Origin of the sequence: Enterobacter cloacae complex sp. 397G4, assembly GCF_050031515.1 — a bacterium.
GTDB classification, from domain to species: Bacteria; Pseudomonadota; Gammaproteobacteria; order Enterobacterales; family Enterobacteriaceae; genus Enterobacter; species Enterobacter hormaechei_C.
Genome location: NZ_JBLGWE010000001.1, coordinates 686,263 through 916,948, shown reverse-complemented (window position 1 = coordinate 916,948; position 230,686 = coordinate 686,263). Strand labels below are relative to the sequence as shown.

Here is a 230,686-nt window from a genome sequence, read left to right as displayed (position 1 = left end):
GCATCATCTCGTCCATCATCAAAAGCCGTACGGGCGGCGGTCACATCCACGGATGCCGATCCGAAACGGCCAAGATCGGCCCCTGTTCCCGCCAGCATAGCCTGATACGACGATGCAACGAGCGCGCCGGCGTATGTTGTTACGCCATAAGGCAGGCCGTAAATGACCGTCCCTTGCAGAAAAGGGGGCTCGTCCTCACCTTCATTACCGCGATAACGCCCTGCCGCCAGCGAATATTTAAATGCCCCTTCCCGCTGTAGCACCGGTACCGATGCGCTGGCCTGGATGAAGCTGTGTTCGCTGCCGTCGGCCTCTTCCACCGTCACCTCCAGATCCGCGCCGGATGTGACCTGGCTTAAATCGCGGATCTCAAATGGCCCCGGAGAGACGTTGCTTTGATAAATGGTGTAGCCGTTTTGCCTGATGGTGACTTTTGCATCGCTATTTGCGATACCACGCACCACGGGGGCAAACCCCTGCTGGCTGGTGGGCAGCATGGAAGTATCCGTTTCCAGCTTCACGCCGGTCATTTGGACGCTGTCGAAAAGCTCGCCGTTAGTGTACGTCTGGCCTATCTCAAGCTGGCTTTGCAGGGTTTTGATATCACGTTGCAGCGTACTGGCGATTGCATCCCAACCGGCGTTGTCACTCCAGGTGCTGTTGTTACGCAACCGCCACGCCCCGAGGTTGATCCCCGACTCCAGACCAAGCCATGCAGATGACGTTTCACCAGAACGGTAGTGCTGCTGAGAGCCGCTAAACTGGTAGCTTGTCCAGGCGGCGGGAGCACCGTCATCCCAGAATTTAGGCTCGATAGCCCCGGCCGCAGCCTGATCGCGGTATTTTTGCGGGATCACCAGCTTGAGGGTCTGATTATCCTGGTCGTAATCGTAGCGGGCATTATCAATAAAATGGGAGATGTCATCGATTATCACCGCATCATCCAGATCTTTCATATCCGGGATCGTGTCGACTTTTACCCCTAATGCACGCAGATCCGCTTTGGTCAGCTCCGGTAACAGGCGCTGCTTATCGTCAGACAAGATCCAACTCACCGTGCGTTTATCCAGAACATCCCGATCCCACATAATGGTCGTCAGAAAGTTTCCGGGCAGTAAGCCATTATCATTGATGAAATTTTTTAGCGTTGAGGTGTTTTCCAGCGGAGTGTCCATCTCGAGGATCCGCAGGTTAAATTCGTCATCTGCACTCACAGGCTGGATCATCGCGAGCAGCGCTAACGCGATTCCCTTCAGAACCTGTTTGTAGAGTGGAGATGACGACATAGGGTACCAGCATTGTGTGTTTAAAGAGCCTGCTTGCGCTGGGAGGTTTGCGCGCCGAAATCGCTAATAGCAGTCCACGTCACGGGCCCGTTTGCAGATTGAGGCACAGAAAAATATTGCTCGCTGAAAGGTGCGACCATCATTGAAATTGCCCCCGGCGTGGTTTTTGTGTCAGTCACAGGGACACTTTTCCCGCCCACGGCCAGCTCGCCAAAGGAGACGTAAAACGGCGTTGGGTTTTTCGCAATGAGCTTGTTCCCCTGGCGGCGGAAGGTGATTTTTTCATAGGCTTGTAGCGCATCGGTTTCTTTCAAATCAGCAGGACGCCAGAACAGCTTCAGACGCGTTTTCATCGCGAATTGCAGCGTATTCTTGTCTTTTAAGTCAGGTGATAACGCCGAGACGGATTTCACATTCGCCAGAAATAAAGATTCGCGATCTGCGGGCAGATTTTTTTTATCGCCGGTAAAAATGATGTGCAAAAGGGTCTGACGATTTTCCTGTAATTTATAGACAGGCGGCGTAATGATGAAAGGTGCTTTTGCATCGTTGGGGTAACTCACCCAGCTTTGCACCAGATATCGAGTATGAGGGTCTTTATTTTTTAGTGCTATTTGTACTTCGGATTTATTCGATGGATAAATAATTCGCGTGCCATCGAGAACCACACTTGCCTGTACTGAACAACAAGAGATAATCAAACATCCACCTAACAATTTTAATAAATAATTCATACTACGTTCCAGAAGGCAGCCCTCTCAGGCTGCCAAAATAGATTTAGCGATAAACAACCTCGAACGTTGCAGATGAGGAGTAGTGACCTGCTGTTGGTTTGTTATCACCAACCTGAATAACTTTCGCGGTGTAATTAAAGACAGATGCTGTGGCGCCAGTGGCATCGTTCGCAACATCGGTACCGGTTTCCGGTTCGGATCCGTTGAAAACCACGTCGCCCTTAGTCCCATTTTCATTACTGACAATGATGCCAACGTTGGTCGCATTGCCAGCGCCGGAAAGATCGTTCTTCAGGCGCTTGTATTCCGCATCCGTTGTGGTGCCGCTGAACTTGAGGTTCAGTTTGGCAACCAGCGGATCACATTTTTTCACTTCAATCTTAAAGGCCTTCGACGTCCCGACCTGACCGTCAGTACCAAAATCAGAAGGATAAGTATCTGCAAATGTGACGGTGGAAGTATTGGACCCCGAGCCATCAACATCAATTTCACAGGTATCCGCCACAATTTTTCCGGCGAAATTTACCGTACCAGAATCATTCGCTGCAAATACCGGCAGAGAGAGTGCAGCCATAAGCGTGCTGGCCAACACCGTTGAAACAACATATTTACTCATAACAATATCCTTATATGTGATGATGAAGATATCCATTCTTGATATATACAAAAATGTTGGGAAGTCCTCTAAGGAATATCCTGTGAGGTCAGTAAATTTCTGGAGAGGATTTAATCAGATTATTCTTCATCACGTCTAGATCGCAAAATGATAACACCCGAATAATCGGACACAACTTTCTGTTTTAGATGAAAAAAAGCAAAAATTAATAATTCTACATTTTAAATTTAATAATTTTAAATATAAATGAATGTAAACATAAAAAAAGGCCGCTTAATCATTAAGCGGCCTTTTATTCAGGAAACTAATTAGTTTCCGCCAAACATGTCCTTGATCCAGCCGGCGACACCGTCGCTGTCTTTCTTCTCATTCTGCTGCTGCGGCTGTTGCTGCTGCGGCTGCTGAGGTTGAGAAGACTGATCGAACGGGTTACCTGTCGGTTCTTCTGGCTGACTTTGCTGACACAGCGCATCCGGGTTAGTCGTCCAGACCGGCAGCGTACGCATCCCGCCACCGCAGATAAAGTTGCCCGATGCGTCCACGCCCATATCAACGATATCTTCCGGGGCAACCAGGTTCAGCGGCACCGGAGACTGGTTGGCCAGGTAGCGCTGGTAAATCGACATCGCACCGCTCGCGCCATACAGTTTGGTCGGCTGGTTGTTATCGCGCCCCACCCAGGTGATGACCACTTCACGACCATCAATACCGGCGAACCAGGTATCGACGTTGTTGTTGGTGGTCCCGGTTTTACCCGCCAGATGCAGGCCCGGATACTTCGCTCCCAGCTGACGGCCTGTACCGCGCTGGACAACCTGCTGCATGGTCCACAGCGTCATATAGGCCGCCTGCGCCGGAACTGCACGTTCTGCCTGCGGGAAGCTCTGATACAGCACGGAGCCATCTTCGGCAATCACCGAACGCAGAGCGGAAAGCGGAGCACGGTTACCGCCGCTGGCGATGGTCTGGAACGCCTGCGCCACTTCGATTGGCGTCAGGTTAAGCGCCCCCAGAATCATCGCTGGCACCGGGTGCAGCTGATCTTTCGGTACCCCCAGCTTCTGCCAGGTGTCGGTAATGGCCGGCAGGCCCAGCGCCATTCCGAGGTTAACCGTTGGCACGTTCATCGAGCGGGTTAACGCATCCACCAGCATGACCTGGCCGCTGAACTGTCTGTCATCGTTCTGCGGTGACCAAACCTGGCCGTTAGGCTGGCGCAGGGAAATTGGCGCATCGGCAATCCAGGTATTCAGGCGATAAAGATTCGGCTGGCTCAGCGCGGTCAGATAGGTCGCCGGTTTTGCCAGTGAACCAATTGAACGACGCGCCTGCATGGCACGGTTATAGCCCGCAAACTGCGGCTCAGCACCGCCCACCATGGCACGAACTTCGCCGGTGTTACGGTCAACCACTACCATCGCGGTTTCCAGATCGCTCAGCTTACGCTGCTTTTTCAGCGCCGGAATACCTTCTACCGCCGCTTTTTCTGCGGCGTCCTGTGCCACGGAGTCAAAGGTGGTAAAGATCTTCACGCCGGAGAGATCTTTCACTTTATCCCCGAGCTTAGACTGCAACTCCTGACGCACCATCTGCATAAAGGCAGGCTGCGGAGAGATCACCCCACCACGCGGCTGAACGCCCAGCGGACGCGCGCTCAGCATGTCGTACAGCTCCTGGTCAATCACCTGCTGTTGTTGCAGCAGACGCAGCACCAGGTTACGACGCTCCAGCGCCAGTTTCGGGTTACGCCACGGGTTGTAGATCGACGCGCCTTTCACCATGCCCACCAGCAGCGCCTGCTGGTCAAGGCTCAGCTCTTCTACCGGACGACCAAAGTAGTACAGGCTCGCCAGCGGGAAGCCGCGGATCTCGTTGTCACCGCTCTGACCGAGGTACACCTCGTTCATGTACAGCTCAAGAATACGATCCTTGCTGTAGCGCGCATCCATCAGCACGGCCATGTACGCTTCGTTGGCTTTACGCCAGTAAGAGCGTTCGCTGGAGAGGAACAGGTTTTTCACCAGCTGCTGGGTCAGGGTACTTGCCCCCTGCACCGTACGCCCGGCAGTCAGGTTCGCCAGTACCGCACGACCAATGGAGTAAAGGCTAATACCGTCGTGCTCGTAGAAGTGGCGGTCTTCGGTTGCCAGCAGGGTATCTACCAGCAGATCCGGGAAGCCGTTACGCGCCACGAACAGGCGCTGTTCGCCGTTTGCGGACGACAGCATGGTGATGAGGCGCGGATCGAGACGGAAGAAACCGAACTGGCGATCGTTATCCATGTTCTCAATGGTTTCCAGACGATCGCCGTCAAAGGTCAGACGCGCGCGCACCTGCCCTTCTTTACTGTCCGGGAAGTCGAACGGACGGCGGATCATCTCAATGCTTTTCGCCTGGACGGTAAATTCACCCGGACGGGTCATTTTCGTGACCTGACGATACTGCGTGGCTTGCAGCAGCTTCACCATCTCGTTCTTGCTGATGGACATGTCCGGCTCAAGGTTCACCATGCGGCCGTACACTGCCGCAGGCAATTGCCAGACTTTCCCGTCGATACGGCTGCGGATCTTCTGATCCAGATAAACGCCGTAAATCGCGATCAGGACAACAAAAACAATGAACAGCTTCAGCAGCAACCAGAACCAGCCGCGCTTACCACGAGGCTTACGCCCTTTGCCTTTCCCTTTACGTGGCATCGGTTCTTCATCCTCATAATCGTCTTCATAGTCATCATCATACTCCTCATCTCTGAGGCGACGACGGCTTACCTTTTCTTTCGCCGGACGCGTCGGCTTTCCCTTACGTCCTATTGGCTCGCGGTCATTCCCCGCCATGCTTTTTCTCCGCAACATTCAGGCGCAAAGGCCAGATTTTCTTATCTTGCACAGGTCAGTGAAAGAAGAAATCTCTCAAAGTTTGTTTCTCCCTCTCCCCGTGGGAGAGGGCCGGGGTGAGGGCATCAGGCCGCACTCCCCTTTTAGATCCATTACGAATATTTCTTCGTGCGCCGTGTCGGCGCGGTATTCGCCGGATCGTCCGGCCAGACGTGTTTGGGATATCGCCCTTTCATCTCTTTCTGCACTTCACGATAGCTCCCCGCCCAGAACGCCCCCAGATCGCGGGTGATCTGCAAGGGACGATGCGCAGGCGAAAGCAGCTCAAGCACTAACGGCACGCGCCCTTCAGCGATGGACGGCGTGGTGGCCTCACCAAACATCTCCTGCATCCGAACCGCCAGCGCCGGCGGATTATCCTCATGATAACGAATGGCAATCCGGCTCCCGGTTGGCACAGTGTAATGCCCAGGCAGTTCACTATCCAGACGTTGACGTAACGACCAGTCCAGTAAATTCTGTAACGCTGCCTTAACATCAAGCGCCTTCAGGGCGCGCAGCGAGTGTACGCCGTTCATCTGCGGCAACAGCCACTGTTCAAGCGTCGCGAGCAGCGTCTCATCATCCACCGCTGGCCACCCCTGTTCCGGCAGCCACTTCGCGGCGCAATGCAGGCGAATGCGATACTGTTCGGCCTCCGGCGTCCAGTTCAGTACGCTCAGCCCTTTTTCCCGAATGCCGTTCAGCATCGCCTGGTGTAACTCTTCCTCCGACGGCTTCGCCAGCGGTTTCGTCCCGAGCGTCAGTTTGCCAATCTGGCTACGACGGAACGCCTTCAGCGTGCCCTGGGCATCATCCCATTCCACGATGTCAGATTGCTGAAGCAGCTGCGGGCAGGCACGCGTCAGCGCGTCAATATCCACGGCAACCGCCTGTAAAATACGCGCGTCCGGGGAGTGGCTGCCCTGGAGCAAGAGCGGCGCGATCAGCCATTCGTGACGCGTCAGGGCGTCATCGCTGTCCAGCATCGCGCCCATCCCATTTGCCAGCTGATAGCGACCATCCAGCCCGCGACGGCGCGCAATCCTGTCCGGGAAGGCCTGGGCCAGCAGAGGGATAACTTTATCGCTGTCAGGCGAACCGCCCCGGCAATTCAGGCGTTTACACAGCTGCTGCGCGCGTTGTTGCCAGTTTCCCTGATGGCGAGAAAAGGCCTGTCCCAGATCGCTGCTGCCACCGCGCGGCGGCTCCTCAAGAATAGCCGCCAGTTTTGCCGCCGTGGCAATTTCATCGTCGCCCTGTGCTGCCACCAGCATTGCCGCCAGACGCGGATCGTTGCCCAGCGCCGCCATTTTCTGACCGCGCGCCGTCAGTCGCTCGCCTTCCAGCGCGCCAAGCTGGGTCAGCAGGCTGCGCGCGGCGGAAAGGTTCACGACAGGCGGAGGATTAAGCCAGGTGAGCTGGTCAGGGTCCGGGCAGCCCCACTGCATCAGATCCATCACCAGCCCGGAGAGATCGCTTTGTAAAATCTCAGGCGTGCTCTGCAATGCCGCACGCTCCGCCTGCTCGGCGCTGGTTAAATGCAGGCAAATACCCGGCTCAAGACGCCCTGCTCGCCCTGCGCGCTGCACCATCGAGGCCTGGCTGATGCGCTGCGTCAGTAGCCTGGTCAGCCCGGTACGCGGATCAAAACTGGCCACCCTCTCCTGCGTACTGTCCACCACCAGGCGAATGCCTTCGATGGTCAAACTGGTTTCCGCGATATTGGTTGCCAGCACCACTTTGCGCTGCCCCGCCGGTGCGGGAAGGATCGCCTTGCGCTGGTCAGCCAACGGCAGCGCGCCGTAGAGCGGGCACAGCATAACGTCACTGTTCATCCGGGATGCCAGCTGCTCCTGTACGCGCTGGATTTCGCCTACGCCGGGTAAAAACAGCAGCAGCGAGCCGGGTTCCTGACGGAGCAATTCGGCGGTGGCGATGGCAACCGCTTCGTCAAAACGCTGATGGGCAGGCAGCGGCTGATAGCGGCGCTCGACCGGGAACGCACGCCCTTCAGAGGAGATCATCGGCGCGTCAGGGAGCGTCTGCCGGAGCCGCTCGTTATCCAGCGTCGCCGACATAATCAGCAACCGAAGGTCGTCGCGCAGCCCCTGCTGAACGTCGAGCAGCAGCGCAAGGGCCAGATCGGCCTGGAGGCTGCGCTCGTGAAATTCATCAAGGATCACCAGCCCGACGCCGGTCAGCTCCGGATCGTTTTGCAGCATACGGGTGAGAATACCCTCGGTGACCACCTCCAGCCGCGTGGACGGTCCAACGCAGGTTTCGGCGCGCATCCGGTACCCTACCGTCTCGCCCGGTTTTTCATTCAGCAGTTCAGCCAGGCGCTGCGCCACATTGCGCGCGGCCAGCCTGCGTGGCTCCAGCAGGATAATTTTCCCGCTGATGCTCCCCTCGCGCAGAATTTGCAGGGGCAGCCAGGTGGATTTACCCGCTCCGGTGGGCGCGCTGAGCAAAACCTGTGGCGCATGTTCTAAGGCTGCGAGAAGCTCAGGAAGGACGACAGCGACGGGCAAAAAGGACACTTACGGCTCCAGAGGGTTAACATTAATCGGCGTACATTGTAGCATCGGCGCATATCATTACCGAGTCTTGCGCATGTCTGAGTCAAAACGGCTATTCTTCGCCATTGAATTACCCACCACGCTTCAACGGCAGATTGTTCGCTGGCGCGCCAGCCACTTCCCCGCGGAAGCGGGCCGCCCCGTCGTCGCCGCCAATATGCACCTGACGTTAGCCTTTCTTGGTGAAGTAAGCGCTGAAAAGCAGCGCGCGTTAAGCGCAATGGCCGGACGCATTTCGCAGCCGGGGTTTACGCTGCATCTTGACGATGCCGGGCAATGGCTGCGCTCTCGGGTGGTCTGGCTGGGGACGCGGCAGCCCCCTCGCGGACTGCTACAGCTCGCCAACATGCTGCGGGCGCAGGCCGCGCGCAGCGGCTGTTATCAGAGCCCGCAGCCGTTTCATCCCCACATTACCCTGCTGCGCGATGCGGGTCAGGCCGTTGCCATCCCGCCACCGGGCTTTCACTGGTCCTTTCAGGTGAATGAATTTGCGCTGTACGAATCTGCCTTTGTACAAGGACGCACCCGCTATACTCCGCTTCAGCGCTGGACGCTGGGCGACACGTTAAGGAATCCTGATGAAGTTTAGCCCTGCACTCCAGCCCGCCACGCTGATCCAGCGTTACAAACGCTTTCTCGCTGACGTGATCACCCCTGAGGGCGAAACGCTCACGCTGCACTGCCCTAACACCGGCGCCATGACCGGTTGCGCCACGCCGGGTGACACGGTCTGGTATTCCACATCAGAAAATACTAAACGCAAATATCCTCATACCTGGGAAATGACCGAGACGCAAAGCGGGGCATTTATTTGCGTGAATACCCTGCGCGCAAATCAGCTGGTTAAGGAAGCCCTGACAAATGGAATGCTTCCTGAACTGGTGGGTTACGGCACGCAAAAAAGCGAAGTGAAATATGGCGATGAAGGCAGCAGAATTGATTTTATGTTACAGGCGGAAGACCGCCCTGAGTGCTATATTGAAGTGAAATCAGTGACGTTAGCGGAACAGGAAAACGGCTTCTTTCCGGATGCGGTAACGCTACGTGGCCAGAAGCATCTGCGAGAGCTAATGAGTGTAGCGGCGGCGGGCAAGCGCGCCGTGTTGCTGTTTGCGGTTCTGCATTCAGCCATTGAACGGTTTTCCCCGGCCCGTCATATTGATCCTAAATACGCGCAATTGTTGAATGAGGCACAAAAGCAGGGGGTAGAGATTTTCGCTTATAAAGCGGAACTTTCTGCCGATAATATGACTCTGAGATCATCTCTTCCCATTGTCTTATAAGGGATTAGACGATTGACTAATAAGTGTTCTGGCCGCGTGCGCAAATACGCTTTTCCTCACAGGGTTGTCAAGTGTTACGTTTAGATAATTGCCATACGGAAAAGCATCTGCTATTTATAGCGACCTGATTTTTCCCCCAACACGGGGATCGATAGTGCGTGTTAAGGAGAAGCAACATGCAAGAAGGGCAAAACCGTAAAACATCGTCCCTGAGTATTCTCGCCATCGCTGGGGTGGAGCCGTATCAAGAGAAGCCGGGCGAAGAGTATATGAACGAAGCCCAGCTGTCGCACTTCAAGCGTATTCTTGAAGCATGGCGTAATCAACTCAGGGATGAAGTCGATCGCACCGTTACACATATGCAGGATGAAGCAGCTAACTTCCCGGACCCGGTCGACCGTGCCGCTCAGGAAGAAGAGTTCAGCCTCGAACTGCGTAACCGTGACCGCGAGCGCAAACTGATCAAAAAGATCGAAAAAACGCTGAAGAAGGTCGAGGACGAAGATTTTGGCTACTGCGAATCCTGCGGTGTTGAAATCGGTATTCGTCGCCTGGAAGCGCGTCCAACAGCCGATCTGTGCATCGACTGTAAAACGCTGGCAGAAATCCGCGAAAAACAGATGGCCGGCTAACGCCTGCCCTCTCACTACTCAGCTAAGGCGGGAGTCTCTCCCGCCTTGTTACCGTTGATATGTCTGAATCTCACTATATCGGGCGCTTTGCGCCATCTCCCTCCGGTGAATTACACTTCGGCTCATTAATTGCCGCGCTCGGCAGCTACCTACAGGCTCGCGCCCGCCAGGGTAAATGGCTGGTCCGCATTGAAGATATCGATCCTCCGCGTGAAGTTCCCGGTGCAGCAGAAACTATTCTGCGTCAGCTGGAACATTACGGTCTTCACTGGGACGGCGACGTACTCTGGCAGTCTCAACGCCATGATGCCTACCGTGAACGTCTGGCGTGGCTTGCTGAACAGGGCCTTTCCTATAACTGTACCTGCACGCGGGCGCGAATTCAGAGCGTGGGTGGCGTTTACGACGGCCACTGCCGTACGCGGCACAACGGTCCTGAGAATGCCGCCGTGCGGCTGATACAGCGTTCTCCGGTGACGCAGTTTACCGACGTACTCTCAGGAACAATTCAGGCGGATGAACGCCTGGCGCGTGAAGATTTTATTATTCACCGTCGTGATGGTTTGTTTGCCTATAACCTGGCGGTGGTTGTCGATGACCATTTCCAGGGCATTACGGAAATCGTGCGCGGGGCGGATCTGGTTGAGCCTACCGTGCGGCAAATATCGCTTTACCAGCAGTTTGGCTGGGCGGTGCCGGATTACATCCATCTGCCGCTGGCAGTCAATGAACAGGGAAATAAGCTGTCAAAACAGAATCATGCCCCGGCGCTGCCTGACGGCGATCCGCGCCCGGTTTTGATCGACGCGCTGCGATTTCTCAACCAGAATGTAACGCAGGAATGGCAGGATCTGAGTCTGGATGAATTGCTGAAAACGGCCATTGCTGACTGGGCGCTTATGGCCGTGCCAAAAATCCAGCATTCTCAAATGCGTTGCGCTGAGCTATGATTAGCCGCTTTTTTGATAACAAAACACACTACGAGGTGTACTATTTTTACCCGAGTCGCTAATTTTTGCCGTAAAGTGCTGAGCCGCGAAGAGAGCATGGCGAACGACGCTATTGCACAGCCACACATGTCGGTCATTCCGCGTGAGCAGCACAATATTTCCCGCAAAGATATCAGTGAAAATGCCCTCAAGGTGCTCTATCGTCTGAATAAAGCAGGCTACGAGGCCTATCTCGTCGGCGGCGGGGTGCGCGATTTACTGCTGGGCAAAAAACCAAAAGATTTCGACGTGACGACCAGCGCCACGCCTGAGCAGGTGCGTAAATTATTCCGCAACTGCCGTCTGGTTGGCCGCCGTTTCCGTCTGGCGCACGTGATGTTTGGACCGGAAATTATTGAAGTGGCGACCTTCCGCGGTCACCACGAAGCGGGCGTTAACGATCGCACGACTTCCCAGCGCGGCCAAAACGGCATGCTGCTTCGTGACAACATCTTCGGCTCTATTGAAGAAGATGCTCAGCGTCGCGATTTCACCATCAACAGCCTTTACTACAGCGTGGCGGATTTTACCGTGCGCGATTACGTCGGCGGTATGCAGGATCTGAAAGACGGTCTGATTCGCCTGATCGGCACGCCGGAAACACGCTATCGCGAAGATCCGGTCCGAATGCTTCGCGCCGTGCGTTTCGCCGCCAAGCTGAACATGCGTATCAGCCCGGAAACCGCAGAGCCGATCCCGCGCCTGGCGACGCTGATCAACGACGTGCCCCCTGCCCGTCTGTTTGAGGAGTCGTTAAAGCTGCTCCAGGCAGGCTACGGGTTTGAAACCTACAACCTGCTGCGTGAGTACAACTTGTTCCAGCCGCTGTTCCCGACCATTACCCGCTACTTCACCGAAAACGGTGACAGCGCAATGGAGCGGATAATTGCGCAGGTGCTGAAGAACACCGATACCCGTATTCATAACGATATGCGCGTGAATCCGGCGTTCCTGTTCGCGGCCATGTTCTGGTATCCGCTGCTGGAAACGGCGCAGCGCATTACCCAGGAGAGCGGTCTCGCCTATTATGATGCGTTCGCGCTGGCGGCAAACGACGTGCTGGACGAAGGCTGTCGCACGCTGGCGATCCCGAAACGTATTACCACGCTGGTGCGTGATATCTGGCAGCTTCAGCTGCGTATGTCCCGCCGTCAGGGTAAACGCGCCTGGAAGCTGATGGAGCATCCTAAGTTCCGCGCCGCGTTCGATCTGCTCTCTCTGCGTGCTGAAGTTGAAAGGAACCCGGAACTACAGCGCCTGGCGCAGTGGTGGGGCGAGTTTCAGGTTTCTGCGCCACCGGAGCAAAAAGATATGCTTACGGATCTGGATGATGAACCGGCACCGCGCCGTCGTCACCGTCGCCCGCGCAAACGCGCACCGCGTCGTGAAGGTACGGCATGACCCTTGCGTATATCGCCATCGGCAGCAATCTGGCCTCTCCGCTGGAGCAGGTTAACGCTGCCGTGCAGGCCCTGGGAGAGATCCCCCAAAGCCGCATTGTCGCGCTGTCCTCATTTTACCGTACGCCGCCGCTCGGCCCGCAGGATCAACCTGATTATCTGAACGCCGCCGTAGTGCTGGAAACGACCCTTGACGCAGAAACGCTGCTGGATAATACCCAGCGTATTGAGCTACAGCTGGGTCGTGTCCGCAAAGCCGAACGCTGGGGACCGCGCACGCTCGATCTCGATATTATGCTTTTCGGTCACGAGGTGATTAACACCGAACGCCTCACCGTTCCGCATTACGACATGAAAAACCGCGGGTTTATGCTCTGGCCACTGTTTGAAGTCGCGCCCGATCTCACCTTCCCTGACGGCTCCTCGCTGCAAGCCGTTCTGCAAAATCTCAACGCGGATAAACCGGCCCGCTGGTAATCCCGCCTCCGCATCGATTAACCATTCCTTATTTGCGGTTAATCGATTGCCTAAAATCATTGTTCCCTCAAATGTTACTGTTAGAATGCGCAAAGATTCGCTTTTGGGCCATCAGGAAACAGTATGAAACCAACCACCATCTCCTTATTGCAGAAATGCAAACAGGAAAAAAAACGCTTCGCCACTATCACCGCGTATGACTACAGCTTCGCAAAACTGTTTGCCGAAGAAGGGATCAACGTCATGCTGGTCGGAGACTCGTTAGGGATGACGGTACAAGGACATGATTCCACTCTGCCGGTCACGGTCGAGGATATTGCTTACCATACCCGCGCCGTGCGCCGGGGTGCCCCCGCCTGCCTGCTGCTTTCCGATCTGCCGTTTATGGCGTATGCCACCCCGGAGCAGGCCTTCGAAAATGCGGCGACCGTGATGCGCGCCGGCGCCAATATGGTCAAAATCGAAGGCGGCGCCTGGCTGGTCGATACGGTGAAAATGCTCACCGACCGCGCCGTGCCGGTTTGTGGTCATTTGGGGCTGACGCCGCAGTCGGTCAACATCTTTGGCGGATATAAGGTGCAGGGCCGAGGCGATGCGGCGCAGACGCTGTTTGATGATGCCGTGGCGCTGGAAGCCGCGGGCGCGCAGCTGCTGGTGCTGGAGTGTGTGCCGGTTGAGCTGGCTAAGCGTATCACTGAGGCGCTGTCGATTCCGGTGATCGGCATCGGCGCGGGTAACGTCACCGATGGCCAGATTCTGGTCATGCACGACGCCTTTGGGATCACCGGTGGCCATATTCCAAAATTTGCTAAAAATTTCCTGTCAGAAGCAGGCGACATGCGTGCTGCTGTGCGGCAGTATATTGCCGAGGTTGAGTCCGGCGTTTATCCGGGCGAAGAACACAGTTTCCATTAAGGAGTCCAGGTGTGCTAATCATAGAAACCCTGCCGCTGCTGCGTCAGCATATTCGTCGGGCGCGTCAGGAAGGTAAACGTATCGCCCTTGTTCCAACCATGGGCAACCTGCACGACGGCCATATGAAGCTGGTCGATGAAGCGAGAGCCCGGGCAGATATCGTGGTGGTCAGTATCTTCGTTAACCCGATGCAGTTCGATCGCGAAGACGATCTGGCGCGCTACCCACGTACTTTGCAGGAAGATTGCGAGAAGCTCAAAAAACGTCATGCGGATATCGTCTTCGCACCGGCACCCGCAGATGTGTATCCCCAGGGCACCACTGAATCGACCTACGTCGACGTGCCGGGTATTTCGACCATGCTGGAGGGCGCCAGCCGCCCGGGCCATTTCCGTGGCGTCTCCACCATCGTCAGCAAGCTGTTTAACCTTGTGCAGCCGGACATCGCCTGCTTTGGCGAGAAAGATTTCCAGCAGTTGGCGCTGATCCGCAAAATGGTTGCCGACATGGGCTACGACATCGAGATCGTCGGCGTGCCGATTGTACGCGCGAAAGATGGCCTGGCGCTCAGCTCCCGTAACGGCTATCTGACCGCCGAACAGCTTAAAATTGCGCCGGGCTTAAGCAAAGTCATGAATACGATGGCAGAGCAACTGCTGGCAAAAGAGTTAACAGCAGAAGAGATTATCGCCCTGGCTGAACAGGCGCTGAACGAGAAAGGTCTTCGTGCTGACGACGTTCAAATTCGGGATGCCGATACGCTTCTGGCACTTACAGAGACCAGCAAACGTGCGGTAATTCTGGTGGCGGCATGGCTCGGCCAGGCCCGCCTTATCGATAACAAAGTGGTTGAGCTGGCGTAGTTTTTCTACCCGGAAGATGAAAGGTAAACGTAATGATTCGCAAAATGCTGCAAGGTAAACTTCACCGTGTGAAAGTCACTCAGGCCGACCTGCATTATGAAGGCTCCTGCGCGATCGACCAGGATTTTCTCGACGCGGCGGGTATTCTCGAAAACGAAGCCATTGATATCTGGAACGTTAACAACGGCAAACGTTTCTCAACCTACGCGATTGCTGCCGAGCGCGGTTCTAAAATCATCTCCGTTAACGGCGCGGCTGCACATTGCGCGGACGTAGGTGATATCGTGATTATCGCCAGCTTTGTCATGATGTCTGACGACGAAGCACGCCGCTGGCAGCCAAAAGTAGCCTACTTTGAAGGCGACAATGAGATGAAACGTACCGCGAAGGCGATTCCGGTGCAGGTTGCTTAATCCGCGCTTACAGGCTGCAGAGAAATGTGCAGCCTGTGCTTTTCACCCTGCGTTTTATTAATTTAGATAGTATCAACGATGACTCATTCATAGTGATAATATTAACGCCACGCGTTTCTCTTGATGCTTATAACACTCATTTCACACACTCTCCCTTTCAGAATTAAACTCATTTCGTTAAAAATTAAAGTAATAAAATATTTTATGAGCCTGTGAAATTTCATAAGAATAAATTAAAATGGTTTTATTAAGACACAATTTTACATGTGTTACTATTAAACTAACCATCAAAAGAAACGACCTGACCCTGGAAGTTCAAGAGCTAACTATCTGGACTATCGGCCTCACTTGAAATTAGATTAACTAAAAATTAACTTAAGCATATTTAAATACAAAGTTAATCAAAACAATACTATATTCGCCCTGCTTTTAATCTAAAGCTGAATTGGTTTTCTACAAACTCTTTTCTAATAAATGGATGTTCAAAATGTTCAAAAAATCTCTTTTAGCCGCAACTGTGGCTGTAATGGCAATGGGCTCTGTTTCTGCAATGGCGGCTGATGTAGGCGTGATCACTTTTGATGGCGCGGTAACTGACACCACTTGCGTATTCACTTCCAATAACGGTGTTGACGCCAATAACGTCACCATTACCATGCCTGTAGTTAAAAAGGCAGACGTGGAAAAAACTACCGTTGACACTGGCGTTGGGTCTAAAGAGTTCGAACTGCATCTGAGCGAATGCCCGGATACACTGACCAAAGCGTCCGCGACCTTTACCTCTCAGCAGTTCGCAGAACTGTCTAACGGTACGCTTAAAACCGACCCAACGGTGACCGGTCATGCTGATAACGTAAGTCTTGCGCTGTTCAACAACACCACCACCAGCTCCGATCGCGTCATGATCGGCCAGCCGAACAACAACACTCAGGAAGCTACACTGGAAGCGGGTAAAGGCACTCTGGCCTACCGTGTGGCGTACGTTCCGAGCGCCGACTGGGCTGCTGGTACTAACGATATCGCGGCCGGTAAAGTGAGCAGCAACGTCACTTTCACCATGTCTTACCAGTAATAGCTGCATTTTAGTTCTGCGCTCACGGATGAGGTGGGCGCATGTTTGTTTAATGGATGACATTATGCGCCTTTCAAAAATGAATGTTACCGCACTGTTTTGCAGCGCGGCTTTTTTAGTTTCTAGCTCTGCATTTGCAGATATCGTGATTTCCGGCACGCGCGTTATTTATCCGCAGTCTGCAAAAGACGTTACTGTCAAAATGGAAAACCGCGGTAATAAGCCACTTTTGGTCCAGGTATGGCTCGATGATGGTCGTGATACCACCAACCCAGAAGAGCTAAAAGTTCCGTTTATCGTCACCCCCCCCGTTTCACGCGTTGATCCAGCTAAAGGCCAAACCGTGCGTATTACATGGCTTGGACAAGCAATGCCCCAGGACCGCGAAACCATGTACTGGTTTAACGTGCTTGAAGTGCCACCGAAAACCAAAGACACCGACAGCCAGAATATGCTGCAGCTGGCGTTTAGAACACGCATAAAAATGTTCTTCCGGCCTGATGGTTTGAAAGGCGATTCTTCTGTAGCAGCAGCACAGCTTAAATGGACGCAGCAAAATAATGCGCTGGTAGCGCGTAATGACTCCCCATATTACGTCTCCGTCGCAAAAATCGATATCAGCGCCGGCGGCAAAAAAATCGAAATCGATCCGCATGTGGTCGCTCCTTTTGCAAGCCAGTCGTACGCACTGAAAGAGGCTGGCTCCATCAAGGTTAAAAAAATGACCTACACATCTATAAATGATTACGGCGGCGCTGAACCTCACGAGACCACCGTTAATTAAGAAGAACTGTACATTAATTAGTAGCTAACGGATTAGTGATAGCAATGTTATTTCGCCACTCGTTTCTTTGTATTGCCATATGCACAGCCCTTCAGACTGCAAGTTTTGCCGCTGAGAGTGCGGCTGTGCCATCCTCTGGTAGTGAAGAGGTCGAATTCAACGATCAGTTCCTGTACAAAACAGGAACCAATATTGATGTTAGCCGCTTTTCCCGCGGGAACCCGGTAGTACCAGGCACATTCAAAACGCAGCTTGTTCTTAATGGGCAAAAGAAACTGCTTACCGATTTCACCTTCAAAGATAACGGGACTCCCCGCGCACAACCTTGCTTCACCCCGAAAATATTGATGCAAATTGGCCTTAAAGCAGAGGCTATTCAGGCTGCGACAGGCAAAGACAGTGCTGTTGAAAATGCTGAGGAAACCTGTGTCGAATTACAGCACGCTTTTACGGGTGCCTCCTGGGATTTCGATGCAGGTACACAAGAATTGAGTCTGATTGTTCCACAAATTTATGTTGAACATCGTCCTGGGGGATATGTCGATCCCTCTCTGTGGGAAGACGGCATTACCGCGGGAACATTATCCTACGATCTTAACGCCTGGCATTCCGACACGCCTGACGGTTCGAGCGATACTGCTTACGCCGGGCTTAAATATGGCCTGAATATGGGACCATGGCGCTTACGTTCACGCGGGACATTGAACTGGGATCAGGAAAGTGGCTCCGACTATTCAAGCCAGGATATTTATCTACAGCGTGATATCACTTCCCTGCGAGCTCAGTTACTGGTGGGTGATTCCTATACGCGTGGGGATACGTTTAACTCGTTAAATCTGCGTGGATTACGCATGTATAACGACGATCGCATGCTCCCTGGCGGTATTTCAACCTACGCCCCCACTATCCGTGGCGTAGCGAAAAGTAACGCTAAAGTTACCGTTAGCCAAAACGGAAACAAGATTTATGAAAGCACGGTGCCACCGGGCGCTTTCGAGCTTAATGACCTCAGCACAACCGGCTATGGCAGTGACCTGATCGTCACGATTGAAGAGTCAGACGGCAGCACACGTACCTTTTCAGTGCCCTACTCCTCCGTCAGCCAACTACTGCGCCCCGGGTATAGCCGCTGGGATATCGGCGCTGGTGAATTAAATGACAATGGCCTTCGTGATAAGCCTCGTCTGGGTTATGCCACTGGTTATTACGGCTTAAGCAATCTGTTTACCGGTTACGCTGGCGTGCAGTATATGGACACGGGCTATTTCTCAGGTCTGCTTGGCATTGCGATGAACACGTATATAGGCGCGTTCGCCTTCGACGTGACACATTCCGATGCGGATGTGGATGGTATAGGAACGTTGACAGGTCAAAGTTATCGCCTTTCATGGAGTAAGCTCGTTGAAGAGACGCAGACCTCGTTCAACGTTGCAGCGTATCGCTTCTCCACCGAAGACTATTTGACGTTAAATGATGCGGCTTCGCTGTCAGAAGACGTTAAATACCGGGATATATCGCGTAATCCAGAGCACACGGGCAACGATGTATACAATCACTTCCAACGTATGAAGAACCAAATTCAGCTAAACATCAGTCAACCGCTCAGCTCCGGAAAAGATGCTTATGGTTCATTATATCTGACGGGAAGCTGGCAGGATTACTGGAATAATACCAGTTCCACTTCACAATATTCCGTTGGTTATAACAACTCATTCTGGCTGGGTAGCTATAGCGTATCGTTACAGCGCAGCTACGACGAGTATGGCGAGAAAGATGACAGTGTTTACCTGAATCTGACGATTCCATTGGAGAATCTGCTGGGCCATAAGCGCCATCCAGCCGGTTTCTCCAGCATTAACACAAGTATGAGTTCTGATTTTAAAAAGAATACCTCCTTCAACACCAGCGCCAATGGCAATACAGATGATTACCGCTTCAGTTACAGCGTAAACACCAGTACGACCCATTCTGATAGCGGTGATATTAACCAGCTAGGCGGGTATGGCACTTACAACAGTTCCTATGGTCCGCTAAGCCTTTCTGCTTCGGCTTCCGATGACAGCAGTCGTCAGTACTCCATGAGTTACAGCGGGGGAATGATGGTACATGCAGGCGGTCTAACGCTGGCACCAGGAAGTATAGGTGATACCGATACGCTGGCACTGGTCAATGCGCCAGGTGCAAAAGGGGCTCGTTTGACCATCGGTGACGGTGTCATTGGCAGCTCTGGTTACGCCATTATGCCCTATCTGACGGCCTATCGGGAGAACACTGTAGGTATCGATATTTCCAGTCTGGAATCAGACGTGGAGGTAAAAAGCACCAGCACAGTGTCAGTGCCGCGCAGTGGTGCCATCGTACAGGTGGATTTTGAAACCGACCAGGGCCGCTCATTGCTGCTCGACCTTCATCGCTCTGATAACGGATTTATACCGTTAGGAGCCAACGTGCTGGATGAAAAGGGGCTGTCGATTGGTTCCGTTGGTCAGGCGGGTCAGGCTTATGTGCGTGGAGTAGAAGACAATGGAACGCTGCGGGTGGTATGGGGCAGTGATGCAAACAGCACATGTACCGTGACTTACCACATAACTCCCTCTGCTCAGAAAGTGGGTCTGACGACGGTACTCGCTAACCAAACTTGCCAGATATAACGATTTTTTAACAGGGAGTTATTTTTAATGAAGAAAACATTGTCACTGACAAGCCTCAGCACATTGCTTGCTCTGGCGTTAAGTTCACAGGCTATGGCAGCAACAACGAATCTGGATGTTACGTTTACCGCCTCACTGCGGGAAACCACCTGCGATGTAAAAATTGAGGGCGGCGCAGGTGATGGAAAAAATAACACTATTCCAATCGGTACTAGTGGCAAGACCTCGCTAGCAGATATCACTGCGGGCTCAGACGTGGCCAGCACAACGTTTAAGCTTAAAATCGTTGAGTGTCCATCCAGCCTACAGTCATTAAAAACCACGATCACCGGCATCAAGTCGGTATATTCCGATACCATCATTAACAATAGTGCGACCGGAACAAAAGCAGACTATACCGGTGTGTCTATCGCCCGCTCTGCTGCACCTACTGCGCCATTTACCATCAATGCCACTGATGATGCTAAACGTCTGGTCTGGACGGCGGCCGAAATCAGTAGCAAAGAAGTCTCCCTTATTGCCCGTATGGCGGAAACAAAAGCAGGTCTTGCAACCACGGGTGACTTCAGTGCAGTTGCCACTTTTAACTTTGAATACCAGTAAGCGGAAGGATACGCAAAGATGAACATAAAATCGTCCACACTGATTGCTCTGGCAATTTCTTCCGGTCTCTTCAGCGCCGCCAGTAGCGCGATTACAGGTACTACCAGCGTTCAGGCAACCTTTACCTCTACGGTTGAGGCGGGGACCTGTACTGCGCAGATCCAAAACAGCGGTGGTCAACAAATTACGACGTTGCCATTTGGAGATGTTTTTAAGTCAGACCTTGTGGCTCAAAGCCGAAGCGAACCATTCAAAATCGTTTTTAGCAGCTGTGCAGGTGTGAAAACTGCGAGCGTACAAGCAACCACCGGAGCGGGAGGGGAGTGTTCTGGCGATGCGAAAAATGGTGATTCATTTAACGCCAGTAATGGCGCGGCCTTTGAAGTCTGGAAAGGAACGTCTGGATCAGGAATGCTGATGAACTGTAGTACAAAACCGTCACAAGCCGTCACTATTAGCGGTGCATCCGCTAGTGTAGATATGAATGCACGTATCGTGATCGCAAAAGATAAAACGATCGCAGATGTCACCGCCGGTGACGTTAGCGCGCCCGTGACGTTTGTCGTCACTTACCAGTAATAATCATGGGCAGAGCAGAGATGTCAAACAAACAGAAAAATAAGGTTCTCAAAAGATCGGTGATCTTCGCAGGACTCATTGCCTGGCACTGGTCTGCCCCATGCCTGTCAGCGGAAACAGGCATGGATGTCACGCTTGATGCCAATATTGTCGAAAACACCTGCCAGATTTCGATTCCAGATGGAGGAAAAGTCCATCTGCCGACGGTCAGTAAGAATTGGTTTTATAACCCCGATGGAAGCTCGCGTTTGCAGCCTACAGATGCAGCAAGCGGCACCCCGTTTACAGTGCGGGTAGAAAGTTGCTCTGGCGATAATATCTCGGTAAATGCGGTGGATTTCAGTTTCCAGCCACAAAGCAAGCAGTGGCCGGTTGGCACTCGCCAGGTGTTTATCAACGAAACCAAGGTCCTGGAAGGCGGAGCAGAAAACACGGGTGTCGTTATCTTTTCAAAAGCGTTAAACACCAATGTACTGAACGCGGACGGTAGCTCCAGCGTGTTAATCGATGCAGGCGCAGATAGCTGGGTGAAAGATTATCCATTTTATGCACGCTTACAGAACGTCGGCCTCGTGAAAGCGGGAAAAGTGACGAGTAGTGTTGTGGTTAATGCCACCTATAACTAGAGTAAACAGGAAGAATATACTCATGAGTAACACAGGATGGTTTAATATTTTTGCATGGGCAAGACTGTTCGCGGCAAGTCTACTGCTACTGCAAGGGTATGCTTGGGGTGAATGCCATTTTGGCTATAGTGGCGAGGGCGGGACCTCAACGATTGTCAATACCCTTGCAAATTCACCTGTCTATTTTAAATCCAGTTACAACACGGGAATACCGGGCCATTTTAGTGAGATTGCGGGCCCCTTTAATGCACAACTTTCCCCTGGGCTTTGGTCTCAGTGCGATGCAGGAAACGAAGGTGAACAAATGTCAAATATCACCTACGACGTGGTTGGGACTACCGACGAAGGGTACGCGCTTTGGCCAACCAATATTGACGGGATTGCTTATGCAGTGAGGGTTTATAGCGATAGCAACCCTGGAGCATATTTTCAATATTCCTCTGGTCAATGGATAAACCTTCCCATAAACGCGTCGAAAACAGATCATAATTGGAAAATCCAAATCAAGCTTTATCAGCGAGACAGTATTCTGGGTAACCCTGAACATGTTTCGGTAATAACCCCACAAGGGTCAAAAAAAATCGGTGGGATGTCCATTGGAGGGCATACGGACAGCGACAACCAACCCTGGTGGTTTAATATTACGCCGTCATCTTTTAGCATTCCGGTTGCCGCCGCCACCTGTCAGGCAGCCATGGTCAATGGCGGCAGTAATAACGTTGATTTTGGTGAAGTTATGTTCTCCGATGTGAAAAACAGCGGCTGGTATCCACATAAACAATTTAATTTGCAGCTCAAAGGTTGTGCTAATACGGTGGGTATTTATTATAAAGTCAGCTCCAATACAACCACCTCTGTTCCCGGAACGGGGGTTGTGTTGACCAATATCTTGACTTCGAATGCCGCGAGAGGGGTTGGTGTCTTAATAAACGAAGAGTTTCCCTCCAACCCAGGGGGACATGGAGAACCGATAATTAACGATCCCACACCAATTTATGCACCTCTTCGCACGGTAGGCACCAGCGAAAACATTGATTTACCTTTTAATGCCTATTTTATGGAATATACCAGCGATATTGCTGCCGGTAATTTCAAAGCGGTGGCGACATTCTCAATAGAGTATTTGTAATCACCCCTGCGGCTGATTGCTGATCAGCCGCGACATCGTCTCCAGCGAATCCGTTCTTAGAATATACAGCCGCTTCAGTAAGAACGGATTATCCCCCGGCTTCACCTTCCCTTTCACCGTTGTCACCGCCAGATGAAAACCGGCATCATTCGCGGCTTTAATCGCTTTATTGTCATACCCGCCAAACGGGTACGAAACATACAGCACGCGCGGGTTGAACTGCGCCAGTGCACGCCGTGAGCGTTCAAAATCGAACAGGATCACGTGATAGCTGCGGCTCAATAAGATGGGGTGTTTATACCCATCAACGCGATGCAGGAAGTGGGTGTGAGACTGAATGTCGAACACATCCTGGATGGCCTTGATTTCCTGAACGCTCATAAACTGTAGCGATCGGGGATCCCACTTCTGCGGGTGACCTTTGATTCGGGATGAAATAATAAACGCCGTCGCGTTGAAGCCATACTCTTTCAGCACCGGATACGCGTAGCGGCTCACCGATTTCAGGCCATCATCAAAAGTGATCACCACCGCTTTCGCGGGGAGGTTCATCTTGTTACGCACGTACCCTTCAAGCTGGTACATTGTCAGCGTGGTATAGCCTTGATCGCGTAACCAGGCCATCTGATTATTAAACGCACGTACGCTGGTTGTCGTGGAGGTATGTCGAAAACGGGTGTTCTCTTCATCACGCAGGATATGGTGGTAGGTCAGAATCGGCAGTCCGTTATCTTCCTGTGCATCCAGGCTGCTGATCCACGCCAGACGATTGCCGATGCGGATCTGAAACCAGGTCTGGTTCAGGCGATCTTTCAGCTTATTAAGAATCGGATAGCGAAGATTGGCGCTTAAGGTGCCAAAGGGCGCGCTTCCGCTGCTGGGGGCATTATACACTGGCGTGTCTTTCCAGGTGATGAGGTTTTGATTGCTGAGCGGCTTGTTCAGATCGCCCAGACTATCCTCAACGCGTTGCTTACCCTGCACTTTTTCCAGGTGCTCTTTATCAATAAACCCCGTACCGAATCCGAAACGAAATTCATAGTAATCCGCCGCGGCCGGAAAGACGGCGAGGATCTGCCCGGCGCGGACATTGCCCACGTTCACGACGGCATTTCCCACCTGCGCCCAGATGGCCGCATCTTCGGTGGTTTGCATATATTGGGCAGGAAGGCCTTGCTGACTGGTCAGGCTGGCAGACGCACCACCGGAGACCAGTAGCAGAAGGATAAAGATAACGCGCATGAGCATGGGATATAAATCGATACGGAAAATCAGTCGCCATTGTAGCAAAAGCGACATCAATACCAATGTTTAATGCTTATACAGATCGTGAAGCAGAACGAAAGGCGGATTCTTCTGCTGCTGGTGCCACAGGCTGCTCACGCCCGGCGAGCCTTGCGCCACAATGGCGTGACGAAACTCAGCGCTGCTCAACGTTGCGCGCAGCGGATACATCGCTTCGAGTAAAGGCAGGCTGATACCGGAGATCACTTCACAGTTATCATGCTTATGGCTCATTAACGCCGCTGAACGGTAAGGCGCCGCGCCCGATCTGTCGGTGAGAAAAATCACGCCATCACCGGTGTCGGTTTCATGCAGCGCGTCGCACATCATCCGGCTTAGCATATTGGTGCTCAGCCCTCGCCAGTAATTTACCGCACGACATTGCGCCAGAGGGCCAAATCGCGCCTCCAGCTTCAGGAGCATTTCCTGTGCCTCTTCATCGTGGCAGGTGATAACCCATCCCAGCATAACGTCTCTCCTTAGCAGGCGAGTAGTTTATCCAGGTGAAGGTTAGTTTACGGTGATAACTGTCAAAGAAAGTGCCCGGCAAACAGAACGTCGCCGGGCAGAAGATTAGCTACGCAGCCCACGTCCACGCTGGATCAGATACCAGCACAGCAGATAGAACGCCACGATAAATACCGCCAGCACCACAACGGTGGTGAACAGCGGGACATCGGTAATGCCGAGGAAACCAAAGCGGAAGCCGCTGATCATATAGACAATCGGGTTCAGGTGCGACAGCGCCTGCCAGAACGGCGGCAGCAGCGTCAGGGAGTAGAACACCCCGCCCAGATAGGTTAGCGGCGTCAGCACGAAGGTCGGGATCAGGCTGATGTCATCGAACGTTTTGGCGAACACGGCGTTCAGCAAGCCAGCCAGTGAGAACAGGATCGCCGTCAGCAATAGCGTGAGCGCCACGAACAGCCACGAGTGCACCTGGAACGGCACGAAGAACAGCGAAATCGCCGTCACCAGAATACCCACGCACAGCCCGCGCGCCACGCCGCCGCCCACGTAACCGGCGATAATGACGTGCGTCGGCACTGGCGCCACCAGCAGCTCTTCAATGTTGCGCTGGAACTTGGCGCTGAAGAATGAGGACGCCACGTTCGCGTAAGCGTTGGTGATCACTGCCATCATGATCAGGCCCGGCACGATAAACTGCATATAGGTAAAGCCGTGCATCTCACCAATGCGGGAGCCAATCAGGTTGCCGAAAATGATGAAGTAGAGCGTCATGGTGATCACCGGCGGCACCAGGGTTTGCACCCAGATGCGCATAAAGCGGTTAATCTCTTTCGCCCAGATGCTTTTCAGCGCGACCCAGTAAAGATGCGTCATGCCTTGTCTCCTTGTTTATCGTGCACCAGAGAGACAAACAGCTCTTCCAGTCGGTTCGCTTTGTTACGCATGCTTAATACCTGAACGCCCTGCGCGCTCAACTGGGAGAACACGCTGTTGATTCCCTGCTCGCGCAGCACTTCTACCTCCAGCGTCGAGGTATCGACCAGGCGATAGTTATACCCCTCCAGCTTCGGCAGGGCGCTTTTCGCCGCCAGATCGAGGATAAAGGTCTCTGATTTTAGCTTGGAGAGCAGGTTCTTCATCGAGGTGTTTTCCACCAGCTCGCCGTGCTGAATGATGCCGATGTTGCGGCACAGCATCTCTGCCTCTTCAAGGTAGTGCGTGGTCAGAATGATGGTGGTGCCTTTGTCGTTCAGATCCTTCAGGAAGCCCCACATGGAACGACGCAGTTCAATATCCACGCCAGCGGTCGGTTCATCAAGAATGAGCAGCTTTGGCTCGTGCATCAGCGCGCGAGCAATCATCAGGCGGCGCTTCATCCCCCCGGACAACATCCGCGCGCGCTCGTTACGCTTCTCCCACAGGTCAAGCTGTTTGAGATACTTTTCGCTGCGCTCCAGCGCTTCTTTGCGCTCAACGCCATAGTAACCCGCTTGGTTAACAACAATCTGCTGTACCGTCTCAAACGGGTTGAAGTTGAACTCCTGCGGCACCAGCCCCAGCTGGCGCTTGGCGTTGACCACGTCTTTTTGCAGGTCGTAGCCAAACACGCTAACGCGGCCAGACGTTTTATTGACCAGCGAGCTGATAATCCCGATGGTGGTCGATTTTCCCGCCCCGTTCGGCCCCAGAAGCGCGTAGAAATCTCCCGCTTCGACTTTAAGATCTATCCCGCGCAGCGCCTGGACGCCCCCCGGGTAGGTTTTTTTGAGCTGTTCAAGCTCCAGTGCAATCGCCATGAATTCAACTTACCTTAAGTTCTGACACACGTTGTGTGGTTTCATTAAAAGTCGGGTTACCCTATAGTAGCGCAACGCAATCACTTGGTTACAGGTCGCTAACCTCCATGAACGACATAGATACACTCATCAGCAACAATGCACTATGGTCAAAAATGCTGGTGGAGGAAGACCCCGGATTTTTTGGAAAACTGGCACAGGCGCAGAACCCGCGCTTTCTCTGGATTGGATGTTCCGACAGCCGCGTCCCCGCCGAACGTCTGACCGGTCTTGAACCGGGCGAACTGTTTGTTCACCGCAATGTGGCTAACCTCGTTATTCATACCGATCTCAACTGCCTTTCGGTTGTTCAGTATGCCGTTGACGTTCTGGAGGTTGAGCACATCATTATTTGTGGCCACTACGGCTGCGGCGGCGTACAGGCGGCGGTCGAAAATACAGAGCTGGGGTTAATCGATAACTGGCTGCTGCACATCCGTGATATCTGGTTCAAACATAGCTCACTGCTGGGCGAAATGCCGCAGGAGCGCCGTCTCGACACGCTGTGTGAGCTGAACGTGATGGAGCAGGTCTATAACCTGGGCCACTCGACGATTATGCAGTCTGCCTGGAAACGCGGACAGAAGGTCTCCATCCCCGGCTGGGCGTACGGTATTCACGACGGCCTGCTACGCAATCTGGAAGTGACCGCCACCAACCGCGAAACGCTGGAACAGCGTTACCGCTCGGGAATTGCCAACCTCAAGCTTAAGCACGTTAACCATAAATAACAAAGCCGGGGGTTTTCACCCTCTCCCTGTGGGAGAGGGCTGGGGTGAGGGCATCAGCCCGCAATTATTCGTCCAGAATCACTACTTTCCCAACATACGGCAGATGGCGATAACGCTGCGCGTAATCAATGCCGTAACCCACCACGAATTCGTCCGGGATGGAGAAACCAACGAACTCCACCGGCACCTGCACTTCACGGCGCTCAGGCTTATCCAGCAGAGTACAAATCGCCAGTGATTTTGGTTCACGCAGGCTCAGGATCTCACGCACTTTAGAGAGCGTGTTGCCGGAGTCGATGATGTCCTCAACAATCAACACATCTTTGCCACGAATATCTTCATCCAGATCTTTCAGGATTTTCACATCACGGGTTGTGGACATGCCGCTGCCGTAGCTGGAGGCGGTCATAAAATCGACCTCGTGCGGCACCTGCACTTCACGGCACAGGTCTGCCATGAACATGAAAGAGCCACGCAACAGACCGACCAGCACCATTTCGCTGCCGCTGTCCTTGTAATGTTCGGTGATTTGACGACCCAGTTCGGCGATACGCGCTTTGATCTCGGCTTCCGGGATCATCACTTCAACAGTATGTTTCATATTACTAACCAAATGATTTTAGTGAAAATCTCTCAATGCGGATGACTCTCGCTCCGGCATCGATACGCAAGCCAGCCATTATACCAGTAATTGGATAAGCCTGGCGTATGAGTTATAAAAAGCAATATTTGTGATTCCGATCACAGTTGTTAATACCTATAATTAATTGCTAGCAAATAATTAACAAAACTGACGAGTACTTTTCTATGGCTGAAACAAAAACTAAACAGCCGCGTCTACTGGTGACATTAACAGCCGCGTTTGCCGCGTTCTGCGCGCTGTATTTGTTAATCGGTGGCGTATGGCTGGTCGCGATTGGCGGCTCCTGGTACTACCCGATTGCGGGTCTGGTTATGGTTGGCGTAACCGTCCTGCTTTTACGCAGAAAACAATCTGCTCTGTGGCTGTACGCAGCGTTACTGCTCGCAACCATGATCTGGGGCGTCTGGGAAGTCGGGTTCGACTTCTGGGCGTTGACGCCGCGCAGCGACATTCTGGTCTTCTTCGGTATCTGGCTGATCCTGCCGTTTGTCTGGCGTCGTCTGATCGTCCCTTCCAGTGGCGCCGTGGCCGGTCTGGTCGTTGCCCTGCTGATTAGTGGCGGCATCCTGACCTGGGCCGGTTTTAACGACCCGCAGGAGATCAACGGTACGCTGAACGCGGAATCCACGCCGGTTGCGGCTATTTCGCAGGTGGCGGACGGTGACTGGCCTGCTTATGGTCGTAACCAGGAAGGTCAACGCTACTCCCCGCTGAAGCAGATCAACGCGGACAACGTGAAAAACCTGAAGGAGGCCTGGGTATTCCGTACCGGCGACCTGAAGATGCCAAACGATCCGGGTGAGCTGACCAACGAAGTGACCCCGATTAAAGTGGGCAACATGCTCTACCTGTGTACGGCGCACCAGCGTCTGTTCGCGCTCGACGCGGCTACCGGTAAAGAGAAATGGCACTTTGATCCACAGCTGAACTCCAACCCGTCGTTCCAGCACATTACCTGCCGCGGCGTCTCTTACCACGAAGCGCGCGCCGATAATGCCAGCCCGGAAGTCATTGCCGACTGTCCTCGCCGCATTATGCTGCCGGTGAACGATGGCCGCCTGTTTGCCATTAACGCTGAGACCGGCAAGCTGTGCGAAACCTTCGCCAATAAAGGCATTCTGAATCTTCAGACCAACATGCCGGACACCACGCCGGGCCTGTATGAGCCGACCTCCCCGCCAATCATCACCGACAAAACCATCGTGATTGCCGGTTCGGTAACGGATAACTTCTCTACCCGTGAAACCTCCGGCGTTATCCGTGGTTTCGACGTGAACACCGGTAAACTGCTGTGGGCCTTCGACCCGGGCGCGAAAGATCCTAACGCGATCCCATCGGATGAACACACCTTTACCTTTAACTCACCGAACTCCTGGGCACCGGCAGCGTATGACGCGAAGCTGGACCTGGTCTACCTGCCGATGGGCGTGACCACGCCGGATATCTGGGGCGGTAACCGTACGCCGGAGCAGGAACGTTACGCCAGCTCCATCGTGGCGCTGAACGCAACAACCGGTAAACTGGCATGGAGCTACCAGACCGTTCACCACGATCTGTGGGATATGGATATGCCGTCCCAGCCGACGCTGGCGGACATTACCGTTAACGGTAAAACCGTACCGGTGATTTACGCCCCGGCGAAAACCGGTAACATCTTCGTGCTTGATCGTAGCAACGGTAAGCTGGTTGTTCCTGCGCCGGAAAAACCGGTTCCGCAGGGTGCGGCCAAAGGCGACTACGTCACCAAAACGCAGCCGTTCTCTGACCTGAGCTTCCGTCCGAAGAAAGATCTCAGCGGTGCAGACATGTGGGGTGCCACCATGTTTGACCAGCTGGTATGCCGCGTGATGTTCCACCAGCTGCGCTACGAAGGGATTTTCACCCCGCCGTCAGAGCAGGGTACGCTGGTCTTCCCGGGTAACCTGGGGATGTTCGAATGGGGTGGGATCTCCGTTGACCCTAACCGTCAGGTCGCCATCGCTAACCCAATGGCGCTGCCGTTCGTTTCCCGCCTGATCCCTCGTGGTCCGGGTAACCCAATGGAGCAGCCGAAAGATGCGAAAGGCAGCGGTACCGAAGCCGGTATCCAGCCGCAGTATGGCGTTCCTTATGGTGTGACCCTGAATCCGTTCCTTTCTCCGTTCGGTCTGCCGTGTAAACAGCCTGCCTGGGGTTACATCTCCGGTCTGGATCTGAAGACCAACAAGATCGTCTGGAAGAAACGTATTGGTACGCCACAGGACAGCATGCCGTTCCCGATGCCTGTTCCAGTGCCTTTCAATATGGGTATGCCAATGCTGGGTGGCCCAATCTCCACCGCCGGTAACGTGCTGTTCATCGCGGCAACCGCAGATAACTACCTGCGCGCGTACAACATGACCAACGGTGAGAAACTGTGGCAAGGCCGTCTGCCAGCCGGTGGACAGGCAACGCCGATGACCTATGAAGTGAATGGCAAGCAGTACGTTGTCATCTCTGCGGGTGGTCACGGTTCGTTTGGCACGAAGATGGGCGACTATATTGTCGCGTATGCACTGCCTGACGACGCTAAGTAACGAAAAAGCCCGGTGGCGCTAACGCCTACCGGGCCTACGGGTGCCCTATGTAGGCCGGGTAAGGCGAAGCCGCCACCCGGCTTTTTTTTATACGGTAAAACCGAGCATCATCCCCGTATCTTCATGCTCCAGCAGATGACAGTGGGCCATATAGGCAAACTCTTTCGGCGCCTCGTGGTCGAACTTCACCAGCACCTCGCTGACGCCGCCTTCCACCCTCACCGTATCTTTCCAGCCCGCACGATGCGCCTCCGGCGCTTTACCATTTTCAGACAGAATACGGAACTGCGTGCCGTGGATATGGAACGGGTGCAGCATCATGTCGCCTTCGCCTGAAATCACCCAGCGTTCAAACTGCCCTTTCGTGGCGGCGAACATGGGCGTGTTCATATCGAACGCTTTGCCGTTGATGCGGTTGGCGTTGTGGAAATCGAAACCATGGCCGCCGTGATCCATGCCGCCCATTTTACCGTGGTCCATATTCATATGGCCCATCATCTGGCCGTGATGCATTCCCGCCATGGCCTGATTGCCGTACTTCTTCATCAGCGCCTGCATGCCCATCATGTCTAGCATCGGATCCATAGAAAGCTGAAGTTTACGCTGCGTAAGCCCGTCCAGCGACGGGAGTGCTGGCAGTGTGGTGAGGGTCTCCGGCAGCGTACCGGAGGCGGTGATCTGTAGCGGCTGAATGCGCAGGACCGGATGCGGCTTATCAAACGGCGCAACGGCCATCCCCATCTGGCTGACCGGCAGGGTCACCAGGTCAAACGCTTTGCCATCGCTGATATCCACCAGCACCTCGAAGCGCTCCCCCATCAGCATCGGCAGCTCGCTCACCTTCACCGGTTCCGGCAGCAGGCCGCCGTCGCTTGCCACCACGTAAAGCGGGCGTTTATCGCTGGTGGCGAAGTTCAGCGAGCGGGCGTTACAGCCGTTAAGCAGACGTAAGCGCAGCCAGCCTTTTGGCGCGGCATGCTGCGGGTAGATCGCGCCGTTGGTCAGGAGTGTATCGCCAAACCAGCCTACCGCCGCGCTCATTACGTCCAGCTGATAGTCAATTTGCCCGTCAGCGTTGAATTTTTTGTCCTGCACAATCACCGGGACATCGTCGATTCCCCACTGTTTTGGCAGGCGCAGCAGGCGGCTTTCATCGTCTTCAATCAGCACCAGGCCGGCCAGCCCCATCGCCACCTGATGGCCCGTTTTGCCATGCTGATGCGGGTGGAACCAGCAGGTCGCCGCGCGTTGTTCCGGAGTAAAGGTTACGCTGCGTTTACCACCAGGCCTGATAATGCCCTGAGGCCCTCCATCCACTTCGCCCGGGACTTCCAGCCCGTGCCAGTGCAGCGTGGTCTCTTCCGCAAGCGTGTTATGAATGTCTACCGTCACCGCCTTCCCTTTGCGTAACTGCAACGCCGGGCCGAGCAGATTGCCGTTATAGCCCCACGTCGTGGCGGCGTGCTGACCGAACGTGGTTTTACCGGCCTGCACCACAAGCTGAATGCGGCTGCGGGCATCTGCGGCGAGTAATTCAGGAATGGGTAAAGCCGGTCTGTCGGCGGCAAAAACGGCGCGGCTCCAGAGAGGTAACGCGCTGGCAACCCCCAGTGCGGCAGAAAATTTTAAAAAATCACGACGTTGCATGTGCATTTCCTTATTTCCAGCAGGCGATCTTTTGAGCATAAACCCTCCCCTTACCGGAAGGTCAAGCACGGCGGCAATAATAAAGATCGTCGGCCTGGCATCAAGTATGCTAACGTTAATTTTCCGTGATGCAGTGGTAAAGGCAATGAAGACGTTTTTCAGAACAATTTTGTTCGCCAGCCTGATGGCGATGTGTGCGAACAGTTACGCGCTAAGTGAAAACGAAGCGGAAGATATGGCCGATCTGACGGCAGTTTTTGTTTTTCTGAAAAACGATTGTGGTTACCAGAATTTACCCAATGGGCAAATTCGTCGCGCACTGGTCTTTTTTGCCCAGCAGAACCAATGGGACCTCAGCAACTACGACAGCTTCGACATGAAGGCGCTCGGTGAAGACAGCTACCGTGATTTAAGCGGTATTGGCATTCCCACTGCTAAAAAATGCAAAGCGCTGGCTCGCGATTCACTCAGCCTGCTCGCCTACGTGAAGTAACCTTCCCGACGCCCCTTGTTGACCCGTTAACCGCCTCACGGCGGTGTTGTGTTGCGCCCATCTGCCGGATGTAATGGATGTTAACGAAGGAGGTGCTCCCCATGACCGAAAAAACGGTATGGCAAGAAACGCTGCATGACCAGTTTGGTCAGTATTTTGCCGTGGATAACGTGCTCTATCATGAGAAAACCGATCATCAGGATTTGATAATCTTCGAAAACGCCGCCTTTGGCCGCGTGATGGCGCTGGACGGCGTGGTGCAAACCACCGAGCGCGACGAGTTTATCTATCACGAAATGATGACCCACGTCCCGCTGCTGGCCCACGGCCACGCGAAGGACGTGCTGATTATCGGCGGCGGCGACGGCGCGATGCTGCGTGAAGTCTCTCGCCATCAGAATGTCGAAACCATCACCATGGTGGAAATCGACGCCGGTGTGGTGTCGTTCTGCCGCCAGTATCTGCCCAACCATAATGCCGGCAGCTATGACGATCCGCGGTTTAATCTGGTTATCGATGATGGCGTCAATTTTGTTAACCAGACTACGCAAACGTTTGATGTCATTATCTCTGACTGTACCGACCCTATCGGTCCGGGCGCGTCGCTGTTTACCTCGTCGTTTTACGAAGGCTGCAAGCGCTGCCTGAAGCCTGGCGGAATTTTTGTGGCGCAAAACGGCGTTTGCTTCCTGCAACAGGATGAAGCGCTTGATAGCCACCGTAAGCTGAGCACCTATTTTGCTGACGTCAGCTTCTACCAGGCGGCGATCCCCACTTACTACGGCGGGATCATGACCTTTGCCTGGGCGACGGATAACGACGTTCTGCGCCATCTCTCTACCGAGATCGTGCAGGCCCGCTTCCACCAGGCCGGACTCCAGTGCCGCTACTACAACCCGGCGATCCACACCGCAGCCTTTGCGTTGCCTCAATATCTGCAAGACGCGCTGTCCTCAAAGGAGGTGAACTAATTGAAAAAGCTTAAACTGCATGGCTTTAACAATCTGACCAAAAGCCTGAGTTTTTGTATTTACGATATCTGCTACGCCAAAACAGCAGAAGAGCGCGATGGTTACATCGCCTATATCGATGAACTCTACAACGCCAACCGTCTGACCGAGATCCTGACAGAGACCTGCTCGATTATCGGCGCGAACATCCTGAATATCGCGCGCCAGGATTATGAGCCTCAGGGTGCGAGCGTCACCATTCTGGTGAGTGAAGAGCCGGTTGACCCGAAGCTTATCGACAAAACCGAGCACCCCGGCCCGCTGCCGGAAGTGGTAGTCGCCCACCTGGATAAAAGCCACATCTGCGTGCACACCTACCCGGAAAGCCACCCGGAAGGCGGGCTGTGTACCTTCCGCGCGGATATTGAAGTGTCGACCTGCGGCGTGATTTCACCGCTGAATGCGTTGAATTATTTAATCCACCAGCTGGAATCCGATATCGTCACTATTGATTATCGCGTGCGCGGTTTTACCCGTGATATCAACGGCATGAAGCACTTCATTGATCATGAGATCAACTCCATTCAGAACTTCATGTCCGAGGACATGAAGTCGCTGTACGACATGATGGATGTGAACGTCTATCAGGAGAATATCTTCCATACCAAGATGATGCTTAAAGAGTTCGATCTTAAGCACTATATGTTCCATACCAGGCCGGAAGATTTAAGTGACGAAGAGCGTAAGGTCATTACCGACCTGCTCTGGAAAGAGATGCGCGAAATTTACTACGGCCGTAACATTCCGACCGTGTAAACGTGATCCGGAGCAGGGACGCTTCGGGGAGTTACTTCTGTTTCATAAAATCGCGGTAGGCGTTCAACACGCTCAGGAAGTCTTCCACGCCGCAAAGCGACAGGCTCTCTTCGTCGTAGTAGCTCATCCCCTCTTCCATCTCATCACCCGAGAACTCAAGTTGGTTGGCGCGCACCATCACCTCTTCGCCATCCATCCACAGCGTGTATTCGTGCCCGGCGCGTTGCCAGGAGCGTTCACTGCCTTTCACCGTTTCCGCCGCCTGTTCGACTTCATCCAGCAGCGCGAGGTTCTCTTTCACCTCTTCGTTAAACCAGTGTCCAACGGCTTCGTGCCCCATCGACATTCGCACTTTCACCACGCCGGTGATGTCGCGCAAAAATTCGTAATCCATAGCGTTTTCCTCTGCAAAGCCATTAGGGTAATTATCGCAGCAGAGAGGAAGAAAAAAAGCGGGAGAGGTGGGAGGAATGAAAATAAAAAACCCACCGACGTTGCGATGGGTTTTGTAGGCCCGGTAAGCGTAGCGCCACCGGGCAATGGGTCAGGTGCGGAGCGGTCTGGTGCCCTCACCCCCAGCCCCTCTCCCACGGGAGAGGGTAGCATTTATACTGCGGTCTGGAAGATCACCCCGTCAGCCTTCTCGGTGTACTGAGAGAGCTGGTCGAAGTTCAGATAACGATAAGTATCCACCGCCGTCTTATCTACCTGAGCCACAAAGGTCTGGTACTCTTCCGGCGTTGGCAGTTTGCCAATCAGCGCCGCAACCGCCGCCAGCTCCGCAGAGGCCAGGTAAACGTTCGCCCCGGTACCTAAACGGTTCGGGAAGTTACGGGTTGAGGTGGAAACCACCGTCGCACCGTCGGCCACGCGCGCCTGGTTGCCCATACACAGGGAACAGCCAGGGATTTCGATACGCGCCCCGCTCTTACCAAACACGCTGTAGTAGCCCTCTTCGGTCAGCTGCGCCGCATCCATACGGGTTGGCGGCGCCACCCACAGACGGGTCGGCAGCTGGCCTTTGTGGGTATCCAGCAGCTTACCGGCAGCACGGAAGTGGCCGATGTTGGTCATACAGGAGCCGATGAACACTTCGTCGATCTTATCGCCCTGTACGTCAGAGAGCAGACGCGCATCGTCCGGATCGTTAGGCGCACACAGGATTGGCTCTTTGATATCCGCCAGATCGATCTCAATCACCGCCGCGTACTCTGCGTCAGCATCGGCTTCCAGCAGCTGCGGATCCGCCAGCCATTTTTCCATGCCCTGAATACGACGCTCCAGCGTACGACGGTCGCCGTAGCCTTCCGCTATCATCCACTTCAGCAGCACGATGTTGGAGGTCAGATACTCAATAATCGGCTCTTTGTTCAGCTTGATGGTACAGCCCGCCGCAGAACGCTCGGCAGAGGCATCGGTCAGCTCGAACGCCTGCTCCACTTTCAGATCCGGCAGACCTTCAATTTCCAGAATGCGGCCAGAGAAGATGTTTTTCTTGCCTTTCTTCTCGACGGTCAGCAGACCCTGTTTAATGGCATACAGCGGGATCGCGTGCACCAGATCGCGCAAGGTAATGCCCGGCTGCATTTTACCTTTGAAGCGCACCAGCACCGATTCCGGCATATCCAGCGGCATCACGCCGGTCGCTGCGGCAAACGCCACCAGACCGGAACCCGCCGGGAAGGAGATCCCGATTGGGAAACGGGTATGGGAGTCACCGCCGGTACCGACGGTATCCGGCAGCAGCATGCGGTTCAGCCAGGAGTGGATAACGCCGTCGCCCGGACGCAGGGAGACACCGCCACGGTTCATAATGAAGTCTGGCAGCGTGTGGTGCGTGGTTACGTCAACCGGCTTCGGATACGCCGCGGTGTGGCAGAAGGATTGCATCACCAGATCGGAAGAGAAGCCCAGGCACGCCAGGTCTTTCAGTTCATCACGGGTCATTGGGCCAGTGGTGTCCTGAGACCCCACGGAGGTCATTTTCGGTTCGCAGTACGCGCCAGGACGGATACCAGTGACGCCGCAGGCGCGACCCACCATTTTCTGCGCCAGAGAGTAACCGCGGTTGCTCTCGGCCACGTCTTTCGCCTGACGGAATACGTCACTGTGCGGCAGACCCAGCGCTTCACGCGCTTTGGTGGTCAGGCCACGGCCGATGATCAGCGGAATACGACCACCGGCACGCACTTCGTCGATCAGCACGTCGGTTTTCAGTTCGAAGCTGGCCAGCAGTTCGTTGGTTTCGTGGTTGCGCACTTCGCCTTTATACGGGTAAACGTCAATCACGTCGCCCATGTTCAGGTTGCTCACGTCCACTTCAATTGGCAGCGCGCCCGCATCTTCCATGGTGTTGAAGAAGATTGGCGCAATTTTGCCGCCGAGGCACAGGCCGCCGCCGCGCTTGTTCGGCACGTGCGGAATGTCGTCGCCCATGAACCACAGCACGGAGTTGGTGGCGGATTTACGGGAAGAACCGGTACCAACCACGTCACCGACGTAAGCCAGCGGGAAACCTTTTTGTTGCAGGGCTTCGATCTGTTTGATCGGGCCAACCACGCCTGGCTGATCCGGCTCAATGCCTTCACGGGCGTTTTTCAGCATCGCCAGGGCGTGCAGTGGGATATCCGGGCGAGACCATGCATCCGGCGCCGGAGAAAGGTCATCGGTGTTGGTTTCACCGGTCACTTTAAAGACGGTAACGGTAATTTTTTCAGCAAGCTGAGGGCGGTTCAGGAACCATTCGGCATCGGCCCAGGACTGCATCACCCGCTTCGCGTAAACGTTGCCTGCTTTGGCTTTTTCTTCCACATCGTAGAAGTTATCGAACATCAGCAGCGTTGAAGAGAGCGCTTTGGCAGCAATTGGCGCCAGCTTGTCGTTATCCAGCGCGTCAATCAGCGGATGAATGTTATAGCCGCCCTGCATGGTGCCGAGCAGTTCAATCGCTTTTTCAGGAGTAACCAGTGGGGAGGTGGCTTCGCCTTTGGCAACGGCGGCAAGGAATCCGGCTTTTACGTAGGCAGCTTCATCTACGCCAGGCGGTACACGGTTGATCAGCAGATCTAACAGGAATTCTTCTTCGCCCTCAGGCGGGTTCTTCAGCAGCTCGACGAGCGCGGCCATTTGGGTTGCATCTAACGGTTTGGGTACAATTCCCTCGGCGGCACGTTCTGCTACGTGCTTACGGTATTCTTCTAGCACGACGGTTCTCCTCGCTCTCATTGTCATATGCGGCGGGCGTTCTCTTCACGCTCCTGTGAGACAGCAGTTTGTAGGGTAAATGCCCGATACCGCGTCGGGCAGCATAGCAGGATTTCTGCACAGTGTTAATCTGTTTACAAAAAAGCAACATTAAAAAATTTGCTGAATCGTTAAGCATGGTATAGCACCCCGTCACCGGGCCCGAAAGCAGTTCCGTAAGTTTGTCGCCACCCCAGCAGCTAGCTGCTGGCCGCTCGCAAGAGCGGCCTTTTGAATGTCCGTCGCCTGCTCAGCCATCCGATATAATTGTGTAATAAATACTCACACTCTTTATCCGGATGCTTCGGAGGTTTTCCCAACAAAAGTCAAAACTGTAAAACACGGGTGAATGATACTCGCGGCAACAGCAACGCCTCACGGCACTGCACTCGTCTCGTTGGAGTCAATCTATGAAGTTGCCTTTTAAACCACATCTTCTTGTTCTGCTTTGCAGTGCGGGGCTGTTTGCCGCCTCGGGCGTCATGTTCGTTAAAAGCCGCGCAACGGAACCCGCTCCCGCACCTGCGCCGGTAGCCCCGCAGCTCCCCGACCCGGCAGCACAGCCTGCCCCGGTGGCGACTCCGGCCTATACCGCCGCGCAGATCGATCAGTGGACAGCGCCCATTGCGCTCTATCCCGACGCGCTGCTGTCGCAAATTCTGATGGCCTCAACCTATCCGGCGAGCGTGATTCAGGCCGCCCAGTGGTCAAAGGACAACCCTAAAATGCAGGGCGATACCGCCATTCAGGCGGTCAGCGGGCAGCCATGGGATGCCAGCGTGAAATCGCTGGTCGCCTTTCCGCAGTTAATGTCGTTGATGGGAGAAAACCCGTCGTGGGTACAGAGCCTCGGCGACGCCTTTCTGGCCCAGCCAAAGGATGTGATGGATTCCGTGCAGCGTCTGCGCCTGCTCGCGCAGCAGACAGGCACGTTGCAATCCACCCCGCAGCAGACCGTCACCACCGTGAAAAAATCTGCGCCAGCCTCCACCAGTACAGCCGCGACGTCAACGTCGGCTAGTCCGACGGTGATTAAAATTGAGCCAGCCGATCCACAGGTGGTTTATGTCCCTACCTACAACCCTTCCACCGTTTACGGCACGTGGCCAAACGCCAGCTATCCGCCTGTGTATCTGCCCCCGTCTCCCGGCCAGCAGTTTACCAATAGTTTTGTCAGAGGCTTTGGCTATAGCCTCGGCGTAGCCACTACCTATGCGCTGTTCAGTAACATAGACTGGGACGATGACGACGATCACCATCACGATCATGATGACGATCACCACGGCGGTTATTCGCATAACGGCGATAACATTAATATTAATGTTAATAACTTCAATAAGATCACCGGCGAGCACCTTACCGATAATCATCAGGTCTGGCAGCATAATCCGGCCTACCGCAACGGCGTGCCCTACGCCAATAGCCAGCTTGCCAGCCGCTATCATCAGACTTCAGTGCCGGGCGGGTTGAGCGCTACCCGGCAGCAGCCGGTCAACCGCGATAGCCAGCGGCAGGCTGCGATGGCGCAGGTACAGCAGTCGACGGGCAAAACCCTCACACAGCTACAGCATGGCGACGCGCATTTCCCGCAACATTCAGCGTCCGCGCAGCAGCTGAAGCAGCTCTCTCAGCGCAGCAACTATCGCGGCTACGACAGCGCGCGGCCACACGCACAACAGATGAATAATACTCTTGCGCAAACCAGACGCCCGACGCAGGTTCAGCATCAGCCGCTGCGGGCAAACGCCCTGAGCGGCAACGACAGCCGTTCGGCCAGCTGGCAGGCCCAGCACCAGCGCGGGCTGCAAAGCCGCCAGCACGCGTCGCTGAACAGTGAGCAGCGTGCCAGCTTCCGCCAGCAGCTGTCCGAACACCATACCGAACACCGTGAATTCCACCGTCGTTAAGGGAGCCGCTATGAACATGAAACCGATCGGTGGAATGCTGTTGTTGATGGTATCCACCTTCGCCTGCGCCCAGCAATCCTTCTCCACGCCTGAGCAGGCAGCCAATGCCCTGACGAAGGCCATCAGCGAGCAGAATGAGCGCGCGATGGCCGACCTGCTGGGGGATAACTGGCGCGACTATCTGCCACCTGAAGGAGTTGATCCGGAGGCGGTAGCTCGATTCCTGCGTGACTGGAAGATTAACCATCGTACCGAAATCAGCGGCGATATTGCCCATCTGTCAGTTGGCGATAACGGCTGGCAACTCCCCATACCGGTAGTGAAGAAAAAAGAGGGCTGGCAATTTGATATGCAGAAAGCGGCGGATGAGATCCTGACCCGCGAAATCGGCCGCAACGAACTCGCGGCTATCGAAGCGCTGCACGCCTACGTCGACGCACAGCACAGCTACTACGCCATGAACCACCGCTATGCGCAGAAGATTGTCAGCACGCCAGGGCTAAAAGACGGCCTGTACTGGCCCATCTCGCCGGGCGAAGCGCCAAGCCCGCTGGGTCCCGCCTTCAGCCCGCCGGAGCCGGGTATGGGCTATCACGGCTATCGGTTCCGCATTCTGCCTGATAAAAATGGCTTTGCGATGGTTGCCTGGCCCGTGAGCTATGGTCAGACGGGGGTAATGAGCTTTGTTGTTAACCAGGATGACAAGGTGCATCAGGCAAATCTCGGCAACGATTCGGCACAAAAAGCGCAGGCGCTCGCTGCATACCACCCGGATAAAACCTGGCAGCCTGTCACCCCCTGAACGCGGCGCATAAAAAAAGCGGCCTGAGGCCGCTTTTTTCATCTGAAGAAATTTATTTCTTCTTCGCTTTCGCGTTTGGCAGGTCCGTAATGCTACCTTCAAACACTTCTGCCGCCAGGCCCACGGACTCGTGCAGAGTCGGGTGAGCGTGGATGGTCAGCGCGATGTCTTCCGCGTCACAGCCCATTTCGATAGCCAGACCGATTTCACCCAGTAGCTCGCCGCCGTTGGTACCGACAATCGCACCACCGATCACGCGGTGAGTCTCTTTGTCGAAGATCAGTTTAGTCATACCGTCTGCGCAGTCGGATGCGATAGCACGGCCAGAAGCAGCCCACGGGAAGGTGGCGGTTTCGTAGCTGATGCCTTTCTCTTTCGCTTCTTTCTCAGTCAGACCGACCCATGCAACTTCTGGCTCGGTGTAGGCGATAGATGGGATCACTTTCGGATCGAAGTAGTGCTTCATGCCGGCGATAACTTCAGCGGCAACGTGACCTTCGTGAACACCTTTGTGCGCCAGCATTGGCTGACCGACGATATCGCCGATAGCAAAGATGTGCGGCACGTTGGTGCGCAGCTGTTTGTCAACGCGGATGAAGCCACGGTCGTCCACTTCCACGCCAGCTTTGCCCGCGTCGAGGTTTTTACCGTTCGGCACACGACCGATAGCCACCAGCACGGCGTCGTAACGCTGTGGTTCGGATGGGGCTTTTTTGCCTTCCATGGAAACGTAAATACCGTCTTCTTTCGCTTCAACGGCAGTCACTTTGGTTTCCAGCATCAGGTTGAATTTCTTGCTGATGCGTTTGGTGAAGACTTTAACGATGTCTTTGTCGGCAGCCGGGATAACCTGGTCGAACATTTCAACCACGTCGATCTCTGAACCCAGCGCATGGTACACGGTACCCATTTCCAGACCGATGATACCGCCGCCCATAACCAGCAGGCGCTTAGGAACGGTTTTCAGCTCCAGCGCATCGGTGGAATCCCACACGCGTGGATCTTCATGTGGAATGAATGGCAGTTCGATTGGGCGAGAGCCTGCCGCGATGATCGCGTTGTCGAAGTTAATCACGGTTTTGCCGTTTTCGCCTTCCACTTCCAGGGTGTTCGCACCGGTGAATTTACCCAGACCGTTTACCACTTTCACTTTACGGCCTTTGGCCATACCCGCCAGACCGCCGGTCAGCTGAGTGATAACTTTCTCTTTCCAGGTACGAATTTTGTCGATGTCGGTTTTCGGCTCGCCGAAGACGATACCGTGTTCAGCCAGCGCTTTGGCTTCTTCGATAACTTTCGCTACGTGCAGCAGCGCTTTAGAAGGGATACAGCCGACGTTCAGACAAACACCGCCGAGGGTGCTGTAACGTTCTACGATGACGGTTTCCAGACCTAAATCCGCGGCGCGAAATGCTGCGGAGTAACCTGCCGGGCCTGCCCCAAGTACTACGACCTGAGTTTTGATTTCTGTGCTCATCATGACCTCTTAATGTATACCCGTCGTCCACCGGGTCGTTCTATCCGCCCGTATTTTACAAAATTGTTAACAATTTTGAAACAACAAACGGCTCACGAATTATCGCTTTCACCAATAACCTCAAAAACCCCATGAGATTATCAGAAAAAAGCCGGCCGACTGGCCGGCTTTTCGATTACATCACCAGGCGGCGAATGTCGCTCAGCATGTTGTTGATGATGGTGATGAAACGCGCACCATCAGCCCCGTCGATCACGCGGTGGTCGAAGGACAGAGAGATTGGCATCATCAGACGCGGCACGAACTCTTTGCCATTCCACACCGGCTCCATCGCGGACTTGGACACACCGAGGATAGCCACTTCCGGCGCGTTCACAATCGGCGCGAAGTGGGTGGTACCCAGGCCGCCGATGCTGGAGATAGTGAAGCAGCCGCCCTGCATTTCGCCGGCAGTCAGCTTACCATCACGCGCTTTTTTGGAGATGGTGGTCAGCTCACGGGACAGCTCAGTGACGCTCTTCTTGTTCACGTCTTTGAAGACCGGAACAACCAGACCATTTGGCGTATCAACCGCAACACCGATGTTGATGTACTTCTTCAGCGTCAGCTTCTGGCCGTCTTCGGACAGGGAGCTGTTGAAGCGAGGCATCTGCTCAAGGGCAGCGGCAACCGCTTTCATGATGAAGACCACTGGAGTGAACTTCACGTCCAGCTTACGCTTCTCAGCTTCGGCGTTCTGCTGTTTACGGAACGCTTCCAGATCGGTGATATCGGTCTTATCGAAGTGGGTAACGTGCGGGATCATTACCCAGTTACGGCTCAGGTTAGCACCCGAGATTTTCTGGATACGGCCCAGTTCCACTTCTTCGATTTCACCGAACTTGCTGAAGTCCACTTTCGGCCATGGCAGCATGCCCGGGATACCGCCACCGGCAGCAGCAGCTGGTGCAGCTTCGGCGCGTTTCACCGCATCTTTCACGTAAGCCTGAACGTCTTCGCGCAGGATACGGCCTTTACGGCCAGTGCCCTTCACTTTCGCCAGGTTCACACCGAATTCGCGCGCCAGGCGACGAATCAGCGGAGTCGCGTGGACGTAAGCGTCGTTTTCAGCGAACTCAGATTTTTCTGCTTTAGCAGCAGGGGCAGCAGCCGGTTTAGCAGCCGGTGCCGGAGCAGCCGCGGCAGCTGGAGCGGCGGCAGGTGCTGCGCCTTCCACTTCGAAGACCATGATCAGAGAGCCGGTAGATACTTTGTCGCCGGTGTTGATTTTGATCTCTTTAACGGTACCGGCGAACGGCGCAGGCACTTCCATAGAAGCTTTGTCGCCTTCAACGGTGATCACTGACTGTTCAGCGGCAACTTTGTCGCCCACTTTTACCATCACTTCGGTCACTTCAACTTCGTCACCGCCGATGTCCGGTACGTTAACGTCTTTCACGCCGCCAGCAGCCGCTGGTGCAGCAGCCGGAGCCGGAGCAGCTTCCGCTTTCGCTGGAGCCGCAGCGCCTTCAGCGCCCGCCACTTCGAAAATCATGATCAGGGAACCCGTAGACACTTTGTCGCCGGTGTTGATCTTGATCTCTTTAACGGTACCCGCGAACGGTGCCGGCACTTCCATAGAGGCTTTGTCGCCTTCTACGGTGATCAGTGACTGCTCGGCCGCAACGGTATCGCCCACTTTCACCAGGATTTCAGTGACTTCAACTTCGTCACCGCCGATGTCAGGCACGTTCACTTCTTTCGCTGCCGCGGCCGCTGCTGGAGCAGCAGCAGGAGCGGCTTCTTTCTTCTCTTCCTGCGCAGGCGCAGCAGCTGCTGCACCGTCGGCGGAATCGAAAATCATGATCAGTTTACCGGTCTCGGTTTTATCGCCAACAGAGACTTTGATCTCTTTAACAATGCCAGCCTGAGGAGACGGGACTTCCATAGAAGCTTTGTCGCCTTCTACGGTGATCAGCGACTGTTCAGCTTCAACTTTGTCGCCCACTTTGACCAGGATCTCGGTGATTTCAACTTCATCAGCCCCGATGTCCGGTACATTGATTTCGATAGCCATTATTCTTTTACCTCTTACGCCAGACGCGGGTTAACTTTATCTGCATCGATGTTGAATTTGGTGATTGCGTCTGCAACCACTTTCTTATCGATTTCGCCACGTTTAGCCAGTTCGCCCAGTGCTGCTACTACCACGTAGGAAGCATCAACTTCGAAGTGGTGACGCAGGTTTTCGCGGCTGTCAGAACGACCGAAGCCGTCAGTACCCAGTACGCGATAATCATCAGCTGGAACGTAAGTACGAACCTGCTCAGCGAACAGTTTCATATAGTCAGTAGACGCCACCGCTGGCGCGTCGTTCATCACCTGAGCGATGTACGGAACGCGTGGGGTTTCCATTGGGTGCAGCATGTTCCAGCGCTCACAATCCTGGCCATCACGCGCCAGTTCAGTGAAGGAGGTAACAGAGTACACATCGGAACCCACACCGTAGTCTTTCGCCAGGATCTGCGCTGCTTCACGAACGTGACGCAGGATAGAACCAGAGCCCAGCAGCTGAACTTTACCTTTGCTACCTTCGATGGTTTCGAGTTTGTAGATACCTTTACGGATACCTTCCTCGGCACCTGCTGGCATTGCCGGCATGTGGTAGTTTTCGTTCAGGGTGGTGATGTAGTAGTAAATATTCTCTTGCGCTTCACCGTACATGCGCTGCAAACCGTCATGCATGATGACTGCCACTTCGTACGCGTAAGACGGGTCGTAAGAGATACAGTTAGGGATAGTCAGAGACTGAATGTGGCTGTGACCATCTTCGTGCTGTAGACCTTCACCGTTCAGGGTCGTACGACCAGAAGTACCACCGATCAGGAAGCCGCGAGCCTGCTGGTCGCCTGCCTGCCAGCACAGGTCACCGATACGCTGGAACCCGAACATGGAGTAGTAGATGTAGAACGGGATCATCGGCAGGTTGTTGGTGCTGTAAGAAGTCGCAGCAGCCAGCCAGGATGCGCCTGCACCCAGTTCGTTGATACCTTCCTGAAGGATCTGACCTTTCTCGTCTTCTTTGTAGTATGCAACCTGCTCACGGTCCTGCGGGGTGTACTGCTGACCGTTCGGGCTGTAGATACCGATCTGACGGAACAGACCTTCCATACCGAAAGTACGCGCTTCGTCGGCGATGATTGGAACCAGACGATCTTTGATCGACTTGTTCTTCAGCATCACGTTCAGGGCACGAACGAAAGCGATAGTGGTAGAGATCTCTTTGTTCTGCTCTTCCAGCAGCTGAGAGAAATCTTCCAGCGCTGGCAGTTCCAGCTTCTCGGTGAAGTTAGGCTGACGAGCAGGCAGGTAGCCTTTCAGCGCCTGACGACGTTCGTGCAGGTACTTGTGCTCTTCAGAACCTTCCGGGAAGGTGATGTAAGACAGTTTTTCTACCTGCTCATCGGTCACTGGAACGTTGAAACGGTCGCGGATATAACGCACGCCGTCCATGTTCATTTTCTTAACCTGGTGAGCGATGTTTTTACCTTCTGCGGTATCACCCATGCCGTAACCTTTGATGGTGTGGGCCAGGATCACAGTCGCTTTACCTTTGGTTTCACGCGCTTTTTTCAGTGCAGCGTAAACTTTCTTCGGATCGTGACCACCGCGGTTCAGCGCCCAGATCTGCTCGTCAGTCCAGTCTGCAACCAGGGCTGCGGTTTCAGGATATTTGCCGAAGAAGTGCTCACGAACGTAGGCACCGTCTTTGGATTTGAAAGTCTGGTAGTCGCCGTCAACGGTTTCGTTCATCAGCTGGATCAGTTTACCGCTGGTGTCTTTGCGCAGCAGCTCATCCCAACGACCGCCCCACATCACTTTGATCACGTTCCAGCCAGCACCTGCGAAGATGCCTTCCAGTTCGTTGATGATCTTGCCGTTACCGGTTACCGGACCATCCAGACGTTGCAGGTTACAGTTGATGATGAAGCACAGGTTGTCCAGCTTCTCACGGGTCGCGATGGTGATCGCGCCTTTAGATTCTGGCTCATCCATTTCACCGTCGCCCAGGAAGGCGTAAACGGTCTGCTCAGAGGTGTCTTTCAGACCACGGTGTTCCAGGTACTTCAGGAATTTAGCCTGATAGATCGCACCGATTGGACCCAGACCCATAGATACGGTCGGGAACTGCCAGAACTCAGGCATCAGTTTAGGGTGCGGGTAAGAAGACAGACCCTTACCGTGAACTTCCTGACGGAAGTTGTTCATCTGCTCTTCAGTCAGACGACCTTCCAGGAAGGCACGTGCATAGATGCCCGGAGAGATGTGGCCCTGGAAGTACACCAGATCGCCGCCATCTTTCTCGTTAGCTGCACGGAAGAAGTGGTTGAAGCACACTTCGTAAATGGTCGCAGAAGACTGGAAGGACGCCATGTGGCCACCCAGTTCCAGGTCCTTCTTGGATGCGCGCAGAACGGTCATGATGGCGTTCCAGCGGATAGCAGAACGGATACGGCGTTCCAGATCCAGATTGCCCGGGTATTCCGGTTCGTCTTCGACGGCAATCGTGTTTACGTAGTTGCTAGCCCCTGCACCTGAAGCCACTTTCACGCCGCCTTTGCGTGCTTCTGAAAGCAGCTGATCAATCAGATACTGAGCGCGCTCAACACCTTCTTCACGGATGACCGATTCGATCGCCTGTAGCCAGTCGCGAGTTTCGATCGGATCCACGTCATTTTGGAGACGTTCTGACATGGGGGTATTCCTTATCTATCTAATACGTTGATTTGTCTGGAACCTGTCCCATTGTATTTTCGCCAGAAAACACAATAAGACAGGTTCTGCGTTTAGTTGCCGCGCTCTAAAAGTACCTGGCGCTTAATCCTTTCGTTGCTGTATGCGGCGTAATGAACGTTCGCGACGCGATTGTTCACGGCTGCGGTCCAGCAAGATTTCCTCAATGAAAGCCAGATGGCGGTGCGACGCTTCGCGCGCCTGCTCCGGTTCCCCGGCCATTATCGCCTCGAATACTCGGGTGCGATGGTTGCTTACCAGCGGGAGCATCTCCCGACGGGCATACAACAATTCAAAATTCTGACGAACGTTCTGGGCCAGCATCGGCTCCATGCAGCGTAGCAGATGGAGGAGCACCACGTTGTGCGCCGCTTCGGTGACGGCAATTTGATACTGGACGACGGCATTGGACTCGGCGTCTAAATCGCCGGACTGCTGTGCCCGTTCAATGGCCTGATGCAGCTCGCGAATACGTACGCGGTCTTCATCAGTGCTGCGAAGGGCGGCGTAATAAGCCGCGATACCTTCCAGCGCGTGACGGGTCTCAAGCAGATCAAACTGGGATTCTGGGTGGTCAGAGAGAAGTTCTACCAGCGGGTCGCTGAAGCTCTGCCACAGGCTGTTTTGCACAAAGGTTCCGCCACCCTGGCGACGGAGCAACAGGCCCTTTGCTTCGAGACGTTGAATCGCCTCACGCAGAGAGGGGCGTGAAACGTCGAACTGTTTTGCCAGCTCGCGTTCTGGCGGGAGTTTCTCGCCCGGGCGCAGTGTCCCTTCGAGAATCAAAAACTCCAGCTGCTGCTCAATCACATCGGAAAGTTTTGGTTGGCGAATTTTGCTGTAGGCCATATTCCCTGTCTTACGCCTTTTTGCCCGGAGTCAATTGGTCTTACCAATTTCATGTTCGTATCGCTAAAGTAACAAAGTATTCACCTTCTGTCCATATTGGTTTTGATTGAAATCAGTAAACCCGGCACATTTTAACAACCTTACAGAACTAACGTTTCAGGAATGTAACTTTGCACAAATGAAATGGTTACTACCAAAGAGGCAGTTTTAACCATAATGAAACGAGGGTTTTTGCAATCTGAAGCGATTCAACAAGGCAAAAAATGAAAATTCGCCCTCTTCTGACGCATTTCTATTCTATAGGTTGGGGTATGAGGGGTTAACGTACCGATTTACAATTGGTTTCTTTTTATTCAAGTCGTCTTCATCCCTTCATAAAGCAGGTGCATTCGCTGGCGCTTACCACTATTCTTGCGCTAACGGAAGCCATCTCCGCTTTTTTCGGTATCGTTAACCGTAAAGAAATAAATACAGAATATGGACTTTCATAATTACACACGCACAGCGTGAACATAACAACCACACACGAGGTTTCAAATGGAAGCTCAACAGCATGGCGATCAGCTAAAGCGCGGCCTTAAAAACCGCCATATTCAGCTCATCGCCCTGGGCGGTGCTATTGGTACTGGCCTGTTTCTGGGCAGTGCATCGGTTATCCAGTCGGCCGGTCCGGGCATTATTCTGGGGTACGCGATTGCGGGTTTTATTGCATTTCTGATTATGCGCCAGTTAGGTGAAATGGTTGTTGAGGAGCCGGTCGCAGGCTCATTCAGCCACTTCGCCTATAAATACTGGGGCAGCTTCGCAGGTTTCGCCTCGGGGTGGAACTACTGGGTTCTGTACGTTCTGGTTGCCATGGCCGAGCTGACCGCCGTTGGGAAATACATTCAGTTCTGGTACCCGGAGATCCCCACCTGGGCGTCTGCGGCGGCCTTCTTCGTCATTATCAATGCCATTAACCTGACCAACGTAAAAGTGTTTGGTGAGATGGAGTTCTGGTTTGCCATCATCAAAGTGATTGCCGTTGTAGCGATGATCATCTTCGGCGGCTGGCTGCTGTTCAGCGGCAACGGCGGTCCGCAGGCCACCGTGCGCAACCTTTGGGAGCAAGGCGGGTTCCTGCCGCACGGCATGACCGGTCTGGTGATGATGATGGCAATTATCATGTTCTCCTTCGGCGGTCTGGAGCTGGTGGGCATCACCGCCGCGGAAGCCGACAACCCGGAGCAGAGCATTCCGAAAGCCACTAACCAGGTTATCTACCGTATTCTGATCTTCTATGTGGGCTCCCTGGCGGTCCTGCTCTCCCTGCTGCCATGGACGCGCGTGACGGCGGATACCAGCCCGTTTGTGCTCATCTTCCACGAGCTGGGCGACACCTTCGTGGCGAACGCGCTCAACGTCGTGGTGCTGACCGCCGCGCTCTCCGTTTATAACAGCTGCGTTTACTGCAACAGCCGTATGCTGTTCGGCCTGGCGCAACAGGGCAACGCACCGAAAGCGCTGCTTACCGTTGATAAGCGTGGCGTACCGGTTAATACCATCATCGTGTCGGCGGTCGTGACGGCGCTGTGCGTTCTGATTAACTACCTGGCACCGGAATCTGCCTTCGGTCTGCTGATGGCGCTGGTGGTTTCCGCGCTGGTGATTAACTGGGCGATGATTAGCCTCGCGCACATCAAGTTCCGCCGCGCCAAGCACCAGCAGGGCGTAACCACGCGCTTCCCTGCCCTGCTCTATCCGCTGGGGAACTGGGTTTGCCTGCTGTTCATGGCAGCTGTGCTGGTCATTATGCTCATCACCCCAGGCATGGCGATTTCTGTCTACCTGATCCCGGTCTGGATTGCGATCCTCGGCGTGGGTTATATGGTGAAACAGAAAAATGCCAAAACGGTGAAAGCGCACTAAGTGTTTTCTCGCTGTACTCGCGGTTGCGGGTACAGCGTCTTGTTACCTTCCTCACAAATTCGCGCCCACAGCAAAATCCTCCATATCACCGCCTTTATATTGCAACGCATATATTCGTTTACCAGCGAATAATTCTCTCCATACCGAAACCCGGAGAGCTGTCGATGAATAACAACAAACTGTCAGTAAAAGAAAAGATCGGCTATGGCATGGGTGACGCCGGATGCAACATCATCTTTGGCGCCATCATGTTATTTGTTAACTACTTTTATACGGATATTTTTGGTCTGGCTCCTGCACTGGTTGGCGTTTTACTCCTGTCCGTACGCGTCATTGATGCCGTCACGGACCCAATTATGGGCGCGATTGCCGACCGTACCCGCAGCAAATATGGCCGGTTTCGTCCATGGCTGCTGTGGATTGCCTTCCCCTACGCGCTGTTCAGCATCCTGATGTTTACCACGCCTGACTGGAGCTATAACAGCAAAGTTATCTATGCGTTTGTCACCTATTTCCTGCTGTCGCTGACCTACACGGCTATCAACATTCCCTACTGCTCGCTGGGCGGCGTGATCACCAACGACCCGAAAGAGCGCGTTGCCTGCCAGTCCTACCGTTTTGTTATGGTTGGTATCGCCACGCTGCTGCTGTCGCTGACGCTCCTGCCGATGGCCGACTGGTTCGGTGGGGATAACAAAGCCAAAGGCTACCAGATGGCGATGACCGTGCTGGCGCTGATTGGTACCTGCATGTTCCTGTTCTGCTTCGCCACGGTGCGGGAGCGCGTGCGTCCGGCGGTGCAAACTCATGACGAACTGAAAAACGACCTGAAAGACGTGTGGAAGAATGACCAGTGGGTGCGGATCCTGCTGTTAACGCTGTGCAACGTCTGCCCCGGCTTTATCCGCATGGCGGCCACCATGTATTACGTCACCTGGGTCATGGGGCAAAGCACCCATTTCGCCACGCTGTTTATCAGCCTGGGCGTGGTCGGCATGATGTTCGGCAGTATGCTGGCGAAAGTGCTGACCGACCGCTGGTGTAAGCTGAAGGTCTTCTTCTGGACCAACATCGTGCTGGCGATTTTCTCCTGCGCCTTTTACTTCTTCGACCCGAAAGCGACGACAACTATTGTCGTGCTCTACGTCCTGCTGAACATCCTGCACCAGATCCCGTCACCGCTGCACTGGTCGCTGATGGCCGACGTGGACGACTACGGTGAATGGAAAACCGGGAAACGCATCACCGGGATCAGCTTCTCCGGCAACATCTTCTTCCTGAAGCTGGGTCTGGCGATTGCCGGGGCAATGGTCGGCTTCCTGCTCTCCTGGTACGGCTACGACGCGGGCGCAAAAGCGCAGAGCGCGGACGCCATCAACGGGATCGTGCTGCTGTTTACCGTCATTCCCGGCATTGGATACTTAATTACCGCGGGCGTAGTACGTCTGCTGAAAGTGGACCGTGAGACCATGAAGCAGATCCAGTCCGATCTGGAAAAGCGTCGCACCAACTATCGCGAGCTGAACGATTATCAGGAACTCAAAGCCGCTGAGACTAAATAAGGAAAGCCGAATGCAAACCTGGCCAAACCCGTTTATTGAACAACGCGCCGACCCGTATATCCTGCGTCACGATGGGCAATATTACTTTATCGCCTCCGTACCGGAGTACGATCGGCTGGCGATCCGCCGCGCGGACTCGCTGGAAGGTTTACGCGATGCCGAAGAGGTGATTGTCTGGCGCAAGCCCGACACCGGCCCGATGAGCCAGCTGATCTGGGCACCGGAACTGCATCATATCGACGGCAGGTGGTACATCTATTTTGCCGCCACGCATACCCAGGCGCTCGATCAGCTCGGGATGTTCCAGCATCGCATGTTTGCCATTGAATGCGCAGATCGCGATCCGCTCACCGGTACGTGGGTGGAAAAAGGGCAAATCAAAACCCCGTTTGACACCTTCGCGCTGGATGCCACCACCTTTGTTCATCAGGGTAAACGCTGGTATCTGTGGGCGCAAAAAGCCCCGGACATTTCCGGTAACTCCAATCTTTACCTGTGTGAAATGGAAAATCCGTGGACGCTGAAAGGCGAGCCGGTGATGCTCAGTAAACCGGAATATGACTGGGAGTGCCGTGGGTTCTGGGTCAACGAAGGCCCGGCGGTGCTGTTCCATGGCGATAAGCTGTTTATCAGCTATTCCGCCAGCGCCACCGACGAGAACTACTGCATGGGATTACTGTGGGCAGACCTGAATGCCGATCCGCAAAACCCGGCTAACTGGCATAAATCCCCGCGCCCGGTGTTCGTCACCAGCTACGAAAACCGTCAGTATGGGCCAGGCCATAACAGCTTTACGCAGACGCCGGAAGGCGAAGATGTGCTGGTCTACCACGCGCGAAACTACACTGAAATTGAAGGCGATCCGCTTTACGATCCCAATCGCCATACTCGCCTGAAACTCGTCCGCTGGAACGAAAACGGGATGCCTGACTTCGGCATCCCGCCCGCGGATACGCCGTAACGGCTTCGGCGCGCTGGGTCAGACCAGCGTGCCGTAAATCGTTAGCAGCGCCACAATCACCACCACCACAAAGGATGTTTTCTTCGCCATCGAGACGGCAGCTTTTGGCGTTGCGACTTTATCCGTGTGCGGCTCACGCGCCAGCGAGAACTGTGCCAGTCGGGTTAAAACCTGATACTGCGAGGTATGGCAGTCTGCAAGGGAGACAAACCACGCGGGCAGCGCCTTTTCACCGTGACCGATGAGGGCATAGACCACGCCTACCAGACGCACCGGAAGCCAGTCGAGCACGTGCAGGATGGCATCAATGCCGGACTGTAGACGTTCATGCGGCGTAAGATAGCGGGCAAGCCAGGTCTGCCAGGCGCGCAGGAACGCATAACCCATCAGCAGAACCGGCCCCCAGGGTCCGCCCACCACGAACCAGAACAGCGGCGCCAGGTAGTAACGGAAGTTAATCCACAGCAGCGCGTTTTGCAGCTCCCGCAGAAACTCGCGTTCATCGCAATCCGGCGGTACGCCGTGGATCATCGTCAACTCGCTCGCCATCGCGCCGCGCGCGTGGGCATCATCCCGGGAAGCGGCTTTCAGATACGCGTGATAGTGCAAACGCACCTTGCCCGCGCCAATACACAGCACGCCGAGCAGGATCCACACCACCAGCAGCGGCACGTTGAAAAAGAGGCCGTAAAGCGAGCGCAGCAACAGGAACGTAATCGCCATCACGCCTGCCGCCATCAGCAGCGTGCGCAGCATGGAAAAATGCCTGATGCGGCGGAATAACACCTCCAGCCGATGATCCAGATGCCAGTGCTCGCCGAGCTTAAACAGGCGTTCAGCGATCATAACCAGCAGCATGGTAAACAACGTCATGTTATCTCCTTATCTGACGACGTGGTAAGCATGGCGTGAAACCGGGACCAGTCAAACGCCGGGCCGGGGTCGGTTTTTCTTTCCGGGGCGATGTCGCTGTGCCCTGTAATATTGTCTGCAATGGCGGGATAGCGCCCGATTAACGTTTGCGTTACAGCAACCAGTTTCTCATATTGCGCATCGGTGTAAGGCGTGGTGTCCGTTCCTTCCAGTTCAATTCCAATAGAGAAATCATTGCACCGCTCGCGCCCCTGATACATCGACACGCCAGCATGCCAGGCTCGCTTATCAAAAGGAACATACTGAACCACTTCGCCATCACGACGGATCAGACAGTGCGCCGATACGCGCAGATGCGCAATCTCAGCAAAGAAGGGGTGGGCATCGGGATCTATCGTTCCAGTGAATAACGCATCGATCCACGGACCGCCAAACTCACCCGGCGGGAGACTAATATTGTGAACCACCAGCAGTGTGGGCTTTTCATCCTCCGGGCGGCAGTCGTGGTGCGGCGACGGTACATGCCGCGCGTCCACCAGCCATCCGTTTTCTAACAACATGCTGGAACTCCTTATCTATGGTGCTGTTACTCGGTTCAGAGTAGCATGTTTCAATATTATGATTCGTTACCAATTTGGAGTTTTATCATGCCGCCTCGCCGCTATAACCCCGACCACCGACGTGACGCGCTTCTGGAACGTATTAATAGTGATATCCCGGCAAGCGTTGCCCATGCCCTGAAAGAAGATCTCGGCGGCGACGTCAGCGCCGATAACGATATTACCGCCCAATTGTTGCCAAAAGAGACACGCTCGCATGCGGTGATCATCACCCGCGAAGCGGGGGTTTTCTGCGGCAAACGCTGGGTTGAGGAGGTCTTTACCCAGCTGGCAGGCGACGAGGTGCAGGTAACATGGCACGTTGAAGACGGTGATGCGGTCACGGCGAATCAGCCACTGTTCGAGCTGGACGGCCCGTCCCGCGTCTTGCTGACCGGTGAACGCACCGCGCTCAATTTTGTGCAAACGCTCTCTGGCGTTGCCAGTGAAGTACGCCGCTACGTTGACCTGCTGGCAGGCACCCGCACGCAGCTGCTGGATACCCGTAAAACCCTGCCGGGCCTGCGGACCGCGCTGAAATACGCGGTACTCTGCGGTGGCGGCGCCAACCATCGTCTGGGGCTATCCGATGCCTTCCTGATCAAAGAGAACCACATTATTGCCTCTGGCTCGGTGCGTCAGGCCGTGGAAAAAGCCTTCTGGCTACATCCGGATGTGCCGGTCGAAGTGGAAGTGGAAACGCTGGAGGAGCTGGACGAGGCCATTAAAGCGGGGGCTGACATCATCATGCTCGATAACTTCGACACGGAGCAGATGCGTGAAGCGGTCAAACGCACAAACGGCCAGGCGCAGCTTGAGGTGTCCGGCAACGTGACGTTCGACACCATCCGCGAATTTGCTGAAACCGGCGTCGATTACATCTCCGTTGGCGCCCTGACCAAGCACGTCCGCGCCCTCGACCTCTCGATGCGCTTCAAATAAATTAGCCTCCCCTCTCCGCCCGGAGAGGGGAAATACGAAACCGCTCGCAATTACGCTGTCCTTCTCTGCAACACTGAATCATTTCCCTGAAAGCCCCTTCACGTTCACGCTTTTGTCCCTCGTTTCTGCATGCTGGCACTGCCACAGTAGCGCCACTTAACGTAAGGAGCAGACATGAACAGACAACAAGGATTTACCCTGATTGAGCTAATGGTGGTCATTGGCATTATTGCCATCCTGAGCGCCATTGGCGTTCCGGCCTATCAGAACTACCTGCGAAAAGCGGCGCTCACCGATATGCTGCAAACGTTCATCCCCTACCGCACCGCCATTGAGCTTTGCGCCCTGGATCGTGGTGGTGTGGATCGCTGCGACGCAGGCACCAATGGCATCCCCTCCCCGACAACCACACGTTACGTTTCAGCGATGAGCGTGGCGAAGGGGGTCGTATCGTTAACAGGGCAGGAAAGCCTTAACGGACTTGAAGTGCTCATGACACCGATCTGGAGCGACGGTAACGGAATGACGGGCTGGACGCGTGACTGCAAAATTGCGTCCGACACGGCGCTCAGACAAGCCTGTGAAGATGTTTTCCGCTTCGATAACAACTGACAGGAGTGGACAATGAATACTGAACAGCTTATGACGCTCTGTCAGCGCCATCACGCACTGCTACTCGCAAGCGACACCGACATGATCAGCATTGCGGTAGTGGGTAATCCTGCCTCTGAGCTGATGGAAGCGTTACGCTTCGCCACGCAGAAGCGTATTGATATTGAGTGCTGGACGGCCGAACGGATGGAAAAACGGCTTCAGTCCCTCTCATCATCACACCTGCCGGGCATAGCGCCAAACTCAGCCGCTGACGTGCTCAGTACAACCTTGCAGCAGGCAGTAAACCAGCGGGCTTCTGACATCCATATTGAACCGACGGAGCACGGCTACCAAATCCGTTTGCGAATCGACGGTGTTCTCTACCCGCAACTGCCGATCTCTGCCACCCTCGGGACGACGCTTGCCGCACGCCTGAAGGTGCTGGGTCAACTGGATATTGCGGAGCGCCGGCTGCCGCAGGACGGCCAGTTTACGGTGGAGCTGGCAAGCGTCCCCGTCTCTTTTCGTATCGCAACCCTTCCCTGTAGCGGTGGAGAAAAAATCGTGCTTCGTCTGCTTCACCAGGTACAGCAGGCACTGGAGCTTGAACAGCTGGGGATGAGCGCAGACCAGCAGGCCCGTTTTGCCGGGGCGCTTAACAGCCCTCAGGGGTTGATTCTGGTCACCGGCCCGACCGGTAGCGGGAAAACAGTGACGCTGTACAGCGCGTTACAGGTGCGAAATACCCCTGACGTCAATATTTGCAGCGTGGAAGATCCCGTTGAAATCCCGCTTGCAGGCTTAAACCAGACGCAGATTAATCCGCGCGCGGGGCTGACCTTCCAGAGCGTGCTGCGTGCCCTGCTCAGGCAGGATCCTGACATCATTATGGTGGGTGAAATTCGTGACGGCGAAACGGCAGAAATTGCCATTAAGGCGGCGCAAACCGGGCATCTGGTGCTGTCCACCCTCCATACTAATTCGACGACTGAAACGCTGGTACGGCTGCAACAGATGGGCGTCGCGCGCTGGATGATCTCTTCGGCGCTCTCGATGGTGATTGCCCAGCGACTGGTGCGCCGTTTATGTCCGTACTGCCGACAGGAAGCCAGCCGCCACACCGAATTACCCCGCACGCTGTGGCCCCGGCCGCTTCCTCGCTGGCAACCCACCGGCTGCGATCGCTGCTACCACGGTTTTTATGGTCGCGTAGCCATTTTTGAAGTGCTCGTCATCGACGACACGCTGCGGCAGGCCATCGCCAGCGGAGCAAGCACGGAGGTGATTGGGTCCAGCGCTCGTCAGGCGGGAATGACCTCTTTGTTTGAGCATGGCTGCATGGCCGTAGAACAAGGGCTGACCACGCTCGAAGAGCTGTTGCGCGTCCTGGGAATGCCCGATGGCTGCTAATTCGCTCTGGCGCTGGCGTGCCCTGAACACCGAGGGGGAGGTGCAAACCGGCACCCTCTGGGCCATCGACCGTGGCGCAGCTTACACGGCTCTGGTGCTTAAACAACTGCACCCGCTGGCGCTAAAACGCTGTCAGCAGCGCCACCGATGGCAGGTGCAGCACTGCTACGATATTTTTCGCCAGCTCGCCACGCTGCTACAGGCTGGACTCACGCTATCCCAAAGCCTGCACATGCTTGCGGAACAGCATCCTTTGCAGCACTGGCAGGCGCTGCTGCACAGTCTTGCTGATGACCTGAGCGAAGGTTGCGCCCTGTCAGAGGCCATGAAGAAATGGCCAGAGGTGTTTAGCCCTCTTTATGTCTCAATGGTGAAGACGGGTGAGCTGACGGGTAAGCTCGAAGCCTGCTGCCGTCAGCTTGCGCAGCAACAAAAATCCCAGCAGCAGCTCAGTGCGAAGGTAAAGAAAGCGCTGCGCTATCCGCTGATCATCCTGACGCTGGCCGTTTTCGTGGTGCTGGCGATGGTCACGCTGGTTTTGCCTGAGTTTGCTGCAATCTACAAAACGTTCAACACCCCGCTCCCTTTGCTCACGCAGGCAGTCATGGGGCTGGCGGCCTTGGTTCAGGCGCATATCCTCACCCTTTTGACCCTGCTCGTGGCAATGGTTGTCATCGCCTGTAAGCTGCGGCGGCATCCACGCTGGCAGTATGTCTTGTTACACGTACCGGTGATGGGCACGCTGACGCGCGGGCAAAAACTGGGGCAGATTTTTACCGTGCTGTCATTAACCCAGCAGGCCGGAATTGCCTTTTTACAAGGACTGGAGAGTGTGGAGGAGACCGTTGAGAGGGGCTACTGGCAGGAGAAACTCCGTGAGATACGCAGCGATATCGAACAGGGGATGCCCGTGTGGTCCTCCTTCCAGAAGGCCTCTGTTTTTACGCCACTGTGTATTCAGCTCATTCGCACCGGAGAAGTGTCGGGTTCACTGGATGTGATGCTGATGAATCTGGCCCGCCACCATACGGAACAGACATTTCAGCAGGCAGACAATCTGGCAGCGCTTCTTGAGCCTTTGCTACTGGTCGTGACGGGTCTGATTATCGGCACGCTGGTGGTGGCAATGTATTTGCCGATTTTCCATCTGGGGGATGCAATGAGCGCGGGGTAACGCTGGCGCACGGACGCGCGCCAGCCGTAGCCGTCAGAGGCTATTAAATACGCGGTTTTCCTGCTCCTGAACGCGGATAAACGTCGTGCGTTTCGTCAGCTCTTTCAGGCGGGAAGCACCAACGTAGGTGCAGGCAGAACGCAGACCGCCGAGGATATCGCGCGCCGTGTTTTCGACCGGACCACGCAGTGGCAGCTTAACGGTTTTGCCTTCCGCCGCACGGTATTTCGCGACACCGCCCACGTGACGGGTCATCGCGGATTCAGAGCTCATTCCGTAGAACAGCATGAATTTCTCGCCGTTCTCTTCCACCACGGTACCGCCGCTCTCTTCGTGGCCTGCCAGCATGCCGCCGAGCATCACGAAATCCGCGCCGCCGCCGAAGGCTTTCGCGACATCGCCTGGCATGGTGCAGCCACCATCGCTGATGATCTGGCCGCCCAGACCGTGCGCAGCGTCAGCGCATTCAATTACCGCAGACAGCTGCGGATAACCCACACCGGTTTTCACGCGCGTGGTGCAAACGGACCCCGGGCCAATGCCAACTTTTACAATGTCGGCCCCGGAGAGGATCAGCTCTTCACACATTTCACCGGTCACCACGTTGCCCGCGATGATGGTTTTGGTTGGCCAGGCCTCACGTGCCTTGCTGACGAACTGAACGAAATGCTCGGAATAACCATTTGCCACGTCAATGCAGACAAAATTCAGCGCCGGATTGGCGTTCAGGATCTGTTTGGTTTTCTCGAAATCTGCATCAGAGGTACCGGTCGAGACCATCACATGCTTCACCACGTCAGCCGAGGCGGAGGCGACAAACGCATCCCACTCTTCAGCGCTGTAGTGTTTGTGTACCGCAGTAAGGATGTCGAATTGCGCCAGTGCGGTCGCCATCTCGAAGGTCCCGACGGTATCCATGTTGGCCGCGATAATCGGCACGCCAGACCACGTCTGACCGGAATGCTTAAAGGTGAATTGACGTTCGAGTTCAACGTCTGAGCGACTTTTCAGTGTAGAGCGTTTAGGGCGGATAAGAACGTCTTTGAAACCTAACTTCAGATCTTCTTCGATACGCATGTGCGGATTCCTGGGGTTAGAGGCAAATATATTAAAAGCACAACTCCAGTGACGCTATCATACGCACTAATACCTGCTCCGCAAGACTGCGAAATTCTCTTTTTTTACGCTACAATCCTATAAATTTACCTGGTAAAAAGCGGGTAAAGAGAGCTAAACATTGGCTGTTGTAAGTTTGAATTTTAAGCAACTGATTTTAAAACTGAATAATTCCCAGGATCTGATTTAATGGGGTATATCGTCGCATTAACCGGCGGCATCGGTAGTGGTAAAAGCACCGTTGCGCACGCGTTTGCTCGTCTCGGCATCACGATTATCGACGCCGATATCATTGCCCGTCAGGTGGTAGAACCCAATACACCCGCCTTAAACGCCATCGAAGCGCATTTTGGTCGCCCCGTGATACAGGCTGACGGCACCCTGAATCGTCGGCAGCTGCGTGAGTGCATATTTTCCGATCCAGCGGAAAAAGCCTGGCTTAATGCCCTGCTCCACCCCATTATCCACCAGGAAACTCAGCGTCAGATTGCCGCAGCCAGTTCGCCCTATGTGTTATGGGTGGTCCCGTTACTGGTGGAAAATCAGCTTCAAAATAAAGCAGACAGAACGCTGGTGATTGACGTTTCCCGCGAAACGCAAATCCAGAGAACCATGGCGCGTGACCATGTTTCACGCGAGCATGCTGAACAAATTCTTGCCGCACAGGCCACGCGCGAAGCGCGCCTCGCCATTGCGGATGATGTTATTGATAATAACGGCGCACCAGATGCCATTGCATCGGATGTTGCTCGTCTGCACGCGCAGTATCTGACCTTCGCCGCGCAGGCCGTTGCACAGGAAAAACCATAATGTCGACTCATATCCTTTTTGAGCATCCGCTTAACGAAAAAATGCGTACCTGGCTACGCATAGAATTTCTTATTCAACAGCTTTCACAACATCTGCCTGTCAACGATCACGCCACCGCGCTGCATTTTTTCCGCAACGTGGGCGATCTGCTGGATGTGATTGAACGCGGCGACGTCCGCACTGAGCTGTTGAAAGAGCTGGAGCGCCAGCAGCGTAAATTACAGGCCTGGGCCGAAGTACCGGGCGTGGATCAAAGTCGAATTGACGCTTTACGCCAGCAGCTAAAAAACAGCAGCACGACCTTGATGGCCGCGCCGCGCGTTGGCCAGTTTTTACGAGAGGATCGTCTGATTGCGCTGGTGCGCCAGCGCCTGAGCATACCGGGCGGATGCTGTAGCTTTGACCTGCCAACGCTGCATATGTGGCTGCACATGCCGCAGGAACAGCGCGATCGCCAGGTGAACAGCTGGCTGGGCAGCCTGGAGCCGATGAATCAGACGTTATCCCTGATCCTCGATCTTGTGCGTAACTCTGCCCCGTTCCGCAAACAAACCAGTCTCAACGGTTTCTATCAGGATAACGGCGACGACGCCGATCTTCTGCGCCTGAACCTGTCTCTTGGCGAGCAGCTTTACCCGCAAATTTCCGGGCATAAAAGCCGTTTCGCGATCCGCTTTATGCCGCTGGACAGTGAACATGGCACCGTGCCGGAACGCCTCGATTTTGAACTGGCCTGTTGTTAAGGAGTGCCAATGTCTGACGTAACCACCGTAAACTGCCCAACCTGTGGGAAAACTGTCGTCTGGGGAGAAGTGAGTCCATTTCGCCCATTCTGCTGCAAGCGCTGTCAGCTTATAGACCTGGGCGAATGGGCGGCGGAAGAGAAACGCATTCCGAGCGAAGGCGATCTCTCGGATAGCGATGACTGGAGCGAAAACCAGCAGTAACGTTCAAAGCCTGCTGGCGCTTCGCTTAGCAGGCCTACGGTTGTGCGGCCAGCCGGAGGATCACAGGCTCATTGGCAGGCGGAAATTTTTCCGCATCGCTGGCCTGAAGCTCAATCCAGTTACCCGGCTGCCCCTCTTTTCCCCACGGCTCACCTTCCCAGTTTTCAACCAGCCAGAACCACAGCGTGATGTGACGATCCGGAAACTGGTACTCCAGCTTATCGAACAGCGTTGCGCCAAGCGGGGTGATCCCCACCTCTTCCTGAAGCTCACGCACCAGCGCCTGCTCCGGCGTTTCACCTGATTCGATTTTTCCGCCGGGGAATTCCCATTTGTTGGCCATGTGCGCATCGGCGGCACGTTGGGTAATGAAGATCTGATTTTGCGGGTTGCGAATGATCCCGACAGCAATTTGCAGTGTTTTCATCATGTCACTTCCATAAAAAAGGCGCAGATATCTGCGCCTTTTCAGTTTGTTATGTTCTTAACTCAGACGGCCGTGGCACGCCTTGTATTTTTTGCCGGAACCGCATGGGCACGGATCGTTACGACCGACTTTACGATCGCCCGTCTGCGCTGCGATTGCCGCTGCGGCTTCGCTCTCATCGGTCTGATGGCTCAACTGCTGCATCTGTGCCAGACGCTCAGCTTCTTCACGACGCTGCTGCTCCATCGCTTCCACTTCTTCCGGCATACGCACCTGAACTTTGCTCAGGGTGCTGATGACTTCATACTTCAGCGACTCCAGCATGGCAGCAAACATGGAGAAGGATTCACGCTTGTACTCCTGCTTCGGATCTTTCTGCGCATAACCACGCAGATGGATACCCTGACGCAGGTAGTCCATTGCCGCCAGGTGCTCTTTCCACAGGGAGTCCAGGGTCTGCAACATTACGCCTTTCTCGAAGTGACGCATCATCTCTGCGCCAACCACTTCTTCCTTACGCTTGTAGACGTCCAGCGCGGTTTCGTAGATACGCTCGCGAAGGGTCTCTTCGTGCAGCTCAGGCTCTTTGTCCAGCCACTCTTTGATTGGCAGTTCGAGATCGAAGTCGTTTTTCAGACGTTCCTGCAAACCTTCGATATCCCACATCTCTTCCAGAGACTGCGGCGGAATGTGCGCGTCGATAGTGGCTTTGAACACATCTTCGCGAATGCTGTTGATGGTTTCGCTCACGTCGGACACGTCCAGCAGTTCGTTACGCTGGGTGTAGATCGCACGACGCTGGTCGTTGGCAACGTCATCATATTCCAGCAGCTGCTTACGAATATCGAAGTTGCGGCTTTCTACTTTACGCTGGGCGTTGGCAATCGCTTTGGTAACCCACGGGTGCTCGATCGCTTCGCCAGGTTTCATTCCCAGTTTACGCATCATGCCGGACACACGGTCAGAGGCGAAAATACGCATCAGCGCATCTTCCATAGACAGATAGAAGCGGGAAGAACCGGCATCACCCTGACGACCTGCACGACCGCGCAGCTGGTTATCGATACGACGAGATTCATGACGCTCGGTACCAATGATGTGCAGACCACCGGATGCCAGCACCGCGTCGTGACGCACCTGCCAGTCGGCTTTGATCTGCGCGATTTGCTCTGGGGTTGGGTTTTCCAGCTCCGCCACTTCGGCCTGCCAGCTACCGCCGAGCATAATATCGGTACCACGACCCGCCATGTTGGTGGCGATGGTTACGGCAGCCGGGTAACCGGCCTGCGCAACGATATCTGCTTCTTTAGCGTGGAACTTGGCGTTCAGAACGTTGTGTTTGATGCCCGCTTTAGTCAGCTCGTTAGATACCACTTCGGATTTCTCGATGGAGATGGTCCCCACCAGTACCGGCTGGCCCTTCGCGGTACGTTCGCGAATATCTTCGATGATCGCCTGAATTTTTTCCGCTTCAGTCATGTATACCAGGTCCGGCATATCCTTACGGATCATCGGACGGTTGGTAGGTACTACCACGGTATCCAGCTTATAGATGGAGCTGAACTCAAACGCTTCGGTATCTGCGGTACCGGTCATCCCCGCCAGCTTCTCGTACAGACGGAAGTAGTTCTGGAAGGTGATGGAGGCCAGCGTCTGGTTTTCGTTTTGAATATCCACGCCTTCTTTCGCTTCCACGGCCTGGTGCAGGCCATCGGACCAGCGACGTCCCTGCATGGTACGGCCGGTGTGTTCATCGACGATGATGACTTCGCCGTCTTTAACGATGTAGTCAACGTCGCGGGTGAACAGGGCGTGCGCGCGCAGTGCGGCCGTTACGTGGTGCATCAGCATGATGTTGCTCGGGGAGTACAGAGACTCGCCCTCTTCCATAATGCCTTCAGCCACCAGCAGCTCTTCGATTTTCACCAGGCCGCGTTCGGTCAGGTTGACCTGACGCGCTTTTTCATCCACGGAGAAGTGACCTTCACCCTGGAAGGTATCGGAGTCTTCTTTCTCCTGACGCAGCAGGTGAGGAATGATTTTGTCGACTTTACGGTACATCTCGGAGCTGTCTTCGGCCGGGCCGGAGATGATCAGCGGGGTACGCGCTTCATCGATCAGAATGGAGTCAACCTCATCCACCAGCGCATAGTGCAGTTTACGCTGGACGCGCTCTTCCGGGCTGAACGCCATGTTGTCACGCAGGTAGTCGAAGCCGTATTCGTTGTTGGTGCCGTAGGTGATGTCCGCGTTGTAGGCTTCACGCTTGGCAGGTGCCGGCAGGCCGGACATGTTAATGCCTACTGTCATGCCGAGGAATTCGAACAGCGGACGGTTGTTTTCGGCGTCGCGCTGCGCCAGATAGTCGTTGACGGTAACAACGTGAACGCCCTTACCCGTCAGCGCATTCAGGTAAGCCGGCAGCGTTGCCGTCAGGGTTTTACCTTCACCGGTACGCATTTCCGCGATGCAGCGCTCGTTGAGCACCATCCCGCCCAGCAGCTGCACGTCGAAGTGACGCATGCCGAACACGCGTTTACTGGCCTCACGTACAACGGCGAAGGCTTCCGGGATCAGGCTTTCTAAGGTTTCACCTTTCTCCAGACGCGCACGGAACTCCGCGGTTTTCGCTTTCAGCTCATCATCAGTGAGCTTCTCCATCGCCGGTTCCATACCGTTGATGACGTTCACAGCTTTGCGCATGCGGCGAAGGGTACGATCGTTACGACTACCAAAAACTTTGGTTAACAATTTGATTAGCATAATAAATTCTCAAACGCCCCAGTCGGGCAGATAAATTAAGGTATTGAAAAAGGTTAATTTAGCTGAGGCGTTGAGGCCCGGCACGGATGCCGTGAACCTGGCTAATCCATGTCGAAACAGAGAAGGATGCAGGGGAAACAAAATCCGTTTGCGCCGTCTGATTTACGGTCACTGGCGGCTGGTTGTCCTGCGTCAGAAGCGCATTAAGCGTATCGAGCAGGGCAAGATGCTGAGCCTGAACCGGCAGCGTTTCTTCCGCAACAGGCATCGTCTGCGGCGCCATCGCGAACGACAGATGGCGGATAACCGTGCGAATCGCGTGCTGCTGCCAGTAATCAACGGAGAAATTGGGACGGCGGCTGGCTTCAAGCCATGCGAGATTAGTGAAGTTAACCCGTGTGGTGAGATCGTGTTTGGTCGTCGTGGAACGTGCTGGCGTGGCCGCGTCTGCGCTGTTGCTGAGCACAGGCAAGCCGAAACTCGCCGCGACCATCCCCAATAAGAGATGCGGCCAGAAGTAACGTCTGCCAAATTGTCGCCAGCGCGTCAGTATTCCGCTCACTTGCTCCACCACGTTCGCCCGCCAGTGCAGGCTGAGTTCAGTTATTCTTTTTTAGCGCCCAGATATTACCACTAAAGCCAATACACGGCAGCAGGAATGACACCTTGCAGCAGGTAAAAACGGTCAATAATGCAGCGAACACACCGTTATTCGGCACCCGACACAGGCCAGGGGTGAGGGGGACAAATTAAAGAAGGGCAGAAATAAAAACGACTGGCTTCCCTGGTCGGAGAGAGTACCAGGTGAACCAGTCGCTTTTCTTACGAAACGGCTTCAACCGTTACGCCAGGACCATAGTCGGGGCTTTGAACGCCAGCGGCAGTTCAGCTTCGTCTTCGAAGGTCACATATTCCCAGGCTTCCTGTTTTGCCAGGACGGCCTGCAACAGTTTGTTGTTCAGTGCATGACCGGATTTAAACGCGGTAAATGCACCAATGATGTTGTGACCACACATGAAGAGGTCGCCGATCGCGTCCAGCATTTTGTGACGAACAAATTCATCTTCAAAACGCAGGCCGTCTTCGTTCAGTACGCGATAATCGTCAACAACGATGGCACAATCGAAGCTGCCGCCCAGGCACAGGCCGCGGGATTGCAGATATTCGATATCACGCATAAAGCCGAAGGTACGTGCTCGGCTGATCTGACGCATGAACGCATCCGCAGAGAAGTTCATCGCATAGCGCTGGGTGCTGGAGTCAATCGCCGGATGGTTAAAATCGATGGTGAAGTCCAACGAGAAACCATTGTACGGTTTGAATTCAGCCCATTTGTCGCCATCTTCGACGCGAACGGTCTCTTTAATGCGAACAAATTTCTTCGCGCAGTTCAGTTCTTCGATGCCGGCATCCAGCAACAAATAAACGAACGGAGCAGCACTCCCGTCCATGATCGGGATTTCTGGCGCATCGACTTCAACCATAATGTTGTCGATACCCAGACCCGCCAGGGCGGCGTTCAGGTGCTCTACGGTAGAAATCCGCACGTCATGCTCGTTCACCAGACAAGTACAGAGCATAGTATCACGCACAGATTTGGCATCGGCCGGAAAATCTACCGGTGGATTCAAGTCGGTGCGACGATAGATGACCCCGGTATTGGCCGGCGCAGGGCGTAACGTCAGTGTGACTTTCTTGCCGGTATGTAAACCGACACCCGTCGCCTGAACGATACGTTTAAGTGTCCTTTGTTTGATCATCGTATAATCTCGCCAAATTAACTATCCAACCGAGAGTGTATATCACTAACGGTGGGCCAGTTTAGCACAAAGAGCGCAAATCCCCAAATTCCAGCCAATTCTTAGTCAGCTTGCTTACGCAGGAACGCCGGGATATCCAGATAATCTGGCTCTTTTGCCGTTTGTGGAGTTGGGTCGTTCACCACTTTCGCAGCGGGTTTTTGCTCCTGAGTCAGAGGCGCCATACCGTGCTGCTGGTAACGATCCATAACCGGCTGCTGAGTCTGTTTGTTGGTCACCAGGGTGATCTCAGGACGCTTGTCCATACCGATACCGGTGGCCACAACGGTCACACGCAGTTCGTCGTTCATTTCCGGATCAAGGGACGTACCGATAACAACGGTCGCGTTGTCAGAGGCGAACGCACGGATGGTGTTACCCACGGTTTCGAACTCATCCAGACGCAGGTCAAAGCCAGCGGTAATGTTGACCAGCACGCCGCGCGCACCAGACAGATCGATATCTTCCAGCAGTGGAGAAGAGATCGCCATTTCAGCGGCTTCTTCCGCACGGTCTTCGCCGCTCGCCACGCCAGAGCCCATCATCGCGTAGCCCATCTCGGACATCACGGTGCGAACGTCTGCAAAGTCAACGTTCATCAGACCAGGACGGGTAATCAGTTCAGCAATACCCTGAACCGCGCCTTTCAGCACGTCGTTTGCCGCGCCAAAGGCGTCCAGCAGAGAGATACCGCGACCCAGCACTTTCAGCAGCTTGTCGTTCGGGATGGTAATCAGAGAGTCCACGTGCTTGGACAGCTCGGTGATACCCTGCTCCGCGAAAGCCATACGCTTCTTACCTTCAAAGTTGAAAGGCTTGGTCACGACAGCAACGGTCAGAATACCTAAATCTTTAGCGACTTCCGCCACAACGGGTGCTGCACCGGTACCTGTACCGCCGCCCATACCCGCTGCGATGAAGACCATGTCTGCACCGTCCAGTGCAGCGCGCAGCGCTTCACGATCTTCTTCAGCCGCGTTGCGGCCCACTTCCGGGTTAGCCCCTGCTCCCAGACCTTTGGTGATGCCACCACCGATCTGAATCGTCTGGCCAACAGCCGTTTTACGCAGCGCCTGCGCATCGGTGTTCACCGCGAAGAATTCAACACCTTCGATGCGCTCGCGCACCATGTGCTCTACGGCGTTACCGCCGCCGCCACCGACGCCGATGACTTTAATCACCGCGTCGTTGGTTAATTCCATAGGTTCAAACATAATCTCTCTCTCCGTTGTGCCTGTCGCCCGAGACCGCTAATTCTCTCCGGTCTCTTAAAAAAATTAAAACTCTTTTCGCAACCAGGTGTTAAGTCGTTTGACCCAAGACCCCACCGAGACGCGTTTTTCCACTTCTGCTTCACCACTCAAATGGGATTCTTTCCCGTAGTGCAGCAGGCCCACGGCCGTTGAGTAATACGGCTCCTGAGCGTAATCCGTTAAACCGGTAATATTCAGCGGCGCACCAATACGCACCTGCGTATGGAACACGCGCTGAGCGCAGGCCGCAAGACCTTCAATTTGCGCTGCCCCGCCGGTTAATACAATCCCCGCCGCGAGATGATGTTTCACACCCTGCTGGCGAAGCTGTTCCTGTAACTGCAAAATCTCTTCGTTGACCAGGTTGAGCAGCTCGGTATAACGCGGCTCAATCACCTCTGCCAGCGTCTGGCGTTGCAGGCTGCGCGGCGGTCGCCCGCCTACGCTCGGCACTTCAACGCTCTCGTCTTTGCCGACGATAGAGCCCAGCGCGCAACCATGGCGCACTTTAATCGCCTCTGCATCGCTCGGTGGCGTACCAAAGGCGTAAGCGATATCGCTGGTCACCACATTCCCGGCGTACGGGATCACTTTGGTGTGGCGTAACGCACCGCCGGTATAGACGGCCATGTCCATTGTACCACCACCAATATCGACCACACAGACGCCCAGTTCACGTTCGTCTTCGGTCAGCACGGAATAGCTCGCGGCAAGACCGGCGAAAATGAGTTGGTCAACTTTCAGGCCACAACGTTCAACGGCTTTTACAATGTTCTTCGCCATATCGTTGTGACATGTGATCAGGTGCACTTTTGCCTGCATACGCACGCCCGAGAGACCGACCGGATTCTTGATGCCTTCCTGGTAGTCGATCGCGTATTCCTGCGGGATCACATGCAGCACACGGTGCTCGTCGCGAACACGCACGGATTTCGCCGTGTGGACAACGTTCTCAACGTCTTCCTGCGTCACCTCTTCTTCAGAAATCGGCACCATACCGATTTCATTCTGGCAGCTGATGTGCTTACCAGACAGGGCCAGATAGACAGAGGAAATCTGGCAATCTGCCATCAATTCAGCCTGGTCGATGGCGCGCTGAACGCATTTCACCACCGACTCAAGGTCGTTTACCCCACCTTTATCCATACCACGGGAGGGGCAGCTGCCCACGCCAATGATATTGACCATACCGTCGGGCAGAACTTCCCCTACCAAAGCGGCAACCTTCGCGGTGCCAATCTCCAGTCCTACTACCAATTTTCTGTCCGTCGACTTGATCATTGTTGTTCTGCCTGTACCTGTGCCTGATTTTGTTGCTGATTAGGTTCCTCGACCGGAGCCGGCTCCCAACCGACTGCTGCGCCTGAGTCATAGCGCAAATCAACGTAGCTTATCCGTTTGCCATCCGTCTGCGCCTGCTGCTGTAAAACCGGGTAAAGTTCTACAAAACGCGCCAGACGTTTCATTGTGTCGCCGCGGCCAAGATTGAGCTTAATGCCATTCGTTAGGGTCAACTGCCAGGAACGGCGCGCCGTCATCGCAGCATCTTTTAACGTAAAGCGATCCTTAGCCAGCACCTGCCCCATCTCACGAAAACCCTGCAATACTTCGTTTTCGCTGCCTTCCGGGCCATACAACATCGGTAAATTCTGCTTGTTGACACGATCGCTCGGGACGCTGAACGAATTTCCGTCTACGTCAACCATATGCTGATCATTCCAACGCGCAATCGGCACATATTCAACCAGATGAATCTTCAATTCATCAGGCCATTGTTTTCTGACACTCGCCTGTTTTATCCACGGCAGACGTTCAATCTGACTCTGGATAATGTTGACGTCCTGCGTCATAAAGGTGCCAGGCGACCCAAGCGCCAGAATCGACTGGCGAATGTCATCGTTACGCGTGTAGTGTCGCTCCCCGGTCACCACCAGCTTCGACAGCGGCAACCGCTGCGCGTCTTCCATCCAGCCCAGCACCATCCAGCCGCTGATAAACACGGTGCACAGCACCCCGAGCAGGAAGATGATCCCTGCAAGACGCGTTCCATTACTCCGGCGCGAAGAGGAGTATTCTTCTTCGTCATCGCGGTTGCGCGTGTTCAATGCAGCCTGAGACATATCAGCCCGCCTGGTCCAGAATACGTACGACTAACTGCGAGAAGCTCATTCCCGCCTGACGCGCCGCCATCGGCACAAGGCTATGGCTGGTCATACCCGGAGACGTGTTTGCTTCCAGCAGATAAAATTGCCCGTCACCGTCAAGCATCACGTCAATGCGTCCCCAGCCACGACATCCCAGCACATTCCAGGCTTTAAGCACCAGAGACTGTAATTCGGCCTCACGCTCTGCTTCAAGACCCGCTGGGCAGAAATATTGCGTCTCATCAGAGAGATACTTCGCCTCATAATCATAGAAGACTCCGGCGGGTTGGATGCGAATTGACGGTAAAATTTCTTCGCCAAGCATCGCGACGGTAAATTCCGGCCCGCTAAGCCATTTTTCAATCAGAACTTCTTCATCATGTTGAAATGCCAGTGCTAAAGCGTCAGCCAAATCTACAGCTTTATCGACTTTGGACATTCCCACGCTCGACCCTTCACGGCTCGGCTTCACAATAACCGGTAAGCCCAGTGCCGCAATGCGTGTATTAACGCTGTCCGACAGACCCATTTCATATTCACGACGCGTCAGTGCAACCCATGGCGCAACGGGCAGGTCCGCCCCCTGCCACAGCATTTTGCTGCGCAGTTTATCCATGGAGATGGCGGATGCCATCACGCCGCTGCCGGTGTACGGCATACCGATCAGCTCCAGCAGCCCCTGCAACGTGCCGTCTTCACCGCCGCGACCGTGCAACGCGATAAAGGCTTTATCGAAGCCCATCGCTTTCAGCTGCGTGACGTCCACCTCTTTCGGATCAACCGGATGCGCGTCCACGCCACCTTCACGCAGGCCCGCCAGCACGGCAGCGCCCGAATTCAGAGAAACCTCGCGTTCGGCGGAAGTGCCGCCAAACAGGACAGCAATCTTATCAGCCATGACGCTCGTCCTCCTGAGTTTGCGGCTTCAGTTTGATTTCAGCTAAGGTACGGGCGATTTTGCCGATATTTCCCGCGCCCTGAATCAGGATCAGATCGTTACCCGTCAGGACCGGGGCAAGCATTTCAGCCACCTGAGCCGGGTCGGGAACCAGAATAGGATCCACTTTACCGCGTCCACGGATGGTACGACATAAAGAACGACTGTCCGCACCCGGAATCGGAGTTTCACCCGCTGCATAAACATCCAGCATCAGCAGGGTATCAACCTGCGAAAGGACGTTGGCAAAATCGTCATACAGATCGCGAGTACGCGTGTAACGGTGCGGCTGGAAGATCATGACCAGATTCTTTTCCGGCCAACCCGCGCGTGCCGCTTTGATGGTTGCGTCCACTTCCGTCGGATGGTGACCGTAGTCGTCTACCAGCATCGCAGAACCTGGCTTACCGTTTACCGGCTCCAGCGGGAATTCACCGAGGAAGTCGAAGCGACGGCCCGTCCCCTGGAAGCTCTCCAGTGCGCGCAGGATCGCTTCATCGTCAATGCCTTCTTCTGTCGCAACAGCCACCGCCGCTGCCGCATTCAGGGCGTTGTGACGTCCCGGAGCGTTCAGGGTGACATGCAGCAGGTCTTTATCCTGACGCGCGAGGGTGAAATGCCCCTGCGCACCGATCTGCTTGTAATCTTCTACGCGTACATCCGCGTCTTCGCTGAAGCCGTAGGTCGTAATTTGACGCCCGACGCGCGGCAGCAGCTCGCGAATAACCGGATCGTCCACGCACATCACCGCACGGCCATAGAACGGCAGGTTGTGCAGGAAGTTAATAAAGGTCTGCTTTAAGTTCTCGAAGTCGCCCTGGTAAGTGTCCATATGGTCAGCTTCGATGTTGGTGACGATCGCCACCATCGGCTGTAGATGCAGGAACGACGCATCGCTCTCATCCGCTTCCGCAATCAGATAACGGCTGTGGCCCAGACGCGCATGCACGCCAGCGGCTTTCACCAGACCACCGTTAACGAACGTCGGGTCGAGACCCGCTTCCGCATAAATGCTGGAGACCATCGCTGTTGTGGTGGTTTTACCGTGCGTACCGGCCACCGCAATGCCGTGACGGAAACGCATCAGTTCCGCCAGCATTTCCGCGCGACGGATCACCGGGATGCGCGCCTCATGCGCCGCAACGATTTCCGGGTTATCCGCGGAGATAGCGCTGGACACCACAACCACGCTCGCATCGCTCACGTTTTCCGGGCGATGATTGAAATAGATAGTCGCCCCCAGCGACGCCAGCTGCTGCGTAACAGGGTTTGGCGCCAGGTCAGACCCGCTGATCTGATAGCCTTCGTTAGCTAACACTTCGGCAATACCGCCCATGCCAGCACCACCGATGCCGACAAAGTGAATGTGCCGGACGCGACGCATCTCGGGCACGATAGAACGCAGTTTTGCCAGTTGTTGTGTATTCATTCTCTAAACGCCATCGACTACTTCAAAAAAATCGTGCAGCGCAACACGCACTGCGAGAATTATGCCTGGGCTGCCAGGCTCACTTCTTTTGCCACCCGTTCCGTTGCATCCGGGATAGCGGTCGCGCGTGCGCGTTGCGCCATCTCCAGTAATACATCCCGGTTCCAGCCCGCCAGGGTAGTGGCGACCGCATCAGCGGTAAATTGTGGCTGCTCAAAAATCTTCGCTGCGCCCGCTTTCTCAAGCGGCAGCGCATTCCAGTACTGCTGTCGGTCTTTGTGCTGGAACGGCACAAACAGCGCCGGTAAACCGGCGGCGGCGATTTCGCTCACCGTCAGCGCGCCCGAGCGACAGACCACAACATCGGCCCAGGCATAGGCTGCGGCCATATCATCAATAAATTCAGTCACTTTATGCTGCGGCTGACCTTCCTGCGCGTAGGCCTGCTCAACGGTCTGCTGAGCGCCCTTCCCGCTCTGGTGCCAGATGGTCACCGCATCACCCAGTTTTGCCGCAACCTGCGGCATCGTCTGGTTTAAAATACGTGCGCCCTGGGAACCGCCGACGACCAGCACGCGCACCGGCCCTTCGCGACCCGCCAGACGCGTATCTGGCAGCGGCAGCGCCAGCACGTCCACACGTACCGGATTCCCTACGACATCCGCTTTCGGGAATGCCCCGGGGAAGGCCTGCATAACTTTGGTGGCGATTTTTGCCAGCCATTTGTTGGTCAACCCGGCAATACCGTTCTGCTCATGCAGAACAACGGGGATGCCCAGTGACCACGCCGCCAGTCCGCCCGGACCGGAAACGTAACCGCCCATGCCCAGAACGACGTCAGGCTTAAAACGCTTCATAATGGCGCGCGCCTGACGCCAGGCATTGAAAATGCGCACCGGCGCCAGCAGCTGCGCCTTGATCCCTTTGCCACGAAGGCCAGAAATACGAATAAAGTCGATCTCGATACCGTGTTTAGGTACCAGATCGGCTTCCATGCGGTCTGCGGTTCCCAGCCAGCGTACCTGCCAGCCCTGTTCCATTAAATGGTGCGCAACCGCCAGTCCCGGGAACACGTGTCCACCGGTACCGCCTGCCATCACCATTAACCGCTTCGGTTGATTCATCGTGAACCTCGTGTAAACGCCTGGGCTTTCTCCAGACGCGTTTCATAATCTATGCGTAACAAAAACATGATGGCCGTCGACATGATCAACAGACTCGAACCACCATAACTGATCAACGGCAACGTCAGACCTTTGGTCGGCAGCATACCCGCTGCCGCCCCAACGTTTACCAGCGCCTGGAAGCTAAACCAGATACCAATTGAGCAGGCCAGGAAACCGGAGAAGCGGTGATCGATCTCCAGCGCTTTCCGGCCAATCGACATGGCGCGGAAAGCGACGAAGAATACCATTAATAGCGCCAATACCACACCGATATAACCCAGTTCTTCCCCAATAATGGAGAAGATGAAGTCGGTGTGCGCCTCCGGTAAATACTCCAGTTTTTGTACCGAGTTGCCCAGGCCTTGACCCCAGACTTCGCCGCGGCCAAACGCCATCAGCGACTGCGTCAGCTGGTAACCGCTGCCGAACGGATCTTCCCATGGGTTCCAGAACGAGGTCACACGGCGGATACGGTAGGGCTCGGCGAGGATCAGCAGCACCACCGCCGAAATCCCCATCCCGATGATGGCAATGAACTGCCACAGTTTTGCGCCCGCCAGGAACAGCATCGCCAGCGTAGTGACAAACAGTACGACTACCGTACCGAGGTCGGGCTGCGCCAGCAGCAGGATCGCGAGGACCAGAATCACGCCCATCGGTTTTAAGAAGCCACGAAGGTTGTTACGAACTTCGTCAACTTTACGCACCAGGTAGTTAGCCAGGTAGCAGAACAACGACAGTTTGGTGAACTCCGCGGGCTGAATACGCAGTGGCCCAAAGGCAATCCAGCGTGATGCCCCGTTAACGGAGCTCCCGACAACCAGAACGATCAACAGCATGATGATTGAGGCGATGAGCATGGCTGTACTGTGCCGCTGCCAGAACGACATCGGCAGGCGTAAGGTGATCATTGCCAGGCAGAACGCGAGAATGATGTACAGCCCGTCACGCTTGGCAAACAGGAACGGGTCGTTTGCCAGACGCTGTCCGACAGGCATTGACGCCGAGGTGACCATAATAAAGCCGATCGCCGCCAGCCCCAGCGTGAGCCAGAACAGCGTGCGGTCGTACATGATCAGGCTGTCGGAATCTTTATCCCGGGAAGCCATCACCCAGCCTTTCAGCGCCGTAAACAGCCATACCAGGATACCAAATCCTGGCAGGCGCGGCATTTTCAGGCGAGGGAGAGATAAACGCATCAGCCTAACTCCTTCGCCAGGCGGGTAAAGACATCACCCCGCTGTTCGAAACTCTTGAATTGATCGAGGCTGGCACAGGCTGGTGAGAGCAGTACCATATCGCCGGGCTTCACGCGTGGGGCGATGAGGCGCATCGCCTGCTCCATGGTCTCGGTTTGCTTGGCGACTTCAGGACGCAACGCTGCCAGCTCGCTGCCATCGCGGCCAAAGCAATACAGGCGCACGTTATCACCGTTGAGGTACTGCTTTAGCGAGGAGAAGTCAGCCGATTTACCGTCGCCGCCCAGCAGCAGGTATAGCGTGCCATCAACGTGCAAACCGTTCAGTGCCGCCTCGGTGCTACCCACGTTGGTCGCTTTGGAATCATTAATCCAGCGTACGCCGTTGTGCTCCAGCGCCAGCTGGAAGCGGTGCGCCAGGCCGGTAAAGGTGGTGAGCGCCTTCAGGCTTGAAGATCGCGGCAGGCCAACGGCATCCGCCAGCGCCAGCGCCGCCAGAGCATTGGTGTAGTTATGCTGGCCGGAGAGCATCATCTCTTTCACGTTCAGCACTTTCTCACCTTTCACGCGTAGCCAGGTTTCGCCCTGCTGACGATTAAGGTGATAGTCACCCATGTTAATACCGAAGCTAATGCAGCGTTCGTCTGCGCCGCGCACCGGCATGGTGAGTGCATCATCGGCATTCACTACGCAAACTTTGGCATTTTCATAAACGCGCAGTTTGGCCGCACGGTACTGCTGCAAGCCGAACGGGTATCTGTCCATATGATCTTCGGTGACGTTTAGGATCGTCGCCGCCGCCGCATGCAGGCTTGAAGTGGTTTCCAGCTGGAAGCTGGAAAGCTCAAGGACGAACAGCTCACACCCTTTATCAAGCAGCATCAGAGCGGGCAGACCAATGTTACCGCCCACGCCGACATTTTTGCCCGCCGCCTTCGCCATTTCCCCCACCAGCGTGGTGACGGTGCTTTTACCGTTTGAACCGGTAATGGCGACGATCGGGGCCTGCGCCTCCCGGCAGAACAGTTCGATATCGCCGACAATCTCAACGCCCGCATCCGCGGCGGCGCTCAGGGAAGGATGCGCCAGCGCCATACCGGGGCTGGCAACAATCAGATCGGCGGCCAGCAGCCACTCATCATTCAGACCACCCAGGTGGCGTTCAACCTGCTCCGGCAGCTTGTCCAGACCCGACGGAGAGACGCGCGTATCCATCACGCGCGGCGTCACGCCACGCGCAAGGAAAAAGTCCACGCAGGAGAGGCCGGTGAGGCCTAACCCGATGATAACGACTTTTTTGCCCTGGTAATCTGCCATGATTAACGTACCTTCAGCGTTGCCAGGCCAATCAGCACCAGCATCAGCGAAATAATCCAGAAGCGCACAATGACGCGCGGCTCCGGCCAGCCTTTCAGTTCATAGTGGTGGTGAATCGGTGCCATACGGAAGATGCGCTGACCGCGCAGCTTGAAGGAACCGACCTGCAAAATCACCGACAGCGTCTCAACCACAAACACACCGCCCATGATCACCAGCAGGAACTCCTGACGCAGCAGCACGGCGATAATGCCCAGCGCGCCGCCCAGCGCCAGTGAACCGACGTCGCCCATAAAGACCTGCGCCGGATAGGTGTTAAACCACAGGAAGCCCAGCCCCGCCCCGACAATCGCCGTACAGACGATCACCAGCTCACCCGCATGTCGCAGGTACGGGATGTGCAGGTAGTTTGCAAAGTTCATGTTACCGGTCGCCCACGCCACCAGCGCGAAACCGCCCGCGACAAACACGGTTGGCATGATGGCCAGGCCGTCCAGACCATCGGTCAGGTTGACGGCATTGCCGGTGCCGACGATCACAAAGTAAGCCAGCAGAATGTAGAACAGCCCCAATTGCGGCATCACGTCTTTGAAGAACGGCACCACCAGCTCGGTGGCCGGGGTGTCTTTTCCTGCCAGATAAAGCGCGAAGGCCACGCCCAGCGCAATCACCGACATCCAGAAATACTTCCAGCGGGCGATCAAACCTTTGGTGTCTTTGCGCACGACTTTGCGGTAGTCATCAACAAAACCGATGATCCCATAGCCAACCAGCACGGTCAGCACGCACCAGACGTAGGGGTTAGACGGATAGGCCCACAGCAGAACGGACACCACAATCGCGGTCAGGATCATGATCCCGCCCATGGTCGGCGTACCGCGCTTGCTGAAGTGCGATTCCGGACCATCGTTGCGTACAACCTGGCCGAAAGAGAGTTTTTGCAGACGGGCAATCATGCGCGGGCCCATCCACAGCGAGATGAACAGCGCAGTCAGCAGGCTGACGATGGCGCGAAACGTCAGATAGGAAAAGACGTTAAAGCCTGAGTAATATTTGACCAAATGTTCGGCCAGCCAAACTAACATGTCCCGTTCTCCTGTAATGCGTGCACAACCTCTTCCATGGCGGCACTACGTGAACCTTTAACTAAAACAGTCACAATCTGTTTTTCTGTAATCAATGCCTTCAGGCGTTCGATCAGTGCAGATTTATCGGCAAAATGTTCGCCAACTTCACTGGCATCGGAAATGGCCTTGCTCAGCGAGCCTGCGCTCAATACGCGGTCAAGCCCGGCGGCTTTCGCCGCTTCACCCACCTGAACATGGCAGGCTTCGCTTTCATCACCCAGCTCGGCCATATCGCCCACAACCATCACGCGATAGCCCGGCATCTCAGACAAGACCTGCACGGCCGCCGTCATGGAGCCGACGTTAGCGTTGTAGGAGTCATCCAGCAGAAGTTTGTTTTCAGCCAGCTGGATCGGGAAAAGACGCCCCGGCACGGCTTTTAAATTTGCCAGACCTGCTTTGATCGCCGCGTGTGAGGCACCTACCGCCATTGAGAGCGCTGCCGCAGCAAGCGCATTGGCGATGTTATGACGACCGGGCAGGGGCAGCAGCACCTCGATGTCGCCCGTTGGGGTCGTGAGGGTGAACTCGGTGCCGTGTGACGTCACATGAATGTTGGTCGCCGAAAAATCACTGTTTGCCGCATTCGGTGAGAAGCGCCAGGTTTTGCGTGAACCAATGATGCTCTGCCAGTTCAGCCAGTCGTTGTTATCGGCGTTCATAATGGCGATGCCGTCATCCGGCAGGCCGGTATAAATTTCACCTTTCGCTTTCGCCACACCGGCCAGCGAACCAAAACCTTCAAGATGTGCCGCCGCCAGGTTATTCACCAGCGCCGCTTCCGGACGCGTCAGGCTCACGGTCCAGGCGATTTCGCCCTGATGGTTAGCCCCTAACTCAATCACCGCATATTCATGCTCGTGGGTCAGGCGCAGCAGCGTCATCGGTACACCGATGTCATTATTAAGGTTGCCCGCCGTATAAAGCGTGTTACCGCACTGGCTAAGGATCGCCGCCGTCATCTCTTTAACGGAGGTTTTGCCCGACGAGCCCGTCAGCGCCACGACGCGTGTTGGCACCTGCTGGCGAACCCATGCCGCCAGCTCGCCAAACGCCAGGCGCGTATCTTTCACCACAATCTGCGGCAAATCGATATCGAGCTTACGGCTGACCAGCAGCGCGCCCGCGCCGTTATCTTTAGCCTGTTGCGCAAAATCGTGGGCGTCAAAACGCTCGCCCTTCAGCGCCACAAACAGGCAGCCCGCCGTCACCTTACGGGTGTCGGTGGTCACAGCCTCAATGGTTAGATCCTGACCATGCAGCATCCCCTGCAATACCGCAGCGGCCTGGCTTAACGTAATGCTAATCATGCCACCACTCCCAGCAGACGCGCTGCCGTCACGCGGTCGGAGTAATCCAGACGACGATTGCCGACGATCTGATAATCTTCATGACCTTTACCGGCCAGCAGAACCACATCGTTCTCCTGCGCCTGCATAATGGCGTTAGTCACGGCCTCCGCACGGCCTTCGACCACGCGCGCACGACCCGCGTCCAGCATGCCCGCCAGAATGTCATTGATAATGGCCCGCGGCTCTTCGGTACGCGGGTTGTCATCGGTTACCACGGGAATATCTGCGAACTGCTCAGCTATGGCGCCCATCAGCGGACGTTTGCCCTTGTCGCGATCGCCACCGCAGCCAAACACGCACCAGAGCTTGCCTGCGCAGTGCAGACGCGCCGCTTCCAGCGCTTTTTCCAGCGCATCCGGCGTGTGTGCGTAATCCACGACCACCGTCGGCTTGCCCGGCGCGCTGAACACTTCCATGCGGCCACAGACCGGTTGCAAACGCTCAGACGTTTTCAGCAGATCCGCCATCGGGTAGCCCAGCGCCAGCAGCGTCGCCAGCGCCAGCAGCAGGTTACTGACGTTAAAGGCCCCCATCAGGCGGCTTTCAATTTCACCTTCGCCCCAGGTGGAAGCGAAGCGGATCGTCGCCCCACTATCGTGGTAGTTCACCTCGACCGCCTTCAGCCAGCGGCCGCGGCAGTTCGGATTAATGCGATCTTCCATCGACACCGCCACCGCATCCGGCAGTTTTTCCAGCCAGCGGCGACCGACTTCGTCGTCGGCGTTAATGATCGCCTGCCCGTGGTGGTGAGTGGAATAAAGCAGCCATTTCGCCGCTTCGTAGTGCTCCATATCACCATGATAATCAAGGTGATCGCGGCTCAGGTTAGTAAAGACAGAGGCAGCAAATTTCAGGGCCGCCACGCGATGTTGTACCAGACCATGGGAAGAGACTTCCATCGCAGCGAAGGTCGCCCCCTGCTCAGCGAGGCCCGCCAGCACACGCTGCACGTCAACCGCCGAGCCTGTAGTGTTTTCCGTCGGGCTTACTTTGCCCAGAAGACCGTTCCCCACCGTGCCCATGACGGCACCGGCTTCGCCCAGCAGCTGTGCCCACTGCGCCATCAGCTGAGTGGTGGTGGTTTTTCCGTTGGTTCCTGTCACGCCAACCAGCTTTAACTGGTCGGAAGGTTCGTTGTAAAAACGTCCTGCCAGCGCGGAGAGACGCTCATTAAGCTGGCTGAGATAGATGACCGGCACGCCGTGCATTTCACGGATCTCACCGTCTGTTGCCTCATCTTTGGCCTCAGCAATAATGGCAGCAACACCTTGCGCAATCGCCTGCGGGATATAACGACGCCCGTCCGCCTGATGACCCACCACTGCCACAAAAAGATCGCCAGAAGCCGCTACGCGGCTGTCCAGTACCATCTCTCGCAGTGCTCGCGCAGGTAGCATAGGCACCCACGGAGCAAGAAGGTCGCGCAAATTACGATCTGCCACCTGTTCCCTCGCCTTGATTAATTACAAATTCACTTTTTTCGCCCGTCGCCAGCGCATCCGGTTCAATGTTCATGGTGCGCAACACGCCGCCCATAATAGCCCCGAACACAGGCGCGGAGACGGCGCCGCCGTAGTATTTACCCGCCTGCGGATCGTTGATGACGACCACCAGCGCAAAACGCGGATTGCTTGCAGGCGCTACGCCTGCGGTATAGGCAATGTATTTGTTGATATAGCGGCCGTCCGGCCCCACTTTTTTCGCTGTACCGGTTTTAATGGCGATACGATAGCCCTTAATTGCGGCCTTCACGCCGCCACCGCCAGGTAACGCGACGCTTTCCATCATATGCACGACGGTACGAACGATAGATTCCGGGAAAACACGTTCCCCCGGAACCGGTGGATCAACTTTGGTGATCGACAGCGGACGATAAATGCCATAGCTGCCAATCGTTGCGTAGACTCGCGCTAACTGTAAGGGAGTTACCATTAGCCCGTAGCCGAAAGAGAAGGTGGCCCTCTCTATGTCAGACCACCGTTGTTTTTGAGGATATAAGCCACTGCGTTCTCCGACCAACCCCAAATTGGTCGCCTTTCCCAGCCCAAAACGTGAGTAAGTATCTACTAACGCTGAGGACGGCATCGCTAACGCCAGTTTTGACACACCGACGTTACTCGACTTCTGTAAGACCCCGGTGAGGGTCAGTTCGCTGTAACGTGCCACGTCTTTGATTTCGTGACCGTTAATTCGATAAGGAATCGTATTCAGAACGGTATTTTCGTTGACGATGCCTCGCTGTAGAGCCGTCATCACCACCATAGGTTTTACGGTTGAGCCGGGTTCAAACACATCGGTGATGGAGCGGTTACGCATTGCATCTTTTGCTGTACCGGCAAAATTATTCGGGTTGTATGAGGGGCTACTGGCCATCGCCAGCACTTCACCTGTCGCCACATCCACCAGCACGGCGCTGCCCGATTCCGCCTTGTTAAACGCGACGGCGTTGTTCAGCTCACGATAGACCAGCGCCTGCAAGCGTTCATCAATACTCAGGGCCAGGTTGTGCGCGGCCTGGCTGTCTGTCGAGGAAATGTCTTCAATGACGCGACCATAGCGGTCTTTACGCACGATTCGCTCGCCAGGCTGGCCGGTAAGCCACTTGTCGAAGCTTTTTTCAACGCCCTCAATCCCCTGGCTATCCACGTTGGTAAAGCCAATCAGGTGCGCGGTGACTTCGCCCGAAGGATAGTAACGGCGGGATTCTTCCCGCAGATGAATGCCCGGCAGCTTCAGTTTCTTAATGTAGTCAGCCATGTCAGGGTTCACCTGACGGGCAAGATAGATAAAGCGCCCTTTCGGGTTGGCGTTAACGCGCGACGCCAGCTGATCCAGCGGCATTTTCAACGCGTCTGACAGCGCCTTCCAGCGGTTATCAAGGGTGATCCCGCCTGCATCGTGTAACTCTTTCGGATCGGCCCAGATCGCCTTCACCGGCACGCTCACCGCCAGCGGACGGCCGGAACGATCGGTGATCATCCCACGAGAGGTAGAAACTTCCTGCACGCGCAGAGAACGCATATCACCCTGACGTACCAGCATGTCAGGCGCGATGATTTGTAGCCACGCCACGCGTCCCAGCAGGAAACCCAGCGCCAGTAAAATGCAGCCGCAAAGCAACGCAAAACGCCAACTGACAAAGTTGGCCTGTTCTTCCTGGCGTTTTGGTTTTAGCGTTTTTGCCGCTGCTTTCATGCGTCGCGTTTTCCCTTATTTTTGTACTACGATATTTTCCTGCGAAGGATCAACATGCTGTAATTGCAGTTTTTCCGTTGCGATCCGTTCAACCCGGCTGTGATCGCCGAGCGCGTTTTCTTCAAGGATCAGATTTCGCCATTCAATATCCAGCGCATCGCGTTCCAGTACCATCTGTTCGCGCTGCGCAGTTAATAAACGGGTATGGTGAGCGGTGGTGACCACCATGACTGCCGTCACAATGATGCAAATGAACAAGCAGAGTGGCAGCTTCCCAAACCGCAAAAGATCGTCGCCGATCACGCCAGGCAAGGCATGGCGCTCGTTGCTTCCTAACGATCCCTTAACTTTGCTTAGGGTCTCTGTCACTCTGCTGATCATGCGTTCGTCCTCTCTGCAATACGCAGCACTGAACTACGGGCACGTGGATTCTCTGCCACCTCTTCTTCGCCCGGCATCAACTTGCCTAATGCTCGCAACTGACGGCCTCCCAGCTTTCTGAGTTGTTCTTCCGTCATCGGCAACCCAGCTGGAACCTGCGGACCGCGGCTCTGTTCACGCATAAAGCGTTTTACGATGCGATCTTCCAGCGAATGGAAGCTGATGATGGATAACCGCCCACCCGGGGCCAGCACGTCGAGCGAGCTTTTTAGCGCCAGCTCTATTTCCTCCAGTTCACTGTTTACCCAGATACGAACCGCCTGGAAGGTACGGGTCGCAGGATGTTTGTGCTTGTCCTTCACCGGCGTTGCCGCCGCGATGACTTCTGCCAGCTCTTTGGTACGGGTCATTGGCTCAACGCGGTTGCGCTCCACGATGGCGCGCGCAATACGTTTGCCAAAGCGTTCTTCACCGAAGGTTTTAATTACCCAGGCAATATCCGCTTCGTCAGCAGTTTGTAACCATTCAGCGGCAGACTGGCCGCGAGTGGGGTCCATACGCATATCCAGCGGCCCATCACGCATAAAGGAGAAGCCGCGTTCTGCATCATCAAGCTGTGGTGAAGAGACGCCAAGATCGAGGAGAATCCCGTCGATCTTGCCGGTCAGGCCGCGCTCAGCGACATAATCCGCAAGCGCAGAGAAAGGTCCATGCACGATGGAAAAGCGAGGATCATCGATGGTTTGCGCAACGGCAATCGCCTGCGGATCGCGGTCAATTGCCAGCAGGCGTCCTTCCGCTCCAAGCTGGGAGAGGATCAAACGCGAGTGACCACCGCGACCAAAAGTGCCATCAATATAGATGCCGTCTGGACGAATATTCAGGCCGTTAACGGCCTCATCCAGCAGCACCGTTGTATGTTTATAATTTTCCATCATATTTATAGAGACAAGTCCCGCAGCCGTTCCGATAATGTTGCGGAATCAGACTGCTCAGCGTCGATATCTTCCTTGACCTGTTGATACCAGGTCGTTTCGTCCCACAGTTCAAACTTGTTGAACTGCCCGACCAGCATCACTTCTTTAGTCAGACCGGCATGTTGCCGCAACACAGGCGCAATCAATAATCGCCCGGCGCTATCCATCTGACATTCACTGGCATGTCCCAATAACAACCGCTGCACGCGGCGTTCTTGCGGGTTCATGCTCGACAGTCGCGACAGCTTTTGCTCAATGATTTCCCATTCAGGCAAAGGGTAAAGCAGCAGGCAGGGGGAGTTGATGTCAATGGTGCAAACCAGTTGACCCGAAGCGTTCTCAATCAGCTGGTCGCGGTATCGGGTTGGTACCGATAAACGCCCTTTGCTGTCGAGATTGACTAACGTTGCTCCACGGAACATGCCAGCCTCACCCCTCCTCACCACTTTAACCCACAAATTCCCACCTGAAGGAGTTTACGGAGCGAGGGAAAAGCTTGTCAAGCCAGGACTCTCTCTATACTGGCGCGAAAGCACCGTATTTACAGAGCAAGAGTGACCTGGCTAATAACTACACAACTGGCGAGGCAAAATTAACGTTATGGATATTTGTAAGAAAAAAACCGAATATGCACACGAGCGTTAAGACTCACTCAATATCATCGCAGGGAAATATAAAGTGTCAGTTTGCGACGCGGGCAGCATTTTAAGGCATATCGCCGGGGGATAACAGCACCAGATTAAGCGCAAGGCAATATGGATTCGTTCGTGTACATTGAGGGCTGAAGGGGACAGTAAAAAATGGCTGAATATTCATCGGCTGGCGGCTGTTTGTAACAAAACAATACAAAAGAATGCCCGTTAAAAATTATAATTGCGCTTTTTAACGCCAAAACGGATTCAGAAAAATAGCCGGCTACGAATCTTAGAGATAAATCCTAATTTTTATCCGGGAATTATTTCCCGCAATAAATGCGCCGCAAAAGGGGTAATGACTCCAACTTATTGATAGTGTTTTATGTTCAGATAATGCCCGATGACTTTGTCATGCAGCTCCACCGATTTTGAGAACGACAGCGACTTCCGTCCCAGCCGTGCCAGGTGCTGCCTCAGATTCAGGTTATGCCGCTCAATTCGCTGCGTATATCGCTTGCTGATTACGTGCAGCTTTCCCTTCAGGCGGGATTCATACAGCGGCCAGCCATCCGTCATCCATATCACCACGTCAAAGGGTGACAGCAGGCTCATAAGACGCCCCAGCGTCGCCATCGTGCGTTCACCGAATACGTGCGCAACAACCGTCTTCCGGAGCCTGTCATACGCGTAAAACAGCCAGCGCTGGCGCGATTTAGCCCCGACGTATCCCCACTGTTCGTCCATTTCCGCGCAGACGATGACGTCACTGCCCGGCTGTATGCGCGAGGTTACCGACTGCGGCCTGAGTTTTTTAAATGGCGGAAAATCGTGTTGAGGCCAACGCCCATAATGCGGGCGGTTGCCCGGCATCCAACGCCATTCATGGCCATATCAATGATTTTCTGGTGCGTACCGGGTTGAGAAGCGGTGTAAGTGAACTGCAGTTGCCATGTTTTACGGCAGTGAGAGCAGAGATAGCGCTGATGTCCGGCAGTGCTTTTGCCGTTACGCACCACCCCGTCAGTAGCTGAACAGGAGGGACAGCTGATAGAAACAGAAGCCACTGGAGCACCTCAAAAACACCATCATACACTAAATCAGTAAGTTGGCAGCATCACCCCGCCCTGCCACTCATCGCAGTACTGTTGTAATTCATTAAGCATTCTGCCGACATGGAAGCCATCACAAACGGCATGATGAACCTGAATCGCCAGCGGCATCAGCACCTTGTCGCCTTGCGTATAATATTTGCCCATGGTGAAAACGGGGGCGAAGAAGTTGTCCATATTGGCCACGTTTAAATCAAAACTGGTGAAACTCACCCAGGGATTGGCTGAGACGAAAAACATATTCTCAATAAACCCTTTAGGGAAATAGGCCAGGTTTTCACCGTAACACGCCACATCTTGCGAATATATGTGTAGAAACTGCCGGAAATCGTCGTGGTATTCACTCCAGAGCGATGAAAACGTTTCAGTTTGCTCATGGAAAACGGTGTAACAAGGGTGAACACTATCCCATATCACCAGCTCACCGTCTTTCATTGCCATACGGAATTCCGGATGAGCATTCATCAGGCGGGCAAGAATGTGAATAAAGGCCGGATAAAACTTGTGCTTATTTTTCTTTACGGTCTTTAAAAAGGCCGTAATATCCAGCTGAACGGTCTGGTTATAGGTACATTGAGCAACTGACTGAAATGCCTCAAAATGTTCTTTACGATGCCATTGGGATATATCAACGGTGGTATATCCAGTGATTTTTTTCTCCATTTTAGCTTCCTTAGCTCCTGAAAATCTCGATAACTCAAAAAATACGCCCGGTAGTGATCTTATTTCATTATGGTGAAAGTTGGAACCTCTTACGTGCCGATCAACGTCTCATTTTCGCCAAAAGTTGGCCCAGGGCTTCCCGGTATCAACAGGGACACCAGGATTTATTTATTCTGCGAAGTGATCTTCCGTCACAGGTATTTATTCGGCGCAAAGTGCGTCGGGTGATGCTGCCAACTTACTGATTTAGTGTATGATGGTGTTTTTGAGGTGCTCCAGTGGCTTCTGTTTCTATCAGCTGTCCCTCCTGTTCAGCTACTGACGGGGTGGTGCGTAACGGCAAAAGCACTGCCGGACATCAGCGCTATCTCTGCTCTCACTGCCGTAAAACATGGCAACTGCAGTTCACTTACACCGCTTCTCAACCCGGTACGCACCAGAAAATCATTGATATGGCCATGAATGGCGTTGGATGCCGGGCAACCGCCCGCATTATGGGCGTTGGCCTCAACACGATTTTCCGCCATTTAAAAAACTCAGGCCGCAGTCGGTAACCTCGCGCATACAGCCGGGCAGTGACGTCATCGTCTGCGCGGAAATGGACGAACAGTGGGGATACGTCGGGGCTAAATCGCGCCAGCGCTGGCTGTTTTACGCGTATGACAGGCTCCGGAAGACGGTTGTTGCGCACGTATTCGGTGAACGCACGATGGCGACGCTGGGGCGTCTTATGAGCCTGCTGTCACCCTTTGACGTGGTGATATGGATGACGGATGGCTGGCCGCTGTATGAATCCCGCCTGAAGGGAAAGCTGCACGTAATCAGCAAGCGATATACGCAGCGAATTGAGCGGCATAACCTGAATCTGAGGCAGCACCTGGCACGGCTGGGACGGAAGTCGCTGTCGTTCTCAAAATCGGTGGAGCTGCATGACAAAGTCATCGGGCATTATCTGAACATAAAACACTATCAATAAGTTGGAGTCATTACCCGCTTAAAAATAATAAAAGCAGACTTGACCTGATAGTTTGGCTGTGAGCAATTATGTGCTTAGTGCATCTAACGCTTGAGTTAAGCCGCGCCGCGAAGCGGCGTCGGCTTGAACGAATTGTTAGACATTATTTGCCGACTACCTTGGTGATCTCGCCTTTCACGTAGTGAACAAATTCTTCCAACTGATCTGCGCGCGAGGCCAAGCGATCTTCTTCTTGTCCAAGATAAGCCTGTCTAGCTTCAAGTATGACGGGCTGATACTGGGCCGGCAGGCGCTCCATTGCCCAGTCGGCAGCGACATCCTTCGGCGCGATTTTGCCGGTTACTGCGCTGTACCAAATGCGGGACAACGTAAGCACTACATTTCGCTCATCGCCAGCCCAGTCGGGCGGCGAGTTCCATAGCGTTAAGGTTTCATTTAGCGCCTCAAATAGATCCTGTTCAGGAACCGGATCAAAGAGTTCCTCCGCCGCTGGACCTACCAAGGCAACGCTATGTTCTCTTGCTTTTGTCAGCAAGATAGCCAGATCAATGTCGATCGTGGCTGGCTCGAAGATACCTGCAAGAATGTCATTGCGCTGCCATTCTCCAAATTGCAGTTCGCGCTTAGCTGGATAACGCCACGGAATGATGTCGTCGTGCACAACAATGGTGACTTCTACAGCGCGGAGAATCTCGCTCTCTCCAGGGGAAGCCGAAGTTTCCAAAAGGTCGTTGATCAAAGCTCGCCGCGTTGTTTCATCAAGCCTTACGGTCACCGTAACCAGCAAATCAATATCACTGTGTGGCTTCAGGCCGCCATCCACTGCGGAGCCGTACAAATGTACGGCCAGCAACGTCGGTTCGAGATGGCGCTCGATGACGCCAACTACCTCTGATAGTTGAGTCGATACTTCGGCGATCATCGCTTCCCTCATGATGTTTAACTTTGTTTTAGGGCGACTGCCCTGCTGCGTAACATCGTTGCTGCTCCATAACATCAAACATCGACCCACGGCGTAACGCGCTTGCTGCTTGGATGCCCGAGGCATAGACTGTACAAAAAAACAGTCATAACAAGCCATGAAAACCGCCACTGCGCCGTTACCACCGCTGCGTTCGGTCAAGGTTCTGGACCAGTTGCGTGAGCGCATACGCTACTTGCATTACAGCTTACCAACCGAACAGGCTTATGTCCACTGGGTTCGTGCCTTCATCCGTTTCCACGGTGTGCGTCACCCGGCAACCTTGGGCAGCAGCGAAGTCGAGGCATTTCTGTCCTGGCTGGCGAACGAGCGCAAGGTTTCGGTCTCCACGCATCGTCAGGCATTGGCGGCCTTGCTGTTCTTCTACGGCAAGGTGCTGTGCACGGATCTGCCCTGGCTTCAGGAGATCGGAAGACCTCGGCCGTCGCGGCGCTTGCCGGTGGTGCTGACCCCGGATGAAGTGGTTCGCATCCTCGGTTTTCTGGAAGGCGAGCATCGTTTGTTCGCCCAGCTTCTGTATGGAACGGGCATGCGGATCAGTGAGGGTTTGCAACTGCGGGTCAAGGATCTGGATTTCGATCACGGCACGATCATCGTGCGGGAGGGCAAGGGCTCCAAGGATCGGGCCTTGATGTTACCCGAGAGCTTGGCACCCAGCCTGCGCGAGCAGCTGTCGCGTGCACGGGCATGGTGGCTGAAGGACCAGGCCGAGGGCCGCAGCGGCGTTGCGCTTCCCGACGCCCTTGAGCGGAAGTATCCGCGCGCCGGGCATTCCTGGCCGTGGTTCTGGGTTTTTGCGCAGCACACGCATTCGACCGATCCACGGAGCGGTGTCGTGCGTCGCCATCACATGTATGACCAGACCTTTCAGCGCGCCTTCAAACGTGCCGTAGAACAAGCAGGCATCACGAAGCCCGCCACACCGCACACCCTCCGCCACTCGTTCGCGACGGCCTTGCTCCGCAGCGGTTACGACATTCGAACCGTGCAGGATCTGCTCGGCCATTCCGACGTCTCTACGACGATGATTTACACGCATGTGCTGAAAGTTGGCGGTGCCGGAGTGCGCTCACCGCTTGATGCGCTGCCGCCCCTCACTAGTGAGAGGTAGGGCAGCGGGCACTGTTGCAAATAGTCGGTGGTGATAAACTTATCATCCCCTTTTGCTGATGGAGCTGCACATGAACCCATTCAAAGGCCGGCATTTTCAGCGTGACATCATTCTGTGGGCCGTACGCTGGTACTGCAAATACGGCATCAGTTACCGTGAGCTGCAGGAGATGCTGGCTGAACGCGGAGTGAATGTCGATCACTCCACGATTTACCGCTGGGTTCAGCGTTATGCGCCTGAAATGGAAAAACGGCTGCGCTGGTACTGGCGTAACCCTTCCGATCTTTGCCCGTGGCACATGGATGAAACCTACGTGAAGGTCAATGGCCGCTGGGCGTATCTGTACCGGGCCGTCGACAGCCGGGGCCGCACTGTCGATTTTTATCTCTCCTCCCGTCGTAACAGCAAAGCTGCATACCGGTTTCTGGGTAAAATCCTCAACAACGTGAAGAAGTGGCAGATCCCGCGATTCATCAACACGGATAAAGCGCCCGCCTATGGTCGCGCGCTTGCTCTGCTCAAACGCGAAGGCCGGTGCCCGTCTGACGTTGAACACCGACAGATTAAGTACCGGAACAACGTGATTGAATGCGATCATGGCAAACTGAAACGGATAATCGGCGCCACGCTGGGATTTAAATCCATGAAGACGGCTTACGCCACCATCAAAGGTATTGAGGTGATGCGTGCACTACGCAAAGGCCAGGCCTCAGCATTTTATTATGGTGATCCCCTGGGCGAAATGCGCCTGGTAAGCAGAGTTTTTGAAATGTAAGGCCTTTGAATAAGACAAAAGGCTGCCTCATCGCTAACTTTGCAACAGTGCCAGCTGCGGGCCGCTCCCGCCGCGAAGGACGTGCTCGACGCCATCGAGGTGCTGCGCGGCATGAACAGCGACAACGCCCGCAAGGTGCCCGCCGACGCGCCGACCGAGTTCATCAAGCCGCGCTGGCAGAAGCTGGTCATGACCGACACCGGCATCGACCGGCGCTACTACGAACTGTGCGCGCTGTCGGAGATGAAGAACGCGTTGCGTTCCGGCGACATCTGGGTGCAGGGGTCGCGCCAGTTCAAGGACTTCGAGGACTACCTGGTGCCGCCCGCGAAATTCGCCAGCCTCAAGCAGGCCAGCGAATTGCCGCTGGCCGTGGCCACCGACTGCAACCGGTACCTGAACGACCGGCTGACGCTGCTGGAAACACAGCTTGCCACCGTCAACCGTATGGCGACGGCCAACGAGCTGCCGGACGCCATCATCACCGAGTCAGGCTTGAAGATCACGCCGCTCGACGCGGCGGTACCCGACACCGCCCAAGCGCTGATCGACCAGACGGCAATGATCCTGCCGCACGTCAAGATCACCGAACTGCTGCTGGAGGTGGACGAATGGACGGGCTTCACTCGGCATTTCGCGCATCTGAAATCGGGCGACCCGGCCAAAGACAAGAACCTGTTGCTGACCACGATCCTCGCCGACGCGATCAACCTGGGCCTGACCAAGATGGCGGAGTCTTGCCCCGGCACGACCTACGCCAAGCTGGCTTGGCTGCAAGCCTGGCACATCCGCGACGAAACCTACGGGGCGGCGCTGGCCGATCTGGTCAACGCACAGTTCCGCCATCCCTTCGCCGAGCACTGGGGCGACGGCACCACCTCATCGTCGGACGGCCAGAACTTCCGCACCGGCAGCAAGGCCGAGAGCACCGGCCACATCAACCCGAAATACGGGAGCAGCCCAGGGCGGACGTTCTACACCCACATTTCTGACCAGTACGCGCCATTTCACACCAAGGTCGTGAACGTCGGCGTGCGCGATTCGACCTACGTGCTCGACGGCCTGCTGTACCACGAGTCCGACTTGCGGATCGAGGAGCATTACACCGACACGGCGGGCTTCACCGATCACGTCTTCGCCCTGATGCACCTCCTGGGCTTCCGCTTCGCGCCGCGCATCCGCGACCTGGGCGACACCAAGCTCTACATCCCGAAGGGCGACGCCGCCTATGACGCGCTGAAACCCATGATCGGCGGCACGCTCAACATCAAGCACGTCCGCGCCCATTGGGACGAAATCCTGCGGCTGGCCACCTCGATCAAGCAGGGCACGGTGACGGCCTCCCTGATGCTCCGAAAGCTCGGCAGCTACCCACGCCAGAACGGCCTGGCCGTGGCGCTCCGCGAGCTGGGCCGCATCGAGCGCACGCTGTTCATCCTGGACTGGCTGCAAAGCGTGGAACTGCGCCGCCGCGTGCATGCCGGCCTGAACAAGGGCGAGGCGCGCAATGCGCTGGCCAGGGCAGTGTTTTTCAACCGCCTGGGTGAAATCCGCGACCGCAGTTTCGAGCAGCAGCGCTACCGGGCTAGCGGCCTCAATCTGGTAACGGCTGCCGTCGTGTTGTGGAACACGGTCTATCTGGAACGGGCTGCGCACGCGCTGCGTGGCAACGGCCATGCCGTTGATGACGCGCTGTTGCAGTACCTGTCGCCGCTCGGTTGGGAGCACATCAACCTCACCGGCGATTACCTCTGGCGCAGCAGCGCCAAGATCGGCGCGGGCAAGTTCAGGCCGCTACGACCGCTGCAACCGGCTTAGCGTGCTTTATTTAATGAGATGGTCACTCCCTCCTTCCCAGTACTATGCTGAGGACAGGCTTTCATTCGGAGAACCATCATGGAAAACATTGCGCTTATTGGTATCGATCTGGGTAAGAACTCTTTCCATATTCATTGTCAGGATCATCGTGGGAAGGCCGTTTACCGTAAAAAATTCACCCGACCAAAGCTAATCGAATTTCTGGCGACATGCCCGGCAACAACCATCGCGATGGAAGCCTGTGGCGGTTCTCACTTTATGGCACGCAAGCTGGAAGAGTTAGGGCATTTTCCAAAGCTGATATCACCGCAATTTGTCCGCCCATTCGTTAAAAGCAACAAAAATGACTTCGTTGATGCTGAAGCTATCTGTGAAGCAGCATCACGTCCATCTATGCGTTTCGTGCAGCCCAGAACCGAATCTCAGCAGGCAATGCCAGCTCTGCATCGTGTCCGTGAATCCCTGGTTCAGGATAAGGTGAAAACAACTAATCAGATGCATGCTTTTCTGCTGGAATTTGGTATCAGCGTTCCGCGAGGTGCTGCCGTTATTAGTCGACTGAGTACCCTTCTTGAGGACAGTAGTTTGCCTCTTTATCTCAGCCAGTTACTGCTGAAATTACAACAGCATTATCACTATCTTGTTGAGCAGATTAAAGATCTGGAATCTCAGTTGAAACGAAAGTTGGACGAAGATGAGGTTGGACAGCGCTTGCTGAGTATTCCCTGCGTTGGAACGCTGACTGCCAGTACTATTTCAACTGAGATTGGCGACGGGAAGCAGTACGCCAGCAGCCGTGACTTTGCGGCGGCAACAGGGCTGGTACCCCGACAGTACAGCACGGGAGGTCGGACGACATTGTTAGGGATTAGCAAGCGGGGCAACAAAAAGATCCGAACTTTGTTGGTTCAGTGTGCCAGGGTATTCATACAAAAACTGGAACACCAGTCTGGCAAGTTGGCCGACTGGGTCAGGGAGTTGTTGTGTCGGAAAAGCAACTTTGTCGTCACCTGTGCTCTGGCAAACAAGCTGGCCAGAATAGCCTGGGCACTGACGGCGCGACAGCAAACTTACGAAGCATAAAGGCAGAAATACACCAGTTTAAACAATCATTCATCTGGTTTTGCGAATACTGATATTGATGATACTAACGGCCCACCGGCCTGTTGAGGAACCTGTAAAACGGAAAGGCTCATTGAAGCCGTATATTTTCTGGAGGTTCATCAGGCGCGGAACTCATCGAGGCGCGGGAATAAAATCCCATTCAGACGCCGGATAGATTCAAGCAAGCCAACTTGTCGTCAAAATCGGTGTTGCAAAAACGGGAGTGACCATAGATTCCGTTTTCTGAGGCGACCCCCACATAGAGACCTTCCCGGTCATTCACTTTGTAGAGTTTGTCCCTGGGCTTGAGATTGCGCAGCTTGGTATCGGTCAGCATGTACCTTGTCCTTCTTCGTCTCCGATACCCACTCTATTGTAAACAAGACATTTTTATCTTTTATATTCAATGGCTTATTTTCCTGCTAATTGGTAATACCATGAAAAATACCATGCTCAGAAAAGGCTTAACAATATTTTGAAAAATTGCCTACTGAGCGCTGCCGCACAGCTCCATAGGCCGCTTTCCTGGCTTTGCTTCCAGATGTATGCTATTCTGCTCCTGCAGCTAATGGAGCACCGCAAACAGGTTACTCGCCTGGGGATTCCCTTTCGACCCGAGCATCCGTATGAGACTCATGCTCGATTATTATTATTATAGAAGCCCCCATGAATAAATCGCTCATCATTTTCGGCATCGTCAACATAACCTCGGACAGTTTCTCCGATGGAGGCCGGTATCTGGCGCCAGACGCAGCCATTGCGCAGGCGCGTAAGCTGATGGCCGAGGGGGCAGATGTGATCGACCTCGGTCCGGCATCCAGCAATCCCGACGCCGCGCCTGTTTCGTCCGACACAGAAATCGCGCGTATCGCGCCGGTGCTGGACGCGCTCAAGGCAGATGGCATTCCCGTCTCGCTCGACAGTTATCAACCCGCGACGCAAGCCTATGCCTTGTCGCGTGGTGTGGCCTATCTCAATGATATTCGCGGTTTTCCAGACGCTGCGTTCTATCCGCAATTGGCGAAATCATCTGCCAAACTCGTCGTTATGCATTCGGTGCAAGACGGGCAGGCAGATCGGCGCGAGGCACCCGCTGGCGACATCATGGATCACATTGCGGCGTTCTTTGACGCGCGCATCGCGGCGCTGACGGGTGCCGGTATCAAACGCAACCGCCTTGTCCTTGATCCCGGCATGGGGTTTTTTCTGGGGGCTGCTCCCGAAACCTCGCTCTCGGTGCTGGCGCGGTTCGATGAATTGCGGCTGCGCTTCGATTTGCCGGTGCTTCTGTCTGTTTCGCGCAAATCCTTTCTGCGCGCGCTCACAGGCCGTGGTCCGGGGGATGTCGGGGCCGCGACACTCGCTGCAGAGCTTGCCGCCGCCGCAGGTGGAGCTGACTTCATCCGCACACACGAGCCGCGCCCCTTGCGCGACGGGCTGGCGGTATTGGCGGCGCTGAAAGAAACCGCAAGAATTCGTTAACTGCACATTCGGGATATTTCTCTATATTCGCGCTTCATCAGAAAACTGAAGGAACCTCCATTGAATCGAACTAATATTTTTTTTGGTGAATCGCATTCTGACTGGTTGCCTGTCAGAGGCGGAGAATCTGGTGATTTTGTTTTTCGACGTGGTGACGGGCATGCCTTCGCGAAAATCGCACCTGCTTCCCGCCGCGGTGAGCTCGCTGGAGAGCGTGACCGCCTCATTTGGCTCAAAGGTCGAGGTGTGGCTTGCCCCGAGGTCATCAACTGGCAGGAGGAACAGGAGGGTGCATGCTTGGTGATAACGGCAATTCCGGGAGTACCGGCGGCTGATCTGTCTGGAGCGGATTTGCTCAAAGCGTGGCCGTCAATGGGGCAGCAACTTGGCGCTGTTCACAGCCTATCGGTTGATCAATGTCCGTTTGAGCGCAGGCTGTCGCGAATGTTCGGACGCGCCGTTGATGTGGTGTCCCGCAATGCCGTCAATCCCGACTTCTTACCGGACGAGGACAAGAGTACGCCGCAGCTCGATCTTTTGGCTCGTGTCGAACGAGAGCTACCGGTGCGGCTCGACCAAGAGCGCACCGATATGGTTGTTTGCCATGGTGATCCCTGCATGCCGAACTTCATGGTGGACCCTAAAACTCTTCAATGCACGGGTCTGATCGACCTTGGGCGGCTCGGAACAGCAGATCGCTATGCCGATTTGGCACTCATGATTGCTAACGCCGAAGAGAACTGGGCAGCGCCAGATGAAGCAGAGCGCGCCTTCGCTGTCCTATTCAATGTATTGGGGATCGAAGCCCCCGACCGCGAACGCCTTGCCTTCTATCTGCGATTGGACCCTCTGACTTGGGGTTGATGTTCATGCCGCCTGTTTTTCCTGCTCATTGGCACGTTTCGCAACCTGTTCTCATTGCGGACACCTTTTCCAGCCTCGTTTGGAAAGTTTCATTGCCAGACGGGACTCCTGCAATCGTCAAGGGATTGAAACCTATAGAAGACATTGCTGATGAACTGCGCGGGGCCGACTATCTGGTATGGCGCAATGGGAGGGGAGCAGTCCGGTTGCTCGGTCGTGAGAACAATCTGATGTTGCTCGAATATGCCGGGGAGCGAATGCTCTCTCACATCGTTGCCGAGCACGGCGACTACCAGGCGACCGAAATTGCAGCGGAACTAATGGCGAAGCTGTATGCCGCATCTGAGGAACCCCTGCCTTCTGCCCTTCTCCCGATCCGGGATCGCTTTGCAGCTTTGTTTCAGCGGGCGCGCGATGATCAAAACGCAGGTTGTCAAACTGACTACGTCCACGCGGCGATTATAGCCGATCAAATGATGAGCAATGCCTCGGAACTGCGTGGGCTACATGGCGATCTGCATCATGAAAACATCATGTTCTCCAGTCGCGGCTGGCTGGTGATAGATCCCGTCGGTCTGGTCGGTGAAGTGGGCTTTGGCGCCGCCAATATGTTCTACGATCCGGCTGACAGAGACGACCTTTGTCTCGATCCTAGACGCATTGCACAGATGGCGGACGCATTCTCTCGTGCGCTGGACGTCGATCCGCGTCGCCTGCTCGACCAGGCGTACGCTTATGGGTGCCTTTCCGCAGCTTGGAACGCGGATGGAGAAGAGGAGCAACGCGATCTAGCTATCGCGGCCGCGATCAAGCAGGTGCGACAGACGTCATACTAGATATCAAGCGACTTCTCCTATCCCCTGGGAACACATCAATCTCACCGGAGAATATCGCTGGCCAAAGCCTTAGCGTAGGATTCCGCCCCTTCCCGCAAACGACCCCAAACAGGAAACGCAGCTGAAACGGGAAGCTCAACACCCACTGACGCATGGGTTGTTCAGGCAGTACTTCATCAACCAGCAAGGCGGCACTTTCGGCCATCCGCCGCGCCCCACAGCTCGGGCAGAAACCGCGACGCTTACAGCTGAAAGCGACCAGGTGCTCGGCGTGGCAAGACTCGCAGCGAACCCGTAGAAAGCCATGCTCCAGCCGCCCGCATTGGAGAAATTCTTCAAATTCCCGTTGCACATAGCCCGGCAATTCCTTTCCCTGCTCTGCCATAAGCGCAGCGAATGCCGGGTAATACTCGTCAACGATCTGATAGAGAAGGGTTTGCTCGGGTCGGTGGCTCTGGTAACGACCAGTATCCCGATCCCGGCTGGCCGTCCTGGCCGCCACATGAGGCATGTTCCGCGTCCTTGCAATACTGTGTTTACATACAGTCTATCGCTTAGCGGAAAGTTCTTTTAGGGGTCTGACGCTCAGTGGAACGAAAACTCACGTTAAGGGATTTTGGTCATGAGATTATCAAAAAGGATCTTCACCTAGATCCTTTTAAATTAAAAATGAAGTTTTAAATCAATCTAAAGTATATATGAGTAAACTTGGTCTGACAGTTACCAATGCTTAATCAGTGAGGCACCTATCTCAGCGATCTGTCTATTTCGTTCATCCATAGTTGCCTGACTCCCCGTCGTGTAGATAACTACGATACGGGAGGGCTTACCATCTGGCCCCAGTGCTGCAATGATACCGCGAGACCCACGCTCACCGGCTCCAGATTTATCAGCAATAAACCAGCCAGCCGGAAGGGCCGAGCGCAGAAGTGGTCCTGCAACTTTATCCGCCTCCATCCAGTCTATTAATTGTTGCCGGGAAGCTAGAGTAAGTAGTTCGCCAGTTAATAGTTTGCGCAACGTTGTTGCCATTGCTGCAGGCATCGTGGTGTCACGCTCGTCGTTTGGTATGGCTTCATTCAGCTCCGGTTCCCAACGATCAAGGCGAGTTACATGATCCCCCATGTTGTGCAAAAAAGCGGTTAGCTCCTTCGGTCCTCCGATCGTTGTCAGAAGTAAGTTGGCAGCAGTGTTATCACTCATGGTTATGGCAGCACTGCATAATTCTCTTACTGTCATGCCATCCGTAAGATGCTTTTCTGTGACTGGTGAGTACTCAACCAAGTCATTCTGAGAATAGTGTATGCGGCGACCGAGTTGCTCTTGCCCGGCGTCAACACGGGATAATACCGCACCACATAGCAGAACTTTAAAAGTGCTCATCATTGGAAAACGTTCTTCGGGGCGAAAACTCTCAAGGATCTTACCGCTGTTGAGATCCAGTTCGATGTAACCCACTCGTGCACCCAACTGATCTTCAGCATCTTTTACTTTCACCAGCGTTTCTGGGTGAGCAAAAACAGGAAGGCAAAATGCCGCAAAAAAGGGAATAAGGGCGACACGAAAATGTTGAATACTCATACTCTTCCTTTTTCAATATTATTGAAGCATTTACCAGGGTTATTGTCTCATGAGCGGATACATATTTGAATGTATTTAGAAAAATAAACAAATAGGGGTTCCGCGCACATTTCCCCGAAAAGTGCCACCTGACGTCTAAGAAACCATTATTATCATGACATTAACCTATAAAAATAGGCGTATCACGAGGCCCTTTCGTCTTCAAGAATTTTATAAACCGTGGAGCGGGCAATACTGAGCTGATGAGCAATTTCCGTTGCACCAGTGCCCTTCTGATGAAGCGTCAGCACGACGTTCCTGTCCACGGTACGCCTGCGGCCAAATTTGATTCCTTTCAGCTTTGCTTCCTGTCGGCCCTCATTCGTGCGTTCTAGGATCCTCCGGCGTTCAGCCTGTGCCACAGCCGACAGGATGGTGACCACCATTTGCCCCATATCACCGTCGGTACTGATCCCGTCATCAATGAACCGGACTGCCACGCCCTGAGCGTCAAATTCCTTTATCAGTTGGATCATATCGGCAGTGTCGCGGCCAAGACGGTCGAGCTTCTTAACCAGAATGACATCACCTTCCTCCACCTTCATCCTCAGCAAATCCAGCCCTTCCCGGTCTGTTGAACTGCCGGATGCCTTATCGGTAAATATACGGTTTGCTTTCACACCTGCGTCTTTGAGTGCTCTGACCTGAAGATCAAGAGACTGCTGACTGGTTGAGACCCGAGCGTAACCAAAAAGTCGCATAAAAATGTACCTTAAATCGAATATCGGACAACTCATGTCTATTATTACAAATTTACGATTTAATAGACATATTAATGTAACAGTTTTACGATGTCCGATAATTTATAACATTTCGTACGGTTGGAAAAATGTTACTAAATGCCCGTCAGGCAGGGAGGCCGATATGCCCGTTGACTTTCTGACCACTGAGCAGACTGAAAGCTATGGCAGATTCACCGGTGAACCGGATGAGCTTCAGCTGGCACGATATTTTCACCTTGATGAAGCAGACAAGGAATTTATCGGAAAAAGCAGAGGTGATCACAACCGTCTGGGCATTGCCCTGCAAATTGGATGTGTCCGTTTTCTGGGCACCTTCCTCACCGATATGAATCATACCTAGATTCTACGTCAGTACTTCAAAAAGCATAATCAAAGCCTTGATAAATATGCATTCCTTCGAAATTCAGCTTTCACCCATTGGGTGAAAGAAAAGTGCTCAAAAATATGTTAAATTATCAGCTTTTATGACTCGATATATGGTAAAATAATAGTAAGAAAAGTAGTAAAAAGGGGTTCTAATTATGATTAATAAAATTGATTTCAAAGCTAAGAATCTAACATCAAATGCAGGTCTTTTTCTGCTCCTTGAGAATGCAAAAAGCAATGGGATTTTTGATTTTATTGAAAATGACCTCGTATTTGATAATGACTCAACAAATAAAATCAAGATGAATCATATAAAGACCATGCTCTGCGGTCACTTCATTGGCATTGATAAGTTAGAACGTCTAAAGCTACTTCAAAATGATCCCCTCGTCAACGAGTTTGATATTTCCGTAAAAGAACCTGAAACAGTGTCACGGTTTCTAGGAAACTTCAACTTCAAGACAACCCAAATGTTTAGAGACATTAATTTTAAAGTCTTTAAAAAACTGCTCACTAAAAGTAAATTGACATCCATTACGATTGATATTGATAGTAGTGTAATTAACGTAGAAGGTCATCAAGAAGGTGCGTCAAAAGGATATAATCCTAAGAAACTGGGAAACCGATGCTACAATATCCAATTTGCATTTTGCGACGAATTAAAAGCATATGTTACCGGATTTGTAAGAAGTGGCAATACTTACACTGCAAACGGTGCTGCGGAAATGATCAAAGAAATTGTTGCTAACATCAAATCAGACGATTTAGAAATTTTATTTCGAATGGATAGTGGCTACTTTGATGAAAAAATTATCGAAACGATAGAATCTCTTGGATGCAAATATTTAATTAAAGCCAAAAGTTATTCTACACTCACCTCACAAGCAACGAATTCATCAATTGTATTCGTTAAAGGAGAAGAAGGTAGAGAAACTACAGAACTGTATACAAAATTAGTTAAATGGGAAAAAGACAGAAGATTTGTCGTATCTCGCGTACTGAAACCAGAAAAAGAAAGAGCACAATTATCACTTTTAGAAGGTTCCGAATACGACTACTTTTTCTTTGTAACAAATACTACCTTGCTTTCTGAAAAAGTAGTTATATACTATGAAAAGCGTGGTAATGCTGAAAACTATATCAAAGAAGCCAAATACGACATGGCGGTGGGTCATCTCTTGCTAAAGTCATTTTGGGCGAATGAAGCCGTGTTTCAAATGATGATGCTTTCATATAACCTATTTTTGTTGTTCAAGTTTGATTCCTTGGACTCTTCAGAATACAGACAGCAAATAAAGACCTTTCGTTTGAAGTATGTATTTCTTGCAGCAAAAATAATCAAAACCGCAAGATATGTAATCATGAAGTTGTCGGAAAACTATCCGTACAAGGGAGTGTATGAAAAATGTCTGGTATAATAAGAATATCATCAATAAAATTGAGTGTTGCTCTGTGGATAACTTGCAGAGTTTATTAAGTATCATTGCAGCAAAGATGAAATCAATGATTTATCAAAAATGATTGAAAGGTGGTTGTAAATAATGTTACAATGTGTGAGAAGCAGTCTAAATTCTTCGTGAAATAGTGATTTTTGAAGCTAATAAAAAACACACGTGGAATTTAGGGACTATTCATGTTGTTGTTATTTCGTATCTTCCAGAATAAGGAATCCCATGGTTAAAAAATCACTGCGCCAGTTCACGCTGATGGCGACGGCAACCGTCACGCTGTTGTTAGGAAGTGTGCCGCTGTATGCGCAAACGGCGGACGTACAGCAAAAACTTGCCGAATTAGAGCGGCAGTCGGGAGGCAGACTGGGTGTGGCATTGATTAACACAGCAGATAATTCGCAAATACTTTATCGTGCTGATGAGCGCTTTGCGATGTGCAGCACCAGTAAAGTGATGGCCGCGGCCGCGGTGCTGAAGAAAAGTGAAAGCGAACCGAATCTGTTAAATCAGCGAGTTGAGATCAAAAAATCTGACCTTGTTAACTATAATCCGATTGCGGAAAAGCACGTCAATGGGACGATGTCACTGGCTGAGCTTAGCGCGGCCGCGCTACAGTACAGCGATAACGTGGCGATGAATAAGCTGATTGCTCACGTTGGCGGCCCGGCTAGCGTCACCGCGTTCGCCCGACAGCTGGGAGACGAAACGTTCCGTCTCGACCGTACCGAGCCGACGTTAAACACCGCCATTCCGGGCGATCCGCGTGATACCACTTCACCTCGGGCAATGGCGCAAACTCTGCGGAATCTGACGCTGGGTAAAGCATTGGGCGACAGCCAACGGGCGCAGCTGGTGACATGGATGAAAGGCAATACCACCGGTGCAGCGAGCATTCAGGCTGGACTGCCTGCTTCCTGGGTTGTGGGGGATAAAACCGGCAGCGGTGGCTATGGCACCACCAACGATATCGCGGTGATCTGGCCAAAAGATCGTGCGCCGCTGATTCTGGTCACTTACTTCACCCAGCCTCAACCTAAGGCAGAAAGCCGTCGCGATGTATTAGCGTCGGCGGCTAAAATCGTCACCGACGGTTTGTAATAGCGGAAACGGAATGGGGAAACTCATTCCGTTTTTGTTTATCGCCTTAGACGGCAAAAGTGCTGTCGCCCACCTGCGCTTGCGCATACCAGGCCATAAGCTCCGTGGTTCCTGGTTCTCCTTCCGCTGGAGCCCAGTGCGCATAGTCATCGGCAGCCACGGGTTGATAGCCACCGTGTTTTACTTCAAAAATTATGCCACCGGTATCCAGCGACAGCACGGCATGCCAGGTTCCTGCGGCCATCTCCAGCACCGTACAGGTTTCCCCCAATATCGCCCGATGGGTGACGGTACCCCGATCGTCAAAATTCAGCACCACGAAACGACCCCTTAATGGCAACAGTAGCTCGAAGGTGTGAGGGTGTCGGTGCGGGCGCACGTAGGTCCCAGGTCATATTCCTTCCGGCGTCCGGCATTTTACCGCCAGACAGCTCGGGATTCGTGATATCACCGTTCTTGCAGAATACGGTCAGAGGGAAAATACCCGCCGTGAGCATGCAGCGCTGATACGTCAGCACTATCAGTATCGTGAATTTGCCTGGCCCTGGACATTTCGCCTTACCCGTCTTTTATATACCCGGAGCTGGATAAGCAACGAACGTCCTGGCCTGCTTTTCGATCTGGCGACAGGGTGGCTTATGCAACATCGTATTATTCTCCCCGGAGCCACTACGCTGACCCGGTTGATTTCAGAGGTAAGGGAAAAGGCGACGTTGCGCCTGTGGAACAAACTGGCACTGATACCGTCAGCCGAACAGCGTTCACAGCTGGAGATGCTGCTGGGGCCAACTGATTGCAGCCGCCTGTCTTTACTGGAATCACTGAAAAAGGGCCCTGTGACCATCAGTGGTCCGGCGTTTAATGAAGCAATTGAACGCTGGAAAACTCTGAACGATTTTGGCCTGCATGCTGAAAACCTGAGTACACTCCCGGCTGTGCGCCTGAAAAATCTCGCACGTTATGCTGGTATGACTTCGGTGTTCAATATTGCCAGGATGTCACCGCAGAAAAGGATGGCGGTTCTGGTTGCCTTTGTCCTTGCATGGGAAACGCTGGCGCTGGATGATGCATTGGACGTTCTGGACGCCATGCTGGCCGTTATCATCCGTGACGCCAGAAAGATTGGGCAGAAAAAACGGCTCCGCTCGCTGAAGGATCTGGATAAATCTGCATTGGCGCTCGCCAGCGCATGTTCGTACCTGCTGAAAGAAGAAACACCGGACGAATCGATTCGTGCTGAGGTGTTCAGCTACATCCCAAGGCAAAAGCTGGCTGAAATCATCACGCTTGTCCGTGAAATTGCCCGGCCCTCAGACGATAATTTTCATGAAGAAATGGTGGAGCAGTACGGGCGCGTTCGTCGTTTCCTGCCCCATCTGCTGAATACCGTTAAATTTTCATCCGCACCTGCCGGGGTTACCACTCTGAATGCCTGTGACTACCTCAGCCGGGAGTTCAGCTCACGGCGGCAGTTTTTTGACGACGCACCAACGGAAATTATCAGTCGGTCATGGAAACGGCTGGTGATTAACAAGGAAAAACATATCACCCGCAGGGGATACACGCTCTGCTTTCTCAGTAAACTGCAGGATAGTCTGAGGCGGAGGGATGTCTACGTTACCGGCAGTAACCGGTGGGGAGATCCTCGTGCAAGATTACTACAGGGTGCTGACTGGCAGGCAAACCGGATTAAGGTTTATCGTTCTTTGGGGCACCCGACAGACCCGCAGGAAGCAATAAAATCTCTGGGTCATCAGCTTGATAGTCGTTACAGACAGGTTGCTGCACGTCTTTGCGAAAATGAGGCTGTCGAACTCGATGTTTCTGGCCCGAAGCCCCGGTTGACAATTTCTCCCCTCGCCAGTCTTGATGAGCCGGACAGTCTGAAACGACTGAGCAAAATGATCAGTGATCTACTCCCTCCGGTGGATTTAACGGAGTTGCTGCTCGAAATTAACGCCCATACCGGATTTGCTGATGAGTTTTTCCATGCTAGTGAAGCCAGTGCCAGAGTTGATGATCTGCCCGTCAGCATCAGCGCCGTGCTGATGGCTGAAGCCTGCAATATCGGTCTGGAACCACTGATCAGATCAAATGTTCCTGCACTGACCCGACACCGGCTGAACTGGACAAAAGCGAACTATCTGCGGGCTGAAACTATCACCAGCGCTAATGCCAGACTGGTTGATTTTCAGGCAACGCTGCCACTGGCACAGATATGGGGTGGAGGAGAAGTGGCATCTGCAGATGGAATGCGCTTTGTTACGCCAGTCAGAACAATCAATGCCGGACCGAACCGCAAATACTTTGGTAATAACAGAGGGATCACCTGGTACAACTTTGTGTCCGATCAGTATTCCGGCTTTCATGGCATCGTTATACCGGGGACGCTGAGGGACTCTATCTTTGTGCTGGAAGGTCTTCTGGAACAGGAGACCGGGCTGAATCCAACCGAAATTATGACCGATACAGCAGGTGCCAGCGAACTTGTCTTTGGCCTTTTCTGGCTGCTGGGATACCAGTTTTCTCCACGCCTGGCTGATGCCGGTGCTTCGGTTTTCTGGCGAATGGACCATGATGCCGACTATGGCGTGCTGAATGATATTGCCAGAGGGCAATCAGATCCCCGAAAAATAGGGCACTGTTGCAAATAGTCGGTGGTGATAAACTTATCATCCCCTTTTGCTGATGGAGCTGCACATGAACCCATTCAAAGGCCGGCATTTTCAGCGTGACATCATTCTGTGGGCCGTACGCTGGTACTGCAAATACGGCATCAGTTACCGTGAGCTGCAGGAGATGCTGGCTGAACGCGGAGTGAATGTCGATCACTCCACGATTTACCGCTGGGTTCAGCGTTATGCGCCTGAAATGGAAAAACGGCTGCGCTGGTACTGGCGTAACCCTTCCGATCTTTGCCCGTGGCACATGGATGAAACCTACGTGAAGGTCAATGGCCGCTGGGCGTATCTGTACCGGGCCGTCGACAGCCGGGGCCGCACTGTCGATTTTTATCTCTCCTCCCGTCGTAACAGCAAAGCTGCATACCGGTTTCTGGGTAAAATCCTCAACAACGTGAAGAAGTGGCAGATCCCGCGATTCATCAACACGGATAAAGCGCCCGCCTATGGTCGCGCGCTTGCTCTGCTCAAACGCGAAGGCCGGTGCCCGTCTGACGTTGAACACCGACAGATTAAGTACCGGAACAACGTGATTGAATGCGATCATGGCAAACTGAAACGGATAATCGGCGCCACGCTGGGATTTAAATCCATGAAGACGGCTTACGCCACCATCAAAGGTATTGAGGTGATGCGTGCACTACGCAAAGGCCAGGCCTCAGCATTTTATTATGGTGATCCCCTGGGCGAAATGCGCCTGGTAAGCAGAGTTTTTGAAATGTAAGGCCTTTGAATAAGACAAAAGGCTGCCTCATCGCTAACTTTGCAACAGTGCCAATGTGGGCGTCTGGTGTTGTAGAAGTTCAGATATCGGGCGATGCCAGCGCGTGCCTCGGACACAGTCTTGTAGGCATGGAGGTAGACTTCCTCGTATTTGATCGAACGCCAGAGCCGCTCGACGAAGACATTGTCTCGCCACGCACCCTTGCCATCCATCGAGATGGCAATCTGTGACCTCTTCAGCACGGCGGTGAAGTCGATGGAGGTGAACTGCGATCCCTGGTCGGTATTGAAGATTTCCGGCCTGCCATGACGGGCAAGTGCCTCCTCCACCGCCTCGATGCAGAAGGCTGCTTCCATCGTGATCGACAACCGCCATGACAAGACCTTCCGGCTGAACCAGTCCACGACGGCGCACAGATAGACAAATCCCCGCGCCATGGGGATGTAGGTCAGGTCCATTGCCCACACCTGATTGGGCCGGGTGACTGCCAGCTTTCGTATGTGCCCTGGCGCTGGTTTCGAGGTGTTCGGGCGGCGGTAGATCGCCTTGATGCCCATCTTCTTCATCAGCGTGGCGACGTGTCGCCGCCCGGTCTCCAGACCTTCTCCTCTCAAGAGCCCTTGCAACATCCGACTTCCGGCAAAGGGGTAGTCGAGATGCAATTCGTCAATCCGGCGCATAAGGGCCAGATCGCCGTCAGACACCGGACGAGGCAGATAGTAGACGCTGCCACGGCTGAAGCCGAGAAGCTTCGCCTGGCGCACGACGGATAGCTTGTGCTCGCGGTCGATCATTTCTTTCCGCCCAGCAATCCCGCCTTGCCGAGCGCACCGGATAAAAAATCGTTCTCCAGTGTCAGTTCGCCGATTTTCGCGTGCAGCGTTTTGACATCGATGGTCGGACCCGACGGCTCCGCTTTCGTTTCATCGCCGAACACACCTGTCGCCCCCTCAAGGAGCTGGTCTTTCCATTGCTTGATCTGGTTGGCGTGCACATCGAACTGCTGGGACAACTCCACCAGCGTCTGCTCACCTCGGATGGCGGCAAGTGCCACCTTCGCCTTGAAAGCCGGGCTATGGTTCCGGCGCGGTCGTCTCGTCATGGTCTCTCCTGTTCCCGGCATCTAAGCCGAAGTCAGGCAGAAACTCCACTTATCCCCGCTGTGCAGATTTCCCGAGCCAGCTCTAAGGCGATCAGGTGCGCTGATCGAGTCTGTCGAGCACCATCGCTGCAAGTTCATCGCTGGTGTGTGCACCACTATCGAGAACACGGGTTGTGGACGGAAGCCGTTCCCTTGCGGCCAAGCATCGGGCGACATTCGCTAATCGCCACTCTCGAATCTCCGCATTCCGATTCGGGTCAGGATGCATGGTCTGGTTCGAGATCCGGTGACGCAATAGGTCCTCGTTAAGCATCAGAAAGATGTGCAGCAGCTGATCGTCGATCTGCCTTAACCCGTCGAGTATCTCAGTCAGATAGTCCGGGTGCACGAGCGTCATTGGGATGATGATGTCCTGCGAGTAATTCCTGCGAATCTCGCTGACCGCAGCGATCGTAAGTCCCCTCCACAAGGGGAGATCCTGATAGTCTCCGCTCGCTGGTATGGGGACCGTTTCTTTCACCACGAACCCGATTTCCTCAGGGTCAAAGATCAGCGATTTCGGACGCCGATCGCGCAGCCGCTCAGCGAGAGTCGTCTTTCCGGCGCCGAAAGGTCCGTTGATCCAGATTATCATTGTCGACGGCCTCTAACCGGAAGGCTCGCAAGAGCGCTGGGCGGCTTCGTGTGCTGGCACGATCGGAGTGGCTCCGAAGTGCTTCTCAAGATAGGTGACGCCGAACGTCACGATGTCCTGCGCGTCGAACAGGTAGCACTGAGCAAAGCCCACGACACCTTCTCGATGGCGACCGAGCTTCACGTAAGCATTTGCTATAGTTTCGACCGCATCCGGCTTTCCTTCGATAGCAAAGCAATCGAGAATGCCGTTTGAATCGTATTCTGATGCCGTTTTCCAGGCGACTTCACCGTTTCTTCCAAGCATCGGCATCTCATACGTCACCCATCGTTTGTTGGGGATATCCGCAACCGCCTCGGCGTAGTGCAATGCGGTAACGGAGTTTAGCGGCGCACCCAACAGCAGGGCCTTCCCGCCAAGGCGGACGAACCGCTCGACGGGCGACCCTTCCCCCAAGGCGTGACCGAGTTCGTGAGGCTCCGTCAGCGTTTCAGCTAGCGGACCAACCGCGACCATCGATGCATCGGGGTGCGCGCTGCGCCGCGCGCCGGGGGCTTGAACCAGAAATTGATTCAGCAGGCCGAACCCACGGTAAGTCCCGGCCGTTGCGGGATCGAACGGCGGCCAGGTACGGCGGGCTTTGTCATCCAACCGAGCGCCATTCAGAGTCTCCTCGTAGGGTGATCGGTCCCACGACGCGTATCCCATCACAGTGCCAGTCGGCCCAACCGCGGAGCGTAACGCGGCAACGACCGTCTCCGCTCCTCCTTCGACCGGACCAATCGCTTTAAGTGAGGCATGCACCATCAACAGGTCACCGGTTTGGACTCCTAATTTTCGAATTGCCTCCGTTATTGCCTTCCGCGTATGCATCGCGATATCTCCTCTAAACTGCAAAACACTATACCTATCGAGAGGCACTGTTGCAAATAGTCGGTGGTGATAAACTTATCATCCCCTTTTGCTGATGGAGCTGCACATGAACCCATTCAAAGGCCGGCATTTTCAGCGTGACATCATTCTGTGGGCCGTACGCTGGTACTGCAAATACGGCATCAGTTACCGTGAGCTGCAGGAGATGCTGGCTGAACGCGGAGTGAATGTCGATCACTCCACGATTTACCGCTGGGTTCAGCGTTATGCGCCTGAAATGGAAAAACGGCTGCGCTGGTACTGGCGTAACCCTTCCGATCTTTGCCCGTGGCACATGGATGAAACCTACGTGAAGGTCAATGGCCGCTGGGCGTATCTGTACCGGGCCGTCGACAGCCGGGGCCGCACTGTCGATTTTTATCTCTCCTCCCGTCGTAACAGCAAAGCTGCATACCGGTTTCTGGGTAAAATCCTCAACAACGTGAAGAAGTGGCAGATCCCGCGATTCATCAACACGGATAAAGCGCCCGCCTATGGTCGCGCGCTTGCTCTGCTCAAACGCGAAGGCCGGTGCCCGTCTGACGTTGAACACCGACAGATTAAGTACCGGAACAACGTGATTGAATGCGATCATGGCAAACTGAAACGGATAATCGGCGCCACGCTGGGATTTAAATCCATGAAGACGGCTTACGCCACCATCAAAGGTATTGAGGTGATGCGTGCACTACGCAAAGGCCAGGCCTCAGCATTTTATTATGGTGATCCCCTGGGCGAAATGCGCCTGGTAAGCAGAGTTTTTGAAATGTAAGGCCTTTGAATAAGACAAAAGGCTGCCTCATCGCTAACTTTGCAACAGTGCCCCACATCTTTTGTCACCAACGAGCGGCTGCCTATCACCGCACCGTGCCCGATCTTGATTCCGGGCATGACCATTGCCTCAGAGCCGATCCAAACGTCATTGCCAATGACAGTATTACCTGCTTTTTGGAAGGCATCGAGTGCGCTTGAGAATGCAGGTTCTTCCTGCATATAAAAGAACGGGAAAGATGATGCCCAGTCGTACCGATGCCCCTGATTGCCAGCCATGATAAAGGAAGCCCCACTCCCGATAGAGCAGAAACTACCGATGATCAACTTATCAACGTCATCACGGTCCGGAAACAGATACCGTGCGCAGTCATCGAATGAGTGCCCATGATAGTAGCCAGAGTAATAGCTGTACCGCCCAACTTTGATATTGGGGTTCTTCACTTGCTCAGAAAGCAGCTTGCCTTTGAAGGGGCTATCAAAGTAGTTGGTCATAAGAGATCCCGCGGTCTGTGACTTTGCCGTCTAACGTTTGAAATAAGGGGCGCCGAGCGCCAGCGAGGGGAGCCAAAAGCTTGCTTTTGGCCGTCCCGACTTGATTGAAGGGTTGGGCGATTTTGCCATTAGATTTTTTATAAATTTAGTGTGTTTAGAATGGTGATCGCATTTTTCTTGGCTTTTATGCTTGATGTTAAATTCGACCCCAAGTTTCCTGTAAGTGCGGACACAAAAACATATTTATGTCCTGATTTGCTTATAATAAACCCTTCAAACCATCCGTTTTGTAAGGTTCTATTTGCTGTGAATCCTGCACCAGTTTTCCCATACAGTTTTGTACTATTATCCAGATCTTGTAGATACATGTTCTCTATGGTGTTTTCTATGGCTGAGTTTTTAACTGGGAGATTGTGATTAATAATTTTACGCAGGAATTGAATTTGTTCTTCTGGTGAAATTTTTAAGCTACTTTCGAGCCATGCTTCTGTTAATCCGTTGTTTCTTTCTTTATCTCCAGAGAAGTCTTGATTTCCATAATCAAAATCTTTGAGATAATTCTTGATTTTATTTAATCCAATTTTTTGGGTTATTTCTTGCGAAACCCAAACAACAGAAAATTGCATCCACGTCTTTGGTGTATGATTGCTGTTCCAGATCTCCATTCCTTTGGGGGTTTTATCCCATTTGAATATGGTTTTCTGATCTATTATTTCCGCATCAAATGCCATAAGTGATAATGCGATCTTGAAAGTTGAATCTGGTGCCATTTGCGTTGCACACTTTGCTTTATTGAATTGAGCAATTTCAGCGTTTGTGGATGCATCGTAAAGTAAAAAACAACCTTCAGTTCCTTCAAATAATGGAGATGCAACAGTAGAGATATCTGTTGATGCACTGGCGCTGCTGTAGATAATATTTGCAATTATTAAAAAAATAGCGAAGTTGATATGTATTGTGTTTTTCATAATAAGTATTGGTTTGGTAAAGGGCTTAATTTTAACGGCTAACAATTAATGAGGCTCCGGGTTCGCCCAACGTTTGACATGAGGGGCGGCCAAGGGCGCCAGCCCTTGGACGTCCCCCTCGATGGAAGGGTTAGGCATCACTGCGTGTTCGCTCGAATGCCTGGCGTGTTTGAACCATGTACACGGCTGGACCATATGGGGTGGTTACGGTACCTTGCCTCTCAAACCCCGCTTTCTCGTAGCATCGGATCGCTCGCAAGTTGCTCGGCGACGGGTCCGTTTGGATCTTGGTGACCTCGGGATCATTGAACAGCAACTCAACCAGAGCTCGAACCAGCTTGGTTCCCAAGCCTTTGCCCAGTTGTGATGCATTCGCCAGTAACTGGTCTATTCCGCGTACTCCTGGATCGGTTTCTTCTTCCCACCGTCCGTCCCCGCTTCCAAGAGCAACGTACGACTGGGCATACCCAATCGGCTCTCCATTCAGCATTGCAATGTATGGAGTGACGGACTCTTGCGCTAAAACGCTTGGCAAGTACTGTTCCTGTACGTCAGCAAGTGTCGGGCGTGCTTCTTCTCCGCCCCACCACTCGACGATATGAGATCGATTTAGCCACTCATAGAGCATCGCAAGGTCATGCTCAGTCATGAGGCGCAGTGTGACGGAATCGTTGCTGTTGGTCACGATGCTGTACTTTGTGATGCCTAACTTTGTTTTTGCGTTGCTCATGATGTCTAACTCCCAATTTGTGTAGGGCTTATTATGCACGCTTAAAGGCACTGTTGCAAAGTTAGCGATGAGGCAGCCTTTTGTCTTATTCAAAGGCCTTACATTTCAAAAACTCTGCTTACCAGGCGCATTTCGCCCAGGGGATCACCATAATAAAATGCTGAGGCCTGGCCTTTGCGTAGTGCACGCATCACCTCAATACCTTTGATGGTGGCGTAAGCCGTCTTCATGGATTTAAATCCCAGCGTGGCGCCGATTATCCGTTTCAGTTTGCCATGATCGCATTCAATCACGTTGTTCCGGTACTTAATCTGTCGGTGTTCAACGTCAGACGGGCACCGGCCTTCGCGTTTGAGCAGAGCAAGCGCGCGACCATAGGCGGGCGCTTTATCCGTGTTGATGAATCGCGGGATCTGCCACTTCTTCACGTTGTTGAGGATTTTACCCAGAAACCGGTATGCAGCTTTGCTGTTACGACGGGAGGAGAGATAAAAATCGACAGTGCGGCCCCGGCTGTCGACGGCCCGGTACAGATACGCCCAGCGGCCATTGACCTTCACGTAGGTTTCATCCATGTGCCACGGGCAAAGATCGGAAGGGTTACGCCAGTACCAGCGCAGCCGTTTTTCCATTTCAGGCGCATAACGCTGAACCCAGCGGTAAATCGTGGAGTGATCGACATTCACTCCGCGTTCAGCCAGCATCTCCTGCAGCTCACGGTAACTGATGCCGTATTTGCAGTACCAGCGTACGGCCCACAGAATGATGTCACGCTGAAAATGCCGGCCTTTGAATGGGTTCATGTGCAGCTCCATCAGCAAAAGGGGATGATAAGTTTATCACCACCGACTATTTGCAACAGTGCCACTTCGACGACTACCTGCTGCCGGCCGAGAAGTTCGCCGCACTCAAGCGCGAGCAGGCCCTGCCCCTGGCGATCAACCCGAACAGCGACCAGTACCTGGAAGAGCGTTTGCAGCTGCTGGACGAGCAGTTGGCCACCGTCACCCGCCTGGCCAAGGACAACGAGCTGCCCGATGCCATCCTCACCGAGTCAGGGCTGAAAATCACCCCGCTGGATGCGGCGGTGCCGGATCGGGCGCAGGCGCTGATCGACCAAACCAGCCAGTTACTGCCGCGCATCAAGATCACCGAACTGCTGATGGACGTGGACGACTGGACGGGCTTCAGCCGCCACTTCACCCACTTGAAGGACGGGGCCGAGGCCAAAGACAGGACGTTGCTGCTGTCCGCAATCCTCGGTGATGCGATCAACCTCGGGCTGACCAAGATGGCCGAGTCGAGCCCCGGCCTGACCTACGCCAAGCTGTCCTGGCTGCAAGCCTGGCACATCCGCGACGAAACCTATTCGGCGGCCTTGGCCGAGCTGGTCAACCACCAGTATCGCCACGCCTTTGCCGCCCACTGGGGCGACGGCACGACCTCATCCTCCGATGGCCAGCGCTTCCGCGCGGGTGGCCGGGGCGAGAGCACCGGGCACGTCAACCCGAAGTACGGTAGCGAGCCGGGACGGCTGTTCTATACCCATATCTCCGACCAGTACGCGCCGTTCAGCACCCGCGTGGTGAATGTCGGCGTCCGCGATTCCACCTATGTGCTCGACGGCCTGCTGTACCACGAGTCCGACCTGCGGATCGAGGAGCACTACACCGACACGGCCGGCTTCACCGATCACGTCTTTGCCCTGATGCACCTGCTAGGCTTCCGCTTCGCGCCGCGCATCCGCGACCTCGGCGAAACCAAGCTGTACGTGCCGCAGGGCGTGCAAGCCTACCCGACGTTGCGCCCGCTGATCGGCGGCACCCTGAACATCAAGCACGTGCGTGCCCACTGGGACGACATCCTGCGCCTGGCCAGCTCGATCAAGCAGGGCACCGTCACCGCCTCGCTGATGCTGCGCAAGCTCGGCAGCTACCCGCGCCAGAACGGACTGGCCGTGGCCCTGCGCGAGCTGGGCCGGATCGAGCGCACGCTGTTCATCCTGGACTGGCTGCAAAGTGTTGAACTGCGCCGCCGCGTGCATGCCGGCCTGAACAAAGGTGAGGCGCGCAACTCGCTGGCCAGGGCGGTGTTCTTCAACCGCCTTGGGGAAATCAGGGATCGGAGCTTCGAGCAGCAGCGCTACCGGGCCAGCGGCCTCAACCTGGTGACGGCGGCTATCGTGCTGTGGAACACGGTGTACCTGGAACGCGCCACCCAGGGGTTGGTCGAGGCCGGCAAGCCGGTGGACGGCGAGCTGCTGCAATTCCTGTCGCCGCTGGGCTGGGAGCACATCAACCTAACCGGCGATTACGTCTGGCGGCAGAGCCGCAGACTGGAAGACGGGAAGTTTCGGCCCTTACGGATGCCCGGAAAACCTTAGCGTACGATTTTTTCCGAATTCTGCGGGCTCCCCTATCTCATCTGCGCAAGGCAGAACGTGAAGACGGCCGCGAGCGCCAGGCGCACGAGGCCGGCGCGCGGACCCGCGCCACGGCCCACGAGCGGACGCCGCAGCAGGAGCGCCAGAAGGCCGCCAGAGAGGCCGAGCGCGGCCGTGAGGCTTGGACGCTAGGGCAGGGCATGAAAAAGCCCGTAGCGGGCTGCTACGGGCGTCTGACGCGGTGGAAAGGGGGAGGGGATGTTGTCTACATGGCTCTGCTGTAGTGAGTGGGTTGCGCTCCGGCAGCGGTCCTGATCAATCGTCACCCTTTCTCGGTCCTTCAACGTTCCTGACAACGAGCCTCCTTTTCGCCAATCCATCGACAATCACCGCGAGTCCCTGCTCGAACGCTGCGTCCGGACCGGCTTCGTCGAAGGCGTCTATCGCGGCCCGCAACAGCGGCGAGAGCGGAGCCTGTTCAACGGTGCCGCCGCGCTCGCCGGCATCGCTGTCGCCGGCCTGCTCCTCAAGCACGGCCCCAACAGTGAAGTAGCTGATTGTCATCAGCGCATTGACGGCGTCCCCGGCCGAAAAACCCGCCTCGCAGAGGAAGCGAAGCTGCGCGTCGGCCGTTTCCATCTGCGGTGCGCCCGGTCGCGTGCCGGCATGGATGCGCGCGCCATCGCGGTAGGCGAGCAGCGCCTGCCTGAAGCTGCGGGCATTCCCGATCAGAAATGAGCGCCAGTCGTCGTCGGCTCTCGGCACCGAATGCGTATGATTCTCCGCCAGCATGGCTTCGGCCAGTGCGTCGAGCAGCGCCCGCTTGTTCCTGAAGTGCCAGTAAAGCGCCGGCTGCTGAACCCCCAACCGTTCCGCCAGTTTGCGTGTCGTCAGACCGTCTACGCCGACCTCGTTCAACAGGTCCAGGGCGGCACGGATCACTGTATTCGGCTGCAACTTTGTCATGCTTGACACTTTATCACTGATAAACATAATATGTCCACCAACTTATCAGTGATAAAGAATCCGCGCGTTCAATCGGACCAGCGGAGGCTGGTCCGGAGGCCAGACGTGAAACCCAACAGACCCCTGATCGTAATTCTGAGCACTGTCGCGCTCGACGCTGTCGGCATCGGCCTGATTATGCCGGTGCTGCCGGGCCTCCTGCGCGATCTGGTTCACTCGAACGACGTCACCGCCCACTATGGCATTCTGCTGGCGCTGTATGCGTTGATGCAATTTGCCTGCGCACCTGTGCTGGGCGCGCTGTCGGATCGTTTCGGGCGGCGGCCGGTCTTGCTCGTCTCGCTGGCCGGCGCTGCTGTCGACTACGCCATCATGGCGACGGCGCCTTTCCTTTGGGTTCTCTATATCGGGCGGATCGTGGCCGGCATCACCGGGGCGACTGGGGCGGTAGCCGGCGCTTATATTGCCGATATCACTGATGGCGATGAGCGCGCGCGGCACTTCGGCTTCATGAGCGCCTGTTTCGGGTTCGGGATGGTCGCGGGACCTGTGCTCGGTGGGCTGATGGGCGGTTTCTCCCCCCACGCTCCGTTCTTCGCCGCGGCAGCCTTGAACGGCCTCAATTTCCTGACGGGCTGTTTCCTTTTGCCGGAGTCGCACAAAGGCGAACGCCGGCCGTTACGCCGGGAGGCTCTCAACCCGCTCGCTTCGTTCCGGTGGGCCCGGGGCATGACCGTCGTCGCCGCCCTGATGGCGGTCTTCTTCATCATGCAACTTGTCGGACAGGTGCCGGCCGCGCTTTGGGTCATTTTCGGCGAGGATCGCTTTCACTGGGACGCGACCACGATCGGCATTTCGCTTGCCGCATTTGGCATTCTGCATTCACTCGCCCAGGCAATGATCACCGGCCCTGTAGCCGCCCGGCTCGGCGAAAGGCGGGCACTCATGCTCGGAATGATTGCCGACGGCACAGGCTACATCCTGCTTGCCTTCGCGACACGGGGATGGATGGCGTTCCCGATCATGGTCCTGCTTGCTTCGGGTGGCATCGGAATGCCGGCGCTGCAAGCAATGTTGTCCAGGCAGGTGGATGAGGAACGTCAGGGGCAGCTGCAAGGCTCACTGGCGGCGCTCACCAGCCTGACCTCGATCGTCGGACCCCTCCTCTTCACGGCGATCTATGCGGCTTCTATAACAACGTGGAACGGGTGGGCATGGATTGCAGGCGCTGCCCTCTACTTGCTCTGCCTGCCGGCGCTGCGTCGCGGGCTTTGGAGCGGCGCAGGGCAACGAGCCGATCGCTGATCGTGGAAACGATAGGCCTATGCCATGCGGGTCAAGGCGACTTCCGGCAAGCTATACGCGCCCTAGGAGTGCGGTTGGAACGTTGGCCCAGCCAGATACTCCCGATCACGAGCAGGACGCCGATGATTTGAAGCGCACTCAGCGTCTGATCCAAGAACAACCATCCTAGCAACACGGCGGTCCCCGGGCTGAGAAAGCCCAGTAAGGAAACAACTGTAGGTTCGAGTCGCGAGATCCCCCGGAACCAAAGGAAGTAGGTTAAACCCGCTCCGATCAGGCCGAGCCACGCCAGGCCGAGAACATTGGTTCCTGTAGGCATCGGGATTGGCGGATCAAACACTAAAGCTACTGGAACGAGCAGAAGTCCTCCGGCCGCCAGTTGCCAGGCGGTAAAGGTGAGCAGAGGCACGGGAGGTTGCCACTTGCGGGTCAGCACGGTTCCGAACGCCATGGAAACCGCCCCCGCCAGGCCCGCTGCGACGCCGACAGGATCTAGCGCTGCGTTTGGTGTCAACACCAACAGCGCCACGCCCGCAGTTCCGCAAATAGCCCCCAGGACCGCCATCAATCGTATCGGGCTACCTAGCAGAGCGGCAGAGATGAACACGACCATCAGCGGCTGCACAGCGCCTACCGTCGCCGCGACCCCGCCCGGCAGGCGGTAGACCGAAATAAACAACAAGCTCCAGAATAGCGAAATATTAAGTGCGCCGAGGATGAAGATGCGCATCCACCAGATTCCCGTTGGAATCTGTCGGACGATCATCACGAGCAATAAACCCGCCGGCAACGCCCGCAGCATCGCGACCGTCATCGGTGAGAAGTTCGGCAGGTATTGGGTGGTGACAATGTAGGTGCTGCCCCAAATGGCAGGTGCTATCGCTGTGAACAATAAATCGGGCGTGCGTAATGACATGCGATTACAAGACCTCCGCTACGGCGATGGGTTTTTGAGAGTTGCAGGCGCCGCGATGACCGCACCCTGACTTGGACTGGCCCTGCCTCGCACCAATCCACCTGCGGCTATGGCCGCGATCATGCGAGGCCCGAAAATTACACGACCTGTACACGTCCGCCGAACCCGGAACGCAACAGAGCTTCGTGGGCATCCCGATCCGGGTCGTAGCAGCAGTCCTGGACCAAACGCACGTCGTAGTCCGCATCACTAGCCCAGGCGACGCTTGAAAGAACAACGCCGGTGGTGCTTATCCCGGCCATGACAAGCGTGCTTACGCCGCGCGTCCGAAGGTCGGCGTCGAGCGCCGTGCCATAAAAGACGCTGGCTCGCGGACATGCATAGAAAAGGTCGCCCCGTTCGATCGCAAGCCCTTCGACGGGCAGACCGGTGCGAAATCGTCCGCTCGGGAGATACGGTGAGATTTGGCGATTCGTCGCCGGCGGCGCATGTTCATACTCTTCGCCGAGCGAAAAGTTGGGGAACAGCACGGGCCGGCCGCGCAAGGCGTGCTGGCAGCCGTGCAGACCCTGCGTGAGATGAACGCCGACAACCTGCGCAAGGTGCCGGCCGATGCACCCACGGCCTTCATCAAGCCGCGCTGGAAGCCGCTGGTGATCACCCCGGAAGGCCTCGACCGGAAATTCTACGAAATCTGCGCCCTGTCCGAGCTGAAGAACGCCCTGCGCTCCGGCGACATCTGGGTCAAGGGCTCGCGGCAGTTCCGCGACTTCGACGACTACCTGCTGCCGGCCGAGAAGTTCGCCGCACTCAAGCGCGAGCAGGCCCTGCCCCTGGCGATCAACCCGAACAGCGACCAGTACCTGGAAGAGCGTTTGCAGCTGCTGGACGAGCAGTTGGCCACCGTCACCCGCCTGGCCAAGGACAACGAGCTGCCCGATGCCATCCTCACCGAGTCAGGGCTGAAAATCACCCCGCTGGATGCGGCGGTGCCGGATCGGGCGCAGGCGCTGATCGACCAAACCAGCCAGTTACTGCCGCGCATCAAGATCACCGAACTGCTGATGGACGTGGACGACTGGACGGGCTTCAGCCGCCACTTCACCCACTTGAAGGACGGGGCCGAGGCCAAAGACAGGACGTTGCTGCTGTCCGCAATCCTCGGTGATGCGATCAACCTCGGGCTGACCAAGATGGCCGAGTCGAGCCCCGGCCTGACCTACGCCAAGCTGTCCTGGCTGCAAGCCTGGCACATCCGCGACGAAACCTATTCGGGGTCGGTTCCGGCTGAGGGCGAAATGACACCCTAAGCGTTAGCTCTGTGTCGTTGCACGATGTCAGCGACGGTATTCTTGCTGATACCGAGCTCGCGTGCGATCCAGCGATAGCTGCGTCCCTCGGCCCTCATCGCAACCACCTTAGGCAAAAGTCGGTCTGATTTTGGTCGCACTCCGGCCTGACGACCAAGCCTCTTACCACGTGCCTTCGCAACAGCAAGGCCTGACTTGACCCGCTCGCTGATGAGATCCCGCTCAAACTCCGCAATGCCGGAAAGAAACGTCGCCAGCATTCGTCCATACGGCGACGAAAGATCGAACGCCATTCCATTCATGGCTATCACGGAAACCTTCCAGTTCTCCAGTTCACGTAGCGTATTGAGCAGATCGAGCGTCGAGCGCCCCCACCGGGAAAGCTCAGTGACCAGGATTGCATCAATTTGTCTGGACTGGGCAAGCGCCAGGACTTTCTTTCGCTCGGCCCGGTCGAGTTTAGTTCCTGAACCTGTTTCCTTAAATATTCCCACCACGTCGTAGCCGGCACGGCCGGCGAAGGCTCGCAGATCAAATTCCTGGCGTTCACAAGACTGATCCGCTGTTGAAACCCGGCAGTAAATGGCGGCACGATGTCCCAATTGAACCCTCCTGGATTTTTGTATCGGAACGCCCTGATTTATATGGGCTGGCTGTTGTCCAAAACAGACTATACTTCAAAAGGGACGAATTTGTATGTCACGACGCCATATTTTCACCGAACGGCAGCGAGCAGCGCTGTTCGATCTGCCCACGGACGAACTGTCGCTACTGAAGTTCTACACGCTGGGCGATGATGACCTGGAAAACATTAGGCAGCGCCGCAGACCGGAAAACAGGATTGGCTTTGCCCTGCAACTTTGTGCCTTACGATATCCGGGCCGTGCACTGGCTCCTGGTGAGATGATCCCGCGTGAAGTCCTTTCCTTCGTCGGTGCTCAGCTTGGAGTTCCGGCTGATGCGCTTCTCACTTATGCCACACGGCGCCAAACCCGTCAGCAGCACATGGACACGCTGCGCGAAATTTACGGCTACAAGACCTTCACGGGCCGTGGTGCCCGTGATCTGCGGGAGTGGACTTTCGGCCAGGCCGAAGATGCCAGATCAAACGAGGATCTTGCTCATCGTTTTATTGTGCGGTGTCGGGAAACTTCCACCATTCTGCCCGCAGTATCGACAATCGAGCGCTTGTGCGCGGATGCTCTGGTCGCCGCTGAGCGGCGGATTGAAACGCGGATTGCGGAAAATTTAACAGCGGATGTTCGCGATCACCTGGACAAACTTCTGAGTGAAATGCTCGCCGGCAATATCAGTCGTTTCATCTGGCTTCGCAACTTCGAGGTTGGTAACAACTCGGCTGCTGCTAACCGTTTGCTCGACAGGCTCGAATTTCTGCGTACCCTGAATATCAATCATAGTGCTTTGGCCAGCATACCTGCCCATCGCATTGCCCGGCTGCGTCGGCAGGGTGAACGCTACTTCACCGACGGTTTGCGTGACATCACTTCGGACCGCCGCTGGGCGATCCTTGCCGTCTGTGTTGTGGAGTGGGAAGCGGCGATTGCTGATGCCATAGTCGAAACCCATGACAGGATCGTAGGAAAAACCTGGCGGGAAGCGAAGCGCCAGCATGACGAAACAATTTCCGGCTCTAAAGCCACACTCACGGATACGATCCGTACCTTCACCGCGCTGGGAGCTTCGTTGCTTGAGGCCCGCAGTGACGGAACCCCGCTGGAGATGGCTGTCGCCAGTTCGGTTGCATGGGACCGGCTCGCTCAACTGGTAGCGACAGGGACTCAACTCAGCAACACGCTAGCCGATGAGCCTCTTGCATATGTCGGGCAGGGATACCATCGCTTTCGTCGTTATGCGCCCCGCATGTTGCGCTGTCTGAAGCTCGAAGCCGCGCCGGTCGCCGGACCATTGGTAGCAGCAGCTTTGTCGATCGGAGAGATGAAAGGTGTTGCATCGCCAGAAAGGCGTTTCCTGCGGCCCAGCTCCAAATGGAACCGTCATTTACGAGCTCAGGAAAAAGGAGATACCCGTCTTTGGGAAGTGGCGGTACTCTTTCACCTCCGGGATGCTTTTCGTTCCGGAGATGTCTGGCTCGCTCATTCGCGCCGCTATGGTGACCTCAAGCAGGTACTGGTGCCGATGATCGCGGCGCAGGAAAATGCAAAACTGGCCGTGCCTTCCAACCCAGGGGTTCTAGGGATTTTCCGTCCAAAAACGACAAAGTGCTCTGGAGGCCCCGCCGTCTGTGGCCTCCAGAGGGGTATTACTTTTTTCGAGATCCCTATTTGGGCTCTGTTTGAGTAAGATTTAGTCTTTTTGGGCTAAATCCATGGCATTCGAAGAACGTGTCCAAATCTTGTCCGAGGCAGAACAAGATGAGTTATATGGACCCCCCGCTTTCACCTCCGCCGACCAACGCTTCTTTTTCTCGCTGAACGATAAGGAACTGGCGATCGCTAAAAGCCTCCGTCATCGGGGCCAGCGTTACATGCTGGTGGTACTGCTGGGCTATTTCAAAGCCAAGCCGGTGGTGCTGAATCCCGGCTTTCATCAGATCAAGCAGGACCTCAAATACGTTTATCAAACCGTTCTACCAGGCCCAGGCTGTAGACCCTTTAATCTCACGCCAAAAGAGAACGAACGGATTTACCAACGTGTTTTCCAGCTCTGCAACTACCAGCGCTGGAATGTCAAAGACCATGGAGCGGCGTTGAGAGATTACTTATCCCAGCAAGCCAGAGCCTGGACAGCGCCTAGGCACCTCTTCGATGCGGCCAATGAATATTGTTCGGGGCAGAAGATCGCAATCCCTGCCTACAGCACGCTGCAAAAGATCATCAGTCAGGTGGTGGGAGACGAACAGGAACACATGGCCGCGCACCTTGAGCGTGCAATGTCACGCGGTCTTAAGCAAGCACTGGCGGAGCTCGTGAACGGCACAGGTCCACTGCCGTTCCGACAGTTGCGACAATCGGCTCGTAACTTCACCGGAACCGAGTTGGAGAAAGAACTGATTGTCTATCGCCATATCCAGCATTGGATGCCGGAAGTGGATCTGCTGTTGAGCACGCTATCACTGTCGCAGAAAAATCTGCAACACCTGGCAGAGAAAGTCGACTACTACGGTGCCAAACTGAAACGTCAAACCGTAGGCAGCCAATGGCTGTATTTATTGTGCTATCTTCAAACGCGATGGCAGCAAGCGCTGGAACGTATTGCCGATGGCTTTGTGCATCATGTCAGACAGACCAAACAGAAGGCAAAGGATTATGCGCAGGAAGCGGTGTTTAAGGATTGGCAAAAAGCAGCTAAAAATGTCAGCAAGGCAGCTGAAGTACTGCACCTGTTCATTGATGACAGCATTGATCTGCAACTACCGTTTGCAACAGTAAGACAGCAAGCACTGAGCCTGCTGACCAAAAGGGATCTGGAATCTGTATGTCTCTTCCTGAACGAGCAGCGACGATCGGTCGATGAAGCCATGTGGCAGTACTGCGACGAGAAAGAAAGTCTGCGGAAAGGTTTGCTGCGAGAGTTGTTCCTATGTCTGCGCTTCGAAGGCTGCGACGGCACCCAGCACTTAGCGGCCGCCTTGGCGAAAACACAAAACGAACTCAACGGCCAGGACGCTCAGTTGCAAACTGCCGACACCAGACTCCTTTCCAAAAAATCACGTGAATTCCTGCTGGATGGTGAAGGGAATATCCTGATCGATCGTTATGAGTGGTTCCTCTATCAACAGATTCCTGATCGCCTGAATGGCCAGCTGACGCTGCCTGATATCACTAAATACCGGGCACTCGACGCCGACCTGATCGACGGGGAACATTGGCGAAAAAACAAATATACGCTGCTTCAACAGAGCCATTTTACAAAATTAGCGGAGGAGCCTGAAAAGCTGATCAAACAGATGGCCATGGAATTGGATACCCGTTTGTACGAAGTCGGCGAATATCTTGAACAGGAAGACAACCGGAATATCATCTTGCGTAATCCGCAGGGTAAACGCTTCTGGCGCCTGCCTTCGGCCAGCAAACATCATCTGGTCAACAATCCCTTCTTCCAGCAAATTCCCACAACGGGGATTGCGGATGTACTGCGCATGGTTGATCGTGACACCGGTTTCATTGACTGCTTCGCTCATGTGCTGGGTTCCCAATCCAGAAGCCGTTCCCATGAATATGACCTGTTGGCAATTCTGGTCGGCAATGCAACCAATCAAGGCATTTACGGCATGGCACAGATCTCTGATCGTACCTATGATCAGCTCAGCACTATCCAGGCGAACTATCTTCGCCTGGAAACATTGAATGCTGCTAACGACAACATCAATAACGCGACAGCCAAGCTACCCATCTTCCGGTACTACAACATCCAGGAAGATGTGATCCACGCCAGTGCCGATGGTCAAAAGTTCGAAGCCCGGCGCGAGACCTTCAAAACCCGTTATTCGTCGAAGTACTTTGGCACTCAAAAAGGTGTTTCTGCCATGACCTTGATCGCCAATCACGCTGCGATCAACGCCAGAGTGATCGGCGCCAACGAACATGAATCGCACTACATCTTTGATTTGTTGATGAGCAATACGTCAGACATCATTCCGGATGTGCTCTCAACCGATACCCATGGGGTGAACCATGTGAACTTCGCGTTACTGGATCTGTTCGGATACCAGTTTGCCCCACGCTATGCCCAGGTTGGCAAAGTGATCAATGACATGTTTGATGTCAAGGAAGACAAAGAACACCGAATTCAGCTGTGCTTAAAAAAGCCAATCAATACCCATCGTATTGCGCAGCACTGGGATACCATCCAACGGATTGCAGTATCACTTAAGCAGCGGAAAACAACGCAAGCCACCTTGGTGAGAAAGCTCTCGGAGTACAAGCGCAATCACCCGCTGCTGGAAGCCCTGACGGAATACAATCGCCTGGTGAAAGCGAATTATCTACTGTGCTACATCGATGATGCCAGTTTAAGAAACTATGTTCAGCGCGCGCTGAACCGGGGAGAGGCCTATCACCAACTGCGTCGGGCCGTGAGCAGCGTCAATGGGGATCAGTTCCGGGGCAGTTCAGACGAAGAAATCCAGCTATGGAATGAGTGCGCTCGCCTGGTCACCAATGCCATCGTTTACTTCAACTCCAGGATACTCAGCCAGCTGTTGACCAGCTTCGAATACCAAGGAGATACCAAGAGAATAGATATCGTCAAACAGGCATCCCCTGTGGCCTGGCACAACATTAACCTCAAGGGGACTTACCACTTCGAATTGAGCGAAAAATTGCCAGATCTGGAGGAGCTTATGCGCTCAATCGAGGGATATTTACCCGTCAGCGAAAAGTAATACCCCTCTGGAGGCCACGGACGGCGCGGCCTCCAGAGCACTTTGTCGTTTTTGGACGGAAAATCCCTAGAACCCCATTTTGCCATTCAGATGTGCCGCGAGATCGGATTACCTCTGTTTCCGGGTTTTAGTGCCGAGGCCAGAGAAACTCTCCTCCACTACCGTTGGCCGGGCAATATTCGTGAACTGAAAAACGTCGTGGAGCGATCCGTTTACCGGCATGGAACCAGTGATTACCCGCTGGATGAGATAATCATTGACCCCTTCCGCCGCCACACTACTCAGCCGCAGGCGCCGGAAACTAAACCGATGTCTGTAGGGTTACCGCTGGATCTGCGTGAATTCCAGCAGCAGCAAGAGAAAGACTTTCTACAAACCAGCTTACAGCAGGCAAAATTTAACCAGAAAAAAGCCGCTGAATTACTGGGTCTGACTTACCATCAGCTTCGCGCTTTGCTGAAAAAACACCAGATTTAACGCACATTTGCAGATGTCATATTGGCGGATTTGACGCATAACCTCATCAGGGTTTACCATGACGCCATTACGGTATAAAAAAACAGGTACAAATATGGCTCTGGCACTCGTTGGCGAAAAAATTGACAGAAACCGTTTCACCGGTGAGAAAATTGAAAATAGTACATTTTTTAACTGTGATTTTTCAGGTGCCGACCTGAGCGGCACTGAATTTATCGGCTGTCAGTTCTATGATCGTGAAAGCCAGAAAGGGTGCAATTTTAGTCGTGCGATGCTGAAAGATGCCATTTTTAAAAGCTGTGATTTATCCATGGCGGATTTTCGCAATTCCAGTGCGCTGGGCATTGAAATTCGCCACTGCCGCGCACAAGGCGCAGATTTCCGCGGCGCAAGCTTTATGAATATGATCACCACGCGCACCTGGTTTTGTAGCGCATATATCACGAATACCAATCTAAGCTACGCCAATTTTTCGAAAGTCGTGTTGGAAAAGTGTGAGCTGTGGGAAAACCGTTGGATAGGTGCCCAGGTACTGGGCGCGACGTTCAGTGGTTCAGATCTCTCCGGCGGCGAGTTTTCGACTTTCGACTGGCGAGCAGCAAACTTCACACATTGCGATCTGACCAATTCGGAGTTGGGTGACTTAGATATTCGGGGCGTTGATTTACAAGGCGTTAAGTTGGACAACTACCAGGCATCGTTGCTCATGGAGCGACTTGGCATCGCGGTGATTGGTTAGCATTCACGGAGCGGTAAGTACCGCTCCCGCCCTTATACAATAGTGTCCGCCCTTGCCTTAAAAGTCACTTTCGACGCACAGATCGTAAACGTTAGAGGGTTCCGGTCCCCCCATCAGAACACCAGACCTGACCAGACGTATAGCTGTTCTCCCGAGCGGCCAGGGTGACATAAAGCGGCGCGATTTCCACCGGTTGACCAGGGCGTCCCAGCGGCGCATTTGCCCCAAATTTCTCCACCTTTTCCTGCGGTTGACCACCACAGCACTGCAGTACAGTCCAGTATGGACCCGGCGCGACGGCATTGACACGGATCCCTTTCGGGGCCAGCTGTTTCGCCAGCGATTTAGTAAATGCCACGATAGCTGCTTTAGTCTGAGCATAATCAAGCAAGATTTCACTTGGCTCATAAGCCTGTACGGAGGAGGTATTAATTATCACGCTGTCTGGTGAAAGATGGGGTATGGCCGCTTTGGTGATCCAAAACATAGCGTAAACATTGGTTTTGAATGTTGCGTCGAAGTCTTCTGTGGTGAGTTCCTCAATTGACTCACAAAATTGCTGACGACCCGCATTATTGACGAGGATATCCAACCCTCCCAGTCCTTTTACCGCCTGTGTTACCAGATGACCGCAAAAAGCCTCATCACGGATATCTCCGGGGATGGCCAAAACATTTCTGCCTGCTTTTTTTATCAGATCGACCACTTCACGCGCATCGTCTTCTTCTTCAGGTAAATAGTTAATCGCAACATCAGCGCCTTCACGAGCATAGGCAATAGCAACAGCACGACCAATCCCTGAATCCCCACCGGTAATTAAGGCACTGTTGCAAAGTTAGCGATGAGGCAGCCTTTTGTCTTATTCAAAGGCCTTACATTTCAAAAACTCTGCTTACCAGGCGCATTTCGCCCAGGGGATCACCATAATAAAATGCTGAGGCCTGGCCTTTGCGTAGTGCACGCATCACCTCAATACCTTTGATGGTGGCGTAAGCCGTCTTCATGGATTTAAATCCCAGCGTGGCGCCGATTATCCGTTTCAGTTTGCCATGATCGCATTCAATCACGTTGTTCCGGTACTTAATCTGTCGGTGTTCAACGTCAGACGGGCACCGGCCTTCGCGTTTGAGCAGAGCAAGCGCGCGACCATAGGCGGGCGCTTTATCCGTGTTGATGAATCGCGGGATCTGCCACTTCTTCACGTTGTTGAGGATTTTACCCAGAAACCGGTATGCAGCTTTGCTGTTACGACGGGAGGAGAGATAAAAATCGACAGTGCGGCCCCGGCTGTCGACGGCCCGGTACAGATACGCCCAGCGGCCATTGACCTTCACGTAGGTTTCATCCATGTGCCACGGGCAAAGATCGGAAGGGTTACGCCAGTACCAGCGCAGCCGTTTTTCCATTTCAGGCGCATAACGCTGAACCCAGCGGTAAATCGTGGAGTGATCGACATTCACTCCGCGTTCAGCCAGCATCTCCTGCAGCTCACGGTAACTGATGCCGTATTTGCAGTACCAGCGTACGGCCCACAGAATGATGTCACGCTGAAAATGCCGGCCTTTGAATGGGTTCATGTGCAGCTCCATCAGCAAAAGGGGATGATAAGTTTATCACCACCGACTATTTGCAACAGTGCCGATTTGCTCACATCCAGCTTTTGTTAGTTCGTCAACCTGGTGCGCCACATCCTGAAGATGCGTAGATTTACGTGCATAGCCGATTTTCATTCTTTTCTCGCTAATTAGTTATGGGGTTATTGTTATGTTGATACAGTAACGAGTTTTGTTACATGAGGGGAGTCATTTTTCGGGAGAAGTCAGGACTTTTCAAGACTGTCACAAAAACCATCGTTTTTGATACATTAATTTAACCAATAGGTTGCAGATCAAATCGCCTGTAACAGCCTTTCTGGCTGTTTGTCGTTTTCAGAAGACGGCTGCACTGAACGTCAGAAGCCGACTGCACTATAGCAGCGGAGGGGTTGGATCCATCAGGCAACGACGGGCTGCTGCCGGCCATCAGCGGACGCAGGGAGGACTTTCCGCAACCGGCCGTTCGATGCGGCACCGATGGCCTTCGCGCAGGGGTAGTGAATCCGCCAGGATTGACTTGCGCTGCCCTACCTCTCACTAGTGAGGGGCGGCAGCGCATCAAGCGGTGAGCGCACTCCGGCACCGCCAACTTTCAGCACATGCGTGTAAATCATCGTCGTAGAGACGTCGGAATGGCCGAGCAGATCCTGCACGGTTCGAATGTCGTAACCGCTGCGGAGCAAGGCCGTCGCGAACGAGTGGCGGAGGGTGTGCGGTGTGGCGGGCTTCGTGATGCCTGCTTGTTCTACGGCACGTTTGAAGGCGCGCTGAAAGGTCTGGTCATACATGTGATGGCGACGCACGACACCGCTCCGTGGATCGGTCGAATGCGTGTGCTGCGCAAAAACCCAGAACCACGGCCAGGAATGCCCGGCGCGCGGATACTTCCGCTCAAGGGCGTCGGGAAGCGCAACGCCGCTGCGGCCCTCGGCCTGGTCCTTCAGCCACCATGCCCGTGCACGCGACAGCTGCTCGCGCAGGCTGGGTGCCAAGCTCTCGGGTAACATCAAGGCCCGATCCTTGGAGCCCTTGCCCTCCCGCACGATGATCGTGCCGTGATCGAAATCCAGATCCTTGACCCGCAGTTGCAAACCCTCACTGATCCGCATGCCCGTTCCATACAGAAGCTGGGCGAACAAACGATGCTCGCCTTCCAGAAAACCGAGGATGCGAACCACTTCATCCGGGGTCAGCACCACCGGCAAGCGCCGCGACGGCCGAGGTCTTCCGATCTCCTGAAGCCAGGGCAGATCCGTGCACAGCACCTTGCCGTAGAAGAACAGCAAGGCCGCCAATGCCTGACGATGCGTGGAGACCGAAACCTTGCGCTCGTTCGCCAGCCAGGACAGAAATGCCTCGACTTCGCTGCTGCCCAAGGTTGCCGGGTGACGCACACCGTGGAAACGGATGAAGGCACGAACCCAGTGGACATAAGCCTGTTCGGTTCGTAAACTGTAATGCAAGTAGCGTATGCGCTCACGCAACTGGTCCAGAACCTTGACCGAACGCAGCGGTGGTAACGGCGCAGTGGCGGTTTTCATGGCTTGTTATGACTGTTTTTTTGTACAGTCTATGCCTCGGGCATCCAAGCAGCAAGCGCGTTACGCCGTGGGTCGATGTTTGATGTTATGGAGCAGCAACGATGTTACGCAGCAGGGCAGTCGCCCTAAAACAAAGTTAACCCAGGATGAGAACCTTGAAAGTATCATTGATGGCTGCGAAAGCGAAAAACGGCGTGATTGGTTGCGGTCCAGACATACCCTGGTCCGCGAAAGGGGAGCAGCTACTTTTTAAAGCATTGACCTACAATCAGTGGCTTCTGGTGGGTCGCAAGACGTTTGAATCTATGGGCGCACTCCCCAATAGGAAATACGCGGTCGTTACCCGCTCAGGTTGGACATCAAATGATGACAATGTAGTTGTATTTCAGTCAATCGAAGAGGCCATGGACAGGCTAGCTGAATTCACCGGTCACGTTATAGTGTCTGGTGGCGGAGAAATTTACCGAGAAACATTACCCATGGCCTCTACGCTCCACTTATCGACGATCGACATCGAGCCAGAGGGGGATGTTTTCTTCCCGAGTATTCCAAATACCTTCGAAGTTGTTTTTGAGCAACACTTTACTTCAAACATTAACTATTGCTATCAAATTTGGAAAAAGGGTTAACAAAGCTATGCAATCGACGGCAAAAAGCTTCGTTCGCTTCGCGCACTACGCCTTTTCCGCGATTGATAGCGACGTTATGTGAATATTGAAATGAGCATTCCAAAGAAAGGAAGTAGAAAAATTATCGTGGGCGAAAATGAGTTTTTGTGGCTCATTAGGTCAAAACTCACATATTCGCAGGACTGTTTAGGTACAGAAATGACTGCGGTCGTTGAACCGGATGCCGGTCCTCACTGATGAAGAAGTGAACACCGTACGGGAATCGTGCCGGCAGCTTGGAGCTATCGGCCGGAACCTCAACCAGGTGGCCAGGGCCTTGAACATCGAGTTCAGGGAAAGTGACAAGCTCAAGCAAGAGGCCATCGAAAAACTGGCCGAACGGATCGACCAGCATTTGGACCATGTGTCTGAGCTGTTCGATAAGACCTGGAGCCGGTGGCACGATTGTCATTTTCAGAAGACGACTGCACCAGTTGATTGGGCGTAATGGCTGTTGTGCAGCCAGCTCCTGACAGTTCAATATCAGAAGTGATCTGCACCAATCTCGACTATGCTCAATACTCGTGTGGGCTCTGTTGCAAAAATCGTGAAGCTTGAGCATGCTTGGCGGAGATTGGACGGACGGAACGATGACGGATTTCAAGTGGCGCCATTTCCAGGGTGATGTGATCCTGTGGGCGGTGCGCTGGTATTGTCGCTATCCGATCAGCTATCGCGACCTTGAGGAAATGCTGGCGGAACGCGGCATTTCGGTCGACCATACGACGATCTATCGCTGGGTCCAGTGCTACGCCCCGGAGATGGAGAAGCGGCTGCGCTGGTTCTGGCGGCGTGGCTTTGATCCGAGCTGGCGCCTGGATGAAACCTACGTCAAGGTGCGGGGCAAGTGGACCTACCTGTACCGGGCAGTCGACAAGCGGGGCGACACGATCGATTTCTACCTGTCGCCGACCCGCAGCGCCAAGGCAGCGAAGCGGTTCCTGGGCAAGGCCCTGCGAGGCCTGAAGCACTGGGAAAAGCCTGCCACGCTCAATACCGACAAAGCGCCGAGCTATGGTGCAGCGATCACCGAATTGAAGCGCGAAGGAAAGCTGGACCGGGAGACGGCCCACCGGCAGGTGAAGTATCTCAATAACGTGATCGAGGCCGATCACGGAAAGCTCAAGATACTGATCAAGCCGGTGCGCGGTTTCAAATCGATCCCCACGGCCTATGCCACGATCAAGGGATTCGAAGTCATGCGAGCCCTGCGCAAAGGACAGGCTCGCCCCTGGTGCCTGCAGCCCGGCATCAGGGGCGAGGTGCGCCTTGTGGAGAGAGCTTTTGGCATTGGGCCCTCGGCGCTGACGGAGGCCATGGGCATGCTCAACCACCATTTCGCAGCAGCCGCCTGATCGGCGCAGAGCGACAGCCTACCTCTGACTGCCGCCAATCTTTGCAACAGAGCCTCCGTCGCCATGCTCACCTCGCTTTGGTGCACACGAGTATTGAGCATAGTCGAGATTGGTGCAGATCACTTCTGATATTGAACTGTCAGGAGCTGGCTGCACAACAGCCATTACGCCCAATCAACTGGTGCAGTCGTCTTCTGAAAATGACACTGTTTGTATATAATCATGAAAAAATGGTGAGTAGAGTTTCAGGGTAACAGGGGATGCTTATGTCGGTTTTCCACAACTGGCTACTTGAGATCGCATGTGAGAATTACTTCGTCTACATCAAACGCCTTTCCGCCAACGATACCGGCGCAACAGGTGGTCACCAGGTAGGGCTTTATATCCCTTCAGGTATCGTTGAAAAACTCTTTCCGTCTATCAACCATACCCGTGAACTGAACCCTTCGGTTTTTCTCACCGCACATGTGTCATCGCATGATTGCCCTGACAGCGAAGCCAGGGCAATTTATTATAACAGCCGTCATTTTGGTAAAACCCGGAATGAAAAAAGGATTACCCGCTGGGGTAGAGGCAGCCCACTTCAGGATCCTGAAAATACAGGGGCTCTGACGCTCCTGGCTTTCAAGCTTGATGAGCAAGGGGGGGACTGTAAGGAAGTAAATATTTGGGTATGCGCCAGCACTGATGAAGAGGACGTCATTGAGACCGCTATTGGTGAAGTTATACCCGGAGCGCTTATATCCGGCCCCGCAGGACAGATTCTAGGCGGACTATCTCTACAGCAAGCGCCAGTAAATCATAAATATATTCTACCTGAAGACTGGCACCTGCGCTTTCCGTCGGGAAGTGAAATTATTCAGTATGCAGCCAGCCATTATGTGAAAAATTCCCTTGATCCGGATGAGCAACTTCTTGACCGCCGGCGCGTGGAGTACGACATATTTCTATTGGTTGAGGAACTGCATGTTCTGGATATCATCCGGAAAGGATTTGGCTCTGTGGATGAATTTATTGCGCTGGCCAATTCTGTCAGCAATCGCCGTAAATCCAGAGCCGGGAAGTCGCTGGAACTGCACCTGGAGCATCTATTCATTGAGCACGGCCTGCGACACTTTGCGACGCAGGCCATCACAGAAGGTAATAAAAAACCCGATTTCCTTTTCCCTTCCGCAGGGGCTTACCACGATACTGAGTTTCCCGTAGAAAATCTGCGCATGCTGGCAGTCAAGACTACCTGTAAGGATCGCTGGCGTCAGATACTGAATGAGGCCGATAAAATTCATCAGGTGCATCTGTTTACACTCCAGGAGGGAGTTTCTCTGGCTCAATATCGGGAGATGCGGGAGTCGGGTGTCAGATTGGTCGTGCCATCATCTCTGCACAAAAAATACCCGGAGGCGGTGAGAGCTGAGCTAATGACGCTAGGTGCGTTTATTGCTGAGCTGACAGGGCTTTACGCAGATATTCCATAGATTATCTCCCGGCATAAATACCGGGAGGAGCGATCAGATTCGTTCAACCTTGCACGAATCGGCATTAACCGCTTTCAGGATATAAGGTTCAAGCAGTTTGGCTACGGCTTCAAACACGGGCACCACTACGGAGTTACCGAACTGCCTGTACGACTGAGTGTCTGACACAGGAATGCGAAAAGGCCTGCCATCTACTTTTTCAAAACCCATAAGGCGCGCGCACTCTCGCGGAGTCAGCCTGCGGGGCCGATGCGCCTGATTTTCTTCGTTCGCGAAGTCTGTTTCACCTGTGGCCATATCCCAGCCACGGTCTATCAGAATTTCAGACCCGTCTTTGTGATAGCGAGCAGAAAGCGTACGGGCAATGCTTTCTTTATTTTCAGGATTAACGAGGCCAAAACCGAATCCGTTACCCTTAGCTGCGTGCTTTTTGGCGTAGTTATAGAGATACTCCCAGAGTTTCGGCGTCAGTATATATTTGCTGTCAACCACGGGTTCCAGCAGTTCGCCAAATGACGGACGCTGTTCCGGATAAAAACGACTAATATCGCGCAGGGTAAAGCCCTGGTGAATGTTCAGATCACGGCGGAAACCGACCAAAACGATACGTTCTCGGTGCTGAGGTAAAAAGTGCTTTCCGTCGATAACTTTAGGATCGTTTTTGCCCATCTCAGCTGCATCCGCAACTTCATAGCCCAGTTCGTCGAGGGTATCCATGATGACTTTAAAGGTTTTACCCTTGTCATGGCTCTTCAGGTTTTTAACGTTTTCAAGAACAAAGATGGCAGGTTTTTTTGCGCGGATAATACGCGCCACATCGAAGAAAAGCGTTCCCTGAGCCTCACATTCGAAACCATGCGCGCGCCCGAGCGAGTTTTTCTTGCTTACGCCCGCAAGGCTAAACGGTTGACAGGGGAAACCTGCTAGAAGTACATCATGATCCGGCACATGCTCATTAATGTAAGCATAGGCATCGTTTTCAGGTACTTCAGGTTTATCACTGAGCGTGACTTCACGAATATCGAGATTGAAAGTGTGTTCCTGAGCATCGTTAAACCAGTTAGCTTTATATGTGCGCACAGCCTCTTTATTCCATTCACTGGTAAAAACGCACTGGCCACCGATGGTTTCGAAGCCCTTCCGTATACCTCCAATCCCAGCAAACAGGTCAATAAACCGGAAGGCATAGTCAGGGTGATGTGCAGGCGCTTCCGGAAGCATTTTTCGTAGAAGTTCCTCTTCGGCTAACGTCAGCGTCTTAGGTGAGCACTTACCATTAATCCAGCGATTAAGAGTCTCGCGACTCCACTCATTTTTACCAACTTTTCTAAGCAGTTCAGCCACGTACTTCTGGTCATAGATTTCCAGCACCTGCCCGAGCAGCTTTTTATCATTTTCCTGTCGCAGTTGTTCTTCCGCTTCTGCTTTCTCAAGCAGATCCTGCGCCAGTAATTCAAATTCAGACATATTGCCTCCATTGGGTCTTATGGGTGAAACTGTATCACTCATTTGACCCAGATTGAATGTTTTTATCTGGATATTTAAACAGGTTTATTGTTAGGTAACGCACGTTGGCCACGCTGGAGCGTCTTCTGGGCCTGCTGTCGGCCTTTGAGGTCGTGGTATGGATGACGGATGGCTGGCCGCTGTATGAACCCCGCCTGAAGGGAAAGCTGCACGTTATCAGCAAGCGTTACACTCAGCGCATTGAGCGACATAACCTGAATCTGAGACAACATCTGGCAAGGCTGGGACGGAAGTCACTGTCGTTCTCAAAATCGGTGGAGCTGCATGACAAGGTCATCGGGCATTATCTGAACATAAAACACTATCAGTAAGTTGGAGTCATTACCGCAAAAGGGGCAGTTTTACCGCCCCTGTGGAAATATTAATGGCGGCTCAAAATCCCGCGCCGATAGAGATTACGTTTGATACGCGTAAGCCCGGGTTTCGGTTTGCGAGGTTCATCCAGGCTTGCCAGAACAATCTCAAGCACGCGCTCGGCGACGTCGCGGTGACGCTGAGCCACGGCCAGCACCGGACATTGCAGGAAGTCGAGCAGTTCGTTATCGCCGAAGGTCGCAATCGCCAGATCGGATGGCAGCTTGCCATCGCGACGTAACGTCACGTCCATCACCCCCTGCAACAGGGCAAACGAGGTGGTAAACAACGCCTGCGGCATCGGGTGCGTTTCCAGCCATTTCTCGAACAGCTGAGCAGCCGCTTCGCGCTCATAGCTGTTGGCATACAGATAATGAACGTCACGCGGATCGTCTTTCCACGCCGTACGGAACCCTTGTTCACGCAGGAAGCTCACGGATAGTTCAGGCAAAGCGCCAAGATAGAGCACCGTTTCCGCCGGGAAGGTACGCAGCTCGGCAGCCAGCATTTCTGCATCGTCCTGATCGGCACCTACGACGCTGGTGAAATGTTCACGATCCAAAGCACGATCCAGCGCCACAATCGGGAATGGATCGTTCGCCCAGCGCTGATAGAAAGGATGCTCGGGTGGTAAAGAGGTCGACACGATGATGGCGTCAACCTGACGTTGCAGCAGATGCTCAATGCAGCGCATCTCGTTGTCGGGCTGATCCTCGGAGCAGGCAATCAACAGCTGATAGCCCCGCTGACGAGCCTGACGTTCAAGATAGTTGGCGATGCGGGTATAGCTGGTGTTTTCCAGATCCGGGATCACCAGGCCAATCGAGCGGGTGCGTCCGGCACGTAAACCTGCGGCGACAGCATTCGGATGGTAATTATGCTCACGAACGACTGCCATCACTTTCTCAACGGTCTTATCGCTGACACGATACTGCTTTGCTTTACCGTTAATCACATAGCTGGCCGTGGTTCTCGACACGCCGGCGAGCCGGGCGATTTCATCCAGTTTCACAATTGCCCCTCAAAAAAAGAAAAAAGTCCATGGCCCTGTCAAGGTTATGGTTAAATATTTTAACATCTAAACGCAGAATAGCTTTCACGGCAACCGCTTTTGTCCGCGTTGTCGGTGGATTACGCAAAAAAAAGCCCGGCTTTGGCTACCGGGCTGAAAGAGGCGAACCTTTTGCGCAACTAACGCATGATTTTATCGCCGCGCGAGAGGCCAACAACGCCAGAGCGCGCAACTTCAACAATTTTTGCCACATCCCTGACGGAGGCCAGGAACGCATCCAGCTTATCGCTCGTTCCGGCAAGCTGCACAGTATATATAGAAGGCGTGACGTCAATGATCTGCCCACGGAAAATATCCGTGTTACGCTTGACCTCTTCACGGCCATAACCGCTGGCCTGAATTTTCACCAGCATCACTTCACGTTCGACGTAAGCCCCCTGCCCCAGCTCGCTGACGCGCAACACGTCCACCAGCTTGTGCAATTGCTTTTCGATCTGCTCAAGCACTTTCGCATCGCCGACAGTCTGGATCGTCATGCGGGAGAGCGTTGGATCATCGGTCGGCGCAACGGTCAGGCTTTCAATGTTGTATCCGCGCTGCGCAAAAAGCCCAATGACGCGTGACAGTGCGCCCGACTCATTTTCCAGTAATACAGATAATATCCGGCGCATATCAGGTTCTCTCCGTTTTGCTTAACCACATTTCATCCATACCACCGCCACGGATATGCATCGGATAAACGTGCTCTGTGCCGTCTACGATGACGTCCATGAAGACGAGGCGATTGTTTTTAACGTGCTCAAGCGCTTCGCCGAGCTTCGCTTCCAGCTCTGACGGATCGGTTACCCGCATGCCAATATGACCATAGGCTTCAGCCAGACGGACAAAGTCCGGAAGTGACTTCATATAAGACTGAGAGTGACGGCCGGAATAAATCATATCCTGCCACTGCTTCACCATACCGAGGTAACCGTTATTCAGGTTAAGCACCAGCACTGGCAACTCATATTGCAGCGCAGTAGAAAGCTCCTGAATATTCATCTGTATACTGCCATCACCCGTTACGCAGATAACCGTTTCGTTCGGCAACGCCAGCTTCACCCCCAGCGCGGCGGGCAGACCAAAGCCCATCGTGCCAAGCCCGCCTGAGTTGATCCAGCGACGCGGTTTATCAAACGGGTAATACAACGCAGCGAACATCTGATGCTGGCCTACGTCAGAAGTGACATACGCCTCGCCTTTGGTCAGATGCCAGATCGTCTCGATCACCGCCTGCGGCTTGATGTTTTCACTCTGCGTGTCGTATTTAAGGCACTGACGGCCGCGCCATTGTTCGATTTGTTGCCACCAGTCACGGATCTCATCCAGCGGTTGAGAGGCGGTCTCCTGCGCCAGCAGTTCCAACATTTGATCCAGCACCTGTCGTGCGTCCCCCACGATGGGCACATCCGCCGGCACCGTTTTAGAGATAGAAGTAGGATCGATATCAATGTGTAGCACCGTCGCATTCGGACAGTATTTCGCCAGGTTATTGGTGGTGCGATCGTCAAAACGTACGCCGACGGCAAAAATCACATCAGAATGGTGCATCGTCATATTGGCTTCATAGGTGCCATGCATACCCAGCATGCCCAGCGCCTGACGGTGGGTAGCCGGGAATGCCCCCAGCCCCATCAGCGATGACGCGACAGGAAGGTTCAGCTTCTCAATCAGTTCGCGTAGTTGCGTTTCACAGGCTGCATTGACGGCGCCGCCCCCCACATAGACTACGGGCTTTTTCGCAGCCAGCAGCGTTTGCAGCGCACGCTTAATCTGGCCTTTGTGCCCTTGCGTCGTCGGATTATACGAACGCATGCTCACCGACTCAGGCCACAGGTAAGGCAGTTTATTCGCGGGATTGAGAATATCTTTTGGCAGATCGACAACCACTGGCCCAGGACGACCGCTGGCGGCCAGCCAGAAGGCTTTTTTCAGCACGCCCGGGATATCTTCCGTTTGCTTAACCAGAAAGCTGTGCTTCACCACGGGGCGTGAGATCCCCACCATGTCGCATTCCTGAAACGCATCATAGCCAATCAGTGACGTCGCCACCTGTCCGGAGAGAATGACCAGTGGAATAGAGTCCATATACGCAGTCGCAATGCCGGTGATGGCATTGGTCGCTCCCGGCCCCGAAGTGACCAGCACTACACCCACTTCGCCCGTGGCGCGGGCCAGGCCGTCAGCCATATGCACAGCAGCCTGTTCATGACGAACCAGAACATGATCAATACCGCCTACCGTGTGCAGCGCGTCATAAATATCGAGAACCGCGCCTCCGGGATAGCCGAACACTTGTTTCACGCCCTGATCGATAAGCGATCGGACGACCATTTCCGCGCCAGACAACATCTCCATGCTTTGCCTCCAGGCTTTTGTTATAGACGGTCAACAGAATTCATTTCCGCGCCGTCTTCTGACAGGATAAACCCATCTTATAATGTGCAGAGTGAGGGATACCTTAACCGCTCGTTATGAGGCAGGCAATTAGCAAACGGAATGCGGGAATGGGCAATAAAAGCAGAAAAAATAGCTGTCAGACACGAATATGGTGGATTCGTCTGGTATGAGGGGAGACGCTAATAATTCATCTCTTAAAAAGAGGATGGATCAGGAAATCATCTATTTTTAAGCCGCCCTGAGCGTCTGAAAAAATTCGCACAGAACAAAATATTGCCTGCATAAAAAATCACAGAATAAACCACATGGCACCATGCGGTTTATTCACCCTGACTTATCGACGACAAATATTGATCAGCAACTCTTCCATCCACTGGTGCCCTTTATCCCGCCCCGCCGCTTCATGCCAGGAAAGATAACAGGTACGGCTATTCAGCTTGAGCGGCAGAGGTAAAATTTGCAGGCTCAGCGAATCGGAGAACTCTTCAGCAAGCCAGCGCGGTGCAATAGCGACTAGCTGCGTCTGAGAAACGACATTTAAAACGCTGACCATCGCCATCCCCTGATAGGCCACGCTGGCTTGTTTATCGGCAGTGTCATACCACGGCTGACTGAACGAAGCATATCTGTCCAGAGCAACAACGGCATGCTGCTCGCTGTAAACATCGCTTTCACGCAGCGGCGAATTCATGCGTGGATGTTTTTTGCTGGCGACTAACACCATTTCATCTTTAAACAACTGAACACAGGCAAACTCTGGACGGCGAAACTCTTCGTAGCCCAGAACGAACTCCGTTTCCTGATAACGAAGCTGGTGCTCAGTGTTTTGATTTAAAGATGATTTAAAAACGAGATGAATATTAGGAGCAATCTGTTCAACTTTATTATATATAACAGACGTCAAATAATTGTCTAACGGACTGCAAACACAGAGATGGAAAACCCGCTCACTGCTTAAAGGTTCAAACCCTGAGCCGGGAAGCTCATTTTGAACCAGCTGTAGCGCCTGACGAATCGAACCGAATAGCTGGAATGCACGCGCCGTGGGCTGGATACCTCTTCCATACCGGACGAATAACTCGTCGTTAAACATCACCTTAAGTCTGGCTACGGCATTACTCACGGCAGGTTGAGACATTCCCAGAGATTGCGCTGCTCGCGTAATATTCTGCTCCTGCATAACTGCATCAAATACAGTTAACAGGTTGAGATCCACTGTGCGTAACTGAGGCTTAACCCCATCATAAGGCTGTGGTTGGTTAATATTATTTTCTGGCATTTCTGACTCCACTGTCACGCTAAATTCCCTTTGCCAAAGTACAGTAATAACTTCGAAAAATATGATTTACCATGCATATACAACAAGCGAAAGGAAATTATTTAAAATTCAGAATATATAAAGAACCCTCATTCAAGAGATGGCATTAAGCATTCCCTGAATGAAGAGCTAAAAATCGTTCAAATGATATCTAAAACTTTAATGCAGGCATGAAACCATAAAGCAGGCAAATACACAATCACCGCCTTAGTTAATAATAACTTAAGTATTATTAAACTATGAAGAGCATACACCACGATTTCATTAACAAAATGATATCAATATTGATAACTTTCCCGCCCGCGATTCATTCATAAAACTTATAACTCAATGAAATAAAACACATTCCATTTCACAGCACATCGGTAAAAATACTGTGTTCAATTGCTACCAATTATATTCAAATTATTCCAGAGATGAATCTCAAGTCCAATAATAGACAATTAAATCGGTTAACAGCGTAAAAACCAGCACAATTAGCTAATGTGTTTATCCTGCGCTGAGTGGCCGTTTTGCCTGAGAGGGGTTGACATGAGTCGGCGTATCCAGTACCACTAAAAGCATATCGCATTCATCTGGAGCACGATTCATGATTCGCACCCTTCGTTTCACCGGTCTACTACTACTAAACGCATCCACTGTGCGCGGTAGACTGGCGGGCGAAATTCAGCGTTGAATCGTCTTCAGTAAAACTAAAAACCCGCGCCACTGCGCGGGTTTTTTTATGCTCGTAGCAAGGCGCCCTAAGACTGACAAGGACCTAACCCATGAGCCAGCAAGTCGTTATTTTCGATACTACTTTACGTGACGGTGAACAGGCATTACAGGCGAGCCTGAGTGTTAAAGAAAAACTGCAAATTGCGCTGGCCCTCGAACGCATGGGTGTAGACGTAATGGAAGTCGGCTTTCCCGTCTCCTCGCCGGGTGATTTCGAGTCAGTACAGACCATCGCCCGCACCATCAAAAACAGCCGCGTGTGCGGTCTGGCTCGCTGCGTTGAGAAAGATATTGATGTGGCCGCGGAATCCCTGAAAGTTGCAGAAGCCTTCCGTATCCATACATTCATTGCCACCTCCCCCATGCACATAGCAACCAAGTTGCGCAGCACGCTGGATGAAGTGATCGAACGTGCGGTGTATATGGTTAAACGCGCGCGTAACTACACTGATGACGTCGAATTCTCCTGTGAAGATGCAGGCCGCACGCCGATTGACGATTTGGCCCGTGTAGTGGAAGCCGCGATTAATGCCGGAGCCAGAACCATCAACATCCCGGATACCGTCGGCTACACCATGCCGTTTGAGTTCTCTAACATCATCACCGGCCTGTACGACCGCGTACCTAATATTGATAAAGCCATCATCTCTGTTCACACCCACGATGATTTGGGTCTGGCTGTGGGCAATGCCATCGCTGCCGTCCACGCCGGCGCGCGTCAGGTAGAAGGGGCAATGAACGGCATTGGTGAACGCGCCGGCAACTGCTCGCTGGAAGAAGTGATCATGGCGATCAAGGTGCGCAAAGACATTATGAACGTACACACTCGCATCAATCACAACGAAATCTGGCGCACCAGCCAGACCGTGAGCCAGATTTGCAATATGCCGATCCCGGCGAACAAGGCGATTGTTGGTACTGGCGCGTTCGCTCACTCCTCCGGTATTCACCAGGATGGCGTGCTGAAGAACCGTGAAAACTACGAAATCATGACTCCGGAATCCATCGGTCTGAACCAGGTTCAGCTGAACCTGACCTCGCGCTCTGGCCGCGCGGCGGTCAAACACCGTATGGAAGAGATGGGGTATCAGGACAGCGATTACAACATGGATCAGCTGTACGACGCATTCCTGAAACTGGCTGACAAGAAAGGCCAGGTCTTCGATTACGACCTGGAAGCGCTGGCATTCATCAACAAACAGCAGGAAGAGCCAGAACACTTCCGTCTGGACTACTTCACCGTTCAGTCAGGCTCAAGTGATATCGCTACCGCCTCCGTCAAGCTGGCCTGCGGCGATGAAATTAAAGCGGAAGCCGCCAACGGTAACGGCCCTGTGGATGCCATTTACCAGGCGATTAACCGCGTCACTGAGTACGACGTAGAGCTGGTGAAATACGACCTGACGGCAAAAGGGCACGGTAAAGACGCCCTGGGCCAGGTTGATATCGTGGTGAACTACAACGGCCGACGCTTCCACGGCGTGGGCCTGGCGACCGATATCGTTGAATCCTCCGCGAAAGCGATGGTGCATGTTCTGAACAACATCTGGCGCGCCGCCGAAGTCGAAAAAGAGTTGCAACGCAAAGCTCAGAATAAAGAGAACAACAAGGAAACCGTGTGATGTCGAAGAATTACCATATTGCTGTGTTGCCGGGTGACGGTATTGGCCCGGAAGTGATGACACAGGCGCTGAAAGTACTGGAAGCCGTACGTTCGCGTTTTGCGATGAAAATTACCACCAGCCATTACGACGTGGGCGGTATTGCCATTGATAACCACGGTACTCCCCTGCCGAAAGGGACTGTAGAAGGCTGCGAGAATGCCGATGCCGTTCTGTTTGGATCCGTGGGTGGCCCTAAGTGGGAACATTTGCCTCCAGCAGAGCAGCCAGAGCGCGGCGCGCTGCTGCCGCTGCGTAAACACTTCAAACTGTTCAGCAACCTGCGTCCGGCGAAGCTGTACCCGGGGCTGGAAGAGTTTTGCCCGCTGCGCGCCGATATCGCCGCCAACGGTTTCGACATCCTGTGCGTGCGTGAGCTGACCGGCGGGATCTACTTCGGTCAGCCAAAAGGCCGCGAAGGCAGCGGTCAGCATGAGAAAGCGTTTGATACGGAGGTGTATCACCGTTTTGAAATTGAACGTATCGCTCATATCGCGTTTGAGTCAGCGCGCAAACGCCGCCGTAAAGTGACCTCTATTGATAAAGCGAACGTGCTCCAGTCGTCTATTTTGTGGCGCGAAATCGTCAGTGAAGTTGCCAGGCAGTACCCGGACGTTGAGCTGTCACATATGTATATCGACAACGCAACGATGCAGCTGATCAAAGATCCGTCCCAGTTTGACGTGCTGCTGTGCTCCAACCTGTTCGGCGATATTCTCTCGGATGAGTGCGCGATGATCACCGGCTCCATGGGCATGCTGCCCTCGGCCAGCCTGAACGAAGAAGGCTTTGGCCTGTACGAACCGGCGGGCGGCTCCGCGCCGGATATCGCAGGTAAAAACATCGCCAACCCGATTGCGCAGATCCTCTCCCTGGCTCTGCTGCTGCGCTACAGCCTGGATGCAGGCGATGCAGCAACCGCAATTGAAAACGCCATTAACCGGGCGTTAGAAGAAGGCGTCCGTACCGGTGATTTAGCACGCGGCACGGCGGCAGTCAGTACCGATGAAATGGGCGACATCATTGCCCGCTATGTCGCTGAAGGGGTGTAATCATGGCTAAGACGTTATATGAGAAGTTGTTTGATGCGCACGTTGTTTACGAGGCGCCAAACGAAACCCCACTGTTGTACATCGACCGTCATCTGGTACACGAAGTGACCTCTCCTCAGGCATTTGACGGCCTGCGCGCGCATAAGCGCCCGGTACGTCAGCCGGGTAAAACCTTCGCCACGATGGATCACAACGTTTCCACCCAGACCAAAGACATCAATGCATCTGGCGAGATGGCGCGTATCCAGATGCAGGAGCTGATTAAGAACTGTAACGAGTTTGGCGTGGAGCTGTACGATCTGAACCACCCCTATCAGGGCATCGTCCACGTAATGGGGCCTGAGCAGGGTATTACTCTGCCGGGCATGACCATCGTCTGCGGTGACTCCCACACCGCGACGCACGGCGCATTTGGCGCCCTGGCGTTCGGGATTGGGACCTCTGAAGTTGAACACGTTCTGGCGACGCAGACCCTGAAGCAGGGCCGCGCCAAAACCATGAAGATTGAAGTGAAGGGTAAAGCTGCGCCGGGTATCACCGCGAAAGATATCGTGCTGGCGATTATCGGCAAAACCGGCAGCGCAGGCGGCACCGGTCACGTCGTGGAATTCTGCGGCGACGCTATCCAGGCGCTGAGCATGGAAGGTCGTATGACCCTGTGCAACATGGCCATTGAGATGGGCGCCAAAGCAGGCCTGGTGGCCCCAGACGAAACCACCTTCAACTATGTGAAGGGGCGTCTGCATGCCCCGAAAGGACAGGATTTTGACGACGCGGTAGCGTACTGGAAAACCCTGAAAACGGACGAGGGGGCAATTTTTGATACCGTTGTGACGTTACAGGCGGAAGAGATCGCCCCGCAGGTCACCTGGGGCACCAACCCGGGCCAGGTGATTTCCGTCAACGACAGCATTCCTGACCCGGCCTCCTTTGCCGATCCGGTCGAACGTGCCAGTGCGGAAAAAGCGCTGGCCTATATGGGGCTGAAGCCCGGCGTGCCGTTGACCGACGTGAGCATTGATAAAGTGTTCATCGGCTCCTGTACCAACTCCCGTATTGAAGATTTACGCGCAGCGGCAGAAATTGCTAAAGGCCGCAAAGTGGCGCCGGGCGTGCAGGCGCTGGTTGTGCCGGGCTCCGGGCCGGTGAAAGCCCAGGCGGAAGCGGAGGGTCTGGATAAGATCTTTATTGAAGCAGGCTTCGAGTGGCGCCTGCCCGGCTGCTCCATGTGTCTGGCCATGAACAACGACCGCCTGAATCCGGGCGAGCGCTGTGCCTCCACCAGCAACCGTAACTTTGAAGGCCGTCAGGGCCGCGGTGGGCGCACCCACCTGGTCAGCCCGGCAATGGCCGCCGCTGCGGCAGTCACCGGTCATTTCGCCGATATTCGCAGCCTGAAATAAGGAGACAATCATGGCAGAGAAATTTACCCAACATACGGGCCGGGTTGTCCCTCTGGACGCCGCTAACGTCGATACTGACGCGATCATTCCTAAGCAGTTTTTGCAGAAAGTGACGCGCACGGGTTTTGGTGCGCATCTGTTCAACGACTGGCGTTTCCTCGACGATAAAGGCGAAGTGCCGAACCCGGAATTCGTCCTGAACTTTCCGGAATACAAAGGGGCTTCCATTCTGCTGGCGCGGGAAAACTTTGGCTGCGGATCGTCGCGTGAACATGCGCCCTGGGCATTAACCGACTACGGCTTTAAGGTGGTTATCGCCCCGAGCTTCGCGGATATCTTCTACGGCAACAGCTTCAACAACCAGCTGCTGCCGGTGACGCTGAGTGACGAACAGGTCGATGAACTGTTTGCGCTGGTGCAGGCGAATCCGGGGATTTCGTTTGAGGTGGATCTGGAAGCGGAAGTGGTGAAAGCAGGGGATAAGATCTACAGCTTCAGCATTGATGCGTTCCGCCGCCACTGCATGCTGAACGGTCTGGATAGCATTGGCCTGACGCTGCAACACGAAGAGGCTATCTCCGCTTACGAGAAAAAACAGCCTGCGTTTATGGGTTAAAGGCAATGGCCCGCAGGGCGCGGGCCATTGATAAGGGTGCGTTGAGGCTCAACCACTCTGGAGAGGCGGGGAAAACTCCCCGCCAATACTGCTAACGTTTTGCTTCGTAAGCCAACACTGCCGCCAGCTCTGTTTTCTCCTGTCTGAAGTGCAGCTCACACAGCGAGTCGCGCACCATCCAGGTGAAGATCAACAGCGTCGTACAGATCAGAAACAAACCTAACAGCAGAGTACGTTTTGGCATTCCAGCCTCCTTATTGCTTTTCGGCAATGAAGAGACTAACCTCGCAATGATCGTTGTGAAGTTTGTCTCCCCATCAGTTTTTTGATGTGGGACTCTCCACTGTTTGCCTCTTGCGAAAGCCTGAGGCAAACAGCCTCAAGCACCCGCCACGCACTCTATGCGCCTTCTCGGCGCCTGTCAGAAAATCGTTTCATTTCGTGAAGCCGCCTTCCAGAATCAAACGTCTTTTACCCGGCACGTCAGTATCAGCGTGACAAGCGAAATCGCTGCGATCACCCAGTACACGGATGCATGCCCATAGCTTTGCGACAGCGCCCCCTGAATTACCCCTGCCAGAATCACGCCGGTAGAGATACTGTTGGTAAACAGCGTGGTCGCGGAGCCTGCGCGCCCCGGCATTAAATCCTGGAACCAGAGCATGCCTATCCCGGCAACGATGCCGATAAATACCGCGTTAAACAGCTGTAACGCCAGCAAGGCTTCACGCGAATGGAACAGGTTCAGCCCCGCGTAGAACAGTACCCCGGCCGCCACGGCGACGACCATCATCCGACGCTTTCCGAAACGTTTGACGTAGTAACCCGCCAGAATCATCGCCGGGATCTCCAGCCCGGCAGCGGTGCCCATCAGAATACCCGCCAGCTTGTCGGGCAGTCCCAGATCGCTGCTGATCCACAGCGGCATATCAATAATGTACATGGTGTTGCAGGTCCACATCAGCGTGGAGGCGATAAACAACATGCGGACGTTTTTATCCTGCCAGCCGCTCACCTGCATGATGGGCTTGTCCGTCACCTGCTCTACGCGCGCCACCGATGGCAGCGCAAAGGCTATCAGCGCCAGGCTGATGACAAAAATCCCCGCCGCGATGGAAAACATGGTGGTGAAGCCGTAGTTCAGCGCCAGCATAAACGCCAGCGGCGGACCGATGACCCACGCGAGAGAGAGCTGCGCACGCATCACCGAGCTGAACATCACCACTTCCCTCGCCGAGCTGTCGGCGTACTCCCGGGCCAGGGCGAACAGTTGCGGCATCGCGGTGTTCGCCAGAGAGGCCAGCAGCACGCCGCAGGTAATGAGCGTCAGGTAATGGCGGTTGAAGGCAAACAGCAGCGCGTTGCCCACGGCCATGGCGCAACAAAAGAGGATCAGCTTGCGGCGATCGCCCTGGCTGTCGGATCGTTTCGCCAGCCACAGGCTGACGAGGATCCCGGCAATGGCGTTGACGGTGTAGAACAGACCCACCCAAAACGGCTGCGCCCCCACCTCGCGGCTGAGAAACAGGCTCAACGTCGGCGCCTGTAGCGCGCCGGCCACGCCCATCATGAAGGCCACCAGCATAAAAGCGGCGTACACGCCATTCAGGCGTCGCCCCATCGTCATCAACCAGAGCATGCGCAAGTCCTTATGAAAGCGAATCGAAATTGGGTGAAATAGTAAACGAAAAAAGCCAGCAAAAAACATTTTGCTGGCGGGTGATTAGCACCAATACTCAGTCACACATGATCGAGGCGAGTTAGCGAGAAGAGGTCGGTTTCGTAACGTCCCACTGCATCAGATCTTCCAGTATTCTCAGCCGCTGCTCTGCGCACTGGCGGGCCAGCCAGGACACTCCCTTTGTCGCTGAAAAATAGTGCTGATAAAACTGACGTGCGGTAGACCTCTTCATAATTTACCTCCTCGCTTCATCGAAAAGGATTATTGGCTTAATATAGGGATTAATAAATTGCTGATTTTTTGTCAGGAGTTCCCCTTTTATGCCTTCCGGTCGTCTGCAACAACAATTTATCCGCCTCTGGCAGTGCTGCGAGGGGCAATCGCGGGAGACCACGCTGAACGAGCTGGCCGAGCTCCTCAACTGCTCCCGGCGTCATATGCGCACACTCCTTAATACCATGCAGCAGCAGGGCTGGCTAAACTGGGAGGCCGAAGCCGGACGCGGCAAGCGTTCGCGCCTGACTTTCCTTTATAGCGGCCTGGCGTTACAGCAACAGCGGGCGGAGGATCTGCTGGAGCAGGACCGCATCGATCAGCTGGTCCAGCTGGTGGGCGACAAAGCCGCCGTGCGCCAGATGCTGGTCTCGCATCTGGGACGCAGCTTTCGTCAGGGACGCCACATTCTGCGGGTACTTTACTACCGCCCAATGAAAAATCTGTTGCCCGGTACGGCGTTACGTCGCTCTGAAACCCACATGGCCCGGCAGATTTTCAGCGGCCTGACGCGGATAAATGAGGAAAACGGGGAACTGGAAGCGGATATTGCCCATCACTGGCAACAGGTGTCTCCGCTGCACTGGCGCTTCTTTCTACGCCCCGGCATTCATTTCCACCATGGACGCGAGCTGGAGATGCGCGACGTTATCGCCTCTTTAGAGCGCGCCCGCACGCTGCCGCTCTATTCGCATATCGCACGGATCCACTCTCCAACTGCCTGGACGCTGGATATTGAGCTTTCGCAGCCGGACAAATGGCTTCCGTGGCTTCTGGGCTACGTGCCATCAATGATCCTGCCTGCCGAGTGGCGATCCCTGAACAATTTTTCCAGCCAGCCGATTGGTACGGGCCCCTACTCCGTTTCACGGAACAACAGTAATCAACTGAAGATCCGCGCCTTTGATGATTACTTTGGCTATAGGGCGTTGATCGACGAAGTGAACGTCTGGGTGTTACCGGATCTCAACGAAGAACTGAGCGCAGGCCTGACCCTGGAAGGGCCAACAGCCGGTGAAAAGGCGTTCGAAAGCCGCCTGGAGGAGGGCTGCTACTACCTGCTCTTTGATGGCCGCAGCCATCGCGGGGCAAACCACGACGTCCGCAGGTGGATAAGCCATATTCTGGCGCCCGCTAACCTGATTTATCACGCAGAGGAGCAATACCAGACCTGGTGGTTCCCGGCCTATGGCCTGCTCCCACGCTGGCACCATGCGCAGCCCGTCCGCAGTGAAAAGCCTGCCGGACTGGAGACCATCACCCTCAGCTACTATCGCGATCACATTGAGCATCGTTTTCTGGCGAGGATCATGAGCACGCTGCTGGCAGCCGAAGGCGTGACGCTGGCGATTCAGGAAGTCGATTATGATGAATGGCATCGCGGAGACGTCATCAGCGATATCTGGCTCAACAGCGCAAACTTTACGCTGCCGCTTGATTTCTCGCTCTTTTCTCACCTGTACGAAGTGCCCCTGATTCAGCACTGTATCAACCGGGACTGGCAGCAGGACGCCGCGCGGTGGCGGGCGGGAGAAATGGATCTGGCCGCCTGGTGTCAGGAATTACTGACCGGGCAGACGATCGTACCGCTGATTCACCACTGGCTGCTGATCCAGGGGCAGCGCAGCATGCGCGGCCTGCGGATGAATACCCTCGGCTGGTTTGATTTTAAATCCGCCTGGTTTGCGCCGCCGGAGCCATAACGCTTTCGTAATATTCACCAAATCATTACAATAGCGCCGTTCTCAACGGGGTGCTGCATCACTGATGTGCGCTGAGATAATACCCGTCGAACCTGATCCGGATAACGCCGGCGAAGGGATTTGAGGCTGTCTCTCAAAATCCTTTGCCACTCAACCCTGAGGTGCAAAGTGTTAAAAAACGTTCTTCCTCTGCTGGCGCTGTTTGCGCTGCCTGTTTTTGCTAAGCCCGTTCTGACGGTCTATACCTACGACTCCTTCTCCGCCGACTGGGGCCCCGGCCCGGTGGTTAAAAAAGCCTTTGAAGCCGACTGCAACTGCGAGCTGAAATTCGTGGCGCTGGAAGATGGCGTCTCGCTGCTCAACCGTCTGCGCATGGAAGGCAAAAACAGCAAAGCCGACGTGGTGCTCGGGCTGGATAACAACCTGCTGGAAGCCGCCACCCAAACCAGACTGTTCGCCAAAAGCGGTGTGGCGTCAGATGCCGTCAACGTACCGGGCGGCTGGAAAAACGACACCTTCGTTCCCTTTGATTACGGTTACTTTGCGTTTGTCTACGATAAAAACAAGCTGAAGAATCCGCCCAAAAGCCTGAAAGAGCTGGTCGAAAGTGACCAGAAATGGCGCGTAATTTATGAAGATCCGCGTACCAGCACGCCGGGTCTGGGGCTGCTATTGTGGATGCAGAAAGTCTACGGGGATAAAACGCCGGAAGCGTGGCAGAAGCTGGCCGCGAAAACCGTTACCGTCACCAAAGGCTGGAGCGAAGCCTACGGCCTGTTCCTGAAAGGCGAAAGCGATCTGGTGCTGAGCTACACTACCTCTCCGGCCTACCACATTATCGCCGAGAAGAAGGATAACTACGCCGCCGCGAACTTTGATGAAGGGCATTATTTGCAGGTGGAAGTGGCCGCCCGCACCGCCGCGAGCAAACAGCCGGAGCTTGCCGAAAAATTCCTGAAATTTATGGTCTCCCCGGCATTCCAGAATGCTATTCCGACAGGAAACTGGATGTACCCGGTCACTGACGTTGCGCTGCCGGCAGGCTTTGAGCAGCTAAACAAGCCGCAAACCTCACTGGAATTTACGCCGCAGCAGGTTGCCGCCCAGCGCGCCGCATGGATTAGTGAATGGCAACGCGCCGTCAGCCGCTGATCCCCGGCTGGTTAGTTCCCGGGCTGCTCGCCGCCATACTGATGGTGGTCGTCAGTCTGGGTGCATTCCTTGCGCTGTGGTTTAACGCGCCAGAGAGCGATCTGCTCGCCCTCTGGCACGACAGCTATCTCTGGCACGTCATCCGTTTCTCCTTCTGGCAGGCGTTTCTCTCCGCGCTGCTGTCGACGATCCCGGCCATTTTCCTTGCACGCGCCCTCTATCGCAGACGTTTCCCCGGCAGGCTTGCCCTGCTGCGGCTGTGCGCGATGACGCTGATCCTGCCCGTGCTGGTGGCGGTGTTCGGTATTCTGAGCGTCTACGGTCGGCAGGGCTGGCTGGCATCCCTCTTCAACCTGCTTGGTCTGGAATGGACCTTCTCCCCTTACGGCCTGAAAGGCATTCTGCTGGCGCATATTTTTTTCAATATGCCGATGGCGACGCGCCTCTTTTTACAGGCGCTGGAAAACATTCCCGGGGAGCAGCGTCAGATTGCCGCCCAGCTTGGCATGCGCGGCTGGTCGTTCTTCCGCTTTGTCGAATGGCCGTGGCTGCGACGCCAGATTGCCCCGGTGGCCGCGCTAATCTTTATGCTCTGCTTCGCCAGCTTCGCGACCGTGCTTTCTCTCGGCGGCGGGCCGCAGGCCACCACCATTGAGCTGGCGATCTATCAGGCTTTAAGTTACGACTACGATCCGGGCCGCGCCGCACTGCTGGCGATGGTGCAGATGGTCTGCTGTCTGGCACTGGTGTTACTCAGCCAGCGGCTAAGCAAAGCGATCCCCACAGGCAGCAATAACTTGACAGGCTGGCGCGATCCGCAGGACAGCCTGCACAGCCGCGTCGCGGATTTTATGCTGATCGCGCTGGCCCTCCTGCTTCTGCTGCCCCCGCTGCTGGCCGTTATCGTTGATGGCCTGAATCGCAATGTGTTGTCGGTACTGCAACAGCCTGTCCTGTGGCAGGCGACGTGGACCTCATTGCGCATCGCGCTGGCAGCCGGGCTGCTGTGCGTGATCCTGACCATGATGCTGCTCTGGAGCAGCCGCGAGCTGTACGCGCGTCATGCCCGTAAAGCCGGACACGCGCTGGAACTGACGGGTATGCTGATCCTGGCGATGCCGGGCATTGTGCTGGCGACCGGATTCTTTTTACTGTTCAACAGCACCATCGGCCTGCCGGAAAGCGCCGACGGCATCGTCATTTTTACCAACGCACTGATGGCCATCCCTTACGCGCTCAAGGTGCTGGAAAACCCGATGCGCGACGTCAACAGCCGCTACAGTTTGCTGTGTCAGTCGCTGGGCATGCAGGGCTGGCAGCGTCTGAAGGTGGTCGAACTGCGCGCGCTAAAGCGTCCGCTGGCCCAGGCGCTGGCGTTTGCCTGCGTGCTGTCGATTGGCGATTTTGGCGTTGTGGCCCTCTTCGGCAACGAGGATTTCCGCACGCTGCCGTTCTGGCTTTATCAGCAAATTGGCTCCTATCGTAGCCAGGACGGTGCCGTCACGGCGCTGCTCCTGTTACTGCTGTGCTTTGCGTTATTTACCGTTATCGAAAAACTTCCGGGGCGTGATGTTAAAACTGACTGATGTAACCTGGCTTTATGAGCACCTGCCAATGCGTTTTACCCTCTCCGTTCGTCAGGGAGAGCGAATCGCAGTACTTGGCCCCAGCGGGGCCGGAAAAAGTACCCTGCTCAATCTGATTGCCGGTTTTTTGCAGCCTGCCAGCGGGTCGATCGTCATTGATAATGGCGAGTATACCTACGCTCCGCCGGCTAAGCGCCCGGTGTCGATGCTGTTCCAGGAAAACAATCTGTTCAATCATCTTACGGTGTGGCAGAACATCGCGCTGGGTATGGATCCGGGGTTAAAACTCAGTGTTGCGCAGCGTCAGACGCTGGAGGCGATCGCCGAACAAATGGGCCTGGCTGCGTTTATCAACAGACTACCGGGTGAGCTTTCCGGCGGCCAGCGCCAGCGCGTGGCGCTGGCACGCTGTCTGGTGCGCAAGCAGCCGCTGCTGCTGCTCGACGAACCCTTTTCGGCGCTCGACCCGGCCCTGCGTCAGGAGATGCTCTCGCTGGTTGAGGAGGTTTGCGAGCGCGAGCAACTGACGATGCTGATGGTTTCGCATAGCATCGAAGATGCCGCACGCATCGCGCCGCGATCGGTGGTGATCGCGGAGGGACGTATTTTGTGGGATGGGGAAACAGAAGAACTTCTGAGTGGTAAGGCGGGGGCATCTTCACTTTTAGGTATTCGTGAGGTCTGATGCCCTCACCCTGGTCCTCTCCCACAGGGAGAGGGATCCCCAGTAATTTGAAAGCAAAAGCGATAACGTTGCCTTCAGAATAACTGAGGGCTTTCAGCGATGCCTTGGTCCGGCTGTAAATCGCTGAGGCGTTTCCTGTAGGCCGGGGCGAGACGCAGGGATGCGCCGAGAGGGCGGGCTTTACAGGGATGTTACCTCCGCCCGTCCCCGATAAGCCGGAAGGAATAAGCCGAAGGTACCGCGAAGCGGCGATTTTCCGCCGGAAGCCCGGGTCGCCAGGGTGGTGGCGACTGAGCCACCCTGGCACGTTCACCGGTCATGTCGTGACAGAGTAGCAAGGAACATAAAGTGAACGGAATGACCACCAGAGCCGTATGTTCCCCCTCACCCCAGCCCTCTCCCTCAAGGGAGAGGTGGCCGTCTGTGCAGGCATTATTTTGTGGGGAACCCTTAGCCCACAGGGAGAGGGAAAACACCTTAACGGCTCACCACCTTCAACAGGATCTCACCGTACACCGGCATCAGCGGGTGGCGAATCAGCGCCACCAGCGCCACGACAGCCACACCCAGCGTCAGCGGGGCCAGCCAGAGCAGGCGCGTGCGCGGAAGATAGCGCGTCAGGCGATCAACACTGGCTTTCGCGCTGCGCCACAGGCGCCAGCAGAACCAGACCGCCAGCCACAGCAGGACCGCCGTTCCCAGCAGCAGCCACTTGAACTCGCCGCTTTGCATACCGTCAGGAATATCGATGGCCGCGCCCGCCAGGATCCCCGGCAGGAAGTAGAACGGCGGCCAGAAGACGCAGCCGATGATGTTCGGCACCACAAACTTCGCGACGGGCAGATCCAGCATCCCGGCCACCATCGGCACCAGCGGGCGCGTTGGGCCAACAAAGCGCCCCACGAGGATGGTGAACATGCTGTGCTGGTGCAGCGCGTGCTCGGTTTTATCCAGCAGCGCTTTGTTTTTTTTCATGAACGACCAGCGGTGCAGCGGCTTCTTAAAGCGCCAGCCCAGCCAGAAGGAGATCCAGTCCCCCAGCAAACAACCGATGATACCGGCCATCCACGCCTGCCAGAAATTGACCTCGCCGCTGCCGATAAGCGCCCCAAGCCCTGCCATCATCACGGTGCCGGGCAGGATCAGCCCGACCAGCGCCAGCGACTCCAGAAACGCCACCAGCGCCACGGCGATGAGCGAATACATAACGGACTGGGTAATAAAATGTTCCAGCAATGCCTGCATAACTATTCCGGTCAGAAAACGAATCAGCGATTCTGCTTAGCGCCCTGCACCGCGTCAAGGCATCAATTGTCTGAATAGTTTACAAGATGCGCCTGAAGTTCACCTGAATGTTTACCGATTATTCACATCCCGCACGGAATTCGCTCGGGCTGGCACCGGTGCACTTCTTAAACACGCGAGAGAAATAGAGCTGATCTTCAAAGCCGACGTTACGCCCGACGGTGGCGATAGGCATTCGGGTGGTGCTGAGCAGCAGTTTCGCCTGGCTGATGCGCTGATCCTCACGCCAGCTGAGTACACTCACGCCAAGCTGCTGGCGGAACAGATGAGAGAGCCGTGACGGCGACAGACACACATGCTGGGCGACGCTGGCAATATCAAACTGGCTGTCGGCAAGGTGGTCGCTGATGTACTGGCAGGCGTCGCGGACGCGGTTGTCCAGCGGCGGATTAAGCGACTCGTTGATGGCCTCCATGCGGCGCAGCAGAACCTGTTCAAGCAGGTTGATGGCCAGCAGTTCGGCGTAGCGCCCGCCCGCCTGCCCTGCCTCAATAATCTGTGCGAACAGCTCACGGAACTGCGCCAGATGCGCCTCATCCGGGCGATATAAACCGGTATGGGCGAAAATGGCCGGCCACGAGAGCCACTCCTGCCAGTAGGCGCGCGGACGGAAATAGACCCACTGGTGATACCACTCTTTGGCATCCGGATGGCGCCCGTAGTGGTGGATCTCCCCCGGCGGGAACAGCAGCATATCACCGGGGCGGCAGATAAACTGCTGATCCCCGTTTTTGACGACCCCTTCTCCGCGTACGGTCAGGTTGAGGATATATCCCTTCATGCCAAGAGGGCGATCGACGTAAAAATCGAGATATCCCTCGGCCTCAATTGGCGTCAGCCCCGCCACCAGATGGGCGTTAAATGAGTAGCCCGGCAGTAAGGGATCGTTTTGCGGTTCGGCCATAGATTCAGTTCTCCCAAGGGTCCTGAAGGAAACCAATTGTCCATATCGATAAAAGCAGTATAAAAATGGCCCGCGAAAAGATCCAAAAAGCATCACGCCTCTTTTACGTCCGCCATGTTTCAGCCTTTCCCCCTGATTTGTCCGCCAGTACGGGCAGATAAGCAGTAACAAAAGTGTCTATAAGTGCGGCAGAAATGTCCACATAGAATATTTGCACGGCGTCACACTTTGCGTGGCTACAGCAATTTAGTCCATAAGATTAGCGGATCCTGCCTGACGATTTTTGTCCCCAGTCTCTAATGTTCTTCCATACCTGTTTTTTGGATGGAGCAACACCATGGCAATTGCAATTGGCCTCGATTTTGGCAGCGACTCAGTTCGCGCGCTGGCAGTGGACTGTACGACTGGCCTGGAGATAGCAACCAGCGTTGAGTGGTATCCGCGCTGGCAAGAGGGGCGCTACTGCGATGCGCCGAACAACCAGTTCCGCCACCACCCGCGTGATTACATTGAATCAATGGAAGCGGCGATCAAAACCGTGCTGGCGGAGTTGACGGACGCCCAGCGGGCCGATGTCGTGGGGATTGGCGTCGACAGCACCGGCTCAACGCCTGCTCCTGTCGATGCCGAAGGCCGCGTACTGGCGCTGCGACCGGAGTTTGCCGACAACCCGAACGCCATGTTTGTGCTGTGGAAAGACCATACCGCCGTGGAAGAGGCGGAAGCCATCACCCGCTTATGCCATCAGCCGGGCAAAACTGACTACTCACGGTATATCGGCGGAATTTACTCCAGCGAGTGGTTCTGGGCCAAGATCCTGCACGTTACCCGCGCGGACGCGTCGGTCGCACAGGCAGCGGCATCATGGATTGAGCTATGCGACTGGGTTCCCGCCCTGCTCTCCGGCACCACTCGCCCGCAGGATATCCGCCGCGGCCGTTGCAGCGCCGGGCATAAATCGCTGTGGCATGAAAGCTGGGGGGGGCTGCCTCCGGCAGCGTTCTTCGATGAACTCGATCCGATCATCAACAAAAACCTGACATACCCGCTGTTTACCGACACCTTCACCGCCGATATTCCGGTCGGCACGCTCTGCGAAGAGTGGGCGAAACGCCTCGGTCTGCCGCAAAACGTGACCATTTCCGGCGGCGCGTTCGACTGCCATATGGGTGCCGTGGGCGCGGGTGCGCAGCCCAACACGCTGGTGAAAGTTATCGGCACCTCCACCTGTGACATTCTGACGGCAGATAAAGCCAGCGTCGGCGACCGCGCGGTGAAAGGCATTTGCGGTCAGGTTGACGGCAGCGTGGTACCCGATTTTATCGGCCTCGAAGCGGGTCAGTCCGCCTTCGGCGATATCTACGCCTGGTTTGGCCGTGTGCTCGGCTGGCCGCTGGATCAGCTGGCTGCCGCGCGTCCTGAACTGAAAACGCAGATTGCCGACAGCAAAAAACAGCTCCTGCCGCAGCTCACCGAAGCCTGGGCAAAAAATCCGTCTCTCGACCACCTGCCGGTGGTGCTGGACTGGTTCAACGGGCGTCGTACGCCGTTTGCCAACCAGCGTCTGAAAGGGGTGATTACCGATCTCAACCTCGCGACCGACGCGCCCGCGCTGTTTGGCGGCCTGATCGCCGCCACCGCATTCGGCGCGCGCGCCATTATGGAGTGCTTCACCGGGCAGGGCATTGACGTGAACAACGTGATGGCGCTGGGCGGCATCGCCCGTAAAAACCCGGTGATTATGCAGGCCTGCTGCGACGTGCTGAACCGGCCGCTGCAAATTGTGGCCTCCGATCAGTGCTGTGCGCTGGGCGCGGCGATTTTCGCTGCCGTGGCCGCAGGCGTACATGCGGATATCCCGACCGCGCAACAGCATATGGCGAGCGCCGTCGAAAGTACGCTCCAGCCGCAGACTCAGCAGGCACAACGCTTTGAACAGCTTTATCAGCGCTACCAGCAATGGGCAAAAAGCGCCGAACTTCACTATCTCCCTGTCGCCGCCCCGGCCAAAAGCACCGCGGATACTACGGCAACCCTGACACATTAAGGACACGATAATGACCATTTTTAATAATTATGAAGTGTGGTTTGTGATTGGCAGCCAGCATTTGTACGGACCGGAAGCGTTGCAGCAGGTGACGAAACACGCGGAGCACGTTGTGAATGCGCTGAACGCGGAAGCCAAACTGCCGTGCAAACTGGTGCTGAAGCCGCTGGGTACCACCCCGGACGAAATCACCAACATTTGCCGCGATGCCAATTACGATGACAAATGCGCTGGCCTGGTGGTGTGGCTGCACACCTTCTCGCCAGCCAAAATGTGGATCAACGGCCTGGCTATCCTCAACAAACCGCTGCTGCAATTCCACACGCAGTTCAACGCCTCCCTGCCGTGGGACAGCATCGACATGGACTTCATGAACCTGAACCAGACCGCGCACGGCGGCCGCGAGTTCGGCTTCATTGGCGCGCGCATGCGTCAACAGCATGCCGTGGTGACCGGGCACTGGCAGGACGGTCAGGCACAAAAACGCATTGGCTCCTGGATGCGTCAGGCGGTATCTAAGCAGGATACCCGCCACCTGAAAGTGGTGCGTTTCGGCGACAACATGCGCGAAGTGGCGGTCACCGACGGTGATAAAGTGGCCGCGCAGATTAAATTTGGCTTCTCCGTCAACACCTGGGCGGTGGGCGACCTGGTGCAGGTGGTGAATGACATCAGCGATGGCGACGTTAACGCGCTGGTGGACGAGTACGAAAGCAGCTATCGCCTGACGCCTGCGGCACAGGTCAACGGTGACAAGCGCCAGAACGTGCTGGATGCCGCACGTATTGAGCTGGGCATGAAGCGTTTTCTGGAACAGGGCGGCTTCCATGCCTTCACCACCACCTTTGAAGATCTCCACGGCCTGAAACAGCTCCCGGGTCTGGCGGTACAACGTCTGATGCAGCAGGGCTACGGCTTTGCGGGCGAAGGCGACTGGAAAACTGCCGCTCTGCTTCGCATCATGAAGGTGATGTCGACCGGTCTACAGGGCGGCACCTCTTTTATGGAGGACTACACCTACCACTTCGAGAACGGCAACGATCTGGTGCTCGGCTCGCACATGCTGGAAGTGTGTCCATCCATCGCGGTTGAAGAGAAACCGATCCTCGACGTGCAGTACCTCGGCATTGGCGGCAAAGCGGATCCGGCCCGTCTGATCTTCAACACCCGTACCGGCCCGGCCATTAACGCCAGCCTGATTGACCTCGGCGATCGTTTCCGCCTGCTGGTGAACTGCGTCGATGCGGTTGAAACCCCGCATTCTCTGCCGAAGCTGCCGGTCGCCAACGCTTTATGGAAAGCGCAGCCTGACCTGCCAACCGCCTCGGAAGCCTGGATCCTGGCCGGCGGCGCGCACCACACCGTATTCAGCCACGCGCTTGACCTGAACGATATGCGTCAGTTTGCCGAGCTGCACGACATCGAACTGACCGTGATTGATAACGACACCCGTCTGCCAGCCTTTAAAGACGCGCTGCGCTGGAACGAAGTCTATTACGGTTCAAAACGCTAAGTACGGAGTGCCCGGTGGAACTTCGTTTACCGGGCCTACGGTTCTGTAGGCCGGATAAGCGCAGCGCCATCCGGCAGGAGACGACAATGTTAGAAGATCTCAAACGTCAGGTACTCGAAGCCAACCTGGCGCTGCCAAAACATAACCTCGTAACCCTGACATGGGGCAACGTCAGCGCCGTTGACCGGGAAAAAGGGGTGTTCGTGATCAAGCCTTCCGGCGTGGATTACACGGTAATGACCGCAGAAGACATGGTGGTGGTCAGCATCGAAACGGGTGAAGTGGTTGAAGGCAATAAAAAGCCCTCCTCCGATACGCCCACTCATCGCCTGCTGTATCAGGCCTTCCCGACCATCGGCGGGATTGTGCATACCCATTCGCGTCACGCGACCATCTGGGCGCAGGCGGGCCAGCCTATTCCGGCCACCGGCACCACCCACGCGGACTACTTTTACGGCACCATTCCCTGCACGCGTCTGATGACCGATGCGGAGATCGGCGGTGAGTACGAATGGGAAACGGGGAACGTGATTGTCGAAACCTTCGAAAAACAGGGAATCGACGCGGCGCAAATGCCCGGCGTGCTGGTGCACTCCCACGGCCCGTTTGCCTGGGGTAAAAACGCGGAGGACGCGGTGCACAACGCGATCGTGCTGGAGGAAGTCGCCTATATGGGGATCTTCTGCCGCCAGCTGGCACCGCAGCTGCCGGATATGCAGCAAACCCTGCTGGATAAGCATTACCTGCGTAAGCACGGTGCGAAAGCCTACTACGGGCAGTAAACCCTTGCCCGGTGACGCTGCGCTTACCGGGCCTGCGGAACCTGTAGGCCGGATAAGCGCAGCGCCATCCGGCGGAACGGGCACTGTATAAAACCCCAGCAAACACCCCTCAACCAGGCTATAATCAGACCTGGTTTTGTTTTATGGGATAACGGCGTGACGCAGGCGCAAGAAGGCTTTTTACTGACCAGACACTGGCGGGATACCCCTCAGGGTACTGAGGTTGAATTCTGGCTGGCAACGGACAACGGCCCGCTAAACGTTACGCTCCCGCCGCAGGAGTCCGTGGCCTTTATTCCTGAAGCTCACGTCGAGAAAGTGAAGCAACTGCTGCACAGTGAAAACAACTGGCGCCTTACGCCGCTCCAGCTGAAAGATTTCCACCGCCAGCCGGTTTACGGCCTTTATTGCCGCGCTCATCGCCAGTTAATGCGCTATGAAAAAATGCTCCGTGAAGCAGGCGTGACGCTTTACGAGGCCGACATTCGCCCGCCTGAACGCTTTCTGATGGAGCGGTTTATCACCGCCCCCGTCTGGGTAGATGGCACCGCGCAAAACGGCAGGATCGTTAACGCGCGCCTGAAGCCTAATCCGCACTATCGCCCGCCGCTAAAGTGGGTGTCGCTGGATATTGAAACCACCCGCCATGGCGAACTGTACTGCATTGGCCTGGAAGGCTGTGGGCAGCGGGTTGTCTATATGCTCGGGCCGCCGAACGGCGATGCGTCCGCGCTGGATTTTAATCTGGAGTACGTCAACAGCCGCCCGCAACTGCTGGAGAAGCTTAACCAGTGGTTTGCCGAGCACGATCCGGATGTTCTGATCGGCTGGAACGTAGTGCAGTTTGACCTGCGCGTGCTGCAAAAACATGCCGAGCGTTACCGTATCCCGCTGATTCTGGGGCGCGGCAACAGCGAGCTGGAGTGGCGTGAGCACGGTTTTAAGAACGGCGTATTCTTTGCACAGGCCAATGGTCGCCTGATTATCGACGGCATCGAGGCGCTGAAATCCGCCTTCTGGAACTTCTCTTCCTTCTCGCTGGAAGCGGTCGCCCAGGAACTGCTCGGCGAAGGTAAATCCATCGACAATCCCTGGGACCGAATGGACGAGATCGACCGGCGCTTTAACGAGGATAAACCGGCGCTCGCTACCTATAACCTGAAAGATTGCGAGCTGGTGACGCAGATCTTCCACAAAACCGAGCTCATGCCGTTCCTGCTGGAACGCGCAACGGTGAACGGTCTCGCGGTCGACAGGCACGGCGGCTCGGTAGCGGCCTTCAGCCACCTCTATTTCCCGCGGATGCACCGGGCGGGCTATGTCGCCCCTAATCTCGGCGACGTGCCGCCGCAGGCCAGCCCAGGCGGTTACGTGATGGATTCACGGCCCGGACTGTATGACTCGGTGCTGGTGCTGGATTATAAAAGCCTGTACCCGTCAATTATCCGCACGTTTCTGATTGATCCGGTGGGGCTGGTGGAGGGGATGGCCCAGCCAGACGATGCGCACAGCACCGAAGGGTTTCTTGGAGCTCGCTTCTCGCGGGAAAAACACTGCCTGCCCGAAATTGTGGGAAACATCTGGCACGGCCGCGACGAGGCGAAACGCCACGGCAACAAGCCGCTTTCACAGGCGCTTAAAATCATTATGAACGCCTTTTACGGCGTGCTGGGTACCAGCGCCTGCCGCTTCTTTGATCCCCGTCTGGCGTCGTCCATCACCATGCGCGGGCACGACATTATGCGCCAGACCAAAGCGCTGATTGAATCCCGGGGCTATGACGTGATTTATGGCGATACCGACTCCACCTTTGTCTGGCTGAAAGCGGCCCATTCAGAGGACGCCGCCGCGCAAATCGGCAAAGAACTGGTCGTCTACGTGAACGACTGGTGGCGCGAAAATTTGCAAAAAGAGCGGTTAACCAGCGCGTTAGAGCTGGAGTTTGAAACCCATTTTGCCCGCTTTTTAATGCCGACCATTCGCGGAACCGACCAGGGCAGCAAGAAGCGCTACGCCGGGCTGATTCAGGAAGGTGACACGCAGCGGATGGTGTTTAAAGGGCTGGAGACGGTGCGCACCGACTGGACGCCGCTGGCACAGCAGTTCCAGCAGACGCTCTACCTGCGGGTGTTTCGCAACGAGCCCTATCAGGACTACGTGCGCGACACCATCGCCAGCCTGATGGCGGGTGAACTGGATGACCAGCTGGTGTATCGCAAGCGCCTGCGCCGCCCGCTGGCCGAATATCAACGTAACGTTCCTCCCCACGTACGCGCCGCGCGGCTGGCGGATGAAGAGAATGTTCGGCGGGGCCGTGCGCCGCAGTATCAGAACCGGGGTACGATCAAATACGTCTGGACAACTAACGGCCCGGAACCCGTTGATTACCAGCAGTCTCCGCTCGATTACGATCACTACCTGACCCGCCAGCTTCAGCCGGTTGCGGAGGGAATTTTACCGTTCATCAATGACGACTTTGCTACACTAGTGACAGGACAACTTGGGCTATTTTGACGCGTGACGAAACCGTTGCCATCCAGTACCATAGCGCCCTTTCCATTCCCGGACCCATTTTTCGATGACCGTCTTTTTTGACGGGGTCGAACTATTGCCTGCAATTAAAGATTAGAGCCGAACAACTATGCCTTTTACACTTGGTCAACGCTGGATCAGCGATACAGAAAGCGAACTTGGATTAGGAACCGTCGTTGCCGTCGATGCGCGCATGGTTACCCTCCTTTTCCCTGCTACCGGTGAAAACCGCCTGTACGCTCGCAATGACTCCCCTGTTACCCGCGTAATGTTCAATCCGGGCGACACCGTGACCAGCCACGAAGGCTGGCAGCTGAAGGTTGAAGACGTAAAAGAAGAGAATGGACTGCTCGCCTACATTGGAACGCGTCTTGATACCGACGAGACGAATGTTATCCTGCGTGAAGTGCTGCTCGACAGCAAACTGGTTTTCAGCAAGCCGCAGGACCGTCTGTTTGCCGGGCAAATCGACCGAATGGATCGCTTCTCCCTGCGCTACCGCGCGCGTAAGTTCCAGAGTGAACAGTACCGCATGCCGTGGAGCGGCCTGCGCGGTCAGCGTACCAGCCTTATTCCCCATCAGCTGAATATCGCCCATGACGTGGGCCGTCGCCATGCGCCTCGCGTGCTGCTGGCTGACGAAGTGGGCCTGGGTAAAACCATCGAAGCAGGCATGATCCTGCACCAGCAGCTGCTCTCTGGCGCTGCCGAGCGCGTGCTGATTGTGGTGCCGGAAACGCTGCAACACCAGTGGCTGGTCGAGATGCTGCGCCGCTTTAACCTGCGCTTCTCCCTGTTCGACGACGAGCGCTATGCCGAAGCCCAGCACGACGCGGACAACCCGTTTGAAACCGAACAGCTGGTGATCTGCTCCCTGGACTTCGTACGCCGCAGCAAGCAGCGCCTGGAGCACCTGTGCGACGCAGAATGGGATCTGATGGTCGTCGACGAAGCGCACCACCTCGTCTGGAGCGAAGATGCGCCAAGCCGTGAATACATGGCGATTGAGCAGCTTGCCGAGCGCGTACCGGGCGTTCTGCTTCTGACCGCCACCCCGGAGCAGCTGGGTCTTGAGAGCCACTTCGCCCGTCTGCGCCTGCTCGATCCGAACCGATTCCACGATTTTGAGCAGTTTGTTGAAGAGCAGAAAAACTACCGTCCGGTGGCGGACGCCGTCGCGCTGCTGCTGGCCGGTAATCGTCTCTCTAATGATGAACTTAACACCCTCAGCGATCTGATCGGCGAGCAGGATATTGAGCCGCTGCTTCAGGCCGCGAACAGCGACAGCGATAATGCGGGATCTGCGCGTAAAGAGCTGATCGACATGCTGATGGACCGTCACGGCACCAGCCGCGTGCTGTTCCGCAACACCCGTAACGGCGTGAAAGGCTTCCCGAAACGCGAGCTGCACACCATCAAACTGCCGCTGCCGACCCAGTACCAGACGGCGATTAAAGTCTCCGGCATTATGGGCACCCGTAAATCAGCGGAAGATCGCGCGCGCGATATGCTCTACCCGGAGCAAATTTATCAGGAATTTGAAGGCGACACCGGCACCTGGTGGAACTTCGATCCGCGCGTGGAGTGGTTAATGGGTTATCTGACCGCGCACCGTTCCCGGAAGGTGCTGGTGATCTGCGCCAAGGCAGCCACCGCCCTGCAACTTGAACAAGTGCTGCGCGAGCGCGAAGGTATTCGCGCCGCCGTGTTCCATGAAGGCATGTCTATTATCGAGCGCGACCGCGCTGCGGCGTGGTTTAGTGAAGAGGACAGCGGCGCGCAGGTTCTGCTGTGCTCCGAAATCGGTTCTGAAGGCCGTAACTTCCAGTTCGCCAGCAATCTGGTGATGTTCGATCTGCCGTTTAACCCGGATCTGCTGGAGCAGCGTATCGGCCGTCTGGATCGTATCGGTCAGGCGCACGATATTCAGATCCACGTTCCGTATCTGGAGAAAACCGCCCAGTCCGTTCTGGTTCGCTGGTACCACGAAGGCCTGGATGCGTTTGAACATACCTGCCCGACGGGCCGCACCATTTATGACCAGGTGCATAGCGATCTGATCGGTTACCTCGCGGCGCCGGAAAACACCGAGGGCTTTGATGAGCTGATCAAATCCTGTCGAGAGAAGCACGACGCGTTGAAAGCTCAGCTGGAGCAGGGTCGCGATCGCCTGCTGGAGATCCACTCCAACGGCGGTGAAAAAGCGCAGCAGCTGGCCGAAAGTATCGAAGAACAGGACGATGACACCAGCCTGATCAGCTTCTCCATGAACCTGTTCGACATCGTCGGCATTAACCAGGACGATCGCGGCGAGAATATGATCGTGCTGACCCCGTCCGATCATATGCTGGTGCCGGATTTCCCGGGCCTGCCGGAAGACGGCTGCACCATCACCTTTGAGCGTGATGTGGCGCTTTCCCGCGAAGATGCACAGTTCATCACCTGGGAGCACCCGCTGATCCGCAACGGTCTGGATCTGATCCTCTCCGGCGATACCGGCAGCAGCACCATCTCCCTGTTGAAGAACAAAGCCTTGCCTGTGGGCACGCTGCTGGTGGAGCTGATCTACGTTGTGGAAGCGCAGGCGCCGAAACAGCTTCAGCTTAACCGCTTCCTGCCGCCAACTCCGGTGCGTCTGCTGCTGGATAAAAACGGTACGAACCTGGCCGGCCAGGTGGAGTTTGAAAGCTTCAACCGTCAGCTGAGCGCGGTGAACCGCCATACCGGCAGTAAGCTGGTGAATGCGGTGCAGCAGGACGTGCATGCCATTCTGCAACTGGGTGAAGCCCAGGCCGAAAAAGCGGCCAGAGTGCTGATCGATGCGGCGCGTAGCGAAGCCGATGAGAAGCTTTCTGCCGAGCTGTCGCGTCTGGAAGCGTTGAAAGCAGTGAACCCTAACATTCGTGACGATGAGCTGGCCGCCATTGAGAGCAACCGCCAGCAGGTGCTGGAAAGCCTGAATCAGGCGGGATGGCGTCTCGACGCCCTGCGTCTTATCGTTGTGACGCATCAGTAAGCGGAGCGCAAGATGGTAATGGAGCCCTACAATCCCCCGATGGATCCGTGGCTGGTCATTCTGTATCAGGACGAGCACATTATGGTGGTTAACAAGCCGAGCGGCTTGTTATCCGTGCCCGGGCGTCTGGAAGAGCATAAAGACAGCGTGATGACGCGTATCCAGCGTGATTATCCCCAGGCCGAGTCGGTCCATCGTCTGGATATGGCGACCAGCGGCGTGATTGTGGTGGCTCTGAATAAAGCGGCAGAACGCGAGCTGAAGCGTCAGTTCCGCGAGCGCGAGCCGAAGAAACAGTATGTCGCGCGCGTCTGGGGCCATCCGGCGCAGGCGGAAGGGCTGGTGGATTTACCGCTGATTTGCGACTGGCCGAACCGGCCAAAGCAGAAGGTGTGTTACGAAACCGGCAAGGCCGCGCAAACCGAGTATGAAGTGCTGGAGTACGCGCCGGATAACACCGCGCGCGTCCTGCTGAAGCCGATTACCGGGCGCTCCCACCAGCTGCGTGTGCATATGCTTGCGATGGGTCACCCCATTCTGGGGGACAGATTCTATGCGCCGCCGGAAGCGCTGGCGTTAGCGCCGCGCCTGCAACTGCATGCGCAGACGCTCACCATCACCCACCCTGCTTTCGGCAACGCCATGACGTTCAAAGCCCCGGTGGACTTCTGAAAAAATGGCCCGGCACTGTCGGGCCATTTTTTTATTTAAAACCTTTCTGCTCTTTAATTAGCTCGTAGGCTTTCTGGATTTCCTGCGCTTTCTGTTTCGCCATCTCCATCATCTCTGGCGGCAGGCCTTTCGCCACCAGCTTATCCGGATGGTGCTCGCTCATCAGCTTACGATAGGCGCGTTTGATGGTCGTGACATCGTCAGACGGCTTCACGCCGAGGACGTTACAGGCATCTTCAAGCGTAGGGCCACGCTGCGCCTGCTGCCAGCCGCCGCCGGACGATTGCTGCTGATAACCGCCGCCAAAGTGCGCGCCGCCCTGCATCATGCGCAGGAACTGATCGAACTGCATGCGGGAAATGCCCAACTCTTCAGCAATCACATACAGGACGTCCCGTTCATTCGGATGCAGAGAGCCATCCGCGAAGGCGGCCTGGATTTGAATTTCCAGAAACATCCGAATTAAATCAAAACGCCCGAAACAGATGCTACGGAACTGCCGCATTTTTTCACGCAGCGGGTAGTGATCTGATTTACCAATCCGAAACGCATTCTGCGCCGCGATGCGGGATTCGCCGTGCAGATTCATGCGATCCATAAAGACGCTGGCCACCTGAATATCGGCTTCCGTTACGCGTCCTTTTGATTTGGTTAAGTGCCCCATCACCTCGAAGGTGGTGGAGAAAAAGAGTGACTGGCGCTCGCGCTGGTTGGCAAACCAGGCCATTTTGCGGCTGCGTGCTTTATCAAACATATGGCCGATAATGAGGCCAAGAACGACACCCCAGAATCCGGCACCCATAATAATTGCGAACGCAACGCCGATTATTTTACCCCAATACTGCATATACTCCCCGAATGGTCATGTTCCTGGCCGACGCAACGCCATCATTACAGTGGTCGCGCCACGGTCAATTGAGGGACATCGCCTATAATTTGCATTATCATACTCGTCATTCGATAGCGAGCCTAACACTCTGGCGCGCAAACGGGCAGGATTAACGCTGGTACTGCGCTGATGAGTAAGATAGTCTCTGAGCGTTTGTAAGCCGTAGCCACTGATGACGGAACAATAAAATACAACGTATGAAAAAACGTATCCCCACCCTTCTGGCCACAATGATTGGCACCGCCCTGTATAGCCAACAGGGGCTCGCAGCCGATCTCGCCTCGCAGTGTATGCTTGGCGTCCCAAGTTACAATCGCCCACTGGTGAAAGGCGATACGAATGACTTACCCGTCACCATTAATGCCGACAGCGCAAAAGGTAATTATCCTGACAATGCGACCTTTACGGGCAATGTCGATATTAACCAGGGAAACAGTCGCCTGCTTGCTGACGAAGTGCAATTGCACCAGAAGCAACCGGAAGGTGCTCAGGCGCCTGTCCGTACGGTGGATGCGCTGGGTAATGTGCACTATGACGACAATCAGGTCATCCTGAAAGGTCCGAAAGCCTGGTCGAATCTGAATACCAAAGACACCAACGTCTGGGAAGGTGATTACCAGATGGTCGGTCGTCAGGGGCGCGGTACCGCGGACCTGATGAAGCAGCGCGGCGAAAACCGCTACACCATTCTCGAAAACGGCACGTTTACCTCCTGTTTGCCAGGGTCAAATACCTGGAGCGTTGTGGGCAGTGAAGTGATCCACGACCGTGAAGAACAGGTTGCAGAGATCTGGAACGCCCGTTTTAAACTCGGCCCGGTGCCCATTTTCTATAGCCCATACCTGCAACTGCCTGTGGGTGACAAACGTCGTTCAGGTTTCCTGATCCCGAACGCCAAGTACAGCACGTCGAACTACTTTGAGTTCTACCTGCCGTACTACTGGAACATTGCGCCCAACATGGACGCCACGATCACGCCGCACTATATCCATAAGCGCGGTAACATCATGTGGGAGAACGAATTCCGCTATCTGACCAAGGCGGGCGCGGGTCTGATGGAATTTGATTATCTGCCATCAGATAAGGTGTTCCAGGACGAGCATCCGAGCGAAGGTGATAAGCACCGCTGGATGTACTACTGGCAGCACGCCGGGGTATTGGATCAGGTGTGGCGCTTCAACATCGACTACACCAAAGTCAGCGATCCGTATTACTTCAACGACTTTGATTCTAAATACGGCTCCAGCACCGACGGTTACGCCACGCAGAAATTCAGCGTGGGCTACGCCATTGAGAACTTTGACGCGACGGTGTCGACCAAACAGTTCCAGGTGTTTGATACGCAAACAAACAGCACCTACGGCGCAGAGCCGCAGCTGGACGTTAACTGGTACCAGAACGATGTGGGTCCTTTCGACACGCGCGTTTACGCGCAGGCGGTCCATTTCGTCAACACCAACTCGGATATGCCGGAAGCTACGCGTCTGCATATCGAGCCGACGATCAACCTGCCGTGGTCAAACGACTGGGCGAGCCTGAATACCGAAGCCAAAGTGATGGCCACCCACTACCAGCAGAAAAATATTGATAAATACAATGCGAATCCGAACAACGCGAACGATCTTGCAGATTCAGTAAACCGTGTCCTCCCTCAGTTTAAAATGGACGGCAAGCTGATCTTCGAACGCGATATGGGCATGCTCGCGGATGGATATACCCAGACGCTTGAGCCACGTATGCAGTATCTGTACGTGCCTTATCGCGATCAGAGCAAGATTCAAAACTACGACTCGTCCTTACTGCAATCTGACTATAGCGGCCTGTTCCGCGATCGTTCCTACGGCGGCCTTGACCGTATTGCGTCAGCAAACCAGTTAACGACCGGCGTCACAACGCGCATATATGATGATGCTGCCGTTGAACGTTTTAACGTTTCTGTTGGTCAAATCTACTATTTCACAGAATCACGCACTGGCGATGATAAAATTCAGTGGGAGAAAGACAACAAAACGGGCTCACTGGTATGGGCGGGCGACACTTACTGGCGCATGACGGATCGTTGGGGTCTGCGCGGTGGTGTTCAGTACGATACACGACTGGACAATATCGCGACGGGCAGCGCTGCCATCGAGTATCGTCGTGATGAGGACCGTATGTTGCAGTTGACATACCGTTACGCCAGCCCGGAATACATTCAGGCGACACTGCCTAATTATTCCACTTCCGACCCATACAAAGACGGTATTTCACAGGTGGGTACCGCCGCGAGCTGGCCGATCGCCGATCGTTGGTCAGTCGTCGGGGCCTACTACTATGACACGAATGCCCAAAAACCTGCTGACCAGATGCTGGGTCTGCAATACAACTCCTGCTGTTACGCAATACGTGTCGGTTACGAACGCAAACTTAACGGCTGGGATACGCAAAACAGTCAGGGCAAATATGATAACGTGATCGGCTTTAATATCGAGTTGCGCGGCCTGAGTTCTAACTACGGTCTGGGCACGCAGCAGATGCTGCGCTCGAACATTCTGCCGTATCGTAGTTCATTGTAATGTGCTTGATTTACAACGTAATCCGCTTTGCGGTTAATTGAAATGGAAAAAGTATGAAGAACTGGAAAACGCTGCTACTCGGTGTCGCTATGGTTGCGAATACCAGCTTCGCGGCCCCACAGGTTGTCGATAAAGTCGCGGCTGTGGTTAACAACGGCGTCGTGCTTGAAAGTGACGTTGACGGTTTGATGAAATCTGTAAAGCTCAACTCGGGCGAAGCAGGTCAACAGCTTCCGGATGACGCTACGCTGCGCCACCAGATCCTGGAGCGTCTGATCATGGATCAGATTGTTCTTCAGATGGGCCAGAAAATGGGCGTGACGATCTCTGACGAGCAGCTCGATCAGGCGATCGCCAACATTGCAAAGCAGAACAACATTACCCCGGATCAGATGCGTAGCCGCCTGGCCTACGACGGCATCAGCTATGCCACCTACCGTAATCAGATCCGTAAAGAGATGCTGATTTCAGAAGTGCGTAACAATGAAGTCCGTCGCCGCGTCACCATCCTGCCTCAGGAAGTGGATGCCCTGGCAAAACAGGTAGGGAATCAGAATGATGCCAGCACCGAGCTTAACCTGAGCCACATCCTGATCCCACTGCCGGAAAACCCAACCTCCGATCAGGCGGCTGAGGCGGAAAGCCAGGCGCGCGCTATCGTTGAGCAGGCGCGTAATGGCGATGACTTCGGCAAGCTGGCGATCACCTATTCCGCTGACCAGCAGGCGCTGAAAGGCGGCCAGATGGGCTGGGGGCGTATTCAGGAGCTGCCATCCCTGTTTGCCCAGGCGCTGAGCACGGCGAAGAAAGGCGACATCGTCGGTCCAATCCGTTCCGGTGTGGGCTTCCACATTCTGAAAGTGAACGACCTGCGCGGCCAGAGCCAGAACATTTCGGTTACAGAAGTGCATGCGCGTCATATCCTGCTTAAGCCGTCTCCGATCATGACTGACGATCAGGCTCGTGCGAAGCTGGAACAGATCGCGGCAGACATCAAGAGCGGTAAAACCACCTTCGATAAAGCGGCAAAAGAGTTCTCTCAGGATCCTGGCTCTGCAAACCAGGGCGGTGACCTGGGTTGGGCGGCAGCGGATATTTACGATCCGGCTTTCCGCGATGCGTTAATGAAGCTGAATAAAGGCCAGATGAGCGCGCCGGTGCACTCCTCCTTCGGCTGGCATCTGATCCAACTGATGGACACGCGCAACGTGGATAAAACCGACGCGGCGCAGAAAGACCGTGCGTATCGCATGCTGTTTAACCGTAAGTTCTCTGAAGAAGCCGCAACCTGGATGCAGGAACAACGCGCCAGCGCCTACGTGAAAGTGTTGAGCAACTGATGAAACCGCATCGTGTTGTGATCACCCCCGGCGAACCCGCCGGGATTGGGCCTGACCTTGTGGTTCAGCTCGCCCAGCGCAGCTGGCCGGTAGAGTTGGTTGTCTGCGCAGATGCAACACTGTTACAAGACCGGGCAGCTTTGCTCGGTCTGCCTTTAACGCTCCTCCCTTACGTTGAAGGCCAACAGCCCGCACCGCAGCAGGCGGGTACTCTCACCCTGCTTTCTGTTCCGCTCCGTGCGCCTGTTGTCCCCGGTGAGTTACACACCGAAAACGGCCACTACGTTGTCGAGACGCTGGCGCGCGCCTGTGACGGTTGCCTTCAGGGCGAATTTGCCGCCCTGATCACCGGTCCGGTGCATAAAGGCGTGATCAATGACGCGGGCATTCCGTTTACCGGGCATACCGAATTTTTCGAAGAGCGTTCGCACAGCCCGAAAGTGGTGATGATGCTGGCAACCGAAGCAATGCGCGTTGCGCTGGTAACAACGCACCTGCCGATCAAAGCCATTCCGGATGCCATTACGCCTGAACTCTTGCGTGAGATCATTGGCATTTTGCATCACGATCTGCAAACCAAATTCGGCATTCCGCAGCCGCATGTGCTGGTTTGCGGCCTGAATCCGCACGCGGGTGAGGGCGGACATATGGGCACCGAAGAGATCGACACCATCATTCCGGTGCTTGAGGAGATGCGGGCGAAGGGGATGAACCTCAGCGGGCCTCTGCCTGCCGACACCCTTTTCCAGCCCAAATACCTGGATAATGCCGACGCCGTACTCGCGATGTACCACGATCAGGGTCTGCCCGTGCTAAAATACCAGGGCTTTGGCCGCGGGGTGAATATCACCCTCGGTTTACCCTTTATTCGAACGTCCGTTGACCACGGTACTGCGCTGGATCTGGCAGGCCAGGGAAAAGCGGATGTCGGCAGTTTTATTACGGCGCTTAATCTCGCCATCAAAATGATTGTTAATACTCAATGACTAATCGAGTCCATCAGGGCCACTTAGCCCGTAAACGCTTCGGGCAAAACTTCCTCAACGATCAGTTTGTGATCGACAGTATCGTTTCTGCCATTAATCCGCAGAAAGGTCAGGCCATGGTCGAAATCGGCCCGGGTCTTGCCGCGCTGACCGAGCCGGTAGGCGAACGCCTCGACGAACTGACCGTTATCGAACTCGACCGCGATCTGGCCGCGCGTCTGCAAACGCACCCGTTCCTCGGGCCGAAGCTGACGATTTATCAGCAGGATGCGATGACCATGAACTTTGGCGAACTGTCAGAAAAAATGGGACAGCCGCTGCGCGTGTTCGGTAACCTGCCGTACAACATCTCCACCCCGCTGATGTTCCATCTGTTTAGCTATACTGATGCCATTGCCGACATGCACTTCATGTTGCAAAAAGAGGTCGTTAACCGTCTGGTTGCAGGGCCGAACAGTAAAGCGTATGGTCGTTTAAGCGTGATGGCGCAATATTACTGCAACGTGATCCCGGTATTAGAAGTACCGCCTTCCGCATTCACGCCACCGCCAAAGGTAGATTCTGCGGTTGTGCGCCTGGTGCCACATAAAACGATGCCGTACCCGGTCAAAGACCTGCGCGTGCTGAGCCGTATCACGACAGAAGCCTTTAACCAGCGCCGTAAAACGATTCGTAACAGCCTTGGCAATCTGTTTACCGTTGACGTATTAGCTGAGTTGGGCATCGACCCGGCAATGCGTGCGGAAAATATTTCCGTAGAGCAGTACTGCAAGCTGGCTAATTACATCAGCGACAATGCACCGCCGAAGGAGAGCTAAGCCATGATTGATTCGCCCCGCGTCTGTGTTCAGGTTCAAAGCGTCTACATTGAGTCCCAATCCACACCGGATGAAGAACGTTTTGTCTTTGCTTATACCGTAACCATTCGCAATCTGGGGCGGATGCCTGTGCAACTGCTCGGGCGCTACTGGCTTATCACCAACGGCAATGGCCGTGAAATTGAAGTCCAGGGCGAAGGCGTGGTCGGTGAACAACCCCATATCGCCCCTGGCGAAGAGTATCAGTACACCAGCGGCGCGGTCATTGAAACGCCGCTGGGTACCATGCAAGGCCATTATGAAATGGTCGATGCCGACGGCAATGCTTTCCGCATTGCTATTCCCTATTCCGTCTCGCCGTACCTACACTTATTCATTAATCTAATGTCTACATATCTGATTGGCGACGTTCACGGTTGCTACGATGAACTGATCGCATTATTAAAACAGGTCGACTTCACCCCCGGGCAGGACACGCTCTGGCTGACGGGCGACTTAGTGGCGCGCGGTCCCGGTTCCCTGGACGTCCTCCGCTATGTCAAATCGCTGGGTGACAGCGTGCGCATGGTGCTGGGCAACCACGATCTGCATCTGCTGGCCGTATACGCCGGGATCAGCCGTAATAAGCCGAAAGATCGCATTACCCCCCTGCTGGAAGCACCGGATGCCGATGAGTTGCTCAACTGGCTGCGTCGCCAGCCGCTGCTACAGATTGACGAAGAGAAAAAACTGGTGATGGCGCATGCCGGCATCACGCCTCAGTGGGATCTTGAGACGGCAAAAACCTGCGCGCGCGACGCCGAAGCGGTGCTGGCGAGCGACTCCTACCCGTTCTTCCTTGATGCGATGTACGGCGACATGCCAAATAACTGGAGTGATGACCTCAGCGGCCTGGCACGACTGCGTTTTATCACCAATGCTTTTACGCGGATGCGCTACTGCTTCCCGAACGGGCAACTGGATATGTATTGCAAAGATACGCCTGAAAATGCCCCTGCGCCGCTTAAGCCATGGTTTGCGATTCCGGGCCCCGTGACAAACGAATACAGTGTGGTATTTGGACACTGGGCATCGCTGGAAGGAAAAGGCACCCCGGAAAATATCTATGCGCTGGATACCGGATGCTGCTGGGGCGGGGATTTAACCTGCTTACGCTGGGAAGATAAAACCTACTTTGTGCAGCCATCCAACCGACAGCTGGACTTAGGCGAGGGTGAGGCAGTCGCCTCCTGAAGATGTTTATCCTCTCCCTTCGGGGAGAGGATAAAACCGTTAACGACGTTCCAGAATTTCGAAGCAGTAGCTGTGTGAGTTCTGCGCATCCGCATCGTGAAACTCACTGAATACGGACTCCCACTCGTCCGGATCGTAATCCGGGAAATGGGTATCCCCTTCCACTTCCGCATCAATGTGCGTCAGATACAGTTTCTGCGCTTTAGGCAGGAACTGCTCATACACACGCCCCCCGCCGATCACCATGATCTCTTCGGCATCGCCGCAGGCGGCAATTGCTTCATCAACGGACTTAACCCACTGAACGCGATCGTCAGTGCCCGGCTGGCTACTGATCACAATATTCTTACGACCCGGCAGTGGACGACCAATCGACTCCCAGGTCAGGCGGCCCATCACTACCGGCTTGTTTAACGTAGTACGTTTAAACCATGCGAGATCGGCAGGCAGGTTCCACGGCATGGCGTTTTCCATGCCGATAACGCGGTCTACCGCCAGCGCTGCAATCAGACTGATCATTGAAAATTTCCCGGATGCAAAAAATTGCCGCCACTATACGGAAAGCTTAATCTTTCGTCGACTGGCGGCAGGGTAAAGAATTAGAAATTTTTTAATATTGCTGGCAACTCCACTTCACGCAGAGGGTTTACTCTCCGGTTCATCCGCAGGATCACCAGTATGCTTGCCCTCTTCCGTTCCTTGCCAGCCGTGGCGCTGAACCAGCGACAGATGATTACGATCCTCGTTGATGATCTCCGTCAGCATGGTGCTGGTGCGTTTAAACACCGCAGCGCGTTCGGTTGCCGTACTGCTCGCCATCGCCACCATCTCTTCCACCATCTCATGATTAAAACGGCGGAACAGATCGGCACGCTCACGTGCCTCATACGCGCCAAGCCCCAGGCTTTCCAGCGCCATGCGGCCAGATTTGAGCGCCCCTTCGAAGGTTTCACGTTCAGGGGCTGCCACACCCGCCTGACGCAGCTGGATGTAGTGATCCACATCGCGCGCACGGGAGATAATGGTCAGATGCGGAAAATGCTCTTTAACCAGCTCAACCATCTGCATACTGGTCTCTGGATCGTCAATGGCATTAATCAACACCTCGGCTTTCGCCGCCCCGGCGGATTCCAGCAGATCAACTCGGGTCGCATCACCGTAAAACACTTTCATATCGAATTTACGCAGCGTATCGACATGGTCAGGATCGTGATCGAGGATAACCATTTTGACTCCGCTGGAGAGCAGTAAACGGCCAGTAATCTGCCCGAATCGGCCAAATCCGGCGATGATCACCCGCGGCTGCTCCTCGTCGATCTCATCGGCTTCTCGCTCCTGTTCGCTTCCCGTTTTCTCCAGACGCGTCAGCAGCACCAGCAGGATCGGCGTTGCGGCCATCGACAGCGCAACCGCCAGCGTCAGCGCTTTTGCCCATTCCGGATCAAGTACATTTGCCATCTGCGCTGCGCCAAAGACAACGAAAGCAAACTCACTCCCCTGCCCCAGCAGCACGGCAAACCAGCGGCGTTGCGGTTTTGGCACATTTAACGGGCGGGCAATCAGCCACAGCATCGCCATTTTAATGACCAGGAAACCCACCAGCAGAATGATGATGCGCAGCGGATGGGTTACCAGCGTCCCGAAGTCGATAGACATCCCGACGCCGATGAAAAACAGCCCCAGCAGCAATCCTTTAAACGGCTCGATATCGCTTTCCAGCGCGTGACGGTATTCGGAGCTTGCCAGTAAGACTCCCGCGAGGAAGGCGCCCATTGCCATCGACAGCCCGGCCTCTTCCAGCAGCAATCCAAAACCAAACACCAGGAATAACGCAACGGCGCTGAATACTTCGCGCAGGCCAGAGCGAGCAACAAAGCGCAGCAGCGGACGCGTTACGTAGCGACCAAGCAGAACAACCAGCGCCAGCGCACCGGCAACCTTCAGCGCTGATAAGGCAAATGCTCCCAGCGTCGTTGATGCGCCGCTGGTTGCCAGCAGCGGGATCATCGCCACCAGCGGGATGGCGGCAATATCCTGGAACAACAGTACGGAGAAGGTGCTGCGCCCCATTTGCGACACCGTCAGGTTACGCTCGTTCATTGCCTGCATGGCAATCGCCGTCGAGGAGAGCGCCAGCGTCATGCCGATCAGCTCTGCGACTTTCCACTCCATCCCCAGCAGAATGCAGAACCCGCCCAACAGCAGACCGCAGGCCAGCATTTGCAGGGCGCCTCCGCCAAACACCGAGGCGCGCAGTTTCCACAGCCGCTGCGGATCCAGCTCCAGACCAATCACAAACAGCATCAGCACCACGCCGATCTCCGCAAAATGCAGGATCGACTCGGCATCCGTCACCAGCCGAAAGCCCCAGGGGCCAATCACACACCCGGCAATCAGATAGCCGAGCACCGAGCCCAGCCCCAGACGAACCGCCACGGGCACAATTAATGCCGCCGCGCCGAGGTAAATCAGCGCCTGTATCAGCGTATGGCTATCCATTGTGCGTCTCCTGCCACTCAAGTAAACGTTGTTTGTAGTGACGAGCCTGCGCCTGCAAGGTTTCATCGTCGCAGACAAAGGTACAGTGCATCGCAAAAGGCGGAAGCCAGTTCAGACCGCAGTAAAGGGCAGTAGCCTGGAGCGGCTGCGCCAGCACGTCAAATCCGGGGAAGGCGCCAATCTCAAAGTGGCTTTCCCCCCCGCCGGTGGTAACAGCCCACATCAGGCTTTTGCCCTGAAGCGCGTTGCCGTTGTGCCCATATGCCCAACCGTGGGAGAAAACTTTGTCGATCCACAATTTCAGCAGCGGAGGCGTGCTGTACCACTGCATCGGATGCTGCCAGACGATCAGATCGGCACGGGAGAGCGCCTCCTGTTCGGCGGCGACATCGATATTGAAATCAGGATAGAGTTGATAGAGGGAACGTATCTCTACGTTTTCAAGCGTCCTTGCCTGCTCAAGCATCCGCTTATTCGCATGCGAGTGCTGCGGATAGGGGTGCGCATAAATTATCAGAATCATGTATATGCCCGTCTTTTACTTTTCTTGTAGCAATGAGTGTAGACAGTTACCACCCCGACTTAAAGGGGTCATCTTACGCTTCAAAGTAAATCGCAAGTATTGGCAATCATCACCACTTCAACAGCGATTACGGCGCTAAAGAAAGAAAACGACGCGTACGACAAATTCATGCCGCAAAATAATAGTAACAACTCATATTGCCAACAGATATTTTTAGAGGACCTTAAGTCATTCTTTAATAAAACAGTCTGTACATAACCCATTGAAAAAATAATAATTTTACGCTCTTTGTTTTGAGCTCATTATTTAGGCGGTCGATATACGTTTTACACACGTGTCGAATATTCCTTCTCACTCAAATGGATGTGTACATGAGCAACAAACCCTCCCAATTAAATAATACAACCAAAACTCTGGGAAAGATATTTCCTGCCTTGTTGATATGCACCCCTGCGGTTGCGTTTTCTGCAACGATTGACCAATCAACTTCTGTTCCTCAAGATTTCTCAGCCGATGCTGAATATGTTATTAATAAAGACGTGACGATATCTTCCGCAGATAGTGAAGCGGCGGTATCTGTCACTGGGTTTACTACCACTAACGCCACTAATAATGGGAATATTTCTGGCACGGGAAATGGCCTGGATATTAATACTATTGAACAGCGTATAGTGATTAATAACAACTTCGGCGCAACCATTTCTTCCACCACCGCGAATGCTGTTAATATTCAGTCAATGCTCGGTGATTTCAGTAACAGTGGAAATATTATCGGTGCGGAAAATGGCATGTTTGTCGGCGAAAATTCTTCCGCAGTAAACATTATTAATACCAGCACCGGAATGATAAAAGGAGAAACGGGTCTGAGGACTCAGTATGGTATTGGCATTAATAATAGTGGCGCAATTATCGGTACAAATGGTGATGCTATTACGGCAACTAATGGTAACACCAAACTTTTTAACAGTGCCTTTGTGCAGGGAACCGAGAACGGTATCAATGTAAAAGATACTGCAAAAATGGATATCAAGAATAGCGGAACGATTAGTGGTAAAACAAACGCTATTATGTTTGCCAGCAATAAAAATAACGCCCTGGTGCTTGATACGGGTTCCACTCTTATCGGTGACGTTATTTCCACCAATTCCACGGGAAACACTCTTACCCTGATCGGCACCGGTACGGAAGACAGTAACTTTGTGGGTCTGAACGAAGGCGACGGTTTTGCCAGTATAAAAATGATGGGCGAAAATTGGGCGCTGTCGGGCGATCTCGATATTATTGGCTCTGGCGATTCCTTGCTGATAGACACGGGCGCGTTAACCCTGTCAGGCGCGGTATCGAATACCGGTAATACACGGGTGGCCAAAGATGCTTCGTTGCAACTGGGCGATGGCGAAAAAACCGCGACCCTCAGCGGTGGGCTCACCAACAACGGTACCGTCATTTTTAACCAGGGAAGCGATTTCACTTTCGCCACCGACATGACCGGTAGCGGTAACGTCGAAAAAGTCGATTCCAACACCCTGACTCTGACGGGCAAAAATAGCTATACAGGGGATACGGTTCTGCACGGCGGTACCACGCTGGTCTCCACCGACGCAACGCTCGGCGTCAAGGGCAGTAACGCCACCGTTACCGTTGAAAATGGCGCGACCTTTGCCACCGCAGGCGAAGTGAACAACAACATCGCGGTTCTTAGCGGCGGTACGCTGGCGGCATGGAATGCAGTCCAGGGTAACTCCACGCTCAGCGCTTCCGGCGTCGATACCATCAACGGCAACGTAACTAATGGCGGCACGCTGTTACTCAGTGCGGCTGATAATAGCGTTGGCAATAATTTTACGATTAATGGCGACTACACCGGCTCTGACGGTAGCCAGATCGTGATGAACAGCACCCTGGGTGAAGATAATTCACCAACTGATCACCTCACTATTACGGGTAGCAGCTTCGGTCAGTCTGGCATCAGCATCACCAACATTGGCGGCGAAGGCGCGCAAACCATTAACGGTATGGAAATTGTCAGCATCGGCGGCAGTTCCGAAGCCCAACTGACGCTGGCAAAACCGGTCGTCGCAGGCGCCTGGGAATATAACCTCTACCAGCACAGTGACGGCAACTGGTATCTGGAATCAAAGGCGACGCCTTCTGATGAGCCTTCCGACGACACCGATGACGGTGGCAATACTGATGATGGCGATAACACCGACAACGGCGGCAACACCGACAACGGCGGCAGCACCGACAACGGCGGCAACACCGACAACGGTGGCAACACCGACAACGGCGGCAACACCGACAACGGCGGCAACACCGATAACGGCGGTAGCACCGACAACGGCGGCAGCACCGATAATGGCGGCAACACTGACAACGGCGGTAATAATACGCCGGAAGTCATGGCACCTGAAGTGGGTGCTTACTTAGGTAACTACCTTGCCGCACAGAGCATGTTCCTGCATAAGCGTGACGATCGCGACCAGATCACCTTCCGCAATGAAGACGACCTGAACACCTGGATGTACGTTAAGGGTCGCTATCACGAGAACGATGCGGGTGGCGATAAAGTCAGCTACGACACCACCACCACCGTACTGCAAGTCGGCAGCGATTTCATGAGCAAGCCAATGGATAACGGCATCCTGCGTGCTGGCGGGATGTTCGGTGCAGGCCAGGCGAAGACCCACTCTGATGCGAAGCACAACGTACGTGACGCACAGGGTAAGGTTGATGGCTTCAATGTTGGGCTGTACGCCACCTGGCAGGAAGATCAGAAATTACGTCTGGGCAGCTACGTTGATACCTGGGCCGCTTATAGCTGGTACAACAACAACGTCACCAGCAATCGCAACGATGAAGACTACGATAGTGAAGGTTTCGCCGCGTCTGTTGAAGTCGGCCACGCGTGGATAATCCAGTCTGAAAATGAACGCACCTGGAAGATCGAGCCGCAGGCGCAGGTGATTTACAGCTATCTCGATCAGGAAAATCATACCGATCGCGACGGCGTACGCGTCACTACCCTGGACAATGACAGCGTCTTTGGTCGTCTCGGCGTTAAAGCAAGCTACTTCCAGCAGAAGGACGTCAAGGCCTGGCAGCCGTACGTTGCGGTTAACTGGTTGAAAGGTGCTGGTCAAAACGATCTGGCATTCAACGACGAGACCGTCAGCAACGATACGCCGGAAGATCGTGGTCAGTTAGAGTTGGGCTTAACCGGCAACCTGAACGAAACCACGACGATCTCCCTGCGTGCCAGCGGCGAGTGGGGTGAAAACAGCTATGCCGCCTACAGCGGTCATATTTTGTTAAACCATCGCTGGTAATCGATCATCCTGAAGCAAAAAAGCAGTGGCATGTGCCACTGCTTTTTTTTAGTTATCCAGCTCGCCCATTGATTTAACCTGGTCACGGTTAATCTGTTCAGTTTGACCGGTTTCGGCGTTTTTGTACGATACCAGACCGGTATCGTCATCCACCTGCGGTTTCCCGTCAGTAACAATCGTTTTGCCATCGGTGGTTTTTACGGCCTGATTGGACGAACAGCCCGCCACGGTGAACATTGCAGTGGCAGCCAGAACGGAAGCGATCAGTAGTTTATTTTGCATGGTGTTTTCCCTTGCTGTCAGTTGAATTTTCGTTATCGACCTAACTATTTTAGGCTAACTGACTGAAAGCGGATGAAAAACCAGAAGGTTCTTAAGATGGGAAAATTGCCCGGTAACCGGATGGCACCGGGCAATGTGTGTTACTTGCTAATCTGAGCGTGCATTTCCTGCACCGAAATCACCTTCTCGGTGGCATCCGCATTCAGCGCCATGGCCGTCGCGAAACCGCCGTTCAGGGTGGTGTCGTAATGCACTTTGTACTGGAGCGCGCTGCGGCGAATCAGCTTGGAGTCTTCAATCGCCTGGCGACCTGCGGTGGTATTAATGATGTAGGTGTACTCGCCATTCTTAATGCGGTCCTGAATGTGCGGACGACCTTCATGCACTTTGTTCACCAGACGCGGGTTGATACCCGCTTCACCCAACACAATCGCCGTACCGTGAGTGGCGTCCAGCTCGAAGCCCTGTTTCAGCAGCTTGGCGGCCAGGTCAACCACGCGCTCTTTATCGCCTTCGCGAACGGAGAGCAGCGCACGGCCAGATTTTCTCATGGTGGAGCTACTGCCCAGCTGCGCTTTCGCAAACGCTTCTGCGAAGGTACGGCCAACGCCCATCACTTCCCCGGTAGAGCGCATCTCTGGCCCTAACAGCGGGTCAACGCCCGGGAATTTGTTGAACGGCAGTACCACCTCTTTCACCGAGTAGTAAGGCGGGATAATTTCTTTCGTGACGCCCTGCTGAGCCAGCGTCTGGCCGGCCATCACGCGCGCCGCCACTTTCGCCAGCGGAATACCGGTCGCTTTGGAGACGAACGGTACGGTACGCGCCGCACGCGGGTTGACTTCAATCAGATAGACTTCGTTGTCTTTTACCGCGAACTGAACGTTCATCAGGCCGCGAACCTGAAGCTCGAAGGCCAGCTTCTGCACCTGCTGGCGCATCACGTCCTGAATCTCCTGGCTCAGGGTGTACGCTGGCAGAGAACAGGCGGAGTCACCGGAGTGCACGCCCGCCTGCTCGATGTGCTCCATGATGCCGCCAATCAGCACCCTTTCGCCGTCGCAGATGGCATCCACGTCGACTTCAACCGCGTCGTCGAGGAAGCGGTCGAGCAGCACTGGCGCATCGTTGGAAACGCTCACCGCCGTCTGGAAGTAGCGACGCAGGTCCGCTTCGTCGTAGACGATTTCCATCGCGCGGCCGCCCAGTACGTAGGATGGACGCACCACCAGCGGGTAACCGATCTCTTTCGCTTTCTCAACGGCCATTTCAATTGCGGTCACGGTGGCGTTCGCCGGCTGTTTCAGTTTGAGACGGTCAACCGCCTGCTGGAAACGCTCGCGGTCTTCCGCACGGTCAATCGCATCCGGGCTGGTGCCGATAACCGGCACACCTGCTGCTTCCAGAGCGCGCGCCAGCTTCAGCGGAGTCTGGCCGCCGTACTGCACGATCACGCCTTTTGGCTTCTCGATGCGCACGATTTCCAGCACGTCTTCCAGGGTGACCGGCTCGAAGTAGAGGCGGTCGGAAGTGTCGTAGTCGGTCGAGACGGTTTCCGGGTTACAGTTGACCATAATGGTCTCGTAACCGTCTTCGCGCAGCGCCAGTGAGGCGTGTACGCAGCAGTAGTCAAACTCGATGCCCTGGCCGATACGGTTTGGACCGCCGCCCAGCACCATAATCTTGTCGCGGTCGACGGACGGGTTCGCTTCGCACTCCTCTTCATAGGTGGAGTACATGTATGCGGTATCGGTCGAGAATTCAGCCGCACAGGTGTCCACGCGCTTGTAGACCGGGTGCAGGTCGTACTGGTCGCGCAGCTTGCGGATTTCCGCTTCACGCACGCCCGCCAGCTTAGCCAGACGCGCATCGGCGAAGCCTTTACGCTTCAGCATGCGCAGGAAGTCTGCGTCCAGGCCGTTGATGCCCAGCTCCGCCACTTTCTCTTCCAGGCGCACCAGCTCTTCAATTTGCACCAGGAACCAGCGGTCGATGTTAGTCAGGTTAAATACGCCGTCGACGGACAGGCCCGCGCGGAAGGCATCGGCGATGTACCAGATACGCTCTGCGCCCGCGTCTTTCAGCTCGCGGCGGATTTTGGTCAGCGCTTCCGGGTCGTCCAGGCTGACTTTCGGGTCAAAGCCGGTCGCGCCCACTTCCAGGCCGCGCAGTGCTTTTTGCAGGGATTCCTGCTGCGTGCGGCCAATCGCCATGACTTCACCAACGGATTTCATCTGGGTAGTCAGACGGTCGTTGGCACCGACGAATTTCTCGAAGTTAAAGCGTGGAATTTTGGTCACAACGTAGTCGATGGACGGTTCGAAGGACGCTGGCGTGCGGCCACCAGTGATATCGTTCATCAGCTCGTCAAGGGTGTAACCCACCGCCAGTTTCGCCGCCACTTTCGCAATCGGGAAGCCGGTGGCTTTGGAGGCCAGTGCGGAGGAACGGGACACGCGCGGGTTCATTTCGATAACAATCAGACGGCCGGTTTTCGGGTTCACCGAGAACTGCACGTTAGAGCCGCCGGTTTCCACGCCGATTTCACGCAGTACCGCCATCGAGGCGTTACGCATGATTTGGTACTCTTTGTCGGTCAGCGTCTGAGCTGGCGCAACGGTGATGGAGTCGCCGGTGTGGATCCCCATCGCGTCGAAGTTTTCGATGGAGCAGACGATGATGCAGTTGTCGTTTTTATCACGCACCACTTCCATCTCGTACTCTTTCCAGCCAATCAGCGATTCATCAATCAGCAGCTCTTTGGTTGGGGAGAGATCCAGGCCGCGCTCGCAAATTTCTTCAAACTCTTCGCGGTTGTAGGCAATACCGCCGCCGGTGCCACCCATGGTGAAGGAAGGGCGGATGATGCATGGATAACCCACTTCAGCCGCAACGGCCAGCGCTTCTTCCATATTGTGCGCGATACCGGAACGTGCGGTATCAAGGCCAATTTTTTTCATTGCCACGTCGAAGCGGCGACGGTCTTCTGCTTTATCAATCGCGTCGGCGGTCGCACCGATCATGGTCACGCCGAACTCTTCCAGCACGCCCTGACGCTCCAGCTCCAGCGCACAGTTCAGCGCCGTCTGGCCGCCCATGGTCGGCAGCACCGCGTCCGGACGCTCTTTCTCGATAATTTTGCGTACCACTTCCCAGTGAATCGGCTCGATGTAGGTCGCATCCGCCATTTCCGGGTCGGTCATGATGGTGGCCGGGTTAGAGTTTACCAGGATGACACGGTAACCCTCTTCACGCAGGGCTTTACACGCCTGCGCACCGGAGTAGTCGAATTCGCAGGCCTGGCCGATGACAATCGGGCCAGCGCCAAGGATCAGGATGCTTTTTATGTCTGTACGTTTTGGCATGGTCTTCTCAGCTCCTGATTATTTAGCGGTCTTACGGTATTGCTCGATAAGTTCGATGAAGTGATCGAACAGCGGCGCGGCATCGTGAGGGCCCGGGCTGGCTTCAGGGTGGCCCTGGAAGCTGAACGCAGGCTTATCGGTGCGATGGATACCCTGCAAGGTACCATCGAACAGTGACTTATGCGTTACGCGCAGGTTAGACGGCATCGTCGCTTCATCCACAGCGAAGCCGTGGTTCTGCGCGGTGATCATCACCGTGTTGTTGTCGATATCTTTCACCGGGTGGTTACCACCGTGGTGGCCAAACTTCATCTTGATGGTGTTCGCTCCGCTCGCCAGCGCCAGCAGCTGATGGCCGAGACAGATGCCGAATACCGGGATGTCGGTTTCAAGGAAGGACTTGATGGCGTCGATAGCGTAGTCGCACGGCGCCGGGTCGCCAGGACCGTTTGAGAGGAAGATGCCGTCCGGGTTCATCTTCAGAACATCTTCAGCAGAGGTTTTCGCCGGAACCACCGTCAGGCGGCAGCCACGGTCAACCAGCATACGCAGGATGTTGCGCTTGGCGCCAAAATCGTAGGCCACCACGTGGAACGGTAGCTCGCTTTCCGGTTTCGCTTCCGGCAGGTCGCCTTCCAGCGTCCAGCTTCCCTGCGTCCAGCTGTAGGCTTCAGCGGTGGTCACTTCTTTCGCCAGGTCCATACCGTTCAGTCCCGGGAAGGCTTTCGCTTTTTCCAGCGCCAGCGTCGCATCGAGGTTATCCCCTGCGATGATACAACCGTTTTGTGCACCCTTCTCGCGCAGCAGACGCGTCAGCTTACGGGTATCGATATCGGCAATCGCCACAATGTTGTGGCGCTTCAGGTAAGAAGAGAGGTCTTCGGTGTTGCGGAAGTTGCTGGCAATCAGCGGCAGGTCGCGAATGACCAGGCCTTGCGCATGTACCTGAGAGGATTCTTCGTCAGCCGCATTGGTGCCGACATTGCCGATATGAGGATAAGTAAGAGTAACGATTTGGCGAGAATAGGAAGGATCAGTGAGGATTTCTTGATAACCGGTCATTGAAGTATTGAAAACGACTTCCCCAACCGCCGAACCCGTTGCCCCTATGGCCCGACCGATAAACTGGGTTCCGTCTTCCAGAACCAATAGCGCTGACTTAATCAAAACACCCTCCAGAGAATATTCACTCACTTTATTTGCATATTAATTCATAACCATGTCATGAATCAATGCAAATGTGTTGCCAGCGGATTTTTGGCAAACGGCGGCATTCTGGGGATTTGCCATGTAAAAGTCAACTTAAAACGGGAGTTTTGTATATTCTTTTGCAAGCCTGGCGGTCTGAACTCAGATTAAGCGGCAAAAAGATCAACTAAATCACTGTGGAAACCGCTTGCGTATGCAGTTTAATAGAAAGGAACGTCTTGCAGGAATAAAAAGTGGACCAAATGGTCAAAATTTACAGTTCAGCAACAGAAATTATCGAGAAAACACTTACTTTAAATCAGTTAGACACAATAAATACCCCAAACAGACAAAATAAAAGGGCAATAAAATATTGCCCTATGCAATCAAGCAATTACGACTGCAATAACCACATCACGATGGGTAATAATGCTTACAAATTGTTGAGTTCGAGGACATCTCGCATATCAAAAAGACCATTACGCTTACCTTTCAGCCACAATGCCGAACGTACCGCCCCGTTTGCAAATGTCATGCGGCTGGATGCTTTATGAGTGATTTCGATCCTTTCGCCAATATCGGCGAACATAGCGGTATGTTCACCGACGATATCACCTGCGCGAACGGTGGCAAACCCAATGGTGCCAGGCACGCGCTCGCCAGTGTGGCCTTCGCGAGAATAGACCGCGATGTCTTTCAAATCTTTATCCATTGCACACGCAATCGCTTCGCCCATTGCCAGCGCCGTGCCTGACGGAGCATCGACTTTGTGGCGATGGTGCGCTTCGACGATTTCAATGTCGGTGTAGTCGCCCATCACCTTCGCCGCCTTCTCCAGCAGTTTCAGCATGACGTTTACCCCCACGCTAAAGTTTGCCGCAAAGACAATCGCAATCTCAGTGGACGCATCCTGAATGGCTTGCTTACCGACCTCGTCAAAACCGGTGGTGCCAATCACCATCCCTTTACCGTGCTGACGGCAAAACGCCAGGTGAGCCAACGTGCCTTCAGGGCGGGTAAAATCGATAAACACGTCAAAGTCTTCTTTCACCGCCTCAAGGCTGCTCTGCACGGTAACGCCCGTCTGACCTGCGCCTGCCAGCTCGCCTGCATCGGCTCCCAAAAGCGATGAACCTTCACGCTCCAACGCCGCGCCAAGCGCCACGCCATCCATCTGTAGTGCCGCCTGAATCAGCTGACGGCCCATACGTCCACCCGCGCCCGCAATGGCGACGCGGATCTGTGCATCATGCATAGTTATTCTCTTACGTTAAAATGATGTAAATCGTTTTCAGATTAACCAGCCTTTGCACAGGCTGCCACAGAAAACGCCGATAATTAGAATTTAATGATAAACAGGGTGAGATATCAGTGAAAGACATGATCGTCAGCGAAAACCACATGATTCCCGCACCACCAGCGCAGGCGGCAGAATGATTCGTTTGGCGGGTTCGTCGTTGCCCTGTATGCGGCTGTAAAGTAACTCCCCTGCCTTACGACCAATCTCTTTCGCCGCCACCGATACGGTGGTCAATGCGGGCTGCACCAGAGCCGCTTCGGTAATATCATCGAAACCGACCAGCGCAAAATCACGTCCCGGCTCACGGCCCATCTTGCGTAAGCTTTGCATCACCCCCAGCGCCACAACATCCTGATAGCAAATCGCCGCACTGATGTGTGGATGCTCGAGAAGTAACGCCTCTGCCACGCGCGCGCCGTCGCTTTGGCTGGCGTGAGAGGTTCTGATCCAGGCAGGATTCGGCGTCACGCCGTACTCCAGCAGCTTGCTGGTAAAGCCCCCGATACGCTGCGCCCGAGAGCCCGAATTCTGGCTCCCTCCAATGAACGCAATGTGCCGATGGCCCATTCTGAGCAGATGCTCCGTCGCCATCTGCGTGCCTAAGAAGTTATCCGTTCCGACAAAATCAAAATCCGGATCGTTCAGCGGTCGCACAACCATGATAGCCGGAATATTGCGCCGCTTCAGACCCTCAAAAAAGGCCTGGGGCGTTTCCCGAGCCGCACACAGCACCATACCGCCGACGTTATTACGCATCAGTGAATCAACAAATTTTTGCTGTCGCTCTGCCGATTCCTCGCTATTCGCCAGAAAAAGCATCAGCTCGTGGCGCTCCATTTCATGACTTAGCCCTGCCGTCATCTCGCTGTAAAAAGGGTTGGTGATATCGTGCAAGAGCAGCCCGACCTGGTTACTGCTGCGGTTACGTAAATTGGCTGCCGTCTGGTTATAGACATAGCCGGATTCATCCAGCGCCTTAAGCACACGTTCGCGCGTGCTTTGCGAAATGCGGCCTTTGTTGCAGAGCACCATCGAGACCGTCGCCGTTGACACGCCGGCGCGTTTCGCGACATCGGCCAGTGTAATTCCCGTCATGTTGTCTCCTTCATCATCACTACAGGTTAATCGAATAACCTGTTTTTTGCATTTTTCCCTGTGAGACTCTTCACATTACCGCTGTTGTTCTGGATTCGATTCGCATTTATGGCGGGTTAATCGCGTTAACCACTCTTCTCAAATACGGTTAATCGAATAACCTTAAATAACGATTACGGAGGATACAATGACAACCTACGACAAATTCCCCACGGTGGCGATACAGGGTTTTGATGACAGCGCCTGGCAAGGCTGGGAAGCAATAACCCGCGTTCTTGAGTCAAAAACCCAACAGCGCAGCCGCACGGTGCTGGTGATTGACTGCTATCCGGGCGTGCGCATGACCGAGCTTGAAGAGAACGTGCTGCCGCGTCTACGCCCGACGCTGGCGATCAATGCTGAACAGGCGCGACGGGATGAGTGTGCCATTCATGAGATGCTGGCACGCAACCTCACAGACGATCGCGTCTTTGGCGTTCTCTCCTGCCACCAGCTTGGAGAGTTTTTCGATCCCGCGCGTCTGGAGGCGTTGCAGGTTCGGGTGAGCCAGTGTTCCGGGGGGCTGATTGTGATCTACGGTCCCGGTGCGACGCTTGTCCATCCGGGTGATGTGCTGGTGTATGCCGATCTGCCGCGCTGGGAGATCCAGCAGCGTATGCGGCGGGGTGAGACTGGGAACTGGGGCGCAGATAATCAGCAGGAAGATATGCTTCGTCGCTACAAGCGCGCCTTTTTTGTCGAATGGCGCGTCTTCGATCGCCACAAAACGCCGCTGCTCAGGCGCACCGATTTTTTACTGGATACAACCCAGACGAACCAGCCCGCGATGGTCAGCGGCGAGGCCCTGCGAGCCGGGCTGAAGCAAACTACCACCCAGCCTTTCCGCGTGGCGCCCTTTTTCGATCCTGGCGTCTGGGGCGGCCAGTGGATGAAACAGCAATTCGATCTCGATCCCTCTGCACCCAATTACGCGTGGTGTTTTGACTGCGTGCCCGAGGAGAACAGCCTGTTACTGCGTTTTGGCGCAGTGCGGATCGAGATCCCCTCTCAGGATCTGGTTTTGCTTGAGCCCCGTGCTCTGCTGGGCGAGAAAGTTCACGCACGTTTCGGCGCGGAATTCCCGATCCGTTTTGACTTCCTCGACACCATGGGTGGCCAGAATCTGAGCTTCCAGGTCCACCCCATTACCGAGTACATCCAGCAGCAGTTTGGGATGCACTATACCCAGGATGAGAGTTATTACATTCTGGAAGCGGAGCCGGGTGCCGTCGTCTATCTGGGGACCAAAACCGGCACAGACCCTGAGGCCATGATGGACGATCTCAGGCGCGCGGGTCGCGGTGAAAAACCGTTTGATGACGACCGCTTCGTTAATCAGATCCCGGCAAAAAAGCACGACCATTTCCTGATCCCGGCTGGGACGGTGCACTGCTCCGGCGCGGGAACCATGGTGCTGGAGATCAGCGCTACGCCGTATATCTTCACCTTCAAACTGTGGGACTGGGGCCGCCTGGGCCTGGACGGGCTGCCGCGCCCGGTACACCTGGAGCACGGTGAAAAGGTGATCGACTGGCAGCGCGACGCGCAGTGGGTTCATCAGCATCTGGTGAATCAGTTCGAACCTGTCGCGGAAGGAAACGGCTGGCGTGAAGAGCGTACTGGCCTGCACGAGCGTGAATTTATCGAAACCCGCCGCCACTGGTTTAGCGAACCCGTTTTGCACCACACCGGCGGCGGCGTGAACGTGCTGAATCTGGTAGAGGGCGACGAAGCAATTGTCGACAGCCCAACCGGTGCATTTGAGCCGTTTACCGTCCATTACGCCGAAACCTTCATCATTCCGGCAAGCGTAGGTGATTATCGCATTTCACCTTCAGCCCGTGCTTCCGGACACCCCCTCGCGACTATCAAAGCCTGGGTAAGGAGCTAACAATGATTCATTTTATTGTCGCCACTCATGGGCCGTTAGCCGCCGCGCTGCTGGAGAGCGGCCGGATGGTATACGGCGAGCTCCCCGGCGTACACACCGTTTGTCTGACCGAACAGGCGGGAATAGAGGGCTTCCAGCAGGATTTCATCTCCACACTGGAAGCGGCAAGCGTCAACGCTGACGGCGTGCTGGTGCTGTGCGACATGCAAAGCGGCACGCCGTGGAACGTGGCCTGTGAGGCCGCGCTTAACCCACATACGCAGCCGCCGGTCGCCGTGGTGGCTGGAGTCAACTTCCCGATGCTACTGCAAACCGATGAGGTGAGGATGGCTCGCGATGTTCATCAGGCTGCCGGGCAGCTTATCGAACTTACTCTGCCGACGCTGGTACAGGCGAAACCGGCAGATACTGCACAGACAGACGATTTTTAAGGAGCCGCATATGAGTATTTCTTTTGTACGCATTGACGATCGCGTGATCCACGGGCAGCTCATTACACGCTGGGCCAGGGAGCTGCCCTGCGACGGCATCGTTGCCATTGACGATGCCGTTGCGGCCGATCCGCTGTTATCGTCGGTCATGAAAGGAGCCGTATCAGATACTAAAGTGTGGCTGTTCGATACGGCAACCGCGATCGAAAAACTGCCAAAAGTGATTGCCAGCGAAAAGCGCTATTTCGTGATTGGCAAATCTCCACTCACGCTACAGCGCATTGAGCAGGCGGGCATTAGCCTGAAAAACAGCAATGGAAAAATTAACGTGGGCCCGATGAGTGCCCGGGCTAACACGATCACCATCGGCCCGAATCAATCGGTAACCCAGGATGAAGCGGCGGCGTTCGAGTGGCTGACCGGGCAGGGACACGCGATTGAATTCCGCCTGGTTCCCGATGCCAGTTTTTATACCTGGCAGGATGCCAGACAAAAGCTGAAATAAGGAGCGGATCATGATTATCGAAGCGGCTTTAATTGGCCTGCTGTGTTATCTGGGCGCACTCAGTAGTCCGTGGCTTTTAGGGCTGACGGGCGGCTGGTATCTCATCTCCCGACCGCTCATTTCCGGGATGCTGGTTGGCCTGATCCTGGGCGATATCAAAACCGGGATTATGATTGGCGTAGCGGTGCAGGCGGTGTATATCGCAATGGTGACACCCGGCGGCTCGATGCCAGCAGATTTAAACTTTGTGGCTTATCCGGCCATTGCACTGGGAATACTTTCCGGCAAAGGACCTGAGGTTGCCGTCGCGCTGGCGGCGACTATTGGGATCGCCGGAACCATTCTCTTCAATGCGATGATGGTGCTGAACTCCTTCTGGAACCATCGTGCGGATGTGGCGCTGGAGAACGGCGACGAGCGCGGGATCTACCTCAACAGCGCCATCTGGCCGCAGGCGATGAATTTTGTGCTGCGCTTTGTGCCTACCTTTATCGCCGTCTTTTTTGGCGCACAGTACATTAGCGGGTTTATGGACAGCCTGCCGCACATCGTCCTCTCCACCATGAATGTGCTGGGCGGCATCTTGCCCGCCGTCGGTATTGCCATCCTGCTTAAGCAGATCATCAAAAGCTATACCATGCTCATCTACTTTCTGGTGGGCTTCGTTTGCATCGTTTTCCTGAAACTCAATATGGTCGCGCTGGTGATCGTGGGCGCCCTGCTGGCACTGATTCATTACAACTATAAACCCGAGGCACCGCAGGCCGTGGCTTCAGCACCTGTCCCTGACGACGAGGATGAATTCTGATGGAAGAACGTAAACTCACCCGCAAGGATCTGCGCCGCTGCTGGCGAGCGTGGATGATGCACAACCTCTCCTCAATGAGCTTTGAACGCCTTGAATCCTTCGGCTTTTGCCTGAGCATGCTGCCGGTCGCAAAAAAGCTCTATCCCGACCCGGTACAACGTACCGAGATGCTGCGCCGTCACGCGTCGTTCTACAACACGGAGCCACAGATTGGCGCGATCGTTAACGGTATGGCGCTGGGGCTGGAGGAGAAAAAAGCCAACGGCGAGCCGATTGACGGTGAAACCATAAATACCCTGAAGGTAGGCCTGATGGGGCCAATTGCCGGGATCGGCGATTCGATGATCCCCGGCATGCTGATCCCGATCCTGCTTAGCATTGGGATGGCGCTGGCGGCAGGCGGAAATATCCTCGGTCCACTGTTTTATACCGTTGCCTGGCTGGCCATCATTATCCCTGGCTCCTGGTTCCTGTTTCTCAAAGGCTACCAGATGGGATCAGGCTCCGTGGAGATGCTGGTCAGCAGCAAATCTACCCGGCTACGGGAAGCGCTCTCGCTACTGGGCGTATTTGTCATGGGCGGCGTGGCGGCCAGCTACGTGAAGCTCGGCACCGGGCTGGAGTTCATCACCCGGGACGGGGTTAACATTCACGTTCAGCAGATGCTGGACGGTATTTTCCCGCAGCTGCTTCCGCTGGCGGTGGTGCTGGGGACCTGGTATCTGATGGCAAAACGCGGCGTGTCGCCGGTAAAAGCCATGATATTGCTGCTTATACTGGCAGCGCTTGGCGTGGCGTCCGGGTTGTTTGCAGGATAAGAAAACCGGGGCAATGCCCCGGCTTCTTTATGGATGGAAGTTATTCCACAGTTCTGCGACTTTATCCGGACGCGAAATAAACTGGAACCGTGCGGGGTCATCAATAAACTGCTGATAAACAGGCGCATCAGTAATGCCAAATTCCGGATAACTTCTCGGCGTAATCATCTGCAAGCGCCCTGGTCTGTAGTGACTGTTATGCTGCCAGACAATATGATTACCCTGAACTAAGGGATACCAGGCCAGACCTTTTCGCGCACGAACGGCCTCATACTCAAAGCCATATTCCCGATCGCACCACGCACCAAACGTCAGCGGCTCATTGGGCGAGGCCGAAATCGTCGCATGGCCCCATCCGGGAGGGACCAGTACCTTTTCACCCGGCCCCGCGAGTACCGCAAAACAACGTCCCGGATCGTCGTCCACATACTCCTGCATGTAGATAATCGCTTTACCCTGCCAGATTTCGTACAGCTCAGGGGGCGACCATCCGCTGTGCTGGCTAATACGGTGAACATGTCCCTGGCTGCGGACCGGCTCATCGCCAAGCGTGCCTGCCGCGTAGGTGACCACACCAAAAAGCAGCATGCGTTTTTCGAGCTCCGGCCTGTCCGCCAGACGCGCCACGTCCATCGCGATGGCATACACCTGTTCAGGCCCTTCGCAGTCCGGATTGCGCAGCGACGGGCGGATCTGATCCAGTGTTCTGATCTCCGGCATCGGCCCGGTAACATCCTCTCCGTAGCAAAAACCGAGCGGCTGACGGGCGATGGTCATATCAAGGCCATAGTTAGCCATGGCGCACCTCGTAACCTTCCCCGGAGGCAAAGATCCGCAGGGTGAAGCCCTCTGCCAGCGCCGCATAGTCGTGTCCCGCAATGCTCGGCCAGACGGCAAGGGAGGATAGCGTCTCGTTGCCAGTGTTAATCAAACGATGCGCTGTAAAAGGAGGAATAATATGCACGGAGCCAGCCGTCACCTGCTCAAGCCGCGCGTCGCCCGCCTCCGTTTGCAGCAGCAACAAGCCACATCCGCGCAGGCCAAAATAGACCTCGCCCTGTTCGCGGCGCTGATGAAAATGACCGCGAGTCATAAAGAACTCATCGCCCACGTTACCCGCACGCAGGTGAGTTACCCCAACGAAGAGTGCCCCTTCCCCTACGGGCGAGCCCAGTACGTCTACGTCATACACACTTTTTTGAGGATTGCCGCACTTCCACGCCTCGCCGTCTGCGAAGATCCCAGGAAGATCCGCAAGACGAGTCGTTTTGCGGATAAGCGGCCCGCCGGCTAGCGCGCCGGTAGCCCACGTCAACTGAGGTGGCAAAAAGATGTCTGAATTCATATCGCTCTCCGGCCCGAGGAGAACAGCAATATCATGATGGCAGATTAAACGATTAACCTAGTGATAAAAGCGTCAATATTGATGGTGAATCACAGTTAACCAGAAACAAAAATGCCGGAGGCTTTCGCCACCGGCATTTTGAAGATTGAGAGGACATTATTCCACTTCGCGGGCGTCGATTCGCAGCTCTTTCGGCACTTCGAAGACAATGTTCTCTTCACGGCCTTCCAGCGGCACCGCTTCGCCACCGCCCAGCTCTTGCAGGCGGGCAATGACGTTTTGCACCAGGATATCCGGCGCTGAAGCGCCTGCGGTAACACCGACGCAGGCCGCGTTTTTCACCCACGCTTCCTGAATGTCCGTTGCGTCGTCGATCAGAAAAGCTGCTTTCCCCATACGCTGCGCCAGTTCGGCCAGTCGGTTGGAGTTAGAGGAGTTTTTCGAGCCGACCACCAGCACCACATCCGCCTGTTCAGCCAGGGCGCGTACGGCTTCCTGACGGTTGGTGGTTGCATAGCAGATATCATCTTTGCGCGGCCCGACGATTTTCGGGAAGCGCTGGCGCAGGGCGTCAATCACGTCTGAGGTGTCGTCTACGGAAAGCGTCGTCTGGGTCATAAACGACAGACGGGCTTCGTTTTTCACGTCCAGCGTAAAGACATCTTCCGGTGACTCAACCAGATACATGCCCCCTTCCGGGTTGCTGTACTGGCCCATGGTGCCTTCAACTTCCGGGTGACCGGCGTGACCAATCAGAATTGACTCTTCACCACGACGGCTGGCGCGCGCCACTTCCATATGCACTTTTGTCACTAACGGACAGGTGGCATCGAATACGGTCAGATCGCGGCTTTTCGCCTCGTTGCGTACCGCCTGAGAGACGCCGTGCGCGGAGAAGATGAGGATTGCGCCGTCCGGCACTTCGCTGATCTGCTCGATAAAAATCGCACCGCGCTCGCGCAGGCTGTCGACCACGTAACGGTTGTGCACCACTTCGTGACGCACGTAAATCGGCGCGCCGTAAATCTCCAGCGCGTTTTCAACAATGCTGATAGCGCGGTCTACACCGGCGCAGAAGCCGCGCGGGTTAGCCAACAGGATCTGCATTTTACTCCTCCAGTGCCGGATCGATCTCCAGCACTTCGACATCAAAATGAACGGTACGCCCGGCAAGCGGATGGTTGAAATCGACGGTGATAGAATCGCCGTTGATTTCTCGGATCACGCCAGGCATTTCGCTGCCGTCCATAGCGGTAAAGAGCATAATCGCCCCGATTTCTGGTTCACCCGCATCCATAAACTCACGACGCGAGAAATACTGGATCAGGTCCGGGCTTGGCACACCGAATGCCGCATCCGGCTCCAGCGAAAACGCTTTTTTCTCGCCCTCTTTCAGACCCAGAAGCTGCTGCTCAAGGCCTTCAGACAGGGAGGTGTCACCCAGACGAAACAGCGCCGGTTTGCCATTATTGCGGGTGGATTCGGCCGTGGAGCCGTCATCCAGCTTCAGCGTGAAATGAACGAGAACCGCGCTGTTGCTCTGTACGGATTTAGACATGCAAATTGCTCGCTTGTTTTGGGTCACCTGTTGCCCGGTGGCGCTACGCTTACCGGGCCTACGGGGGCCACAAATTCTGTAGGCCGGGATCGCTACGCGTCACCCGGCTGGTTTTGTTACGCCTGCTCTTTCGCGGCCGGTTTAGGCAAGAAGCCTTCCAGCACGATTAACGCCGCACCAACGCATATTGCGCTATCGGCGAGGTTAAAGGTCGCGAAGTGCCAGTCGCCGACGTAGAAATCGATCATATCGACCACAAAGCCGTGCCACAGGCGGTCAAACAGGTTACCCAGCGCGCCGCCAATGATCAGCGCGTAGGCGATGTTATTCAGCTTTTGCGTGGCCTTTGAGCGGTACATCAGCACCGCCAGCACGACGCAGATACCGATAGCGATACCCGCGAAGAACCAGCGCTGCCAGCCACCGCTGTCGGCAAGGAAACTAAACGCCGCACCATAGTTGCGGGCATAGTGCAGGTTAAGCGACGGAAACAGCGGGACCGTATCCCCCAGAGCGAAATTCTGGAGGATCAGGAACTTGCTGCCCAAATCAATAATCAGCACCACCACCACCAGCCACAGCCAGCGCAGTCCTGTTGAACAGAGAGTTTTACTCATCAGGCAAACTTACGTTTTTCGCCGTCACCGGCGACGTTGCTTACACAGCGTCCGCAGATGTCTGCGTGTTCCGCCACCTGGCCAACATCGGTGGTGTAATGCCAGCAACGCGGGCATTTCTCACCGTCGGCTTTGCTCAGTGCGACTTTCAGGCCTTTGAGCAGCTCGCTCTGCTGAGCATCAGCAGTAGCTTCGGCATAATCCGCAACTTTCGCACCGGAGGTCAACAGGACAAATCGTAATTCATCGCCCAGCGCGGTCAGTTTGGCCGCCAGCTCCGGTTCGGCGTACAGGGTCACCGTCGCTTCCAGAGAGCCACCGACTTTCTTGTCCGCACGCGCCTGCTCGATAACCTTGTTCACTTCGCCGCGCACTTTCAGCAGCTCGTCCCAGAAGGCATCGTTCATTGCTTCAGTGCTGGAGAGGTCGAACAGACCTTCGTACCACTCGCCGGTGAAGACATACTTCTCGCGTTCGCCCGGCAGGTAACCCCAGATTTCATCCGCGGTGAAGGACATGATCGGCGCCATCCAGCGTACCAGCGCCTCTGCGATGTGGAACAGCGCAGTCTGGCAGCTACGACGCGCCACGCTGTCCGCTTTCGCGGTGTACTGGCGGTCTTTGATGATGTCGAGGTAGAACGAGCCCATCTCGATGGAGCAGAAGCGCATCAGGCGCTGCACCACTTCGTGGAAGTCGTAAGACTCATAGGCTTTAAGAATATCTTCCTGCGCCGCTTTCGCGCAGCCTACCGCCCAGCGATCGAGCACAACCATCTCTTCCGGCTTCACCATGTCTTTCACCGGATCGAACCCGTTCAGGTTCGCCAGCAGGAAGCGCGCGGTGTTACGAATACGACGATAGCTGTCAGCAGCACGTTTCAGGATCTCATCAGAGACCGCCATTTCGCCGGTGTAGTCGGTAGAGGCCACCCACAGACGCAGAATGTCCGCGCCAAGTTTGTTCATCACGTCCTGCGGAGAAACGGTGTTACCGATAGATTTGGACATCTTACGGCCCTGACCATCCACGGTGAAGCCGTGGGTCAATACCTGGCGGTAAGGTGCTTTACCCTTCATGGCGGTGGAGATCATCAGCGATGACATGAACCAGCCGCGGTGTTGGTCAGACCCTTCCAGATACATATCGGCAGCGTGACCAGCAAACTCCGGACGCACGTCAACCACGGAGGAGTGGGTAGACCCGGAGTCGAACCACACGTCCAGGGTATCCGGCACTTTTTCGTAGTTGTCTGCATCAGCGCCCAGGATGTCACGGGCGTCGAGATCCCACCACGCCTGAATGCCGTCAACTTCGACGCGCTTCGCCACTTCTTCCATCAGTTCCAGCGTGTTCGGGTGCAGCTCCTGCGTCTCTTTATGTACGAACAGAGACATCGGCACGCCCCAGGTGCGCTGACGGGAGATACACCAGTCAGGACGGTTAGCCACCATGGATTCGATTCGCGCCTGGCCCCAGTCAGGGATCCACTGCACGCCTTTGATCTCTTTCAGAGACTGCGCGCGCAGGCCTTTCTGGTCCATGCTGATAAACCACTGCGGGGTTGCACGGAAGATGATCGGGGTCTTGTGACGCCAGCAGCACGGATAGCTGTGCTGCATTTTCTCAACGTGCAGCAGCGCGCCGCTGGTGCGCAGCATATCAACGATGATGTCGTTAGCTTTAAAGACGTTGATGCCGTCCAGCGCCGGGTAGGTGCCAGGCAGGTAAGAGCCGTCCGGGCCAACCGGATTAGCGATTTCCAGGCCGTACTTCAGGCTGATGTTGTAGTCGTCAGGACCGTGGCCACCGGCGGTATGTACCGCACCGGTACCCGCTTCCAGCGTCACGTGGTCGCCCAGAATCGCCGGAACGTCGAAGTCCAGGAACGGGTGTTTGAAGCGCATCAGTTCCAGCGCGTCACCTTTTACGGTGCCCAGCACGGTGTAATCGGTGATGTTCGCGCGTTTCAGCACGCTTTCGACCAGGTCTTTCGCCAGGATAACCGCACGGCCATCAATCTGCACCAGCGCATACTCAAACTCGCCAGAGAGGGAGATCGCGCGGTTAGCAGGCAGCGTCCACGGGGTGGTGGTCCAGATCACCAGAGAGATCGGGCCGCTTACACCAGGCAGACCAAATTTAGCTTTGATCGCATCCTGATCGACCGCTTCGAAGGCCACGTCGATAGAAGGCGAGGTTTTGTCGTAATACTCCACTTCCGCTTCTGCCAGCGCAGAGCGGCAGTCGACGCACCAGTGCACCGGCTTCGCGCCTTTGTGCAGGTGACCGTTGCCGATGATTTTACCCAGCGCTCGGATGATGTTGGCTTCGGTTTTGAAGTCCATGGTCAGGTACGGATGCGACCAGTCACCCAGCACGCCCAGACGGATGAAGTCAGCGCGCTGACCGTCAACCTGGGTGGCAGCGTATTCGCGGCATTTCGCGCGGAATTCTGCGGCGGTGAACTTCTCACCCGGCTTACCGTACTCTTGCTCAACTTTCAGCTCGATTGGCAGACCATGGCAGTCCCAGCCCGGAACGTAAGGCGAGTCATATCCCGCGAGTCCTTTGGACTTCACGATAATGTCTTTCAGAATCTTGTTTACAGAGTGACCAATATGAATGCAGCCATTCGCATATGGAGGGCCATCATGCAGAATGAAGGTTTTTTTGCCTTTTTTGGCTGCACGAATGATGCCGTACAGGTCATCATCGGTCCAACGCGCCAGCATTCCCGGTTCACGCTTGGCGAGATCGCCGCGCATCGGGAACCCTGTTTCCGGCAAATTCAGGGTTGATTTATAGTCACTCATCAGATTCTCGGTTCCGTATTTATCACGTAGGCAGTTAAGCCGGTTCTAAAGCCCAAAAAACTCGCGGGCCGTTAATTCATCTCGCGCGATTTGCGCCTTAAGTTCATCCAGCGAAGCGAATCGCTGTTCATTGCGTATTTTTTTACGCAGTATCACATCTATATGGCGACCATACAGGTCCATTACAACGTCCAGCAGGTGTACTTCTAACTGTTGACGCACACCGGCAACCGTTGGACGTGTGCCAATGTTGGCGACGCCGTAGAAAGGCTTCTCGCCCAGTCCTGCCACTTCCACCGCATAGACCCCTTTAACCGGGGAGACCTGACGACGCAGCGGTATATTCGCCGTCGGGAAACCTATCGTGCGGCCCAGCGCATCGCCATGGACCACGCGACCTGAAATTGTGAACGGGTGACCCAGCAGCGTTTCTGCCGTGTCCAGTTCATCGTTCGCCAGCGCCTGACGTACCGCCGTGCTGCTGACGCGCACGCCGCCCTCACAGAAGGTCATCGTGCTGGTGACGTCAAACCCGTACTCCAGGCCAGCCTTCTGTAATAACAAGAAATCGCCCTGACGACCAGCGCCAAAGCGGAAATCATCGCCCACGGCGAGAAACTGCACGCCAAGCTGCCTGACCAACAGGTCGCTGACAAAATTTTGTGCGGTCAGCGCGGCAAAACGACGGTCGAACCGTACGCACAGGACGTAGTCCACCCCTGACTCCGCCAGGTAGCGTAACTTCTCACGCAGACGCGTCAGCCGCGCGGGGGATTTCTCGCCTGCAAACAGCTCCAGCGGCTGAGGCTCGAAAATCATCACCACGACGGGCAGGCCTCGCGCCTCGCCTTCTTTACGCAATCCCTGCAACAGCGCCTGATGCCCACGATGCACGCCGTCGAAATTACCAATGGTCAGCACGCACCCGTGCGGGGCTTGACTGAGATTATGTATGCCGCGTATCAGCTTCATGACTGGCTCAAAACAGTGAAAATCGCCAAAGTATACCTTGTACAGCGGTTAAGGTTAACCGGCGATTGTTCACGCTAAACAGAAAGCCGTATGATTTCATCACGCTGACCTTTCGCAGCAAAAAAATCTGTCCGCGAACTGCGATTTTTACGCCGAAAAGCTGTATTCACGAACGACAAGCTGGTAGAATCCTGCGCCATCACTACGTAACGTAGCGTCGCCACATTAACGGCGCTTATTTGCACAAATCCATTGACAAAAGAAGGTATAGAGGGCATATTCCTCGGCCTTTGAATTGTCCACATAGATCATATTTGGGAGTTGGACCTTGGCTAATATCAAATCAGCTAAGAAACGTGCCGTTCAGTCTGAAAAGGCTCGTAAGCACAATGCAAGCCGTCGCTCTATGATGCGTACTTTCATCAAGAAAGTATACGCAGCTATCGAAGCTGGCGACAAAGCTGCAGCGCAGAACGCATTTAACGAAATGCAACCAATCGTGGATCGTCAGGCTGCTAAAGGTCTGATCCACAAAAACAAAGCAGCGCGTCATAAAGCAAACCTGACCGCGCAGATCAACAAACTGGCTTAATCGCCACTTGTTGTTGCTTGTTTGAAAGAACCCGCTTAACGCGGGTTTTTTTATGTCTTCAGATTGCCGGCGGCGTAAAAAGCGCCGAATAGTCGCGATTGCAGATTCGCTGTACCGCCGGGTGCTGAATCATCCTTTCGGCGAATATGGCGTGATACTCTTCCATCACGTTATCCACCCTGCCGATCTCGGTTATTTTGTCGTCTGAATAGAGATCGTGCGCGTACAGCGTCGGAGCAACGAAGATAGCGTTATGCGCTTCGCCAAAGGCTTTCATCAGCGCCGCATCGTCGAACTCACCGAGAATTTCTACGTTCAGCCCCTGCGAGTTAAACCAGTTCAGCAGCTTCCGTCCGAGCATGGACCTCCGACCCGGCACCAGCAAGCGGCGCTCTTCCAGGCAGGCAGGAAACGGTTTTTCCGGTGGCGGATTGATGCACCAGAAACTGACGCCGCATTCGCCAATTTTCACCGAGAACAAGCCTTCCTGCTGCGTGGAATCGATAGGGCAATCCGAAATAATCATATCCAGCTTATGCTGGCTCAGCTGTTCCAGCAGCATCTCGTGAGTGGACTCAAAGCAGCGTAAATGGATCTGTTCATCTTCCACCACCGCCGCATCCAGCACGCCACTCACCAGCCGTTTGGACAGCGCATCCGCCACCCCCACGTCAAAAAGCAGGTTCGACTCTTTGCGGTAGTTGACGATGTCCAGCATCTCCTGACTCAGGGTGAACATTTTATCCGCATAGCGGAACACCAGCTCGCCCAGCTCACTGGGCTCAATCCCACGGCCCTTGCGCTTGAACAACTTGCCCTGTAACCGCTCTTCCAGGGCTTTGATTTGCCCGGTAATGGTTTGTGGCGTCAGGTAAAGCGCTTCTGCCGCCCCCACGACCGAGCCCTGTTTATAAACGTGCCAGAAGTAATAAAGATGGTTGTAATTCAAATGAGACATCGCGTGTTCTCTCCCTGAGTGTGTATCGGGAGAAGGAGCCCCCTCCTCCCGGTTTTCCGTTATGCCTGGACAGCCTGTCCGGACAATTTCACCTTCAACAAGGTATAACCAATGACTGCGGCCAGTAATGACCCGATGAGAATGCCGAGTTTTGCCCAGACGATAAGCTCAGGCGCGTTTGCGCCAAACGCCAGCGTCGAGATAAAGATCGACATGGTGAATCCAATACCGCACAGCACGCCGACGGCCATAATCTGGCTAAAGGTGGTCCCGTTTGGCAATGACGCCAGCTTCAGCTTCAGCGCCAGCCAGCAGAACAGGCTGATACCCAGCGGCTTACCGATAAACAGACCGGCGATGATACCCAGCGGCAGCACGGAGGTGAGTCCGTCCAGGGTAACCCCGGCCAGGGAAACTCCCGCGTTGGCAAACGCAAACAGCGGCAGGATCATAAAGCCCACCCACGGATGAAGCACATGCTCCAGCTGTCTGGCTGGCGATTTGCCGTCCTGCTCCTTCAGCGGAATAAAGAAGCCAACGATGACGCCCGCCAGCGTGGCATGCACGCCAGACTTCAGCACCGCCGTCCACAGCACCATGCCCACCAGAATATAAATACCCGTACGTCGGACGTTGAAGACGTTCAGCAAGGCCAGCACCACAATAGCCACGGCCGCCACGCTCAGCGACAGAACCGACAGATCGCTGGTGTAGAACAGCGCGATAATCACGATAGCGCCCAGGTCATCGATAATCGCCAGCGCCATCAGGAAAATTTTCAGTGCTACCGGGACGCGGCTACCGAGCAAGGCTAAGACCCCGAGCGCAAACGCGATATCCGTTGCAGCCGGGATCGCCCAGCCGTCACGCGCAACCGGATCCTGCCACGCAAACGCGAGAAAGAGCAACGCCGGAACGATCATCCCGCCAATCGCCGCGATCACCGGAAACGCCGCGCGCTGACGGCTGGCAAGCGAACCGATCACCAGCTCACGTTTAACCTCCAGACCCACCAGCAGGAAGAACACCGCCATCAGCGCATCGTTGATCCACAGCAGCATGTTCTTGTTAATTTCCAGCGCCCCGACTTTCAGCTCGACGGGCGTTTCCAGAAATGCGTGATAGAGATCGCGCGTCATGCCCATATTGGCGAGCAGCATGGCGGCCGCAGCAGCAATAATCAGGATGACGCCGCCGGATGCCTCACTGCTAAAGAAACGGTGTAGTAATTTCACGTTTAAACTCTCTTTTACAACAATACCTCGGTAAAACCATAATATCAGCGCAAACAGATCGGTAAAAACAGATTAATATTGTGTATATATTCAGTTTAACCGAGGAATAACGCTATAAACAAAAAGCCCGGAATTGCTTCCGGGCTTTAAAGGATAGTAACCAGCTAGCGGGTTAGCGGGTTAAATCGTCGAAGAATTTTTTGACGCCATCGAAGAAGCTTTTGGAGCGCGGACTGTTTTTCTCACCCGTCGGGCCGCCAAAGCTTTCCTGAAGCTCTTTCAGCAGCTGTTTCTGCTTATCGTTCAGGCCGACCGGCGTTTCCACGACCACGCGGCATAAAAGGTCACCCTGCGCGCCACCGCGAACGGATTTAACGCCTTTGCCGCGCATGCGGAACAGCTTCCCGGTCTGGGTTTCGCCAGGGATTTTCAGGTTAACGCGACCGTCCAGCGTCGGCACTTCAATTTCGCCACCCAGCGCCGCCATCGCAAAGTTGATCGGCACTTCACAGTACAGGTTGTTACCTTCACGCTCGAAGATGGCGTGCTGCTTCACCTGAACCTGAACGTACAGATCGCCTGCCGGTGCGCCGTGCTCGCCGGCTTCACCCTCACCTGCCAGACGGATGCGGTCGCCCGTATCCACGCCTGCCGGGATCTTAACGGACAGCGTTTTGGTTTTCTCCACGCGACCGTGACCGTGGCATTTGGTGCACGGATCTTTAATCAGCGTACCGCGACCATGACAGTGCGGACAGGCCTGCTGCACCGCGAAGAAGCCCTGGCGCATCTGCACCTGACCGGAACCGTGACAGGTTGGGCAGGTCTGTGGCTGAGTCCCCGCTTTCGCGCCGCTGCCGTGGCAAACGTCACACTCTTCCAGCGTCGGAATACGGATCTCTTTGGTGACGCCGCGAACCGCTTCTTCAAGCGTCAGCTCCATGTTGTAGCGCAGGTCTGCGCCGCGCGCCGCGCGCTGACGACCACGCCCGCCGCCGAAGATATCGCCAAATACATCACCAAAGATATCGCTGAAATCAGCGCCGCCGCCGAAGCCGCCGCCACCAAATCCACCGCCGCCCATGCCGCCCTGTTCAAAGGCCGCGTGACCGTACTGATCATAGGCCGCACGTTTTTGTGCATCGGTCAGGACTTCGTAGGCTTCTTTAATCTCTTTAAATTTGGCTTCAGCCTCTTTGTCACCCTGATTACGGTCAGGGTGGAATTTCATGGCCAGGCGCTTATACGCCTTTTTGATTTCACGCTCTTCCGCAGTTTTCGGAACGCCTAAAATCTCGTAATAGTCTTGCTTTGCCATTGGTTTTTTTAAGCCCCTTAACATGCGAGCACGGGCGTGGAGAATTCTCCTACGCCCGTGCCGATTACTTACCCTGCATCAGGGCGATTATTTTTTGTCTTTCACTTCTTCGAACTCAGCGTCGACAACATCGTCGTCTTTCGCGTTGTTCTGGGAAGCATCAGCGCCCGCCTGCTGCTGTGCGTGCTGCTGCTGAGCGATTTCCATCAGCTTCTGAGAAACCTGTGCCAGCTCCTGCATCTTCGCTTCGATGTCCGCTTTGTCTTCGCCTTTCAGAGACGTTTCCAGCGCGCTCAGTGCAGTTTCGATCGCAGTTTTGTCTTCCGCTGGCAGTTTATCGCCCGCTTCTTCAACCTGCTTACGGGTGCTGTGCAGCAGATGGTCACCCTGGTTACGGGTCTGAACCAGCTCTTCGAACTTACGGTCGGATTCCGCGTTAGCTTCGGCATCACGAACCATTTTTTCGATTTCCGCTTCGTTCAGGCCAGAAGATGCCTTGATGGTAATCTTCTGCTCTTTACCGCTATTTTTGTCTTTCGCAGACACATGCAGGATACCGTCAGCATCGATGTCGAAGGTGACTTCGATCTGTGGCATGCCGCGTGGTGCCGGGTTAATACCGTCCAGGTTGAACTGACCCAGAGATTTGTTATCCGCCGCGCGCTTACGCTCACCCTGAATCACATGGATGGTTACCGCAGACTGGTTGTCTTCAGCGGTAGAGAACACCTGGCTGTGTTTCGTCGGAATAGTGGTGTTTTTGTTGATGAGCGGAGTCATCACGCCACCCATGGTTTCGATACCCAGAGACAGCGGGGTAACGTCCAGCAGCAGTACGTCTTTTACTTCACCCGTCAGAACACCACCCTGAACCGCAGCACCGATAGCAACCGCTTCGTCCGGGTTCACGTCTTTACGTGGCTCTTTACCAAAGAACTCAGCCACTTTCTTCTGAACCATTGGCATACGAGTCTGACCACCTACCAGGATAACGTCCTGAATGTCAGACACGGACAGGCCAGCGTCCTGCAATGCAACTTTCAGTGGCTCGATAGAACGGTTCACCAGGTCTTCTACCAGGCTTTCCAGTTTCGCACGGGTCACTTTAATGTTCATGTGTTTTGGACCGGTCGCGTCTGCGGTGATGTACGGCAGGTTCACGTCGGTCTGCTGAGCGGAAGACAGCTCGATCTTCGCTTTCTCAGCGGCTTCTTTCAGTCGCTGCATGGCCAGCGGGTCGTTACGCAGGTCAATGCCCTGATCTTTCTTGAACTCGTCAACGAGGTAGTTGATCAGACGGGTATCGAAGTCTTCACCACCCAGGTGGGTATCACCATTGGTTGCCAGAACTTCGAAGGTTTTTTCGCCGTCAACGTCGTCGATTTCGATAATAGAGATATCGAAGGTACCACCACCCAGGTCGTAAACCGCGATAGTACGGTTGCCAACTTCTTTATCCAGACCGTAAGCCAGTGCTGCTGCGGTTGGTTCGTTGATGATACGTTTTACTTCCAGACCTGCGATACGGCCAGCATCTTTGGTTGCCTGACGCTGAGCATCGTTGAAGTAAGCAGGTACGGTGATAACAGCTTCAGTTACCGGTTCACCCAGGTAATCTTCCGCGGTTTTCTTCATTTTCTTCAGCACTTCAGCAGAGATCTGCGGAGGTGCCGTTTTGGTGCCTTTCACATCAAGCCATGCATCGCCGTTATCGGCTGCGATGATTTTGTAAGGCATGATGGAAACGTCACGCTGAACTTCTTCGTCCTGGAAGCGGCGGCCAATCAGGCGTTTGATCGCAAACAGGGTGTTTTGCGGGTTTGTCACGGACTGACGTTTAGCCGGCTGACCAACCAGAGTTTCACCATCCTGGGTATAAGCAATGATAGAAGGCGTGGTGCGATCGCCCTCGGCGTTCTCCAGCACACGTGCAGTAGTGCCATCCATAATCGCTACACAAGAGTTGGTAGTACCCAGGTCGATACCAATAATTTTACCCATCTAAACGTCTCCACTAAAAATTCAGTCAACATGTGGTTGTGTACCTGTAATAAGGGCAGAACGTGCTTTTTCAACTGCCCAGATTTGATTTTTTTCAGGTCCACACACTGCGGTTGCTTACAAGATGGGGTCACAACAGCATCCATCAAGGGGGAAGGATAAAAAATTTTTTAATTTCACCCCGGTGAGATCATAGACGGCGTCGATGCCGCCCATTATGATGCCGCGCCCCGTCAGGTAGAACTGGCGCGGGTTTAACCATTTCACCATATTAATGATGATTTTTTTGAGGACTTATGGGCAACACTAAGTTGGCTAATCCGGCTCCGCTGGGCCTGATGGGTTTTGGCATGACCACCATTCTGCTGAACCTGCACAATATCGGGATGTTCCCGATGGACGGCATTATCCTGGCGATGGGCATTTTTTACGGCGGTATCGCACAGATCTTTGCGGGCCTGCTGGAATATAAGAAAGGCAACACCTTCGGCTTAACCGCCTTTACCTCTTACGGTTCCTTCTGGCTGACTCTGGTCGCAATTCTGCTGATGCCTAAAATGGGCCTGGCAGAGGCGGCAAACGCCCATTTCCTGGGCGTGTACCTGGGACTGTGGGGCGTGTTCACCCTGTTCATGTTCTTCGGTACCCTTAAGGCGAACCGCGCACTGCAATTCGTCTTCCTGAGCCTGACCGTACTGTTCGCTCTGCTGGCCATCGGTCACCTGGCGGATAACGAAGGCATCGTTCACGTTGCCGGCTGGGTAGGTCTGGTTTGCGGCGCAAGCGCAATCTACCTGGCCATGGGTGAAGTGCTGAACGAGCAGTTCGACCGCACCATTCTACCGATTGGTGAAAAACACTGATCCCTCTGTCGTGCCCGCGTCGCGGGCACGACGTCCCTCTGACTGGCGAAGCCACCCCCCCAAAACCAGTCCCATCAGCGATAACGCCAGCACGTACCACGCAGGTGCAAGGGGTGACACCCCCATCAACACCGTCACCACAATCGGGGTCAGCCCACCGAAAATGGCATACGAGACATTATAAGAGAAAGAGATCCCAGTGAAGCGTACCTCCGGCGGGAAGGCGCGGACCATTACGTACGGTACGGCGCCAACGACGCCCACGCACAGCCCGACGACACCGTATAGCAGGAACAGCTGTTCAGGATGGGTGCCCGCAAGATGATAAAATGCCCAGCTCGACGCGGCCAGAAGCAAACTGCCGACAATAAAGGTCGCGCTTGCGCCGAAACGATCCGCCGCCAGCCCGGCGGCCAGACAACCAAAGCAGAGCATAATTGTCGCGATACTGTTCGCCTGTAACGTCACGGCAGGCGCAAAACCGTACTGTTTTTGCAGCCAGACCGGTGACATCAAAATGACCACCACGATCCCCGCAGACAGCAGCCAGGTCAGAAGCATCGATACCACTACCGCTTTTTTATGCCGCACTACTACGGTTTTCACCGGCAGTTCTTGCGCCAGCGCCTTCCGCTGCTGCATTTCCAGAAATATTGGCGTCTCCTGCAACCAGCGTCGCAGGTACATTGCCACCAGCCCAAACGCCCCGCCCAGCAGGAACGGTATACGCCAGCCCCAGTCGTGAACGGCCTGTTGCGTCATGCTGGTATTGATGATGGTTGCAACCACGGAGCCAAGCAGGATCCCGATCGTCAGCCCTGCGGTCAGCGTTCCGCACGCAATGCCGATGCGGCGCACCGGGACGTGCTCAGCGACAAACACCCAGGCGCCCGGCACTTCCCCGCCGATGGCCGCGCCCTGGAGAATACGCATCAGCAGCAGCAATAACGGGGCGATAATGCCCATCGACTCATAGGTAGGCAAAAGCCCAATCGCCAGCGTCGGCACGGCCATAAGCAGGATGCTGAGGGTAAACATCTTCTTGCGCCCGACCAGATCGCCAAAGTGCGCCATGACAATGCCGCCCAGCGGACGCGCCAGATAGCCGGCAGCGAAAATGCCGAAGGTTTGTACCTGACGCAGCCATTCCGGAATATCCGCCGGGAAAAACAGCGCCCCCACAACGGCGGCGAAGAAGACAAAGATGATGAAGTCGTAAAACTCCAGCGCGCCGCCCAGGGCAGCGAGCGTGAGGGTTTTGTAGTCCTGTCGATTCAGAGGTCGGGTGTTATGTGACATAGCGAACCATTGTGCATGTGTTGTGGATTATTTTTTACAGCAATCGTAAAGAAAAAATTACTATATCGTAAATCCATTTACACGCTACCGCGGCTGGCGCTAATGTCACATTTTAAAGAATTTCAGGAGATTGTTTCGCGGCGAGCGCTTTTAGGGCGAAATGCTGCTACCACGTTGCCGTCAGTTTCCACATACGGACCGTCAAGCAGTTGTATACAATACGGTACACTTGCAAAGATACCGTGGACGATAACGCTGCCGTCCTCGGCTTTTACCCCTTCCAACGTCTCTTTTATCGACTTCGGCTGCCCCGGCAGGTTCAGGATCAGCGCCTGTTTGCGGATCACCCCGACCTGACGGGAAAGAATGGCCGTCGGGACAAAGTGTAGACTGATCTGGCGCATCTGCTCACCGAAGCCAGGCATTTCACGATCGGCGATAGCCAGCGTCGCGTCCGGCGTTACATCGCGGCGCGCGGGGCCGGTTCCGCCCGTCGTCAGCACCAGGTGGCAGCTCATCTCATCCACCAGTTCACACAGGGTTTGCTCGATGATCGGCTGCTCGTCCGGGATCAGGCGAGTCTGGATCTCAAACGGGGTAGTGAGCGCGCTGCCCAGCCACGCTTCCAGAGCAGGGATGCCTTTATCCTGATAAACACCGCTGGAGGCGCGGTCAGAAATCGACACTAAGCCGATGCGTAAGGTATTCATATCCATTCCATTCAAAAAGTACTGATTAAAGGGAATGATACACGCAGAGAGAAAATTCAGACAGAGGCGGGGGAAAGACGCGTGACCGGGAACCCGGTCACGCAGAATGATTACAGCAGGTCGCCGATCATTTTTTCCAGTTTTTCCTGGTCGATAGCAAACTTACGGATACCGTCCGCCAGTTTATCTACGGCCATTGGATCCTGGTTGTGCTGCCACAGGAACTCGGACTCGGTGATGCGCTCAGGGCGTGCTTTCACTTCGCCGGTGTAGGACAGTTTACGCTCGATAGCACCTTCGCTTTCTGCCAGCTCTTTCAGCAGCGCAGGAGCGATGGTCAGTCGGTCACAGCCAGCCAGCTCGATGATTTCGCCGACGTTACGGAAGCTTGCGCCCATAACAACGGTCTCATAGCCGTGCTGTTTGTAGTATTCGTAGATTTCAGTCACTGAAATCACGCCTGGATCTTCAGACGCCGCGTACTCTTTCTTGTCGGTGTTGGCTTTGTACCAGTCCAGAATACGGCCCACGAACGGAGAAATCAGGTATACGCCAGCTTCGGCACATGCACGCGCCTGCGCGAAGGAGAACAGCAGAGTCAGGTTACAGTTGATGCCTTCTTTTTCCAGCTGCTCAGCAGCGCGGATGCCCTGCCAGGTAGACGCCAGTTTGATCAGGATACGGTCATTGCTGATGCCCGCATCGTTGTACAGTTTGATCAGGCGTTTTGCTTTTGCGATAGACGCTTCGGTGTCGTAGGACAGGCGAGCATCAACTTCGGTAGAGATACGGCCAGGAACGAGCTTCAGGATTTCCAGACCGATGTTCACTGCCAGTTTGTCAGTAGCATCCACAACCTGCTGCGCGCGGTCATTGCTCTGTGCTTTTGCCCAGGTCACCGCCTCGTCGATCAGTTTGCGATACTCAGGGATCTGCGCGGCGTTAAGGATCAGAGAAGGGTTGGTTGTGGCATCCTGCGGCTGGTACAGCTTCATTGCCGCGATATCTCCGGTGTCAGCGACGACAGTGGTGAACTGACGAAGGGAGGTCAATTTATCCGTCATGATAGTGTTTCTCTTTTAACGTGCCCTGGATAATTCACACTACCGACAGCTTGCCAGCAGCGGAAAAATGACAGGTTTACTTGTTAGGGGGATGTAACCGGTCTGCCCTGATGATAACACGAGTGAGAGGCAGCGCAACCGCAGACAGTGCGCTTAGGCAGAGTATGATAAACTCAGAATATTAACAGGCTGCTAAGTAACAGCATGCACAATCAGTGGTAGCGCTTACATATTCACTTTGGCATCAACAAGAGGGACGTTAGTGCCTGATTTCTTTTTCTTTATCAACGAAGTCCTCTGGGGTTCGATCATGATATACCTGCTTTCAGGAGCAGGTATCTGGTTTACGTGGCGCAGCGGTCTGATTCAGTTTCGCTATATCCGCAAATTTGGCAGAAGTCTGAAAAACAGCGTCACCCCACAGCCGGGCGGCCTGACCTCGTTTCAGGCGCTCTGTACCAGCCTGGCCGCGCGCGTCGGCAGCGGTAACCTGGCCGGTGTCGCGCTGGCGATCGGCGCGGGCGGTCCGGGCGCGGTATTCTGGATGTGGGTGACGGCGATTATCGGTATGGCCACCTCCTTTGCTGAATGCTCGCTTGCGCAACTCTACAAAGAAAAAGACGGCAAAGGTCAGTTTCGCGGCGGTCCCGCCTGGTATATGGCTCGCGGGCTGGGAATGCGCTGGATGGGCGTTCTGTTCTCGATCTTTTTGCTGATTGCCTATGGCCTTATTTTCAATACCGTTCAGGCAAATTCCGTCGCCCACGCGCTGCGCTTTGCCTTCAATTGTCCGGAGTGGCTGACGGGCGGCGCGCTTGCCCTTCTCACTCTGCTGACCATTGTGACCGGGCTCAAAGGGGTTGCCCGCCTGATGCAGTGGTTGGTTCCGCTGATGGCGCTGCTGTGGGTGTCCACCAGCCTGATGGTATGCGCGATACATATCGACGAGGTGCCGAACGTCATCGTCACCATTTTCCAAAGCGCGTTCGGCTGGCGCGAAGCGGCTTCCGGCGCGCTGGGTTACACCCTTAGCCAGGCACTCACTGCGGGTTTTCAGCGGGGTATGTTCTCCAACGAAGCGGGAATGGGCTCCACGCCGAATGCCGCCGCAGCGGCCGCATCCTGGCCCCCACATCCCGCCGCGCAGGGCATTGTACAGATGATTGGCGTCTTCACAGACACCATTGTTATCTGCTCCGCCAGCGCGATGATAATGCTGCTGGCCGGTGCCGCTGAACAACCGTCCGGTAGTACGGCAGGCATTCATTGGGTACAACAGGCGCTGGTCTCCCTCGTCGGCAGCTGGGGCGCGGGCCTTGTCGCACTTGTCGTGGGACTTTTTGCCTTTAGTTCCATTGCGGTGAACTATATCTATGCCGAAAACAACCTTATCTTCCTGAAAGTTGACTCGCGTCTGGCCCGCAACATCCTTCGCGCGGGCGTGCTGGCGATGGTGTTTGTAGGTTGCCTGCTCAGCATGCCGATGATCTGGCAAATAGCGGACGTCATTATGGCGCTGATGGCCATCACGAACCTGACGGCCATTTTGCTGCTTTCACCGGTTGTGGCGCTGATCGCGCGCGATTATCTGCGTCAGCGCAAGCTCGGCGTACCGCCCGTCTTTGACGCCTCACGCTATCCCGAAATCGAGTCACAAATTGCCCCTGGCACCTGGGATGATTTGCCGCGGCAATAACAGCTATCGATCAATTCAGGGCGATTTTTTGTTAAAGTCGCTCTAAATTTCCTGCAAGGACTGGATATGCTGATTCTGATTTCACCTGCCAAAACGCTCGACTACCAGAGCCCGCTCGCCACTGAGCGTTATACCCAGCCGGAATTGCTGGACTACTCACAACAGCTGATCCACGAGGCGCGTAAGCTTTCGGCTCCGCAAATCGCTTCGCTGATGAGCATCAGCGATAAACTCGCCGACCTGAATGCCACCCGTTTTCATGAGTGGCAGCCTGACTTCACGCCCGCCAACGCCCGCCAGGCGCTGTTGGCCTTCAAAGGTGACGTCTACACTGGCCTGCAAGCAGAAACGTTTAGCGAAGCCGATTTCGATTTTGCCCAGCTGCATCTGCGCATGTTATCCGGCCTGTACGGGGTGCTGCGACCGCTGGATCTGATGCAACCGTATCGTCTGGAGATGGGTATCCGCCTGGAAAACGCTAAAGGTAAAGATCTGTACCAGTTCTGGGGCGATGTCATTACCGACAAGCTTAACGCGGCGCTGCAAGCCCAGGGGGACAACGTGGTGATCAACCTGGCCTCCGATGAGTACTTCAAATCGGTGAAGCCGAAGAAGCTGGATGCGGACATTATCAAGCCGGTATTCCTCGACGAGAAAAACGGCAAATTTAAAGTGATCAGCTTCTACGCCAAAAAAGCGCGCGGTCTGATGAGCCGCTTCATCATTCAAAACCGTCTGACGAAGCCAGAGCAGCTCACTGGCTTTAACAGTGAAGGGTATTTTTTCGACGAGGCATCGTCAGGAAAAAACGAGCTGGTGTTTAAGCGTCACGAGCAATAAAAAGACAACCCCGCCAGCTGGCGGGGTTTGTGTTAATGGTGCTTCCGGTCCGGGCCCGGGCGACGATCGTCATGACGGTGGTGATCGTCACGATCGCGATGTTCATCGTGCGGACGCCAGTGGTTATCGCGCCAGTCATAGTGCGCTTTCCACCAGTCATGGTCGCGCCAGCGGCCGCCATCCCAGTAGTGCCCGTTATTATCCCGATCGCCAATTTGCAGTTTTACCGCTGGCACGAGGGTGATCTCAGCTGCCTGCACCGCCATGGGAGCGACCAGCATCAGTGAAAGCGCGATAAGTGCAGGTTTCAGTGTAGACATAGGTGACTCCTTATTCTTCTTGCCCAACGTGGGCCGATATAAGGAGAGTACGTGATGGGGACGGGGGATGTTATTCTCTGCAATCCTAAACGCTAAGTGACCGCATTTATTGGGAATTTCTGCTTTTTTCCTGCTGTTTTTCTCCTTAATTTCTTCACAAAAAAGCCGGGTGGCGCTGCGCTTACCCGGCCTACGATGAGTTCGCCGTTGTAGGCCCGGTAAGGCGAAGCCGCCACCGGGCAGCACAATCACGCTCGGGCCATCATCAGCTTACGCAGCGCGGCAAAGTCTGCGGGCAGCTCATGAGACAGCAGCGGCAGGTCGGCGCGATCGGCCAGCTCTTTTGGCAGCGGCAGCGTTTCCCCCAGGATCGCTTCCACACTCTCTTTGAACTTGGCCGGATGGGCGGTGCCGAGGAACAGGCCATACTCACCCGGTTGAAGCTGATCGCGCAGGGCACGATAGGCAATCGCCGCGTGCGGCTCAGAGGTATAGCCCACCGCTTTCAGCTCGCGCATGGTGGCTTTCGTGGTTTCGTCCGTCACCGCTGCGTAGCCCAGATCGCCCAGACGCCAGACCTTACGGCGGAACAGCTCTTCCACACGCGGCCAGTTGTTAGGCTGTGACACATCCATCGCATTGGAGAGCGTGGCCTGAGTCGCGTTCGGCGCCCATTTTCCGTCCTTCAGGAAACGCGGCACGGTGTCGTTGGCGTTGGTGGCGGCGATAAAGCGCTTCACCGGCAGGCCGAGTGATTTCGCCAGCAGGCCTGCCGTCAGGTCGCCGAAGTTGCCGCTTGGCACGGAAACCACCAGTTGATTGCGCGCCTCCTGCGGCAGCTGCGCCACCGCTTCGAAGTAGTAGCAGATCTGCGCCAGCAGACGGCTGATGTTGATGGAGTTGGCAGAGTTCAGCCCCAGCGCCGCCTTCAGCTCTTCGTCATCGAAGGCCTGCTTCACCAGCGCCTGACAGGCATCGAAATCGCCGTCGATCGCCACGGTTTCAATGTTGCCCCCAAGGGTGCAGAACAGTTTTTCCTGAAGCGGGCTGATTTTGCCTTTCGGATAGAGGATCACCACGCGGACGTTTTTCAGGCCGTAGAACGCATGGGCCACCGCCGCTCCGGTATCGCCTGAAGTCGCGGTAAGAATGGTCACCGGTTTGTCGCCGCTGATGTGGGTCAGCATCTGCGCCATAAAGCGACCGCCGAAATCTTTGAACGCCAGCGTCGGGCCGTGGAACAGCTCCAGACAACCAACGTCAGGCTCCACCTGCTTCACCGGCGCCGGGAAAGCAAACGCCGCACGCACGCGTTCTTCGAGCAGCTCCTGCGGGATTTCGTCGCCGATAAAGGCAGACAGAATTTTGGTGCTGCGGGTGACAAAGTCCTGCTTCAGCAGCTCATCGATTTCGGTCAGCTGAAATTCCGGCAGGTCGTGGGGGAAGAACAGCCCCTGATTTTTGCCAAGCCCCTGCGTTACCGCCTGCGCGAAGCTGACCTGCTCGTTATGATCTTTAAGGTTGTAGAGTTTCATTCGTTATCCCAGTACTCGTGCGCCAGCCGTGTCCAGACGGCAAATATGAACAAAGCCTTCCTGATTTTGCAGGTAGTGTTTAGAGAGCCAGTCCGCCACGCGCTGCGCGGTGTCTGGCTTGTCGCATAAGGCGAACAGCGTCGGGCCGGAGCCGGAGATGCCGCACGCCTGTGCGCCGATATCCATGGATGCCTGTCGCGCTTCGTTAAAGCCCGGCAGCAGCTTCGTGCGATACGGCTCGGCAATGACGTCTTTCATCAGTTTCGCCGCCAGCTGCGGCTGACGGGTGTAGCAGGCGTGAATAAAGCCCGCCAGATGACGCCCGTGGGCGATACAGTCCTGACGACGATACTGCGCCGGCAGGATCGCACGCGCTTCGGCGGTAGACACTTTAATGCCCGGATAGGCCAGCACCCACAGCCACTCATCAAACCCTGGCACCTGCTGGCTGATGATGCCATTTTCTTCAATCATCAGCTGCATGCCGCCAAGGAAGCACGGCGCCACGTTATCATAATGAATGCTGCCGGAGATGCGCCCTTCCAGCTCGCCCATCAGCGCCAGCAGACGGCTGTTGTTCAGCGGCTTGCCGCAATGCTCATTCATCGCCACCAGCGCGGCGACCACCGAGCAGGCGCTCGAGCCCAGCCCCGAACCAATCGGCATGCTCTTTTCCAGCGTCATGGCGACCGGCACGTTTTTGCCGATCTCCTGACAGAAGCGTTCCCAGCACTGATAAACGATATTCTCGCGCGGTTCAGACGGCAGCTTACTGGCGAAGCGGCCGATGTTATTCAGGCTGAAGCGCTCTGCCGCCTCAACCGTAACCGTATCGCCCAGCAGCGAACCGTCCACCGGCGTGACCGCCGCGCCCAGCACGTCAAATCCGACGCTCATATTGGCGCTGGAAGCCGGGGCATATACTTTAACCATCTTAAACTCCTAACTTCCATGACAGGGTACGCAGCAGATCGGCAAACACGCCTGCCGCCGTCACATCATTCCCTGCGCCATAGCCGCGAAGCACCAGCGGCAGTGGCTGATAATAATGGCTGTAGAACGCCAGGGCGTTCTCGCCGTTTTTCACCTTGTACAGCGGATCGTTGCCATCCACTTCGGCAATCTTCACCCGGCAGACGCCGTCTTCTTCAATGTTGCCAACATAGCGCAATACCTTACCTTCATCACGGGCTTTCGCAACGCGTGCGGCAAAGGCGTCGTCAAGCTGCGGCAACCTGGCCATAAAGGCGCTGACGTCACCGCTGTCATCAAATTCTGCTGGCAGCACCGGCTCAATCACGATATCCGAAAGCTCCAGCTCGCGGCCAGTTTCGCGCGCCAGGATCAGCAGCTTACGCGCCACGTCCATGCCGGAGAGGTCGTCGCGCGGATCCGGCTCGGTGTAGCCCAGCTCGCGCGCGGCGCGGGTGGCTTCCGACAAGCTCATCCCTTCGTCCAGCTTGCCGAAGATAAACGACAGGGAGCCGGAGAGGATGCCGGAGAAACGCTGTAGTTCGTCGCCCGCGTTCAGCAGGTTTTGCAGGTTCTCGATGACCGGCAGGCCCGCGCCCACGTTGGTGTCATACAGAAACTTACGGCGCGACTTACTCGCCGCCAGCCGCAGCTGGTGATAGTAATCCATCGACGAGGTGTTGGCCTTTTTGTTCGGCGTCACCACGTGGAACCCTTCGCGCAGGAAATCCGCGTACTGATCGGCCACCGCCTGGCTGGAGGTACAGTCAACGATCACCGGGTTAAGCAGGTGATATTCTTTCACCAGGCGGATCAGGCGGCCCAGGTTAAATGGCTCTTTCGCCTCTTCCAGCTCCGCCTGCCAGTTTTCCAGATTCAGACCGTGGACGTTAGTCAGCAACGCTTTCGAGTTCGCAATGCCGCAAACGCGCAAATCGATATGTTTCTTCTTAAGCCACTCCTGCTGGCGCTTCACCTGCTCCAGCAGCGCGCCACCGACACCACCGACGCCCACCAGGAACAGCTCAATCACCTGGTCGGTGTTGAACAGCATCTGATGCACCACGCGCACGCCGGTAGTGGCGTCATCGTTATCCACGACAACGGAAATGGAACGCTCTGATGAGCCCTGGGCAATCGCCACGATATTGATATTAGCCCGGGCCAGCGCGGCAAAGAATTTGGCGGAGATACCGCGCAGGGTGCGCATGCCGTCGCCGACCACAGAGATAATCGCCAGACGCTCCTGAATCGAGAGCGGCTCCAGCAGCTCCTCTTTCAGCTCCAGATAGAACTCTTCTTCCAGCGCGCGACGGGCACGCAGGCAATCACCCTGCGGAACGCAGAAGCTGATGCTGTATTCGGAAGAAGACTGCGTGATCAGCACCACGGAGATCCCGTTGCGGGACATAGCGGCAAAGACGCGTGCCGCCATGCCGACCATGCCCTTCATCCCCGGGCCGGAGACGCTGAACATCGCCATGTTATTGAGGTTAGAAATGCCTTTCACCGGCAGGTCATCTTCATCCGCGCTGGCGCCAATCAGCGTGCCCGGCGCCTGAGGGTTACCGGTATTCTTAATCAGGCAAGGGATTTGGAACTGGGCAATCGGGGAGATGGTACGCGGGTGAAGAACTTTAGCGCCGAAGTAGGAAAGCTCCATCGCTTCCTGGTACGACATCGACTTCAGCAGCCTGGCGTCCGGCACCTGGCGTGGATCGCAGGTATAAACGCCGTCGACGTCAGTCCAGATCTCACAACAGTCTGCGCGTAAACAGGCCGCCAGCACGGCGGCGGAGTAGTCAGAGCCGTTACGCCCCAGCACCACCAGTTCACCCTTCTCGTTACCGGCGGTAAAGCCTGCCATCAGGATCATATGGTCAGACGGGATTTTGCTCGCCGCAATACGGCGTGTCGACTCGGCAATGTCGACGGTGGATTCAAGGTAGTGGCCCACAGCCAGCAGTTTTTCAACCGGATCGATGACCGTCACGTGGTGACCGCGCGCTTCCAGCACGCCTGCCATGATGGCGATAGAGAGTTTTTCACCCCGGCAAATCAGCGCCGCGTTGATGCTGTCCGGACACTGACCAAGCAGGCTGATACCGTGAAGAACGTGTTTAATCTGGGCAAATTCAAGTTCAACGGTGCTTTTCAGCTGCGCCAGCGGGAAACCAGGCTGGGCGTCGGCCAGCCCCTGAAGCAGATCGGCAAAGATACGCTCGGCGTCGCTGATGTTCGGTAGTGCATCCTGACCACCGATGGTTTTTTCAATCATCGCCACCAGGTGGTTCGTGATTTTGGCCGGGGCAGAGAGCACGGTGGCAACCTGCCCCTGCCTGGCGTTGCTTTCCAGGATATCGGCAACACGCAGAAAACGTTCTGCATTTGCCACTGACGTACCGCCGAACTTCAACACTCGCATGGTTCTACCTCATTTCCTTTAGCCGAAAAAAAAGCCCGCACTGTTCAGGTGCGGGCTTTTTTCTGTTTTTCCTGTACGCGTCAGCCCGCATCGTTACCTGTGGTAATGATGATGGTTGTAGTAATGGTGGTGATGCTGATGCGTTTCATGGATGTTGTGTACTCTGTCATTATTATCTGTCTGTGCTCTATTCTTTTAGGGTTAAAGGATCGAGCCCCTTAAGTCAATGAATTTTTAATTCGATCACAATTCGGGACATTCTCACGTCCCGCTGCGGGCAGATTTATTTTCATCGGAATAACCCAGATGCAACCCCAGACATCAGCAGGATCGGCCATAATAAAAACCTATGACACTATTTTACTCGGCTAATTTTTTTTCAATATCATGAAGCAATCGGTGCAGCATTGCCGTGTCGCGCTGCTCAAGACGCCCCAGGCGCTGCTGTAACCAGTCCACCATTTTTTGATCGTCAGCGACGCCCAACTGCTCAAGAAGGTTATCTGCACGAACACGCAGTGCCGCCAGCTGGTTTTCATCCGAAACTGTCACCGGTGGCTGAGAAATTTGTATTAAGGATGCTAATTGATAGCAATAGACCATCACCGCCTGCCCCAGATTGAGTGACGGATAATCCGCCACCATCGGCGCGCCCGTCAGCACGTCAGCCAGCTCCAGCTCTTCGTTAGTCAGCCCGGAATCTTCTCGCCCAAACACCAGCGCGGCTTTCTCCAGCCACTGGCTTTTCTCTTCCAGCATCGGCACCAGTTCAGCAGGCGTGGCGTAATAGTGAAACTTAGCCCGGCTGCGCGCGGTCGTCGCGACGGTAAACGAAATATCGTGGAGTGCGTCGGCGAGCGTAGCGTAAGTGGTTATATTATCGAGAATATCACCCGAACCGTGCGCCACCCAGCGCGCAGCAGGCTCCAGATGCGCCGTGCTGTCCACAATACGCAAATCGGTAAACCCCATAGTCTTCATGGCACGCGCCGCAGCGCCAATATTTTCAGCTCTTGCTGGTGCCACCAGCACAATCGACAGATGCATTTACGCTCTCTTTTTAATCAGTTAGCAGGTAAAAATGTGATTCAGTTCAACATATTACGCAGCACGAATTTACAATTTTGCAACACAAATCACCGAAATAGCGTTTCATAACAATTAAAAAAAGCTAAACTATTTTGTGGCTGAACAATCAGTTAGAATGTTAACAGAAGTCCATTATCCTTATGTTTTGTAATGATAATGACCATATGAATACTCTTTTCTGATTGGATTCGTACCGTTTATCAATCAATGTCCGCAACTAGTTGGTTTATTGAAAAATTGTGACAAAGGCTAGCATTCAGCTACGATGATTTCATCAAACTGTTAACGTGCTACAATTGAACTTGATATATGTCAACGAAGCGTAGTTTTATTGGGTGTCCGGTGTCACTTAGCCTGTTATGTTGCTGTTAAAATGGTTAGGATGACAGCCGTTTTTGACACTGTCGGGTCCAAAGGGAAAGTACCCACGACCAAGCTAATGATGTTGTTGACGTTGATGGAAAGTGCATCAAGAACGCAATTACGTACTTTAGTCACGTTAAGCCGATCATGTTAATTTGCGACATGCATCAGGCAGGTCAGGGACTTTTGTACTTCCTGTTTCGATTTAGTTGGCAATTTAGGTAGCAAACATGCAGACCCCGCACATTCTTATCGTTGAAGACGAGTTGGTAACACGCAACACGTTAAAGAGCATTTTCGAAGCAGAAGGCTACGATGTCTTTGAAGCGACCGATGGCGCAGAGATGCATCAGATCCTTTCTGAAAATGATATCAACCTGGTGATTATGGATATCAACCTGCCGGGCAAAAACGGGCTTCTTCTGGCGCGCGAACTGCGTGAACAGGCGAACGTTGCGTTGATGTTCCTGACGGGCCGTGACAACGAGGTTGATAAAATTCTTGGTCTGGAAATCGGCGCGGATGACTACATCACCAAGCCGTTCAACCCTCGCGAGTTAACCATTCGTGCACGCAACCTGCTGTCCCGCACCATGAATCTGGGTACGGTAAGTGAAGAGCGTCGTAGCGTCGACAGCTACAAATTCAACGGCTGGGAACTTGATATCAATAGCCGTTCGCTGATTAGCCCGAACGGTGAGCAGTACAAACTGCCGCGCAGTGAATTCCGCGCGATGCTGCACTTCTGCGAGAACCCGGGCAAGATTCAGTCCCGTGCAGAACTGCTGAAGAAAATGACCGGTCGTGAGTTGAAGCCACACGATCGTACCGTTGACGTAACCATCCGTCGTATTCGTAAGCACTTCGAATCTACGCCGGATACGCCGGAAATCATCGCCACGATCCATGGTGAAGGCTATCGTTTCTGCGGTGACCTCCAGGAGTAATTCTCCCGTCACGCAGTAAAAAACGGCGCATTTGCGCCGTTTTTTTATCAATGCCACGGCATAATCGGTACCGCGCTTATCGCGTATTTCGGTGAGCCGTCCACGACTTTGTCGGAATAAGCCAGATAAGCCAGGGTGTTACGCTTCGCGTCATAAAAACGGACCACCTGTAGCTTTTTGAACACCAGCGAGGTCCGTTTCTGGAATACGACGTCGCCCTGCGCTTTGCCGTTTTTGATTTTGTCACTCAATTCCACCGGGCCAACCTGCTGGCAGGAGATGGCCGCGTCAGACGTGTCTTCAGCCAGCCCCAGGCCGCCTTTAATCCCGCCGGTCTTTGCCCGGCTGACATAGCAGGTGACGTTTTTAACGTCCGGATCGTCAAAGGCTTCCACCACAATTTTGTGGTCCGGCCCAAACATTTTAAACACAGTATCCACGGAGCCAATTTGCTCCGCCTGTGCCACGCGCCCTGCCATCAGCGCCAGTGCTGCAAAGACTAAAACCTTGTATTTCATATTGTTACCATTCATAAAAATTACGCTGAGCGATTATTCAACAGGTTAGATAAAAATGTAGCAAGATCACAGGATTAGAATATATCCGCACATAAATCACTACAAAAAGCATTTATGCGCAAAAAAAAACACTGAATGCTAAAACGTCAAAAAATGCTATTATCCGCTAACCTGTAAACAGGCACCTGCGGCAGTTTTAAGGATGAGGATAGTATATGGATCAGGCTGGAATTATTCGCGACCTGCTCACCTGGCTGGAAGGTCATCTCGACCAGCCTTTGTCACTGGATAATGTGGCGGCAAAAGCAGGCTATTCCAAGTGGCATCTGCAAAGGATGTTCAAGGATGTCACCGGTCATGCTATCGGTGCCTATATTCGCGCACGTCGTTTATCAAAGTCTGCTGTCGCGTTGCGCCTGACCGCGCGACCAATCCTGGATATTGCCCTGCAATATCGCTTCGATTCACAGCAAACCTTCACCCGCGCCTTTAAAAAACAGTTCTCGTTAACGCCAGCGCTTTATCGCCGCTCGCCGGACTGGAGCTCCTTTGGTATGCGTCCGCCGCTGCGTCTGGGCGAGTTTGCGATGCCAAAATATGAAATCATCACCCTGCCGGAAACGCACCTGGTCGGCACCACGCAGAGCTACTCCTGTTCCCTGGAGCAGATCTCCGAGTTCCGCCATCAGATGCGCGTTCAGTTCTGGCGCGAATTTTTAAGCCATGCTCCGGCGATCCCGCCGATTCTGTATGGCCTGAACGAAACGCATCCCAGCCAGGAAAAAGACGACGAGCAGGAGGTGTTCTATACCACGGCGCTGACGCCTGACATGGCGAACGGTTACATTCATGGCTCGAAGCCTGTCGTGCTGGAAGGCGGCGAGTATGTGATGTTCTCATACGAAGGTTTAGGAACGGGCGTTCAGGAGTTCATCCTGACCGTTTACGGGACCTGCATGCCGATGCTGAATCTGAATCGCCGTAAAGGTCAGGACATTGAGCGCTACTATCCGGCGCAAGATGCTAAACCGGAAGAAGGCCCTATCAATCTGCGTATGGAATTCCTGATTCCGGTACGTCGTTAACGCTGCAACTCATCCAGTGCAGGGGCATCAAGATGCGAAATGTCCCCTGCCATCTCAACTACCCACCCCGATGCCAGCCAGGCACTTTCCTGATAGTCGATACGGGAAATGGAACAGTTGCGCAGACGCAAACGGCGTTCGGCGTAAGCCGGCAGTCCCAGAATGGTGCTCACCAGGCAACCCAGCGCGATACCGTGGCTTACCAGCAGCGGTCGGCTACCTGCCGGGAGTTTCAGGCACTCGGCCAGCGCGGCATGCATGCGCACGCTCAGCTCCTGCATGGATTCCCCTTCAGGGATGCGACCATCTTCAGTGCCGTTCACCAGCGTGCGGCGCCAGCCTTCTTCGGTTTCCGTCAGCGTATCGATAGGACGTTTTTCCAGCACGCCCATATCCAGCTCGCGCAGACGCGGTTCGAGGGTCACGTCGCAGCCACAGGCATCGGCGATGATGCGTGCCGTCTGCTGCGTGCGGCCTAAATCACTGGAGATGACGTGAGTGATACCCAGCGTTCTGGCGCGCTCCGCCACCTGCCACGCTTGCTGCACACCTTTGTCGGTGAGAGGACTGTCTGACTGGCCTTGAATACGTCGCTCGGCGTTCCACTGCGTTTCACCGTGGCGAACAAGGTATACCTGTAACATGCTTTTTTTCCGTTATACTGCGATGAATTTTTTAAATCGAGCTTAATTATGCACCATGTTGTCTCTGCTACCACCAATCCTGCCAAAATTCAGGCAATTCTAAGGGCATTTGAAGAGATCTTCGGCGAAGGATCCTGCCATATTGACGCCGTCGGCGTCGAGAGCGGTGTGCCGGAACAGCCGTTTGGCAGCGAGGAAACACGCGCTGGCGCACGAAATCGCGTGGCGAATGCAAAAGCCGCCGCGCCAGACGCTGACTTCTGGGTCGCGATTGAAGCAGGCATCGACGAAGGGGCGACCTTCAGCTGGGTTGTCATCGAAAGCCGTGAGCAGCGCGGCGAAGCGCGTTCTGCCACGCTGCCGCTGCCGGAAGTCATACTGGAGAAAGTCCGCGCGGGTGAGGCGCTGGGGCCGGTAATGTCGCACTACACCGGCATTGATGAAATTGGTCGTAAAGAGGGGGCGATTGGCGTCTTTACGGGTGGCAAGCTTACGCGTTCAGGCGTTTACCACCAGGCCGTTATTCTGGCGTTAAGTCCGTTCCATAACGCGATTTATCGTTAAGTTTGCAGGCCGGATAAGGCGAAGCCGTCATCCGGCGTTTTTCAGCAATACCGCTTCCAGCCACTGACGCAGTTCAACCGGCGCCGACTTCAGGCTGTTTGAACCACGGGTGATGGTCGCGATGCCCGCGCCCAGCTCGTTTTTCAGCTCGCGCTGGCTCATTTCGCCGCGCAGCAGTTCCTCAATAATGCGTACCCGCGTGCCCAGCGCTTCGCGTTCATCGGGCGTCAGCATCAGCTGTAGCAACGGTAAATGCAGATCTTTGTCGTAAGACTGGCGGAGCAACTCCACAAAACGAAGCCACTCCTGATGACGCTGTTCGGCCATGGCCGAGGAATACGGGGAATGCTGGGTCATGTTATGCTGCCTCTTGTACTCATTAGCGAGTACAGCATAACACAACCCGCGCCGATCAGTAACGTCTCTGCCACTCGGCATCGCTCATCAGGGTATCTTTCTGCCCCATGAAGTAGCGATAGTAGGCGTCATAAGCCAGCACATTCTTCACATAGCCGCGCGTTTCCGAGAACGGAATGCTCTCGACAAACGCCACGGCGTCGATGCGCCCTGCGCTGTTGCCAAGCCATGTCCGCACGCGGCCAGGTCCGGCGTTGTACGCCGCTGACGCGAAAATACGGTTATTACCGAACTGCTGATAGACGTACTGCAAGTAGCTGGTACCGATGTTGATGTTAGTCTCCGGATCCAGCAGCTGGGACGGGCTGCTGTAGCCTGGAATATTAAACATCTTCACCGTGTGCGTCGCGGTACCCGGCATAATCTGCATCAGGCCGCTGGCACCCACCGGAGAACGCACTTTCGGGTTCCAGGCGCTCTCCTGACGGGCAATGGCCATCGCATAGCTTTGCGGAATATCTTTGCCGCTGGTGTAGCGATCGAACAGATCCTTATAAGCCAGCGGGAAACGCTCTTCGAGATGATCCCACAGTTTGCCGGCGATCGTCGCCTGCACGCTCAGATCCCACCAGCGATTATCAAATGCATAGCGGGCAAGCTGCGCTTTCTCATCGGTGGTACGGCTGGTGACCAGATTCGCCCATTCGCTGCGCGCGGTATTATCCAGATTCCAGTACATCAGCTCGCGCACGCGCGCCATCTCCGGCCCCTGCGTCAGCGCCGGGTTCGCGTTGGCTGGCGCTTTGTCGATCTTCAGGGTGTACTCCTCGCCCAGACGCTGCGCCGCCGCCATCGGGTAGAATCCGCGCTGCTGCATCAGGGAGTGGAGGATCTCTTTGGCTTCATCTTCACGACCACGTTCCAGCAGCATGTCCGCCTGCCAGTAACGCCATTCATCTTTCTCTTTGGCATCCATCGGCAGACGCGCCAGCCAGGTATTGAGGCCACGACGATCGCCCGTTCCCAGCGCCATGCGCACGCGACGCTCCACCAGCGAGACAGAGTTTGAACGCATCACCGCATCGTCACGCCAGCGCGCCTGTTCGTCGGTGACATCTGTCCCCATCAGTCGCCATGCCACGATATCGCGCAGCTCCTGAGTTTGATCGTCATTAAGCTGCTGGGCCTGCACCAGCTGCGGGATCATCAGCCGGGCGTTTTCCACATCATCACGCGCCACGCTGGCAAAGGCCACCGCCGCCATCTGGCGGGTAAAATCGGTCGCGCCGGTAGTACGCGCAAACGTCAGCACGGTATTGGGATCGTTTGCAAGACTGATAACGGCAGACGCAATGGTCTGATAATCTGCGGGCATCTGGCCCGCCAGCACGGTGACCAGCCGGGTGTTTCCGGCCTTCATCGCCAGGCGAATACGTTCCAGGTAAGAGAGCGGATCCTGCTTGCCCGAGGCGCGCCAGGCGCTGAACAGCGGGTCACAGGCGTTTGGCTGGCTTTTGCCCGTCAGCCACAGCTCTTTCGCGCCGGTCCAGGCTTCCTCCTGCTGACCGGTCGCCCATTTCGCATAATAGTAATTACACTGCGCTTCCGTCGCGCCCGGTTTATCCGGGCTGAAAGCCAGCAGGCCGCGCCAGTCTTCGCGACGGGCCAGCTCGTTCACAAACCGGGACTTCAGGGTGCGCGCAGGCGGCAGGGTCGGGTTCGCCTGAATGAAGTTATTCACGGTGACGGTCGGTTGATTCATGAGATCGTCCGTGATCTGACGATACTCAAGATACGGATACAGCGGATAATCCTTCAGCGTCGGCATCAGCGCCTGCACGGTATCCATCTGCTTGTTGTCCCATGCCTGTTTAATCTGGGCATAGCGGTTACGTTGTTCATCCAGTGAATCGGCATGCACCGCCTGGCTTACCGCCATTACGCATACGCTGGCAGCCAGCAGACGCCAGACCACCCGTTTGGCTTTTTCCACAAGCTCTTCCTCATTGTTTTTCGTCAGTTGCAGCGTCTTGCCACGTCAAAGTTACATCAACTTATGCTAACCAGGCATCCCACAACGCGCCACGTCATGGACACTTTTTTACCTTTCTTGCGCGTTTTAACACTCCCGACGTTCCTGGCTGGGATTAGGGCGTGAAAAAGGCTACACTTCGAGGCTGAAATTCATTCTCATCACGATAAAAGAGGCGAAGTCCAACGTGGCTCAATTCGTTTATACCATGCATCGTGTCGGCAAAGTTGTCCCGCCGAAACGTCATATTCTTAAAAATATCTCGCTGAGCTTCTTCCCGGGCGCAAAAATCGGTGTTCTGGGTCTCAACGGTGCCGGTAAGTCCACCCTGCTGCGCATCATGGCCGGCATCGATACAGACATCGAAGGTGAAGCCCGTCCGCAGCCTGGCATTAAGATCGGCTACCTGCCGCAGGAACCCCAGCTGAACCCGGAACACACCGTGCGTGAATCCGTTGAAGAAGCGGTATCCGAGGTGGTTAACGCCCTGAAAGGTCTGGATGAAGTGTATGCCAAATACGCCGAGCCGGATGCGGACTTCGACAAACTGGCCGCTCAGCAGGGCAAATATGAAGAGATTATCCAGGCGCACGACGGTCACAACCTGAACGTGCAGCTGGAGCGCGCGGCCGATGCCCTGCGTCTGCCAGACTGGGATGCGAAAATCGCTAACCTGTCCGGTGGTGAACGCCGCCGCGTGGCGCTGTGCCGCCTGCTGCTGGAAAAACCAGACATGCTGCTGCTCGACGAACCTACCAACCACCTGGATGCGGAATCCGTGGCGTGGCTGGAGCGCTTCCTGCACGACTTCGAAGGCACTGTGGTGGCGATTACCCACGACCGTTACTTCCTCGACAACGTTGCGGGCTGGATCCTGGAGCTGGACCGCGGCGAAGGTATTCCGTGGGAAGGCAACTACTCCTCCTGGCTGGAGCAGAAAGATCAGCGCCTGGCGCAGGAAGCCTCTCAGGAAGCGGCCCGCCGCAAGTCTATTGAGAAAGAGCTGGAGTGGGTGCGTCAGGGCGCGAAAGGCCGTCAGTCTAAGGGCAAAGCCCGTCTGGCACGCTTCGAAGAGCTGAACAACACTGAATACCAGAAACGTAACGAAACCAACGAACTGTTTATTCCACCTGGCGCACGTCTGGGGGATAAAGTGGTTGAAGTGACCAACCTGCGTAAGTCCTACGGCGACCGTCTGCTGATCGACGACCTGACCTTCTCCGTGCCGAAAGGCGCTATCGTTGGCATCATCGGTCCGAACGGCGCAGGTAAATCGACCCTGTTCCGCATGATGTCCGGTCAGGAACAGCCTGACAGCGGCTCTATCACCCTGGGTGAAACCGTGAAGCTGGCTTCCGTGGACCAGTTCCGCGACGCAATGGATAACAGCAAAACCGTGTGGGAAGAGGTTTCCGGCGGTCTGGATATCATGCGTATCGGCAACACCGAGATGCCAAGCCGCGCTTACGTTGGCCGCTTTAACTTTAAGGGCACTGACCAGGGCAAACGCGTGGGCGAGCTGTCCGGCGGTGAGCGCGGTCGTCTGCACCTGGCGAAGCTGCTCCAGGTTGGCGGCAACGTTCTGCTGCTTGATGAACCTACCAACGACCTGGACATCGAAACCCTGCGCGCGCTGGAAAACGCCCTGCTGGAGTTCCCGGGCTGCGCGATGGTTATCTCGCACGACCGCTGGTTCCTGGACCGCATCGCAACCCACATCCTGGACTACCAGGACGAAGGTAAAGTGGAGTTCTTCGAAGGTAACTTCACCGAATACGAAGAGTACAAGAAACGCACGCTGGGCGCAGACGCGCTGGAGCCGAAGCGTATTAAGTACAAGCGTATTGCGAAATAAAAGCAAAACGGCAACTTCGGTTGCCGTTTTTTATGTTTGTACCCTCTCCCCGTGGGAGAGGGCCAGGGTGAGGGCATCAGGCCGCACAGTGTGTAGGCCGGGTAAGGCGAAGCCGCCACCCGGCTTTTTTATTTGCCCACGTAATACCGCTTCACCTCATCAAACTGCATCGCAAAGTCGATATAGCTCATCAGCGCAGGCGAATTGAGCTTACGGCTCGGGTAGGCCAGCCAGAGATCGTTTCCCTCAACGCTCCACGCCGGCAGCACCTTCACCAGCGCGCCCTTTTCGATCTTATCTTCCAGCAGGAATGCGGGTAACAGCGTGATCCCCGCCCCGGCAATGGCGCATTCCCGGGCGTACACCAGGTTATCGGTCATATGGGCGTTATCCGGCAGGTAGCGGTAATCCTCACTCTCGCTTCGCAGAAGCCACTCCGACCATGCCCGGTGCGTAATGCAGCGGTGCTCCACCAGCTGTCGGGGATGGATTAACGGCGCCCGACGCGCCAGGTAGTGGGGCGAGGCCAGCATGTAGCGCGGACAGTGCCCAATCATGCGGCCAATCAGGGAAGAATCCTGCGGTTTGCCGGTGCGCAGCGCCACGTCAAAGCCAGACTCGACCAGATCCACCACGTCGTCTGAGATCGACACATCCAGCGACACGTCCGGATAGCGAAGCTGGAACTCGGCATTCATATGCGCCAGCAGCGTCGCGCCAATTCCCGCCGGACAGGTGATCCGCAGCCGCCCGCTGGGGTTTTCGCGCAGCCGCTGAATGGCATACTCCGCGCGCTCGCTGGCCGCCAGCATCTCGCGACAGTGTACCAGATAGTGCTCGCCTGCAAACGTCAGGCTGATCCTGCGCGTGGTGCGATTCAACAGACGGATCCCCACCTGCTGCTCCAGCTGGCTAATCCGCTGGCTGACGCTGGATTTCGGCAGTTCCGCCTTCTGCGCCGCCGCGGTAAAGCTGCCCATCTCGGCCACCAGCGCAAACAGCGCCATATCCTGAAGCTGTTTAAACATTTGTTCACCCTGTACGAACGCTGAGTTCTGGATTGTCCATCTTATCATGCAGCTGACCACTTAATAGACTAGCCTCAACAAAACGCATGCCATTGAGGAGCACACCATGTCAGTGAAAGCCATTGCCGTTAACCCGGAAAATCCGTCCACCTTCGTTGAAATCACTCCGCCGATGCCGCAGCCCGGTGAACACGATCTGCTGGTGGAGGTAAAAGCCGTCTCCGTAAACCCGGTGGACACCAAGGTACATGCAGGCATTGCCAAAAGCGGACTGAAGGAGCCGCGCATTCTCGGGTGGGATGCCAGCGGTATCGTACAAGCCGTTGGGGCTGGCGTCACCGGATTCAAACCGGGTGACGAAGTGTGGTACGCGGGGGATATCACCCGTCCGGGCAGTAATACCACGCACCAGCTGATCGATGCGCGCATTGTCGGGCACAAGCCTGCAAGCCTTGACTGGGCCGCCGCGGCTGCATTGCCGCTGACGGCGCTCACCGCGTGGGAAGGCCTGTTTGAACGGCTGAAGATTCAGGATGCCGACGCAGATAAAACGCTGCTGATAATTGGCGGCGCGGGTGGAGTCGGATCGCTGGCGATCCCGTTTGCGAAGCACAACAGCAAGGTGAAGATCGTCGCAACCGCTTCACGAGAAGATTCCGCCAGGTGGTGTCGCGATCGCGGGGCTGACATTGTTGTAAATTACCACGACCTGAAGGGAGAACTGGCGAAACAGGGGCTCACCTTTGTGGATTACATTTTTATCCTCAACGATACCGACGGGCACTGGGATGCGGTCAGCGATCTGATTGCCCCTCAGGGAGACATTTGTTCCATCGTTGAAAACGCGCATCCGCTGAACCAGGACAAGCTGAAGTCCAAATCTGCCGCCCTGCACTGGGAATTTATGTACACCCGTAGCATGTACCAGACCACGGATATGGCGCGTCAGGGTGAGATTTTAGATGAGGTGGCGAAGCTGGTGGATAACGGCGTGGTGGAAAGCTCGCTCAGCGAAACGCTGCACGGGCTAAGCGTGGAAAGCATTACCGAAGCGCACCGCAGGGTGCTGGAGGGGCATATGCGTGGGAAGGTGGTGGTTGAGTATTGAGTGTGGACTGATTCCCTCACCCCGGCCCTCTCCCAAAGGGAGAGGGCGATTAAAGCCCCCTCTCCTGGTGGGAGAGGGGAAGTTATTAACCCTGCTCCCCCATCATCTCCTTCACCAGCTCGACGCAGCGCAGGAAGCGGGAGTCGTAGTCCGACTCTTCCACATGTACAAACTCAACGTTGTTCTCGTTAAGCATCTCTACCAGCATGGTCTGGAACTCCCGCCTGTCCACCGAGCTGCCCAGGCTGCGCATGCCGTCGGCCACCCACGGGGTATTGTTTTCCAGCAGGATCACCAGGTCAAAGCGGTATTCGTCAATCAGCGCCTGCACAAACGGGTGCTCGCGCCCTTCGTACTTTTTGCAGAACGCCTGCGTGGTGACGAAATCGGTATCAATAAAGGCGACTTTATTGGCGTATTTCACCGCAAAATCAATGTACTGGGCATGACCGAGCGCGATTTTATCGTAGTCGGAATACTGCAACGCCATCTCGTCGCCGCCAAGGTGTGAGAAGACGTAATCGCGGCCATACTCCCACGCACTGGTGGTATTGAAGATGTTAGCCAGCTTATTTACCAGCGTCGATTTCCCGCTCGACTCGCCGCCGAGGATCGCCACCGTACGCACGAAGAACGGCTTCACCTCGGTCGGGATGTAGTCCCAGTAACGGAACGGGTTCTCGCGGATCTGCGCCCCGCTGATGTTCATGAAGGTGCGTTTAGGATCGATCAGCACCGTCTCGATGCCCAGATGCTCGCGGAACTGCGGCGCGTCGGACTCTTCAGAGGTATAGATCCAGTTAGGCGCAATGCCCTTCTCTTCCATAAACGCTTTGATGCCGTTGCTCCACACGTCCCAGCCGTGCGGATACGGCTCCATGCCCTCTTCGTTAAAGGCATGAATACGAATATTTTTCTGATATTTAAAGGTCTGAAGCAGCCAGCGCAGGCGGTCCGGCACGGTGGGCTGCTGCGACATGGCGCTGTCTTCAAACAGCTGGCGATCGCGGGTTTCATCATAACCCATGATGATATGCAGTTCGTCGACCTGGCTACAGGCGCGCTGGATCAGATAGATATGCCCGGTATGCAGCGGGTAGAACTTACCGAACACCACGCCAATGTTCTTTTGCATCCGCGGAAATTCAAGCCCCAGAAAACGGTGCAGCGCTTCCAGCTTCTGCGCGCTGGGGCTTTTGATTTTGGCGTTCAGCAGTTGGCTCAGGTAGCCCTTGGTCATGCCGCTGGCGTCCGCCACCTGCTGCAACGTGCAGCCCTTCTGGCGGATAGCGGTCTTGATGTAGTCAAATGATGACATAAATTACGGTGCCTCCTGCAAAATCGAATACGTAATTATAAGTCGTCAAAGACATTTAACGCATCTGCAAGTTTTTTAACGCCAAAAACCTGCATCCCTTCCGGAATTTTTTTCGGCACGTTGGCGGCCGGAACAATCGCGCGGCGGAAGCCATGTTTTGCCGCTTCGGAGATACGCTCCTGACCGCTCGGCACCGGGCGGATCTCGCCGGCCAACCCTACCTCACCAAATACCACCAGATCCTGCGGCAACGGTCTGTCGCGCAGGCTGGAGACCATTGCCAGCAGCAGCGCCAGGTCCGCGCTGGTTTCCGTAACCTTCACCCCACCAACCACGTTGACGAACACATCCTGATCCGCCATTTGCAGACCGCCGTGACGGTGCAGCACCGCCAGCAGGATCGCCAGGCGGTTCTGTTCCAGACCGACCGCCACGCGCCGCGGGTTGCCCATCATCGATTGATCCACCAGCGCCTGAATTTCAACCAGCAGCGGACGCGTCCCCTCCCACAGCACCATCACCGAACTACCGGACGTGATCTCGTCGCCACGGCTCAGGAAGATGGCCGACGGGTTGCTGACTTCGCGAAGCCCCTGCTCGGTCATGGCAAACACGCCCAGCTCATTCACCGCGCCAAAGCGGTTTTTATGGCTGCGCAGGGTACGAAAACGGGAATCCGCATCGCCATCGAGCATCACCGAGCAGTCGATACAGTGTTCAAGCACTTTCGGTCCCGCCAGCGAGCCGTCTTTGGTCACATGACCAACCATCACAATCGCCACGCCGCGCGTTTTGGCAAAGCGCGTCAGGTAGGCCGCGGTTTCACGCACCTGCGCCACGCTTCCCGGTGACGACTGAATGTCAGCCATATGCATCACCTGAATGGAGTCAATCACCATCAGCTTCGGCTGCTCTTCTTCGGCGATCATGCAGATCTGCTCGATGCTGGTTTCCGAAAGCATATTCAGATTGCCGGTCGGCAGGCCGAGGCGGTGCGCGCGCATCGCCACCTGCTGGAGTGATTCTTCCCCCGTGACGTACAGGGTTTTCATCTGTTCGGCTAGCTTGCAGAGCGTTTGCAGCAGCAGGGTCGATTTACCCGCGCCCGGGTTACCGCCGATCAGAATGGCGCTGCCCGGCACTACGCCACCGCCGAGCACGCGGTCAAATTCTTTGAATCCGGTGGAAAAGCGCGGCAGCACCTCAAGGCTGATATCCGAAAGTTTTTGTACCTTCGACACGCCTGCATTGCCCGCATAGCCGCTCAGCCGTTCATTGCGGGCCACGCTCGGCGAAGCCGCCACACCACGCACTTCGGTGATGGTGTTCCAGGCATGGCAGGCGCTGCATTGCCCCTGCCAGCGCGGATAATCCGCACCACATTCATTACAGACAAATGCGCGTTTTGGAGCTTTCGCCACGGTTTACCTCGTTATTTCTGTGCGGTCTGCGCGCCGGGTGGCGCTTACGCTTACCCGGCCTACAAAAGCAGGCCGCTATTTTTGATTAATGCTGCCGGAGAGAATGCAGAACACCCCCATCAGATCAGCATGACGGATAGTGACTTCCGTCTTTTCATTCACTTTCGGCTTGGCATGGTAGGCAATACCCAGCCCGGCAACTTTGATCATCGGCAGATCGTTCGCGCCATCGCCGATGGCGACGGTCTGCTCGACCGGAATGGCATATTTCTCCGCCAGACGCGTCAGCGTATTGGCTTTGTACTGCGCGTCCACGATGTCGCCGATGACCTGTCCGGTGAGTTTGCCGTCCATGATCTCCAGCTCGTTTGCCACCACGGTGGTCAGACGCAGCTTGTCACGCAGGTAGTCGGCAAAGAAGGTGAACCCGCCGGAGGCAATCGCCACTTTCCAGCCGAGCGTCTCCAGCTTGAGCACCAGCTGCGTCAGCCCAGGCATCAGGGGCAGTTCATCGCGCACCTGACGCAAAATGTTAGCATCGGCCCCCTTCAGGGTCGCCACGCGCTGTCTCAGGCTGGCGGTGAAATCCAGCTCGCCGCGCATCGCGCGCTCGGTGACTTCCGCCACCAGCTCGCCGCTGCCCGCCAGTTTAGCAATCTCGTCAATACATTCGATCTGAATGGCGGTGGAGTCCATGTCCATTACCAGCAGGCCGGGCGTTTTCAGGTGCGGAATTTTGCCGAGGGGGGCAACGTCCAGCCCGGCGTCGTGCGCCAGACGCGTGGCGCGCTGCGTCAGGGAACCCGCCAGGCGAATAACCTGATAATCTTCCACGCACCAGGCCGCAACGATGACCATCGCTGCGCCCAGTTTGGTTTGATACTGGGTGAGGCGTTGCTTATCCAGGCCGCGTCCGTACAGCAGCCAGCCGCTACGGCCAGCGTGGTAATCGAGAGGCATCACCTCATCGCCACTTAAAGAGAGCGGCAATCCTGGCCATAAAGAGACATCCGTTGGCAGGTCGCACCAGGTAATGTTCGGCATTGAAGCTCCTGTAATTTCGTTCGCGCCGGAAGGTTCCAGAGGGAAAATAACGCATGAGGCTACCCTGTAACCATCACTTCTGGCAACATTAAGCCGTAAATTTTAAGCAGGTGGAATATGGCTCGCGCAAAACTGAAATTCCGGCTTCATCGCGCCGTGATTGTCCTGATCTGTCTCGCACTATTAGTGGCGCTGATGCAGGGGGCATCCTGGTTTAGCCAGAATCACCAACGACAGCGTAACCCGCAGTTTGAGGAACTGGCCCGGACGCTGGCGCGCCAGGTGACGCTCAACGTTGCGCCGTCTATGCGCACCGAAACGCCGGATGATAAGCGAATAGCCCAGGTATTGCGCCAGCTTACGGAAAACAGCCGCATTCTGGATGCAGGCGTGTACGATGAACAGGGCGACCTGATTGCCCGCGCGGGTGAGCATGTCGACGTGCGTGACAGGCTGGCGCTGGATGGCAAAAAAGCCGGTGGTTATTTCAACCAACAAATCGTCGAACCCATTCAGGGCAAGAATGGTCCGCTCGGCTATTTACGTCTGACACTCGACACCCACACCCTGCCAACCGAAGCCAAACAGGTGGATAACACCACCAATATTTTGCGCCTGATGCTGCTGCTCTCGCTGGCGATTGGCGTGGTACTGGCGCGCACGCTGCTCCAGGGCAAACGCACCCGCTGGCAGCAGTCGCCGTTCCTGTTAACCGCCAGCAAGTCGGTTCCCGAAGAGGAAGAGAGCGAGAAGAAAGAATAGTGATAAAGTAGGCGGATGATTCGGAAAAGGAACTCTGCCATGTCGACGTTACGCCTGCTAATCTCTGACTCTTACGATCCCTGGTTTAACCTGGCGGTGGAAGAGTGCATCTTCCGCCAGATGCCTGCCACCCAGCGCGTCCTGTTTCTCTGGCGCAACGCCGATACGGTCGTTATTGGTCGCGCGCAAAATCCTTGGAAAGAGTGTAACACCCGCCGTATGGAAGAGGACAACGTCCGCCTGGCGCGCCGCAGCAGCGGCGGCGGTGCGGTGTTTCACGATCTGGGCAACACCTGCTTTACCTTTATGGCGGGCAAGCCGGAATACGACAAAACCATCTCGACTTCCATTGTGCTTAACGCGCTCAATTCGCTCGGCGTGACGGCTGAAGCCTCGGGACGTAACGATCTGGTCGTGAAAACGCCTGAAGGCGACCGGAAAGTGTCAGGCTCAGCCTACCGCGAAACGATGGATCGCGGATTCCACCACGGCACATTATTGCTGAATGCCGATCTGAGCCGTCTGGCAAACTATCTGAATCCGGACAAGAAAAAGCTCCAGGCTAAGGGAATTACCTCCGTGCGCGGTCGCGTGGCGAATCTGGTGGAGCTCCTGCCGGGGATTACCCATGAACGCATTTGCGATGCGATCCGCGAGGCCTTTTTCAGGCATTACGGTGAACGCGTAGAAGCCGAGGTGATTTCTCCGGATAAAACCCCGGATCTGCCAAACTTCGCGGAAACCTTCGCCCGCCAGAGCAGCTGGGAGTGGAATTTCGGTCAGGCACCGGCGTTTTCACACCTGCTGGATGAGCGATTTACCTGGGGCGGCGTTGAGCTGCACTTTGACGTCGAGAAAGGCCATATCTCTCGTACTCAGGTATTTACGGATAGTCTTAATCCGGCACCGTTAGAAGCGCTGGCTGCACGTTTGCAGGGCTGTCTCTATCGGGCAGATATGCTGCAACAGGAGTGTGACGCGTTACGTGTTGATTTTCCGGAACAGGAACAAGAGTTGCGGGAGTTATCGGCGTGGATTGCGCAGGCAGTACGCTAATAAAAAAGCCCGCTGGCGCTCTGCTTAGCGGGCCTGGAAAACCGCTGGCCGGGTCAGGCGAAGCCGCCACCCGGCACAACAGGTATTACTCTTTATCGCCGAGCAGAACGGATTCCAGCGCGATTTTGATCATGTCGTTGAAGGTGGTCTGACGCTCGGCAGCGGTAGTCTGCTCGTGGGTACGGATGTGGTCAGACACGGTGCAGATGGTCAGCGCTTTCGCACCGAATTCAGCCGCCACGCCGTAGATACCGGCCGCTTCCATTTCCACGCCCAGAATGCCGTATTTTTCCATCACGTCGAACATGTCGCCTTCTGGCGAGTAGAACAGATCGGCAGAGAACAGGTTGCCCACGCGCGCGTCAACGCCCAACGCTTTTGCCGCGTCAACCGCGTTACGCACCATGTCAAAGTCAGCGATGGCTGCAAAATCATGATCTTTAAAGCGAATGCGGTTGACTTTAGAGTCGGTGCACGCGCCCATGCCGATCACCACGTCACGCAGCTTAACGTCCATGCGCACTGCGCCGCAGGAGCCGACACGGATGATTTTCTTCACGCCGAAATCGGTGATCAGCTCTTTGGTGTAGATGGAGCAGGATGGGATACCCATGCCGTGACCCATCACGGAGATTTTGCGGCCTTTATAGGTGCCGGTGAAGCCCAGCATGCCGCGCACGTTGTTCACTTCACGCACGTCTTCGAGGAAGGTTTCTGCAATGTGCTTCGCGCGCAGCGGGTCGCCCGGCATCAATACGACGTCAGCGAAATCACCCATTTCTGCATTAATGTGAGGAGTTGCCATCTTCAGTTCCTTTTACATTGTTGTTTTTGCCGGGTGGCGGCTACGCCTTACCCGGCCTACATTCTGTTTCTCCCTCTCCCGGTGGGAGAGGGCCGGGGTGAGGGCATCAGGCCGCACCCAATCCGTTTAGAACATAGCCTTGCCATATTCCATGTCAGACGTACCAAAGTATTTCGCAATCGTCTGGCCGATGTCCGCGAAGGTCTCACGGTGCCCCAGCGAGCCCGGTTTGACTTTCGGGCCGTACACCAGCACCGGAATGTGCTCACGGGTGTGGTCGGTACCGGTCCAGGTCGGGTCACAGCCATGGTCAGCGGTCAGGATCAGAATGTCATCTTCCCCCACCAGCTCCATCAGCTCTGGCAGACGGCGGTCAAACAGCTCCAGACCCGCAGCATACCCGGCGACATCGCGACGGTGGCCCCAGGAGGAGTCGAAGTCCACGAAGTTGGTGAAGACAATGGTCTTATCGCCCGCTTCTTTCATCTCTTTGATGGTGGCGTCGAACAGCGCATCCAGACCGGTCGCTTTGACCTTTTTGGTAATGCCGCAGTTGGCGTAAATGTCCGCGATTTTACCCACGGAAACCACGTGGCCGTCTTTCTCGTCGACGAGTTTTTGCAGCACGGTCGGCGCCGGTGGCTCCACGGCCAGATCGTGACGGTTGCCGGTACGCTGGAAGTTACCCGCTTTGTCGCCGATAAACGGACGCGCGATAACGCGGCCAATGTTGTAGCCGCCTTCGGTCAGCTCTTCACGGGCGATCTCGCACAGCTCGTACAGTTTATCCAGGCCAAACGTCTCTTCATGGCAGGCGATCTGGAACACGGAGTCAGCAGAGGTATAGAAAATCGGCTTGCCGGTTTTCATATGCTCTTCGCCGAGCTGATCCAGAATCACGGTACCGGAAGAGTGGCAGTTGCCGAGGTAGCCCGGCAGGTTGGCGCGCTTCACCAGCTTATCGAGCAGCTCCTGCGGGAAGCTGTTCTCGTGATCGGAGAAGTAGCCCCAGTCAAACAGCACCGGCACGCCGGCGATTTCCCAGTGGCCGGACGGAGTATCTTTCCCGGAAGAGAGCTCGTGCGCCCACGCGTAGGCGCCCACCACTTCCGCGTTACCGTCCATACCGGCTGCGATCTTACCGGTAGAGCCTTCATGCGCTTTTACCAGCCCCAGACGGGTCAGGTTTGGCAGGTTCAGAGGGCCTTTACGACCGTTGTCCGCTTCGCCTTTTGCACAGGCTTCCGCGATGTGACCCAGGGTATCGGAACCCACGTCACCAAATCGTTCTGCATCTTCGGTTGCGCCGATGCCGAATGAGTCCAGCACCATAATAAATGCACGTTTCATAATTGTTCTCCGTACTTAGTGCTTCATAAAAATGCGATCAGATCAGTATACCGCTATTCAGTGATACGACGATAGACCGTCGGTGTGGTTTCCGGTGCTTTATCGTCAAGAGATATTGCCGCCTTCACCGCTTTCGCCGCGTCCTGCCAGCTGGCTTCATCTTTCGCGTGGATCACCGCCAGCGGACGTTGGCCGTCAACGCTGTCGCCCAGACAGGCCATATCGGTAAAGCCGACGCTGTAATCAATGGTGTCCGATGCCTGACGACGAC

General features: G+C 55.0%; 195 protein-coding genes, 15 pseudogenes, 1 riboswitch and 1 other annotated feature (2 of these 212 running past the window's edge). Of the genes and pseudogenes, 97 read left to right on the top strand and 113 right to left on the bottom strand.

Annotated elements, in window-relative coordinates; translation table 11 throughout:
* The 5 genes from ACQG1Y_RS04350 to hrpB all read right to left on the bottom strand — a co-directional run.
* Positions 1–1,286, bottom strand: the 5' portion of a protein-coding gene (locus tag ACQG1Y_RS04350; protein WP_086524264.1) for a fimbria/pilus outer membrane usher protein. It extends 1,192 nt beyond the left edge of the window; only the first 1,286 of its 2,478 coding nucleotides appear in the window; its start codon is at positions 1,284–1,286; the stop codon falls past the left edge of the window.
* Positions 1,287–1,306: 20 nt separating this feature from the next.
* Positions 1,307–2,020 (bottom strand): molecular chaperone, encoded by a 714-nt coding sequence (locus ACQG1Y_RS04345; RefSeq protein ID WP_368740698.1) that lies wholly within the window; start codon positions 2,018–2,020, stop codon positions 1,307–1,309.
* A 43-nt stretch (positions 2,021–2,063) separates the two neighbouring features.
* Positions 2,064–2,672, bottom strand: coding sequence for a fimbrial protein (locus ACQG1Y_RS04340; RefSeq protein ID WP_058688991.1), 609 nt, complete (start codon positions 2,670–2,672; stop codon positions 2,064–2,066).
* A gap of 272 nt (positions 2,673–2,944) precedes the next feature.
* Positions 2,945–5,470 carry a bifunctional glycosyl transferase/transpeptidase gene (gene mrcB, locus ACQG1Y_RS04335; protein ID WP_015572709.1) on the bottom strand — a complete coding sequence of 842 codons (2,526 nt, stop codon included), beginning with the start codon at positions 5,468–5,470 and terminating at the stop codon, positions 2,945–2,947.
* Between the two features lie 152 nt (positions 5,471–5,622).
* Entirely contained in the window at positions 5,623–8,052 is a 2,430-nt protein-coding gene (hrpB, locus tag ACQG1Y_RS04330; protein WP_257438705.1) for an ATP-dependent helicase HrpB, read from the bottom strand.
* Between the two features lie 73 nt (positions 8,053–8,125).
* Between hrpB and thpR the strand changes: the two genes are divergently transcribed.
* From thpR to ACQG1Y_RS04250, 16 genes are all read left to right on the top strand, one after another.
* Positions 8,126–8,680: an RNA 2',3'-cyclic phosphodiesterase gene (thpR, locus tag ACQG1Y_RS04325; RefSeq protein ID WP_003856249.1), complete on the top strand. Its 555-nt coding sequence runs from the start codon at positions 8,126–8,128 to the stop codon at positions 8,678–8,680.
* Positions 8,670–9,374: a DNA/RNA nuclease SfsA gene (gene sfsA, locus ACQG1Y_RS04320; RefSeq protein WP_017694492.1), complete on the top strand. Its 705-nt coding sequence runs from the start codon at positions 8,670–8,672 to the stop codon at positions 9,372–9,374. Before thpR ends, sfsA begins: the two co-directional genes overlap by 11 nt.
* Positions 9,375–9,550: 176 nt before the next feature.
* Positions 9,551–10,006, top strand: a complete 456-nt coding sequence (gene dksA, locus ACQG1Y_RS04315) for an RNA polymerase-binding protein DksA (RefSeq protein WP_001155232.1) — start codon at positions 9,551–9,553, stop codon at positions 10,004–10,006.
* A gap of 59 nt (positions 10,007–10,065) precedes the next feature.
* A complete protein-coding gene (gene gluQRS, locus ACQG1Y_RS04310; RefSeq protein ID WP_368740699.1) occupies positions 10,066–10,956 on the top strand; it encodes a tRNA glutamyl-Q(34) synthetase GluQRS in 891 nt (296 codons plus the stop codon).
* Positions 10,957–10,998: 42 nt separating this feature from the next.
* Complete coding sequence (gene pcnB / locus ACQG1Y_RS04305) at positions 10,999–12,396, top strand: polynucleotide adenylyltransferase PcnB (RefSeq protein WP_026080645.1); 1,398 nt, start codon at positions 10,999–11,001, stop codon at positions 12,394–12,396.
* On the top strand, positions 12,393–12,872 hold the full coding sequence (folK, locus tag ACQG1Y_RS04300) for a 2-amino-4-hydroxy-6-hydroxymethyldihydropteridine diphosphokinase (RefSeq protein ID WP_414234761.1): 480 nt from the start codon (positions 12,393–12,395) through the stop codon (positions 12,870–12,872). Before pcnB ends, folK begins: the two co-directional genes overlap by 4 nt.
* 123 nt (positions 12,873–12,995) lie before the next feature.
* Positions 12,996–13,787: a 3-methyl-2-oxobutanoate hydroxymethyltransferase gene (gene panB, locus ACQG1Y_RS04295; protein ID WP_015572705.1), complete on the top strand. Its 792-nt coding sequence runs from the start codon at positions 12,996–12,998 to the stop codon at positions 13,785–13,787.
* Positions 13,788–13,798: 11 nt separating this feature from the next.
* Positions 13,799–14,650 carry a pantoate--beta-alanine ligase gene (gene panC / locus ACQG1Y_RS04290; RefSeq protein ID WP_077580179.1) on the top strand — a complete coding sequence of 284 codons (852 nt, stop codon included), beginning with the start codon at positions 13,799–13,801 and terminating at the stop codon, positions 14,648–14,650.
* Positions 14,651–14,682: 32 nt separating this feature from the next.
* Positions 14,683–15,063 (top strand): aspartate 1-decarboxylase, encoded by a 381-nt coding sequence (panD, locus tag ACQG1Y_RS04285; protein WP_032671421.1) that lies wholly within the window; start codon positions 14,683–14,685, stop codon positions 15,061–15,063.
* Between the two features lie 487 nt (positions 15,064–15,550).
* A complete protein-coding gene (locus tag ACQG1Y_RS04280) occupies positions 15,551–16,135 on the top strand; it encodes a fimbrial protein (RefSeq protein ID WP_426736680.1) in 585 nt (194 codons plus the stop codon).
* A 79-nt stretch (positions 16,136–16,214) separates the two neighbouring features.
* Positions 16,215–16,919: a fimbrial chaperone gene (locus tag ACQG1Y_RS04275; protein WP_370532108.1), complete on the top strand. Its 705-nt coding sequence runs from the start codon at positions 16,215–16,217 to the stop codon at positions 16,917–16,919.
* 44 nt (positions 16,920–16,963) lie between these two features.
* Positions 16,964–19,570: an outer membrane usher protein gene (locus ACQG1Y_RS04270; protein WP_077580178.1), complete on the top strand. Its 2,607-nt coding sequence runs from the start codon at positions 16,964–16,966 to the stop codon at positions 19,568–19,570.
* Between the two features lie 27 nt (positions 19,571–19,597).
* Positions 19,598–20,173: a fimbrial protein gene (locus ACQG1Y_RS04265; RefSeq protein WP_050515866.1), complete on the top strand. Its 576-nt coding sequence runs from the start codon at positions 19,598–19,600 to the stop codon at positions 20,171–20,173.
* Between the two features lie 18 nt (positions 20,174–20,191).
* Positions 20,192–20,752, top strand: a complete 561-nt coding sequence (locus ACQG1Y_RS04260; RefSeq protein ID WP_072203305.1) for a fimbrial protein — start codon at positions 20,192–20,194, stop codon at positions 20,750–20,752.
* Positions 20,753–20,772: 20 nt separating this feature from the next.
* Positions 20,773–21,378 carry a fimbrial-like protein gene (locus ACQG1Y_RS04255; protein WP_033486455.1) on the top strand — a complete coding sequence of 202 codons (606 nt, stop codon included), beginning with the start codon at positions 20,773–20,775 and terminating at the stop codon, positions 21,376–21,378.
* 22 nt (positions 21,379–21,400) lie between these two features.
* Positions 21,401–22,507 (top strand): fimbrial protein, encoded by a 1,107-nt coding sequence (locus ACQG1Y_RS04250; protein ID WP_058686583.1) that lies wholly within the window; start codon positions 21,401–21,403, stop codon positions 22,505–22,507.
* Here ACQG1Y_RS04250 and ACQG1Y_RS04245 read toward each other — a convergent pair whose 3' ends face one another.
* From ACQG1Y_RS04245 to ACQG1Y_RS04230, 4 genes are all read right to left on the bottom strand, one after another.
* Positions 22,508–23,755, bottom strand: a complete 1,248-nt coding sequence (locus ACQG1Y_RS04245; protein WP_033486453.1) for a polysaccharide deacetylase family protein — start codon at positions 23,753–23,755, stop codon at positions 22,508–22,510.
* A 63-nt stretch (positions 23,756–23,818) separates the two neighbouring features.
* Positions 23,819–24,259 (bottom strand): PTS sugar transporter subunit IIA, encoded by a 441-nt coding sequence (locus tag ACQG1Y_RS04240; RefSeq protein WP_015572698.1) that lies wholly within the window; start codon positions 24,257–24,259, stop codon positions 23,819–23,821.
* A 105-nt stretch (positions 24,260–24,364) separates the two neighbouring features.
* Entirely contained in the window at positions 24,365–25,135 is a 771-nt protein-coding gene (locus tag ACQG1Y_RS04235) for an ABC transporter permease (RefSeq protein WP_006810078.1), read from the bottom strand.
* Positions 25,132–26,058, bottom strand: a complete 927-nt coding sequence (locus tag ACQG1Y_RS04230) for an ABC transporter ATP-binding protein (protein ID WP_017383763.1) — start codon at positions 26,056–26,058, stop codon at positions 25,132–25,134. The genes ACQG1Y_RS04235 and ACQG1Y_RS04230 overlap by 4 nt, the downstream gene beginning before the upstream one ends.
* A gap of 107 nt (positions 26,059–26,165) precedes the next feature.
* On the opposite strand from ACQG1Y_RS04230, the gene can reads away from it, so the two are divergent.
* Positions 26,166–26,828, top strand: a complete 663-nt coding sequence (gene can, locus ACQG1Y_RS04225; RefSeq protein WP_426736679.1) for a carbonate dehydratase — start codon at positions 26,166–26,168, stop codon at positions 26,826–26,828.
* A 64-nt stretch (positions 26,829–26,892) separates the two neighbouring features.
* Here the strand turns inward: can and hpt are convergent, their stop codons facing one another.
* Positions 26,893–27,429 (bottom strand): hypoxanthine phosphoribosyltransferase, encoded by a 537-nt coding sequence (gene hpt / locus ACQG1Y_RS04220; RefSeq protein WP_003856303.1) that lies wholly within the window; start codon positions 27,427–27,429, stop codon positions 26,893–26,895.
* A gap of 206 nt (positions 27,430–27,635) precedes the next feature.
* Here hpt and ACQG1Y_RS04215 point away from each other — a divergent pair, with 206 nt between their 5' ends.
* Entirely contained in the window at positions 27,636–30,026 is a 2,391-nt protein-coding gene (locus ACQG1Y_RS04215) for a glucose/quinate/shikimate family membrane-bound PQQ-dependent dehydrogenase (protein ID WP_368740700.1), read from the top strand.
* An 87-nt stretch (positions 30,027–30,113) separates the two neighbouring features.
* Here the strand turns inward: ACQG1Y_RS04215 and cueO are convergent, their stop codons facing one another.
* A complete protein-coding gene (gene cueO / locus ACQG1Y_RS04210; RefSeq protein WP_032652587.1) occupies positions 30,114–31,673 on the bottom strand; it encodes a multicopper oxidase CueO in 1,560 nt (519 codons plus the stop codon).
* Between the two features lie 145 nt (positions 31,674–31,818).
* Here cueO and ACQG1Y_RS04205 point away from each other — a divergent pair, with 145 nt between their 5' ends.
* The 3 genes from ACQG1Y_RS04205 to speD all read left to right on the top strand — a co-directional run bounded on the left by ACQG1Y_RS04205 (position 31,819) and on the right by speD (position 33,932).
* Positions 31,819–32,166 carry a YacC family pilotin-like protein gene (locus ACQG1Y_RS04205; RefSeq protein ID WP_003856306.1) on the top strand — a complete coding sequence of 116 codons (348 nt, stop codon included), beginning with the start codon at positions 31,819–31,821 and terminating at the stop codon, positions 32,164–32,166.
* Positions 32,167–32,267: 101 nt separating this feature from the next.
* Positions 32,268–33,137, top strand: coding sequence for a polyamine aminopropyltransferase (gene speE / locus ACQG1Y_RS04200; protein ID WP_015572694.1), 870 nt, complete (start codon positions 32,268–32,270; stop codon positions 33,135–33,137).
* Entirely contained in the window at positions 33,138–33,932 is a 795-nt protein-coding gene (gene speD / locus ACQG1Y_RS04195; RefSeq protein WP_017694500.1) for an adenosylmethionine decarboxylase, read from the top strand.
* A 31-nt stretch (positions 33,933–33,963) separates the two neighbouring features.
* Here the strand turns inward: speD and yacL are convergent, their stop codons facing one another.
* Together yacL and acnB are read right to left on the bottom strand one after the other, a co-directional pair.
* Complete coding sequence (gene yacL / locus ACQG1Y_RS04190; protein WP_017694501.1) at positions 33,964–34,326, bottom strand: protein YacL; 363 nt, start codon at positions 34,324–34,326, stop codon at positions 33,964–33,966.
* A gap of 212 nt (positions 34,327–34,538) precedes the next feature.
* Positions 34,539–37,136, bottom strand: a complete 2,598-nt coding sequence (gene acnB / locus ACQG1Y_RS04185) for a bifunctional aconitate hydratase 2/2-methylisocitrate dehydratase (RefSeq protein ID WP_032670550.1) — start codon at positions 37,134–37,136, stop codon at positions 34,539–34,541.
* A 449-nt stretch (positions 37,137–37,585) separates the two neighbouring features.
* On the opposite strand from acnB, the gene ACQG1Y_RS04180 reads away from it, so the two are divergent.
* Both ACQG1Y_RS04180 and ACQG1Y_RS04175 read left to right on the top strand, forming a co-directional pair.
* Complete coding sequence (locus ACQG1Y_RS04180; protein ID WP_257438699.1) at positions 37,586–39,082, top strand: DUF3300 domain-containing protein; 1,497 nt, start codon at positions 37,586–37,588, stop codon at positions 39,080–39,082.
* 10 nt (positions 39,083–39,092) lie between these two features.
* Positions 39,093–39,884 carry a DUF2950 family protein gene (locus ACQG1Y_RS04175; protein WP_032671432.1) on the top strand — a complete coding sequence of 264 codons (792 nt, stop codon included), beginning with the start codon at positions 39,093–39,095 and terminating at the stop codon, positions 39,882–39,884.
* Between the two features lie 52 nt (positions 39,885–39,936).
* Here the strand turns inward: ACQG1Y_RS04175 and lpdA are convergent, their stop codons facing one another.
* From lpdA to pdhR, 4 genes are all read right to left on the bottom strand, one after another.
* The gene (gene lpdA / locus ACQG1Y_RS04170; protein WP_003856313.1) at positions 39,937–41,361 is read right to left on the bottom strand and encodes a dihydrolipoyl dehydrogenase; all 1,425 of its coding nucleotides are present in this window, start codon (positions 41,359–41,361) and stop codon (positions 39,937–39,939) included.
* Between the two features lie 175 nt (positions 41,362–41,536).
* On the bottom strand, positions 41,537–43,417 hold the full coding sequence (aceF, locus tag ACQG1Y_RS04165; RefSeq protein WP_063135040.1) for a pyruvate dehydrogenase complex dihydrolipoyllysine-residue acetyltransferase: 1,881 nt from the start codon (positions 43,415–43,417) through the stop codon (positions 41,537–41,539).
* Between the two features lie 14 nt (positions 43,418–43,431).
* Complete coding sequence (gene aceE, locus ACQG1Y_RS04160) at positions 43,432–46,095, bottom strand: pyruvate dehydrogenase (acetyl-transferring), homodimeric type (RefSeq protein ID WP_003856315.1); 2,664 nt, start codon at positions 46,093–46,095, stop codon at positions 43,432–43,434.
* A gap of 123 nt (positions 46,096–46,218) precedes the next feature.
* Positions 46,219–46,983 carry a pyruvate dehydrogenase complex transcriptional repressor PdhR gene (gene pdhR / locus ACQG1Y_RS04155; protein WP_015572686.1) on the bottom strand — a complete coding sequence of 255 codons (765 nt, stop codon included), beginning with the start codon at positions 46,981–46,983 and terminating at the stop codon, positions 46,219–46,221.
* A 537-nt stretch (positions 46,984–47,520) separates the two neighbouring features.
* Here pdhR and aroP point away from each other — a divergent pair.
* From aroP to ACQG1Y_RS04140, 3 genes are all read left to right on the top strand, one after another.
* Positions 47,521–48,891: an aromatic amino acid transporter AroP gene (gene aroP, locus ACQG1Y_RS04150; protein ID WP_015572685.1), complete on the top strand. Its 1,371-nt coding sequence runs from the start codon at positions 47,521–47,523 to the stop codon at positions 48,889–48,891.
* Positions 48,892–49,055: 164 nt separating this feature from the next.
* Positions 49,056–50,453 carry a glycoside-pentoside-hexuronide (GPH):cation symporter gene (locus ACQG1Y_RS04145; RefSeq protein WP_017383771.1) on the top strand — a complete coding sequence of 466 codons (1,398 nt, stop codon included), beginning with the start codon at positions 49,056–49,058 and terminating at the stop codon, positions 50,451–50,453.
* A 10-nt stretch (positions 50,454–50,463) separates the two neighbouring features.
* Positions 50,464–51,414, top strand: a complete 951-nt coding sequence (locus tag ACQG1Y_RS04140; protein ID WP_033486449.1) for a glycoside hydrolase family 43 protein — start codon at positions 50,464–50,466, stop codon at positions 51,412–51,414.
* Between the two features lie 18 nt (positions 51,415–51,432).
* On the opposite strand, the gene ampE is transcribed toward ACQG1Y_RS04140, so the two are convergent.
* Together ampE and ampD are read right to left on the bottom strand one after the other, a co-directional pair.
* Complete coding sequence (ampE, locus tag ACQG1Y_RS04135; protein WP_368740701.1) at positions 51,433–52,287, bottom strand: beta-lactamase regulator AmpE; 855 nt, start codon at positions 52,285–52,287, stop codon at positions 51,433–51,435.
* Positions 52,284–52,847, bottom strand: coding sequence for a 1,6-anhydro-N-acetylmuramyl-L-alanine amidase AmpD (gene ampD / locus ACQG1Y_RS04130; RefSeq protein ID WP_017694507.1), 564 nt, complete (start codon positions 52,845–52,847; stop codon positions 52,284–52,286). Before ampD ends, ampE begins: the two co-directional genes overlap by 4 nt.
* Before the next feature lie 87 nt (positions 52,848–52,934).
* Between ampD and nadC the strand changes: the two genes are divergently transcribed.
* The 4 genes from nadC (at position 52,935) to hofC (ending at position 57,006) form a co-directional block, all read left to right on the top strand.
* A complete protein-coding gene (nadC, locus tag ACQG1Y_RS04125; protein ID WP_015572681.1) occupies positions 52,935–53,828 on the top strand; it encodes a carboxylating nicotinate-nucleotide diphosphorylase in 894 nt (297 codons plus the stop codon).
* A gap of 174 nt (positions 53,829–54,002) precedes the next feature.
* Positions 54,003–54,440, top strand: a complete 438-nt coding sequence (gene ppdD / locus ACQG1Y_RS04120) for a prepilin peptidase-dependent pilin (RefSeq protein ID WP_017383774.1) — start codon at positions 54,003–54,005, stop codon at positions 54,438–54,440.
* 12 nt (positions 54,441–54,452) lie between these two features.
* Positions 54,453–55,832: a type II secretion system protein GspE gene (gene gspE / locus ACQG1Y_RS04115; protein WP_032671436.1), complete on the top strand. Its 1,380-nt coding sequence runs from the start codon at positions 54,453–54,455 to the stop codon at positions 55,830–55,832.
* Positions 55,822–57,006 (top strand): protein transport protein HofC, encoded by a 1,185-nt coding sequence (gene hofC, locus ACQG1Y_RS04110; RefSeq protein WP_033486448.1) that lies wholly within the window; start codon positions 55,822–55,824, stop codon positions 57,004–57,006. The genes gspE and hofC overlap by 11 nt, the downstream gene beginning before the upstream one ends.
* A 33-nt stretch (positions 57,007–57,039) precedes the next feature.
* On the opposite strand, the gene ACQG1Y_RS04105 is transcribed toward hofC, so the two are convergent.
* Positions 57,040–58,083 carry a GMP reductase gene (locus ACQG1Y_RS04105; RefSeq protein ID WP_017383777.1) on the bottom strand — a complete coding sequence of 348 codons (1,044 nt, stop codon included), beginning with the start codon at positions 58,081–58,083 and terminating at the stop codon, positions 57,040–57,042.
* Between the two features lie 228 nt (positions 58,084–58,311).
* Here ACQG1Y_RS04105 and coaE point away from each other — a divergent pair, with 228 nt between their 5' ends.
* The 3 genes from coaE to yacG are packed head-to-tail and all read left to right on the top strand — an operon-like array spanning position 58,312 to position 59,879.
* Entirely contained in the window at positions 58,312–58,932 is a 621-nt protein-coding gene (gene coaE / locus ACQG1Y_RS04100) for a dephospho-CoA kinase (RefSeq protein ID WP_032103181.1), read from the top strand.
* Positions 58,932–59,675: a cell division protein ZapD gene (zapD, locus tag ACQG1Y_RS04095; protein WP_015572676.1), complete on the top strand. Its 744-nt coding sequence runs from the start codon at positions 58,932–58,934 to the stop codon at positions 59,673–59,675. Before coaE ends, zapD begins: the two co-directional genes overlap by 1 nt.
* Before the next feature lie 9 nt (positions 59,676–59,684).
* Positions 59,685–59,879: a DNA gyrase inhibitor YacG gene (gene yacG / locus ACQG1Y_RS04090; protein ID WP_003856332.1), complete on the top strand. Its 195-nt coding sequence runs from the start codon at positions 59,685–59,687 to the stop codon at positions 59,877–59,879.
* Between the two features lie 34 nt (positions 59,880–59,913).
* Here the strand turns inward: yacG and mutT are convergent, their stop codons facing one another.
* From mutT to catA, 21 genes are all read right to left on the bottom strand, one after another.
* Complete coding sequence (mutT, locus tag ACQG1Y_RS04085) at positions 59,914–60,306, bottom strand: 8-oxo-dGTP diphosphatase MutT (protein WP_026080649.1); 393 nt, start codon at positions 60,304–60,306, stop codon at positions 59,914–59,916.
* A 57-nt stretch (positions 60,307–60,363) separates the two neighbouring features.
* Positions 60,364–63,069 carry a preprotein translocase subunit SecA gene (gene secA / locus ACQG1Y_RS04080; protein ID WP_015572673.1) on the bottom strand — a complete coding sequence of 902 codons (2,706 nt, stop codon included), beginning with the start codon at positions 63,067–63,069 and terminating at the stop codon, positions 60,364–60,366.
* A gap of 58 nt (positions 63,070–63,127) precedes the next feature.
* Positions 63,128–63,631: a secA translation cis-regulator SecM gene (gene secM / locus ACQG1Y_RS04075; RefSeq protein WP_032103219.1), complete on the bottom strand. Its 504-nt coding sequence runs from the start codon at positions 63,629–63,631 to the stop codon at positions 63,128–63,130.
* 280 nt (positions 63,632–63,911) lie between these two features.
* Positions 63,912–64,829, bottom strand: coding sequence for a UDP-3-O-acyl-N-acetylglucosamine deacetylase (gene lpxC / locus ACQG1Y_RS04070; protein ID WP_003856337.1), 918 nt, complete (start codon positions 64,827–64,829; stop codon positions 63,912–63,914).
* A 101-nt stretch (positions 64,830–64,930) separates the two neighbouring features.
* Positions 64,931–66,082, bottom strand: coding sequence for a cell division protein FtsZ (gene ftsZ, locus ACQG1Y_RS04065; protein ID WP_003856338.1), 1,152 nt, complete (start codon positions 66,080–66,082; stop codon positions 64,931–64,933).
* A 63-nt stretch (positions 66,083–66,145) separates the two neighbouring features.
* Positions 66,146–67,402: a cell division protein FtsA gene (ftsA, locus tag ACQG1Y_RS04060; RefSeq protein WP_003856340.1), complete on the bottom strand. Its 1,257-nt coding sequence runs from the start codon at positions 67,400–67,402 to the stop codon at positions 66,146–66,148.
* Complete coding sequence (gene ftsQ, locus ACQG1Y_RS04055; RefSeq protein ID WP_003856342.1) at positions 67,399–68,241, bottom strand: cell division protein FtsQ; 843 nt, start codon at positions 68,239–68,241, stop codon at positions 67,399–67,401. Before ftsQ ends, ftsA begins: the two co-directional genes overlap by 4 nt.
* A 1-nt stretch (position 68,242) precedes the next feature.
* Entirely contained in the window at positions 68,243–69,163 is a 921-nt protein-coding gene (locus ACQG1Y_RS04050; RefSeq protein WP_033486446.1) for a D-alanine--D-alanine ligase, read from the bottom strand.
* The gene (murC, locus tag ACQG1Y_RS04045; RefSeq protein WP_003856345.1) at positions 69,156–70,631 is read right to left on the bottom strand and encodes a UDP-N-acetylmuramate--L-alanine ligase; all 1,476 of its coding nucleotides are present in this window, start codon (positions 70,629–70,631) and stop codon (positions 69,156–69,158) included. Before murC ends, ACQG1Y_RS04050 begins: the two co-directional genes overlap by 8 nt.
* Positions 70,632–70,690: 59 nt before the next feature.
* Positions 70,691–71,755: an undecaprenyldiphospho-muramoylpentapeptide beta-N-acetylglucosaminyltransferase gene (murG, locus tag ACQG1Y_RS04040; RefSeq protein ID WP_033486445.1), complete on the bottom strand. Its 1,065-nt coding sequence runs from the start codon at positions 71,753–71,755 to the stop codon at positions 70,691–70,693.
* On the bottom strand, positions 71,752–72,996 hold the full coding sequence (ftsW, locus tag ACQG1Y_RS04035) for a cell division protein FtsW (RefSeq protein WP_006810115.1): 1,245 nt from the start codon (positions 72,994–72,996) through the stop codon (positions 71,752–71,754). Before ftsW ends, murG begins: the two co-directional genes overlap by 4 nt.
* A complete protein-coding gene (gene murD / locus ACQG1Y_RS04030) occupies positions 72,996–74,312 on the bottom strand; it encodes a UDP-N-acetylmuramoyl-L-alanine--D-glutamate ligase (protein ID WP_062938402.1) in 1,317 nt (438 codons plus the stop codon). Before murD ends, ftsW begins: the two co-directional genes overlap by 1 nt.
* A 2-nt stretch (positions 74,313–74,314) precedes the next feature.
* A complete protein-coding gene (gene mraY / locus ACQG1Y_RS04025; RefSeq protein ID WP_003856353.1) occupies positions 74,315–75,397 on the bottom strand; it encodes a phospho-N-acetylmuramoyl-pentapeptide-transferase in 1,083 nt (360 codons plus the stop codon).
* On the bottom strand, positions 75,391–76,749 hold the full coding sequence (murF, locus tag ACQG1Y_RS04020; protein WP_368740703.1) for a UDP-N-acetylmuramoyl-tripeptide--D-alanyl-D-alanine ligase: 1,359 nt from the start codon (positions 76,747–76,749) through the stop codon (positions 75,391–75,393). The genes mraY and murF overlap by 7 nt, the downstream gene beginning before the upstream one ends.
* Positions 76,746–78,233: a UDP-N-acetylmuramoyl-L-alanyl-D-glutamate--2,6-diaminopimelate ligase gene (gene murE / locus ACQG1Y_RS04015; RefSeq protein WP_017694519.1), complete on the bottom strand. Its 1,488-nt coding sequence runs from the start codon at positions 78,231–78,233 to the stop codon at positions 76,746–76,748. The genes murF and murE overlap by 4 nt, the downstream gene beginning before the upstream one ends.
* Positions 78,220–79,986, bottom strand: a complete 1,767-nt coding sequence (gene ftsI / locus ACQG1Y_RS04010) for a peptidoglycan glycosyltransferase FtsI (RefSeq protein WP_003856361.1) — start codon at positions 79,984–79,986, stop codon at positions 78,220–78,222. Before ftsI ends, murE begins: the two co-directional genes overlap by 14 nt.
* A 15-nt stretch (positions 79,987–80,001) precedes the next feature.
* The gene (gene ftsL / locus ACQG1Y_RS04005; protein ID WP_003856363.1) at positions 80,002–80,367 is read right to left on the bottom strand and encodes a cell division protein FtsL; all 366 of its coding nucleotides are present in this window, start codon (positions 80,365–80,367) and stop codon (positions 80,002–80,004) included.
* Positions 80,364–81,305 carry a 16S rRNA (cytosine(1402)-N(4))-methyltransferase RsmH gene (gene rsmH, locus ACQG1Y_RS04000; RefSeq protein ID WP_003856366.1) on the bottom strand — a complete coding sequence of 314 codons (942 nt, stop codon included), beginning with the start codon at positions 81,303–81,305 and terminating at the stop codon, positions 80,364–80,366. Before rsmH ends, ftsL begins: the two co-directional genes overlap by 4 nt.
* Positions 81,306–81,307: 2 nt before the next feature.
* Entirely contained in the window at positions 81,308–81,766 is a 459-nt protein-coding gene (gene mraZ, locus ACQG1Y_RS03995; RefSeq protein WP_006810119.1) for a division/cell wall cluster transcriptional repressor MraZ, read from the bottom strand.
* A 579-nt stretch (positions 81,767–82,345) separates the two neighbouring features.
* Positions 82,346–83,043, bottom strand: a protein-coding gene (locus tag ACQG1Y_RS03990) for an IS1-like element IS1B family transposase (protein ID WP_095033700.1) whose coding sequence is annotated in 2 segments (ribosomal slippage) — positions 82,346–82,794 and positions 82,794–83,043 — 699 coding nt in all. Because the reading frame shifts where the segments join, the coding sequence is not laid out codon by codon here.
* Between the two features lie 33 nt (positions 83,044–83,076).
* Positions 83,077–83,751 carry a type A chloramphenicol O-acetyltransferase gene (catA, locus tag ACQG1Y_RS03985; RefSeq protein WP_031942326.1) on the bottom strand — a complete coding sequence of 225 codons (675 nt, stop codon included), beginning with the start codon at positions 83,749–83,751 and terminating at the stop codon, positions 83,077–83,079.
* 278 nt (positions 83,752–84,029) lie between these two features.
* Here catA and ACQG1Y_RS03980 point away from each other — a divergent pair.
* A protein-coding gene (locus ACQG1Y_RS03980) for an IS1-like element IS1B family transposase (protein WP_095033700.1) occupies positions 84,030–84,727 on the top strand; the annotation gives its coding sequence in 2 pieces (ribosomal slippage) (positions 84,030–84,279 and positions 84,279–84,727; 699 coding nt in all).
* A 95-nt stretch (positions 84,728–84,822) separates the two neighbouring features.
* Here the strand turns inward: ACQG1Y_RS03980 and aadA1 are convergent.
* A pseudogene (gene aadA1, locus ACQG1Y_RS03975) lies at positions 84,823–85,661 on the bottom strand (ANT(3'')-Ia family aminoglycoside nucleotidyltransferase AadA1).
* A gap of 145 nt (positions 85,662–85,806) precedes the next feature.
* Here aadA1 and intI1 (ACQG1Y_RS03970) point away from each other — a divergent pair.
* The 4 genes and pseudogenes from intI1 (ACQG1Y_RS03970) to ACQG1Y_RS03955 all read left to right on the top strand — a co-directional run bounded on the left by intI1 (ACQG1Y_RS03970) (position 85,807) and on the right by ACQG1Y_RS03955 (position 90,496).
* Positions 85,807–86,820 (top strand): class 1 integron integrase IntI1, encoded by a 1,014-nt coding sequence (intI1, locus tag ACQG1Y_RS03970; RefSeq protein WP_000845039.1) that lies wholly within the window; start codon positions 85,807–85,809, stop codon positions 86,818–86,820.
* Positions 86,821–86,890: 70 nt separating this feature from the next.
* On the top strand, positions 86,891–87,595 hold the full coding sequence (locus ACQG1Y_RS03965) for an IS6-like element IS26 family transposase (RefSeq protein ID WP_001067855.1): 705 nt from the start codon (positions 86,891–86,893) through the stop codon (positions 87,593–87,595).
* Positions 87,596–87,646: 51 nt separating this feature from the next.
* A pseudogene (locus tag ACQG1Y_RS03960) lies at positions 87,647–89,413 on the top strand (Tn3 family transposase); the annotation flags it as partial.
* A 78-nt stretch (positions 89,414–89,491) separates the two neighbouring features.
* Positions 89,492–90,496: an IS110-like element IS5075 family transposase gene (locus ACQG1Y_RS03955; protein WP_426736676.1), complete on the top strand. Its 1,005-nt coding sequence runs from the start codon at positions 89,492–89,494 to the stop codon at positions 90,494–90,496.
* Between the two features lie 253 nt (positions 90,497–90,749).
* On the opposite strand, the pseudogene ACQG1Y_RS03950 reads toward ACQG1Y_RS03955, so the two are convergent.
* Positions 90,750–90,854, bottom strand: a pseudogene (locus ACQG1Y_RS03950) (Arm DNA-binding domain-containing protein); the annotation flags it as partial.
* Between the two features lie 329 nt (positions 90,855–91,183).
* On the opposite strand from ACQG1Y_RS03950, the gene sul2 reads away from it, so the two are divergent.
* The 3 genes from sul2 to ACQG1Y_RS03935 are packed head-to-tail and all read left to right on the top strand — an operon-like array spanning position 91,184 to position 93,699.
* Entirely contained in the window at positions 91,184–91,999 is an 816-nt protein-coding gene (gene sul2 / locus ACQG1Y_RS03945; protein ID WP_001043260.1) for a sulfonamide-resistant dihydropteroate synthase Sul2, read from the top strand.
* Between the two features lie 60 nt (positions 92,000–92,059).
* Entirely contained in the window at positions 92,060–92,863 is an 804-nt protein-coding gene (gene aph(3'')-Ib, locus ACQG1Y_RS03940; RefSeq protein ID WP_001082319.1) for an aminoglycoside O-phosphotransferase APH(3'')-Ib, read from the top strand.
* Positions 92,863–93,699 carry an aminoglycoside O-phosphotransferase APH(6)-Id gene (locus ACQG1Y_RS03935; protein WP_000480968.1) on the top strand — a complete coding sequence of 279 codons (837 nt, stop codon included), beginning with the start codon at positions 92,863–92,865 and terminating at the stop codon, positions 93,697–93,699. The genes aph(3'')-Ib and ACQG1Y_RS03935 overlap by 1 nt, the downstream gene beginning before the upstream one ends.
* Positions 93,700–93,805: 106 nt before the next feature.
* Here ACQG1Y_RS03935 and ACQG1Y_RS03930 read toward each other — a convergent pair.
* From ACQG1Y_RS03930 to ACQG1Y_RS03920, 3 genes and pseudogenes are all read right to left on the bottom strand, one after another.
* A pseudogene (locus tag ACQG1Y_RS03930) lies at positions 93,806–94,210 on the bottom strand (IS91 family transposase); the annotation flags it as partial.
* Between the two features lie 209 nt (positions 94,211–94,419).
* Complete coding sequence (locus ACQG1Y_RS03925) at positions 94,420–95,280, bottom strand: broad-spectrum class A beta-lactamase TEM-1 (RefSeq protein WP_000027057.1); 861 nt, start codon at positions 95,278–95,280, stop codon at positions 94,420–94,422.
* Positions 95,281–95,462: 182 nt separating this feature from the next.
* Positions 95,463–96,020: a recombinase family protein gene (locus ACQG1Y_RS03920; protein WP_001235713.1), complete on the bottom strand. Its 558-nt coding sequence runs from the start codon at positions 96,018–96,020 to the stop codon at positions 95,463–95,465.
* 163 nt (positions 96,021–96,183) lie between these two features.
* On the opposite strand from ACQG1Y_RS03920, the pseudogene ACQG1Y_RS03915 reads away from it, so the two are divergent.
* From ACQG1Y_RS03915 to ACQG1Y_RS03905, 3 genes and pseudogenes are all read left to right on the top strand, one after another.
* Positions 96,184–96,390: pseudogene (locus tag ACQG1Y_RS03915) on the top strand (DUF4158 domain-containing protein); the annotation flags it as partial.
* A gap of 193 nt (positions 96,391–96,583) precedes the next feature.
* The gene (locus ACQG1Y_RS03910) at positions 96,584–97,846 is read left to right on the top strand and encodes an IS1380-like element ISEcp1 family transposase (RefSeq protein WP_000608644.1); all 1,263 of its coding nucleotides are present in this window, start codon (positions 96,584–96,586) and stop codon (positions 97,844–97,846) included.
* A 255-nt stretch (positions 97,847–98,101) separates the two neighbouring features.
* A complete protein-coding gene (locus tag ACQG1Y_RS03905) occupies positions 98,102–98,977 on the top strand; it encodes an extended-spectrum class A beta-lactamase CTX-M-15 (protein WP_000239590.1) in 876 nt (291 codons plus the stop codon).
* Between the two features lie 46 nt (positions 98,978–99,023).
* Here the strand turns inward: ACQG1Y_RS03905 and ACQG1Y_RS03900 are convergent, their stop codons facing one another.
* Complete coding sequence (locus tag ACQG1Y_RS03900) at positions 99,024–99,317, bottom strand: WbuC family cupin fold metalloprotein (protein ID WP_116961751.1); 294 nt, start codon at positions 99,315–99,317, stop codon at positions 99,024–99,026.
* Positions 99,318–99,381: 64 nt separating this feature from the next.
* Here ACQG1Y_RS03900 and ACQG1Y_RS03895 point away from each other — a divergent pair.
* Together ACQG1Y_RS03895 and ACQG1Y_RS03890 are read left to right on the top strand one after the other, a co-directional pair.
* Positions 99,382–101,610: pseudogene (locus ACQG1Y_RS03895) on the top strand (Tn3-like element Tn3 family transposase); the annotation flags it as partial.
* 67 nt (positions 101,611–101,677) lie between these two features.
* Positions 101,678–102,382 carry an IS6-like element IS26 family transposase gene (locus ACQG1Y_RS03890; protein ID WP_001067855.1) on the top strand — a complete coding sequence of 235 codons (705 nt, stop codon included), beginning with the start codon at positions 101,678–101,680 and terminating at the stop codon, positions 102,380–102,382.
* Here ACQG1Y_RS03890 and ACQG1Y_RS03885 read toward each other — a convergent pair.
* From ACQG1Y_RS03885 to aac(3)-IIe, 3 genes are all read right to left on the bottom strand, one after another.
* Positions 102,328–103,484 (bottom strand): IS3 family transposase gene (locus tag ACQG1Y_RS03885; protein WP_165587319.1). Its coding sequence is split into 2 segments (ribosomal slippage): positions 102,328–103,226 and positions 103,226–103,484, totalling 1,158 coding nucleotides; the frame shifts between segments, so codons are not numbered across the junction. The two genes, ACQG1Y_RS03890 and ACQG1Y_RS03885, sit on opposite strands and share 55 nt — an antisense overlap.
* Before the next feature lie 91 nt (positions 103,485–103,575).
* The gene (locus ACQG1Y_RS03880) at positions 103,576–104,118 is read right to left on the bottom strand and encodes an AAA family ATPase (RefSeq protein ID WP_002063889.1); all 543 of its coding nucleotides are present in this window, start codon (positions 104,116–104,118) and stop codon (positions 103,576–103,578) included.
* Positions 104,119–104,130: 12 nt separating this feature from the next.
* A complete protein-coding gene (aac(3)-IIe, locus tag ACQG1Y_RS03875; RefSeq protein ID WP_000557452.1) occupies positions 104,131–104,991 on the bottom strand; it encodes an aminoglycoside N-acetyltransferase AAC(3)-IIe in 861 nt (286 codons plus the stop codon).
* A 106-nt stretch (positions 104,992–105,097) separates the two neighbouring features.
* On the opposite strand from aac(3)-IIe, the gene ACQG1Y_RS03870 reads away from it, so the two are divergent.
* Positions 105,098–105,802, top strand: a complete 705-nt coding sequence (locus ACQG1Y_RS03870) for an IS6-like element IS26 family transposase (protein WP_001067855.1) — start codon at positions 105,098–105,100, stop codon at positions 105,800–105,802.
* A gap of 53 nt (positions 105,803–105,855) precedes the next feature.
* Here ACQG1Y_RS03870 and ACQG1Y_RS03865 read toward each other — a convergent pair.
* The 4 genes and pseudogenes from ACQG1Y_RS03865 to ACQG1Y_RS03850 form a co-directional block, all read right to left on the bottom strand.
* Positions 105,856–106,296 (bottom strand): annotated as a pseudogene (locus ACQG1Y_RS03865) (CatB-related O-acetyltransferase); the annotation flags it as partial.
* A 137-nt stretch (positions 106,297–106,433) separates the two neighbouring features.
* A complete protein-coding gene (locus tag ACQG1Y_RS03860; protein WP_001334766.1) occupies positions 106,434–107,264 on the bottom strand; it encodes an oxacillin-hydrolyzing class D beta-lactamase OXA-1 in 831 nt (276 codons plus the stop codon).
* A gap of 130 nt (positions 107,265–107,394) precedes the next feature.
* Positions 107,395–107,949 (bottom strand): fluoroquinolone-acetylating aminoglycoside 6'-N-acetyltransferase AAC(6')-Ib-cr5, encoded by a 555-nt coding sequence (locus tag ACQG1Y_RS03855; protein ID WP_063840321.1) that lies wholly within the window; start codon positions 107,947–107,949, stop codon positions 107,395–107,397.
* Positions 107,950–108,092: 143 nt separating this feature from the next.
* Positions 108,093–108,797, bottom strand: coding sequence for an IS6-like element IS26 family transposase (locus ACQG1Y_RS03850; RefSeq protein ID WP_001067855.1), 705 nt, complete (start codon positions 108,795–108,797; stop codon positions 108,093–108,095).
* A 65-nt stretch (positions 108,798–108,862) separates the two neighbouring features.
* Between ACQG1Y_RS03850 and ACQG1Y_RS03845 the strand changes: the two are divergent.
* Positions 108,863–110,377: pseudogene (locus tag ACQG1Y_RS03845) on the top strand (Tn3-like element TnAs1 family transposase); the annotation flags it as partial.
* A 315-nt stretch (positions 110,378–110,692) separates the two neighbouring features.
* Here ACQG1Y_RS03845 and tetR(A) read toward each other — a convergent pair.
* On the bottom strand, positions 110,693–111,343 hold the full coding sequence (gene tetR(A), locus ACQG1Y_RS03840) for a tetracycline resistance transcriptional repressor TetR(A) (RefSeq protein ID WP_000164043.1): 651 nt from the start codon (positions 111,341–111,343) through the stop codon (positions 110,693–110,695).
* A 105-nt stretch (positions 111,344–111,448) separates the two neighbouring features.
* Between tetR(A) and tet(A) the strand changes: the two genes are divergently transcribed.
* On the top strand, positions 111,449–112,648 hold the full coding sequence (tet(A), locus tag ACQG1Y_RS03835; RefSeq protein WP_000804064.1) for a tetracycline efflux MFS transporter Tet(A): 1,200 nt from the start codon (positions 111,449–111,451) through the stop codon (positions 112,646–112,648).
* Positions 112,649–112,679: 31 nt separating this feature from the next.
* On the opposite strand, the gene ACQG1Y_RS03830 is transcribed toward tet(A), so the two are convergent.
* Positions 112,680–113,564, bottom strand: a complete 885-nt coding sequence (locus ACQG1Y_RS03830; protein WP_000058717.1) for a DMT family transporter — start codon at positions 113,562–113,564, stop codon at positions 112,680–112,682.
* A 137-nt stretch (positions 113,565–113,701) separates the two neighbouring features.
* Positions 113,702–114,094 carry a cysteine hydrolase family protein gene (locus tag ACQG1Y_RS03825; protein ID WP_001351729.1) on the bottom strand — a complete coding sequence of 131 codons (393 nt, stop codon included), beginning with the start codon at positions 114,092–114,094 and terminating at the stop codon, positions 113,702–113,704.
* Positions 114,095–114,097: 3 nt separating this feature from the next.
* Here ACQG1Y_RS03825 and ACQG1Y_RS03820 point away from each other — a divergent pair.
* Positions 114,098–114,838 (top strand): annotated as a pseudogene (locus tag ACQG1Y_RS03820) (Tn3 family transposase); the annotation flags it as partial.
* Between the two features lie 32 nt (positions 114,839–114,870).
* Here the strand turns inward: ACQG1Y_RS03820 and ACQG1Y_RS03815 are convergent.
* Positions 114,871–115,476: a recombinase family protein gene (locus tag ACQG1Y_RS03815; protein ID WP_000509966.1), complete on the bottom strand. Its 606-nt coding sequence runs from the start codon at positions 115,474–115,476 to the stop codon at positions 114,871–114,873.
* Positions 115,477–115,570: 94 nt separating this feature from the next.
* On the opposite strand from ACQG1Y_RS03815, the pseudogene ACQG1Y_RS03810 reads away from it, so the two are divergent.
* The 4 genes and pseudogenes from ACQG1Y_RS03810 to ACQG1Y_RS03795 form a co-directional block, all read left to right on the top strand.
* Positions 115,571–117,175: pseudogene (locus ACQG1Y_RS03810) on the top strand (DUF4158 domain-containing protein); the annotation flags it as partial.
* 46 nt (positions 117,176–117,221) lie between these two features.
* A complete protein-coding gene (locus ACQG1Y_RS03805) occupies positions 117,222–120,239 on the top strand; it encodes a Tn3-like element IS3000 family transposase (RefSeq protein WP_004199413.1) in 3,018 nt (1,005 codons plus the stop codon).
* 75 nt (positions 120,240–120,314) lie between these two features.
* Positions 120,315–120,716: pseudogene (locus ACQG1Y_RS03800) on the top strand (helix-turn-helix domain-containing protein); the annotation flags it as partial.
* 94 nt (positions 120,717–120,810) lie between these two features.
* Positions 120,811–121,455 (top strand): quinolone resistance pentapeptide repeat protein QnrB1, encoded by a 645-nt coding sequence (locus ACQG1Y_RS03795; protein ID WP_014386481.1) that lies wholly within the window; start codon positions 120,811–120,813, stop codon positions 121,453–121,455.
* Positions 121,456–121,546: 91 nt separating this feature from the next.
* On the opposite strand, the pseudogene ACQG1Y_RS03790 reads toward ACQG1Y_RS03795, so the two are convergent.
* The 3 genes and pseudogenes from ACQG1Y_RS03790 to intI1 (ACQG1Y_RS03780) form a co-directional block, all read right to left on the bottom strand.
* Positions 121,547–122,278, bottom strand: a pseudogene (locus ACQG1Y_RS03790) (SDR family oxidoreductase); the annotation flags it as partial.
* Positions 122,279–122,327: 49 nt separating this feature from the next.
* On the bottom strand, positions 122,328–123,032 hold the full coding sequence (locus ACQG1Y_RS03785; RefSeq protein WP_001067855.1) for an IS6-like element IS26 family transposase: 705 nt from the start codon (positions 123,030–123,032) through the stop codon (positions 122,328–122,330).
* 545 nt (positions 123,033–123,577) lie between these two features.
* Positions 123,578–124,591, bottom strand: a complete 1,014-nt coding sequence (gene intI1 / locus ACQG1Y_RS03780) for a class 1 integron integrase IntI1 (RefSeq protein ID WP_000845048.1) — start codon at positions 124,589–124,591, stop codon at positions 123,578–123,580.
* Between the two features lie 155 nt (positions 124,592–124,746).
* Here intI1 (ACQG1Y_RS03780) and dfrA14 point away from each other — a divergent pair, with 155 nt between their 5' ends.
* From dfrA14 to ACQG1Y_RS03760, 4 genes are all read left to right on the top strand, one after another.
* On the top strand, positions 124,747–125,220 hold the full coding sequence (gene dfrA14 / locus ACQG1Y_RS03775) for a trimethoprim-resistant dihydrofolate reductase DfrA14 (RefSeq protein ID WP_004201280.1): 474 nt from the start codon (positions 124,747–124,749) through the stop codon (positions 125,218–125,220).
* A gap of 220 nt (positions 125,221–125,440) precedes the next feature.
* Positions 125,441–125,707, top strand: a complete 267-nt coding sequence (gene mobC / locus ACQG1Y_RS03770) for a plasmid mobilization relaxosome protein MobC (protein ID WP_001144737.1) — start codon at positions 125,441–125,443, stop codon at positions 125,705–125,707.
* A gap of 142 nt (positions 125,708–125,849) precedes the next feature.
* Positions 125,850–126,614: an IS6-like element IS6100 family transposase gene (locus ACQG1Y_RS03765; RefSeq protein ID WP_001389365.1), complete on the top strand. Its 765-nt coding sequence runs from the start codon at positions 125,850–125,852 to the stop codon at positions 126,612–126,614.
* A 266-nt stretch (positions 126,615–126,880) separates the two neighbouring features.
* On the top strand, positions 126,881–128,089 hold the full coding sequence (locus tag ACQG1Y_RS03760) for a type II site-specific deoxyribonuclease (RefSeq protein WP_001749969.1): 1,209 nt from the start codon (positions 126,881–126,883) through the stop codon (positions 128,087–128,089).
* A gap of 33 nt (positions 128,090–128,122) precedes the next feature.
* On the opposite strand, the gene ACQG1Y_RS03755 is transcribed toward ACQG1Y_RS03760, so the two are convergent.
* Positions 128,123–129,556 (bottom strand): DNA cytosine methyltransferase, encoded by a 1,434-nt coding sequence (locus tag ACQG1Y_RS03755; protein ID WP_001288432.1) that lies wholly within the window; start codon positions 129,554–129,556, stop codon positions 128,123–128,125.
* A 98-nt stretch (positions 129,557–129,654) separates the two neighbouring features.
* On the opposite strand from ACQG1Y_RS03755, the pseudogene ACQG1Y_RS03750 reads away from it, so the two are divergent.
* Positions 129,655–129,927: pseudogene (locus ACQG1Y_RS03750) on the top strand (IS1 family transposase); the annotation flags it as partial.
* A 50-nt stretch (positions 129,928–129,977) separates the two neighbouring features.
* Here ACQG1Y_RS03750 and cra read toward each other — a convergent pair.
* The 4 genes from cra to leuO form a co-directional block, all read right to left on the bottom strand.
* Positions 129,978–130,982, bottom strand: a complete 1,005-nt coding sequence (cra, locus tag ACQG1Y_RS03745) for a catabolite repressor/activator (protein WP_003856369.1) — start codon at positions 130,980–130,982, stop codon at positions 129,978–129,980.
* 179 nt (positions 130,983–131,161) lie between these two features.
* Entirely contained in the window at positions 131,162–131,653 is a 492-nt protein-coding gene (ilvN, locus tag ACQG1Y_RS03740) for an acetolactate synthase small subunit (RefSeq protein ID WP_003856371.1), read from the bottom strand.
* Between the two features lies 1 nt (position 131,654).
* Positions 131,655–133,379, bottom strand: a complete 1,725-nt coding sequence (gene ilvI, locus ACQG1Y_RS03735; protein ID WP_015572665.1) for an acetolactate synthase 3 large subunit — start codon at positions 133,377–133,379, stop codon at positions 131,655–131,657.
* A 376-nt stretch (positions 133,380–133,755) separates the two neighbouring features.
* Positions 133,756–134,700, bottom strand: a complete 945-nt coding sequence (gene leuO, locus ACQG1Y_RS03730) for a transcriptional regulator LeuO (protein WP_426736674.1) — start codon at positions 134,698–134,700, stop codon at positions 133,756–133,758.
* Between the two features lie 628 nt (positions 134,701–135,328).
* Here leuO and leuL point away from each other — a divergent pair.
* The 5 genes from leuL to leuD all read left to right on the top strand — a co-directional run bounded on the left by leuL (position 135,329) and on the right by leuD (position 140,188).
* Positions 135,329–135,415, top strand: a complete 87-nt coding sequence (leuL, locus tag ACQG1Y_RS03725) for a leu operon leader peptide (RefSeq protein WP_057979999.1) — start codon at positions 135,329–135,331, stop codon at positions 135,413–135,415.
* 91 nt (positions 135,416–135,506) lie between these two features.
* A complete protein-coding gene (gene leuA / locus ACQG1Y_RS03720) occupies positions 135,507–137,078 on the top strand; it encodes a 2-isopropylmalate synthase (RefSeq protein ID WP_017383789.1) in 1,572 nt (523 codons plus the stop codon).
* On the top strand, positions 137,078–138,169 hold the full coding sequence (gene leuB / locus ACQG1Y_RS03715; protein WP_017694521.1) for a 3-isopropylmalate dehydrogenase: 1,092 nt from the start codon (positions 137,078–137,080) through the stop codon (positions 138,167–138,169). The genes leuA and leuB overlap by 1 nt, the downstream gene beginning before the upstream one ends.
* Positions 138,170–138,171: 2 nt before the next feature.
* A complete protein-coding gene (gene leuC / locus ACQG1Y_RS03710) occupies positions 138,172–139,572 on the top strand; it encodes a 3-isopropylmalate dehydratase large subunit (RefSeq protein ID WP_017383791.1) in 1,401 nt (466 codons plus the stop codon).
* 10 nt (positions 139,573–139,582) lie between these two features.
* Positions 139,583–140,188 carry a 3-isopropylmalate dehydratase small subunit gene (gene leuD / locus ACQG1Y_RS03705; RefSeq protein WP_015572662.1) on the top strand — a complete coding sequence of 202 codons (606 nt, stop codon included), beginning with the start codon at positions 139,583–139,585 and terminating at the stop codon, positions 140,186–140,188.
* 91 nt (positions 140,189–140,279) lie between these two features.
* Here leuD and ACQG1Y_RS03700 read toward each other — a convergent pair whose 3' ends face one another.
* The 3 genes from ACQG1Y_RS03700 to sgrT form a co-directional block, all read right to left on the bottom strand.
* Entirely contained in the window at positions 140,280–140,432 is a 153-nt protein-coding gene (locus tag ACQG1Y_RS03700; RefSeq protein WP_010427008.1) for a Hok/Gef family protein, read from the bottom strand.
* A gap of 216 nt (positions 140,433–140,648) precedes the next feature.
* Positions 140,649–141,827 (bottom strand): sugar efflux transporter, encoded by a 1,179-nt coding sequence (locus tag ACQG1Y_RS03695; protein WP_368740704.1) that lies wholly within the window; start codon positions 141,825–141,827, stop codon positions 140,649–140,651.
* A 121-nt stretch (positions 141,828–141,948) separates the two neighbouring features.
* Positions 141,949–142,101 carry a glucose uptake inhibitor SgrT gene (gene sgrT, locus ACQG1Y_RS03690; protein WP_003856388.1) on the bottom strand — a complete coding sequence of 51 codons (153 nt, stop codon included), beginning with the start codon at positions 142,099–142,101 and terminating at the stop codon, positions 141,949–141,951.
* Between the two features lie 88 nt (positions 142,102–142,189).
* On the opposite strand from sgrT, the gene sgrR reads away from it, so the two are divergent.
* The 4 genes from sgrR to thiQ all read left to right on the top strand — a co-directional run bounded on the left by sgrR (position 142,190) and on the right by thiQ (position 147,268).
* Positions 142,190–143,845 carry an HTH-type transcriptional regulator SgrR gene (sgrR, locus tag ACQG1Y_RS03685; RefSeq protein ID WP_368740705.1) on the top strand — a complete coding sequence of 552 codons (1,656 nt, stop codon included), beginning with the start codon at positions 142,190–142,192 and terminating at the stop codon, positions 143,843–143,845.
* A gap of 36 nt (positions 143,846–143,881) precedes the next feature.
* Positions 143,882–143,982: riboswitch (TPP riboswitch) on the top strand.
* Positions 143,983–144,013: 31 nt separating this feature from the next.
* A complete protein-coding gene (thiB, locus tag ACQG1Y_RS03680; RefSeq protein WP_368740706.1) occupies positions 144,014–144,997 on the top strand; it encodes a thiamine ABC transporter substrate binding subunit in 984 nt (327 codons plus the stop codon).
* A complete protein-coding gene (gene thiP / locus ACQG1Y_RS03675; RefSeq protein ID WP_278108534.1) occupies positions 144,973–146,583 on the top strand; it encodes a thiamine/thiamine pyrophosphate ABC transporter permease ThiP in 1,611 nt (536 codons plus the stop codon). The genes thiB and thiP overlap by 25 nt, the downstream gene beginning before the upstream one ends.
* Positions 146,567–147,268, top strand: coding sequence for a thiamine ABC transporter ATP-binding protein ThiQ (gene thiQ, locus ACQG1Y_RS03670; protein WP_017383795.1), 702 nt, complete (start codon positions 146,567–146,569; stop codon positions 147,266–147,268). The genes thiP and thiQ overlap by 17 nt, the downstream gene beginning before the upstream one ends.
* A gap of 477 nt (positions 147,269–147,745) precedes the next feature.
* Here thiQ and ACQG1Y_RS03665 read toward each other — a convergent pair whose 3' ends face one another.
* Positions 147,746–148,513 carry a DedA family protein gene (locus ACQG1Y_RS03665; RefSeq protein ID WP_047055966.1) on the bottom strand — a complete coding sequence of 256 codons (768 nt, stop codon included), beginning with the start codon at positions 148,511–148,513 and terminating at the stop codon, positions 147,746–147,748.
* A 118-nt stretch (positions 148,514–148,631) separates the two neighbouring features.
* The gene (araC, locus tag ACQG1Y_RS03660) at positions 148,632–149,477 is read right to left on the bottom strand and encodes an arabinose operon transcriptional regulator AraC (protein ID WP_003856402.1); all 846 of its coding nucleotides are present in this window, start codon (positions 149,475–149,477) and stop codon (positions 148,632–148,634) included.
* Positions 149,478–149,814: 337 nt separating this feature from the next.
* On the opposite strand from araC, the gene araB reads away from it, so the two are divergent.
* From araB to rluA, 6 genes are all read left to right on the top strand, one after another.
* Positions 149,815–151,524, top strand: coding sequence for a ribulokinase (gene araB / locus ACQG1Y_RS03655; RefSeq protein WP_032670576.1), 1,710 nt, complete (start codon positions 149,815–149,817; stop codon positions 151,522–151,524).
* Positions 151,525–151,534: 10 nt separating this feature from the next.
* Positions 151,535–153,037 carry an L-arabinose isomerase gene (gene araA / locus ACQG1Y_RS03650; RefSeq protein ID WP_015572656.1) on the top strand — a complete coding sequence of 501 codons (1,503 nt, stop codon included), beginning with the start codon at positions 151,535–151,537 and terminating at the stop codon, positions 153,035–153,037.
* A gap of 86 nt (positions 153,038–153,123) precedes the next feature.
* Positions 153,124–153,819: an L-ribulose-5-phosphate 4-epimerase gene (gene araD / locus ACQG1Y_RS03645; protein ID WP_023295910.1), complete on the top strand. Its 696-nt coding sequence runs from the start codon at positions 153,124–153,126 to the stop codon at positions 153,817–153,819.
* A 156-nt stretch (positions 153,820–153,975) separates the two neighbouring features.
* On the top strand, positions 153,976–156,333 hold the full coding sequence (polB, locus tag ACQG1Y_RS03640; RefSeq protein ID WP_368740861.1) for a DNA polymerase II: 2,358 nt from the start codon (positions 153,976–153,978) through the stop codon (positions 156,331–156,333).
* Positions 156,334–156,460: 127 nt separating this feature from the next.
* Entirely contained in the window at positions 156,461–159,367 is a 2,907-nt protein-coding gene (rapA, locus tag ACQG1Y_RS03635) for an RNA polymerase-associated protein RapA (protein ID WP_015572654.1), read from the top strand.
* 12 nt (positions 159,368–159,379) lie between these two features.
* Positions 159,380–160,039, top strand: coding sequence for a bifunctional tRNA pseudouridine(32) synthase/23S rRNA pseudouridine(746) synthase RluA (rluA, locus tag ACQG1Y_RS03630; RefSeq protein ID WP_003856412.1), 660 nt, complete (start codon positions 159,380–159,382; stop codon positions 160,037–160,039).
* Between the two features lie 31 nt (positions 160,040–160,070).
* On the opposite strand, the gene djlA is transcribed toward rluA, so the two are convergent.
* The gene (gene djlA / locus ACQG1Y_RS03625; protein ID WP_015572652.1) at positions 160,071–160,886 is read right to left on the bottom strand and encodes a co-chaperone DjlA; all 816 of its coding nucleotides are present in this window, start codon (positions 160,884–160,886) and stop codon (positions 160,071–160,073) included.
* Between the two features lie 239 nt (positions 160,887–161,125).
* On the opposite strand from djlA, the gene lptD reads away from it, so the two are divergent.
* From lptD to apaH, 6 genes and pseudogenes are all read left to right on the top strand, one after another.
* Entirely contained in the window at positions 161,126–163,483 is a 2,358-nt protein-coding gene (gene lptD, locus ACQG1Y_RS03620; protein WP_141414293.1) for an LPS assembly protein LptD, read from the top strand.
* 53 nt (positions 163,484–163,536) lie between these two features.
* Positions 163,537–164,823, top strand: coding sequence for a peptidylprolyl isomerase SurA (surA, locus tag ACQG1Y_RS03615; RefSeq protein WP_017383803.1), 1,287 nt, complete (start codon positions 163,537–163,539; stop codon positions 164,821–164,823).
* Positions 164,823–165,809, top strand: a complete 987-nt coding sequence (gene pdxA, locus ACQG1Y_RS03610) for a 4-hydroxythreonine-4-phosphate dehydrogenase PdxA (RefSeq protein ID WP_015572650.1) — start codon at positions 164,823–164,825, stop codon at positions 165,807–165,809. The genes surA and pdxA overlap by 1 nt, the downstream gene beginning before the upstream one ends.
* Complete coding sequence (gene rsmA, locus ACQG1Y_RS03605) at positions 165,806–166,627, top strand: 16S rRNA (adenine(1518)-N(6)/adenine(1519)-N(6))-dimethyltransferase RsmA (protein WP_003856423.1); 822 nt, start codon at positions 165,806–165,808, stop codon at positions 166,625–166,627. The genes pdxA and rsmA overlap by 4 nt, the downstream gene beginning before the upstream one ends.
* Before the next feature lie 3 nt (positions 166,628–166,630).
* Positions 166,631–166,960: pseudogene (gene apaG / locus ACQG1Y_RS03600) on the top strand (Co2+/Mg2+ efflux protein ApaG); the annotation flags it as partial.
* A 51-nt stretch (positions 166,961–167,011) separates the two neighbouring features.
* Positions 167,012–167,860, top strand: coding sequence for a bis(5'-nucleosyl)-tetraphosphatase (symmetrical) ApaH (apaH, locus tag ACQG1Y_RS03595; protein WP_015572649.1), 849 nt, complete (start codon positions 167,012–167,014; stop codon positions 167,858–167,860).
* 39 nt (positions 167,861–167,899) lie between these two features.
* Here the strand turns inward: apaH and folA are convergent, their stop codons facing one another.
* The 3 genes from folA to kefF all read right to left on the bottom strand — a co-directional run bounded on the left by folA (position 167,900) and on the right by kefF (position 170,882).
* Positions 167,900–168,379 carry a type 3 dihydrofolate reductase gene (folA, locus tag ACQG1Y_RS03590; RefSeq protein ID WP_003856431.1) on the bottom strand — a complete coding sequence of 160 codons (480 nt, stop codon included), beginning with the start codon at positions 168,377–168,379 and terminating at the stop codon, positions 167,900–167,902.
* A gap of 114 nt (positions 168,380–168,493) precedes the next feature.
* Positions 168,494–170,359, bottom strand: coding sequence for a glutathione-regulated potassium-efflux system protein KefC (kefC, locus tag ACQG1Y_RS03585; RefSeq protein ID WP_015572648.1), 1,866 nt, complete (start codon positions 170,357–170,359; stop codon positions 168,494–168,496).
* On the bottom strand, positions 170,352–170,882 hold the full coding sequence (gene kefF / locus ACQG1Y_RS03580; RefSeq protein WP_017383806.1) for a glutathione-regulated potassium-efflux system oxidoreductase KefF: 531 nt from the start codon (positions 170,880–170,882) through the stop codon (positions 170,352–170,354). The genes kefC and kefF overlap by 8 nt, the downstream gene beginning before the upstream one ends.
* Before the next feature lie 371 nt (positions 170,883–171,253).
* Between kefF and ACQG1Y_RS03575 the strand changes: the two genes are divergently transcribed.
* On the top strand, positions 171,254–174,211 hold the full coding sequence (locus tag ACQG1Y_RS03575; RefSeq protein ID WP_349402287.1) for an autotransporter outer membrane beta-barrel domain-containing protein: 2,958 nt from the start codon (positions 171,254–171,256) through the stop codon (positions 174,209–174,211).
* Between the two features lie 48 nt (positions 174,212–174,259).
* Here ACQG1Y_RS03575 and ACQG1Y_RS03570 read toward each other — a convergent pair whose 3' ends face one another.
* The 5 genes from ACQG1Y_RS03570 to ACQG1Y_RS03550 all read right to left on the bottom strand — a co-directional run bounded on the left by ACQG1Y_RS03570 (position 174,260) and on the right by ACQG1Y_RS03550 (position 181,441).
* Positions 174,260–174,493, bottom strand: coding sequence for a YgdI/YgdR family lipoprotein (locus ACQG1Y_RS03570; protein ID WP_003856439.1), 234 nt, complete (start codon positions 174,491–174,493; stop codon positions 174,260–174,262).
* A gap of 140 nt (positions 174,494–174,633) precedes the next feature.
* A complete protein-coding gene (gene carB, locus ACQG1Y_RS03565; protein WP_023295906.1) occupies positions 174,634–177,858 on the bottom strand; it encodes a carbamoyl-phosphate synthase large subunit in 3,225 nt (1,074 codons plus the stop codon).
* A gap of 18 nt (positions 177,859–177,876) precedes the next feature.
* Positions 177,877–179,025, bottom strand: coding sequence for a glutamine-hydrolyzing carbamoyl-phosphate synthase small subunit (gene carA, locus ACQG1Y_RS03560; protein ID WP_368740859.1), 1,149 nt, complete (start codon positions 179,023–179,025; stop codon positions 177,877–177,879).
* Between the two features lie 454 nt (positions 179,026–179,479).
* Positions 179,480–180,301, bottom strand: a complete 822-nt coding sequence (gene dapB / locus ACQG1Y_RS03555) for a 4-hydroxy-tetrahydrodipicolinate reductase (protein WP_032647206.1) — start codon at positions 180,299–180,301, stop codon at positions 179,480–179,482.
* Positions 180,302–180,433: 132 nt separating this feature from the next.
* Positions 180,434–181,441: a LacI family DNA-binding transcriptional regulator gene (locus ACQG1Y_RS03550; protein ID WP_015572642.1), complete on the bottom strand. Its 1,008-nt coding sequence runs from the start codon at positions 181,439–181,441 to the stop codon at positions 180,434–180,436.
* Positions 181,442–181,628: 187 nt separating this feature from the next.
* Between ACQG1Y_RS03550 and ACQG1Y_RS03545 the strand changes: the two genes are divergently transcribed.
* Genes ACQG1Y_RS03545 through ACQG1Y_RS03525 form a run of 5 tightly spaced genes read left to right on the top strand, consistent with a single transcriptional unit; the run spans position 181,629 to position 185,933 of the window.
* The gene (locus ACQG1Y_RS03545; RefSeq protein WP_017694537.1) at positions 181,629–183,371 is read left to right on the top strand and encodes a class I mannose-6-phosphate isomerase; all 1,743 of its coding nucleotides are present in this window, start codon (positions 181,629–181,631) and stop codon (positions 183,369–183,371) included.
* Positions 183,372–183,373: 2 nt separating this feature from the next.
* Positions 183,374–183,802, top strand: a complete 429-nt coding sequence (locus ACQG1Y_RS03540; RefSeq protein WP_368740858.1) for a PTS sugar transporter subunit IIA — start codon at positions 183,374–183,376, stop codon at positions 183,800–183,802.
* A 10-nt stretch (positions 183,803–183,812) separates the two neighbouring features.
* Positions 183,813–184,307: a PTS system mannose/fructose/N-acetylgalactosamine-transporter subunit IIB gene (locus ACQG1Y_RS03535; protein ID WP_015572639.1), complete on the top strand. Its 495-nt coding sequence runs from the start codon at positions 183,813–183,815 to the stop codon at positions 184,305–184,307.
* Positions 184,308–184,317: 10 nt separating this feature from the next.
* Positions 184,318–185,115, top strand: a complete 798-nt coding sequence (locus tag ACQG1Y_RS03530) for a PTS mannose/fructose/sorbose/N-acetylgalactosamine transporter subunit IIC (RefSeq protein WP_015572638.1) — start codon at positions 184,318–184,320, stop codon at positions 185,113–185,115.
* Entirely contained in the window at positions 185,115–185,933 is an 819-nt protein-coding gene (locus ACQG1Y_RS03525; RefSeq protein WP_015572637.1) for a PTS system mannose/fructose/sorbose family transporter subunit IID, read from the top strand. The genes ACQG1Y_RS03530 and ACQG1Y_RS03525 overlap by 1 nt, the downstream gene beginning before the upstream one ends.
* 27 nt (positions 185,934–185,960) lie before the next feature.
* Here the strand turns inward: ACQG1Y_RS03525 and ACQG1Y_RS03520 are convergent, their stop codons facing one another.
* From ACQG1Y_RS03520 to ACQG1Y_RS03485, 8 genes and pseudogenes are all read right to left on the bottom strand, one after another.
* On the bottom strand, positions 185,961–186,731 hold the full coding sequence (locus ACQG1Y_RS03520; protein WP_368740857.1) for a glucose-6-phosphate isomerase family protein: 771 nt from the start codon (positions 186,729–186,731) through the stop codon (positions 185,961–185,963).
* Positions 186,724–187,278: a glucose-6-phosphate isomerase family protein gene (locus tag ACQG1Y_RS03515; RefSeq protein ID WP_017383813.1), complete on the bottom strand. Its 555-nt coding sequence runs from the start codon at positions 187,276–187,278 to the stop codon at positions 186,724–186,726. The genes ACQG1Y_RS03520 and ACQG1Y_RS03515 overlap by 8 nt, the downstream gene beginning before the upstream one ends.
* A 156-nt stretch (positions 187,279–187,434) precedes the next feature.
* Positions 187,435–188,385 carry a 4-hydroxy-3-methylbut-2-enyl diphosphate reductase gene (gene ispH, locus ACQG1Y_RS03510; protein ID WP_017383814.1) on the bottom strand — a complete coding sequence of 317 codons (951 nt, stop codon included), beginning with the start codon at positions 188,383–188,385 and terminating at the stop codon, positions 187,435–187,437.
* Between the two features lies 1 nt (position 188,386).
* Entirely contained in the window at positions 188,387–188,836 is a 450-nt protein-coding gene (gene fkpB / locus ACQG1Y_RS03505; RefSeq protein WP_015572634.1) for an FKBP-type peptidyl-prolyl cis-trans isomerase, read from the bottom strand.
* Positions 188,837–188,952: 116 nt separating this feature from the next.
* Entirely contained in the window at positions 188,953–189,453 is a 501-nt protein-coding gene (gene lspA / locus ACQG1Y_RS03500) for a signal peptidase II (RefSeq protein ID WP_003856452.1), read from the bottom strand.
* A complete protein-coding gene (gene ileS / locus ACQG1Y_RS03495) occupies positions 189,453–192,269 on the bottom strand; it encodes an isoleucine--tRNA ligase (RefSeq protein ID WP_414234763.1) in 2,817 nt (938 codons plus the stop codon). The genes lspA and ileS overlap by 1 nt, the downstream gene beginning before the upstream one ends.
* Before the next feature lie 45 nt (positions 192,270–192,314).
* Positions 192,315–193,241 carry a bifunctional riboflavin kinase/FAD synthetase gene (gene ribF / locus ACQG1Y_RS03490; protein ID WP_003856456.1) on the bottom strand — a complete coding sequence of 309 codons (927 nt, stop codon included), beginning with the start codon at positions 193,239–193,241 and terminating at the stop codon, positions 192,315–192,317.
* 7 nt (positions 193,242–193,248) lie between these two features.
* Positions 193,249–193,454: pseudogene (locus ACQG1Y_RS03485) on the bottom strand (DUF2575 domain-containing protein); the annotation flags it as partial.
* Between the two features lie 115 nt (positions 193,455–193,569).
* Here ACQG1Y_RS03485 and rpsT point away from each other — a divergent pair.
* Positions 193,570–193,833, top strand: a complete 264-nt coding sequence (gene rpsT, locus ACQG1Y_RS03480; protein ID WP_003856458.1) for a 30S ribosomal protein S20 — start codon at positions 193,570–193,572, stop codon at positions 193,831–193,833.
* A 58-nt stretch (positions 193,834–193,891) separates the two neighbouring features.
* Here rpsT and nhaR read toward each other — a convergent pair whose 3' ends face one another.
* From nhaR to dnaK, 4 genes are all read right to left on the bottom strand, one after another.
* Positions 193,892–194,791: a transcriptional activator NhaR gene (gene nhaR, locus ACQG1Y_RS03475; RefSeq protein ID WP_003856462.1), complete on the bottom strand. Its 900-nt coding sequence runs from the start codon at positions 194,789–194,791 to the stop codon at positions 193,892–193,894.
* Positions 194,792–194,850: 59 nt separating this feature from the next.
* The gene (gene nhaA, locus ACQG1Y_RS03470; protein ID WP_017383817.1) at positions 194,851–196,026 is read right to left on the bottom strand and encodes a Na+/H+ antiporter NhaA; all 1,176 of its coding nucleotides are present in this window, start codon (positions 196,024–196,026) and stop codon (positions 194,851–194,853) included.
* Positions 196,027–196,198: 172 nt separating this feature from the next.
* Entirely contained in the window at positions 196,199–197,344 is a 1,146-nt protein-coding gene (dnaJ, locus tag ACQG1Y_RS03465) for a molecular chaperone DnaJ (RefSeq protein ID WP_014830600.1), read from the bottom strand.
* Positions 197,345–197,431: 87 nt separating this feature from the next.
* Entirely contained in the window at positions 197,432–199,345 is a 1,914-nt protein-coding gene (dnaK, locus tag ACQG1Y_RS03460) for a molecular chaperone DnaK (protein WP_426736673.1), read from the bottom strand.
* Positions 199,346–199,641: 296 nt separating this feature from the next.
* On the opposite strand from dnaK, the gene satP reads away from it, so the two are divergent.
* Positions 199,642–200,208, top strand: coding sequence for an acetate uptake transporter (gene satP, locus ACQG1Y_RS03455; RefSeq protein ID WP_003856474.1), 567 nt, complete (start codon positions 199,642–199,644; stop codon positions 200,206–200,208).
* Here satP and ACQG1Y_RS03450 read toward each other — a convergent pair.
* The 3 genes from ACQG1Y_RS03450 to tal form a co-directional block, all read right to left on the bottom strand.
* The gene (locus ACQG1Y_RS03450; RefSeq protein WP_033486730.1) at positions 200,185–201,507 is read right to left on the bottom strand and encodes an MFS transporter; all 1,323 of its coding nucleotides are present in this window, start codon (positions 201,505–201,507) and stop codon (positions 200,185–200,187) included. The two genes, satP and ACQG1Y_RS03450, sit on opposite strands and share 24 nt — an antisense overlap.
* A gap of 122 nt (positions 201,508–201,629) precedes the next feature.
* On the bottom strand, positions 201,630–202,217 hold the full coding sequence (mog, locus tag ACQG1Y_RS03445; RefSeq protein WP_003856479.1) for a molybdopterin adenylyltransferase: 588 nt from the start codon (positions 202,215–202,217) through the stop codon (positions 201,630–201,632).
* A gap of 110 nt (positions 202,218–202,327) precedes the next feature.
* Positions 202,328–203,281, bottom strand: coding sequence for a transaldolase (gene tal / locus ACQG1Y_RS03440; protein WP_003856481.1), 954 nt, complete (start codon positions 203,279–203,281; stop codon positions 202,328–202,330).
* A gap of 262 nt (positions 203,282–203,543) precedes the next feature.
* Here tal and ACQG1Y_RS03435 point away from each other — a divergent pair, with 262 nt between their 5' ends.
* Both ACQG1Y_RS03435 and yaaA read left to right on the top strand, forming a co-directional pair.
* Complete coding sequence (locus ACQG1Y_RS03435; protein WP_032671446.1) at positions 203,544–204,977, top strand: alanine/glycine:cation symporter family protein; 1,434 nt, start codon at positions 203,544–203,546, stop codon at positions 204,975–204,977.
* A 66-nt stretch (positions 204,978–205,043) separates the two neighbouring features.
* A complete protein-coding gene (gene yaaA, locus ACQG1Y_RS03430) occupies positions 205,044–205,817 on the top strand; it encodes a peroxide stress protein YaaA (protein ID WP_015572628.1) in 774 nt (257 codons plus the stop codon).
* Between the two features lie 32 nt (positions 205,818–205,849).
* On the opposite strand, the gene ACQG1Y_RS03425 is transcribed toward yaaA, so the two are convergent.
* The 7 genes from ACQG1Y_RS03425 to yjjY all read right to left on the bottom strand — a co-directional run bounded on the left by ACQG1Y_RS03425 (position 205,850) and on the right by yjjY (position 212,656).
* Positions 205,850–206,137 (bottom strand): DUF2502 domain-containing protein, encoded by a 288-nt coding sequence (locus ACQG1Y_RS03425; protein WP_015572627.1) that lies wholly within the window; start codon positions 206,135–206,137, stop codon positions 205,850–205,852.
* Positions 206,138–206,385: 248 nt separating this feature from the next.
* A complete protein-coding gene (gene thrC / locus ACQG1Y_RS03420; protein WP_128771995.1) occupies positions 206,386–207,672 on the bottom strand; it encodes a threonine synthase in 1,287 nt (428 codons plus the stop codon).
* 3 nt (positions 207,673–207,675) lie between these two features.
* Positions 207,676–208,605 (bottom strand): homoserine kinase, encoded by a 930-nt coding sequence (gene thrB, locus ACQG1Y_RS03415; RefSeq protein ID WP_022650380.1) that lies wholly within the window; start codon positions 208,603–208,605, stop codon positions 207,676–207,678.
* Position 208,606: 1 nt separating this feature from the next.
* Complete coding sequence (thrA, locus tag ACQG1Y_RS03410) at positions 208,607–211,069, bottom strand: bifunctional aspartate kinase/homoserine dehydrogenase I (protein WP_023295899.1); 2,463 nt, start codon at positions 211,067–211,069, stop codon at positions 208,607–208,609.
* A gap of 24 nt (positions 211,070–211,093) precedes the next feature.
* Positions 211,094–211,211: a sequence feature (Thr leader region), on the bottom strand.
* Positions 211,150–211,218, bottom strand: a complete 69-nt coding sequence (gene thrL, locus ACQG1Y_RS03405; RefSeq protein ID WP_015572623.1) for a thr operon leader peptide — start codon at positions 211,216–211,218, stop codon at positions 211,150–211,152. (Overlaps the previous feature by 62 nt.)
* 211 nt (positions 211,219–211,429) lie before the next feature.
* Positions 211,430–212,116, bottom strand: a complete 687-nt coding sequence (locus ACQG1Y_RS03400) for a tRNA/rRNA methyltransferase (RefSeq protein WP_017383824.1) — start codon at positions 212,114–212,116, stop codon at positions 211,430–211,432.
* Positions 212,117–212,515: 399 nt separating this feature from the next.
* A complete protein-coding gene (gene yjjY / locus ACQG1Y_RS03395; protein ID WP_001541509.1) occupies positions 212,516–212,656 on the bottom strand; it encodes a protein YjjY in 141 nt (46 codons plus the stop codon).
* A 95-nt stretch (positions 212,657–212,751) separates the two neighbouring features.
* Between yjjY and arcA the strand changes: the two genes are divergently transcribed.
* Positions 212,752–213,468: a two-component system response regulator ArcA gene (arcA, locus tag ACQG1Y_RS03390; protein WP_003856501.1), complete on the top strand. Its 717-nt coding sequence runs from the start codon at positions 212,752–212,754 to the stop codon at positions 213,466–213,468.
* 47 nt (positions 213,469–213,515) lie between these two features.
* On the opposite strand, the gene creA is transcribed toward arcA, so the two are convergent.
* A complete protein-coding gene (gene creA, locus ACQG1Y_RS03385) occupies positions 213,516–213,986 on the bottom strand; it encodes a protein CreA (protein WP_414234765.1) in 471 nt (156 codons plus the stop codon).
* A gap of 215 nt (positions 213,987–214,201) precedes the next feature.
* Between creA and robA the strand changes: the two genes are divergently transcribed.
* A complete protein-coding gene (gene robA, locus ACQG1Y_RS03380; RefSeq protein WP_003856504.1) occupies positions 214,202–215,071 on the top strand; it encodes an MDR efflux pump AcrAB transcriptional activator RobA in 870 nt (289 codons plus the stop codon).
* Here the strand turns inward: robA and gpmB are convergent.
* Complete coding sequence (gpmB, locus tag ACQG1Y_RS03375) at positions 215,068–215,715, bottom strand: 2,3-diphosphoglycerate-dependent phosphoglycerate mutase GpmB (RefSeq protein WP_006810187.1); 648 nt, start codon at positions 215,713–215,715, stop codon at positions 215,068–215,070. The two genes, robA and gpmB, sit on opposite strands and share 4 nt — an antisense overlap.
* Before the next feature lie 48 nt (positions 215,716–215,763).
* On the opposite strand from gpmB, the gene yjjX reads away from it, so the two are divergent.
* Positions 215,764–216,279, top strand: coding sequence for an inosine/xanthosine triphosphatase (gene yjjX, locus ACQG1Y_RS03370; RefSeq protein WP_015572619.1), 516 nt, complete (start codon positions 215,764–215,766; stop codon positions 216,277–216,279).
* Between the two features lie 27 nt (positions 216,280–216,306).
* Here yjjX and trpR read toward each other — a convergent pair whose 3' ends face one another.
* Both trpR and sltY read right to left on the bottom strand, forming a co-directional pair.
* Positions 216,307–216,636, bottom strand: coding sequence for a trp operon repressor (gene trpR, locus ACQG1Y_RS03365; protein WP_003856511.1), 330 nt, complete (start codon positions 216,634–216,636; stop codon positions 216,307–216,309).
* 55 nt (positions 216,637–216,691) lie between these two features.
* Positions 216,692–218,629 (bottom strand): murein transglycosylase, encoded by a 1,938-nt coding sequence (gene sltY, locus ACQG1Y_RS03360; RefSeq protein WP_017694548.1) that lies wholly within the window; start codon positions 218,627–218,629, stop codon positions 216,692–216,694.
* A gap of 226 nt (positions 218,630–218,855) precedes the next feature.
* On the opposite strand from sltY, the gene ettA reads away from it, so the two are divergent.
* Positions 218,856–220,523, top strand: a complete 1,668-nt coding sequence (gene ettA, locus ACQG1Y_RS03355) for an energy-dependent translational throttle protein EttA (RefSeq protein ID WP_006810191.1) — start codon at positions 218,856–218,858, stop codon at positions 220,521–220,523.
* A 128-nt stretch (positions 220,524–220,651) separates the two neighbouring features.
* Here ettA and ACQG1Y_RS03350 read toward each other — a convergent pair whose 3' ends face one another.
* Positions 220,652–221,551 carry a LysR family transcriptional regulator gene (locus tag ACQG1Y_RS03350; protein ID WP_015572618.1) on the bottom strand — a complete coding sequence of 300 codons (900 nt, stop codon included), beginning with the start codon at positions 221,549–221,551 and terminating at the stop codon, positions 220,652–220,654.
* A 106-nt stretch (positions 221,552–221,657) separates the two neighbouring features.
* Between ACQG1Y_RS03350 and ACQG1Y_RS03345 the strand changes: the two genes are divergently transcribed.
* Entirely contained in the window at positions 221,658–222,659 is a 1,002-nt protein-coding gene (locus ACQG1Y_RS03345) for a zinc-binding alcohol dehydrogenase family protein (protein ID WP_032652513.1), read from the top strand.
* A gap of 85 nt (positions 222,660–222,744) precedes the next feature.
* Here the strand turns inward: ACQG1Y_RS03345 and nadR are convergent, their stop codons facing one another.
* The 3 genes from nadR to serB all read right to left on the bottom strand — a co-directional run bounded on the left by nadR (position 222,745) and on the right by serB (position 226,442).
* A complete protein-coding gene (gene nadR, locus ACQG1Y_RS03340) occupies positions 222,745–223,977 on the bottom strand; it encodes a multifunctional transcriptional regulator/nicotinamide-nucleotide adenylyltransferase/ribosylnicotinamide kinase NadR (protein ID WP_015572616.1) in 1,233 nt (410 codons plus the stop codon).
* Between the two features lie 35 nt (positions 223,978–224,012).
* Entirely contained in the window at positions 224,013–225,398 is a 1,386-nt protein-coding gene (radA, locus tag ACQG1Y_RS03335; protein ID WP_252013422.1) for a DNA repair protein RadA, read from the bottom strand.
* A gap of 75 nt (positions 225,399–225,473) precedes the next feature.
* On the bottom strand, positions 225,474–226,442 hold the full coding sequence (serB, locus tag ACQG1Y_RS03330) for a phosphoserine phosphatase (protein WP_003856524.1): 969 nt from the start codon (positions 226,440–226,442) through the stop codon (positions 225,474–225,476).
* A gap of 117 nt (positions 226,443–226,559) precedes the next feature.
* On the opposite strand from serB, the gene ACQG1Y_RS03325 reads away from it, so the two are divergent.
* Complete coding sequence (locus ACQG1Y_RS03325) at positions 226,560–227,204, top strand: YtjB family periplasmic protein (protein ID WP_015572615.1); 645 nt, start codon at positions 226,560–226,562, stop codon at positions 227,202–227,204.
* A 39-nt stretch (positions 227,205–227,243) separates the two neighbouring features.
* Positions 227,244–228,260, top strand: coding sequence for a lipoate--protein ligase LplA (gene lplA / locus ACQG1Y_RS03320; protein ID WP_015572614.1), 1,017 nt, complete (start codon positions 227,244–227,246; stop codon positions 228,258–228,260).
* Positions 228,261–228,345: 85 nt separating this feature from the next.
* Here lplA and deoD read toward each other — a convergent pair whose 3' ends face one another.
* The 3 genes from deoD to deoA all read right to left on the bottom strand — a co-directional run.
* A complete protein-coding gene (deoD, locus tag ACQG1Y_RS03315; protein ID WP_003856538.1) occupies positions 228,346–229,065 on the bottom strand; it encodes a purine-nucleoside phosphorylase in 720 nt (239 codons plus the stop codon).
* Between the two features lie 126 nt (positions 229,066–229,191).
* On the bottom strand, positions 229,192–230,415 hold the full coding sequence (gene deoB / locus ACQG1Y_RS03310) for a phosphopentomutase (protein ID WP_003856540.1): 1,224 nt from the start codon (positions 230,413–230,415) through the stop codon (positions 229,192–229,194).
* Positions 230,416–230,468: 53 nt separating this feature from the next.
* Positions 230,469–230,686, bottom strand: partial view of a thymidine phosphorylase gene (gene deoA, locus ACQG1Y_RS03305; protein WP_426736670.1) — the 3' end only. Its footprint extends 1,105 nt past the window's final position; the window shows 218 of its 1,323 coding nt (coding positions 1,106–1,323); its start codon lies off the right edge, out of view — the gene reads right to left on this strand; it ends in the stop codon at positions 230,469–230,471.

What these genes read in the sequence shown, in the direction of transcription:
- leuO (WP_426736674.1), bottom strand. Translation starts at nt 134,700, where the DNA reads ATGCCAGAAAATAATATTAACCAACCACAGCCTTATGATGGGGTTAAG.
- ACQG1Y_RS03520 (WP_368740857.1), bottom strand. Translation starts at nt 186,731, where the DNA reads ATGGCTAACTATGGCCTTGATATGACCATCGCCCGTCAGCCGCTCGGT.
- ileS (WP_414234763.1), bottom strand. Translation starts at nt 192,269, where the DNA reads ATGAGTGACTATAAATCAACCCTGAATTTGCCGGAAACAGGGTTCCCG.
- araC (WP_003856402.1), bottom strand. Translation starts at nt 149,477, where the DNA reads ATGGCCGAACCGCAAAACGATCCCTTACTGCCGGGCTACTCATTTAAC.
- gpmB (WP_006810187.1), bottom strand. Translation starts at nt 215,715, where the DNA reads ATGTTACAGGTATACCTTGTTCGCCACGGTGAAACGCAGTGGAACGCC.
- sul2 (WP_001043260.1), top strand. Translation starts at nt 91,184, where the DNA reads ATGAATAAATCGCTCATCATTTTCGGCATCGTCAACATAACCTCGGAC.
- mog (WP_003856479.1), bottom strand. Translation starts at nt 202,217, where the DNA reads ATGAATACCTTACGCATCGGCTTAGTGTCGATTTCTGACCGCGCCTCC.
- sfsA (WP_017694492.1), top strand. Translation starts at nt 8,670, where the DNA reads ATGAAGTTTAGCCCTGCACTCCAGCCCGCCACGCTGATCCAGCGTTAC.
- trpR (WP_003856511.1), bottom strand. Translation starts at nt 216,636, where the DNA reads ATGACCCAGCATTCCCCGTATTCCTCGGCCATGGCCGAACAGCGTCAT.
- ACQG1Y_RS03955 (WP_426736676.1), top strand. Translation starts at nt 89,492, where the DNA reads ATGGAAAACATTGCGCTTATTGGTATCGATCTGGGTAAGAACTCTTTC.
- thrC (WP_128771995.1), bottom strand. Translation starts at nt 207,672, where the DNA reads ATGAAACTCTACAACCTTAAAGATCATAACGAGCAGGTCAGCTTCGCG.
- ftsI (WP_003856361.1), bottom strand. Translation starts at nt 79,986, where the DNA reads ATGAAAGCAGCGGCAAAAACGCTAAAACCAAAACGCCAGGAAGAACAG.
- lpdA (WP_003856313.1), bottom strand. Translation starts at nt 41,361, where the DNA reads ATGAGCACAGAAATCAAAACTCAGGTCGTAGTACTTGGGGCAGGCCCG.
- arcA (WP_003856501.1), top strand. Translation starts at nt 212,752, where the DNA reads ATGCAGACCCCGCACATTCTTATCGTTGAAGACGAGTTGGTAACACGC.
- ACQG1Y_RS04250 (WP_058686583.1), top strand. Translation starts at nt 21,401, where the DNA reads ATGAGTAACACAGGATGGTTTAATATTTTTGCATGGGCAAGACTGTTC.
- ACQG1Y_RS03345 (WP_032652513.1), top strand. Translation starts at nt 221,658, where the DNA reads ATGTCAGTGAAAGCCATTGCCGTTAACCCGGAAAATCCGTCCACCTTC.
- ACQG1Y_RS03325 (WP_015572615.1), top strand. Translation starts at nt 226,560, where the DNA reads ATGGCTCGCGCAAAACTGAAATTCCGGCTTCATCGCGCCGTGATTGTC.
- apaH (WP_015572649.1), top strand. Translation starts at nt 167,012, where the DNA reads ATGTCTACATATCTGATTGGCGACGTTCACGGTTGCTACGATGAACTG.
- mrcB (WP_015572709.1), bottom strand. Translation starts at nt 5,470, where the DNA reads ATGGCGGGGAATGACCGCGAGCCAATAGGACGTAAGGGAAAGCCGACG.
- creA (WP_414234765.1), bottom strand. Translation starts at nt 213,986, where the DNA reads ATGAAATACAAGGTTTTAGTCTTTGCAGCACTGGCGCTGATGGCAGGG.
- ACQG1Y_RS03870 (WP_001067855.1), top strand. Translation starts at nt 105,098, where the DNA reads ATGAACCCATTCAAAGGCCGGCATTTTCAGCGTGACATCATTCTGTGG.
- sgrR (WP_368740705.1), top strand. Translation starts at nt 142,190, where the DNA reads ATGCCTTCCGGTCGTCTGCAACAACAATTTATCCGCCTCTGGCAGTGC.
- pdxA (WP_015572650.1), top strand. Translation starts at nt 164,823, where the DNA reads ATGAAACCGCATCGTGTTGTGATCACCCCCGGCGAACCCGCCGGGATT.
- ampE (WP_368740701.1), bottom strand. Translation starts at nt 52,287, where the DNA reads ATGACGTTGTTTACCATGCTGCTGGTTATGATCGCTGAACGCCTGTTT.
- speE (WP_015572694.1), top strand. Translation starts at nt 32,268, where the DNA reads ATGACCGAAAAAACGGTATGGCAAGAAACGCTGCATGACCAGTTTGGT.
- ispH (WP_017383814.1), bottom strand. Translation starts at nt 188,385, where the DNA reads ATGCAGATCCTGTTGGCTAACCCGCGCGGCTTCTGCGCCGGTGTAGAC.
- ACQG1Y_RS03850 (WP_001067855.1), bottom strand. Translation starts at nt 108,797, where the DNA reads ATGAACCCATTCAAAGGCCGGCATTTTCAGCGTGACATCATTCTGTGG.
- carB (WP_023295906.1), bottom strand. Translation starts at nt 177,858, where the DNA reads ATGCCAAAACGTACAGACATAAAAAGCATCCTGATCCTTGGCGCTGGC.
- ftsW (WP_006810115.1), bottom strand. Translation starts at nt 72,996, where the DNA reads ATGCGTTTATCTCTCCCTCGCCTGAAAATGCCGCGCCTGCCAGGATTT.
- ACQG1Y_RS03700 (WP_010427008.1), bottom strand. Translation starts at nt 140,432, where the DNA reads ATGCCAAAACGTACTCTGCTGTTAGGTTTGTTTCTGATCTGTACGACG.
- folK (WP_414234761.1), top strand. Translation starts at nt 12,393, where the DNA reads ATGACCCTTGCGTATATCGCCATCGGCAGCAATCTGGCCTCTCCGCTG.
- ACQG1Y_RS03570 (WP_003856439.1), bottom strand. Translation starts at nt 174,493, where the DNA reads ATGCAAAATAAACTACTGATCGCTTCCGTTCTGGCTGCCACTGCAATG.
- murF (WP_368740703.1), bottom strand. Translation starts at nt 76,749, where the DNA reads ATGATTAGCATTACGTTAAGCCAGGCCGCTGCGGTATTGCAGGGGATG.
- pdhR (WP_015572686.1), bottom strand. Translation starts at nt 46,983, where the DNA reads ATGGCCTACAGCAAAATTCGCCAACCAAAACTTTCCGATGTGATTGAG.
- ACQG1Y_RS03880 (WP_002063889.1), bottom strand. Translation starts at nt 104,118, where the DNA reads ATGATAATCTGGATCAACGGACCTTTCGGCGCCGGAAAGACGACTCTC.
- panB (WP_015572705.1), top strand. Translation starts at nt 12,996, where the DNA reads ATGAAACCAACCACCATCTCCTTATTGCAGAAATGCAAACAGGAAAAA.
- ACQG1Y_RS03910 (WP_000608644.1), top strand. Translation starts at nt 96,584, where the DNA reads ATGATTAATAAAATTGATTTCAAAGCTAAGAATCTAACATCAAATGCA.
- surA (WP_017383803.1), top strand. Translation starts at nt 163,537, where the DNA reads ATGAAGAACTGGAAAACGCTGCTACTCGGTGTCGCTATGGTTGCGAAT.
- hofC (WP_033486448.1), top strand. Translation starts at nt 55,822, where the DNA reads ATGGCTGCTAATTCGCTCTGGCGCTGGCGTGCCCTGAACACCGAGGGG.
- ACQG1Y_RS03525 (WP_015572637.1), top strand. Translation starts at nt 185,115, where the DNA reads ATGGAAGAACGTAAACTCACCCGCAAGGATCTGCGCCGCTGCTGGCGA.
- ACQG1Y_RS03575 (WP_349402287.1), top strand. Translation starts at nt 171,254, where the DNA reads ATGAGCAACAAACCCTCCCAATTAAATAATACAACCAAAACTCTGGGA.
- ACQG1Y_RS04265 (WP_050515866.1), top strand. Translation starts at nt 19,598, where the DNA reads ATGAAGAAAACATTGTCACTGACAAGCCTCAGCACATTGCTTGCTCTG.
- zapD (WP_015572676.1), top strand. Translation starts at nt 58,932, where the DNA reads ATGTCGACTCATATCCTTTTTGAGCATCCGCTTAACGAAAAAATGCGT.
- ftsL (WP_003856363.1), bottom strand. Translation starts at nt 80,367, where the DNA reads ATGATCAGCAGAGTGACAGAGACCCTAAGCAAAGTTAAGGGATCGTTA.
- rluA (WP_003856412.1), top strand. Translation starts at nt 159,380, where the DNA reads ATGGTAATGGAGCCCTACAATCCCCCGATGGATCCGTGGCTGGTCATT.
- ACQG1Y_RS03890 (WP_001067855.1), top strand. Translation starts at nt 101,678, where the DNA reads ATGAACCCATTCAAAGGCCGGCATTTTCAGCGTGACATCATTCTGTGG.
- lpxC (WP_003856337.1), bottom strand. Translation starts at nt 64,829, where the DNA reads ATGATCAAACAAAGGACACTTAAACGTATCGTTCAGGCGACGGGTGTC.
- ACQG1Y_RS03400 (WP_017383824.1), bottom strand. Translation starts at nt 212,116, where the DNA reads ATGCATCTGTCGATTGTGCTGGTGGCACCAGCAAGAGCTGAAAATATT.
- lspA (WP_003856452.1), bottom strand. Translation starts at nt 189,453, where the DNA reads ATGAGTAAAACTCTCTGTTCAACAGGACTGCGCTGGCTGTGGCTGGTG.
- ACQG1Y_RS03550 (WP_015572642.1), bottom strand. Translation starts at nt 181,441, where the DNA reads ATGACGGGAATTACACTGGCCGATGTCGCGAAACGCGCCGGCGTGTCA.
- ftsA (WP_003856340.1), bottom strand. Translation starts at nt 67,402, where the DNA reads ATGATCAAGTCGACGGACAGAAAATTGGTAGTAGGACTGGAGATTGGC.
- murD (WP_062938402.1), bottom strand. Translation starts at nt 74,312, where the DNA reads ATGGCAGATTACCAGGGCAAAAAAGTCGTTATCATCGGGTTAGGCCTC.
- rsmH (WP_003856366.1), bottom strand. Translation starts at nt 81,305, where the DNA reads ATGATGGAAAATTATAAACATACAACGGTGCTGCTGGATGAGGCCGTT.
- sgrT (WP_003856388.1), bottom strand. Translation starts at nt 142,101, where the DNA reads ATGAAGAGGTCTACCGCACGTCAGTTTTATCAGCACTATTTTTCAGCG.
- deoD (WP_003856538.1), bottom strand. Translation starts at nt 229,065, where the DNA reads ATGGCAACTCCTCACATTAATGCAGAAATGGGTGATTTCGCTGACGTC.
- aceF (WP_063135040.1), bottom strand. Translation starts at nt 43,417, where the DNA reads ATGGCTATCGAAATCAATGTACCGGACATCGGGGCTGATGAAGTTGAA.
- leuA (WP_017383789.1), top strand. Translation starts at nt 135,507, where the DNA reads ATGAGCCAGCAAGTCGTTATTTTCGATACTACTTTACGTGACGGTGAA.
- ACQG1Y_RS04180 (WP_257438699.1), top strand. Translation starts at nt 37,586, where the DNA reads ATGAAGTTGCCTTTTAAACCACATCTTCTTGTTCTGCTTTGCAGTGCG.
- robA (WP_003856504.1), top strand. Translation starts at nt 214,202, where the DNA reads ATGGATCAGGCTGGAATTATTCGCGACCTGCTCACCTGGCTGGAAGGT.
- ACQG1Y_RS04240 (WP_015572698.1), bottom strand. Translation starts at nt 24,259, where the DNA reads ATGCTGGGATGGGTTATCACCTGCCACGATGAAGAGGCACAGGAAATG.
- can (WP_426736679.1), top strand. Translation starts at nt 26,166, where the DNA reads ATGAACGACATAGATACACTCATCAGCAACAATGCACTATGGTCAAAA.
- ACQG1Y_RS04140 (WP_033486449.1), top strand. Translation starts at nt 50,464, where the DNA reads ATGCAAACCTGGCCAAACCCGTTTATTGAACAACGCGCCGACCCGTAT.
- thrA (WP_023295899.1), bottom strand. Translation starts at nt 211,069, where the DNA reads ATGCGAGTGTTGAAGTTCGGCGGTACGTCAGTGGCAAATGCAGAACGT.
- ampD (WP_017694507.1), bottom strand. Translation starts at nt 52,847, where the DNA reads ATGTTGTTAGAAAACGGATGGCTGGTGGACGCGCGGCATGTACCGTCG.
- ACQG1Y_RS03765 (WP_001389365.1), top strand. Translation starts at nt 125,850, where the DNA reads ATGACGGATTTCAAGTGGCGCCATTTCCAGGGTGATGTGATCCTGTGG.
- thpR (WP_003856249.1), top strand. Translation starts at nt 8,126, where the DNA reads ATGTCTGAGTCAAAACGGCTATTCTTCGCCATTGAATTACCCACCACG.
- ACQG1Y_RS03805 (WP_004199413.1), top strand. Translation starts at nt 117,222, where the DNA reads ATGGCATTCGAAGAACGTGTCCAAATCTTGTCCGAGGCAGAACAAGAT.
- cueO (WP_032652587.1), bottom strand. Translation starts at nt 31,673, where the DNA reads ATGCAACGTCGTGATTTTTTAAAATTTTCTGCCGCACTGGGGGTTGCC.
- ilvI (WP_015572665.1), bottom strand. Translation starts at nt 133,379, where the DNA reads ATGGAGATGTTGTCTGGCGCGGAAATGGTCGTCCGATCGCTTATCGAT.
- coaE (WP_032103181.1), top strand. Translation starts at nt 58,312, where the DNA reads ATGGGGTATATCGTCGCATTAACCGGCGGCATCGGTAGTGGTAAAAGC.
- ACQG1Y_RS04260 (WP_072203305.1), top strand. Translation starts at nt 20,192, where the DNA reads ATGAACATAAAATCGTCCACACTGATTGCTCTGGCAATTTCTTCCGGT.
- ACQG1Y_RS04205 (WP_003856306.1), top strand. Translation starts at nt 31,819, where the DNA reads ATGAAGACGTTTTTCAGAACAATTTTGTTCGCCAGCCTGATGGCGATG.
- hpt (WP_003856303.1), bottom strand. Translation starts at nt 27,429, where the DNA reads ATGAAACATACTGTTGAAGTGATGATCCCGGAAGCCGAGATCAAAGCG.
- dnaJ (WP_014830600.1), bottom strand. Translation starts at nt 197,344, where the DNA reads ATGGCAAAGCAAGACTATTACGAGATTTTAGGCGTTCCGAAAACTGCG.
- ACQG1Y_RS03760 (WP_001749969.1), top strand. Translation starts at nt 126,881, where the DNA reads ATGTCGGTTTTCCACAACTGGCTACTTGAGATCGCATGTGAGAATTAC.
- mobC (WP_001144737.1), top strand. Translation starts at nt 125,441, where the DNA reads ATGCCGGTCCTCACTGATGAAGAAGTGAACACCGTACGGGAATCGTGC.
- araA (WP_015572656.1), top strand. Translation starts at nt 151,535, where the DNA reads ATGACCATTTTTAATAATTATGAAGTGTGGTTTGTGATTGGCAGCCAG.
- yacL (WP_017694501.1), bottom strand. Translation starts at nt 34,326, where the DNA reads ATGGATTACGAATTTTTGCGCGACATCACCGGCGTGGTGAAAGTGCGA.
- ACQG1Y_RS03450 (WP_033486730.1), bottom strand. Translation starts at nt 201,507, where the DNA reads ATGTCACATAACACCCGACCTCTGAATCGACAGGACTACAAAACCCTC.
- aroP (WP_015572685.1), top strand. Translation starts at nt 47,521, where the DNA reads ATGGAAGCTCAACAGCATGGCGATCAGCTAAAGCGCGGCCTTAAAAAC.
- leuL (WP_057979999.1), top strand. Translation starts at nt 135,329, where the DNA reads ATGATTCGCACCCTTCGTTTCACCGGTCTACTACTACTAAACGCATCC.
- ACQG1Y_RS03785 (WP_001067855.1), bottom strand. Translation starts at nt 123,032, where the DNA reads ATGAACCCATTCAAAGGCCGGCATTTTCAGCGTGACATCATTCTGTGG.
- ACQG1Y_RS04215 (WP_368740700.1), top strand. Translation starts at nt 27,636, where the DNA reads ATGGCTGAAACAAAAACTAAACAGCCGCGTCTACTGGTGACATTAACA.
- thiQ (WP_017383795.1), top strand. Translation starts at nt 146,567, where the DNA reads ATGTTAAAACTGACTGATGTAACCTGGCTTTATGAGCACCTGCCAATG.
- ACQG1Y_RS03755 (WP_001288432.1), bottom strand. Translation starts at nt 129,556, where the DNA reads ATGTCTGAATTTGAATTACTGGCGCAGGATCTGCTTGAGAAAGCAGAA.
- ftsZ (WP_003856338.1), bottom strand. Translation starts at nt 66,082, where the DNA reads ATGTTTGAACCTATGGAATTAACCAACGACGCGGTGATTAAAGTCATC.
- leuB (WP_017694521.1), top strand. Translation starts at nt 137,078, where the DNA reads ATGTCGAAGAATTACCATATTGCTGTGTTGCCGGGTGACGGTATTGGC.
- lptD (WP_141414293.1), top strand. Translation starts at nt 161,126, where the DNA reads ATGAAAAAACGTATCCCCACCCTTCTGGCCACAATGATTGGCACCGCC.
- ACQG1Y_RS03530 (WP_015572638.1), top strand. Translation starts at nt 184,318, where the DNA reads ATGATTATCGAAGCGGCTTTAATTGGCCTGCTGTGTTATCTGGGCGCA.
- ACQG1Y_RS03860 (WP_001334766.1), bottom strand. Translation starts at nt 107,264, where the DNA reads ATGAAAAACACAATACATATCAACTTCGCTATTTTTTTAATAATTGCA.
- deoB (WP_003856540.1), bottom strand. Translation starts at nt 230,415, where the DNA reads ATGAAACGTGCATTTATTATGGTGCTGGACTCATTCGGCATCGGCGCA.
- gluQRS (WP_368740699.1), top strand. Translation starts at nt 10,066, where the DNA reads ATGTCTGAATCTCACTATATCGGGCGCTTTGCGCCATCTCCCTCCGGT.
- kefC (WP_015572648.1), bottom strand. Translation starts at nt 170,359, where the DNA reads ATGGATAGCCATACGCTGATACAGGCGCTGATTTACCTCGGCGCGGCG.
- ACQG1Y_RS03665 (WP_047055966.1), bottom strand. Translation starts at nt 148,513, where the DNA reads ATGCAGGCATTGCTGGAACATTTTATTACCCAGTCCGTTATGTATTCG.
- yjjX (WP_015572619.1), top strand. Translation starts at nt 215,764, where the DNA reads ATGCACCATGTTGTCTCTGCTACCACCAATCCTGCCAAAATTCAGGCA.
- ACQG1Y_RS04270 (WP_077580178.1), top strand. Translation starts at nt 16,964, where the DNA reads ATGTTATTTCGCCACTCGTTTCTTTGTATTGCCATATGCACAGCCCTT.
- ribF (WP_003856456.1), bottom strand. Translation starts at nt 193,241, where the DNA reads ATGAAGCTGATACGCGGCATACATAATCTCAGTCAAGCCCCGCACGGG.
- ACQG1Y_RS03515 (WP_017383813.1), bottom strand. Translation starts at nt 187,278, where the DNA reads ATGAATTCAGACATCTTTTTGCCACCTCAGTTGACGTGGGCTACCGGC.
- rapA (WP_015572654.1), top strand. Translation starts at nt 156,461, where the DNA reads ATGCCTTTTACACTTGGTCAACGCTGGATCAGCGATACAGAAAGCGAA.
- secA (WP_015572673.1), bottom strand. Translation starts at nt 63,069, where the DNA reads ATGCTAATCAAATTGTTAACCAAAGTTTTTGGTAGTCGTAACGATCGT.
- ACQG1Y_RS04340 (WP_058688991.1), bottom strand. Translation starts at nt 2,672, where the DNA reads ATGGATATCTTCATCATCACATATAAGGATATTGTTATGAGTAAATAT.
- ACQG1Y_RS04235 (WP_006810078.1), bottom strand. Translation starts at nt 25,135, where the DNA reads ATGACGCATCTTTACTGGGTCGCGCTGAAAAGCATCTGGGCGAAAGAG.
- ACQG1Y_RS04245 (WP_033486453.1), bottom strand. Translation starts at nt 23,755, where the DNA reads ATGCTCATGCGCGTTATCTTTATCCTTCTGCTACTGGTCTCCGGTGGT.
- dapB (WP_032647206.1), bottom strand. Translation starts at nt 180,301, where the DNA reads ATGCATGATGCACAGATCCGCGTCGCCATTGCGGGCGCGGGTGGACGT.
- mraZ (WP_006810119.1), bottom strand. Translation starts at nt 81,766, where the DNA reads ATGTTCCGTGGAGCAACGTTAGTCAATCTCGACAGCAAAGGGCGTTTA.
- ACQG1Y_RS04230 (WP_017383763.1), bottom strand. Translation starts at nt 26,058, where the DNA reads ATGGCGATTGCACTGGAGCTTGAACAGCTCAAAAAAACCTACCCGGGG.
- gspE (WP_032671436.1), top strand. Translation starts at nt 54,453, where the DNA reads ATGAATACTGAACAGCTTATGACGCTCTGTCAGCGCCATCACGCACTG.
- ACQG1Y_RS03425 (WP_015572627.1), bottom strand. Translation starts at nt 206,137, where the DNA reads ATGTCTACACTGAAACCTGCACTTATCGCGCTTTCACTGATGCTGGTC.
- ACQG1Y_RS03350 (WP_015572618.1), bottom strand. Translation starts at nt 221,551, where the DNA reads ATGTTTAAACAGCTTCAGGATATGGCGCTGTTTGCGCTGGTGGCCGAG.
- nadC (WP_015572681.1), top strand. Translation starts at nt 52,935, where the DNA reads ATGCCGCCTCGCCGCTATAACCCCGACCACCGACGTGACGCGCTTCTG.
- araB (WP_032670576.1), top strand. Translation starts at nt 149,815, where the DNA reads ATGGCAATTGCAATTGGCCTCGATTTTGGCAGCGACTCAGTTCGCGCG.
- rsmA (WP_003856423.1), top strand. Translation starts at nt 165,806, where the DNA reads ATGACTAATCGAGTCCATCAGGGCCACTTAGCCCGTAAACGCTTCGGG.
- araD (WP_023295910.1), top strand. Translation starts at nt 153,124, where the DNA reads ATGTTAGAAGATCTCAAACGTCAGGTACTCGAAGCCAACCTGGCGCTG.
- lplA (WP_015572614.1), top strand. Translation starts at nt 227,244, where the DNA reads ATGTCGACGTTACGCCTGCTAATCTCTGACTCTTACGATCCCTGGTTT.
- folA (WP_003856431.1), bottom strand. Translation starts at nt 168,379, where the DNA reads ATGATCAGTCTGATTGCAGCGCTGGCGGTAGACCGCGTTATCGGCATG.
- ACQG1Y_RS04050 (WP_033486446.1), bottom strand. Translation starts at nt 69,163, where the DNA reads ATGGCTGATAAGATTGCTGTCCTGTTTGGCGGCACTTCCGCCGAACGC.
- murC (WP_003856345.1), bottom strand. Translation starts at nt 70,631, where the DNA reads ATGAATACACAACAACTGGCAAAACTGCGTTCTATCGTGCCCGAGATG.
- ACQG1Y_RS04280 (WP_426736680.1), top strand. Translation starts at nt 15,551, where the DNA reads ATGTTCAAAAAATCTCTTTTAGCCGCAACTGTGGCTGTAATGGCAATG.
- ACQG1Y_RS03920 (WP_001235713.1), bottom strand. Translation starts at nt 96,020, where the DNA reads ATGCGACTTTTTGGTTACGCTCGGGTCTCAACCAGTCAGCAGTCTCTT.
- leuC (WP_017383791.1), top strand. Translation starts at nt 138,172, where the DNA reads ATGGCTAAGACGTTATATGAGAAGTTGTTTGATGCGCACGTTGTTTAC.
- dnaK (WP_426736673.1), bottom strand. Translation starts at nt 199,345, where the DNA reads ATGGGTAAAATTATTGGTATCGACCTGGGTACTACCAACTCTTGTGTA.
- fkpB (WP_015572634.1), bottom strand. Translation starts at nt 188,836, where the DNA reads ATGTCTAAATCCGTACAGAGCAACAGCGCGGTTCTCGTTCATTTCACG.
- mutT (WP_026080649.1), bottom strand. Translation starts at nt 60,306, where the DNA reads ATGAAAACACTGCAAATTGCTGTCGGGATCATTCGCAACCCGCAAAAT.
- yacG (WP_003856332.1), top strand. Translation starts at nt 59,685, where the DNA reads ATGTCTGACGTAACCACCGTAAACTGCCCAACCTGTGGGAAAACTGTC.
- catA (WP_031942326.1), bottom strand. Translation starts at nt 83,751, where the DNA reads ATGGAGAAAAAAATCACTGGATATACCACCGTTGATATATCCCAATGG.
- ACQG1Y_RS04105 (WP_017383777.1), bottom strand. Translation starts at nt 58,083, where the DNA reads ATGCGTATCGAAGAAGATCTGAAGTTAGGTTTCAAAGACGTTCTTATC.
- ilvN (WP_003856371.1), bottom strand. Translation starts at nt 131,653, where the DNA reads ATGCGCCGGATATTATCTGTATTACTGGAAAATGAGTCGGGCGCACTG.
- ppdD (WP_017383774.1), top strand. Translation starts at nt 54,003, where the DNA reads ATGAACAGACAACAAGGATTTACCCTGATTGAGCTAATGGTGGTCATT.
- dksA (WP_001155232.1), top strand. Translation starts at nt 9,551, where the DNA reads ATGCAAGAAGGGCAAAACCGTAAAACATCGTCCCTGAGTATTCTCGCC.
- ACQG1Y_RS03925 (WP_000027057.1), bottom strand. Translation starts at nt 95,280, where the DNA reads ATGAGTATTCAACATTTTCGTGTCGCCCTTATTCCCTTTTTTGCGGCA.
- ACQG1Y_RS04275 (WP_370532108.1), top strand. Translation starts at nt 16,215, where the DNA reads ATGAATGTTACCGCACTGTTTTGCAGCGCGGCTTTTTTAGTTTCTAGC.
- yaaA (WP_015572628.1), top strand. Translation starts at nt 205,044, where the DNA reads ATGCTGATTCTGATTTCACCTGCCAAAACGCTCGACTACCAGAGCCCG.
- ACQG1Y_RS03540 (WP_368740858.1), top strand. Translation starts at nt 183,374, where the DNA reads ATGATTCATTTTATTGTCGCCACTCATGGGCCGTTAGCCGCCGCGCTG.
- djlA (WP_015572652.1), bottom strand. Translation starts at nt 160,886, where the DNA reads ATGCAGTATTGGGGTAAAATAATCGGCGTTGCGTTCGCAATTATTATG.
- leuD (WP_015572662.1), top strand. Translation starts at nt 139,583, where the DNA reads ATGGCAGAGAAATTTACCCAACATACGGGCCGGGTTGTCCCTCTGGAC.
- ACQG1Y_RS03535 (WP_015572639.1), top strand. Translation starts at nt 183,813, where the DNA reads ATGAGTATTTCTTTTGTACGCATTGACGATCGCGTGATCCACGGGCAG.
- satP (WP_003856474.1), top strand. Translation starts at nt 199,642, where the DNA reads ATGGGCAACACTAAGTTGGCTAATCCGGCTCCGCTGGGCCTGATGGGT.
- nadR (WP_015572616.1), bottom strand. Translation starts at nt 223,977, where the DNA reads ATGTCATCATTTGACTACATCAAGACCGCTATCCGCCAGAAGGGCTGC.
- murG (WP_033486445.1), bottom strand. Translation starts at nt 71,755, where the DNA reads ATGAATCAACCGAAGCGGTTAATGGTGATGGCAGGCGGTACCGGTGGA.
- intI1 (WP_000845039.1), top strand. Translation starts at nt 85,807, where the DNA reads ATGAAAACCGCCACTGCGCCGTTACCACCGCTGCGTTCGGTCAAGGTT.
- ACQG1Y_RS04255 (WP_033486455.1), top strand. Translation starts at nt 20,773, where the DNA reads ATGTCAAACAAACAGAAAAATAAGGTTCTCAAAAGATCGGTGATCTTC.
- ACQG1Y_RS03830 (WP_000058717.1), bottom strand. Translation starts at nt 113,564, where the DNA reads ATGTCATTACGCACGCCCGATTTATTGTTCACAGCGATAGCACCTGCC.
- ACQG1Y_RS04145 (WP_017383771.1), top strand. Translation starts at nt 49,056, where the DNA reads ATGAATAACAACAAACTGTCAGTAAAAGAAAAGATCGGCTATGGCATG.
- ACQG1Y_RS03695 (WP_368740704.1), bottom strand. Translation starts at nt 141,827, where the DNA reads ATGCTCTGGTTGATGACGATGGGGCGACGCCTGAATGGCGTGTACGCC.
- ACQG1Y_RS03965 (WP_001067855.1), top strand. Translation starts at nt 86,891, where the DNA reads ATGAACCCATTCAAAGGCCGGCATTTTCAGCGTGACATCATTCTGTGG.
- ACQG1Y_RS03545 (WP_017694537.1), top strand. Translation starts at nt 181,629, where the DNA reads ATGACAACCTACGACAAATTCCCCACGGTGGCGATACAGGGTTTTGAT.
- aceE (WP_003856315.1), bottom strand. Translation starts at nt 46,095, where the DNA reads ATGTCAGAACGTCTCCAAAATGACGTGGATCCGATCGAAACTCGCGAC.
- thiP (WP_278108534.1), top strand. Translation starts at nt 144,973, where the DNA reads ATGGCAACGCGCCGTCAGCCGCTGATCCCCGGCTGGTTAGTTCCCGGG.
- tal (WP_003856481.1), bottom strand. Translation starts at nt 203,281, where the DNA reads ATGACGGATAAATTGACCTCCCTTCGTCAGTTCACCACTGTCGTCGCT.
- intI1 (WP_000845048.1), bottom strand. Translation starts at nt 124,591, where the DNA reads ATGAAAACCGCCACTGCGCCGTTACCACCGCTGCGTTCGGTCAAGGTT.
- ACQG1Y_RS04175 (WP_032671432.1), top strand. Translation starts at nt 39,093, where the DNA reads ATGAACATGAAACCGATCGGTGGAATGCTGTTGTTGATGGTATCCACC.
- ACQG1Y_RS04345 (WP_368740698.1), bottom strand. Translation starts at nt 2,020, where the DNA reads ATGAATTATTTATTAAAATTGTTAGGTGGATGTTTGATTATCTCTTGT.
- ACQG1Y_RS03795 (WP_014386481.1), top strand. Translation starts at nt 120,811, where the DNA reads ATGGCTCTGGCACTCGTTGGCGAAAAAATTGACAGAAACCGTTTCACC.
- nhaR (WP_003856462.1), bottom strand. Translation starts at nt 194,791, where the DNA reads ATGTCTCATTTGAATTACAACCATCTTTATTACTTCTGGCACGTTTAT.
- serB (WP_003856524.1), bottom strand. Translation starts at nt 226,442, where the DNA reads ATGCCGAACATTACCTGGTGCGACCTGCCAACGGATGTCTCTTTATGG.
- ftsQ (WP_003856342.1), bottom strand. Translation starts at nt 68,241, where the DNA reads ATGTCTCAGGCTGCATTGAACACGCGCAACCGCGATGACGAAGAAGAA.
- thrB (WP_022650380.1), bottom strand. Translation starts at nt 208,605, where the DNA reads ATGGTTAAAGTATATGCCCCGGCTTCCAGCGCCAATATGAGCGTCGGA.
- ACQG1Y_RS03935 (WP_000480968.1), top strand. Translation starts at nt 92,863, where the DNA reads ATGTTCATGCCGCCTGTTTTTCCTGCTCATTGGCACGTTTCGCAACCT.
- panD (WP_032671421.1), top strand. Translation starts at nt 14,683, where the DNA reads ATGATTCGCAAAATGCTGCAAGGTAAACTTCACCGTGTGAAAGTCACT.
- ACQG1Y_RS03905 (WP_000239590.1), top strand. Translation starts at nt 98,102, where the DNA reads ATGGTTAAAAAATCACTGCGCCAGTTCACGCTGATGGCGACGGCAACC.
- mraY (WP_003856353.1), bottom strand. Translation starts at nt 75,397, where the DNA reads ATGTTAGTTTGGCTGGCCGAACATTTGGTCAAATATTACTCAGGCTTT.
- kefF (WP_017383806.1), bottom strand. Translation starts at nt 170,882, where the DNA reads ATGATTCTGATAATTTATGCGCACCCCTATCCGCAGCACTCGCATGCG.